Origin of the sequence: Aquicoccus sp. SU-CL01552 (genome assembly GCF_040365005.1) — a bacterium.
Classification (GTDB): Bacteria; Pseudomonadota; Alphaproteobacteria; order Rhodobacterales; family Rhodobacteraceae; genus Antarcticimicrobium.
In genome coordinates, this window is the sequence record NZ_BAABWV010000004.1 from 109,813 (window position 1) to 296,070 (window position 186,258).

177 protein-coding genes (1 of these 177 only partly in view) are annotated in these 186,258 nt (G+C 65.4%); 74 read left to right on the forward strand and 103 right to left on the reverse strand.

The features are described 5' to 3' along the window. From ileS to ABWV23_RS06240, 5 genes are all read right to left on the reverse strand, one after another. Positions 1 to 500, reverse strand: the start of a protein-coding gene (gene ileS, locus ABWV23_RS06220) for an isoleucine--tRNA ligase (RefSeq protein ID WP_353346052.1). Its footprint begins 2,437 nt before the window's first position; the window shows 500 of its 2,937 coding nt (coding positions 1–500); it begins with the start codon at positions 498 to 500; its stop codon lies off the left edge, out of view. 324 nt (positions 501 to 824) lie between these two features. Further along, complete coding sequence (locus ABWV23_RS06225; RefSeq protein ID WP_353346054.1) at positions 825 to 1,535, reverse strand: VIT1/CCC1 transporter family protein; 711 nt, start codon at positions 1,533 to 1,535, stop codon at positions 825 to 827. Positions 1,536 to 1,601: 66 nt separating this feature from the next. Continuing rightward, positions 1,602 to 2,609 carry a YcjF family protein gene (locus ABWV23_RS06230; protein ID WP_353346056.1) on the reverse strand — a complete coding sequence of 336 codons (1,008 nt, stop codon included), beginning with the start codon at positions 2,607 to 2,609 and terminating at the stop codon, positions 1,602 to 1,604. Next, complete coding sequence (locus ABWV23_RS06235) at positions 2,606 to 3,058, reverse strand: GNAT family N-acetyltransferase (RefSeq protein WP_353346058.1); 453 nt, start codon at positions 3,056 to 3,058, stop codon at positions 2,606 to 2,608. Before ABWV23_RS06235 ends, ABWV23_RS06230 begins: the two co-directional genes overlap by 4 nt. Beyond that, positions 3,055 to 4,473, reverse strand: a complete 1,419-nt coding sequence (locus ABWV23_RS06240; protein WP_353346060.1) for a YcjX family GTP-binding protein — start codon at positions 4,471 to 4,473, stop codon at positions 3,055 to 3,057. Before ABWV23_RS06240 ends, ABWV23_RS06235 begins: the two co-directional genes overlap by 4 nt. 99 nt (positions 4,474 to 4,572) lie before the next feature. Between ABWV23_RS06240 and truA the strand changes: the two genes are divergently transcribed. Beyond that, on the forward strand, positions 4,573 to 5,346 hold the full coding sequence (gene truA, locus ABWV23_RS06245) for a tRNA pseudouridine(38-40) synthase TruA (protein WP_353346062.1): 774 nt from the start codon (positions 4,573 to 4,575) through the stop codon (positions 5,344 to 5,346). 79 nt (positions 5,347 to 5,425) lie between these two features. Here truA and ABWV23_RS06250 read toward each other — a convergent pair whose 3' ends face one another. The 9 genes from ABWV23_RS06250 to ABWV23_RS06290 form a co-directional block, all read right to left on the reverse strand. Then, complete coding sequence (locus ABWV23_RS06250) at positions 5,426 to 6,298, reverse strand: amidohydrolase family protein (RefSeq protein WP_353346064.1); 873 nt, start codon at positions 6,296 to 6,298, stop codon at positions 5,426 to 5,428. Positions 6,299 to 6,360: 62 nt separating this feature from the next. Further along, the gene (locus tag ABWV23_RS06255) at positions 6,361 to 8,175 is read right to left on the reverse strand and encodes a feruloyl-CoA synthase (protein ID WP_353346066.1); all 1,815 of its coding nucleotides are present in this window, start codon (positions 8,173 to 8,175) and stop codon (positions 6,361 to 6,363) included. 3 nt (positions 8,176 to 8,178) lie between these two features. Beyond that, positions 8,179 to 8,661: a MarR family winged helix-turn-helix transcriptional regulator gene (locus ABWV23_RS06260; RefSeq protein ID WP_353346068.1), complete on the reverse strand. Its 483-nt coding sequence runs from the start codon at positions 8,659 to 8,661 to the stop codon at positions 8,179 to 8,181. Further along, positions 8,658 to 9,434 carry a crotonase/enoyl-CoA hydratase family protein gene (locus tag ABWV23_RS06265; RefSeq protein WP_353346070.1) on the reverse strand — a complete coding sequence of 259 codons (777 nt, stop codon included), beginning with the start codon at positions 9,432 to 9,434 and terminating at the stop codon, positions 8,658 to 8,660. The genes ABWV23_RS06260 and ABWV23_RS06265 overlap by 4 nt, the downstream gene beginning before the upstream one ends. Before the next feature lie 182 nt (positions 9,435 to 9,616). Beyond that, the gene (locus ABWV23_RS06270) at positions 9,617 to 10,315 is read right to left on the reverse strand and encodes a fumarylacetoacetate hydrolase family protein (protein WP_353346072.1); all 699 of its coding nucleotides are present in this window, start codon (positions 10,313 to 10,315) and stop codon (positions 9,617 to 9,619) included. Positions 10,316 to 10,362: 47 nt separating this feature from the next. Beyond that, positions 10,363 to 10,800: a type II 3-dehydroquinate dehydratase gene (gene aroQ / locus ABWV23_RS06275; protein WP_353346074.1), complete on the reverse strand. Its 438-nt coding sequence runs from the start codon at positions 10,798 to 10,800 to the stop codon at positions 10,363 to 10,365. A 62-nt stretch (positions 10,801 to 10,862) separates the two neighbouring features. Then, on the reverse strand, positions 10,863 to 11,693 hold the full coding sequence (locus tag ABWV23_RS06280; protein ID WP_353346076.1) for a hormone-sensitive lipase: 831 nt from the start codon (positions 11,691 to 11,693) through the stop codon (positions 10,863 to 10,865). A 253-nt stretch (positions 11,694 to 11,946) separates the two neighbouring features. Beyond that, positions 11,947 to 13,104 (reverse strand): acyl-CoA dehydrogenase family protein, encoded by a 1,158-nt coding sequence (locus ABWV23_RS06285; RefSeq protein ID WP_353346077.1) that lies wholly within the window; start codon positions 13,102 to 13,104, stop codon positions 11,947 to 11,949. Positions 13,105 to 13,182: 78 nt separating this feature from the next. After that, entirely contained in the window at positions 13,183 to 13,860 is a 678-nt protein-coding gene (locus tag ABWV23_RS06290; protein ID WP_353346079.1) for a TetR/AcrR family transcriptional regulator, read from the reverse strand. A 78-nt stretch (positions 13,861 to 13,938) separates the two neighbouring features. Here ABWV23_RS06290 and ABWV23_RS06295 point away from each other — a divergent pair, with 78 nt between their 5' ends. From ABWV23_RS06295 to ABWV23_RS06315, 5 genes are read left to right on the forward strand one after another with little or no spacing between them, the layout of a single operon-like run. Beyond that, positions 13,939 to 15,258 (forward strand): flavin-containing monooxygenase, encoded by a 1,320-nt coding sequence (locus tag ABWV23_RS06295; RefSeq protein ID WP_353346082.1) that lies wholly within the window; start codon positions 13,939 to 13,941, stop codon positions 15,256 to 15,258. Continuing rightward, on the forward strand, positions 15,255 to 16,157 hold the full coding sequence (locus tag ABWV23_RS06300; protein ID WP_353346084.1) for a bile acid:sodium symporter family protein: 903 nt from the start codon (positions 15,255 to 15,257) through the stop codon (positions 16,155 to 16,157). The genes ABWV23_RS06295 and ABWV23_RS06300 overlap by 4 nt, the downstream gene beginning before the upstream one ends. Beyond that, a complete protein-coding gene (locus ABWV23_RS06305; RefSeq protein ID WP_353346086.1) occupies positions 16,154 to 17,092 on the forward strand; it encodes an SDR family oxidoreductase in 939 nt (312 codons plus the stop codon). Before ABWV23_RS06300 ends, ABWV23_RS06305 begins: the two co-directional genes overlap by 4 nt. After that, entirely contained in the window at positions 17,089 to 17,850 is a 762-nt protein-coding gene (locus tag ABWV23_RS06310; protein WP_353346088.1) for an SDR family NAD(P)-dependent oxidoreductase, read from the forward strand. Before ABWV23_RS06305 ends, ABWV23_RS06310 begins: the two co-directional genes overlap by 4 nt. 17 nt (positions 17,851 to 17,867) lie before the next feature. Then, positions 17,868 to 18,833: an NAD(P)-dependent oxidoreductase gene (locus tag ABWV23_RS06315; protein ID WP_353346401.1), complete on the forward strand. Its 966-nt coding sequence runs from the start codon at positions 17,868 to 17,870 to the stop codon at positions 18,831 to 18,833. A gap of 76 nt (positions 18,834 to 18,909) precedes the next feature. On the opposite strand, the gene ABWV23_RS06320 is transcribed toward ABWV23_RS06315, so the two are convergent. From ABWV23_RS06320 to cbbR, 4 genes are all read right to left on the reverse strand, one after another. After that, entirely contained in the window at positions 18,910 to 22,119 is a 3,210-nt protein-coding gene (locus tag ABWV23_RS06320; RefSeq protein WP_353346090.1) for an efflux RND transporter permease subunit, read from the reverse strand. Beyond that, positions 22,112 to 23,092 carry an efflux RND transporter periplasmic adaptor subunit gene (locus ABWV23_RS06325; protein WP_353346092.1) on the reverse strand — a complete coding sequence of 327 codons (981 nt, stop codon included), beginning with the start codon at positions 23,090 to 23,092 and terminating at the stop codon, positions 22,112 to 22,114. Before ABWV23_RS06325 ends, ABWV23_RS06320 begins: the two co-directional genes overlap by 8 nt. A gap of 120 nt (positions 23,093 to 23,212) precedes the next feature. Continuing rightward, a complete protein-coding gene (gene hemP, locus ABWV23_RS06330; protein ID WP_353346094.1) occupies positions 23,213 to 23,380 on the reverse strand; it encodes a hemin uptake protein HemP in 168 nt (55 codons plus the stop codon). 278 nt (positions 23,381 to 23,658) lie between these two features. After that, a complete protein-coding gene (cbbR, locus tag ABWV23_RS06335; protein WP_353346096.1) occupies positions 23,659 to 24,591 on the reverse strand; it encodes a LysR family regulator CbbR in 933 nt (310 codons plus the stop codon). 91 nt (positions 24,592 to 24,682) lie between these two features. Here cbbR and ABWV23_RS06340 point away from each other — a divergent pair, with 91 nt between their 5' ends. From ABWV23_RS06340 to gph, 11 genes are all read left to right on the forward strand, one after another. Next, positions 24,683 to 25,693, forward strand: a complete 1,011-nt coding sequence (locus ABWV23_RS06340; RefSeq protein WP_502901604.1) for a class 1 fructose-bisphosphatase — start codon at positions 24,683 to 24,685, stop codon at positions 25,691 to 25,693. Positions 25,694 to 25,703: 10 nt separating this feature from the next. Next, a complete protein-coding gene (locus tag ABWV23_RS06345) occupies positions 25,704 to 26,576 on the forward strand; it encodes a phosphoribulokinase (RefSeq protein WP_353346098.1) in 873 nt (290 codons plus the stop codon). A gap of 10 nt (positions 26,577 to 26,586) precedes the next feature. Then, on the forward strand, positions 26,587 to 28,578 hold the full coding sequence (tkt, locus tag ABWV23_RS06350; protein WP_353346100.1) for a transketolase: 1,992 nt from the start codon (positions 26,587 to 26,589) through the stop codon (positions 28,576 to 28,578). A 9-nt stretch (positions 28,579 to 28,587) separates the two neighbouring features. Beyond that, positions 28,588 to 29,589: a type I glyceraldehyde-3-phosphate dehydrogenase gene (gene gap, locus ABWV23_RS06355; protein WP_353346102.1), complete on the forward strand. Its 1,002-nt coding sequence runs from the start codon at positions 28,588 to 28,590 to the stop codon at positions 29,587 to 29,589. Then, positions 29,586 to 30,794: a phosphoglycerate kinase gene (locus ABWV23_RS06360; protein WP_353346104.1), complete on the forward strand. Its 1,209-nt coding sequence runs from the start codon at positions 29,586 to 29,588 to the stop codon at positions 30,792 to 30,794. The genes gap and ABWV23_RS06360 overlap by 4 nt, the downstream gene beginning before the upstream one ends. A 16-nt stretch (positions 30,795 to 30,810) precedes the next feature. Further along, positions 30,811 to 31,893, forward strand: a complete 1,083-nt coding sequence (gene fba / locus ABWV23_RS06365) for a class II fructose-bisphosphate aldolase (RefSeq protein ID WP_353346106.1) — start codon at positions 30,811 to 30,813, stop codon at positions 31,891 to 31,893. 31 nt (positions 31,894 to 31,924) lie between these two features. Then, on the forward strand, positions 31,925 to 33,313 hold the full coding sequence (locus tag ABWV23_RS06370; RefSeq protein WP_353346108.1) for a ribulose-bisphosphate carboxylase: 1,389 nt from the start codon (positions 31,925 to 31,927) through the stop codon (positions 33,311 to 33,313). A 62-nt stretch (positions 33,314 to 33,375) separates the two neighbouring features. Next, the gene (rpe, locus tag ABWV23_RS06375) at positions 33,376 to 34,062 is read left to right on the forward strand and encodes a ribulose-phosphate 3-epimerase (protein WP_353346110.1); all 687 of its coding nucleotides are present in this window, start codon (positions 33,376 to 33,378) and stop codon (positions 34,060 to 34,062) included. Positions 34,063 to 34,146: 84 nt separating this feature from the next. Continuing rightward, positions 34,147 to 35,073 (forward strand): MBL fold metallo-hydrolase, encoded by a 927-nt coding sequence (locus ABWV23_RS06380; protein ID WP_353346112.1) that lies wholly within the window; start codon positions 34,147 to 34,149, stop codon positions 35,071 to 35,073. A gap of 18 nt (positions 35,074 to 35,091) precedes the next feature. Beyond that, positions 35,092 to 35,649, forward strand: a complete 558-nt coding sequence (locus tag ABWV23_RS06385) for a thioredoxin family protein (RefSeq protein ID WP_353346114.1) — start codon at positions 35,092 to 35,094, stop codon at positions 35,647 to 35,649. Next, positions 35,646 to 36,305 carry a phosphoglycolate phosphatase gene (gph, locus tag ABWV23_RS06390; protein WP_353346116.1) on the forward strand — a complete coding sequence of 220 codons (660 nt, stop codon included), beginning with the start codon at positions 35,646 to 35,648 and terminating at the stop codon, positions 36,303 to 36,305. The genes ABWV23_RS06385 and gph overlap by 4 nt, the downstream gene beginning before the upstream one ends. A 6-nt stretch (positions 36,306 to 36,311) precedes the next feature. Here gph and ABWV23_RS06395 read toward each other — a convergent pair whose 3' ends face one another. The 8 genes from ABWV23_RS06395 to ABWV23_RS06430 form a co-directional block, all read right to left on the reverse strand. After that, positions 36,312 to 37,943, reverse strand: a complete 1,632-nt coding sequence (locus ABWV23_RS06395; protein WP_353346118.1) for a GMC family oxidoreductase — start codon at positions 37,941 to 37,943, stop codon at positions 36,312 to 36,314. A gap of 67 nt (positions 37,944 to 38,010) precedes the next feature. Continuing rightward, complete coding sequence (locus tag ABWV23_RS06400; protein ID WP_353346120.1) at positions 38,011 to 38,544, reverse strand: OsmC-related (seleno)protein; 534 nt, start codon at positions 38,542 to 38,544, stop codon at positions 38,011 to 38,013. Then, positions 38,541 to 39,458, reverse strand: a complete 918-nt coding sequence (locus ABWV23_RS06405) for a fumarylacetoacetate hydrolase family protein (protein ID WP_353346122.1) — start codon at positions 39,456 to 39,458, stop codon at positions 38,541 to 38,543. The genes ABWV23_RS06400 and ABWV23_RS06405 overlap by 4 nt, the downstream gene beginning before the upstream one ends. A gap of 1 nt (position 39,459) precedes the next feature. Further along, a complete protein-coding gene (locus ABWV23_RS06410; protein ID WP_353346124.1) occupies positions 39,460 to 40,239 on the reverse strand; it encodes a cyclase family protein in 780 nt (259 codons plus the stop codon). A gap of 15 nt (positions 40,240 to 40,254) precedes the next feature. Beyond that, positions 40,255 to 41,565, reverse strand: coding sequence for a TRAP transporter large permease (locus ABWV23_RS06415; protein ID WP_353346126.1), 1,311 nt, complete (start codon positions 41,563 to 41,565; stop codon positions 40,255 to 40,257). Further along, a complete protein-coding gene (locus ABWV23_RS06420) occupies positions 41,562 to 42,131 on the reverse strand; it encodes a TRAP transporter small permease subunit (protein WP_353346128.1) in 570 nt (189 codons plus the stop codon). Before ABWV23_RS06420 ends, ABWV23_RS06415 begins: the two co-directional genes overlap by 4 nt. Before the next feature lie 46 nt (positions 42,132 to 42,177). Beyond that, the gene (locus ABWV23_RS06425; RefSeq protein WP_353346130.1) at positions 42,178 to 43,248 is read right to left on the reverse strand and encodes a C4-dicarboxylate TRAP transporter substrate-binding protein; all 1,071 of its coding nucleotides are present in this window, start codon (positions 43,246 to 43,248) and stop codon (positions 42,178 to 42,180) included. Between the two features lie 38 nt (positions 43,249 to 43,286). Beyond that, positions 43,287 to 43,955, reverse strand: coding sequence for a TetR/AcrR family transcriptional regulator (locus ABWV23_RS06430; RefSeq protein WP_353346132.1), 669 nt, complete (start codon positions 43,953 to 43,955; stop codon positions 43,287 to 43,289). 247 nt (positions 43,956 to 44,202) lie between these two features. Between ABWV23_RS06430 and ABWV23_RS06435 the strand changes: the two genes are divergently transcribed. From ABWV23_RS06435 to ABWV23_RS06450, 4 genes are read left to right on the forward strand one after another with little or no spacing between them, the layout of a single operon-like run. After that, a complete protein-coding gene (locus ABWV23_RS06435) occupies positions 44,203 to 45,411 on the forward strand; it encodes an acetyl-CoA C-acetyltransferase (RefSeq protein ID WP_353346134.1) in 1,209 nt (402 codons plus the stop codon). Positions 45,412 to 45,425: 14 nt separating this feature from the next. Further along, the gene (locus ABWV23_RS06440; RefSeq protein ID WP_353346136.1) at positions 45,426 to 47,573 is read left to right on the forward strand and encodes a 3-hydroxyacyl-CoA dehydrogenase NAD-binding domain-containing protein; all 2,148 of its coding nucleotides are present in this window, start codon (positions 45,426 to 45,428) and stop codon (positions 47,571 to 47,573) included. Next, the gene (locus ABWV23_RS06445; RefSeq protein WP_353346138.1) at positions 47,570 to 48,697 is read left to right on the forward strand and encodes a CaiB/BaiF CoA transferase family protein; all 1,128 of its coding nucleotides are present in this window, start codon (positions 47,570 to 47,572) and stop codon (positions 48,695 to 48,697) included. The genes ABWV23_RS06440 and ABWV23_RS06445 overlap by 4 nt, the downstream gene beginning before the upstream one ends. A gap of 17 nt (positions 48,698 to 48,714) precedes the next feature. Further along, on the forward strand, positions 48,715 to 49,488 hold the full coding sequence (locus ABWV23_RS06450; RefSeq protein ID WP_353346140.1) for an enoyl-CoA hydratase/isomerase family protein: 774 nt from the start codon (positions 48,715 to 48,717) through the stop codon (positions 49,486 to 49,488). 70 nt (positions 49,489 to 49,558) lie between these two features. Here the strand turns inward: ABWV23_RS06450 and ABWV23_RS06455 are convergent, their stop codons facing one another. The 5 genes from ABWV23_RS06455 to ABWV23_RS06475 form a co-directional block, all read right to left on the reverse strand. Next, positions 49,559 to 50,260: an ABC transporter ATP-binding protein gene (locus ABWV23_RS06455; protein ID WP_353346142.1), complete on the reverse strand. Its 702-nt coding sequence runs from the start codon at positions 50,258 to 50,260 to the stop codon at positions 49,559 to 49,561. Positions 50,261 to 50,263: 3 nt separating this feature from the next. Further along, positions 50,264 to 51,007: an ABC transporter ATP-binding protein gene (locus tag ABWV23_RS06460; protein ID WP_353346144.1), complete on the reverse strand. Its 744-nt coding sequence runs from the start codon at positions 51,005 to 51,007 to the stop codon at positions 50,264 to 50,266. Next, on the reverse strand, positions 51,004 to 51,978 hold the full coding sequence (locus ABWV23_RS06465) for a branched-chain amino acid ABC transporter permease (protein WP_353346146.1): 975 nt from the start codon (positions 51,976 to 51,978) through the stop codon (positions 51,004 to 51,006). The genes ABWV23_RS06460 and ABWV23_RS06465 overlap by 4 nt, the downstream gene beginning before the upstream one ends. Next, positions 51,978 to 52,901, reverse strand: coding sequence for a branched-chain amino acid ABC transporter permease (locus ABWV23_RS06470; RefSeq protein ID WP_353346148.1), 924 nt, complete (start codon positions 52,899 to 52,901; stop codon positions 51,978 to 51,980). Before ABWV23_RS06470 ends, ABWV23_RS06465 begins: the two co-directional genes overlap by 1 nt. A gap of 67 nt (positions 52,902 to 52,968) precedes the next feature. Then, positions 52,969 to 54,144 (reverse strand): ABC transporter substrate-binding protein, encoded by a 1,176-nt coding sequence (locus tag ABWV23_RS06475; protein ID WP_353346150.1) that lies wholly within the window; start codon positions 54,142 to 54,144, stop codon positions 52,969 to 52,971. 256 nt (positions 54,145 to 54,400) lie between these two features. Between ABWV23_RS06475 and ABWV23_RS06480 the strand changes: the two genes are divergently transcribed. Next, positions 54,401 to 54,829: an acyl-CoA thioesterase gene (locus tag ABWV23_RS06480; protein WP_353346152.1), complete on the forward strand. Its 429-nt coding sequence runs from the start codon at positions 54,401 to 54,403 to the stop codon at positions 54,827 to 54,829. 81 nt (positions 54,830 to 54,910) lie between these two features. On the opposite strand, the gene mobA is transcribed toward ABWV23_RS06480, so the two are convergent. Continuing rightward, positions 54,911 to 55,531 (reverse strand): molybdenum cofactor guanylyltransferase MobA, encoded by a 621-nt coding sequence (mobA, locus tag ABWV23_RS06485; protein ID WP_353346154.1) that lies wholly within the window; start codon positions 55,529 to 55,531, stop codon positions 54,911 to 54,913. An 88-nt stretch (positions 55,532 to 55,619) separates the two neighbouring features. Here mobA and ABWV23_RS06490 point away from each other — a divergent pair, with 88 nt between their 5' ends. Continuing rightward, positions 55,620 to 56,336 carry an AzlC family ABC transporter permease gene (locus ABWV23_RS06490; RefSeq protein ID WP_353346156.1) on the forward strand — a complete coding sequence of 239 codons (717 nt, stop codon included), beginning with the start codon at positions 55,620 to 55,622 and terminating at the stop codon, positions 56,334 to 56,336. Further along, the gene (locus ABWV23_RS06495; RefSeq protein WP_353346158.1) at positions 56,333 to 56,674 is read left to right on the forward strand and encodes an AzlD domain-containing protein; all 342 of its coding nucleotides are present in this window, start codon (positions 56,333 to 56,335) and stop codon (positions 56,672 to 56,674) included. Before ABWV23_RS06490 ends, ABWV23_RS06495 begins: the two co-directional genes overlap by 4 nt. Here ABWV23_RS06495 and ABWV23_RS06500 read toward each other — a convergent pair. The 5 genes from ABWV23_RS06500 to ABWV23_RS06520 form a co-directional block, all read right to left on the reverse strand. Further along, a complete protein-coding gene (locus tag ABWV23_RS06500) occupies positions 56,666 to 57,301 on the reverse strand; it encodes a hypothetical protein (RefSeq protein WP_353346160.1) in 636 nt (211 codons plus the stop codon). The genes ABWV23_RS06495 and ABWV23_RS06500 overlap by 9 nt on opposite strands. Positions 57,302 to 57,338: 37 nt before the next feature. Then, on the reverse strand, positions 57,339 to 57,473 hold the full coding sequence (locus ABWV23_RS06505; RefSeq protein WP_353346162.1) for an aa3-type cytochrome c oxidase subunit IV: 135 nt from the start codon (positions 57,471 to 57,473) through the stop codon (positions 57,339 to 57,341). 130 nt (positions 57,474 to 57,603) lie between these two features. Beyond that, complete coding sequence (locus ABWV23_RS06510) at positions 57,604 to 58,056, reverse strand: DUF6173 family protein (protein WP_353346164.1); 453 nt, start codon at positions 58,054 to 58,056, stop codon at positions 57,604 to 57,606. A 5-nt stretch (positions 58,057 to 58,061) separates the two neighbouring features. Then, positions 58,062 to 59,108: an MBL fold metallo-hydrolase gene (locus tag ABWV23_RS06515; protein WP_353346166.1), complete on the reverse strand. Its 1,047-nt coding sequence runs from the start codon at positions 59,106 to 59,108 to the stop codon at positions 58,062 to 58,064. Between the two features lie 3 nt (positions 59,109 to 59,111). Continuing rightward, a complete protein-coding gene (locus ABWV23_RS06520; protein ID WP_353346168.1) occupies positions 59,112 to 60,818 on the reverse strand; it encodes an acyl-CoA dehydrogenase family protein in 1,707 nt (568 codons plus the stop codon). Positions 60,819 to 60,948: 130 nt separating this feature from the next. Between ABWV23_RS06520 and ABWV23_RS06525 the strand changes: the two genes are divergently transcribed. Beyond that, positions 60,949 to 61,896 carry an L-threonylcarbamoyladenylate synthase gene (locus tag ABWV23_RS06525; RefSeq protein WP_353346405.1) on the forward strand — a complete coding sequence of 316 codons (948 nt, stop codon included), beginning with the start codon at positions 60,949 to 60,951 and terminating at the stop codon, positions 61,894 to 61,896. A gap of 7 nt (positions 61,897 to 61,903) precedes the next feature. Here ABWV23_RS06525 and ABWV23_RS06530 read toward each other — a convergent pair whose 3' ends face one another. Further along, positions 61,904 to 62,461 (reverse strand): YqgE/AlgH family protein, encoded by a 558-nt coding sequence (locus ABWV23_RS06530; protein WP_353346170.1) that lies wholly within the window; start codon positions 62,459 to 62,461, stop codon positions 61,904 to 61,906. Between the two features lie 148 nt (positions 62,462 to 62,609). Here ABWV23_RS06530 and ABWV23_RS06535 point away from each other — a divergent pair, with 148 nt between their 5' ends. Both ABWV23_RS06535 and ABWV23_RS06540 read left to right on the forward strand, forming a co-directional pair. Beyond that, the gene (locus ABWV23_RS06535) at positions 62,610 to 63,413 is read left to right on the forward strand and encodes a protein-disulfide reductase DsbD domain-containing protein (protein ID WP_353346172.1); all 804 of its coding nucleotides are present in this window, start codon (positions 62,610 to 62,612) and stop codon (positions 63,411 to 63,413) included. 5 nt (positions 63,414 to 63,418) lie between these two features. Beyond that, complete coding sequence (locus ABWV23_RS06540; protein ID WP_353346174.1) at positions 63,419 to 63,856, forward strand: NUDIX hydrolase; 438 nt, start codon at positions 63,419 to 63,421, stop codon at positions 63,854 to 63,856. Here the strand turns inward: ABWV23_RS06540 and ABWV23_RS06545 are convergent. The 6 genes from ABWV23_RS06545 to ABWV23_RS06570 form a co-directional block, all read right to left on the reverse strand. Next, a complete protein-coding gene (locus tag ABWV23_RS06545; protein ID WP_353346176.1) occupies positions 63,853 to 67,260 on the reverse strand; it encodes an efflux RND transporter permease subunit in 3,408 nt (1,135 codons plus the stop codon). The two genes, ABWV23_RS06540 and ABWV23_RS06545, sit on opposite strands and share 4 nt — an antisense overlap. A 3-nt stretch (positions 67,261 to 67,263) precedes the next feature. Then, a complete protein-coding gene (locus tag ABWV23_RS06550) occupies positions 67,264 to 68,721 on the reverse strand; it encodes an efflux RND transporter periplasmic adaptor subunit (RefSeq protein WP_353346178.1) in 1,458 nt (485 codons plus the stop codon). Between the two features lie 106 nt (positions 68,722 to 68,827). After that, complete coding sequence (gene moaB / locus ABWV23_RS06555; protein ID WP_353346180.1) at positions 68,828 to 69,370, reverse strand: molybdenum cofactor biosynthesis protein B; 543 nt, start codon at positions 69,368 to 69,370, stop codon at positions 68,828 to 68,830. A 149-nt stretch (positions 69,371 to 69,519) separates the two neighbouring features. Continuing rightward, positions 69,520 to 70,137: a LysE family translocator gene (locus ABWV23_RS06560; RefSeq protein WP_353346182.1), complete on the reverse strand. Its 618-nt coding sequence runs from the start codon at positions 70,135 to 70,137 to the stop codon at positions 69,520 to 69,522. Then, on the reverse strand, positions 70,134 to 70,733 hold the full coding sequence (locus ABWV23_RS06565) for a metallophosphoesterase family protein (protein ID WP_353346184.1): 600 nt from the start codon (positions 70,731 to 70,733) through the stop codon (positions 70,134 to 70,136). The genes ABWV23_RS06560 and ABWV23_RS06565 overlap by 4 nt, the downstream gene beginning before the upstream one ends. Before the next feature lie 10 nt (positions 70,734 to 70,743). After that, a complete protein-coding gene (locus tag ABWV23_RS06570; protein WP_353346407.1) occupies positions 70,744 to 71,517 on the reverse strand; it encodes a uracil-DNA glycosylase in 774 nt (257 codons plus the stop codon). A gap of 204 nt (positions 71,518 to 71,721) precedes the next feature. Between ABWV23_RS06570 and ABWV23_RS06575 the strand changes: the two genes are divergently transcribed. The 7 genes from ABWV23_RS06575 to ABWV23_RS06605 all read left to right on the forward strand — a co-directional run bounded on the left by ABWV23_RS06575 (position 71,722) and on the right by ABWV23_RS06605 (position 78,335). Further along, complete coding sequence (locus ABWV23_RS06575; protein ID WP_353346186.1) at positions 71,722 to 73,737, forward strand: hypothetical protein; 2,016 nt, start codon at positions 71,722 to 71,724, stop codon at positions 73,735 to 73,737. Positions 73,738 to 73,812: 75 nt separating this feature from the next. Continuing rightward, positions 73,813 to 74,754, forward strand: coding sequence for an aspartate carbamoyltransferase catalytic subunit (locus tag ABWV23_RS06580; RefSeq protein ID WP_353346188.1), 942 nt, complete (start codon positions 73,813 to 73,815; stop codon positions 74,752 to 74,754). Continuing rightward, positions 74,751 to 75,287 (forward strand): hypothetical protein, encoded by a 537-nt coding sequence (locus tag ABWV23_RS06585; protein WP_353346190.1) that lies wholly within the window; start codon positions 74,751 to 74,753, stop codon positions 75,285 to 75,287. Before ABWV23_RS06580 ends, ABWV23_RS06585 begins: the two co-directional genes overlap by 4 nt. After that, positions 75,287 to 75,670 (forward strand): hypothetical protein, encoded by a 384-nt coding sequence (locus ABWV23_RS06590; RefSeq protein ID WP_353346192.1) that lies wholly within the window; start codon positions 75,287 to 75,289, stop codon positions 75,668 to 75,670. The genes ABWV23_RS06585 and ABWV23_RS06590 overlap by 1 nt, the downstream gene beginning before the upstream one ends. Further along, entirely contained in the window at positions 75,667 to 76,950 is a 1,284-nt protein-coding gene (gene pyrC / locus ABWV23_RS06595; RefSeq protein ID WP_353346194.1) for a dihydroorotase, read from the forward strand. Before ABWV23_RS06590 ends, pyrC begins: the two co-directional genes overlap by 4 nt. Further along, on the forward strand, positions 76,950 to 77,555 hold the full coding sequence (gene plsY, locus ABWV23_RS06600) for a glycerol-3-phosphate 1-O-acyltransferase PlsY (protein WP_353346196.1): 606 nt from the start codon (positions 76,950 to 76,952) through the stop codon (positions 77,553 to 77,555). The genes pyrC and plsY overlap by 1 nt, the downstream gene beginning before the upstream one ends. A 303-nt stretch (positions 77,556 to 77,858) precedes the next feature. After that, the gene (locus tag ABWV23_RS06605; protein ID WP_353346198.1) at positions 77,859 to 78,335 is read left to right on the forward strand and encodes a YHS domain-containing (seleno)protein; all 477 of its coding nucleotides are present in this window, start codon (positions 77,859 to 77,861) and stop codon (positions 78,333 to 78,335) included. 92 nt (positions 78,336 to 78,427) lie between these two features. Here the strand turns inward: ABWV23_RS06605 and lfb1 are convergent, their stop codons facing one another. The 4 genes from lfb1 to ABWV23_RS06625 form a co-directional block, all read right to left on the reverse strand. After that, entirely contained in the window at positions 78,428 to 78,781 is a 354-nt protein-coding gene (gene lfb1, locus ABWV23_RS06610; protein WP_353346200.1) for an LIC10280 family protein, read from the reverse strand. Between the two features lie 81 nt (positions 78,782 to 78,862). After that, entirely contained in the window at positions 78,863 to 80,233 is a 1,371-nt protein-coding gene (locus ABWV23_RS06615) for a glutamate--cysteine ligase (protein WP_353346202.1), read from the reverse strand. Between the two features lie 66 nt (positions 80,234 to 80,299). Further along, the gene (locus ABWV23_RS06620; protein ID WP_353346204.1) at positions 80,300 to 80,827 is read right to left on the reverse strand and encodes a hypothetical protein; all 528 of its coding nucleotides are present in this window, start codon (positions 80,825 to 80,827) and stop codon (positions 80,300 to 80,302) included. Beyond that, complete coding sequence (locus ABWV23_RS06625; protein ID WP_353346206.1) at positions 80,824 to 81,546, reverse strand: 16S rRNA (uracil(1498)-N(3))-methyltransferase; 723 nt, start codon at positions 81,544 to 81,546, stop codon at positions 80,824 to 80,826. The genes ABWV23_RS06620 and ABWV23_RS06625 overlap by 4 nt, the downstream gene beginning before the upstream one ends. A 12-nt stretch (positions 81,547 to 81,558) precedes the next feature. Here ABWV23_RS06625 and ubiA point away from each other — a divergent pair, with 12 nt between their 5' ends. The 3 genes from ubiA to ABWV23_RS06640 all read left to right on the forward strand — a co-directional run bounded on the left by ubiA (position 81,559) and on the right by ABWV23_RS06640 (position 84,882). Next, positions 81,559 to 82,533: a 4-hydroxybenzoate octaprenyltransferase gene (gene ubiA / locus ABWV23_RS06630; protein WP_353346208.1), complete on the forward strand. Its 975-nt coding sequence runs from the start codon at positions 81,559 to 81,561 to the stop codon at positions 82,531 to 82,533. Between the two features lie 64 nt (positions 82,534 to 82,597). Then, the gene (locus ABWV23_RS06635; protein WP_353346210.1) at positions 82,598 to 84,559 is read left to right on the forward strand and encodes an OmpA family protein; all 1,962 of its coding nucleotides are present in this window, start codon (positions 82,598 to 82,600) and stop codon (positions 84,557 to 84,559) included. Beyond that, positions 84,556 to 84,882, forward strand: coding sequence for a hypothetical protein (locus tag ABWV23_RS06640; RefSeq protein WP_353346212.1), 327 nt, complete (start codon positions 84,556 to 84,558; stop codon positions 84,880 to 84,882). Before ABWV23_RS06635 ends, ABWV23_RS06640 begins: the two co-directional genes overlap by 4 nt. A 13-nt stretch (positions 84,883 to 84,895) precedes the next feature. Here the strand turns inward: ABWV23_RS06640 and ABWV23_RS06645 are convergent, their stop codons facing one another. The 17 genes from ABWV23_RS06645 to ABWV23_RS06725 form a co-directional block, all read right to left on the reverse strand. After that, on the reverse strand, positions 84,896 to 85,453 hold the full coding sequence (locus tag ABWV23_RS06645) for a GNAT family N-acetyltransferase (RefSeq protein WP_353346214.1): 558 nt from the start codon (positions 85,451 to 85,453) through the stop codon (positions 84,896 to 84,898). 9 nt (positions 85,454 to 85,462) lie between these two features. After that, positions 85,463 to 85,906, reverse strand: coding sequence for a molybdenum cofactor biosynthesis protein MoaE (locus ABWV23_RS06650; RefSeq protein ID WP_353346216.1), 444 nt, complete (start codon positions 85,904 to 85,906; stop codon positions 85,463 to 85,465). A gap of 3 nt (positions 85,907 to 85,909) precedes the next feature. Next, positions 85,910 to 86,155 (reverse strand): molybdopterin converting factor subunit 1, encoded by a 246-nt coding sequence (moaD, locus tag ABWV23_RS06655; protein WP_353346218.1) that lies wholly within the window; start codon positions 86,153 to 86,155, stop codon positions 85,910 to 85,912. After that, a complete protein-coding gene (gene pgsA / locus ABWV23_RS06660; protein WP_353346220.1) occupies positions 86,155 to 86,826 on the reverse strand; it encodes a CDP-diacylglycerol--glycerol-3-phosphate 3-phosphatidyltransferase in 672 nt (223 codons plus the stop codon). The genes moaD and pgsA overlap by 1 nt, the downstream gene beginning before the upstream one ends. A gap of 116 nt (positions 86,827 to 86,942) precedes the next feature. Further along, positions 86,943 to 88,820 carry an excinuclease ABC subunit UvrC gene (uvrC, locus tag ABWV23_RS06665; RefSeq protein WP_353346222.1) on the reverse strand — a complete coding sequence of 626 codons (1,878 nt, stop codon included), beginning with the start codon at positions 88,818 to 88,820 and terminating at the stop codon, positions 86,943 to 86,945. Between the two features lie 290 nt (positions 88,821 to 89,110). Continuing rightward, positions 89,111 to 89,890 carry an SDR family oxidoreductase gene (locus ABWV23_RS06670; protein ID WP_353346224.1) on the reverse strand — a complete coding sequence of 260 codons (780 nt, stop codon included), beginning with the start codon at positions 89,888 to 89,890 and terminating at the stop codon, positions 89,111 to 89,113. A gap of 30 nt (positions 89,891 to 89,920) precedes the next feature. Next, complete coding sequence (locus tag ABWV23_RS06675; protein WP_353346226.1) at positions 89,921 to 90,883, reverse strand: calcium/sodium antiporter; 963 nt, start codon at positions 90,881 to 90,883, stop codon at positions 89,921 to 89,923. A gap of 171 nt (positions 90,884 to 91,054) precedes the next feature. Next, on the reverse strand, positions 91,055 to 91,852 hold the full coding sequence (locus tag ABWV23_RS06680) for a S49 family peptidase (protein ID WP_353346228.1): 798 nt from the start codon (positions 91,850 to 91,852) through the stop codon (positions 91,055 to 91,057). Positions 91,853 to 91,957: 105 nt separating this feature from the next. Next, positions 91,958 to 92,719 carry an ABC transporter permease gene (locus tag ABWV23_RS06685; protein ID WP_353346230.1) on the reverse strand — a complete coding sequence of 254 codons (762 nt, stop codon included), beginning with the start codon at positions 92,717 to 92,719 and terminating at the stop codon, positions 91,958 to 91,960. Then, complete coding sequence (locus tag ABWV23_RS06690) at positions 92,716 to 93,645, reverse strand: ABC transporter ATP-binding protein (protein ID WP_353346232.1); 930 nt, start codon at positions 93,643 to 93,645, stop codon at positions 92,716 to 92,718. The genes ABWV23_RS06685 and ABWV23_RS06690 overlap by 4 nt, the downstream gene beginning before the upstream one ends. Before the next feature lie 89 nt (positions 93,646 to 93,734). Then, complete coding sequence (locus ABWV23_RS06695) at positions 93,735 to 94,265, reverse strand: SRPBCC family protein (RefSeq protein WP_353346234.1); 531 nt, start codon at positions 94,263 to 94,265, stop codon at positions 93,735 to 93,737. Positions 94,266 to 94,382: 117 nt separating this feature from the next. Then, positions 94,383 to 95,189 (reverse strand): ABC transporter ATP-binding protein, encoded by an 807-nt coding sequence (locus ABWV23_RS06700; protein WP_353346236.1) that lies wholly within the window; start codon positions 95,187 to 95,189, stop codon positions 94,383 to 94,385. Continuing rightward, positions 95,182 to 96,048, reverse strand: coding sequence for an ABC transporter ATP-binding protein (locus ABWV23_RS06705; protein WP_353346238.1), 867 nt, complete (start codon positions 96,046 to 96,048; stop codon positions 95,182 to 95,184). Before ABWV23_RS06705 ends, ABWV23_RS06700 begins: the two co-directional genes overlap by 8 nt. Beyond that, complete coding sequence (locus ABWV23_RS06710) at positions 96,045 to 96,896, reverse strand: ABC transporter permease (protein WP_353346240.1); 852 nt, start codon at positions 96,894 to 96,896, stop codon at positions 96,045 to 96,047. The genes ABWV23_RS06705 and ABWV23_RS06710 overlap by 4 nt, the downstream gene beginning before the upstream one ends. Continuing rightward, positions 96,889 to 97,899, reverse strand: coding sequence for an ABC transporter permease (locus ABWV23_RS06715; RefSeq protein WP_353346242.1), 1,011 nt, complete (start codon positions 97,897 to 97,899; stop codon positions 96,889 to 96,891). Before ABWV23_RS06715 ends, ABWV23_RS06710 begins: the two co-directional genes overlap by 8 nt. Positions 97,900 to 97,969: 70 nt before the next feature. Beyond that, a complete protein-coding gene (locus ABWV23_RS06720) occupies positions 97,970 to 99,499 on the reverse strand; it encodes an ABC transporter substrate-binding protein (RefSeq protein WP_353346244.1) in 1,530 nt (509 codons plus the stop codon). Between the two features lie 63 nt (positions 99,500 to 99,562). Further along, positions 99,563 to 101,134 (reverse strand): phytoene desaturase family protein, encoded by a 1,572-nt coding sequence (locus ABWV23_RS06725; protein ID WP_353346246.1) that lies wholly within the window; start codon positions 101,132 to 101,134, stop codon positions 99,563 to 99,565. Positions 101,135 to 101,246: 112 nt separating this feature from the next. Here ABWV23_RS06725 and ABWV23_RS06730 point away from each other — a divergent pair, with 112 nt between their 5' ends. The 5 genes from ABWV23_RS06730 to ABWV23_RS06750 are packed head-to-tail and all read left to right on the forward strand — an operon-like array spanning position 101,247 to position 107,784. Continuing rightward, positions 101,247 to 102,038 (forward strand): cyclase family protein, encoded by a 792-nt coding sequence (locus tag ABWV23_RS06730; protein ID WP_353346248.1) that lies wholly within the window; start codon positions 101,247 to 101,249, stop codon positions 102,036 to 102,038. Positions 102,039 to 102,041: 3 nt separating this feature from the next. Then, positions 102,042 to 103,610: a phytoene desaturase family protein gene (locus ABWV23_RS06735; protein WP_353346250.1), complete on the forward strand. Its 1,569-nt coding sequence runs from the start codon at positions 102,042 to 102,044 to the stop codon at positions 103,608 to 103,610. Next, positions 103,607 to 104,077, forward strand: a complete 471-nt coding sequence (locus tag ABWV23_RS06740) for a MarR family winged helix-turn-helix transcriptional regulator (RefSeq protein WP_353346252.1) — start codon at positions 103,607 to 103,609, stop codon at positions 104,075 to 104,077. The genes ABWV23_RS06735 and ABWV23_RS06740 overlap by 4 nt, the downstream gene beginning before the upstream one ends. Before the next feature lie 9 nt (positions 104,078 to 104,086). Continuing rightward, the gene (locus ABWV23_RS06745) at positions 104,087 to 106,234 is read left to right on the forward strand and encodes a thiamine pyrophosphate-dependent enzyme (protein ID WP_353346254.1); all 2,148 of its coding nucleotides are present in this window, start codon (positions 104,087 to 104,089) and stop codon (positions 106,232 to 106,234) included. Further along, positions 106,234 to 107,784, forward strand: coding sequence for an indolepyruvate oxidoreductase subunit beta family protein (locus ABWV23_RS06750; RefSeq protein WP_353346256.1), 1,551 nt, complete (start codon positions 106,234 to 106,236; stop codon positions 107,782 to 107,784). Before ABWV23_RS06745 ends, ABWV23_RS06750 begins: the two co-directional genes overlap by 1 nt. Before the next feature lie 279 nt (positions 107,785 to 108,063). Here the strand turns inward: ABWV23_RS06750 and ABWV23_RS06755 are convergent, their stop codons facing one another. From ABWV23_RS06755 to ABWV23_RS06765, 3 genes are read right to left on the reverse strand one after another with little or no spacing between them, the layout of a single operon-like run. Further along, positions 108,064 to 108,558 (reverse strand): flavin reductase family protein, encoded by a 495-nt coding sequence (locus ABWV23_RS06755; RefSeq protein WP_353346258.1) that lies wholly within the window; start codon positions 108,556 to 108,558, stop codon positions 108,064 to 108,066. A gap of 7 nt (positions 108,559 to 108,565) precedes the next feature. Further along, positions 108,566 to 109,798, reverse strand: coding sequence for a styrene monooxygenase/indole monooxygenase family protein (locus tag ABWV23_RS06760; RefSeq protein WP_353346260.1), 1,233 nt, complete (start codon positions 109,796 to 109,798; stop codon positions 108,566 to 108,568). A gap of 48 nt (positions 109,799 to 109,846) precedes the next feature. After that, positions 109,847 to 110,623, reverse strand: coding sequence for an SDR family oxidoreductase (locus ABWV23_RS06765; RefSeq protein WP_353346263.1), 777 nt, complete (start codon positions 110,621 to 110,623; stop codon positions 109,847 to 109,849). Positions 110,624 to 110,793: 170 nt separating this feature from the next. On the opposite strand from ABWV23_RS06765, the gene ABWV23_RS06770 reads away from it, so the two are divergent. Further along, a complete protein-coding gene (locus tag ABWV23_RS06770) occupies positions 110,794 to 111,801 on the forward strand; it encodes an AraC family transcriptional regulator (RefSeq protein ID WP_353346265.1) in 1,008 nt (335 codons plus the stop codon). A gap of 7 nt (positions 111,802 to 111,808) precedes the next feature. On the opposite strand, the gene ABWV23_RS06775 is transcribed toward ABWV23_RS06770, so the two are convergent. Beyond that, on the reverse strand, positions 111,809 to 112,507 hold the full coding sequence (locus ABWV23_RS06775) for an FkbM family methyltransferase (RefSeq protein ID WP_353346267.1): 699 nt from the start codon (positions 112,505 to 112,507) through the stop codon (positions 111,809 to 111,811). A gap of 113 nt (positions 112,508 to 112,620) precedes the next feature. After that, entirely contained in the window at positions 112,621 to 113,292 is a 672-nt protein-coding gene (locus ABWV23_RS06780) for a GntR family transcriptional regulator (RefSeq protein WP_353346269.1), read from the reverse strand. 299 nt (positions 113,293 to 113,591) lie between these two features. Here ABWV23_RS06780 and ABWV23_RS06785 point away from each other — a divergent pair, with 299 nt between their 5' ends. The 3 genes from ABWV23_RS06785 (at position 113,592) to ABWV23_RS06795 (ending at position 114,779) form a co-directional block, all read left to right on the forward strand. Then, entirely contained in the window at positions 113,592 to 113,987 is a 396-nt protein-coding gene (locus ABWV23_RS06785) for a carboxymuconolactone decarboxylase family protein (RefSeq protein ID WP_353346271.1), read from the forward strand. Between the two features lie 147 nt (positions 113,988 to 114,134). Next, positions 114,135 to 114,347, forward strand: coding sequence for a YjiS-like domain-containing protein (locus ABWV23_RS06790; RefSeq protein WP_353346273.1), 213 nt, complete (start codon positions 114,135 to 114,137; stop codon positions 114,345 to 114,347). A gap of 207 nt (positions 114,348 to 114,554) precedes the next feature. Beyond that, positions 114,555 to 114,779: a hypothetical protein gene (locus ABWV23_RS06795; RefSeq protein WP_353346275.1), complete on the forward strand. Its 225-nt coding sequence runs from the start codon at positions 114,555 to 114,557 to the stop codon at positions 114,777 to 114,779. A gap of 66 nt (positions 114,780 to 114,845) precedes the next feature. On the opposite strand, the gene ABWV23_RS06800 is transcribed toward ABWV23_RS06795, so the two are convergent. Beyond that, positions 114,846 to 116,447 carry an alpha/beta hydrolase gene (locus tag ABWV23_RS06800; RefSeq protein WP_353346277.1) on the reverse strand — a complete coding sequence of 534 codons (1,602 nt, stop codon included), beginning with the start codon at positions 116,445 to 116,447 and terminating at the stop codon, positions 114,846 to 114,848. 305 nt (positions 116,448 to 116,752) lie between these two features. Between ABWV23_RS06800 and pcaF the strand changes: the two genes are divergently transcribed. From pcaF to ABWV23_RS06835, 7 genes are all read left to right on the forward strand, one after another. Continuing rightward, a complete protein-coding gene (pcaF, locus tag ABWV23_RS06805; protein ID WP_353346279.1) occupies positions 116,753 to 117,955 on the forward strand; it encodes a 3-oxoadipyl-CoA thiolase in 1,203 nt (400 codons plus the stop codon). An 18-nt stretch (positions 117,956 to 117,973) separates the two neighbouring features. Further along, positions 117,974 to 118,966, forward strand: coding sequence for a 1,2-phenylacetyl-CoA epoxidase subunit PaaA (gene paaA / locus ABWV23_RS06810; protein WP_353346281.1), 993 nt, complete (start codon positions 117,974 to 117,976; stop codon positions 118,964 to 118,966). Positions 118,967 to 119,060: 94 nt separating this feature from the next. Then, positions 119,061 to 119,345 carry a 1,2-phenylacetyl-CoA epoxidase subunit PaaB gene (paaB, locus tag ABWV23_RS06815; RefSeq protein WP_300246021.1) on the forward strand — a complete coding sequence of 95 codons (285 nt, stop codon included), beginning with the start codon at positions 119,061 to 119,063 and terminating at the stop codon, positions 119,343 to 119,345. Continuing rightward, positions 119,345 to 120,121 (forward strand): 1,2-phenylacetyl-CoA epoxidase subunit PaaC, encoded by a 777-nt coding sequence (gene paaC, locus ABWV23_RS06820; protein ID WP_353346284.1) that lies wholly within the window; start codon positions 119,345 to 119,347, stop codon positions 120,119 to 120,121. Before paaB ends, paaC begins: the two co-directional genes overlap by 1 nt. Before the next feature lie 5 nt (positions 120,122 to 120,126). Next, positions 120,127 to 120,588, forward strand: a complete 462-nt coding sequence (paaD, locus tag ABWV23_RS06825; protein WP_353346286.1) for a 1,2-phenylacetyl-CoA epoxidase subunit PaaD — start codon at positions 120,127 to 120,129, stop codon at positions 120,586 to 120,588. A gap of 10 nt (positions 120,589 to 120,598) precedes the next feature. After that, complete coding sequence (locus ABWV23_RS06830; RefSeq protein ID WP_353346288.1) at positions 120,599 to 121,672, forward strand: 2Fe-2S iron-sulfur cluster-binding protein; 1,074 nt, start codon at positions 120,599 to 120,601, stop codon at positions 121,670 to 121,672. Positions 121,673 to 121,685: 13 nt separating this feature from the next. Then, the gene (locus ABWV23_RS06835) at positions 121,686 to 122,444 is read left to right on the forward strand and encodes a Phenylacetic acid catabolic protein (RefSeq protein WP_353346290.1); all 759 of its coding nucleotides are present in this window, start codon (positions 121,686 to 121,688) and stop codon (positions 122,442 to 122,444) included. A 151-nt stretch (positions 122,445 to 122,595) separates the two neighbouring features. Here the strand turns inward: ABWV23_RS06835 and ABWV23_RS06840 are convergent, their stop codons facing one another. After that, positions 122,596 to 123,132 (reverse strand): peroxiredoxin-like family protein, encoded by a 537-nt coding sequence (locus ABWV23_RS06840; protein ID WP_353346292.1) that lies wholly within the window; start codon positions 123,130 to 123,132, stop codon positions 122,596 to 122,598. 87 nt (positions 123,133 to 123,219) lie between these two features. Here ABWV23_RS06840 and ABWV23_RS06845 point away from each other — a divergent pair, with 87 nt between their 5' ends. The 3 genes from ABWV23_RS06845 to ABWV23_RS06855 all read left to right on the forward strand — a co-directional run bounded on the left by ABWV23_RS06845 (position 123,220) and on the right by ABWV23_RS06855 (position 126,183). Beyond that, positions 123,220 to 123,963 (forward strand): helix-turn-helix domain-containing protein, encoded by a 744-nt coding sequence (locus ABWV23_RS06845; RefSeq protein WP_353346294.1) that lies wholly within the window; start codon positions 123,220 to 123,222, stop codon positions 123,961 to 123,963. Positions 123,964 to 124,081: 118 nt separating this feature from the next. Then, the gene (locus ABWV23_RS06850; RefSeq protein ID WP_353346296.1) at positions 124,082 to 125,191 is read left to right on the forward strand and encodes an LLM class flavin-dependent oxidoreductase; all 1,110 of its coding nucleotides are present in this window, start codon (positions 124,082 to 124,084) and stop codon (positions 125,189 to 125,191) included. 53 nt (positions 125,192 to 125,244) lie between these two features. Next, positions 125,245 to 126,183 (forward strand): p-hydroxyphenylacetate 3-hydroxylase reductase component, encoded by a 939-nt coding sequence (locus ABWV23_RS06855; protein WP_353346298.1) that lies wholly within the window; start codon positions 125,245 to 125,247, stop codon positions 126,181 to 126,183. 133 nt (positions 126,184 to 126,316) lie between these two features. On the opposite strand, the gene ABWV23_RS06860 is transcribed toward ABWV23_RS06855, so the two are convergent. Continuing rightward, complete coding sequence (locus ABWV23_RS06860) at positions 126,317 to 127,114, reverse strand: beta-keto acid cleavage family enzyme (protein ID WP_353346300.1); 798 nt, start codon at positions 127,112 to 127,114, stop codon at positions 126,317 to 126,319. A 184-nt stretch (positions 127,115 to 127,298) separates the two neighbouring features. On the opposite strand from ABWV23_RS06860, the gene ABWV23_RS06865 reads away from it, so the two are divergent. Then, positions 127,299 to 128,222, forward strand: a complete 924-nt coding sequence (locus ABWV23_RS06865; RefSeq protein ID WP_353346302.1) for a LysR family transcriptional regulator — start codon at positions 127,299 to 127,301, stop codon at positions 128,220 to 128,222. A gap of 42 nt (positions 128,223 to 128,264) precedes the next feature. On the opposite strand, the gene ABWV23_RS06870 is transcribed toward ABWV23_RS06865, so the two are convergent. Both ABWV23_RS06870 and ABWV23_RS06875 read right to left on the reverse strand, forming a co-directional pair. Continuing rightward, complete coding sequence (locus ABWV23_RS06870; protein WP_353346304.1) at positions 128,265 to 129,581, reverse strand: TRAP transporter large permease; 1,317 nt, start codon at positions 129,579 to 129,581, stop codon at positions 128,265 to 128,267. Then, the gene (locus ABWV23_RS06875) at positions 129,578 to 130,114 is read right to left on the reverse strand and encodes a TRAP transporter small permease (protein WP_353346306.1); all 537 of its coding nucleotides are present in this window, start codon (positions 130,112 to 130,114) and stop codon (positions 129,578 to 129,580) included. Before ABWV23_RS06875 ends, ABWV23_RS06870 begins: the two co-directional genes overlap by 4 nt. 183 nt (positions 130,115 to 130,297) lie before the next feature. Here ABWV23_RS06875 and ABWV23_RS06880 point away from each other — a divergent pair, with 183 nt between their 5' ends. The 3 genes from ABWV23_RS06880 (at position 130,298) to ABWV23_RS06890 (ending at position 133,093) form a co-directional block, all read left to right on the forward strand. Next, positions 130,298 to 131,377: a C4-dicarboxylate TRAP transporter substrate-binding protein gene (locus ABWV23_RS06880; RefSeq protein ID WP_353346308.1), complete on the forward strand. Its 1,080-nt coding sequence runs from the start codon at positions 130,298 to 130,300 to the stop codon at positions 131,375 to 131,377. Between the two features lie 133 nt (positions 131,378 to 131,510). Further along, positions 131,511 to 132,314, forward strand: a complete 804-nt coding sequence (locus ABWV23_RS06885; protein WP_353346310.1) for a hypothetical protein — start codon at positions 131,511 to 131,513, stop codon at positions 132,312 to 132,314. Then, the gene (locus tag ABWV23_RS06890; protein ID WP_353346312.1) at positions 132,311 to 133,093 is read left to right on the forward strand and encodes an alpha/beta fold hydrolase; all 783 of its coding nucleotides are present in this window, start codon (positions 132,311 to 132,313) and stop codon (positions 133,091 to 133,093) included. Before ABWV23_RS06885 ends, ABWV23_RS06890 begins: the two co-directional genes overlap by 4 nt. On the opposite strand, the gene ABWV23_RS06895 is transcribed toward ABWV23_RS06890, so the two are convergent. Next, a complete protein-coding gene (locus ABWV23_RS06895; protein WP_353346314.1) occupies positions 133,090 to 133,728 on the reverse strand; it encodes a glutathione S-transferase family protein in 639 nt (212 codons plus the stop codon). The genes ABWV23_RS06890 and ABWV23_RS06895 overlap by 4 nt on opposite strands. Before the next feature lie 112 nt (positions 133,729 to 133,840). On the opposite strand from ABWV23_RS06895, the gene ABWV23_RS06900 reads away from it, so the two are divergent. Together ABWV23_RS06900 and ABWV23_RS06905 are read left to right on the forward strand one after the other, a co-directional pair. Then, positions 133,841 to 134,503: a TetR/AcrR family transcriptional regulator gene (locus tag ABWV23_RS06900; RefSeq protein WP_353346316.1), complete on the forward strand. Its 663-nt coding sequence runs from the start codon at positions 133,841 to 133,843 to the stop codon at positions 134,501 to 134,503. 113 nt (positions 134,504 to 134,616) lie between these two features. Then, positions 134,617 to 135,255, forward strand: coding sequence for a glutathione S-transferase family protein (locus ABWV23_RS06905; protein WP_353346318.1), 639 nt, complete (start codon positions 134,617 to 134,619; stop codon positions 135,253 to 135,255). A 50-nt stretch (positions 135,256 to 135,305) separates the two neighbouring features. Here ABWV23_RS06905 and ABWV23_RS06910 read toward each other — a convergent pair whose 3' ends face one another. The 3 genes from ABWV23_RS06910 to ABWV23_RS06920 form a co-directional block, all read right to left on the reverse strand. Beyond that, entirely contained in the window at positions 135,306 to 136,445 is a 1,140-nt protein-coding gene (locus tag ABWV23_RS06910) for an aminotransferase class V-fold PLP-dependent enzyme (RefSeq protein ID WP_353346320.1), read from the reverse strand. 63 nt (positions 136,446 to 136,508) lie between these two features. After that, positions 136,509 to 137,180: an amino acid ABC transporter permease gene (locus tag ABWV23_RS06915; RefSeq protein ID WP_353346322.1), complete on the reverse strand. Its 672-nt coding sequence runs from the start codon at positions 137,178 to 137,180 to the stop codon at positions 136,509 to 136,511. 94 nt (positions 137,181 to 137,274) lie between these two features. Then, positions 137,275 to 138,084, reverse strand: coding sequence for an ABC transporter substrate-binding protein (locus ABWV23_RS06920; RefSeq protein WP_353346324.1), 810 nt, complete (start codon positions 138,082 to 138,084; stop codon positions 137,275 to 137,277). A 179-nt stretch (positions 138,085 to 138,263) separates the two neighbouring features. Here ABWV23_RS06920 and ABWV23_RS06925 point away from each other — a divergent pair, with 179 nt between their 5' ends. The 3 genes from ABWV23_RS06925 to ABWV23_RS06935 all read left to right on the forward strand — a co-directional run bounded on the left by ABWV23_RS06925 (position 138,264) and on the right by ABWV23_RS06935 (position 141,818). Continuing rightward, positions 138,264 to 138,947, forward strand: coding sequence for a GntR family transcriptional regulator (locus tag ABWV23_RS06925; RefSeq protein ID WP_353346326.1), 684 nt, complete (start codon positions 138,264 to 138,266; stop codon positions 138,945 to 138,947). Between the two features lie 2 nt (positions 138,948 to 138,949). Next, positions 138,950 to 139,717 (forward strand): amino acid ABC transporter ATP-binding protein, encoded by a 768-nt coding sequence (locus ABWV23_RS06930; RefSeq protein ID WP_353346328.1) that lies wholly within the window; start codon positions 138,950 to 138,952, stop codon positions 139,715 to 139,717. A 520-nt stretch (positions 139,718 to 140,237) separates the two neighbouring features. Beyond that, on the forward strand, positions 140,238 to 141,818 hold the full coding sequence (locus tag ABWV23_RS06935) for an inorganic phosphate transporter (RefSeq protein WP_353346330.1): 1,581 nt from the start codon (positions 140,238 to 140,240) through the stop codon (positions 141,816 to 141,818). Positions 141,819 to 141,938: 120 nt separating this feature from the next. Here ABWV23_RS06935 and ABWV23_RS06940 read toward each other — a convergent pair whose 3' ends face one another. The 11 genes from ABWV23_RS06940 to ABWV23_RS06990 all read right to left on the reverse strand — a co-directional run bounded on the left by ABWV23_RS06940 (position 141,939) and on the right by ABWV23_RS06990 (position 161,749). Further along, positions 141,939 to 142,640: a hypothetical protein gene (locus ABWV23_RS06940; RefSeq protein WP_353346332.1), complete on the reverse strand. Its 702-nt coding sequence runs from the start codon at positions 142,638 to 142,640 to the stop codon at positions 141,939 to 141,941. Positions 142,641 to 142,789: 149 nt separating this feature from the next. Beyond that, the gene (locus ABWV23_RS06945; protein WP_353346334.1) at positions 142,790 to 148,477 is read right to left on the reverse strand and encodes a hypothetical protein; all 5,688 of its coding nucleotides are present in this window, start codon (positions 148,475 to 148,477) and stop codon (positions 142,790 to 142,792) included. 187 nt (positions 148,478 to 148,664) lie between these two features. Beyond that, a complete protein-coding gene (locus tag ABWV23_RS06950) occupies positions 148,665 to 151,310 on the reverse strand; it encodes an NEW3 domain-containing protein (RefSeq protein ID WP_353346336.1) in 2,646 nt (881 codons plus the stop codon). A gap of 47 nt (positions 151,311 to 151,357) precedes the next feature. Beyond that, a complete protein-coding gene (locus ABWV23_RS06955; RefSeq protein WP_353346338.1) occupies positions 151,358 to 151,870 on the reverse strand; it encodes a hypothetical protein in 513 nt (170 codons plus the stop codon). Positions 151,871 to 152,140: 270 nt separating this feature from the next. After that, positions 152,141 to 152,761, reverse strand: a complete 621-nt coding sequence (locus ABWV23_RS06960) for a response regulator transcription factor (protein WP_353346340.1) — start codon at positions 152,759 to 152,761, stop codon at positions 152,141 to 152,143. 306 nt (positions 152,762 to 153,067) lie between these two features. Then, positions 153,068 to 155,623 carry a CLIPPER-2 domain-containing protein gene (locus ABWV23_RS06965; RefSeq protein ID WP_353346342.1) on the reverse strand — a complete coding sequence of 852 codons (2,556 nt, stop codon included), beginning with the start codon at positions 155,621 to 155,623 and terminating at the stop codon, positions 153,068 to 153,070. Positions 155,624 to 156,202: 579 nt separating this feature from the next. Continuing rightward, a complete protein-coding gene (locus tag ABWV23_RS06970) occupies positions 156,203 to 157,864 on the reverse strand; it encodes an amidohydrolase (protein ID WP_353346344.1) in 1,662 nt (553 codons plus the stop codon). Between the two features lie 57 nt (positions 157,865 to 157,921). Continuing rightward, positions 157,922 to 158,950 (reverse strand): ABC transporter substrate-binding protein, encoded by a 1,029-nt coding sequence (locus ABWV23_RS06975; RefSeq protein WP_353346346.1) that lies wholly within the window; start codon positions 158,948 to 158,950, stop codon positions 157,922 to 157,924. A 28-nt stretch (positions 158,951 to 158,978) separates the two neighbouring features. Continuing rightward, complete coding sequence (locus ABWV23_RS06980; protein WP_353346348.1) at positions 158,979 to 159,779, reverse strand: ABC transporter permease; 801 nt, start codon at positions 159,777 to 159,779, stop codon at positions 158,979 to 158,981. Next, entirely contained in the window at positions 159,772 to 160,671 is a 900-nt protein-coding gene (locus tag ABWV23_RS06985; protein WP_353346350.1) for an ABC transporter permease, read from the reverse strand. Before ABWV23_RS06985 ends, ABWV23_RS06980 begins: the two co-directional genes overlap by 8 nt. Before the next feature lie 4 nt (positions 160,672 to 160,675). Beyond that, positions 160,676 to 161,749 carry an ABC transporter ATP-binding protein gene (locus ABWV23_RS06990; protein WP_353346352.1) on the reverse strand — a complete coding sequence of 358 codons (1,074 nt, stop codon included), beginning with the start codon at positions 161,747 to 161,749 and terminating at the stop codon, positions 160,676 to 160,678. A 1,194-nt stretch (positions 161,750 to 162,943) separates the two neighbouring features. Between ABWV23_RS06990 and ABWV23_RS06995 the strand changes: the two genes are divergently transcribed. Genes ABWV23_RS06995 through ABWV23_RS07025 form a run of 7 tightly spaced genes read left to right on the forward strand, consistent with a single transcriptional unit; the run spans position 162,944 to position 170,757 of the window. Continuing rightward, positions 162,944 to 164,047, forward strand: a complete 1,104-nt coding sequence (locus ABWV23_RS06995) for a transporter substrate-binding protein (protein ID WP_353346354.1) — start codon at positions 162,944 to 162,946, stop codon at positions 164,045 to 164,047. Next, positions 164,044 to 164,616, forward strand: a complete 573-nt coding sequence (locus ABWV23_RS07000; protein ID WP_353346356.1) for an ANTAR domain-containing protein — start codon at positions 164,044 to 164,046, stop codon at positions 164,614 to 164,616. Before ABWV23_RS06995 ends, ABWV23_RS07000 begins: the two co-directional genes overlap by 4 nt. Continuing rightward, entirely contained in the window at positions 164,613 to 165,518 is a 906-nt protein-coding gene (locus tag ABWV23_RS07005) for an ABC transporter permease (protein ID WP_502901606.1), read from the forward strand. The genes ABWV23_RS07000 and ABWV23_RS07005 overlap by 4 nt, the downstream gene beginning before the upstream one ends. After that, positions 165,518 to 166,438, forward strand: coding sequence for an ABC transporter permease (locus ABWV23_RS07010; RefSeq protein ID WP_353346358.1), 921 nt, complete (start codon positions 165,518 to 165,520; stop codon positions 166,436 to 166,438). Before ABWV23_RS07005 ends, ABWV23_RS07010 begins: the two co-directional genes overlap by 1 nt. A gap of 22 nt (positions 166,439 to 166,460) precedes the next feature. Then, positions 166,461 to 168,086, forward strand: a complete 1,626-nt coding sequence (locus ABWV23_RS07015; protein ID WP_353346360.1) for an ABC transporter substrate-binding protein — start codon at positions 166,461 to 166,463, stop codon at positions 168,084 to 168,086. Between the two features lie 2 nt (positions 168,087 to 168,088). Next, positions 168,089 to 169,030: an acetamidase/formamidase family protein gene (locus ABWV23_RS07020; RefSeq protein WP_353346362.1), complete on the forward strand. Its 942-nt coding sequence runs from the start codon at positions 168,089 to 168,091 to the stop codon at positions 169,028 to 169,030. Further along, complete coding sequence (locus tag ABWV23_RS07025) at positions 169,027 to 170,757, forward strand: ABC transporter ATP-binding protein (protein ID WP_353346364.1); 1,731 nt, start codon at positions 169,027 to 169,029, stop codon at positions 170,755 to 170,757. The genes ABWV23_RS07020 and ABWV23_RS07025 overlap by 4 nt, the downstream gene beginning before the upstream one ends. A 371-nt stretch (positions 170,758 to 171,128) precedes the next feature. On the opposite strand, the gene ABWV23_RS07030 is transcribed toward ABWV23_RS07025, so the two are convergent. The 6 genes from ABWV23_RS07030 to ABWV23_RS07055 all read right to left on the reverse strand — a co-directional run bounded on the left by ABWV23_RS07030 (position 171,129) and on the right by ABWV23_RS07055 (position 178,228). Beyond that, positions 171,129 to 172,718: a gamma-glutamyltransferase family protein gene (locus ABWV23_RS07030; protein ID WP_353346366.1), complete on the reverse strand. Its 1,590-nt coding sequence runs from the start codon at positions 172,716 to 172,718 to the stop codon at positions 171,129 to 171,131. Positions 172,719 to 172,793: 75 nt separating this feature from the next. Continuing rightward, positions 172,794 to 173,798, reverse strand: coding sequence for an oligopeptide/dipeptide ABC transporter ATP-binding protein (locus tag ABWV23_RS07035; protein ID WP_353346368.1), 1,005 nt, complete (start codon positions 173,796 to 173,798; stop codon positions 172,794 to 172,796). After that, a complete protein-coding gene (locus ABWV23_RS07040) occupies positions 173,795 to 174,781 on the reverse strand; it encodes an ABC transporter ATP-binding protein (RefSeq protein ID WP_353346370.1) in 987 nt (328 codons plus the stop codon). Before ABWV23_RS07040 ends, ABWV23_RS07035 begins: the two co-directional genes overlap by 4 nt. After that, entirely contained in the window at positions 174,778 to 175,677 is a 900-nt protein-coding gene (locus ABWV23_RS07045; RefSeq protein ID WP_353346372.1) for an ABC transporter permease, read from the reverse strand. The genes ABWV23_RS07040 and ABWV23_RS07045 overlap by 4 nt, the downstream gene beginning before the upstream one ends. Next, entirely contained in the window at positions 175,674 to 176,624 is a 951-nt protein-coding gene (locus tag ABWV23_RS07050) for an ABC transporter permease (RefSeq protein WP_353346373.1), read from the reverse strand. The genes ABWV23_RS07045 and ABWV23_RS07050 overlap by 4 nt, the downstream gene beginning before the upstream one ends. Then, positions 176,624 to 178,228 carry an ABC transporter substrate-binding protein gene (locus tag ABWV23_RS07055; protein WP_353346375.1) on the reverse strand — a complete coding sequence of 535 codons (1,605 nt, stop codon included), beginning with the start codon at positions 178,226 to 178,228 and terminating at the stop codon, positions 176,624 to 176,626. Before ABWV23_RS07055 ends, ABWV23_RS07050 begins: the two co-directional genes overlap by 1 nt. Positions 178,229 to 178,444: 216 nt before the next feature. Here ABWV23_RS07055 and ABWV23_RS07060 point away from each other — a divergent pair, with 216 nt between their 5' ends. Continuing rightward, entirely contained in the window at positions 178,445 to 179,107 is a 663-nt protein-coding gene (locus tag ABWV23_RS07060; protein WP_353346377.1) for a GntR family transcriptional regulator, read from the forward strand. An 18-nt stretch (positions 179,108 to 179,125) separates the two neighbouring features. Next, positions 179,126 to 179,950 carry a sulfite exporter TauE/SafE family protein gene (locus ABWV23_RS07065; RefSeq protein ID WP_353346379.1) on the forward strand — a complete coding sequence of 275 codons (825 nt, stop codon included), beginning with the start codon at positions 179,126 to 179,128 and terminating at the stop codon, positions 179,948 to 179,950. Positions 179,951 to 180,183: 233 nt separating this feature from the next. Here the strand turns inward: ABWV23_RS07065 and ABWV23_RS07070 are convergent, their stop codons facing one another. The 7 genes from ABWV23_RS07070 to ABWV23_RS07100 are packed head-to-tail and all read right to left on the reverse strand — an operon-like array spanning position 180,184 to position 186,007. Further along, positions 180,184 to 180,915 carry a GNAT family N-acetyltransferase gene (locus tag ABWV23_RS07070; RefSeq protein WP_353346381.1) on the reverse strand — a complete coding sequence of 244 codons (732 nt, stop codon included), beginning with the start codon at positions 180,913 to 180,915 and terminating at the stop codon, positions 180,184 to 180,186. Then, a complete protein-coding gene (gene menC, locus ABWV23_RS07075) occupies positions 180,912 to 182,063 on the reverse strand; it encodes an o-succinylbenzoate synthase (protein ID WP_353346383.1) in 1,152 nt (383 codons plus the stop codon). The genes ABWV23_RS07070 and menC overlap by 4 nt, the downstream gene beginning before the upstream one ends. Before the next feature lie 26 nt (positions 182,064 to 182,089). Beyond that, entirely contained in the window at positions 182,090 to 182,848 is a 759-nt protein-coding gene (locus tag ABWV23_RS07080; RefSeq protein WP_353346385.1) for an ABC transporter ATP-binding protein, read from the reverse strand. Next, the gene (locus tag ABWV23_RS07085; protein ID WP_353346387.1) at positions 182,845 to 183,579 is read right to left on the reverse strand and encodes an ABC transporter permease; all 735 of its coding nucleotides are present in this window, start codon (positions 183,577 to 183,579) and stop codon (positions 182,845 to 182,847) included. The genes ABWV23_RS07080 and ABWV23_RS07085 overlap by 4 nt, the downstream gene beginning before the upstream one ends. A gap of 1 nt (position 183,580) precedes the next feature. Then, the gene (locus tag ABWV23_RS07090; protein WP_353346389.1) at positions 183,581 to 184,288 is read right to left on the reverse strand and encodes an ABC transporter permease; all 708 of its coding nucleotides are present in this window, start codon (positions 184,286 to 184,288) and stop codon (positions 183,581 to 183,583) included. 33 nt (positions 184,289 to 184,321) lie between these two features. Next, a complete protein-coding gene (locus ABWV23_RS07095) occupies positions 184,322 to 185,098 on the reverse strand; it encodes an ABC transporter substrate-binding protein (RefSeq protein ID WP_353346391.1) in 777 nt (258 codons plus the stop codon). A 30-nt stretch (positions 185,099 to 185,128) separates the two neighbouring features. Next, positions 185,129 to 186,007 (reverse strand): MurR/RpiR family transcriptional regulator, encoded by an 879-nt coding sequence (locus ABWV23_RS07100; protein ID WP_353346393.1) that lies wholly within the window; start codon positions 186,005 to 186,007, stop codon positions 185,129 to 185,131. Positions 186,008 to 186,258: the final 251 nt, after the last annotated feature.

Below are 186,258 nucleotides of genomic sequence, written 5' to 3' on the forward strand. Positions count from 1 at the left end.
GTCAGATAGGGATCGGCCCAGTTGCCGGTGATCCCCAGCCGCTTGAATTCCTCGCGCTGCACGTCGACCCATTCGGCGGCGAACTTGCGGCACTCCTGCCGGAAATCGTTGACCGGCACCTCGTCCTTGTCCAGCCCCTTGGCGCGGTACTGTTCCTCGATCTTCCACTCGATCGGCAGCCCGTGGCAATCCCAGCCGGGGATATAGCGGCTCTCATGCCCCATCATCTGGTGGCTGCGCACGATCATGTCCTTGATCGTCTTGTTCAGCGCGTGACCGATGTGCAGGTGGCCGTTGGCATAGGGCGGGCCGTCATGCAGGGTGAACGGCTTGCGGCCCTCCGCCTTCTCGCGCAACCGGTCGTAGATGCCGATCCGCTCCCAGCGCGCCAGCCACTCGGGCTCGCGCTTGGGAAGGCCTGCGCGCATCGGGAAATCGGTCTTGGGCAGGTTCAGGGTGTCTTTGTACTCGGGCGTATCGGTGGGGGTGTCGGCGCACATTTGCGGCGTCCTTCGGAAAATCGTGTGGGAACGGTCGGTTGGGTCGGTGCGAGGGCTCAACACCTTTGCCCGGCGTCTCCTTGGGTCAGAGCGCCGGGGCGGTAATTCGAATGAAGATGACGCGCGTATGGGTCATGGCCCGCCTTATAGGCCTGGCTGCGCGCGGGGTAAAGTGCACGCGCCCCACCATGCGCCCGCCCTGTCCCCCCGGGCACGCCCGGGGCCTCCCGATTTACCCCTTACCTGTCCTCCCGGACTTGATCAGGGGCCTCCCGACAACCCGAGCAGATCCCGGGTCAGGTCCGGGACGACAGGAAGACCCTCTCACAGGGTGAACAGCGACCCCACAGCATAGGCCAGACCGGCCGCCACCCCGCCGATCGCCAGCGTCTCCAGACCCGACCGCCACCAGGGCGCCAGCGACCAGCGGCTTTTCAGCGCGCCGATGGCAAAGAACACCCCGGCGGTCATCCAGCTCGACAGGGCAAAGGCCCCCTCCACCCCCAGTACGAAGGGCATCAAGGGCACCATCCCGGCAACGAGAAAGGCGGCAAAGGTGGCGATGGCGGCCTTCATCGGGTGCGGGTCCACCCCGGCCAGCCCGTATTCGCCCTCCAGCATCAGCTGGATCCAGTTCTCGCGGTCGCTGCAGATCTCCTCGGTCGCCTCCTCCAGCACATGGCCCGACAGCCCCTTGCGCGACAGGATCTCGCGCACCTCCTGCCGCTCGCCCTGCGGATAGCGGTCGATGTGGCGCTCCTCGACCTGGCGCAGGCGGTGCATGTCGTCCAGCTCGGCCTTGGTGCCCGAATAATTGCCCGCCGCCATCGAAAACCCGTCGGCCAGCACGTTGGCCAGCCCCAGCGCCACGATGACAAAGGGCGACAGCCCGGCGCCCGCCACCCCGGCCACGATAGCGAATGTGGTCACCGATCCGTCGATGGCGCCATAGACCACGTCGCGCAGATAACCGCGCCCCTGCGGCGCGCCGACCCGCGCGGCGATCTCTTCCTGGCTGTGGCCGTGCTCCGGCATGGCGGCTCCCTCGCTGTCCCCGGATGTCAGGCTAGCCGACCCGGTCGCCCCCTCCCTTGCGCCAGATCAAGACCGCCCGCTGCCCGGCAGCAGCCCGGTCAGGGCCCGCTTGATCATGCCGCGGATCGAGGGACGGTGGCGTTTCGAGAACGGCAGCGGCCGGCAGACCTCCATCGCCGCGACGCCGACCCGAGCGCTGAGCGCACCGTTGACCAGCCCCTCGCCGAACCGCCGCGACAGCTTGGTCAGGATCGACCCGCCCAGAACCGGCTCCAGCAGGTCGTCGCCCACAGCCACCGCGCCGGTGGCCACCAGGTGGGCAAAGACCGCCCGCGTCAGCCGCCAGCTTCCCAGCACGCCCGAGCGCCCGCCATAGATCTCGGCCACCCGCCGGATCATCCGCAGGTTGGCGACCAGCGCGGCGGCCACGTCGGCCAGCGCCAGCGGCACCAGCGCGGTCACCGCCGCCACCTGCCGCGCCGCCGCCTCGACCTCGCGGCTGGCCGCCTGGTCGAGCGGGGCCAGAACCTCGTCCTCGACCAGCGCCAGAACGGCACCGGCGTCGAACTGCTCCTCCACCTGCCCCTCCAGCCGCGCCCGGCCCCAGCGGGTCTCTTCGCGCCCGGCGTAAAATGCGATCATCCGCCCGGCGACGGCGCGCGCGGCACTCAGATCCTCCTCTGCCAGCGCCGAACCCGCGGCCCGGCGCAGTCCGTCGATCCGCTTCAACCGCCCGATCGCCGCCAGTTCGCGAAAGCTCAGCAGCGCCATCACCAGGAGGAAAGCCGCGATCAGCGCCGTCATCGCCCAGCCCAGCAGCGGCGCGCGCGCCAAAAGCCCCATGACGAAATCCCAGGCCGCCAGCGAGATCACCGCCCCCAGCAGCGCCCCGGCCAGCCCCCAGGCCCAGCGCGCCAGCCGCGACGGGCCACGGGATGCCAGCCGCGCCGCCCTCGCCATCGCCCGCCCTTCGACGGGCGGTTCCATCGCATCGGGCACCGGCGCGGCGCGGGCCACGTCCGGGGCCGGCTCGCCGCTCTCTTCCAGGTCGATCAGCACCGGGCCCTTGGTCATCGTGCGCCCTCCCTTCGCCATTCCATCGTGATATCCGGCAGCCCCTCGTCATTGTCGGCGCCATCGCTGCGCCCGACCTCAATGAACCCGTTGCGCCGATAGAACCGCCGCGCCCCGGCGTTCTGCTCCAGCACCTTGAGCCGCAGCCGGTCGCACCCCTGCTTGGCGACCTCGAGCAGGCTTTGGCCCACCCCGGCGTTGCGGGCCTCAGCCGTGACGTAAAGCGCGCAGACCTCCATCCCGTCGCAGGCCAGAAACCCGGCGACCCGACCGCCGGCCATCTCGGCCACCGTGACCCAGCCGCGTTCGATCATCGCGCCGCAATCGGCAATGGTCTCGGCCCCCGACCACAGTGTCGGGCCACCGTACAATTCGGCCTGGAAACCGTACAGAATATCGCCCATCGCCCCGGCATCCAGCACCCGGGCGGGGCGCAGATGCAGGCTCACAACCGGTCTCCGAACAGGAACTGCGCGGCCCGGTCCAGCCGGATGTGCGGCGGCCCGTCGCCCGGCGCCAGCGTCAGCCGCGCCGGCGCGAACCGCATCGCGCCGAACTCCGCATCCAGCCAGGCATCGGCCCCTTCACGCGCCGGCCCCAGCAGGCGCGCGGGATCCTCGGGCAGTTCCCCGGGATAGAACGCCGCCTGCCGCCCGTCCTCCAGCAGCCGCCCCCGCACGCAGGCCAACTCGCGCCCCTCGTGGCGGCGCGTCTCCTCCGTCGTGGCGCGCAGCGAGGCGATGGCCATCGCCTCGGTCTCGGCCCCGGCGAACTGCGCCCGGTCCCGTGCCCCGCGCGTCAGCGCCGCCATGATCGCGGTCAGCCGCGCGTGCTGGCTGTGATGCAGATGGTCCGCCTTGGTCGCCGCGAACAGGATGCGGTCAACCCGCCGCCCATGCCAGAGCTGGCTGAGAAAGGCATTTCGCCCGGGCCGGAACGACGACAGGATATCGCCCATCGACCGCGCCAGGTCATCGACCGCGCGCGGCCCGCGATGGATCGCCCCCAGCGCATCGACCAGCACCACCTGCCGGTCGATCCGGGCAAAGTGATCGTTGAAGAACGGCTTGACCACCTTGGCCTTGTAGGCCTCGAAGCGCCGCTCCATCTGGCGGTGCAGCGACCCGCGTCGCGATGCCCCCGCCACCGGAACCGGCGCAAAGGTCAGCACCGGCGAGCCGGCCAGGTCGCCGGGCAGCAGGAACCGCCCCGGCGGGATGCAGTCATAGGACCCCTTGCCGCGCGCCCCCGCGAGATAGCTGGTAAAGCGCCGCGCCAGGTCCTGCGCCAGCGCCTCGTCATGCGGCGCCTCGGGATCGGCAGAGCGGGCCAGCGCCATGAACTCCTGCGCGTCATCGCGGCGGTCCAGACGTTCCAGCGTGTCCTGCGCCCACTCGCGATAGCTCTTGTCCAGCAGCCCGAGGTCCAACAGCCACTCGCCGGGGTAATCGACGATATCCAGATGCACCGTGCGCGGCCCCTGCAACCCGGCCAGCAACCCCGACGGGCGCACCCGCAGCGACAACCGCAGTTCCGAGATCATCCGGGTGCTGTCGGGCCAATGCGGCTCCGGCGCGGAGAGCGCGGCCAGGTGGACCTCGTAGTCAAAGCGCGGCAGGGTCAGGTCCGGCTGCGGTTGCAGAAAGGCCGCCTCGATCCGCCCCTCCTGCTGCGCCAGCAGGCCGGGCATCCGCCCCCGGTCCAGCAGGTTGGCCACCAGCGAGGTGATGAACACCGTCTTGCCCGACCGCGCCAGCCCGGTCACGCCCAGCCGGATCACCGGCTCGAACAGGGTCTCGGAAATCCGGTCGCCCACGGTTTCGACCCCGCGCGCGATCCCGTCTGCCAGTGTTGCGATGACCAATCCGGTCTCCTGCCTTTGCCTCGCCCCAAGATAGGCATGCCGCCCGCCGGCGCCAAGCGGGACTTGCCCCGGCCCCGCGCCCGCGTTACCAGCCCGACCATGCCGCGATACGCATTGAAAGTCGAATACCAGGGCGCCCCCTTTGCCGGCTGGCAAAGGCAGAAGGACCAGCCGTCGGTGCAGGGCGCGATCGAGGCGGCGCTGGCGCGGCTGGAGCCGGGACCGCATACCATCGCCGCCGCCGGGCGCACCGATGCCGGCGTGCACGCGCTGGGACAGGTCGCCCATTGCGATCTGCAAAAGGACTGGGATCCGTTCCGCCTGTCGGGGGCGCTGAACCATCACCTGAAACCCGCGCCGGTGGCCATCGTTGCCGCCGCTCGGGTGGCGGACGACTGGCACGCGCGGTTCTCGGCGCGGGAGCGGCAGTACCTGTTTCGCCTGCTGATGCGCCGGGCACCGGCCACCCATGACAAGGGCCAGGTCTGGCAGATCGCGCACCGTCTGGACGCGGGCGCGATGCAGGCCGGCGCCGACATGCTTCTGGGCAATCATGATTTCACCACCTTCCGCAGCTCGATCTGCCAGGCCGCCAGCCCGGTCAAGACGCTGGACGAGTTGCGGGTGGAACAGGTCGAGGGATTTTCCGGCCCGGAGATCCGCTTTCACGTGCGCGCGCGGTCCTTCCTGCACAACCAGGTGCGCAGCTTCGTCGGTACGTTGGAGCGGGTCGGCGCCGGCGCCTGGAGCCCCGAGGACGTGCGCCGCGCGCTCGAGGCCCGAAACCGCGCCGCCTGCGGCCCGGTCTGCCCGCCGCAGGGCCTTTACCTCGCGCGGGTCGGCTACCCGGACGACCCGTTCGCGGGCCTCTGAGCCTCAGGTCATTCCGTTCCTTTTCGGGTCCGAAACACTCCGGACAGCGCGAGGGGCCGCCCCCGCGCCCCCGCCCGGATCACATCAGCCCCAGCAACCGCGCCGCGTTGGTCTTGGTGATGGCCTCGCGCAGCTCGTCCTTGATGGCGATCTTCTCGAAATCCGCCAGCCATCGCTCCGGCGTGATCATCGGCCAGTCCGAGCCGAACAGCACCTTTTTCCTGAGGATCGAGTTGCAGTATTTCACAAGGATCGGCGGGAAGTACTTCGGCGACCAGCCCGAGAGGTCAATGTAGACGTTGGGCTTGTGCTGCGCCACCGACAGCGCCTCTTCCTGCCAGGGAAACGAGGGGTGGGCGAGGATGATCTTCAGGTCCGGGAAATCCACCGCCACGTCGTCGATCACCATCGGGTTGGAGTATTTCAGCCGCATCCCGTTGCCGCCCGGCATGCCCGAGCCGACCCCGGTCTGCCCAGTGTGGAACAGCGCGATGCAGCCCTCCTCCGCCAGCGCCTCGTAGAGCGGATAGGCCATGCGGTCGTTGGGCCAGAACCCCTGCATGGTCGGGTGGAACTTGAACCCCTTGATCTTGTACTCGCGGATCAGCCGGCGCGCCTCGCGCACGCCCATCTTGCCCTTCCACGGGTCTATGCTCGCGAACTGGATCAACACGTCGCTGTGCTCGGCCACCTGTTCGGCGACCTCATCGTTGGAATAGCGGCGATAGCCGGTCTCGCGCTCGGCATCGACCGGAAAGATCACCGCCGCGATGTTCTGTTCGCGGTAATGCGCGGCGGTCTGGGCAATCGTCGGCGGGTGGCTCCAGGGCGCACCGAAATACCCGGCCATGGTCGCCTGCAGGTCGTCGTAACCGTCGTCGGCGTGGCAACCACAGGGTTCCTCGGCATGGGTATGGATGTCGATGGCGCGGATTTTCGTAAGATCAACCATGGGTCTGGTCCTTGTTCGTTGACGTGCAGGGGAGCGGCGCTCCGATCGGTATGGGGCCGGAGTCAGATCCGCGTCACGCAGGGGTCCGTTCCGGCATAAAGCCGCGCCAGCAGGTCGGCGCGACGGGTCAGCACCTTGCGAAAGTTCAGGTTGCCCTTGGCGGTCATCTCGCCCTCGCCCATCGAGGGCGGCTCGGAGAGCACAATGGCGCGGGCGACGCGGGCCGAACTGCCCGAGACCTCGCGGGCGCGCTCGGCCAGCCGTCGGTGGATATCCGACAAGAGCTGCGGGTCCGACAGCGCGCCATCCCGGGCCTGCGTGCCGTAGCCTTCGGCCGCAAGCTCGGCCAGGTTGGGAAAAATCATCACCCCGATCTCGTCGCGATCGGCCCCGGTGATCACCAGGTCGGCGGCCAGCGGCGCGAGGCAGGACAACATGTCGAGCCGGAGCTGCCCGGCGCGCACCCATGTCCCGGTGGTCAGCTTGAAATCCTCGGAGATCCGCCCGTCGAACCGCATCCCCTTGTTGACGTCCTCGGGGTCGACGAAACACATCGCGTCGCCGGTGATGAAGAACCCCTCCTCGTCAAAGGCCTGCGCCGTCCGTTCCGGATCGCGGAAATAGCCCGGCATGATGTTCGGTCCCTTGGCGCGCACCTCGCAGCGGCCGTCCTGATCGGGGATCAGCTTGATCGTCACCCCGGTCATCGGCACCCCCACCACGCCCGAGCGCGTGGTCGGCTCCTGCTGGATCATGGTGGCCGGCGCGGTTTCGGTCAGCCCCCAAGACGAGGTCATCAGCGGCACCGCGCCCCGGACCTGCATCGCCATCTCCTCGAAGCCGGTCCAGACGTCCTGCGGCAGCGAGGCGCCGGCGTAAAAAAGCATGTCGAGGTCGGAAAACAGGGTCTGGCGCAGCTTTTCGTCCCTGCGCGCCGCCTCGAGCATCATCGCGTAACCGACCGGCACGTTGAAGATCGCCGTGCCGGGCACCAGCGACAGGTTCTCGACGGTGCGGTCGAACATCCCCGGCACCGGCTTGCCGTCGTCGATGTAAAGACTGCCACCGTTGGCCAGCATCATGTTGAAATTATGCGAGCCGCCGAACACGTGGTTCCACGGCAGCCAGTCGACGATCACCGGCGGCCGGTCGCGCAGGAAGGGCAGCGAATCCGCGATCATCGCCTGGTTGGCGCACATCATCCGATGGGTGGTCATCACCCCCTTGGGGTTCGAGGTAGAGCCGGATGTCATCAGGATCTTGACCACCGAGTCCGGCGTGACGGCGGCAAAACCGGCTTCCACATCCGTGCCGGCGTCGCCCTTCAGCAGATCGGAAAATGGCACCGCCCCGCAGTTGCTTGGACGGGACGAGACCACCTCGACCCCCTCGAAGACATCCAGCGCCAGCGCCTCGGCATAGTGATCGGCTTCGACGGTATAGACCAGGCGCGGCTCGATCAGCTCCATCGCGTGGCGCAACCGCCCATGGGCGCCGGGGATCAGCGAATACTGCTCGGCCACCGGCACCACCGGGATGCCGACGTATTGCCCGGCCAGCGCCAGGATGCCGTGATCCACCCCGTTGCCCGACAGCACCATGATCGGCGTTTCCGGCCCCAGCCCGCGTGCCATCAGGGCGGCGGCCACCGCGCGCACCTGCTCCAGCATCTCGGCATAGCTCAGCGCGCGCCAGCCGGCGCCGCTGCGCTCCGCCAGGAACACCCGTTCGGGCGCTTCAGCCGCCCATCGGTGCAGCCAGTCGCCGGTGCGTTCGGCCACCGGGCTCAGCCCATAGGCCGAGCGCAGCAGGATCGTGCCGTCGTCGCGGACCTCGCGCAGGACCTTGTGCGGCCGGAACCGTGTTGTGCGTTGCATGTCTCATCCTCCCTCGAACCCCCGCCGGATCACGGACATCGCCGCGATCACGGCCTGTTTGGCCTCCTCGTCCATCCCGTTCAGAATGCGCGCCTCGTGACCGCGCACCGCCTCCAAGGCCCGGTCATACAGGCGCCGCCCCGCCAGCGTCGGGTTCAGCGCATAGGCCCGACGGTCCGTCGGCACCCGGTCGCGGGTGATCAGCTCGCGCCCCTCCAGCTCGTCGATGATCACCACCAGGTTCGCCCGCTCGACATCCAGCGCCTCGGCCAGTTGCGACTGGCGCAGGCCGGGATTGTCCACGATCAGCACCAGCGCCGAATAGGTCACCATGCGCAGGCCCAGCGGCTTCAGCGTCTGGTTCAGGTCGGCCTGCACCCCGTTGAAGGCGCGCTTCATGTGATAGCCGATGAACTCGCGCAGGGTCGCGTCCGAGACCCGCGCGCCCCCGGCTTCCCCCCGGGGGGTCGCGGCGGGGCGGCTCACCGCCCCTGCCCGAAGCTGGGCACGCGTTTCTCGAGAAAGGCCGCCAGCCCCTCGACCGCGTCCGGGCTGGTCTGGGTCAGCGCGGCGCACAGGCTTTCGGTAAAAAGGCCGCCGGGCTTGTCCATGTCCTCGATCCGGCTCAGCGCCTGGATCATGATGTAGTTGGACAGCGGCGCGTTGTCGGCGATCTTGCGCGCCAGCTCCATCGCCCTGGGCAGCGCCTCACCCGTCCCCACGGCATAATGCGCAAGGCCCAGCGCAACGCCCTCCTCGGCGTTGTACTTGCGCCCGGTCAGCATCATCTCGATCATCCGGTCGGCACCCAGGATGCGGCCCACCCGCACGCTCGCACCGCCACCGACATAGATGCCGCGCCGCCCCTCGGGCAGTTGGAAGATCGCCGACGGCTCGGCAATCCGCACATGGGTCGCGGTCGCCAGTTCCAGCCCGCCACCGATCACCGCGCCCTCCAACGCGGAGACCACCGGCAAGCCGCCGTACTGGATGCGGTCCATGACCGCATGCCAGCCCCGCGAATGGCGCATGGTGCCCTCGGCATCGCGCGCCACGTGCTCGCTCAGGTCCAGCCCCGAGCAATAATGCCCCTCTGTCCCGGTCAGAACCGCCACCTTGGCCCCCTCCGGCGGCTTGGAGAAAAACCCGTCGATCTCCTCCAGAAGCTGATCGCACATGGCGTTGCGCTTGCCCGGGCGGTTCATGGTGAGCACGGCGATATCGCCCTGAAGTTCGACCTTGAGCATCGGCTGGGTCATGGTTGGCTCCCCGGTTTCGGCACGCCCGGCAGGCGGCGATGTTGAATAACTGTTATGATCTATAACTAAAAACGCACGGATTCGCAATCGCTGATTTTTTGGGCACGAAACGACAAACAGCCGGGGTTTCCCCCGGCCGCTGCATCACGTCAAAACCACATGCCCCGACGGGGCGCCGTGCCCTATTCCGCCGGCCCGATCGTCAGGGCGATCGGATCAAGCCCGTCGATCCCGCCGGTGATCCGGTCGCCCGCGACCACCGCCCCAACGCCAGCCGGCGTGCCGGTCATGATGACGTCGCCCGGCTGCAGGTGATAATACTTCGACAGGTCGGCGATGACCTCGGGCACACTGTGGATCAGCTCGCCCAGATGCGCGTCTTGCCGGGTCTCGCCGTTGACCTCGAGGTGAATGCGCTGCGGCCCGATCTCGCCCAGTTCCGCCGCGCGGGTCAGTGGCGCGAACACCGCCGCCCCCTCGAAATCCTTGCCCAGGTCCCAGGGCCGCCGCTTGTCCTTGCCGATCTGCTGCAGGTCGCGCCGGGTCATGTCCAGCGCGCAGCCATAGGCATAGATGGCCCCGGCCGCCGCCTCGGCATCGACCCGGAACACCGGCTTGCCGATCACCAGCGCCAGTTCCATCTCGTGATGCAGGTCCGCGGTCCCCGGCGGATAGGGCAGGGTCGCGCCACTGGCCAGCGCGGCCTGCGGCGACTTGGTGAAATAGAACGGCGCCTCGCGGTCCACCTCCGCGCCCATCTCGGCGGCATGGGCGGCATAGTTTCGCCCGACGCAAAAGATGCGCCCCACCGGGTATTCCGCCGCTTCACCCTTGACGGGGATCGAGCGCACCTCGGGCGGCTCGAAAAGGTAATCGGTCATCTCACGCGTTCCTTGCTTTTTTCGAAATCTGTTCTGTGGCGGGCGGCTCAGCCCAGCAGCACCGCCATGCGGCGCAGCGCCAAGCTGTATCCCTGCACCCCGAAACCGGCGATCACCCCTTCGGCGCGTTGCGACACATAGGAGTGATGGCGAAAGCTCTCGCGCTTGTGCACGTTCGAGATATGCACCTCCAGCACCGGCCCCTCATAGGCGTTGAGCGCATCGAGGATCGCCACCGAGGTATGGGTGTAGGCCGCCGGGTTGATGATGATCCCCGCCGCCTCCTCGCGGGCGCGGTGGATCATCTCGACGATCTCGCCCTCGTGGTTCGACTGGAACAGCTCCGTCTCCAGCCCCAGTTCCTTGCCCAGCGCGGCACAGCCTTGCGCCACGTCCTCCAGCGTCTCGGCGCCATAGATCTCGGGCTCGCGCTTGCCCAGCAGGTTGAGGTTGGGACCGTTGAGGATATGGATCATCCGGGCCATGTCAGCGTCCTGTGATAGGGGTCAAGGCGCAACCTAGGCAGCTGGCGGCAAAGGCGCAACCGCTAGCCTTGGCCGACCAGCGCCCGCACGAGGTCGCTTTCGGGCCGGGCCAGCTCGCCCACCACGGTGAAATGAGTGTGCCCGGGGTCATAGTGATCGCGCACCCGCGCCCCGCCCTCGCCCCAGACCTCGGCGATCAGCCGGGTCTGGCGCAGGAATTCCGGCCGCTCCGCCGTGCCGACCCAGAACCGCAGGTCCAGGTCCCGACGTGGCGCGCACAACACCGCGCTCTCCGCCGCCGCCTCCTCGGGGGTCAGCCCAAGGATGTCGTTCATCCGCGTCCCCAGCAGCGGCCGAAGATCATGCAGTCCGCTCAGCGAGATCACCCGGTCAAGCCGCGCCGCCACCGCACCCGCCAGCGGCCCACCGGCACAGCCCATCCGCGACACCAGCTGCCCGCCGGCAGAATGGCCGATCAGCCGCAGCGGCCCCTCCACCCGCGCCGCCGCCGCACCCACCGCCTGCGCGATCTCGCCGGTCATCTGCGAAATCCGCCCCTCGGGCGCCAGCGTATAGCTTGGCATCGCCACCGCCCAACCCGCCGCCAGCGGCCCGGCGGCCAGGTGCGACCAGACCGACTTGTCGAACTTGTGCCAATAGCCACCATGAACGAACACGACCAATCCCGCCGCCGTGCCCTCGGGCCGGAACAGATCGAAGCGATTGCGCGCGCCGGGGCCATAGGGCAGGTCCAGCTCGCCCCGCGCGGTGGCGCGAAACGCGGCCGCCTGCCGCGCCCAGCCCCCGGCCAGTTCGGCCGCGCCGGCCACGTGTCCGGCATTGTCAAAGGCTTCGTCCCAGTCGATCGGCCAGGCCGTCCGTGCGTCGCTCATCCTGCGGTCTCCTCCACAACCCCGCGCCAGCCTAGGCGCGCGACGGCCCCCGAACAAGCTCCCCGCCGAGCTCCGCGTCCGGCCCCATGGCCTTCGCCGTCCCGCGCCGGCCCCACCCACACAGGATCACGGGCGCACAAAGCAGGAAAGCGCCACCATGACATGGCGACGCCTTCTTCTCTTGCCCAAATACTCCCGCCGGAGGCTCCGACGCCGGCCGAACGCGGCCCCGTCGGAAACCGGCGCGCGCCGCTCACACGTCGAGCGAGCGCGCGATCAGCTCCTTCATGATCTCGTTGGTGCCGCCATAGATCATCTGCACCCGGCTGTCGGCGTAAAGCCGCGCGATCGGGTATTCCATCATGTAGCCATAACCGCCGAACAGTTGCAGGCATTCATGCACCACCTCGTTCTGGGTCTGCGAGCCCCAGTATTTCGCCATCGAGGCGGTGGCCGCATCCAGCTCGCCCACCTCCAGCCGGGAGATGCAGTCGTTGACGAAACTGCGCAGCAGCTCCGCCTTGGTCTTCATCTCGGCCAGCTTGAAGCGGGTGTTCTGGAAATCCATCACCCGGCTGCCGAAGGCCTTGCGCTCCTGCACGTATTTCACCGTTTCCGCGATGGCGAAATCGATCACGCCCAGCGCCGTCAGCGCGATCAGCAACCGCTCCCACGGCAGTTGTTTCATCAGCTGGTAGAACCCCTGCCCCTCCTCGGCGCCCAGCAGGTTGGTCATCGGCACCTTGACGTCCTCGAAGAACAGCTCGGCGGTATCGTTGGCCTTCATCCCCAGTTTCTTGAGGTTGCGGCCCCGGCGGAACCCCTCGGCGCCCTCGGTCTCCAGCGCGATCAGCGACACGCCCTTGGCGCCCGCGCCCTTGTCGGTCTTGGCCACCACGATGATCAGGTCAGCGGTATGCCCGTTGGTGATAAAGGTCTTTGCCCCGTTCAGCCGGTAGGAATTGCCATCCTTCTCCGCCGTCGTCCGCACCGCCTGCAGGTCCGATCCGGTGCCCGGCTCGGTCATGGCGATGGCAGCCACCATCTCGCCCGAGACCAGTTTCGGCAGCCAGCGCGCCTTTTGCTCCTCGGTGGCGAAGCTCACCAGGTAATGCATCACGATCGACTGGATCGAATAGCCCCAGCCGCTGTCACCGCGCGCGCCCTGCTCGTAAACGGCGATGGAATCGAACCCGATACCGCCGCCCGAGCCACCGAACTCTTCGGCGATCGCACCGCCCATCAAGCCGGCCTGCCCCGCCTTGGTCCAGAAGGCCCGGTCGACCATGCCGGCCTCGTTCCAAGCCTCGATATTGGGCACCAGTTCGTCATCGTAAAAGCGGCCGACGCTGTCGGCGAACATCTGGTGCTCGTCCTGCGCCCAGCCGGACGTCTTGGTGATCAGGCTCATGTTCGTTCCTCCCAGAAATGCGGTGTCGCCCGCGATCCTAGGCGGCGGTCGGGCAAAGGCAATCCGCGCCGGGACGCGCTACGCAACGTCCCCGGCATCGTGCCGCCGCGTCAACGCGGCCTCGATCCCCGCCGCGCAGAAGGCCACCAGGTCCGCCACCGGCACCGCGCCGGCGTCCTCGCCCGCCAGCGCCCCGACCCGCCAGCCCGAGGTCACATGCGCCAGCATCGCCGCGACGGAATAGACGAACCCGGCCGCGACGGTGCGGCGCGGTGCCTCGGGGTACAGCGCGGCGACCTCGTCGATGAACCGGCCCGCCGTCGGGTCGAACCACTCGGCCGCCAGGTCGCGCCAGCGCGGATCGGCCGAGACATGGGCCACCAGCCGCGCATAAGCCAGCCATTGCGGCCCGCCGTCCCGCGCCCGCGCGACATAAGGGGCCAGGAAACAGGTGACCACGTCGCGCAGCCCCATCGGCCCCGCCGCCCGGCGCGCCTCCAGCGCCTCCAGCCGCAGCCGCGACAATTCTGCGGCGCGGCGCGCCACGGTCTGGTGAAACAGGGCCACCTTGCCGCCGCCGTGATGGTGCACCAGCCCGGCCTGAACCCCCGCCGCCGCGGCGATGTCGCGAATCGTCGCGGCATCGAAACCGCGCTCGGCAAAGATCCTTTCCGCCGCATCGAGAATGCGCGCGCGGGTCTGCAACGACCGCTTTGACGGGGCCCTTTTGCGTTGATCTTCCACGGTTTTTCCCATCCCGGCGCTCCTTCATGCAAATGCATATTGCGTTATTTTGTACGCATGTTCAATATAAGCTCAACTCAGGGAGGAGACATGACGGAAACGCGCGACAGGTTCGCCCTTATCGGGGCCGGACCAATGGGGCTGGCTGCCGCAAAGGTACTGGCCGAACAGAAGATCCCGTTCCAGGGGTTCGAATTGCACAGCGACGTGGGCGGGCTGTGGGACATCGACGGGCCGAAATCGACGATGTACGACAGCGCCCACCTGATCTCGTCCAAGAGGATGACGGAGTTCACCGATTTCCCGATGCGCGAGGAGGTCGCCGATTACCCCTCGCACCGCGAGTTGAAAACGTATTTCCAGGACTTCGCCAAGGAATTCGACCTCTACCGCCACTACCGGTTCGGCGCCGAGGTCACCAAGGTCGCGCCGCTCGGCGGGTCCGGCGAGGGGTGGCACGTCTGCTGGCAGGATGACGACGGCACGCACGACGCGGTGTTCGCCGGCGTGCTGATCGCCAACGGCACCCTGTCGGAGCCCAACATGCCACGTTTCGAGGGCACCTTCGACGGCGAGCTGATCCATTCCTCGGCCTACCGCAGCGCCAGCCAGTTCGACGACAAGCGGGTGCTGATCATCGGCGCCGGCAACTCGGGCTGCGACATCGCGGTGGACGCGATCCACCACGGGCAAAGCTGCGATCTGTCGATGCGGCGCGGCTACTACTTCGTGCCGAAATACGTCTTTGGCAAACCGGCCGACACCATGGGCGGGCTGATCAAGCTGCCGATGTGGCTCAAGCGACGGATCGACGGGTTGATCCTGAAATGGTTCGTCGGCGATCCGCAGCGGTATGGCTTTCCGAAACCTGACTATCAACTTTACGAGAGTCACCCGGTGGTCAACTCGCTGGTGATGCACCATGCCGGGCACGGCGATCTTGCGATCCGCCCCGACATCGTACGTTTCGAGGGAAAAACCGTACAATTCACCGACGGTTCGGCGCACGACTATGACATGATCGTCGCCGCCACCGGCTACAAGCTGCACTATCCCTTCATCGACAAGACGCTGCTGAACTGGCAGGGCGACGCACCGCATCTTTACCTCAACGCCATGCATCCCACCCGCGACGATCTTTTCGTGCTGGGCATGGTCGAGGCGAGCGGTTTGGGGTGGCAGGGGCGCCACGAACAGGCCGAGATGGTGGCGCGCTACCTTGCCGGGCTGCGTGACGGCACCACCGAGGCAAAGACGTTGCAACGGGAAAAGGCCAAGGGGTTCGACCGCGCCACCGGCGGCATGAAATACCTCGATCTGCCACGCATGGCCTATTACGTCGACAAGGCCACCTATCGCAGCGCCGTCACCGGCTGGATCACCCGGCTCAAGCGGGGACAGGCAGCATGAGCGGCATCGACGAGATCACTCTGAATTTCAGCCCCGCCTCGCTGACTCTGCTCAACGCGATCCTCGCCGTGGTGATGTTCTCGATCGCCATCGACCTCAAGCCCGAGGATTTCCACCGGTTGCGCCGGGCACCCAAGCCACTGATAATCGGACTTTTTTCTCAGTTCATCGTGCTGCCCACGCTGACCTACCTGATGATCCTGGCGACCCAGCCGCGCCCCTCGATCGCGCTGGGGCTGATCCTGGTGGCGGCCTGCCCGGGCGGTAATATCTCCAACTTCATCACCCATCGCGCGGGGGGCAATGCCGCGCTCTCGGTGTCGATGACCGCCTTTGCCACGGTGGGCGCGATCCTGCTGACCCCGGTCAACATCGCGCTCTGGGGCGGGCTTTACGGCCCGACCCGAAACATCCTGCGCGACACCGCCATCGACCCGGTGCAGGTGGCGATCACCGTGGGGCTGATGCTGGTGCTGCCGCTGATCCTCGGCGTGCAACTCAACCAGCGCCGCCCGGAATTGACCGCGAAACTCCACCGCCCGCTGCAGGCGCTGTCGATGACGATCTTCTTCGCCTTCATCGTGCTGGCGCTGGCGGCCAACTGGAATTTCTTCATGGGCTATGCCGGGGCGGTTGCGGGGCTGGTGATCCTGCACAATGCGCTGGCCTTCGGCGGCGGCTGGACCGTGGCCACCCTGACCCGGCTGTCGCCCTTCAACCGTCGCGCGGTGACGATCGAGACCGGCATCCAGAATTCCGGCCTTGGCCTGGTCCTGATCTTTGCCTTTTTCGGCGGCCTGGGCGGAATGGCGGTGGTCGCCGCATTCTGGGGCATCTGGCACGCCATTTCCGGCATCACGCTGGCCGCGCTGATGGCCCGGACCGAGGCGACGCGATGAGCAGGATCCTGATCACCGGCGCTGGCGGCATGGTCGGCCGCGCGCTGATGGCCGAACTGGCCGAAGCCGATCACGAGGTGATCGCGACCGACCTCGCACCGCCGCCCGATCTGCCCACGAACGCGCGCTTCACCCGCATGGACGTGACCAGCGGCGATCCCGCGCAGGTGATCGGTGCGGAACGGCCCGAGGTGATCGTGCACCTGGCCTCGATCGTCACGCCGCCGCCCGGCGCCGGGCGTGCCTTTGCCCATCGAGTGGATGTGGAGGGCACGCGCAAGGTGCTCGCCGCCGCGCTGGCCACCGGAACCCGACGGCTGGTGGTCACCTCCTCGGGTGCGGCCTATGGCTATCACGCCGACAACCCTGACTGGCTGCGGGAAAGCGACCCGGTGCGCGGCAACCCGGAGTTTCCCTATTCCGACCACAAGCGACAGGTCGAGGACATGCTGGCCCAGGTGCGCCGCACCGATCCGGGCCTGGAACAAGTGGTGCTGCGCGTCGGCACCGTGCTGGGCGCGGGCACCGACAACCAGATCACCGCGCTGTTTCGCAAGAAACGGCTGCTGACGATCTCGGGCAGCGACAGCCCCTTCGTCTTCATCTGGACCCGCGATCTGGCCCGCATCCTGTTGCGCGCGGCAACCGACGGGCCGGCGGGGATCTACAACGTGGCCGGCGACGGCGCGCTGACCATGTCCGAGATCGCCCAGCGGCTGGGCAAGCCGGTGCTGCGGCTGCCGGCCTGGAGCCTGAAGGCGGCCCTTGCCATCGCCCATCCGCTGCGGCTGTCGCGCTATGGCCCGGAGCAGGTGCGTTTCCTGCAATACCGCCCGGTTCTGGCCAACGACGCGCTGAAACGCGACTTCGGCTATGTGCCTGAAAAGACCAGCGCCGAGACCTTCGAGTTCTGGAAAACATGGGCAGGGCTATGAAACACGCGGTAATCTCCGGCGGCGCCGGCGGGCTGGGCCGGGCGCTGGCCGCGCAATTGCAGGCGGAGAACTGGGCCGTGGCGCTGCTCGACCTGTCTGTCGAGGGGTTGGAGGAAAACACCTCGCAACTCCCCCTCGCCTGCGACCTGACCGATGCGGCCAGCCTTGCCCGGGCCATGACCCGCATCGCGGAGTGGAGCGACGGCGCGGTCGATCTTGCGATCTACAACGCCGGCGTGACCCAGATCGGGGCGTTCGACGCCACCGATGCCGCCAGCCATCGGCGGGTGTTCGAAGTCAACTATTTCGCCGCCGTGGACATGGCCCGCGCCCTGTTGGCCCCGGTGCGCGCGGCAAAGGGCGCCCACTTGGCGATTTCCTCGGTCGCCGGGTTCTCGCCGCTCTATCACCGCACCGCCTATGCCGCCTCGAAACACGCGCTTGAGGGGTTCTTTTCCTCGCTGCGATCCGAGGAGCGCGCGCATGGTGTGCATGTCGCCATCGCCGCCCCCTCTTTCGTCGCCACCAATATCGGCAAGCCGGAGCGGGGGGCCGACGGCATCGCGCGCCCCGGGTCCGCCAGCGACGGGATGGACTACATGACCCCGGACCGGGCCGCCGTGGAAATCCTGCACGGGCTGGACCGGCACCGCGACTTCATCCCCGTGGGCCGCGTCGCGCGGCTGGCCTGGCGGATCAACCGGCTGTCGCCGCGCCTGTTCCAGCGGCTGATGGAGCGGAATATCGGCGGCAGCTGACTGCCGGCGTCTGCCCGATCCCCGACGCGCCAAGGCGGGCTTTCCGATCCCCGACCGGGTCGCTAAGGTCGCGCGCAGACGGGTGCGCCCGGCTAGAGCAAAAGCGAGAGGACGAGAGAATGGCGAAAGTTGCGTTTCTGGGGCTGGGCGTGATGGGATATCCGATGGCCGGGCATCTGGCCAAGGCGGGCCACGAGGTGACGGTCTACAACCGCACCCCGGCCAAGGCCGAGAAATGGATCACCGAGTACAGCGGCGCCATGGCCGCCACCCCGCACGAGGCGGCGGCGGGCGCCGATTTCGTGATGTCCTGCGTCGGCAATGACGACGATCTGCGCGCGATCTGCACCGGCGAGGACGGCGCCTTTGCCGGGATGGAGAACGGTGCGACCTTTGTCGATCACACCACCGTTTCGTCCAAAGTGACCCGCGAATTGTACGGTCTGGCCAAATCCGCCGGGCTGGGATTCGTCGACGCGCCGGTCTCGGGCGGCCAGGCCGGGGCCGAGAACGGGGTGCTGTCGATCATGTGCGGCGGCGATCAGGCGCAATACGATGCCGCCGAGCCGGTGATGCAGGCCTATGGCCGCAGCATCAAGCGGCTGGGCGAGAGCGGCGCCGGGCAGTTGACCAAGATGGTCAACCAGATCTGCATCGCCGGCCTGGTGCAGGCGCTGAGCGAGGGGGTCAACTTTGCCGAGAAGGCCGGGCTTGACGGCCGCGCGGTGGTCGAGGTGATCGCCGGCGGCGCGGCAGGATCGTGGCAGATGGTGAACCGGCACGAGACCATGCTGGACGATGAGTTCGAGCATGGCTTTGCCGTCGACTGGATGCGCAAGGACCTGGGCATCTGCCTGGATACCGCGGACGAGATCGGCGCCAGCCTGCCGGTCACCGCGCTGGTCGACCAGTTCTACAAGGACGTGCAGGCGATGGGCGGCGGGCGCTGGGATACCTCCAGCCTGATCAAGCGGCTGAAATAGGCGTAGGCCAAGTCCCACCCCGAAAACGAAAATGCCCGGGCGATGGCCCGGGCATTCTTTCATTCAGCGGGCCGGATCAGCCCTTGAACACGCGGTAGATTGCCGGGATCACCAGCACCGTCAGCAAGGTCGAGCTGAGCAACCCGAACAGCAGCGAGATCGCCAGCCCCTGAAAGATCGGGTCGGCCAGGATCACCACCGCACCGATCATCGCCGCAACAGCGGTCAGCAGGATCGGTTTGAACCGGATCGCACCCGCCGCGATCAGCGTGTCGATCAGCGGGGTGTCGGGGCCGCCCTCGTGGCGAATGAAGTCCACCAGCAGGATCGAGTTGCGCACGATGATGCCGGCCAGCGCGATGAAACCGATCATCGAGGGGGCCGAGAACGGCGCCGAGAACAGCCAGTGGCCGCCGATGATGCCGAGGAAGGTCAGCGGGATCGGCGTGAGGATCACCAGCGGCAGCCGGAACGAACCGAACTGCGCCACCACCAGGATGTAGATCCCCAGCAGCGCCACCGCAAAGGCCGCACCCATGTCGCGGAAGGTGACCCAGGTGACCTCCCACTCGCCATCCCAGAGCAGGGTGACGTGGCTTTCGTCCTCGGGCTGGCCATGCAGTGAAACCGTAGGCCTGGTGCCCTCGGCCCAGTCCACCTGATCCAGCGCCTTGTCCACGGCCAGCATGCCATAGAGCGGCGCCTCGAAATCGCCGGCAAGCTCGCCCAGCACCATCTCGGCGGGGCGCCCGTTATGCCGGAAGATCGGGTAAGACGCCAGTTCCTCGCGGATCGAGACCACGTCGCCCAGTTCGACCACCCCGCGGGCTCCGGGAAGCACGTTGGCCGGGATCGGCGTGGTGAGGAAGCGTTCATCGACGACGCGGTGCGCCTTGTCCCGCTCGACCCGGATCGGGATCGGGCGACGCCCCTCGCCGCGATGGGAATACCCCACCGTGGTGCCCCCGTTCAGGATCGCGATGGTCGAGAACACATCCGATTCCTGCACCCCGAAGAATTCGAGCTGGTCAGAGTTGATGGTGACGCGCAGCCGTCGGCTCTGTTCGCCAAAGCTGTCATCCACATCGACAATGAACGGCACCTCTTCAAAGGCGGTGCGGATCTGTCGCGCGGCCTCGCGCCGGGTGTCGGCATCGGGGCCATAGACCTCGGCCAGCAGCGTCGCGATCACCGGCGGGCCGGGGGGCGGCTCGACCGTTTTCAGGCTGGTGCCCGGCGGCACGTCCTGCGTCGCGATCCGCTTGCGGATCTCCAGCGCGATGTCATGGCTGGTGCGGTCCCGCTCGCCCTTGGGCAACAGGTTGATCTGAACGTCGCCCAGCTCGGGCTTTTCGCGCAGGTAGTAGTGGCGCACCAGCCCGTTGAAGTTGAACGGCGCCGTGGCCCCGGCATGGGTCTGGATCGAGATGACCTCGGGCAGGTCCAGCACCGCGCGCGCCACATCCTGCGCCACCGCGTCGGTGGCCTCGACCGAGGCCCCCTCGGGCAGGTCGATCACCACAGAAAGCTCGGACTTGTTGTCGAACGGCAAAAGCTTGACCGTCACGTCCTTGGTATAGAAGGCCGCCATCGAGCCGAAGCTGAGCCCGGCGGCGATCAGCAGGAACAGCCCCGAGCGCCAGCGTGTCTTTAGAATCGGTCGCGCCACCGCGGTATAGAGTCGGCCCAGCCGGCCGCCATGGCCGCCCGCCTCGTCATGATGAAGCGGTGCGCGACCGGCGATCTTGAGCATCAGCCAGGGCGTGATGATCACCGCGACGAAGAAGGAAAAGATCATCGCCGCCGAGGCATTGGCCGGGATCGGGCTCATGTAGGGGCCCATCAGGCCGGAAACGAAGAGCATCGGCAACAGCGCCGCCACCACGGTCAGCGTCGCGACGATGGTGGGGTTGCCCACCTCGGCCACGGCGCGGATCGCCTTGGTGGCGCGGTCGGCCTTGTCCGGCATGCCCCAGTGACGCGCGATATTCTCGATGATCACGATGGCATCGTCCACGAGGATCCCGATCGAGAAGATCAGCGCGAACAGCGACACACGGTTCAGCGTGTAGCCCATGATCCAGGCGGCGAAGAGCGTCAGCAGGATGGTCACCGGGATCACCACCGCGACCACGATGCTTTCGCGCCAGCCGATGGCGAACAGCACCAAGGCCACGATCGAGATCGTCGCCAGCCCGAGGTGGAACAGCAGTTCGTTGGCCTTTTCGTTGGCGGTCTCGCCATAGTCGCGGGTGACCTCGATGGCCACGTTCTCGGGGATCAGGCTGTCTTCGAGAAGGTGCACGCGGTGCAGAACCTGCTCGGCGACGACCACCGCGTTGGCACCGGCGCGCTTGGCCACGGCGAGTGTCACCGCCGGGGTACGGCGAATGCTGCCGTCCTCTGCGCGCGTGAGGTTCGAGACGATCTTGTCCGAGGTATCCGGAACAAAGCTGATGTCGGCCACGTCGCGCACATAGACCGGACGACCGTCGCGCGCGGTGAGCAGCAGGTTGCCGATCTCGGCCGGGGCCCTCAGGGTCTCGCCCGCCACCAGCGGGATTTGTGCGCCGTCGTCGCGCACGGTGCCGATGGAAAAGGCGCGGTTGGCCGCCTCCACCTTGCCGGCGAGCTGCTGCAAGGTCACCCCGAACAGCGCCAGCCGGTCTGGGTCAGGCGCGATGCGGATCGCCTCCGGGCTCTCTCCGACCAGGTAAGTCAGGCCGACATCCTGGATCTTGGCCATCTCGACCTGCAACTCGCGCGCGACGCGGGTCAGGTCGTTGTTCGTCATCGCCTCGGCGCCATCCCGTGGGGTGAGCGTCAGCGCCACGATGGCCACGTCGTCGATTCCGCGACCGACGATCAGCGGTTCGTCGATGCCCACCGGGATCCGGTCGAGGTTGGCGCGCACCTTGTCATGCACCCGCAGGATCGCCGCGTCGGCCGAGGTGCCCACCAGGAACCGGGCGGTGACCATGGAATAGTCGTCCATCGACTGGGAATAGACATGTTCGACGCCGTTGATTGCCTTGACGATGGTTTCCATCGGCTCGGTCACCAGTTTCACCGCGTCCGCGGCGCGCAGCCCGGGCGCCTGGATATGGATGTCGACCAGCGGGACCGAGATCTGCGGTTCTTCCTCGCGCGGCAGGCTGACCAGCGCGACCAGCCCCACCGCCAGCGCGGCGAGGATCATCAGCGGCGTCAGCGGCGAACGGATGAAATTACGGGTCAGCCTTCCGGCGATGCCGAGCGCACCGGTCTTTTCCTTGTCTTCACTCATGACGGTCCACCAGAACATCGCCCTCGGTCAGACCACTGAGGATCTCGACCATCGGGGTGTCGTCAACGGACAGCGGGCCGCCCACCACGACGGCCCGGTCAACCGGCCCGCCGTCGGGGCCGCGCACGGTCACGAAATCCAGCCCCATCCGGGTGTCGACCCGGTCGGCCGGCACCACCAGCGCCGTTCTGCGGCCCACCGGCAGGCTGACCAGAACCCGGGCGTTGACGAATTCGCTGCTCATCCCCTCGACCTCGACATCGGCGATGACGCGGCCGTTCTCGATCTGCGGATAGACCTTGGCCAGCCGCCCGGGCTTGCTTTCGCCGTCCGGGCCGATGCGGATCTCGATGCCTTCCTTGAGATAGCCGGCATGCCGTTCGGGCACCGCCAGGCGCAGGAAGAACCCGCCGCCGCCAATCTGCGCGATCACCTCGCCCGGCATCACGACCGAGCCATGCGTGACCGGCACGTCGATCACCTTACCGGCGATCGGGGCCAGCACGGCGCCCTCGACGGCCTGTTGTTCGATCACGCGTTTCTGGGCGCGGGTCGCCTCGATCTGGTTTTTCAGCACCTCGACCTGGGTGCGCAGCGCGTCCAGCCTTTGCGCGGTAGTGACTCCGCGCTGCAACAGGTCCTCGCCGCGCTGCAATTCGGTCTCGGCGTTCTCGAGCTGCGACTGCAGCGCGTCGATCTGGCCCTGGACCGAGTCGAGTTGCAGGCCCAGCTTGGGATCGTAGATGTCGGCGATCTGCTGGCCCTCGGTAACGGGACTGCCCTCGGTCACCTTGATCGAAATCAGCGTACCACCGATGCGCGAGCGAGCCGGGATCATGTCGCGTGCCTCGACGCGACCGAACACCGCCTTCCATTCAGTCACCTCGCGCAGTTCGGCAGCCATTTCCGGCGCGGCAAGCCCCAGACCCGGGCCCAGAACCGCCAATGCCGTCGCCAAAATGAATGTCCGCATCACCAATCCTCGCTACCGCTGCATCGCTGGACACAGATGCACAACCGCGAATGTTTTGCAATCCCATGGCCCTGCGGCAGAGCGCCCGCCCCGAGGTGCGGCGTTGGCGGGGGCCGTTGCCTACTTGGTGAGAATCAGCTTGCCGGCGCGGGTGATGCGCAGCGTGTAGACCTGGTCACCAAGGGCGATGTGGGCCAGGCGTCCGCCGCTGGTCAGATCCTCGGCGCGGTGGGCGGGCAACACGGGCTGGGCCTGATCGGTTTGGGTGTCGGGGCTGTAAAAGGTCATCTGTTTGTCCTTGTCTCGGTCTCGATTCTGTCGATCACCGCATCCACGGACAGACCGGGCCAGAGGCCGATCTCGAAAAGAAGGGTCCAGACGTCATCCCGCCGGCGCGGGGCGCAGCCCGCCGGGCGCGCCGGCGAACAGGCAGGGTATGCAAATTGGCGCATCGGTTTCGTCCCGTGGTGTGCGGCTGGCTCACCCGGCACGGTGCGGGTTGGCTGAATATCCCTATTCCTGAGTAAAATGATAATGTTTGTCAAGCCGGGACATTTAACGTTTTTCTAGTCCACCCGCGCGCCTCCGGGCAGGAAGCGGTCGGGGTTGGCGACGATCCAGTCCATTACCCGTGTCGCGGGCTGCGACAGTTCCTGGTCGGCCCCGTGCAGCACGAACCAATGCCGCAGGATCGGCAGGCGTTCGGCAGGGATTGCCACCAGCCGGCCCGACTTCAGCTCTTCGTGGACGGTATGGCCCGACAGGATCGCCACCCCCAGCCCGGCCGCAACCGCCTGCTTGATGGTCTCGTTCGATTCCATCTCGGTATAGGCGTACTCGCGCCCCTCTCCGATCTCGTCGAGAAACCGCATGGTCAGAATCCGCGTGCCCGACCCTTCTTCGCGCATCACGAAATGCTGCGACAGGATATCGTCGGGCGTGACCCGGTCGAGCCGGGTCAGCGGATGGTTCGGTGGCGCCACCAAGAGGTGGGGGTGATCCCCGATCGACCGTGCCTCGACCGCCGGCTGTCGCGGCGGCCGCCCCATGATGACAAGGTCGATGTCGCCGGTCTCGATCATCTGGATGATCCGGGCGCGATTGCCGATCCGCAGCACCACGTCGATATCGGGAAAGGCGGAGCGCAACAGGACCACGAGACGCGGTGCGTAGTACTTGGCGGTGCTGACCACCCCCAGGACCACCGTGCCGGACAGCCCCTTGCCCAGCGTATCGATCTGGCGCACCGCGCGTTCCAGCGCGGCGCGGGTGGTGCGATAGGCGGTCAAAAGCGCGGTTCCCGCCTCGGTCGGGGCGAATCCCCCGGTGGTGCGACTCACCAGGGCACAGCCGAAATTCTCTTCCAGCGCGCGGAGCTGGCTGTGCACCGCGGGAGGTGTGAGCGATAACATCTCGGCCGCCGAACTGATGGCACCGATTTCACAGACCGCGTCGAGTGCGCGCAACTGCTTGAATGTTATGGAGTTGAGCCGCCTCATTCAGGGAAATCTAATCTTATTTCACAAGTTTTAAATTCATTATAATACCGGACTGCAGATATCAAACTTTCCGAGGACGGAGGATTACACCTTGAAAAACGAACCCTGCCTGCTTGCCCCCGCCGGGCTGATCCCGGCGCAGCTGGACGCCCCGATGCAGGCACTCAGCCGTGTCGCGGCCGACCTCGCCCAGATGATCGCCCGCGGTCCGCTGGGCGGCGCATTGGGCGCCGAGGTCGGCAGCAACACCGACGGCGACCATCAGAAGGCGCTGGACGTGATCGCGGACGAGGCCTTTGCCGCCGCCCTGCCCGGCACCGGCGTGCGCTGGTACGCCTCCGAAGAGCGCGAAACCGTCGAGGCGATCGACGACACCGGCACGCTTGCGCTGGCCATCGACCCGCTGGACGGCTCCTCCAACATTGATGTGAACGTCTCGATCGGCACGATCTTTTCGATCCGCCCCGCCCGCGACGAGGCTGAGGAAAGCTTTCTGCGCCCGGGCCGGGAACAGATCGCGGCGGGCTATTTCATCTATGGCCCGATGACCGCGCTGGTGGTCACCTTCGGCGACGGGGTCCTGACCTTCGTGCATGATCCGCGCGACGGGCTGTTCCACCAGACCGGCGACCGGATGACGATCCCCGATCACTCCTCGGAATTCGCCATCAACGCCTCGAACTATCGCCATTGGTCGAAACCCGTGCGGGCCTATATCGACGACTGCCTGCAGGGCGACGCCGGGCCGCGCGCCAAGAATTTCAACATGCGCTGGGTCGCCTCGCTGGTCGCGGAAACCCATCGCATCCTGTCGCGCGGCGGGATCTTCCTGTACCCGTCCGATGCGCGCCCGGGTTACGAACACGGCCGGCTGCGCATGGTCTATGAATGCGCACCCATCGCCATGCTGGTCGAACAGGCCGGCGGCCGTGCCACGACGGGCCGCGACCCGCTCCTGGATCAGCGCCCCGACCGGCTGCACGCACGCACGCCGCTTGTCTTCGGCACCCCTGACAAGGTCGACCGCGTCACCGCCTACCACGATCTGCCCGAACAGGAGGTTTCAGCCCTGTTCGGCAAACGCGGATTGTTCCGCGCCTGAAGGAGACTCAATGTCCAAGAAACATCCCATCATATCGGTGACCGGCTCCTCTGGGGCCGGCACCACCACGGTCAAGACCACCTTCGACCAGATCTTTCGCCGCGAGGGGATCGAGGCAGTCTCGATCGAGGGGGATGCGTTTCACCGCTTTGACCGCGCCTCGATGAAGGCCGAACTGGAACGGCACAAGGCCGCCGGCGAGGATACCTTCAGCCACTTCAGCTATGACGCCAACGAGCTGGGCAAGCTGGAAGAGGTGTTTCGCACCTACGGCGAAACCGGCAAGGGCGAGACCCGCCATTATGTCCATGACGAGAGCGAGGCCGAGCGCTGGGGCGCCGCACCCGGCAATTTCACCCGGTGGGAGCCCTTTGCCGACAACTCCGACCTGCTGTTCTACGAGGGGCTTCATGGAGCGGTGGTGAACGACGAGGTCAATATCGCCAAGTTCGCCGACCTCAAGATCGGGGTGGTGCCGGTGATCAACCTCGAATGGACCCAGAAGATCCACCGCGACAAGGCCAGCCGCGGCTATTCGACCGAAGCGGTGACCGAAACCATCCTGCGCCGGATGCACGCCTATGTGCACTGCATCTGCCCGCAGTTCGTCGAAACGGACGTGAATTTCCAGCGCGTGCCGGTGGTCGACACCTCGAACCCGTTCTGCGCCCGCTGGATTCCCACCGCCGACGAGAGCCTGGTGGTGATCCGCTTCAAGAACCCGCGCGGCATCGATTTCCCCTATCTCACCTCGATGATCGAGGGCAGCTGGATGACCCGCGCCAACTCGATCGTCATCCCCGGCGGCAAGATGGATCTTGCGATGCAACTGATCTTCACCCCGATGGTTCACCGGTTGGTGAGCGAATCCAAGCGCGCCTGAGGAGGCTGTCATGAACCAGCAAGCCCGAATCACTGCCGCAACCGAGGACCTGATGGCCAACGCGATCCGCGCGCTGGCGATGGACGCCGTGCAGGCCGCGAACTCGGGCCACCCCGGCGCGCCGATGGGCATGGCCGACGTGGCAACCGTTCTGTTCAACCGCTTCGTTCGGATCGACCCGGCGGCGGACAGGTGGCCCGACCGCGACCGGTTCGTGATGAGCGCGGGGCATGGTTCGATGCTGGTTTACGCGATCCATCACCTGCTGGGCTACGACGACATGGACATGGGGCAGATCCGCAACTTCCGGCAGATGGGCTCTCGCACCGCAGGGCATCCCGAATACGGCCATGCCAAGGGGATCGAAACCACCACCGGTCCGCTGGGCCAGGGTATCGCCACCGCCGTCGGCATGGCGCTGGCCGAACGGATGCACAACGCGCGGTTCGGCGACGGTCTGGTCGACCATTTCACCTATGTGATCGCCGGGGATGGCTGCCTGATGGAGGGGATCAGCCACGAGGCGATCGACATGGCCGGCCACATGGCTCTGGGCCGGCTGATCCTGTTCTGGGATGACAACGGCATCACCATCGACGGCTCCACCGATCTGTCCACCTCGACCGATCAGCAGGCGCGGTTTGCCGCCGCTGGCTGGCAAGTGCAGGCGGTGGACGGCCACGACAAGGAGGCGATTGCCGCCGCCATCGAGGCCGCCCGCGCCGATGGCCGCCCCTCGATGATCGCCTGCAAGACGGTGATCGGGTTCGGTGCCCCGACCAAGCAGGGAACCGCCGCCACCCATGGCGCGCCGCTGGGCGAAGAGGAGATCGCGGCCACCCGGGCCGCGCTGGGCTGGTCCCACCCGCCGTTCGAGATCCCGCAAGAGGTTTATGATGCCTGGCACGCCGTCGCCGCCCGTGGCACCGCAGCCCGCGCGGAATGGGAGGCCCGGTTTCAGACCGACCCGAAGGCCGAGGCCTTCGCCGCCTCGCTCGCCGCCCCCGATGCCACCGCGCTCAACACCGCGATCACCGCCTACAAGGCAAAGCTGTCGCAGGAGGCCCCCAAGGTTGCCACCCGCAAGGCCAGCGAAATGGCGCTGGAGGTGGTCAACGCGACCCTGCCCAATGCCATCGGTGGTTCGGCCGACCTGACCGGATCGAACAACACCCGCACCAGCGCCATGACCCCGGTCAGCCGCGATGACTATGCCGGGGATTACATCCACTACGGCATCCGCGAACACGGCATGGCGGCGGCGATGAACGGGATCTCGCTGCATGGCGGGTTCCTGCCCTACGGCGGCACCTTCCTGGCCTTCGCCGACTACTGTCGCCCGGCGATCCGGCTTTCGGCGCTGATGCAGCGCCCGGTGATCTACGTGATGACCCATGACAGCATCGGGCTGGGCGAGGATGGCCCGACACACCAGCCGGTTGAGACCATGGCATCCTTGCGCGCGATGCCCAACCTGACCCTGTTCCGCCCCGCCGACGCGGTCGAGACCGCCGAGGCCTGGGAACTGGCCGCGACCAGCGACAAGACCCCCAGCGTGCTGTGCCTGTCGCGCCAGGGTCTGCCGACCCTGCGCTATGAGCACACCGAGGAGAACCGGACCGCGCGTGGCGCCTACCTGCTGCGCGGGGCGGACGGGAAGCGCGACCTCACCCTGATCGCCACCGGATCGGAGGTGGAAATCGCCTGCGCCGCTGCCGACCTGCTGGCGCGGGACGGGATCAGGGCGGCGGTCGTCTCGGCACCCTGTTTCGAACTGTTCGCCGCCCAGGACGCCGCCTATCGGACCTCTGTCCTAGGCACCGCCCCCCGCATCGGGATCGAGGCCGCCGTCCGGCAGGGGTGGGAGGGGTTGTTGCGCCCCGAGGACGGCTTTGTCGGCATGACCGGTTTCGGCGCCTCGGCCCCCGCCCCCGAGCTGTACGAGCATTTCGGCATCACCGCCGACCAAACCGCCGCGAAAGCGCGCGAACTCTTAGCCTAAGAGGTTGAAATGACAATCAAAGTTGCAATCAACGGCTTTGGCCGAATAGGGAGGTGCACCCTGAGCGCCATTTCCGAGAGCGGCCGCAACGACATCGAGGTGGTCAAGCTCAACGCCACCGGCCCGATCGAGACCGCCGCGCATCTGCTGAAATACGACAGCGTGCATGGCCGCTTTTCCGGCGAGATCCGCATCGACGGGACCACGATGGACGTGGGCCACGGCCCGATGGAGGTGTTCTCGACCTACGACCCCAAGGACCTCGACTGGTCGGGCGTCGACGTGGTGCTGGAATGCTCGGGTCAGTTCAATTCCCGCGATGCCGCCGCCGTGCACCTGGGACAGGGCGCGAAAAAGGTCCTCGTCTCGGCACCGGCCAGGGGCGCCGACCGCACCATGGTATTCGGCGTAAATCACCGAGACCTGAAACCCTCGGAGATCGTCGTCTCCAACGGCTCCTGCACCACCAATTGCCTGGCGCCGATGGCCAAGGCCCTGCACGACGCGGTGGGTATCGAGCAGGGGCTGATGACCACGGTGCATTCCTATACCGGCGATCAACCGACGCTGGACCGCCGGCATTCCGACCTCTACCGCGCCCGCGCCGCCGCCATGTCGCTGATCCCCACCAGCACCGGCGCCGCCAAGGCCATCGGAGAGGTGCTGCCAGACCTCAAGGGCAAGCTCGACGGTTCCGCCATCCGGGTGCCCACGCCCAATGTCTCGGCGGTGGACCTGACCTTTCGCCCCGGCAAATCGGTCACCCTTGAGGAGATCAACGCGATCATCGCCGAGGCGGCCGAGGGCCCGATGCGCGGCATCATGAGCTATGAGACCGAACCCAAGGTCTCGGTCGATTACAACCATGAAACCCATTCGTGCAACTTCGCCGCCGACCAGACCCGGGTGATCGACGGATCGCTGGTCCGCGTCATGGCCTGGTACGACAACGAATGGGGGTTTTCCTGCCGCATGGCCGACAACGCGGTTCACATGGGGCTGGTCGGATGAGCATCGCGCGCATCAGTGACATGGATGTCGCCGGAAAGCGGTTGCTGGTCCGGGCCGACCTGAACGTGCCGACCGAGGGCGGGCGGATCACCGACACCACCCGGATCGACCGGTTCGCCGAGGGCATGCGCCCGCTACTGGCGCGCGGCGCGCGGCTGGTCATCCTGACCCATTTCGGCCGCCCCGAGTCAAACGAGCTTGATTCCAGCTATTCGGTGGACAAGTTCCGCCCGGCGCTGGCCGAGGCGCTGGGGGTTCCGGTGCGGTTTTCCGATGTCTGCGCCGACGAGTCCGCTGTGATCCTGTCGCACCAGCTTGCCAATGGCGAGGCGCTGCTGTGCGAGAACCTGCGCCTCAACCCGGGCGAGACCGCCAACGATCCCGGTTTTGCCGCGCAGCTTGCCCGGCTGGGCGACATCTTTGTCAACGACGCGTTTTCCTGCGCCCACCGGGCGCATGCCTCGACCGAGGCGCTGGCCCGTCTTCTCCCCGCCGCCGCGGGGCCGCTGCTGGTCGAAGAGCTGGACGCGCTCGGCACCGCGCTCGACGCGCCCCGGCGGCCCTCGGTGGCCATCGTCGGCGGCGCCAAGGTCTCCAGCAAGATCGCCGTGCTCAAGAACCTGGTGCAAAGGCTCGACGCGGTGATCATCGGCGGCGGCATGGCCAACACCTTCCTGTTTGCCGACGGCGCGCCGATGGGAAAGTCGCTGCACGAACCCGACCAGATCGCGACCGTCCGCGAGATCCGGCGCCTGGCCGAGACATCCGGCTGTGCCCTGCACCTGCCGCAGGAGGTGGTGGTGGCGCGGGAGTTTCGCGCCGGTGCCGATGGGCTGATCACCGATGCCTTTGCCTGCCCGCCCGACGCGATGATCCTCGATGCAGGCCCCGAGGCCCTGACCGCATTCCAATCGGTGCTGGACGGCGCTCGAACGATCCTGTGGAACGGCCCGCTGGGCGCCTTCGAGGTCCCGCCCTTCGACGTGGCCACCGTGGAACTGGCCCGAAGTGCCGCCGCGCGCACCCGGCAGGGGCACGCGGTCAGTGTCGCCGGTGGCGGCGACACCGTCGCGGCGCTGAACACGGCGGGCGTCACCCAAGACTTCACCTATGTCTCCACCGCCGGTGGGGCATTCCTGGAATGGCTGGAGGGCAGAACGCTCCCCGGTATCGCGGCGCTGAACGGCGCCGCCGCAGCCGCTTGAGGCAAGGAGGCCCGAAATGGCACTGATCACGCTCCGGCAATTGCTGGACCACGCGGCGGAACACGGATACGGCGTTCCCGCCTTCAACATCAACAACATGGAACAGGGGCTGGCGATCCTGCGCGCGGCGGAAAAATGCGACGCGCCGGTGATCCTGCAGGCCAGCCGCGGTGCGCGCTCCTACGCGGGCGACATCATGCTGCGCCACATGGTGCAGGCGTTGGCCGAGATGTTTCCCGACATTCCGATCGTGATGCACCAGGACCACGGCAACAACGACGCCACCTGCCTCACCGCGATCCGCCACGGCTTTACCAGCGTGATGATGGACGGCTCGCTGGAAGAGGACATGAAGACCCCGGCGAGCTATGACTACAACGTCGGGATCACCGCCCGTGTCACCGCCGCCGCCCATGCGGTCGGGGCCAGCGTCGAGGGCGAACTGGGCGTGCTGGGCTCGCTGGAAACCGGCGAAGCGGGCGAAGAGGATGGCTCGGGCGCGGTCGGCAAGCTGACGCAGGACCAGTTGCTGACCGATCCCGACCAGGCGGTGGATTTCGTGATGCGCACGAAATGCGACGCGCTCGCCATTGCCTGCGGCACCAGCCACGGCGCCTACAAGTTCAGCCGCAAGCCGGATGGCGATATCCTGTCGATGCAGACCATCGCCGCGATCCACGAGAAGCTGCCCGACACCCACCTTGTCATGCACGGCAGCAGTTCGGTTCCGCAGGAATTGCAGGACATCATCAACGCCTATGACGGCGAGATGCCGCAAACCTACGGCGTGCCGGTCGAAGAGATCGAGCGCGGCATCAGGATGGGCGTGCGCAAGGTCAACATCGACACCGATTGCCGGATGGCGATGACCGGGCAGTTCCGCAGGGTCGCCGCCGAGGCCCCGGCCGAGTTCGATCCGCGCAAGTTCCTGATCCCGGCGATGGACGCGCTCAAGGCGCTGTGCACCGACCGGTTCGAGCGCTTTGGCACCTCGGGCCACGCGGCCCGCATCAAGCCCGTCCCGATGGACGATATGGCCGCCCGCTATGCCGCGGGCGCGCTTGCCCCCCAGATCGCCGCACCCCGGGCGGCCGAGTAATCACAGCCGGGACCCCAAGGAGGAAACCCAAATGGATCAATCCAACCGCTACGCCCGCCTCGACCTGAAGGAGGCCGACCTGATCGCCGGCGGCCAGCACGTGCTGGTGGCCTACATCATGAAACCGAAACCCGGCTTTGGCTCCTATCTCGCCACCGCCGCCCATTTCGCCGCCGAAAGCTCGACCGGCACCAATGTGGATGTCTCCACAACCGATGATTTTACCCGCGGCGTCGATGCGCTGGTCTACGAGATCGACCCGGACAGGGAACTGACGAAGATCGCCTATCCGATCGAGTTGTTCGACCGCAACATCATCGACGGGCGGGCGATGATCTGTTCGTTCCTGACGTTGGCGATCGGCAACAACCAGGGCATGGGCGATGTCGAATACGCCAAGTTGCACGATTTCTACGTGCCGCCCGCGTACCTGCGGCTGTTCGACGGCCCCTCGACCACGATCAGCGATCTGTGGCGGGTGCTGGGGCGGCCGCACGTGGACGGCGGTTTCATCGTCGGCACCATCATCAAGCCCAAGCTGGGCCTGCGACCGAAACCCTTTGCCGATGCCTGTTACGATTTCTGGCTGGGCGGCGATTTCATCAAGAATGACGAGCCGCAGGGCAACCAGCTGTTCGCGCCGCTGAGAGAGACCATTCCGCTGGTCGCCGACGCGATGAAGCGGGCGCAGGACAAGACCGGCGAGGCCAAGCTTTTCTCGGCCAACATCACCGCCGACGATCACCACGAGATGATGGCGCGCGGCGAATTCATCCTGGAGGCCTTCGGCGAGAACGCCGATCACGTCGCCTTCCTGGTGGATGGCTATGTCACCGGCCCGGCGGCGATCACCACCGCGCGGCGCGGCTTTCCCAACCAGTACCTGCATTACCACCGCGCCGGCCACGGCGCCGTCACCTCACCGCAGGCCAAGCGCGGCTATACCGCCTTCGTGCTGTCGAAAATGGCGCGGATGCAGGGGGCCTCAGGCATCCACGTGGGCACCATGGGTTTTGGCAAGATGGAGGGCGAGGCCAGCGACCGCGCCATCGCCTACATGATCACCGAGGACAGCGCCGATGGTCCCTATTTCCACCAGGACTGGCACGGCATGGCGCCGACCACGCCGATTATCTCGGGCGGCATGAACGCGCTGCGGATGCCGGGGTTTTTCGGCAACCTCGGCCATTCCAACCTGGTGTTGACCGCCGGTGGCGGCTCGTTCGGGCATATCGACGGCGCGGCGGCGGGGGCCACCTCGCTGCGGCAGGCGGAACAATGCTGGAAAGAGGGCGCCGACCCGCTGGAGTTCGCCAAGGACCACAAGGAATTCGCCCGCGCCTTCGAAAGCTTCCCGAACGACGCCGACGAATTGTTCCCCGACTGGCGCAAGGCGCTGCGGCTGAACTCCGCCGCCTGATCTCGCCGGGGGCGGGCGCGCCGCCCCCGGTCCCCGTCTGACCCGAACAGGAGAGCCCGACCATGAGTTTCGACCGTTCCATCAAGATCGCGCCGTCGATCCTGTCCGCTGATTTCGCCAACTTCGGGCAGGAAATCCGCGCCATCGAGGACCAGGGCGCCGACTGGGTCCATGTCGACGTGATGGATGGCCATTTCGTGCCCAACCTCACCTTCGGCCCGCCCGCCGTCAAAGCCTTCCGGCCCCATGTGAAGACGGTGATGGACGTGCACCTGATGATCGCGCCGGTCGATCCCTATATCGCCGCCTATGCCGAGGCCGGGGCCGATGTGATCACCGCCCATGTCGAGGCCGGACCGCATCCCCACCGCACCCTGCAGGCGATCCGCGCGGCGGGCTGCAAGGCCGGGCTGGCACTAAACCCCGGCACGCCGGCGTCCTCGGTCGAGTACCTGCTCGACATGGTGGACCTGGTCTGCCTGATGACGGTGAACCCCGGCTTCGGCGGGCAGAAGTTCATTCATTCCCAGGTCGAGAAGGTCAAGCAACTGCGCCGGATGATCGGCACCCGCCCGGTGCATATCCAGATCGACGGCGGTGTCGATCCGACCACAGCGCCGCTGGTGGCCGATGCCGGCGCCGACGTGCTGGTGGCCGGCTCGGCGGTGTTCAAGGGCGGCTCGGTCGAGCGCCCAGAGGTCTATGGCCAGAACATCCGCGCCATCCGCGAGGCGGCACAGGGGAGATAAGCCTGAGGGTGCTCTCCCGTTGTCATTCACATGTGCGAATGCAACTATATGTGTGATCAGGGACATGAACGGGAGGAGCACGAGATGGAGATCAAACGGAGGACATTCCTGCAGGGCGCGGGTGCCGGGCTGGCACTGACCGGGCTTGGCACGGCACGCGCCTGGGCCGAGACCAGCCTGAGGTTCGGCACCATGCAGGTGCAGACGCTGTTGGACGGACACCTGGTGCTACCGCCCGATTTCATATTCGAACCGATGCCGCAGGGCGAGCTTGCCCCGTTGCTGGCCGAGCGCGGCATCGACCCCGGCGCCCCGCTCACCCCCGCCTGCAACGTGACGCTCCTGCGCGACGGCGACCGCGTGGTGCTGTTCGACACCGGCTCGGGCAGCGGGTTCCAGCCCACGGCGGGCGAGTTGCTGGCGGCGCTGGAGGCCGCCGGGGTCTCGCCCGGGGATGTCACCCACGTGGTCTTCACCCACGGCCATCCCGACCACCTCTGGGGCGTACTCGACGACTTCGACGATCCGCTGTTCGCGGAGGCCGAGCACATGATGGGCCGCGCCGAGTGGGATTACTGGTACAACCCCGAGACCGTGGATACCATCGACAGCGGGCGCACCGCCTTTGCGGTCGGGGCCAAGCGGCGGCTGGACATGCTGGAGGATGCGATCACCTTCTTCGACGACGGCGACGAGATCCTGCCCGGCGTCGCGGCGCGGGCCACCTTTGGTCATTCGCCGGGCCACATGGCGTTCGAGTTGCGCTCGGGCTCCGAGGCGGCGATGGTGGTGGGCGATTGCATCGGCAATCCTCACATGGCCTTTGCCCGACCGGAATGGCACTCCGGCTCGGACCAGGATCAGGAACGGGCGGCGGCGATCCGCGTCAAGCTGCTCGACCAGCTTGCCCATGAGCAGATGCGCCTGATCGGCTTTCACCTGCCCGATGGCGGCATCGGCCGGGCCGAGCGTGACGGCGATGGCTATCGTTTCGTGCCCGAGACCACCTGACAGAACAGGAGACAGATCATGGCCACCACCCCGCCCGTCTGCGATTTCGGCTGGAACGCCCCGGATTTCACCCTGCCCGCCACCGATGGGCGGATCTGCACGCTGGCCGATGTGGCGGGGCCACGGGGCACGCTGATCATGTTCATCTGCAACCACTGTCCCTATGTCATCGCGGTGCGTGACCGCATCCTGCGCGATGCGCGCGAGTTGATGGAAATGGGCGTGGGCGTGGCGGCGATCAGTTCCAACGATGCCGCGACCTATCCCGCCGACAGTTTCGACAACATGCGCAAGCTGGCCGAAGATCTGGCGTTTCCCTTTCCCTATCTCCATGACGCGGATCAAAGCATCGCGCGCGCCTATGGCGCCGCCTGCACGCCGGATTTTTTCGGTTTCAATTCCGATCTCGGGCTGCAATATCGTGGCCGCCTCGATGCCTCGCGCAAGCAGGCCGGTCCGCCGGAACTGCGCCGTGACCTCTTCGAGGCAATGAAACAGGTTGCCGAGACCGGGCAGGGACCGGCCGAGCAGGTCCCCTCGATGGGCTGCTCGATCAAATGGAAGGGGGCGGCGTGACCGCGATCATCTTCGACCTCGACGGCACGCTGGTGGACAGCGCGCCCGATATCCGCGCCGCCGCCAACAAGATGCTGGAGAGCGAGGGGCAGGCACCGCTCGATCTGCCGACGGTGATCTCCTTCATCGGCAACGGGCTGCCCAAGCTGGTGGAACGCGCCATGCGTGCCCGCGATCTGCCGATGGAGCGGCACGCGGAACTGGCCACACGCACGCTGGCGTTCTACGACGCCGAAAGCACCGCGCGCACCCGGCCCTATCCCGGGTTGACCGAGGCGCTGGACAGCCTGCGCGCGGGCGGCTTCATCCTTGGCATTTGCACCAACAAGCCCGCCGCGCCGGCGCGCGACATCCTCGCCCAGCTCGACCTCGCGCAGTATTTCGACACGGTGATCGGCGGCGACAGCCTGCCGGTCAAGAAACCCGATCCCGCGCCGCTGCGGGCCGCCTTCGCCGCGCTGGGTGGGGAGGGGCTTTACGTGGGCGACAGCGAAGTGGACGCCGAGACCGCCGAGCGGGCGCAGGTTCCCTTCCTTCTGTTCACCGAGGGCTATCGCAAGCAACCGGTCGAGGCGCTGCCGCACCTGGCGCGGTTCAATCATTTCGAGGCGCTGCCCGGGCTGGTCGCCCGGGCGCTGGAGCGCGCGACGGGCTGACCCGTCTCAGGCCACCCGGCCCATGTTCTCGGCCTCGGCGCGGATCATGTCGGCGGCCTTTTCCGCGATCATGATGGTGGGCGCATTGGTATTGCCACCGATCAGCGTCGGCATCACCGAGGCATCGACCACCCGCAGCCCCTGCAGCCCGCGCACCCGCAGGGTGGGATCGACCACCGCCATCTCGTCCACGCCCATCCGGCAGGTGCCGACCGGGTGATAGATGGTGTCGGCCCGGGCGCGGATATGGCTTGCCCAAGTGGCATCGCTCAGCCCGTCGCGCACCCCGAAAAGCTCCTTGTCGCGATAGGGTGCCAAGGCCGGGGCCTGCAGGATCGCGCGCGCCATCCGGGCGCCCTTGATCGTGGTCTCCAGGTCACGCGGATCGGAAAGGAACTGCGGGTCGATCGCGGGGGCGGCCAGCGGATCGGCGCTTTCCAAGGTCACCGTGCCCCGACTGTATGGGCGCAACGCGCAGACATGGCAGCTGAACCCGTGGCCCAGGTGCAACTTGCGGGCGTGATCGTCAACGATGGAGATCACGAAGTGCAGCTGGATATCCGGGCGGTCCAGCGCCGGGTCGGTCTTGAGGAACCCCGCCCCCTCGGCAAAGGGCGTGGTCACCATGCCTCCGCCGTCGCGCCGCCAGCGCAGGATGTGCCTGACCAGGTTCGCGGTGGCCTTTGCACCGATGCCGAAATTGTCGGTGTCCTTGCTCTTGTGCGCGAGGATGAAATCAAGGTGGTCCTGCAGGTTCCGGCCCACGCCGGGCAGCTCATGCACCGTCTCAATCCCGTGCGGGCGCAGGTCGTCGGGGTTGCCCACGCCGGACAATTGCAGCAACTGCGGCGAGTTGAAGGTTCCCCCGCACAGCAGCACCTCGCGCCGCGCGCGCACCGCTTTCTCCGCGCGTCCGCGCCGATAGGTGACACCTGTCGCGCGCTTGCCGTCGAACAGCAGGCGGGTCGCATGAGCGCGGGTGATCACCGTCAGGTTCGGTCGGTCCATCACCGGATGCAGATAGGCCGCCGCCGCCGAGCACCGTTCACCACGCCGCGCCGGATCGTGGAACTGGGTCACCTGGTACAGGCCCACCCCCTCGTTGTCGCCGGTGTTGAAATCGGCGCTGCGCCGATGCTGCATCTCGGTCGCCGCCTCGACGAAGGCCCGGCTGAGCGGACGCGGATCGTTCTGGTCCGACACCTGCAAGGGGCCGGCGTCGCCGTGGAAATCATCCGCCCCGCGCTGGTTGGTTTCGGCGCGTCGGAAATAGGGCAGCACCTCGTCCCAGGACCAGCCATCGCACCCCAGATCGGCCCAGCCGTCATAATCCGAGCGATGCCCGCGCACGTAGAGCATGGCGTTGATCGCACTGGAGCCGCCCAGCGCCTTGCCGCGTGGCTGGTACCCCTTGCGGCCATTGAGCCCGGCCTGCGGCACGGTCTCATAGGCCCAGTTGCTGATCTTGCCATGCCCCGGAAGGATCGCCACCACGCCGGCGGGCGCGCGGATCAGGATGTGCTTGCCGGCGCCACCGGCCTCGAGCAGGCAAACCTTGACTTTCGGGTCCTCGCTCAGCCGCGCGGCCAGCACCGAACCCGCCGATCCCCCGCCGACGATCACGTAGTCGAATTCCATCACGCCCTCCCCTGCGCTTTTCTACAGCAGGAAGGATCGCGGCGCCCCTGTCCAGAAAAACATGGCGTCAGTCCGGGTCGAACGCGCGCCTGTCATCCGCCGCAACCCATCCTTCGGCCGTCTTCAGGCGGTGGGTGATCCGGTTTTCCCGCCCCAGGGTCTGCTCGATGAAGCAGCCTTTCCTCGCCGCCTGCACGAGGTCGAGCTGCAGGTCCAGCGGCGCGTCGCTGTCGATCAGCACGTCGATTTCGAAGAATTTGGGCGCCGTTTCGTACAATCGCCCGGCCTTCTCCCAATCCCATGCGACGCGAGCCTCGACCTGAAGGTCGTTCAGGGCGACGCCCATGCGTTTCGCAAAGGCACGGATCTGGGTCATGATGCATCCGGTCAGACCGCCGACGAAAAGTGCCAGCGGCGGCGGCGCAGAAGCATCACCGCCGTGAAAGGGCCCCTCGTCGGTGGCCAGTTCAAAGTGCTCTTCCATCGGCTCGACCATGCGCACGTCGAGTTCGTTGCGCATCTTGCCGACTGCGCGACCGGTGCAGTCGAACCGCACCACCGCGCGGGGCGGTGCGGTTTCCGGCGTGATCGCACCGCTCACGGTTTCACGATCCGGTTGGCCAGAACGCCGATCCCCTCGATCTCCAGTTCGAACCGGTCACCGGGTGCCAGCCGCTTGCCCATCTCCAGCCCGCAGCCGGTGCCGACGGTGCCCGAGCCGATCACCTCGCCCGGGTAAAGCGTTTCGGAAGAGGAGATGTGCTCCAGAATGCGGCCGAAATCATGATGCATCTGGCCGCTGTTGCCGCCCCCCCAGCGTTCCCCGTTGACCCGCGCCTCCATGTCCAGCGCGACCGGGTGCGCCACCTCGTCAGCGGTCAGGATGAAGGGGCCGAGGATGTTGCCGGTGTCGAAATCCTTGCCCTTCGCGGGACCGAGCTGGCCCGGCATCTCCTTCGTCTGGGCATCGCGGGCCGAGACATCGTTGAGGATGGTATAGCCGAAAATGTAGTCCTCGGCCTCGCCCGCCTTGATATCCTTGCCGGTCTTGCCGACGACGATCGCCAGTTCCAACTCGATATCCAGATGCTCGGCGTAGCCGGGCCAGATCACGTCCTGCCCGTGGCCGATGAAGGACATCCGGTTGCCCTTGTAATAAATCGGCTGGTCGTACCAGACCGGGGGCAATTGCGGCTCGGGCTGGCCAAAGGCGCGCAGGCAGTTGAACAGGTGCTCCTCGAATACCAGGCAATCGCGGTACTGCACCGGCATCAGCGGCGGGCGAAACGCGACCTCGCCTTGCAGCAGGATCGCGCGGTCATCGGCGGTCTCGATCAGAGCACGGGCCAGCGCCAGCGCCGCCTCGCCACCATGGATCACCGCCATCATGTCGACGAAATGCGCCGCGTCCCCGCCCGCCAGTTGGGCGGCGCGGTGCAGGTCGATCAGCCGATCGTCGGACAGCGCGGCGACAACGCGGTCGCCGGCCCGGTAACTGACGGTTGCAAGCCTCATCTCAATCCTCCTCGAAAATCGCCACGGCGCGGGTGAAACCGGCACTGGCGGCCTTGATCTTGTAGGGAAAGCAGGAAATCTCGAACCCGTCGCCGGGCAGCTGGTCGAGATTGGTCAGCTTTTCCATGTGGCAATAGCCGATATCCATGCTGGCGCGGTGGCCTTCCCAGATGATCGAGGGATCGTGGCTTTGGGCGTATTGCTGCGCCGTCAGGGCAAAGGGGGCGTCCCAGCTCCAGGCGTCGGTACCAGTGACGCGCACCCCGCGCTCCAGCAGGTAGAGCGTGGCCTCGCGCCCCATGCCGCAGCCTTTCACAAGGTAGTCGTCCTTTCCGTAGTGATCCCCGGCCGAGGTGTTGACGACGACGATGTCCAGCGGCTTCAATTCGTGGCCGATGCGTTTCAACTCGGCCTCCACGTCCTTGGCGGAGACCACGTAGCCGTCGTCGAAGTGACGGAAGTCCAGCTTGACCCCGGGGTTGAAGCACCATTCCAGCGGCACCTCGTCGATGGTGATCGCGCGCTCGCCGTTACTCATGGTCGAATGGTGGTGATAGGGCGCGTCCAGATGGGTGCCGTTGTGGGTGGCGATGCTCAGGCGTTCCACAGCCCAGCCCTCGCCGCCCGGCAGATCCTCTTTTTTCAGACCGGGGAAAAAGGCCATCACCTGCTCGGCGGTCTGGTCGTGGGTCATGTATTCGATCTCCGGCAGCATGATCGGCGGGTCCGATACGATGCCCATTTCGAGGGGAACGGAGAGATCGACGAAACGGCGTGCCATGGGCAGCCTCCTTTTCTAGTGCACAAGTACGGTTGCGAGAGAGGGAAAGATCATCACCAGCACCAGCAGCGCCAGCATCATCAGCGCAAAGGGGGCGGCGCCGCGAAAGATCTCGCCCAGCGGGATGTCGGGATCATCCAGCGCGGATTTGATCACGAAGACGGAAATGCCGAAGGGCGGCGTCAGCAGCCCGATTTCCACCGCGACGATGGTGACGATGCCGAACCAGATAAGGTCGACGCCCATCTGCGTCAGCACCGGCAGCATCAGCGGCACAAGGATCAGCATGATCGAGGAACTGTCGAGGATCGTGCCCATCACGATGACCAGCACCACATAGGCCAGGATCACCCCCCAGAAGCCGATATCGGCATGGGCCACGAAATCTCCGAACCCCATCGGCACACCGGACAGCGCCAGCATCCGCGAATACATCTGTGCGGCGATGATCAGGAACGAGATCGCGGCGGTCACCAGCCCGGTATCGGTCAGCACCTGCCAGAAATCCCGGGCCGAAAGGCTGCGCCGGACCAGCCCGATGACGATGGCGCCAAGGCAGCCGACCGCGCCGGCCTCGATCGGGGTGAAGAAGCCGCCATAGATCCCGCCCAGCACCAGCCCGATCAGCGTGGCGATCGGCAGGCCCTTCTTTGCCACCTCGCCCCGGCTGAGCACCGGCATGTCGTCGACCCCGTGCGTCGCGCCCAGCGCCTGTGGCCGGAACCGCGCCGTCAGCCAGATGCTGCCGGCAAAGATCACGGCCAGCAGCAGCCCGGGGATCACCCCGGCGATGAACAGGTCGCCCACCGATTGCTCGGTCAGCAGGCCGTACAGGATGAGCAGCAGGCTGGGGGGGATCAGCATCCCCAGCACCGAGGATCCCGCCACCACCCCCACCGAGAAGCGCGGGGAATAGCCGTGGCGGATCATCTCGGGCACCGCGATACGGGTAAAGACGGCGGCCGAGGCGATGGAGATGCCGGTGATCGCGGCAAAGATCGCGTTGGCGCCGACCGTGCCGATGCCGAGGCCGCCGGAAAAGCGGCGGAACAGGTGGTTGGCCACGTCGAAGGCATCGCGCCCCATGCCGGTGACCGACACGAGGTAGCCCATCAGCACGAACAGCGGCACTACCCCGAAGAAATAGCTGGAGATGGTTTCCGAGGCCGCCAGCGCCAGCAGCTTGCCGGCCAGCAACGGCGAGCCCTTGATCATCCAGACGCCGACGTAAGAGGACAGCATCAGTGCAAACGGTACCCAGAACCCGAGGTAGACCATCGCCACCATCGCCCCGAAAGAGGTCAGCCCGATCTCGAAGGGGGTCATGCGCGGTCCTCTCTGGTCAACAGTCGCAACAGGCTCTCGCAGGCCGACAGCACCAGCTGCACCCAGAGCGCGGCACAGCCCACAAGGATGATCAGCTTGACCGGCCAGATCGGCGCGGTGAAATCGCCCACCGTCCCCTCGTAGGTGCCGCGCGCCCATGCCTTTTCGAACAGCGGCAGCGAGGCCGAGAACAGGATCCAGACCAGCACGGCGGCGGCGATGGCAAAGAGCAGTTCCACCCCCAGCGACAGGCGCGGCGCATGTGCCCTGAGCGTGGTGATCAGCGCCTCGGCACGGGTCAGCCGCCCCTTGCGAAAGGTCTGGGCGATCTGAAGAAAGACGATGGCGACGATCGACATCGAAACCATTTCCGGCACCCCGGAAATCGGCGCGGAAAAGGCGCCGCGCCCGATCACGTCGGCGTTGACCAGCAGCATCAGCGCCAGGATCAGCAAGGTGCCGGCCACGTTGAGCCCGCCGGTCACCAGGTCGACGGCGCGGCGCAGGGCAAGGAACCAGCGCGGCAGCGCGGGGCCGCCGGCGTGTTGAGGGGAATGGGTGTTCATGCGTGGTTCGGTGGTGCGGCGCCCGGACACGGGCGCCGCACCGCCCCTACTCCTGATCCCAGTTGCGCACCGGGGTGGCCCCGGCGGCGCGCATGGTGTCCATGTAGGCCTTGAGCACGGCGCTGCCGTTCTTGCCCTCGGCATCGAGTTTCTCGGCCCAGAGCCGCGCCACGTTGTCCATCCCGGCGGCCCATTGTTCGCGGAAGCCCTGGTCGACCTGGGTGAGGGTCGCGCCCTGCTCCTGCATCAGGCCGAGGAACTTGGTCACGCTGGCATCGAGATCCTGCTGGTAGGCCTCGGCGTCGGCCTTGGCCGCCGTCTTGAGCGCCGTCTGCACCTCGGGCGGCAGGCTGTCGTACCAATCCTTGTTGGCCGCGATGCCGCCGGCATATTGCGCGCCGAACCCGACCTTGGTGATATAGGGCGCCACCTCGTAGAGCTTGCCGGGCAGCGCGGCCGAGGCAAAGACGATCACCCCGTCGTAAACGCCGGTCTTGATCTCGTTGTAATAGGTGGTCAGGTTGCCCGAGACCCCGACCGCGCCGGTGCCCTTGAGCCAGTTGACTGCCGGGCCGGGCGCGGCGATCTTGTGGCCGTCGAGATCGTCGATCGAATTGACCGGGAAATTGGTCATCAGCAGGTAATCGTCGATCCCGATACCGCCGCCGAGGTATTCCAGCCCGTTCTCCTCCCAGGCCGCGCGCATGTCGGCGTTGGAGTGCTGCAACTCGTCCATCCACGAGCTGACGAGGGTGGAATCGCTGGACACGAAAGGCGTGAAATAGGTCACGTTCTGCGGGCTCAACTTGGCCGGGTCGAACAGCGACGAGACCAGCCCGATCTCGGCCAGCCCCTCTTCCACCGCCTCGAGTTCGTCGCCCACCTTGGCCAGCGAGCCGCCGTACTGCTCGGACCATGTGATCGAATGGCCGGTGCCCTCAAGCGCGGCGTTGACCGCCGGAATGAAGGTCTGGCTGGCGTGCTTGACCCAGCGGAACACCGGCGGGTGGCCGGCCACGATGGTGACACTCATGTCCGCCGCCTGCGCCATCGGCGCGGCGCCCCATCCGCCCAGCGCCACAACGGCGGCCAGCAGCCCTGTCCTTATCGTTTTCATCATCCTCTCCTCCCGTAATTGGATGAACGTGTCGTTTGTTATTCCTCGACCAAGGCCCGCACCCCGCCACAGATGAAGGGCACGATGCGGCTGAGCATCGCCTCGGCATCGCCATCGTCGCAGACCCCGCCCGACAGCCGTTTCGGTCGCCCCGTCTTGGCCATCATCGTCATGCCGACGCCGATTGCGAACATGTAGGCCCAGACCGCATCGGCCCGGCTCAGCCCCGGTTCGATCCGCATCAGCGCCTCGATGAAGGTCTGCGCGATCGGGTCGTAATGGATCTCGATCAGCCTCTGGTCGCGCGGGTCCGCCGAATTGGCGAAAGAGACCAGGATCCGCGCAAAGGCGCCGCCGTCGCGGGCCAGGTCCAGCCCGGTCTCGATGGTGGGGCGAAACAGCGCCTCGACGATCTGTTCCAGACGCGGCGGATCCCCGTGGGCGAACAGATCCGCCACCAGCGCCGCGCGGCGTTCGTTGATCTGGCCCGAGCGGCGGACGACCATCGCCTCGAACAGCTTTTCCTTGGTCTTGAAGTGGTAATGGATCAGCCCCTGCGCCACACCGGCCGCCTCGGCGATCGCCCGCATCGCCGCCCCCTGGTAGCCATCGGCGGCGAACACGCGCTCGGCGGCATCCAGGATCGCATCCTGCCGGCTTTCGCCCTGACCCGGCCCGGAGCCGGTGCGGGCAGCATGTGACGACATCAGACCCCCTCCCCGAATCCTGACTGATCGCCCAGTCAGGATTTCCCAGCCCCCCCTGCCATGTCAAGCGTCGCGTTGCCCTTCCCCCGACCGACAGCGGCCTGCCCGTGCCGGGAACTTCGTTACGTCACAGGCCCGGAACGGGGCCGGGGTGCCGTTGACTTGATTTCGGCCGGCCTGTTCAAATCCGCCGCAACGCACGCCCGGCGGCATCCGGGCGCGTCATTGAATCCGGGAGGAGGCCCAGATGACCGAAACAGCCTATATCTACGACGCGATCCGCACGCCCCGATCCAAGGGGAAACAGGACGGCAGCCTGCACGAGGTCAAGCCGGTGAACATGGTCACGACCCTGCTGACCGAAATGCAGGCGCGGCACGATCTGGACACCGCCCGCGTCGATGACGTCATGCTGGGCTGCGTCACCCCGGTGATGGAACAGGGCGCGGTGCTGCCCAAGATCGCGCTGCAAAAGGCCGGCTGGGATGAATCCGTGCCCGGCGCGCAGCTCAACCGGTTCTGCGCCAGCGGATTGGACACCTTCAACACCGCCGCCGCCAAGATTGCCAGCGGCTGGGAGGACATGGTCTGTGCCGGTGGCTTCGAATGCATGAGCCGGGTGCCGATGGGCGCCGACGGCGGCCCCTTTGCCGAGGATCCCGAAACCGCGATGCAGACCGGTTTCGTGCCGCAGGGCATCGGCGCCGACCTGATCGCCACCATCGAGGGCTGGAGCCGCGACGACGTCGACGCCTTTGCGCTGGAAAGCCAGAGGCGCGCGGCACATGCCCGCGACGCGGGGTGGTTCGACCGCTCGGTCGTGCCGGTGCGCGACGAGAACGGCATCGCGATCCTGGAGCGGGACGATTTCATCAAGCCCGACACCGACATGCAGAAGCTGGGCGCGCTGAAACCCTCCTTTGCCATGCCTGGCGCGCTCGGGTTCGACGACGTGGCGCTGGCCAAGTACCCGAACGTGGCGCGGATCGATCACGTGCACACCCCCGGCAACTCCTCGGGGATCGTCGACGGCGCCTCGCTGATCCTGCTGGGCAATGAACAGTCGGGCAAGGACCTGGGGCTGACCCCGCGCGGGCGGGTGGTGTCCATCGCACTGACCGCCACCGACCCCACCATCATGCTGACCGGCCCCGGGCCGGCCTCGCAAAAGGCGCTGGCCAAGGCCGGCATGACCATCGACGACATCGACCTGGTCGAGATCAACGAGGCCTTTGCCTCGGTCGCGCTGCGGCTGCAACGGGACCTGGACGTGCCGGACGAGAAACTGAACGTGGCGGGCGGCGCCATCGCCATGGGCCACCCGCTGGGCGCGACCGGCGGTTGCCTGGTCTCGACCATGCTGGACGAGCTGGAGCGGCGCGACCTCAAGCGCGCGCTGATCTGCATGTGCGTCGGCGGCGGCATGGGCATCGCCAGCATCATCGAACGCGTGTGAGGGGGGAAACGGACATGAGCGATTACACCTACGACAAGGATGCCGACGGCATCGTCACCGTCACCCTCGACATGGAAGGCCAGTCGGCCAACACCATGAACAACCGCTACGTGCCGATGATGGAGGAGATCCTGGCGCGGATCCAGGCCGACGACGGGGTCAGCGGCGTGGTCATCACCTCGGCCAAGAAGACCTTTTTCGCCGGTGGCGACCTGAACATGCTGCGCGGAATCGACAGCGCCGGCCCCGAGTCGCTGGCGATGTTCGAGGCCAACAAGGCGCCGTTCCGGGTGATGGAGAAACTGCCGGTCCCCTTTGTCGCCGCGATCAACGGCGCGGCCCTGGGCGGTGGATACGAGATCTGCCTGGCCTGCAATCACCGCATCGTCGTCGATGATCCCGCCGCCGTGGTCGGCCTGCCCGAGGTCACGCTGGGCATCCTGCCCGGTGCCGGCGGCGTGGTCCGGCTGACCGCGCTCTTGGGGTTGGAAAAGGCCCTCCCCTATCTGCTCGAGGGGAAACCGGCCAAGCCGCAGGTCGCGTTGAAAGAGGGCATGGTCGACGAGATCGTCGAGACCCGCGATGCGCTGATCCCCGCCGCCAAGGCCTGGATCAAGGCCAATCCGGGCGCACACACCCAGCCCTGGGATCAGAAAGGCTTTCGCTATCCCGGCGGCGACGCGCTGCACCCGCGCGTGCGCCAGACCGTCGTCGCGGCGCCTGCCATGCTCTACAAAAAGACGCGCGGGCTGATGCCGGCGCCGGAAAAGATCCTCGACATCGCGGTCAACTCGATGCGGATGGGGTTCGACGCGGCGCTGCGGGCGGAAAGCCGGGGCATCTGCGCACTGGCGGTCACACCGCAGGCCAAGGCGGCGATCGGGACCTTCTTTTTCGGCACGCAGGCGATCAAGTCGGGCAAGGTGCGCCCTGAGGGCGAGACATGGCGCGTGACCTCCTCCGCCATCCTCGGCGCCGGCATGATGGGCAGCGGCATCGCCTGGGCCCATGCCTCGGCCGGGCTGCCGGTGGTGCTGAAGGACATGGAGATCGACAAGGCGGAAAAGGGCAAATCCTATTCCGCCACCCTCGCCGACAAGCGGATGAAGCGTGGCCGGATGACCGAGGCGCAGAAACAGGCGCTGCTGGCGCGGATCACGCCGACCAGTGATGACGCCGCCTATACCGGAACCGACATCATCATCGAGGCGGTGTTCGAGGATATCGACCTCAAGGAAAAGGTGATCGGCGCCACCTTCGGGCAGTTGTCCGAGACCGGCATCTATGGCTCCAACACCTCGACCCTGCCGATCTCCGTGCTGGCAGAGTTCTGTCCCGATCCCAGCCGTTTCATCGGGCTGCATTTCTTCAGCCCGGTCGACAAGATGAAGGTGGTCGAGATCATCATGGGCGAGAAGACCAGCCAGGACACCCTGCGCAAGGCCTATGATTACGTCCAGCAGATCGGCTACATGCCCATCGTGGTCAATGACAGCCGCGGTTTTTTCACCTCGCGCGTGTTCGGCACCTATCTGGACGAGGGGCTGGCGCTGTTGCGCGACGGCATGTCCCCCGTTGCGCTTGAGCGGGCGGGATGGATGGCCGGAATGCCGGTGGGGCCGCTGGCGGTGCATGACGAAACCTCGCTGGTGCTGTCGCAAAAGGTGCGCAAGACGCATGAGGCGCTCGACAAGCGGCTGGGCGTCGAGAGCGGTTTCGGCGCGGACAACACCGCCTCGCGCGAGATTGTCGATGCGATGCTCGAACAGGATCGCGGCGGGCGTCATTATGGTGGCGGGTTCTACGACTATGCCGCCGACGGCTCCAAGTCGTTGTGGCCCGGGCTGTCGCAATTCGCCACCGGCAACGCGGAGATCCCGGTGCAGGAGGCCATCGACAGGCTGCTCTACCGGCAGGCGATCGAGACCCTGCGCTGCCTCGACGAAGGCGTGCTGAACACCGAGGTGGAGGCCAACCTCGGCGGCATCTTCGCCATCGGTTTCCCTGCCCATACCGGCGGCGCGATCCAGTTCATCCGTGGCATCGGCATCGACCAATTCGCCGCCCGCGCCGCCGAACTGGCCGCCAAGTACGGCCCCCGTTTCGCGGTGTCGCAAAGCGCGCTGGACAAGCTGCGCGGCGATCGGACGCAAGCGGCATGAGCGGCCCGCTCAAAGGGCTGCGCGTGGTGGAAATGGCCGGGATCGGCCCCGCACCGCTGGCCGGGCAGATGCTGGCCGACCTGGGGGCCGAGGTGGTGCTGATCGCCCGCAAATCCGGCCCCGCTGATCCCACCGACATCAACAACCGGGGCAAACGCTCCGCCGCGCTGAACCTCAAGACCCCCGAGGGAATCGAGGCGGCGCGGATCCTGATCGACCGCGCCGACGTGTTGATCGAGGGGTTCCGCCCCGGCGTGATGGAGCGGATGGGGCTGGGGCCGGACGATTGCCACGCCCGCAATCCCGGCCTGGTCTTTGCCCGCATGACCGGCTGGGGCCAGACCGGCCCGATGGCGCAGATGGCCGGGCACGACATCAATTACCTCGGCCTTACCGGCTTTCTCCACGCCACCGGCAAGGCCGATGAGGTGCCCACCCCACCGCTGAACATCGGCGCCGACTACGGCGGCGGCACCATGTTCCTGCTGTTCGGGATCATGGCCGCCCTGTTTGAGCGCCAGACCTCTGGCAAGGGGCAGGTCATCGACGCCGCCATGGTCGATGGCGCCTCTGCGCTGATGGGGCTGGTCCACAGCTGGATCGCCCGGGGCGAGTGGTCCGAGGCGCGCGAATCCAACCTGCTGGATGGCGGCGCGCCGTTCTACCGCGCCTATGAATGCGCCGATGGCAAGTTCATCTCGGTCGGTCCGCTGGAGCCGCAGTTCTTTGCCGAACTGGTTCGCCTTGCGGGCCTGCCCGAGGATCACAAGGCGAGCCAGATGGAGGTGAAGAGCTGGCCCGAGCGTCGCGCCGAATACGCCCGCGTCTTTGCCCGCAAAACCCGCGACGAATGGACCGCGATCTTTGACGGCAGCGATGCCTGCGTCGCCCCGATCCTGACCTGGTCCGAGGCACCAGAACATCCGCACCTGGCCGCGCGCGGTACCTTCACATCCGTAGACGGGGTGACCCAGGCCGCACCCGCCCCGCGGTTCAACCGCACTCCCGCACCCGGACCCGGCCGCCCCGCCGCGCCGGGCGGTGAGACCGAAACCCTGCTGACCGAGGCCGGCTGCGATGCCGACACGCTGGCGCGCCTGCGCGCCGCCGGCGCCCTGACCTGAGCCAGAAAGGCCCTGACATGACCGAGACCGCCCTGACCATCGCCCGCGATGGCCCAATCGCCACCATCACCATGACCCGGCCCGCCGCCTTCAACGCGCTCAACACCGCCTTGCGCGATGCGCTGCGCCGCGCCGTCTCGGCACTGGAACTGGACGCCGCCATCCGCGTCGTGATCCTGCGCGGCGAGGGGCGCGGGTTCTGCGCCGGGGCCGACCTGACCGAGGGGCCCAATCCCCCGGTGCACCAGCAGATCGAGACCGAGTATCGCCCGATCCTGACCGGCATCGCCGCCTCGTCCAAGATCTGGATCGCGCAGGTGCACGGCTCTGCCGCCGGGATCGGCGCGGCGCTGGCGATGAACTGCGACATGGTGAGCATGGCCGAGGACGCCAACCTTTACATGGCCTTCGCCGCGATCGGGCTGATCCCTGACGGCGGCAACGTCTGGCTGCTGGAGCGCGCGATGGGGCCGCGCCGCGCCCTTCAGGCGATCCTTGAGGGGCGCAAGATCGCCGCGCAGGAGGCGCTGGACCTGGGGCTGGTGAATGAACTCCACCCGGCCGACGGCCTCGACGCCGCGACCCGGGCCATGGCCACGCGCATCGCCGCCGGCGCCCCGCTGGCCGCCGCCGCCGCCAAGCGGCTGATGCGGCGGATGGACGGGCTCTCCTACGGCGATGCGATCAGCGCCGAGGCGATGGAACAAACCGCCCTGAGCAACAGCGCCGATTTCATCGAGGGCGTCATGGCATTCCGCGAAAAGCGCAAACCGGCGTTCAAGGGACGCTGAACGAAACGGAGGGGCGCCGCGAGGGGGCGGACAGGCCCTTTCGCACCGCCCTTTTTCGCGCCGTGCCGCGTCAGAACCCCAGGTACTTCTGCCGCACCTCGTCGTTCCCCTCCAACTCGGCGCTGCTGCCTTGCCATTCCACCCGTCCGCGCTGGATGATGAAATGCCGGTCGGCGATGCGCAGCAGGTCCTTGAGGTTCTTGTCGACCACCAGGATCGACATCCCCTGCCCGGCGATCTCGCTCAGCGCGTGCCAGATCTTTTGCCGCACCAGCGGCGCCAGCCCCTCGGTCGCCTCGTCGAGGATCAGCAGCCTCGGGTTGGTCATCAGCGCGCGGCCGATGGCCAGCATCTGTTGTTCCCCGCCCGAAAGCAGGTTGCCCATCGAGCCGACCCGCGTCTCCAGTTCCGGGAACAGCGCAAAGACCTTCTCCACCGTCCAGGGGTCGGGGGTGTTCAGGTGGTTGCTGGCGGTCGCCACCAGGTTTTCCATCATCGTCAGGTTGGGAAAGATCTGCCGCCCCTCGGGCACCAGGCCAAGGCCGAGGTTGGCGGTCTTGAAGCTGGGCCGCCCGACCAGCTCCTGCCCGTCGAATGTGATCGAACCGCCGCTGGGCTTGACGATCCCCATGATCGAGTTGACCGTTGTGGTCTTGCCCATGCCGTTGCGGCCCAGCAGCGTTGCCACCTGCCCCGCCTCCAGCCTCAGGCTGACCCCGAACAGGGCCTGACTGGAGCCGTAGTGCGTCGTGAGGTTGTCCAGCACCAGCATCGGCTACTCCTCGCCCAGATAGGCATGCTGCACCGCCTCGTTGCCGCGGATCTCGTCCGGGCGGCCGGTGGCGATGATATGGCCGTAGACCAGCACCGAGATCCGGTCGGCCAGCGCGAAAACCGCATCCATGTCATGCTCGATCAGCAGGATCGTGTGCCGGCCCTTGATGCCGCGCAGAAGCTCGACCATCTGCGCGCTTTCCTCGATGCCCAGCCCCGCCATCGGCTCGTCGAGCAACATCAGCTCGGCTTTTGATGCCAGCGCGATGGCGATCTCCATGTGCCGGTGCTCGCCGTGGCTCAGCGCGACGGTGGGCTGGTCGGCCTTGTCGGCCAACCCGACCCGGTCGAGCAGCGCCAGCGCCTCGGCGCGCAGATGCGTCAGCGCATGCGCCGGGCGGATGAAGCGGAACGAATGCCCCTCGCGCGCCTGCAGCGCCAGCGCGATATTGTCCAGCACGCTCATCCCCAGGATCAGCGAGGTGATCTGGAACGACCGGGTGATGCCCAGATGCGCGCGCTTGTAGGGCGCCATCGCGGTGATGTCGCGCCCCTTGAAGCGGACGCTGCCGCTGTCCGGTTTCTGCATTCCGGTCAGCTGGCTTATCAACGTCGTCTTGCCGGCGCCGTTGGGGCCGATCACCGCGTGCAGCTCGCCGGCCTCGACACCCAGGGTCAGATCGTCGGTCGCCTTGATGCCGCCAAAGCTCTTGTTCAGGCCGGAAATCTCGAGAACCGCCGTCATTCGTCGCCCTCCCCGCGCCCGCGCAACAGCCCCATCAGCCCGCCGCGCGCGAACAGGACCACGCCCATCAGCATCAGGCCAAAGGGCAGGTGCCAGTAAATGGTGAAGGAGGACAGGATCTCTTCGATCACGATGAAGGCGATGGCGCCCAGCACCGGCCCCAGCGTGGTCGCGGCGCCGCCGAGGATGACCATGAACATCAACTCGCCCGAGCGCGACCAATCCATCATCTCGGGGCTGATGAAGGTGGTGAAATTGCCCAGCAGCGCGCCGGCGTAGCCGCACATCGCCCCCGAGATCACATAGGCGGTCAACCGGTAGGCATAGATGTTGAAGCCCAGCGTCACCATCCGCTCTTCGTTGCCCTTGGCGCCCTGAAGCACCATGCCGAAGCGCGAGCGAGTGATCATCCGCACCAGGAGCATCGCCACCAGCAGCGACACATAGGCCAGGCCGAACAGTTGCAGCGGATTGTCGAGGTTGATCAGCGGCAGCTCCGAGCGGGTGTCGATCACCAGCCCGTCATCGCCGCCGTATTCCTCGATCGACACGATCAGGTAGTAGATCATCTGCGCGAAGGCCATGGTGATCATGATGAAATAGACCCCCTTGGTGCGCAGGCAGACCGCCCCGGTGATCAGCGCGAACAGCGCCGTCACCGCCACCGCCAGCGGGATCTGCACGAACCCGCTGGTGGTGGCGAGAAAATCCATGCCACCGTAAAGCCAGTGATGCGCCGGAATCCCGACCGCATAGGCACCCAGCCCGACAAAGGCGGCATGGCCAAAGGACACCAGCCCGCCATAGCCCAGGATCAGGTTCAGGCTGACCGCGGCGATGCCGAGGATCGACAGCCGCGTCGCGAGGTCGAGGCAAAAGGCGTTTCCGGTCAGGTAGAACACCGGCGGCAGCACGGCCAGGAGGGCCATGACGGCGACCGATATCCAGCCACGGCGGGTCATTCGGGTCATCAGCGGGTCCTTGGCGGAAACAGGCCCTGCGGGCGCAGGGCGAGAACGAGCGCCATGATGATGTAGATCAGCATGGCCGAGACGGCGGGGGCCGAGGTCTCGGCGGCCTCGGGCGACATCGCCAGCTTGAACAGGTCGTCCAGGAACGACCGGCCCATGGTGTCGATCAGCCCGATCAGGATGGCAGCGATGAACGCCCCTTTCATCGAGCCGATGCCGCCGACGATGATGACCACGAAGGCGGTGATGATGATGTTGTTGCCCATGCCGATCGAGGCCTCGGTGATCGGCGCGATCAGCATCCCGGCCAGTCCGGCCAGCATCGCGCCCAGCGCAAAGACCAGCGCGAACAGCGTCTGGATGTCGATGCCCAGCGCCGAGACCATCGTCCGGTTCGAGGCCCCGGCGCGGATCAACATGCCGAGCCGTGTGTAGTTGACCAGCCAGAACAACCCGACGGCGGCGCTCAGCCCGGCCCCGATGATCAACAGCCGGTAAGTCGGGATCACCAGCGTTTCGCTCAGCGTCAACTGCCCCTCGAGCCAGTCGGGCAGCGGCACGGCGATCCCCGCCGGCCCCCAGACCAGATGCGTCAGCGTGTCCAGCACAAGGATCAGGCCGAAGGTGCCCAGCACGTGGTCAAGGTGGTCGCGGGCATAAAGCGGGCGAGCCACGAAACGTTCGACCAGATAACCGATCGCCCCGGTCAGCGGCAGCGCCACCAGCACCGCCCAGAGGAAGTTGCCGAACAGAAAGGTCAGCGAGGCGCAGATGAACGCCCCCAGCATGTAGAGCGAGCCATGGGCGAGATTAACGAAATCGAGAATCCCGAACACCAGCGTCAGCCCCGAGGCCACCAGGAACAGGAGCAGCCCGAGCTGCACCCCGTTCAGGGCCTGGATAATCAACAGAGAAAGGTCCAAGTCACGCCCCGTGTCTTGCGGGGCCGGACAGCGTGCCACCCGGCCCGATGAGCCTCAGGAACCCGGCCTACATCTTGCAGTCGGCGGCGTAGCTGTCGACGTGGTCCTCGAACACGGTCTCGACCACTTGCGTCGTCCAGGTGCCATCGGAATCCGCCACCACCTCGCGCAGGTAGAAGTTCTGAACCGGCATGTTGTTGGTCCCGAACTTGAAATCGCCGCGCACGGACTGGAAATCCGCCGCCTTCAGCGCGGCGCGCAGGGCGTCCTTGTCCTCGGTGTTGCCGACCTTGGCGACCGCGTTGGCGATCAGCATGATCGCGTCATAGGATTGCGCGGCATAGAACGACGGGTAGGTTCCGTGCTTGGCCTTGAAGTCGGCGACGAACTTCTTGTTGGCGGCATTGTCCAGCGACGGGTCCCATTCCTGCGTGGTGCGCGAACCGAGAACGGCCTCGAAATTCGCCGCCTGCAGCTTGGGCAGCGACAGCCCGTCGACGGTGAACACCGAGTAGAGCGGCAGCGTATCCTTCAGCCCGGCCTGGTCGTACTGCTTGATGAAGGCGCCGCCGGCCGCACCGGGGTAAAAGACAAAGATGCCATCGGCATTGCTTGCCTTGGCCTTGGCCAGTTCCGCCGAGAAGTCGAGTTGCGCGTCGGCCCCCCACTTGGTCAGGTCGCGGCCCACGATCTCGCCCTTGAAGGTCCGCTCGACCCCGGCGACCATGTCCTTGCCCGCGGCATAGTTCGGCGCCATCACGTAGAGCGATTTGACCCCTTGCCGATTCAGCACCTCGCCCATCGCCATCGGGGTCTGGTCGTTCTGCCAAGAGGTCGAGAAGAAGTTCTCGTCGCACAGTTTGCCGGCGATCTGGCTGGGGCCGGCATTGGCCGAGATCAGGAACTTGCCCGCGTCCAGCGCCGATTTGCGCGAGGCCAGCAGAACGTGGCTCCAGATATAGCCGGTGACGAAATCCACATCGTCCTGCTTGACCAGCTTGTCGGTGGCCTGTTTGCCGGTTTCCGGCGCAAAGCCGTCGTCGGCAAAGATCACTTCGAGATCCAGGTTTCCGGCCTTGCCGCCCAAGTGCTCCACCGCCAGGTTGGCGGCGTTCTGCATGTCCTTTCCGATGACCGCCGCACCGGTGGTCAGCGTGGTGACAAAGCCGATCTTCACGCTTTCGGCCCAAGCCGCCGTGGACATCAGGCTGGCGGCAAGCGCCAGTGTCATAAATTTCCTCATCTTTTCCTCCCTGTTGGTCGCGCGGCTTTGCCGCGCTTTATTGTTAACCTTTTGTGCCCACTCCGGGGCGTTCGATCAACGTTTATCCTCCCACGGTCAGCATATCGGCGACGGTGGAGCGGTCAATCTTGCCGGGGCTGGGCCGGGAATCCGCAGGAGGCACCTTGCCATTACCCGGGACACCGGGGCTTTCCTCCGGCCCGCACTTCGTGCTTTTGCACATCACCAAATGATTCCTCACGACATGGAGCCCGACATGCCCTCCCCCGACTTCTCGATGGATATCCAGATCAGTTTCGGCCATTGCGATCCCGCCGGAATTGTCTTTTATCCCAACTACTTCCGGTGGTTTGACCGGTGTTTCCACACCTACCTTCAAAACACGGCGGGCGGACATCGGCGGCTGTGCCGCGAACTGGATGCCAAGGGAATCGGGCTGATGGACGTGCGAGCGAACTTCGTCTCGCCGGCACTGGACGGAGATATGATGACCCTGGAAATGACCATTCGCGACTGGGGCCACAAATCCCTCACCCTGGGGTATCTCGGTCGCATCGGTGAGCGCGCGGTGGTCGAGGGAACCGAGCTGCGTGGCATGTTCGTGACACGCGACGGCCGGATGCGGGCCGGAGAGATGGCACCGCTGCGCGCCTTGCTGGACGCCGGGCTGCCCGACCCCGTCTGATCCAACCCGGTTCTAACCGCCCGCACCCGGCCCGCAGTCATGGCCGCTGGACCAGCCGCACATGCAGGGTGCCGAATCCGCTTACCCGGCGCGGTTCAGGATCGCCCGCGCCCGCGCCAGGTCCCCGGGTGTGTTGACGTTGAAAAAGGGATCGCCCCCCACCGTCCCGAACACCGCCTGCCGTGCACCCTGCTGATCGGCCCAGGCGCGGACCTTGCGCACACCCCGTGCCAGCGCGGCGCGCAGCCCCTCGCGCAGCGCCACCGGCCAAAGGCCGAAGGTCGGGTGCAGATCGGTGCCGCCGTCGTCGCGCCGGGTTGCCGCCAGGACCAGAGGTTCCGCCATCCCCTCGCCCGCCAGCAGCAGCCGGGGCACCAGGTCGCAGGGCAGGAACGGGGTATCGGCCGCGGCGGTGACGATGCTCTGCGCGCCCTGCCCGGCGGCCCAGTCCAGACCGGCCAGAACCCCCGCCAGCGGTCCCGGATGCCCCGCCACCGAATCCGCCAGAACCGGCAGGCGGTAACCGGCGAACCGGGCCGGATCACCATTGGCGTTGAGCGCCAGCGCCGCGACCTGCGGCTCCAGCCGGTCGACCACATGCGCCAGTAGCGGCCGCCCCGCCAGATCCAGAAGCGGTTTGTCGGCGCCGCCCATACGGCTGGCCAGCCCCCCGGCCAGGATCACGCCAAGCGGTTGTTTCATCGGGACCTCACAAGGATGTAGGACGTGACCAATTGCACCCCTTTGCGTTCGTGTATAGGGCAGTCCCTGCACAGGTTAAGGACAAGCAATGGCTTTCTCCACCACCAATTCCTACTACTGGAAAGGCTTCCGCGACGGGGCACCCTTCGTGCTCGTCGCCGGGCCGTTCGGCATGCTGTTCGGCGTTCTGGCGACCGAGGCGGGCCTCAAGCTGACCGAGACGCTGGTGCTGACGGCAACCGTCTTTGCCGGCGCCGCACAGCTGACCGCGCTGCAACTGATGCAGGAAAACGCGCCGACCTTCATCGTTCTGGCCTCGGCGCTGGCGGTGAATCTGCGGATGGCGATGTACTCGGCCTCGCTCACCCCGTTCCTGGGCCAAGCGCCGTTGTGGCAGCGGGCCTTCGCCGCCTACCTGACGGTGGACCAATCCTATGCCTGTTCGATCGTAAGGTTCGAGACCGAGCCGGATCTGACGACCTCCCAGCGCATGCAGTATTTCATGGGGTCGGTCACGCTGGTGACGGCCGCCTGGTACACCTTTACCCTGGTCGGCGCGCTGCTGGGCGCTCGCATCCCCGAGAGCTGGGCGCTGGATTTCGCGCTGCCGATCACCTTTCTCGCCATGGTCACGCCGATGCTGCGCACCTCTGCGCATGTGGTCGCGGCGCTGGTGTCGATCGCGGTGGCGCTGCTGGCGGCCGGGCTGCCCTATAACCTCGGGCTGATGGTCGCGGGGCTTGCCGGCATGATTGCCGGCGCCCGCATGGAACTGATTCTGCGCAAGAAGGGATTGTGGACATGACCCCGGAGCAAACCGGGTTCGACCCGGTCACCCTGTGGACCGTGATCGCCGGCCTGGCGGCGGGCAGTTTCGCGCTGCGCTTTGTCTTCATCGGGCTGGTGGGCGACCGGCCCATGCCCGACTGGCTGCTGCGCCACCTGCGCTATACCGCCGTGGCGATCCTGCCTGCACTGGTCACCCCGCTCGTGGTCTGGCCCAAGGCCACCGGCGGCGCGCTGGACCTGCCGCGCCTGTTGGCGGCGCTGGTCACGGTCGGGGTCGGGCTGGTCACCAAGAACGTGCTGGCCGCGATCTTTGCCGGGGCGGCCACGCTTTACGGTCTGCTGTATCTACTCTGACGCGTTGGGGGCCTGCCGCGCCGCCACCAGGCGGGCGTTGTTCTGGGCGATCCCCTGGTCGAGGTCCGGGCTGTCGTTCTCGAAATATCGCCGGGTCTCGACCCCGGGAAGGCTGCCGAACTGCTGCTCCAGCCGGGTGGGATAAAAGGTGACGTCGATACTTTCGAACCCGGGCACCTGTTTCAACAGTCTCGAGGTCGCGTTGGCACAATAGACCCCCGGCACCGGGCCGTTCTTGAGCGCCAGTCGATAGGCGACCTCGGCCTGCTCGGGGGTAACCTCGGCGGTCTGGACCACCACGTGGTACGTGCTGCGCGCGTGCGAGCCGCGATAGGCCAGTTCCACCCCCGGCGTGATGCCGAACAGCACGTCGTCGCGCTCTGGCACCACCGGCGATTTGAACGAACCCGCCGGATCGAAGATCACCCGCTCCGAGGCGTTGATCATCAGAGAGGTATGCCCGCCCTTGCCGGTGCGGTTGTTGACCATCGTGTATAGCGTCAGGGTCGATGGCCCCGGGTCACGATAGGACACCGCCGCGATGGTTTCATTGTCGGCGTAGTCGTCCTGTCCGGCACATCCCGCAACAAGCAGAAGGGCCGCACAAAGGCACAGCAAGCGCATCATGGACAGCGTCCCCGTTTGAGTCGTGGGATCGGTCAGATCAGGAGGCGAAGACCAAAAGGAACAGCGCCACGAAGATCAGCGCCACCACCGACCAGGTGACGAATTTGACGAAGCCGTTGAAAGTGTCGGTCTGCACCGAGATGTCCATCTCGCCCTGCTTGTGTTCAGCCATTGGTTCCCGTCCTGCTGTGGAATGCGGTCATGTCGCGAACTGGATACTGAATTCGCGGCGGGCTGTCACCCGGTCAATTCGGCGATTTCGGCGCGACCGCTGCATTTCTGCACGGCTGACCTGCGCGCGGTCATGCCTCGTCCAGATCGGCGGCCAGGCGAAACCCGATGCGCGTCGGCGGGCTGTCCGGCTTCGGTTTCGGCAGCGCCCGCAACATCACGTTGAGCTGGCTCACGTGCTGGATCAGCTGGGTGCGCGCCCCAGTCGCCTCGCTGCCGTAAAAGGTGATGATGTCGGGATCATAATACCCGATCCCCTCGATTCGCAGCACCCCGGCATCGCCGCCGGTGAACCCCATCGCCACCTCATGCGCGTTGTCGAGCTGTTCTTCGAAGTTGCGGATGTAAAGGATGATCCGCTCATAGGCCCAGCGCGCCGCACTCTTGTCAGAGGCCGGTTTCCTTGCCCCCGCGCGCAGCCCGTCCAGGCAGGGATCGACTTTCGGGTCGGCATGCACCTCGTGGACGCTGGGAAGAATCGCGTTCTCTCCGGCCTCGGCTGCGGTGCTGATCTTGTCGTCCATCCGGCTCACTCCCTGCGTTGATAAAGCCAGGCGCCGTCCTCTCCCCTGGTCCGCGTCACCTGCCCGGTGTGATAGAGGTGATTGACATGGGCCACCGCCTCGACCAGCGCGAGCCCGTATTCGCCCTTGCCGATCGTGCGCTTGAACAGCGGCGCGAAACAGGCCGAGGCGGATTTCGGCGTATCCAGGTAATCCAGCAACCGCCGCAGCCCGCTGTGATGGTTCTCGATCAACTGGCGCATCCGCAAGGGCAGCCCGACAAAGGGCAGCTTGTGACCGCCCAGCGCGATCTGCTCCGGTCGGGCCAGGTGGCTCAGGCGTTCGCAGGCTTCCAGCCAGTCCGCCAGCGGATCGGCCTGTGGTTCGGTGGCATAGACCCCGATATTGGGGCTGATCGAGGACAGGATCTGATCCCCGGAGATCACCAGGTTGTCATCGCGGCTCCAGAACGTCGCGTGTTCCGGCGCATGGCCGTTACCCATGTGCACGTCCCAGTCGCGCCCGCCCATGCGGATCACGTCGCCCTGCTGGACACGGGTAAAGCCCAGCGGCATCGGCGCCACCATGTCTGAATAATTGAACGGACGCTCCGCGATCCGCTCGGCCAGGAGCTCCGGGTCCATGCCCGCCCCCTGGTAATAGGCTCGGGTCTCCTCCGGCATCGCGGTCTGCACGTCCAGCGTCAGCATCCGCGCGAACAGCCAGGCGGTGCGGGTGGTAACCAGTTCGGCGCCGTGCTCGGTCTGGAACCAGCCGGCCAGACCGATGTGATCAGGATGGTGATGGGTGACCACGACCCGACGCACCGGCTTGCCCGCCAGCGGACCGGAAAGCAGCGCGCCCCAGATATCGCGGGATTTGCCGGTGTCAAAGCCGGTGTCGATCACCGTCCAGCCGTCGCCATCGTCCAGCGCATAAACGTTGACGTGATCCAGCTTCATCGGCAGCGGCAGGCGCATCCACAGCACGCCCTCGGCGATCTCGATGGCCTTGCCCGGCTCCGGCGGGGTATCCCAGGGGTAGCGCAGGGTCAGGGTCGGGCCACCGTCCATTGCTCAGCCTCCCGCCAGATCGTCGATGCCCAGCGCATACAGCCCTTCGGCCCCGGCCCGGGCATGGGCCAGCAGCGCGGCGTGTTCCGGCAGCAACCGGTCGACGTAGAACCGTGCCAGCGCCATGCGCGGCCCGTCCTTGTCGGCCATCGCCGCGGACAGGTGGTAATGCCCGCCCAGCACCCGGGCGAAGGCCCGCAGGTAGGGCACCGCGCCGGCAAAGCGGTCGTTCATGTTGTCCTGCGAGACCAGCCACTCGGTGGCCTCGCGCAGGGTCTCGGCCGCCTGCCAGACCGGCTCGGCCAGTTCGGGCAGGGTGCCGCGGGCGTGCTCGGCCTGTTTCTGGATCTCTTCCAGCAGCCGGCAGGCCGCCTCGCCGCCATCCATCATCTTGCGCGCGACAAGGTCCATCGCCTGGATGCCGTTGGTGCCCTCGTAGATCGCGGTGACGCGCACGTCGCGGTAATACTGCGCCGCGCCGGTTTCTTCGATGAAGCCCATGCCGCCATGCACCTGCACGCCGGTTTCGGCCACGCGAATGCCGGTGTCGGTTCCGAACGCCTTGGCGATGGGGGTCAGCAGCGCGGCGCGCGCCGCCCAGTCGGCCTCGCCTGTGGCGGTCTGCATGTCGATCGCCACGGCGCAGGCCAGCAGGATCGCGCGAGAGGCAAAGAGATCCGCCTTCATCTCGAGCAGCATGCGGCGCACGTCGGCGTGATCCACGATGGTGCCCGAGGGCGTCTTGCCCTGCTTGCGCTCCAGCGCATAGGCCAGCGCGTGCTGATAGGCGCCCTCGGCAACCCCGACGCCCTGGCCGCCGACCCCGAGCCGGGCATTGTTCATCATGGTGAACATCGCCGCCATGCCGCCATGCTCCTTGCCGACCAGCCAGCCGGTGGCGCCGTCATACTGCATCACGCAGGTCGGCGAGCCGTGCAGCCCCATCTTGTGTTCGAGGCTGACCACCTTCAGCGAGTTGGCCACGCCCGGCTTGCCCGCCTCATCGGGCAGGAACTTCGGCACCAGGAACAGGCTGATCCCCTTGGTGCCCGGCACCCCGTCGGGCAGTCGTGCCAGCACCAGGTGGCAGATGTTCTCGGAAAAGTCATTGTCGCCCCAGGAGATGAAGATCTTCTGCCCGGTGATCGCATAGGTGCCGTCGCCGTTCGGCTCGGCCTTGGAACTCAGCGCACCCACGTCCGACCCCGCCTGCGGTTCGGTCAGGTTCATCGTGCCCGACCATTCGCCGCTGATCAGCTTGGGCAGGTAGAGCTCCTTGAGCGCGTCCGAGGCGTGGTGGTCCAGCGCCTCGATCTGGCCCTGGCTCATCAGCGGGGCCAGTTGCAGCGACAGGCAGGCCGCGCTCATCATCTCGTTGACCGAGGTGGTCAGCGCCATCGGCAGCCCCATGCCGCCATGCGCCTCGGGGGCGCTCATCCCGATCCAGCCGCCTTCGGAGATCGCCTTCCAGCCGTCGGCGAACCCGGGCGAGGTCCGCATCTTGCCGTTTTCCAGCCGTGCCGGGTGCAAATCGCCGTTGCGCTGCACCGGGGCCATCACCTCTTCGCACATCTTGCCGGCCTCGGTGAGGATCGCGCTCACCGTGTCGCCATCGGCCTCGGAGAACCGGTCGGTGGCCGACACCTGATCGTATCCCACCACGTGGCGGAACAGGAATTCATACTCGGAAACGGGGGCACGGTAGGGCATGGATGTCCTCTTGTCTGCGGGGCGCCGCCCGGTGGGCTTGGCTTTTTCAGGTGGCGCGTCTATGGGTCAACAGTCGACTGATACCTATCCGCACCCGCTTCACAAGCAACCAGAACGCCGCGTCATCGCCATGTCCCCCCATGAAACCCTGCACCTTGGCGCCAGCGCGCCGGACCTGCTCCGGGCGGCAAAAATGCTGGCGGACGGGCAGCTCGTCGCCTTCCCGACCGAGACAGTATACGGCCTCGGGGCCGATGCGCGCAACGGTCGGGCGGTGGCGGCGATCTATGCCGCCAAGGGACGACCCAGCTTCAACCCGCTGATCGTACACCTGGCCGATGCCGAGACCGCCCGCGCCCATGTGACGTGGAGCGACGCGGCACAGAAACTGGCCGATGCCTTCTGGCCCGGCCCGCTGACGCTGGTGCTGCCGCTGCGGCCCGGGCACGGGATATCCGATCTGGTCACCGCCGGGCTCGATACCTTGGCGGTGCGGGTGCCCGCGCATCCCACGGCGCGGGCGCTGCTGCGGGCATTCGACGGGCCGATCGCGGCCCCCTCGGCCAACCCCTCGGGCCGGATCAGCCCGACCACGGCAGCACATGTGCTGGCCGGCCTCGCGGGGCGTATCGCGGCGGTGGTCGATGACGGCCCCTGCGCGGTGGGGCTGGAATCCACCATCGTCGGACTGTCCGGTGCGCCCGCGCTGCTGCGCCCGGGCGGGGTGGCAGCCGAGGAGATCGAGGCGGTGCTGGGCACCGATCTGGTGCGAAACGCCCCCGGCGACGGGATCAGCGCGCCGGGGCAGCTTTTGTCGCATTACGCCCCCGCCGAGCGGGTGCGCCTGAACGCCGAGGCGCCGCACCCGGGAGAGCTGTTCCTCGGGTTCGGCCCGATGGACTGCGACCTGAACCTGTCCCCCTCGGGCGATCTGGAGGAGGCGGCGGCCGCCCTCTTCGGGCACCTGCACGCGCTCGATTCGCGGGCCAGACCGATCGCCGTGGCGCCGATTCCCGATCACGGGCTGGGCGCGGCGATCAACGACCGGCTGCGACGCGCGGCGGCCCCGCGCGACTAGCCGCGCCTCACGCCCGCCCGGCGCTGGCCGAAAGCGTCAGCGGATCGACCCCCAATGTCCTGAGCGCTGCCTCCCACTTCGCGTCATCCGGCTGGCCAAAGACCAGATCGGGATCCGCATCGGTGGTCAGCCAGCCGTTCATCGTGATCTCCGATTCGAGTTGCCCCGGCCCCCAGCCGGCATAGCCCAGCATCAACAACGCGCGCTCCGGCCCCTGCCCGGCGGCGAGATCCTCGAGGATGTCCAGTGTCGCGGTCATGCTGAAGCCGGGCGACACCTTCATCGAATGCAGGTTGGCGTCGTAACCGTCTGAATGCAGGACAAAGCCGCGCGCGGTCTCGACCGGGCCGCCAAAATGTACCGGCATCCGGCCCCGCTCGGGCCGGTCGGGCTTGATATCCAACTGCTTCAGGAGGTCGGACAGGTGCACGTCCCCGGCCGGCTTGTTCACGATCAGGCCCATCGCCCCGTCGTCGCTGTAGCTGCACAGGAACACCACCGACCGCTCAAAGCGCGGATCGCCCATTTCAGGCATCGCGATCAGGAGTTTCCCGGTCAGGTCCATGGCGTTGTGCTCCGGTTCGGTGGTCTTGCAATTTCAACATGACCCCCGTGCGCTCCGGGCGCAAGACCGGGGCGGCAAAGCGGCGCATTCGGGCGCATTGACGCGCTCGTGACTTGGCAAGTGCGGCCCGAGCCGCCATTTAGGATGCATGTTGAAAATTGCCTCGCTCCTGATTGCCGGCCTTGCCCTCGCCACCCCCGCGCAGGCGGGAAACGCCCTTGAGAACCTTGTACGGATCGAGGTTCTGGATGGCGGGCCGACTGCGCGGGGCACCCATCTGGCCGCGCTGCGCCTGACCCTTGCCGACGGCTGGAAGACCTATTGGCGCGCCCCGGGCGAGGCCGGGATTCCCCCCAGCTTCGACTGGCGCGGCTCGCGCAACCTGCGCGACGTGGCGATCACATGGCCTGCGCCCGAGGTCTTCGACACCAACGGCCTGCGCACCATCGGCTACAAGCACCAACTCGTGCTGCCGATCGAGGTGACCCCCTCCGGTGACGACTCGGCGATGCGGCTGCGCGGGCGGATCGAGTTCGGCTTGTGCAGCGATGTCTGCATTCCCGGCGCGCTCGACTTCGACGGCGCCCTCGACCCGCAGGCCGGGCGCAACCCCGCCATTGCCGCCGCGCTGGCGCAGCGACCCTATTCCGCCGCCGAGGCCGGGGTGACATCCGCCACCTGCCGCCTCACGCCCAGCGCCGACGGGCTGCGCGTCGAGGCCCGGATCACGATGCCATCGGCTGGCGGCACGGAAATCGCCGTGATCGAGCCGGGCGCGCCCGGCATCTGGGCCGCCGAGACCGAGACCCGGCGCAGCGGCGACACGCTGATCGCCGTCACCGATTTGGAGAACGAGACCGGCGGCGCCTTTGCGCTGACCCGCTCGGCCCTCCGCATCACTGTTCTCGGCACCGCACACGCGGTGGACATCCGCGGCTGCGACGCCGGCTGATCGGAATGACCGCAACGCCCCGCCTTGGTGCCATCGCGGTTCTGGTTGACGGTGACCGGGTCCTTTTGGCGCAGCGCGGCAAATCCCCCGACAGGGGGCTCTGGGGGTTTCCCGGCGGCCACGTGGAGCCCGGCGAAACCGCGCTGGAGGCCGCCCGACGCGAGTTGTTCGAGGAAACCGGGGTGCAAGCGCGGCCGGTCGAGTACCTGACAAACGTCGACGTGATCCGCCACGATACCGACGGCCGGGTCGTGGTGCATTACCTGCTGGCCGCCGTCCTCTGCGCCGATCCGCTTGGCACGCCGCGGGCCGATGACGATGCCCAGGACGCGGCCTGGGTCCCGGTGGACCAAGTGCGGTCCGGCGCGCTGCCGATGAGCGCGCGGGTGGCGGACGTGATGGAGCTTGCCTTGCTGCGCCGCCGCGCCCTGCTGTCTCGTTAAGCCGCGCGGGAGGCCCGTCGCGCCGCGCGCGCAAAGACCATCGCCGAGACCAGGTAGACCGCCAGCACGATAACCGCGGCCCCGGCAACGAAGATGACCAGCGCCGCCGGCATCGCGTCAAGCCCGGCCAGTATCGGCAACGTACCGACAAGCACGGAGGGCAAGGCGCCCAGCGCCAGCGCCCAGCCCAGCGTCACTCCGCCCCACGCCAGCAGCAGCGCGGCGGTCGCCACCACCGCGCCACGCAGCGCCCGGTTGGGATTGCGCAGCGCCCGGCGCAACGCCGTCAGCGGCCGCGACACGTCCTGTTGCATCGCCACCAGCGCCGGCACCACCAGCAACACGATCACCACCCCGAAGCCCAGCCCGTAGACCAGCGTGATCACCGTGGGCTTGAGGAATTGTGCCTGCTGCGATTTCTCGTAAAGCAGCGGCGCCAGCCCCAGAACCGTGGTCAATGTCGTCAGCAGAACCGGCCGCAGCCGGTCGGCGGCGGCGTCGATGATCGAGGGGATCAGCCCGCGGTCCTCCGCGTATTGGTCGATGGTGCTGACCAGCACAATGGAGTCGTTGATGATGATCCCGGTCATGCCCAACAGGCCCACCACCGTGAACATGCTCAGCGGCACCTCCCAGATGTAATGCCCCCATATGGTGCCGATCAGGCCGAAGGGGATCACCGCCATCACCACCATTGGCCGGGTCCAGCTGGCAAACACCCAGGCCAGCACCAGGTAGATGCCGGTCAGGCACAGGATCAGGCCAGTGCGCGCGTCGGAGAGGAACTCGCTCTCCTGCTCGCTCAGGCCGGACAGGGTCCACTCCACCTGCCGCTCGCTGGCGATCCTGGGCAGGATCTCTTCCTTGAGTTGCTCCTGGATCTCGCTGGCACGGGTCGGGTCGTCCTCGGAGATGTCGCCAGTCACGCTGATCACCCGCAGCCCGTTCTCGCGCCGCACGGTCGAGAACCCGGTGCGCTGTTCGACGCTGACGATATCGGCCAGAGGCACGTAGAAACCGCCGGGCGTGCGCAACTGGGTGCGTTCGAGGAAATCGGCGGTCAGTTCGTTCTCGGGCAGTTCGACGCGGATCGCCGCGCTGCGCGGCCCGTCGGGATAGGTCGCCGCCTCGATCCCGTTCAGCCGGTTGCGCAGGACCCGCCCCAGCGCGTCGATGGTGATGCCCAGTGCCTGTCCCTGCGCTGTGAGATCGAGGATCACCTCCTCCTTGTCATAGGCAAGGTTGTCCTCGACCGCCGAAACCTCCGGGTAGCGCAACAGAGCCGCCTGCAGATCCTGGCTCGCAGCCTTGAGGGTTTGTACATCCGCACCGTAGAATTGTACGTCCAGCGCATCGCCGCCGGGGCCGGAGCGCCAGCCGCGAAAGCTGACCGTTTCAGCCAGCGGATGACGGCGCACCGCATCCTGAAGCTCGGCGATGAAGGCAAAGCTGGAATAGGGCCGCAGATCGGCGTCGATCAACTCGATCGAGATCCCGCCCAGCAAGTCGGTGTCCTTGGTATCCACCCCGGCCAGACCGCGCCCGGCGTTGCCGCCGATCTCGGCCATGACGTAATCGAGCGGGTTGCGGCCGTGGCGTTCCTCGTATTGCTTGCCCAGGTCCTCGGTGGCGCGCTGCATCTCGCGCATCATCGCCAGGGTATCGGCGCGGGTCGCGCCCTCGACCATGGCGAAGTTGCCGGTGACCGAGCCACGCTCCGGCGCGTTGAAGAACCGCCACTGCACATCGCCCCGGATGAACAGCGCCAGTTGGCTCGCCAGCACCGCGATCACCCCGGCCACCACGACGTAGCGGCCCCGCACCACCGCGGCCATCACAGGGCGGAACAGGTGGTCGCGCACCCAGCGAAAGCCCCGGTTCACCACCCGGTTCGGCAAGTCGTACCAATGCTCTTTCGCGGAATGGGCGATGGCATGGGACATGTGGTTGGGCAGGATCAGGAAACATTCCACCAGTGAAGCCAGCAGAACGACAATCACGGTAAAGGGGACATCCTTGATCAAGTCGCCGAACCGTCCGCCGATGGCGGTGAGGCCGAAAAAGGCAATCACCGTGGTCATCGTCGCGGCCAGCACCGGCATTGCCATCCGCCGCGCCGCGTTCTCGGCCGCCGCGACCGGATGCTCGCCCAGCCGCCGGGCGCGGAAATCGGCATGCTCGCCCACCACGATGGCGTCGTCCACCACGATGCCAAGGGTGATGATCAGGCCGAACAAGCTGATCATGTTGATGGTCAGGCCAAAGGCATACATCAGCGCGATGGCAGCGAACATCGAGGCCGGGATGCCGGCCGCCACCCAGAAGGCGATGCGCGCGTTCAGGAACAGGAACAGCAGCGCCACCACCAGCACCAGCCCCATCAGCCCGTTGTCCAGAAGGATGTTCAGCCGCCCCGAGATCGCCTCGGCGCGGGTGCGGATCAGCTCGACCGTCACCCCCTGCGGCAGGCTCAGCTGCATTTCGGCGGCGACGTCCTCGACCTGGTGCTGGATCTTGATCGCGTCGCCTCGGTCGGACCGGTCGACCCGCACCGACATGGCCGGGTTCTCGCCGACGAAATAGGCGCGCTCGCGGTCCGCCCCCTCGACCCGGATCGCGGCGACATCGCCGATGGTCAGTTTCGAGCCGTCAGGGTTGGAACGCAACACGATCCCGGCGATATCCTCGGCGGTCCGCTTTTCGCTGCCGGTTCGCACGCGAGCATTGGCGCCGGTGACGTCGCCCGCCGGGTCCGTCGCGACCTCGGCGGCGACGGCGGCGGCGACCTCGGCCATCGTAATGTCATGTTCGATCAGCGCCCGCGAGGGCACCTCGAGCACGGTTTCGGGGGCGGCAACGCCGCGAATGGTGGTCCGGGTCACACCGACGGCGAACAGCCGCGTGACAAGCTCGTCGGCGAACAGGCCCAGCTGCTCGGGCGCGACCGGTCCGGTGATCACCACATCGGTGACGCGGTCGCGCCAAGCGCCACGGCGCACGGTCGGCTCCTCGGCCTCTTCGGGCAGGGTGGTGATCGCATCGACCGCCGATTGCACGTCATCGGCGGCGCGGGCCATGTCCCAGCCCGGTTCGAACTCGATCGAAATGCTCGCCAGCCCCTCGCGCGAGACCGAGGCGGTGCTTTCGACCCCGTCCACGGCTAGCAGGGAGGGTTCCAGCACCTGGACGATGGCGCCGTCGACATCCTCGGGGCCGGCCCCCTCCCATTCGACGCCGACGCTGACGGTATCAACGATCACGTCGGGAAAGAACTGCGCCCGCATGTTGGGAATCGCCGCCGCGCCCAGCACCAGCAGGATCACCAGCAGCAGGTTGGCAACGGTCTTGTGGCGGGTGAAATAGCTGAGCAGCCCCCCCGCCGGGCGCGGAAGATCGCGCAACACGGCTTAGCCCCCCATCCGGGATTCGATGCGCTCGACCAGTTGCGCGGGCACCCGGTCGCCGCCCAGCTGGGCCAGCACCCGGGCCTTGACCTCATCCGGCATCCGGTTGTTGGCCTCGACGAAGGCGACCAGCCGCGCACGGCGTTCCGCGCTGAGTTCCAGCAAGCTCGCCTCGGGCGGTTCGTCCTGCGCCTCTTCGCGCAGCGGGCGCACCCGGATTCCCGCCCCGAGCAGCGGCGTGCGCCCGATCACCACCTCGCGCCCGGCCAGGCCGGCGCCGCGCAACAGCACCTCGTCACCCTGGCGCCGCACCAACTGAACCGGCAGCGCCTCGAGCCGATCCTCGGCCCCCAGCACCAGCACCGTGCCCGAGGCGTCCAGCGCCGAGGCCGGCAGGCGCGCGACCCGCTCCACCGGCGGCTCCTCGACCGCCACGGTGACGAAATCGCCCGGCTTGAACCCCGGCGCATCACCCAGCCGGGCATAGATCATGCGCCCGGTCTGCCCGTCGCCGGCGGCGGCGCTATCGCGGCTGATCTGCCCGGACGCGCGCAAGGCCGCGCCACTGACATCCAGCGTCGCGGTGACCGGGGCCGTTGTCAGGTCGCCCATCTCATCCAGCAGCCGGGCGTATTGCGCGGTCGAGACGCGAAAGGCGACCTCGAGCGCATCGGGGTCAATCAGTTCGGCCAGTTTCTCGTTGGCCGAGACCAGCCGCCCCTCGACCAGGGTCACGTTGGACAGCGTGCCGTCGAAAGAGGCGGTGATCGTGGTGTCGGCCAGCGCCCGTTCGGAATCGGCCAGCGCGATGCGCATCCGCGCCAGCCGCGTCGCGGCCTGATCGACCCGCGCCTCGGCCTGGGCGACGGCCTGTCGCCGGGCCAGCACCACCTGCCGCGCGGCGGCCAGTGCCAGTTCGGCGGCCTCTACCGTCGCGGCGGTGCCGACGCCGCGCTCCTGCAGGTTCGTCTGCCGCTGAAAGGCGCGGTTGCGCAGATCCTCCTGGTCGCGGGCGGCGGACAACTCATCGCGCGCCAGGGTCAGGGCGCGGGCGGCGTCACGCTGTTCGGCCTCGGCATCAAGCAGGTCGCTCCGCGCCCGGTCCAGAGCCGATTGCGCATCGGCCGGGTCGATCCGCACAAGGTCTTGCCCGGCGGTGACATTGCCGCCGTCCTCGAACCCCTCGGCCAGCCAGATCACCCGCCCGCCAACGGCGGCGCGCAACTCCAGCGTGCGGCGGCTGAGCACCTGTCCGAAGGCAGGCAGCACCGGGGTGACGGTTTCCATCCGGGCGGTACGCACGTTGACCGCGAACACCCGTTCGCGGGCCTGTTGCGGCCGGGGATCCTCGGCCATGCGGCTCTGCACCGCGCCGAACACCAGCTGGCCGGCATAGACCAGCAGCGCCAGCATCAGCGAGGCCAGAAACAGCCCGGTCAGGCTTTGCCGCAAAAACCGCATCGTCAAATCTCCCAGGCCCGCAACAGGACGCCGTGATACAAACTAGCCGCAGCGCAAAAAATGCCAAGATGCGCAGGGTACCCGGGAGGTTATACGCCGCAGAAAGTTACTTCCGGCGCTGGTTTTCGGTCAGACGCGGAAAAATCTCGACAAAGTTGCAGGGTTGATGGCGGTAATCGAGCTGCAGCGACAGGATTTCGTCCCAGCCATCCTTGCAGGCCCCCGGGCTGCCGGGCAGCGCGAACAGATAGGTGCCGCCCGCGACCCCGCCGGTGGCGCGCGACTGCACCGCGCTGGTGCCGATCTTTTTCATCGAGACGATGGTGAAGACGGTGCCAAAGGCCTCGATCTCCTTTTCATAGACATCGCGGTGCGCTTCGACCGTCACGTCCCGCCCGGTCAGCCCGGTGCCGCCGGTCGAGATCACCACGTCGATCTCCGGGTCTGCGACCCAGGCCCGAAGCTGCGCGGCGATCTCGTCGCGCTCGTCGGGCAGGAGTTTCCGGTCGGCAAGGGTATGGCCCGCCCCGGTGATGCGGTCGGCCAGCACCTGGCCGGAGCGGTCCTCGTCCAGCGCGCGGCTGTCCGAGACGGTCAGCACGGCGATGCGGACCGGGATGAAATCCTTGGTGTCGTCGATGCGCGACATGGCGTTCACGTCCTCTCAAAAATGGTGTGGCGCAGGGCCAGCGCCGCGACTATGCCGCCGGAAACGCACCCGGGCCAGAGCCGCCCCTGCGGAGAGACGAAAAGCCGCTGTCCCGCCAGCACGGACAGCCCGACACGCAGCGGGGTCAGTCACGCCCGCCCCCCGATCAGCATCCGTGCGGCCAGCGCGCCGAACACCCCCGCCGTGAGCCAGCGCAACAGCCGCCCCAGCCCCGGGCTCTGCATCAGAAGCGGGGCAAACCGCCCGGCAAAGGCACCGACGGTGGCATTTACCGCGAAACCGGAGGCCGCGAGGATCGCCCCGAGGATCAGGAACTGCGCCAGAACCGGCCCGGCCGGATCGATGAATTGCGGCAGTAGGGCAAAGACGAATCCCGCGCCCTTGGGGCTGGTGATCCCGACCAGGAGACTGCCGCCGAAGGTTCGCCCGGCGCCGGACCGGGCGGCCTCGGGCGCCGCCACGTCGCCGCGCAGCGCGCGCCATGCCAACCACAGCAGGTAACCCGCCCCGATCCAGCGAACCAGGGGAAAGGCACCCGGGGCCGCCTCGGTGACCGAGGCCAGCCCCAGCGCCATCAGGGTCACGCCGATCAGCGGCCCCGGCACCAAGCCGGCGGCGGCCAGCACCCCGGCGCAGCGTCCGCCGCGCAATCCCTGGCCGAGACAGAACATCATCTCGGGGCCGGGGCTGAGCGCCAGGACCAGCGCGGCGGGGACGAAGGCCAGCAGCGTGAGCGGGTCAATCATGGCGCGATATCGAACCAGGTGCCCTCTGGGCCGAGGTTGACCACTTCGGAGGCGCCGATATGGCCGCGCTCGCCCCAGCAGTCGTGGATATGACCGCACAGCACCAGCGGCGGCGCGATGCGCGTGATGGCGGCCCGGACCGCCTCCGAGCCCACTGACAGTCCCTGAGAGGTGCGGTCGGCCACGCCCTTGGGCGGGGAATGGGTAATCAGGATGTCGACGGCCTCGCAGGGGGCCAGCAGGGTGGCGGCCTCTTCCTCCGTCAGGTTCCAGGACCATTCGCCGAAGGGGGGCGCCGGCACCCCGCCGCCCAGGCCGAAGAAGGTCACCCCTTCGACCTCTGCCGCCTCTGCGTGCAGAACGGTGGTCCCGGGCAGGGCCGCGGCCCGCAACTCATCGGCGCTTTCGGCGTTGCCCGGCACCAGCACCATCGGCGCGGTGATCCCCGACAACATCTCCATTGCCTGATCAAGCCCCTGCCGCATGTTGCAGAAATCCCCGGCCCCGACCACCAGGTCGGCGTCAACGCTCGCCTCGACCAGCCCGCGTGCCGCCCGCCGGGCCAGGTGCAGGTCGGAAAATGCCAGTATCTTCATCCGTCTTCTCTCATCTCAACTTGGCCTGAAGCGCCAGCAGATCGGCCCAGGCCTCGCGCTTGGCCGCCGGATGGCGCAACAGATAGGCGGGATGGAACATCGGCAGCACCGGCTTGTCCAGCGCCTGAACCCAATGGCCGCGCAGCCGGGTGATGCCGCGTTTGCCCAGCACCGCCTGGCAACTGATGTTGCCCATCAGCACGATCACCTTGGGGTCGGCCAGCGCCACGTGCCGGTCGAGGAACGGCTTGAGCATGGCGATCTCGTCCGGGCGCGGCTCGCGGTTCTGCGGCGGACGCCAGGGCAGCACGTTGGTGATATGGACGTTCTCTTGCCGCGACATCCCGATCGCCGCCAGCATCCGGTCGAGCAATTGCCCGGCGCGACCGACAAAGGGGCGCCCCTCGCGGTCCTCTTCCCGGCCCGGTGCCTCGCCGATGATCATCACCGGCGCGCCCGGCGTGCCATCTGAAAAGACCAGGTTGCGCGCGCCCTTCTTCAGCTCGCAATGCTCGAACGCCGCCATCGCCTCGCGCAACTCTTCCAGCGTCCGGGCCGCCGAGGCCGCGGCGCTGGCAACGGCGACCGGATCGACCTGACGGGCGACGACCGGGCCCGGCGGAGCCTCCGCAACGGGGATGGCGGCCTGACGGGCCTTCGCGCGCAGCCGATCGGGAAGATCATAGCGGTTGATCGGCGCGTCACCGATGGCATCTGTCACGCCCAGTTCCACCTGCCACTCCAGCAGGGCACGGGCCGTATGATAGTCGATCTGCGATTCCATGGCGCCGACCCTAGCGCCGAAACCGATGCCGAAAAAGCGCATAGCGCAGGGCCATTTCCGCCATTCCGGCTAAAAAATCCTTGTGCGGGGGCCGATTGGCGCCAAGCATGACTGGTAACAATATCGGGAGGACGGACCATGCAGACCTCGCGGCGCAGCCGGCGATCCATTTTTTGCACCTTCCTGTTCTCCCTCGCTTCGCTGATGCTTCTGACATTCGGGCTGGCCGCACCCCTGCGTGCGGACCCGACCGGCCCGATCCTGCAACGGCTCTTTGACCTTGCCGGCAGCGTCGCGTTTGATCAGGCCGAGACCGCCCGCGCCGCGCCGGACATCCCCGCCGTAACGCCGGAAACCGGCCCGATTCGGCAACGGCTGTCTCGCCTTGCCGCCGCACAGGCCGTCGAGCCCCGGGTCATTCCACGCATCGACCCGGACCGCAGCGCCGCGCCGACGGAACTGGTGGCGACCGACCCGGTCGCCCTGTTGCCGCCGATGCCGGGCGACACCGGCACCGCGCGACTGTTGCAGGTCTCGGACGGCGGCTATCACTTCGACTGCCCGCCCGGCACCGGCTATTGCGGTGGCGGAACCTATTGCTGTCCGCACGGATGGGGCTGCGCGCGGGACCGGGAATTCTGCATTGCGCCCGGCGATACCTATTGCGGCGGTGGCCGCAGCTGCAGGAGCGGTTTCAGATGCTCGCGCGGGGGCGGCTGCGTGCCCAACGGCAAGGTCGATTGCGGCCGTGGCCGCTGGTGCAACCCCGGCTCTTATTGCCTGAGGGGCAACCGCTGTTCCGCGGTCGGCGCCACCAAGTGCCGCGACGGATCGATCTGCAACCCGGGAAACAAATGCGCCTCGGGCGGCGGCTGCGTCCCGAACAACGTGCGGGACTGCGGCAGCGGCTCCTACTGCAAGCCGGGGGCCTATTGCCTGAGCGGCGGCGGATGTTCGCAGATCGGCGCGGTGAAATGCTCCAGCGGCAGCATCTGCAACCCCGGCTATACCTGTTCGCGCGGGCGCGGCTGCGTACCGGTCGGCGCAGATGACTGCGGCAACGGTGTCTTTTGCAAGGCCGGCACCTATTGCCTGGGCAACCGCAAATGCTCGGCCCCCGGATCGACCAAGTGTTCCAGCGGCGATATCTGCCCCCCATCACAGAAATGCTCCAAGGGCGGCGGCTGCATTCAAAGGGACCGTGTGGATTGCGGCTATGGCAAGAGCTGCCCGCCGCGCAGCTATTGCCTGGCCGGCGGGAAATGCTCCAAACCCGGTGCGGTGAAATGCAACAGCGGTGCGATCTGCCCGCCCGACACCATCTGCCTGCCGGGCAAGAAATGCTCGCCCCCCGGGCACAAGCTCTGCGAGGGCGGCACCTCCTGCCCCAAGGGAACATTCTGCCTCAAGGGCGGGCGGTGTTCCGAGCCTGGGGCGGAACAATGCGACGACGGCAAGATCTGCCCGCCCAGCCGACAGTGCATCCCCGGCGGCGGCTGCGCGCCCGAGGGCCACAAGGTCTGTGCCAGCGGAACCACCTGCCCGAAGGACACCATCTGCCTGAAAGGCGGCAAGTGTTCGTCGCCCGGGGCCACGCTCTGCGACGACAACAAGGTCTGCGCGCCGGGCCGGCTGTGCCTGCCGGGCGGCGGTTGTTCCGAACCGGGGGCCCGGAAATGCACGGGCGGCCAGATCTGCGGCAAGGACGAGATCTGCCTCAAGGGCGGCAAATGCTCAGTCCCCGGCGCCACGCTCTGCGAGAGTAACAGCGTCTGCGCGCCGGGCCGCGAATGCCTGCCCGATGGCGGCTGTGCGCCCGAGGGGCACAAGGTCTGCGCCAGCGGTCACACCTGCCCCGGGGACACCGTCTGCCTGAGCGGCGGGCGCTGCTCGGACCCCGGTGCAGTGCTATGCGAGGATGGCGGCGTCTGCCCGCCGCGCACGCTGTGCCTGCCGGACAACAAGTGCTCGAAACCCGACATGAAGCTCTGCAAGGGCGGACAGGTCTGCCCCAGGGACTCGATCTGCCTGCAGGACGGCGAATGCTCGGAGATCGGCGCCAAGCTTTGCGACGGCGGACTGGTCTGCGACCCGGACGAGGAGTGTGGCGGCGACGACCACTGTTACCCGACCGGCAAGACCTATTGCGGCGGGGGCTACTGGTGCGACGCGGATCAGGAATGCCGGCCCGATCACAAATGCGGACCGAAACAGGAGTAGGGCCACGCGCGATGTTGCCCCGCGCGCCACGGCTTTCTATAAGCGGGCGACCAGCCTAGACGGAGCGTCGCCCGCATGTCATTCGCCCATCGCCACCTTCTCGGGATCGAACCGATCAGCCCGCAGGATATCACCGCGATCCTGGACCTGGCCGAAACCTACGTCACCCTGAACCGGCAGGCGGACAAACGTGCCGACGTGCTGGCCGGGCTGACCCAGATCAACATGTTCTTCGAGAATTCCACCCGCACCCAGGCCAGTTTCGAACTGGCCGGCAAGCGGCTTGGCGCGGACGTGATGAACATGGCGATGCAAGCCAGCTCGATCAAGAAGGGCGAGACCCTGATCGACACCGCGATGACGCTGAACGCGATGCATCCCGACCTGCTGGTGGTGCGTCACCCGCATTCCGGCGCCGTCGACCTGCTGGCGCAAAAGGTCAACTGCGCGGTGCTGAACGCGGGCGACGGGCGCCACGAGCACCCGACCCAGGCGCTGCTCGATGCGCTGACGATCCGGCGCGCCAAGGGGCGGCTGCACCGGCTGAACATCGCCATTTGCGGCGACATCGCGCACAGCCGCGTGGCCCGCTCGAACATCCTGTTGCTGGGCAAGATGGAAAACCGCATTCGCCTGATCGGGCCGCCGACGCTGATGCCCTCGGGCATTGCCGAGTTCGGGGTCGAGGTCTTTGACGACATGCGCGAGGGGCTGCGCGACGTCGACGTGGTGATGATGCTGCGGCTGCAAAAGGAACGGATGGACGGCGGCTTCATCCCGTCGGAACGCGAGTATTACCACCGTTACGGGCTGGACGCCGAAAAGCTGGCGCTGGCCAAGCCGGACGCCATCGTGATGCACCCCGGCCCGATGAACCGGGGCGTCGAGATCGACGGCACGCTGGCCGACGATATCAACCGCTCGGTGATCCAGGACCAGGTCGAGATGGGCGTGGCGGTCCGCATGGCGGCGATGGAGCTATTGGCGCGCACCGCCTTGGCGGGGGCAGCGGCATGAGCGACGACGCCCTGATCGTGCCCGAGGGAGAGCATGGGCGCATCCGCGTCTTTGCCCTCGACATGCGGCCCGAACAGGCCGCCTTCCTGCGCGAACCGGGCGCCGTCGACCAGGTGCTGGGGCTGGCCGGACTGGACCCGGCGCAGATCGACGTGATCCGCATCGCCGACCTCGAGGATCTTGGGCTGGCCGGCTACCTGACCGAGGGCTGCGGTCTGCCCGAGGCGCAGATCGCGCCCGACCGCGAGATGCTGGCGGCGTTGGAAGGGCATGTCATCGTGCTGCGCAGCCGGGCCTTTGGCGGACAGGCGGCGGTGATCGCGCCGGAGCCGGAGGTGCGGCTGGTCGCCACCTATGACGAGCCGGACAGCGACTGGTCGGCACAGCCGCTGCGCAGTGACAGCGCCCTGCCCTATTCCGCCCCGCGGCAATCGCCCCGGGCGACACGGGACCGGGCACGGCGCATCGGCGGCAGCCTGTTCGCGGTGGTGATGGTGCTGATCGCGCTACTGGTCTGGGCGGTGGTGTTCTGATGGCGGCGCTGCGTTTCCCCCCCGACCGGGGTGCCTACATCCGCACAAACGCCTGGCTGGCGGCCGCGGCCATGGCCGGGGCGATGGCGCTGCTCTGGGTGATGGGGAACGCCCATGTCTGGACCGGCGCGGTGGCCGGGCTGGCGGCGATCGGGTTGCGGGCGTGGTATCTGGCGTCGGAGGAGCTGGCGGTCGTCTGGGAAGTGGACGGCGCGGCGCTGATCGGTCCCGGCGGGCGGCGGGTGCCGCTGAGCGAAATCGAAACCGTACGAAAGATGGGCAGTTTCGTACAAGTCATCACCAGGGGCGGCGACAAGCACCTGATCAAGTACCAGGCCGACCCCGCAGCGACGGCGGCGGCAATCGAGAGGGCGGCGGCATGAGCGATCTTCTTTTCACCAATGCCCGGCTGATCGACCCCGAGGCGGGCACCGACGAACCGGGCGCCCTGCTGGTGCGCGACGGTCGGATCGTGGACCACGGGCAGGAGGTCGGCCTGCCCGGCGAAGATGTCACCGTCGTCGATTGCAATGGCAAATGCCTGGCCCCCGGCATCGTCGACCTGGGCGTCAAGGTCTGCGAACCGGGCGAGCGGCACAAGGAAAGCTATCGCAGCGCCGGACGGGCGGCGGCGGCGGGCGGGGTGACCACCATCGTCACCCGCCCCGACACCGCCCCGGCAATCGACAGCCCCGAGACGCTGGAATTCGTCACCCGCCGGGCGCAGGAGGATTCGCCGGTGCGGGTGGTGCCGATGGCGGCGCTGACCAAGGGGCGCGCCGGGCAGGAGATGACCGAGATCGGGTTCCTGATGGATGCCGGCGCGGTGGCCTTTTCCGATTGCGATCACGTGGTCGCCAACACCAAGGTGCTGTCGCGCGCACTGAGCTATGCCGGGGCGCTGGGTGCACTGGTGATCGGCCACCCGCAGGACCCGGGGCTGAGCAAGGGGGCGGCGGCCACCAGCGGCAAGTTCGCCAGCCTGCGCGGATTGCCCGCCGTGTCGCAGATGGCCGAGCGGATGGGGCTCGACCGCGATATCGCCCTGCTGGAGATGACCGGGGCGCGCTATCACGCCGACCAGATCACCACCGCCCGCGCCCTGCCGGCGCTGGCGCGGGCCAAGGCCAACGGGCTGGACATCACCGCCGGGGTCGGCATCCACCACCTGACGCTGAACGAGTTCGACGTCGCTGATTACCGCACCTTCTTCAAGCTCAAGCCGCCGCTGCGGTCCGAGGACGACCGGACCGCGGTGATCGAGGCGGTGCGCAGCGGGCTGATCGACGTGATCTGCTCGATGCACACGCCACAGGACGAGGAGAGCAAGCGGCTGCCGTTCGAGGAGGCGGCGAGCGGCGCGGTGGGGCTGGAAACCCTGCTGCCGGCGGCGATGCGGCTGTATCATGCCGGCGCGCTGGACCTGCCGACCCTGTTCCGCGCCATGAGCCTGAACCCGGCGAAACGGCTGGGGCTGGAGGCCGGGCGGCTGGACACAGGGGCACCCGCCGACCTGGTGCTGTTCGATCCCGACGCGCCCTTCGTGCTGGATCGCTTCACGCTGCGGTCGAAATCCAAGAACACGCCGTTCGACGGCGGTCGCATGCAGGGCCGCGTTCTGGCCACCTATGTGGGTGGCGCACCCGTCTATCGGAGGGACTGATGCCCGAGATCACATCCACCGCCGCGACGCTGATCCTCTGGGCCGTGATCGGATACGGGCTGGGATCGATCCCCTTCGGCATGGTGCTGGCCCGGATCATGGGGCTGGGCAACCTGCGCGAGATCGGCTCGGGCAATATCGGCGCCACCAACGTGCTGCGCACCGGCAACAAGCTGGCCGCCGCGCTGACCCTGCTGCTGGATGGAGCCAAGGGGGCGGCGGCGGTGCTGTTGGCGCGGGCCTTTGTCCCCGAGGACGCGGTGATGCTGGCCGGCTTCGCGGCCTTTGTCGGCCATTGCTACCCGGTCTGGCTGGGGTTCCGGGGCGGCAAGGGCGTGGCGACCTTCCTCGGGCTGTGGCTGGCGCTGGCCTGGCCGGTGGGGCTGGCCTGCTGCGGCACATGGGCCATCGCGGCGGCGATCAGCCGGGTCTCCTCGGTGGGGGCGCTGGCGGCGGCGGCGGCGTCGAGCATCTGGGCGGTGCTGCTGGGATACGGCAACACCTTCGTTATGGCGGCGGTGCTGACGCTGCTGGTCTACTGGCGCCACCGCGAGAACATCGCGCGCATCCGCGCCGGGACCGAAAGCAAGATCGGACAGAAGTAGCGACGACGGCGGTCGAACTGCCACCCGTTCAGCCCCCCCTCTGCATCCTGATTACCCGTTCCAGATCTTTTTGGCGCGCGTTCAGCGCCCGTCCCTCCCATGCGCCGCTTTTGGTGAAAGCGGCCGCCGGCGTCCTGCGGCAACCCGTTCACGAGCCGGTCAAAACAGGTTGATTTGAACGTGACGGACAAAGCCCCCAATTGCGTTTGCGTGACGGTCAATTCCGGCCGCACAGCCCAACACCATCCCTCCGGGCGCGGGGTTCGTTGCCGGGCACCGGAACACCTGAGAAAAGGAACACACATGACCAAGATGGGATCTCTGCTTGGCGGTCTGGCGCTTTCGGTCGCCGTCGCAACCTCTGCCTTTGCCGCTGGCGTCGACATCAACGCCTCCTCCACCGGGCTGGCGCTGCAGGGCTATGACCCGGTTTCCTATTTCATCGATGGCGAGGCCACCAAGGGCGATTACACGATCACCACCATCTACGACGAAGCCCTCTATCGCTTTGCCTCCGAAGAGCACAAGGCGCTGTTCGAAGAGAACCCCGAGGCCTACGTGCCGGCCTACGGCGGCTACTGCGCGTTCGGCACCGCCATGGGCTTCAAGTTCGACGGCGATCCGAACAACTGGAAAATCGTCGATGACGTTCTCTACTTGAACCTGTCGGACGACATCCAGGAACGCTGGGAAGGCGACATCCCGGGCTTCATCGAGAAGGCCGATGCCAACTGGACCGACATCGCCGACAAGGATCCGGCGGAACTGCAGAGCAACTAAGCTTTCTTCCCGCCTGAAGATCGGAAACGGCGGCTCCGGGAGCCGCCGTTTTCACGCGTTGCGATGCCCTCACCTCAGGGGGGGGCTGGGGATCAGCGGATCAGCCGTTCGAGCGCGGTGCCGTTGGCCCAGGTGCCGTGCAACTGGCCGCTTGGCATGCGCAGGTAGACGATCGGGTAATCGCTGCCCCAATCGACCCGGATCACGTCGCCGTTGCGGGTGCCGGTGCCATCATAGCTCTGGTTGCCGACGCGCCAGGACATGAATACCGTGGCGCCCTCTTCGCGGATGGTGACCACCCCGCGATAGGCCGAGCCATCGGGGTTGCGCCCCTCGGCCCGGTAATTACCAGCGATGGATTGCGCCGCGACCGGCGCAGCGAGCGTGACCATCCCCGCCGCCAGCCCGGCCAGAGCCGCGCGGCGGCCCCATTTGGTGATGTTCATGCGCTTCCCCCCCTGTTGCAACGGTGGGGACAGTCTGGCCCGGATCGGACCGTCTGTCACGCATTCAGGGGGCGTGATGGTTCAGTAGGCAAAGGCCTCGTAGATCCGGTCGAGATCGCCGTTCCAGTCGCCGTTGTAGTGCTGCAACAGTTCGTCGGCCGGGGTCATGCCGGTTTCGACGCTATCCTCGAGCGCGTGCAGGAAATGGCGTTCGTCCTGCACCATGCCGCCGAGGCCCGGGCGTGCGCGGGCCTTGAGGCCGGAGCGGGCGATGTCGATCACCTGCACCGCCAGATCGTTCATCCGGCGCCCACCGACCTCGGCCTGAAGCCCATCCTTGGCCGCGGCCAGACGCCATGCCTCGCGGGTCTCGGCATCCCAGCCCTTGACCAGGTCCCAGGCCGCGTCCAGCGCCCCCTGGTCATAGGTCAGCCCGACCCAGAAGGCCGGCAGTGCGCAGAGCCTGCGCCACGGGCCGCCATCGGCGCCGCGCATCTCGATGAATTTCTTCAGCCGCGCCTCGGGGAAGGCCGTTGTCAGGTGATCGGCCCAGTCGCTGAGCGTGGGTTTCTCGCCCGGCAGCGCCGGCAGCTCGCCCTTGAGGAAATCGCGGAACGACTGACCCAGCGCGTCGATGTACTGGCCGTCGCGGTAGACGAAATACATCGGCACATCGAGCATGTACTCGACCCAACGTTCGAACCCGAAGCCCTCGTCAAAGACGAAGGGCACCATGCCGGTGCGGGCCGGGTCGAGATGCTGCCAGACCCAGGAGCGATAGGATTTCATGCCGTTGGGCTTGCCCTCGAAGAACGGAGAATTGGCGAACAGCGCTGTGGCGACCGGTTGCAGCGCGATGGCGACGCGCATTTTCTGCACCATGTCGGCCTCGGAGCCGAAGTCGAGGTTCACCTGCACCGTGCAGGTGCGCCGCATCATGGTGGTGCCGGTGGTGCCGACCTTGTCCATGTAGGCGTTCATCAGCTTGTAGCGGCCCTTGGGCATCAGCGGCATCTGGTCGTGGGTCCAGATCGGCGCGGCACCCAGCCCGATGAAGCCGACGCCGATCTCGTCGGCGATGTCCTTGACCTCGCGCAGGTGCTCGTTCACCTCGTCGCAGGTCTGGTGGATGGTCTCCAGCGGGGCACCCGACAGTTCCAGCGCGCCGCCGGGTTCCAGCGAGACGTTGGCGCCGTCCTTTTCCAGCCCGATCAGGTGATCGCCCTCGCGGACCTCGGCCCAGCCATAGCGGTCGCGCAGCCCCTCGAGCACGGCACGGATCGACCGTTCGCCGTCATAGGGCAGCGGTTTGTGCGTGTCCTTGCAATAACCGAACTTCTCGTGTTCGGTGCCGATGCGCCAATCTTCCTTGGGCTTGCAGCCGTCGGCCAGGTATTCGGCCAGTTGTTCATGCCGCTCGATCGGGCCACCGCCGGTCTGGGGGATGGACATACGCGCACTCCGATGCTGCTTGCTCTCGTTTCCGGGGGGCAGTCGTGCGGTGAAATGGCGGCACTGTCAATGCAGCCTTTGGTGCGCGGGGCGCATCGGGCGGCGTTCCCAGATCACGACTGCATGAGCGTTGTCACGTTTCAGCTCGGCCAGCATGCGTTCGGTGCGCAATCCCGGCAGCGCGGCGAAGACGTCGAACAGGTCCTGTGCGCCCTCGGCGTTGACCGGGATCTGCAGCATAGGATGGCCCGGTTGTTCCAGCCCCCAATGGGCCGGGCGCGTGGTGGGGTCGAGCACCAGCCGTTCGAGATCCATGACCGAGACCGAGCCGCCGGACAGCGGCCCCATGTAGGTGATCTCGCCCTCGTCCACCAGAACGACGCCGGGCCCCCGGCCGGTGCTGCGGAACCGGCCGCGCTGTATCCCGATCACGGCGAGACCGGCCCCGGCGGGCACCATCAGCCAGCCGATCCAGCCCATCAGCCCGCCCACCGAAAGCGCCCAGTAGAGGCCCAGCGCGACCGCCGCCAATCCGATCAGCGCCTCGTGCCAGCGGGCGAGTGCCGTGCGGACCTCGGGGCGGATGAAACTCATGCCCAGTCCCCCAGCGCCCGCTGCCAGAGCGTCATCGCGGCCACGGCGGCGGTGTCGGCGCGCAGGATGCGCGGGCCAAGCGCGACGACATGTGCCTGCGGCAGGGCGTGCAGCCGTTTGCGCTCGGCGTCGGAAAACCCGCCCTCGGGGCCGATCAGGATCGCCCAGGGGCCGGGCGCGGCATCGGCAAGGCTTTTTTTCGCGCCGACCTCGGCCTCGTCGCAGAACATCAGCTGCCGCTCGTCGGGCCAATCGGCGAGCAGCCGGTCGAGTTTGTGCAGATCGGTCACCTCGGGCACATAGGTGCCGCCGCATTGTTCGGCCGCTTCGATGGCGTGGGCCTGCAGCCGGTCCTGCCGAATGCGGTCGGAATTGGTGAAATCGGTCTGCACGGGAATGATCCGCGCCGCCCCCATCTCGGCCGCCTTCTCGACGATGAAATCGGTACGCGCCTTCTTGATCGGCGCGAAGATCAGCCAGAGATCGGGCGGCATCTGAAGCGGACGGGTCTGCGCCGCGCAGGTCAACACGCCGCCGCGCTTGCCGGCCTCGGCCACCTCGGCGCGCCATTCGCCGTCGCGCCCGTTGAACAGGGCCACCGGGGCACCCGGCCCCAAACGCATCACCCCGAAGAGGTAATGCGCCTGCTCCCGCGTCAGAGGAACCGATTGCCCCGCCCCCAGCGGGTGCTCTACATACAGCCTGACCTTTGCCTTCATGCGAGACTACATATGCAACCTCACAGCCCGACGCCAGATGCGACCGCCAGCGGACAGGTGGCCGATGCGGTCAGGGGCAACTGGGTCGACCGACTGGCACCGGAAGCGACGCGCCCCTATCTGCGGCTGAGCCGCGCCGACCGGCCGATCGGCACCTGGCTGCTGTTGCTGCCGTGCTGGTGGGGGCTGGCGCTGGGGATGCTGTGGGACCAGTCGCCGCGCTGGGAGGATCTGTGGATCTTTGTCGGCTGCGGCCTCGGGGCCTGGCTGATGCGCGGGGCCGGTTGTACCTGGAACGACATCACCGACCGCGACATCGACGGCAGCGTCGAGCGCACCCGATCGCGGCCGATCCCCTCGGGGCAGGTCAGCGTCAAGCAGGCCGTCGCCTACATGGGCGCACAGGCGCTGGTGGCCTTCGCGATCCTGCTCACCCTCAACTGGGCAGCGATCGGGCTGGGGTTCCTGTCGTTGCTGCCGGTGGCGGTCTATCCCTTTGCCAAGCGGTTCACCTGGTGGCCGCAGGTATTCCTGGGGCTGGCTTTCAACTGGGGCGCGCTGCTGGCCTGGACGGCGCATACCGGATCGCTGCACTGGGCGCCGGTAATCCTTTATCTCGCGGGGATCTGCTGGACGGTTTTCTATGACACGATCTACGCCCACCAGGACGCCGAGGACGACGCGCTGATCGGGGTGAAATCCACCGCCCGGCTGTTCGGCAGCCAAAGCCCGCGCCGGTTGCGCCAGTTCCTGGTGGCCACGGTGGCGCTGATGGCGGTGGCGGTGATCGTGGCGGTGGAACCGCGCGGATCGCTGGCGGCGCTGGTGATCGCGCTGGCCGGGCCCTGGGCGATGGGCTGGCACATGCTGTGGCAGCTGCGCCGGTTCGACCCCGATGACAACCCCGGCTTGCTGCGGCTGTTCCGGGCCAACCGCGACACCGGCTTGATTCCGCTCATCTTCTTCCTGGCGGCCGTGCTGGCATGATTGCGCGCCGCGTGGCCGGCCTGTATGACTCCCGCGACCTGAAAAGCTGAAGAACGAACCCTTGATGCGCCTCTCTTCCCTGTTCGCCGTCGGCCTGACCTTTGTTGCCGCGGCCATCCTCTGCCTTGTCGCGGCGGGTTTCGCGGTTTCGGCGGTCGAGGATTCGACCGAGATCGGCGTGCGCCAGTCGCTGGACAAGGCCGGTCATCACTGGGCCGAGGTCGAGGCCGACGGGCTGCGCGTGATCCTGGCCGGGACCGCCCCGGACGAGGCCACGCGGTTCAACGCCATCACCGTCGCCGGCGAGGTGGTGGATGCCGCCCGCGTCATCGACGAAATGCACATCACCCCGACCGAGGACCTGACGCCGCCGCGCTTCTCCGCCGAGGTGCTGCGCAACGACAGCGGCATCTCGATCATCGGGCTGGTGCCCGCCAGCACCGACCGCGCCGACCTGCTGGACGACCTGGAGGACATCGCCGGGACGGGCAAGGTGGCCGATTTCCTGGAAACCGCCGATTACCCGGTGCCCGAGGGATGGGCCGACGCGATGCGCTTCGCGATGGTTGCCCTGGCTGAACTGCCGCGCTCGAAAATCTCGGTCGAGGCCGGACAGGTGGAGATCACCGCCATCGCCGACAGCCGCGAGGACAAGAGCGCGCTGGAACGCAAGCTGACCCGCGCCGCGCCGGCCGGGCTGCGGCTGGGGCTGGAGATTGCCGCGCCGCGCCCGGTGATCACGCCGTTCTCGCTGCGCTACATCATCGACGAGGACGGAGGGCGATTCGATGCCTGTTCCGCCGAGACCGAGGCGGCCCGCGACCGTATCCTGGCCGCCGCCCGCGCCGCCGGGATGAGCGGTACGGCCACCTGCACCATCGGGCTGGGCGTGCCCTCGCCCAACTGGGCGCGCGCGGCGGAACTGAGCCTGTCGGCGCTGTCACGGCTGGGGGCGGGGTCGGTCACCTTTGCCGATGCCGACATCACGCTTGTCGCGGCCCAGGGCACCAACGAGGGGCTGTTCGACGAGGTCGTGGGCGAGCTTGAGAACGACCTGCCGGAGGTCTTCGCGCTGCACGCCGTCCTGCCCGCCCCGGCGGATGACGGCACCGGCGGCCCGCCGGAGTTCACCGCGACCCGCAGCCCCGAGGGGCTGGTGCAGCTGCGCGGCCGGTTGAGCGACGAGAGCCTGCGCCGCATGGCCGAGAGCTATGCCCAGGCGCGGTTCGGCTCGGAAAGCGTGTACACCGCCGCGCGCATCGTCGAGGATCTGCCGGCGGACTGGCCGGTGCGGGTTCTCTCCGGCCTCGAGGCGCTGTCGAAACTGGCCAACGGGGCGGTCACGGTACTGCCCGACACGGTGCACCTGCGCGGCATCACCCATGACGAAGAGGCCAAGGCCGAGATCGCCGGTCTGCTGTCGGACAAGCTGGGCGAGGCCGAGGACTTTACCTTGGATATCACCTATGTCGCGCCACCGGAGCCGGAGGACAAAGCGCCGGACCCCGAGGAATGCGAACGCCGGCTGAGCGCCGCGCAGCAGGACGGCAAGATCACCTTTGAGCCGGGATCGGCCACCATCGCCGCCGCCTCGCAGGACATCATGAACCGGATCGCGGACATCCTGACCGATTGCCAGGAACTCCGGCTGGAGATCCAGGGGCACACCGACAGCCAGGGCCGCGAGGAGATGAACCTCAACCTCAGCCAGGCCCGGGCGCAATCGGTGCTGAACGAGTTGCGGGCGCGCCGCGTTCTGACCTCTACCTATGTTGCGGTCGGTTATGGCGAGACCCGCCCGATCGCCCCCAACGACACCGAGGAAGGCCGCGAGGCGAACCGCCGGATCGAGTTCCGCCTGATCCGGATCGAACCGACGGCGGAGGAGCAGAGCACGCTGGACGCCGTGGCCGCAGACACCGCCCCCGGGGACACCGAGACAGAAGAGCACGGCAACACGGAGCCGGTTATGGAAACCGGGTCGCAGGCGGAAGACATGCCCGCCGCCCGAGAGGAGACGGAATGAACAGAACCGAGTTCATCATAACCACGGCGATCATCCTGTTCGTCGCCTTTGCCGTCGGCTGGTTCGCCCATTGGCTGGTGCACCGGTTCACCCGCGTGAACCCAAGCGACGTGGCCGACCTCGACCGGATGAGCCAGCAACTGCACGAGGCCGAGGAGACCCGCGACCAGGCGATCACCTACCTGCAGCAGCGCGAGGCGGAACTGACCAACCAGCTGACCCAGACCGAGGCGGAACTGAAGGCCGCGATGGACGGGCTGCGGGATGCCCGTCAGGAGGCAGAAGAACTGCGCGTGCAGCTGGAGCCTGCCGCCCGGGGCTGATCGCCCCGCCGCGTCATTCCGCCCAGAGGTCCGGCCTGTCAAGCGCCGGCGCGCAGCCCAGCCTCGCGCCGGCGATCCTGTCCAACGCATCCGGCGACAGAGCCCGCACCATCCAGGCGTCGGCCTGCGCGGTCGGGATGGGATAGGGCGCGGAAACGGTCCGGCAGGGCCGGAACCCGTACCGGGGATAATAGCCCGGATGCCCCAGCACGAAGACCAGGTCGCAGCCCTGATCGCGCAACCGGGTCAGCCCCTCGCGGATCAGCCGGCCACCGATGCCCTGCCCCTGCGCCTTCGGGTGGACGGCGAGTGGCGACAGCAGGGCGGCCATGATCCCGCCTGGATCGGGGGCGAGCGTGGCCCTGGTGAACAGGATATGTCCCAAGGGGTGACCGTCGCGCCGAGCCAGCAGCGACAGGCGCGGCTGCGCGGAGGCGTCGTCCAGCAGGACAGCAACCAGATCCGCGATCAGCTGCCCCTCCCCCGGCCCGAAGGCAGCGCTGTGAAGATCCAGCACCGCCGCATGGTCCGCCGGTCGGGTCGGGCGAATGGACAGGGGGCGCCCCGTCATTGCCCCCCCTCACCAGCGGTCGAGGGCGTCTTCGTCCTCGGCCTTGGCCGCGACCCATTCGGCCCCGCCGGCGGCGATTTCCTTTTTCCAGAACGGCGCGCGGGATTTCAGGTAATCCATCAGGTATTCGGCGGCCTCGAAGGCATGGGTGCGATGCGGCGCAGCGGTGGCGACCATCATGATCATCTCACCCGGCCGCAACCGCCCGTGGCGGTGGATCACCAGCACATCGCAAAGCGCCCAGCGGTGCGCCGCCTCTTCGGCGATGGCGGTGATCGCCTTTTCGGTCATGCCCGGGTAATGCTCGATCTCCATCGCCTCGAGCCCGCCTTGCGGCAGGTCCCGCACCACGCCGGTAAAGGTGACGACGGCACCGGCCCCGGTGACGCCCGCGGCGAAACCGTTGGCCTCGGCCCCCAGGTCGAACGGCGCGCTCTGGACCGAAACACGCATGGCTCAGCCGCCCGTCATCGGGGGAAAGAACGCCACCTCGCGCACGCCGGCCAACGGCGCGTCGAAATCCGACAGTTCCTGGTCCAGCGCCACGCGCAGCGCCGCAAGATCGGCAAAGGCGGCGGCGTAGCGGTCTTCCCGCGCGCTCAGCTCATTGACCAGATCCGAGACTGTGGCCGCCCCGGTTTCGACCGTCTCGCGCGGCAGCCCGATGCGTTCACGCACCCAGGCGAAATAGAGAACATCCATCAGCGCGTCTCCCTCAGATGCGGCAATGCCTTACGTAGGTAGTCGGCGCCGGTGATCAACGTCAGCGCCGCCGCGATCCACAACAGCCAAAGCCCCAGCCGCCCGGACCAGACCATGCCATCATACATCAGGCGCAGCCCGTACAGGTCCTCGGTCTCGCCGTTCAGGACCTGCTGCAACAGCGCCTCGTCCATGCCCCAGGACTTCATCACCAGATGATGCTCGAAAATCCCCTGCGAGAACAGGGTGGCGATGGCGATCATCTGGGCGGTGGTCTTCCATTTGGCCAGCTTCGTCACCTTGAGCGTGCCGGCGGTGTCGCCCAAGTACTCGCGCAGGCCGGAAACGAAGACCTCGCGGAACAGGATCACGGTGGCCGGAAGCACCAGCCACGGGGTCCAGTGTTCGGCAGCATAGCCCACCAGGATCATCAGCGCGATCACAACCATCGCCTTGTCGGCAATCGGATCGAGCATCGCCCCCATCTTGGTTTCCTGTTTCCAGGCCCGCGCCAGGTAACCGTCGAACCAATCGGTCGCCGCCGCGCCGACGAAGAGCACGAGGGCGTACCAGTCGGCATAGGGGCGCGAAAAATAAAGGAACATGACGGCCAGTCCGGGGGCCGCCAGAAGCCGAAGCAGGGTCAGGATATTGGGCAGGTTCCAACGCATGTCCGGACCCTATACCGGAGGTCTGGGATGTAAAAGCGGGGCGCAGCAGAAATCTGCCCGTTCCGGACCGATGCCTCCGGCGGGAGTATTTGCAAAGAGAAGAAGCCGGCCGGCGGTCAGCCGTTCTCGTGGAAAAAGCCGTAGATCTTCTCGGCCAGCGAGTCCGAGATCCCCTCGACCGCCTTGAGATCGGCGAGGTTGGCGCGGCTGACCGCTTTGGCGGACCCGAAATGGGCCAGCAGAGCGCGTTTGCGGGTGGCCCCGACCCCGGCGATATCGTCAAGCGGGGTGGCCCCGACCGCCTTGGCCCGCTTGGCCCGGTGGGTGCCGATGGCAAAGCGGTGCGCCTCGTCGCGCAGGCGCTGGACGAAGTAGAGCACCGGATCGTTCATCCGCAGGGCAAAGGGGCGCTGGCCGGGGCGATGGAATTCTTCTTTCCCGTGGTCCCGGTCGACCCCCTTGGCGACCCCGACCATCGGGATGTCCTCGACCCCGTGCTCCTCCATGATCTCGCGCACGGCGCTGACCTGCCCGGCGCCGCCGTCGATCAGCAGCAGGTCGGGCCAGAGCCCCTTGTTGCGGTCGGGATCCTCTTTCAACAGGCGGGAAAAGCGACGTGTCAGCACCTCTTTCATCATGCCGAAATCATCGCCCGGGGTCAGGTTGTCGCCGCGGATGTTGAACTTGCGGTAGCTGTTCTTCATGAACCCGTCGGGGCCGGCCACGATCATGCCGCCGACCGCGTTGGTGCCCTGGATGTGCGAGTTGTCGTAGACCTCGATCCGCTGCGGCGGGCCGTCCAGCCCGAAGGCCTCGGCCAACCCCTGCAACAGCTTGGTCTGGGTGGCTCTCTCGGCCATGCGGCGGGCCAGACTTTCACGCGCGTTGCGCAGGGCACCCGAGACCAGCTCGGCCTTTTCGCCGCGCTGGGGGACCAGGATCTCGACCTTGCGGCCGGCCTTTTCCGACAGCGCCTCGGTCATCAGGTCGGCGTTCTCGATCGCGTCGGAGAGGATCAGTTGACGCGGCGGTTCCTTGTTGTCGTAGAACTGGCCGAGAAAGGCCTCCATCGCCTCGGCCGGGGACACATCGGCACCGACGCGCGGATAGAAATCGCGGTTGCCCCAGTTCTGGTTGGCGCGGATGAAGAACACCTGCACGCAGGCCTGTCCGCCCTCCATGTGCAGCGCGATCACGTCGGCCTCGGAAACGCCGCGCGGGTTGATGCCCTGCGCCGTCTGCACGCTGGTCAGCGCACGGATGCGATCACGCAGCGCGGCGGCGCGTTCGAATTCCATCGCGTCCGAGGCCGCCTGCATCTGTTCGGCAAGCTCCTCCTGCACGCGGGTCGAGCGACCGGAGAGGAACCGTTCGGCATCGCGGACGCTTTCGGCGTAATCCGCCTGCGCAATCAGCCCGACGCAGGGGCCGGAACAGCGCTTGATCTGGTACAACAGGCAGGGCCGCGTGCGGCTTTCGAACATCGCGTCGGTGCAGTTGCGCAGCAGGAATGCCTTTTGCAGCTGGTTCAGCGTGCGGTTCACCGCCCCCGCGCTGGCAAAGGGGCCGAAATAGCTGCCCTTCTCCTTTTTCGCGCCGCGATGCTTCTTGATCTGGGGAAAGGCGTGGTCCTTGGCGACGAGGATATTGGGAAAGCTTTTGTCGTCGCGCAGCAGTACGTTGTATTTCGGCTTGAGCTGCTTGATCAGGTTCTGTTCCAGCAGCAGCGCCTCGGTCTCGGTGCGCGTGGTCAGGAACATCATCGAGGCGGTCTCGCGGATCATCCGGGCAATGCGCGGGGTGTGACCGGTGGGCCGGGCATAGCTGGAGACGCGGGCGCGCAGGTTGCGCGCCTTGCCGACGTAGAGAATCCGCGCCTGGGCATCGAGCATCCGATACACCCCCGGCGACCCGTCGAGGGTTTTCAGATAGCCCTGGATGCAGGCATGACCGGTCTGGCGCGGCTGGTCGGCGGTGTCGGTCGACTCGCTCATGTTACAGAATTATGATTCTCCGTCCGGGGCTGCAATGCTGCCGGCTCGCTTTCAAGGGCAAACAAATCCACCGAACCTGTGGACAAGTCTGAAGATAACTTCAAGGCAACGCGAAAATTTCGTTGTTCCATGGGCGGTTCGTTGATTTGCCTAAAATTTAGGCAGTTTATCAAGGTGCTGAAATAACTTGATATTTTTCTCACATTCCGCCAAGTGAATGAAATATAAAGCGTTTTCCTGACGCCACAGTCACGCGGCCGTGACCAGTGCAAAACTCTCGAGGCACGCGTTCATTCCACCCCCAGGACATCCGGGGTCTGCCACCCCAGGTGTTGCCCCCCATCAATGCAGAGCAACTGGCCGGTCACCGCGGGTGCGTCCAGAAAGTACCCCAGCGCGGCGGTGATATCGTCGCAATTGGCCCCACGCCCGGCGATCGTGTTGGCCCGCTGGGCGGCAAAATGGGCGTCGGATTGGCGATGGCCCTGAAGGGTGGGACCCGGCCCGATCGCGTTGACGCGGATCGCCGGGGCCAGCGCCTGGGCGGTGGTACGGGTCATCGCCCAGAGCCCCATCTTGGCGATGGTATAGGTCATGAACTCCGGCGTCAGCTTGCGCACGCGCTGGTCGATCATGTTCACGATCAGACCGGTCGCCAGCGGCTCGCCCGCGGCGTCCCGCGTCGGTTCCAACCCCTGCGCCGCCATCGCCTGGGTCAGCACGAAAGGGGCGCGCAGGTTGCTTTCCATGTGCCTGTCCCAGCTTTCGCGGGTGGCGGTGGACACGGTGTCATACTCGAAGATCGAGGCGTTGTTGACCAAACAGGTGATCGGACCGCCCAGCGCCTCGGCCGCCGTCGGCAGCAGCTCGGTGGTCTGTTCCTCGTGCAGGAGATCCGCCGACAGCGTTACCGCGTTTCGGCCCAGCACGCGGATCTCGGCGGCGGTCTGCTCGGCCCCCTCGCGCGATCGGGCATAATGCACCGCGACATCGTGGCCACGCCGCGCCAGATAAAGCGCCATGGCCCGACCCAGCCGCATCCCGGCCCCCGTGACAAGACAGCGTGACATCGCGTTGCCCCCGTTCCCCAGCGCGGCAGGCTACATCAGCACTGCGGCGATATAGACGATATATAAAGCACTCAGCCCGAAGCCCCACAACCGGGTTATGTCGCGGCGGAAGAACACGAAAGGCACCAGCAAGAGCGACGCGCCCAGCATCACCCAGAGATCGAAGCGCAGGAACTCCGGATCGACCGGGATCGGCCCGAACAGCGTGGCAAGCCCGATGATCGCAAGCAGGTTGAACATGTTCGACCCGATCACGTTGCCCAGCGCCACGTCGGCCTGGCGACGCAGCGCCGCCATCACCGTTGTCGCCAGTTCCGGCAGAGAGGTGCCCAGCGCCACCAGCGTGAGTCCGATCACCGTGTCACTGACGCCATAGGTGCGGGCGATGATCGTGGCATTCTCGACCAGCAGGTTGGCGCCCAGCGGCAGCCCGATCAGCCCCAGCCCGATATAGATGCCGATGCGCCAGAACGGCATGTTCGGATCGGCATCCTCCAGCGCCTCGAGAAGCTCTTCGGCCTCCTGTTCCTTTTGCCCATTGCGCCGATGGCTCAGGGCATCGCGGAGCTGGTCCCACAGAACCAGCGCCAGAACCAGCAGCAGCAGCAGCCCGGTCCACAGCGTGAAGTCGCCCAGCATCGCCAGGGCGATGAACAGGATCGAGGCCGCAAGCATGAAGAGATAGGTTTTCCGGCTGTCGCATTCGCTGGTGTGCATGCGGGCAAGGATTGCCGGGATACCCAGCACCAGCAGGATGTTCGCCGTGTTCGATCCCACCACGTTGCCCAGCGCGATGCCCGGCGCGTGATCCAGCACGGCCCGGATCGAGATCAGAAGTTCGGGCGCCGAGGTGCCGAAGGCCACGATCGTCAGGCTGACGATCAGCGCCGGCACCCCCAGCCGCAGGCTGAGGTTGACCGCGCCACGTACCAGAGAGTCGCCCGCCAACAGAAGAATGACCAGACCCAGCCCGACCAGAATCCAAGGCATCATGAGTGTCGTCCCTTGTGGCCACAGTCGCACGGTCCCTTGCCGATGCGGAACCGACCGCACCGCGGGCAGCGCGCCGAGGCGATCTTGTCCTGCCCCGGAAATCGCAATTTTCCGAACATCGCCAGAACCACCATCGCGACGAGGAAGAGAGAAACGATCTTCACAATCACGTCAGAGGCCAAAACGCGCAAAGGCCGCGCGCTCCTCGATCCCGAACAGGGCGTCCTGCGCCATCTGCGCGCCGAAGCGCGACCAGACCGGGCGGCGCATGGCATAGCGGCGGAACTGCACCTTTTTCCCGAATTGCTCCTGCATCCTGGGCTTCAGGTGGCCGATCCCGTCGATCAGCCCCAGCGCCGTGGCCCGTTGGGCGGCCCAGATCTCGCCGGTGAAAAGGTCGGCCTCGCCGTTCAGCTTGGCGCCCCGGCGTGACTTGACGTGGGCGATGAAATTCTCGTGCAGGTCATCCAGGATGACCCGGAGCCGCGCCACGTCCTCGGGGTTTTCCGGGCGGAACGGGTCGAGCATGGATTTGGACTCGCCGGCGGTATAGACGCGTCGTTCGACGCCTTGCCGCGCCAGCAGCACATGCGCCCCGAACCCCGATGAAATCACCCCGATCGACCCGACGATCGAACTCGCATCGGCCCAGATCTCGTCCGCGGCCACGGCCAGCCAATAGCCACCGGAGGCGGCGAGATCCTCGACAAAGGCATAGACCGGCACCTTGGTCTCGTCCGACAGGCGGCGGATGCGGGCCGCGATCAGCGAGGATTGCACCGGCGATCCGCCGGGCGAGTTGATCTCGAGCGCGACGGCGGCCGGCTTGCCGCGGCGAAACGCCCTTTCCAGCAGCGGCGCCAGCGCGGCATCGTTCAGCGTGCTGCGCCCTCCGGTGCCGATCATGCCGGTCAGGCGAACCACCGACACCAGTGGCGGGTTCTTGATGAAGGGAAAGCGCAGGTTCATGCAATCCGATGTAGAATGCCCCCCCCGAACAAACAAGACGCCGGTGCCGCAGAAACATCCTCTACGGGGATTTCACGCCACGTCCGCCCGCAAGACGCGCATCGGTCAGTTGCGCAACCGCCAACCGGTCCGGAAAATCCACCAGATGACGCAAAGGCACAGGCAGGTAAATCCGCCGATCGCCAACAGACTGAGCCCCACCGGCACGTCGGAGGTATCGAAGAACGCCCAGCGGAACCCCGAGATCAGGTAGACCACCGGGTTGAACAGGGTGATGGTCTGCCAGACCGGCGGCAGCATGGAGATCGAGTAGAAGGAGCCGCCAAGGAACACCAGCGGCGTCACCACCAGCAGCGGCACCAGTTGAAGTTGCTCGAAGTTCCGCGCCCAGATCCCGATGATGAAGCCCATCAGCGCGAAGCTGAGACAGGTAAGAAGCAGGAACATCACCATCGCCAGGGGGTGCGCGATGCGCAGCTCGACGAAGAACGCGGCGGTGCACAGGATCACCGTGCCGATGAACAGCGCCTTGCTGGCCGCCGCGCCGACATAGCCCATGACGATTTCCAGGAAACTCACCGGTGCCGACAGCAATTCGTAGACGGTGCCGATGAACTTGGGGAAATAGATCCCGAAAGAGGCGTTCGAGATCGCCTGCGTCATCACCGACAGCATGATCAGCCCCGGCACGATGAAGGCGCCGTAACTGATGCCCTCGACCTGGTCGATGCGGCTGCCGATGGCGGTGCCGAACACCACGAAGTACAGCGATGTCGACAGCACCGGCGACAGAAAGCTTTGCAGCAGCGTACGAAAGAACCGCGACATCTCGAAACGATAGATGGCGGAGACGGCGCCCCAGTTCATGGCCGGCCCTCCGATACCAGGTCGACAAAGATCTCTTCCAGGCTGCTTTCGCGCGTCTTCACGTCGCGCAGCACCAGCCCGGCGGCGGCGACGTCGTTGAGCAGCTGGGTGACGCCGGTGCGTTCGGCCTGGGTGTCGTATTCGTAGACCAGCGTATCGCCGTCCCCGGCAAGCGTCAGATCGTGCGCGGCGAGTTCCGCCGGCACCCTGTCCACCGGCGCGCTCAACAGCACCTCGATCCGCTTCTTGCCCAGGCGGGCCATCAGCGTGGCCTTGTCCTCGACCAGCAGCAGCTCGCCACCGCTGATCACGCCGACGCGGTCGGCGATCGCCTCGGCCTCTTCGATGTAATGGGTGGTCAGGATGATGGTCACGCCGCTGGCCTTCAACTCGGCCACGGTGTCCCACATGTCCTTGCGCAGTTCCACGTCGACCCCGGCGGTCGGTTCGTCGAGAAACAACACCCGGGGCTCATGCGCCAGCGCCTTGGCGATCAGCACCCGGCGCTTCATGCCGCCCGAGAGTTCCTTGACCTGGGCGTCGCGCTTGTCCCACAGCGACAGCCGGCGCAGGATGCGTTCGATCAGCGCCTCGTCGCGCGGGCGCCCGAACAGACCGCGCGAGAAGCGGACCGTCCGGATCACCTTTTCGAAAGGTTCCAGCGCCACCTCCTGCGGGACCAGCCCGATCATCGCGCGGGCGGCACGAAACGCGCTGACGATGTCGTGCCCACCCACGGTGATCTGGCCCGAGGTCGGCGTGGTAATGCCACAGACGGTCGAAATCAGCGTCGTCTTGCCGGCGCCGTTGGGTCCCAGCAGCGCGAGGATCTCGCCCTGTTCGATTTCCAGCGAGACCCCCTTGAGGGCCTCGAACCCGCCGTCATAGCGTTTGCGCAGATCGCGGATGGACAGGATTGCGGACATGACATCTCCCCCTTCGCGCGGACCCTAATGCGGGCCGGCACGACAGAACAGCGCCCCCGCGCACAGGCGGCTGCGCGCATGTGCAGGGATCACTCGCGGCCGGTGACGCGCTTGAACCAGCCCTTTTTCTCGCCGGTTTTCTCGCCCTCAGCCGCCTCGTCCGCCGGTTCTTCACCGCCGCCCTCGATGCGGGTCTGCAGGTTCTGAAAGAACTGGTCGGCCATCTTCTTGGCGAACCCGTCGATCAGCCGGCTGCCCAACTGGGCCAGCTTGCCGCCGACCTTGGCCTCGACCTCGTAGGACAGCAGCGTCGCCCCCTCGCCCGCCGGGGCGAGCGTCACGGTGGCGCCGCCCTTGGCGAACCCGGCCGCGCCGCCCTTGCCCTCGCCCGTGATGGTCAGTTTCTCGTTCTCGACCAGGTCCGACATGGTCACCTGTCCCTTGAAGGTGGCCTTCACCGGGCCGACCTTCTGCGTCACCGTGGCGGTATAGCCGTCCTGCGGATTGCCCTCGACTTCCGAGGCGCCGGGCACACAGGCCTTGAGCATCTCCGGATCGAGGATGGCGGCATAGACGGTGGCCGGATCGGCCTTGATCTCGCGGTCGTCGCTCATGTGCATGGCGCGCTGTCTCCCTGTTCCTCTGACTCCGGTGTAACCGACAGCGCGGGGCGGGCCAAGCAAACTTGCCCGGCCCGCCCGCAGGAATTTTCGGCAGACCGGCCGCGATGGGGCCGATCAGGCCCAGACCTGGTCGAGGTCGGGCAGCGGGATCGCGTCCAGCAACTCGCGTGTGTAATCGGCCTGCGGCGCCTCGAACAGCGCGGCGGTCTCGCGATATTCCACCACTTCGCCGCGATAGAGCACCAGCGTGTGCCGGCAGAGCCGCCGGATCACCGACAGGTCGTGGCTGATGAAGGCCAGCGTCAGCCCCAGCTCCTTCACCAGCTGATCCAGCAGGTTCAGCACCTGCGCCTGGCTCGACACGTCGAGGCCCGAGACGATCTCGTCGGCAAGGATAAAGTCGGGTTCGGTGGCGATGGCACGGGCGATGCCGACCCTTTGCCGCTGCCCGCCCGACAGCTCATGCGGATACCGCTTGCGAAAGGCGCGCGGCAGGCCGACGTGGTCCAGCGCCTGGTCGACCCGCTGCGACACCCGGTCGAACCCCTGCAACCGCAGTGGCCCGGCGATGATCGCCCCCACCGTGCGGCGCGGGTTGAGCGACGACATCGGATCCTGAAAGATCATCTGGAACCGGCGGCGCAGGGGACGCAGCGCATCCTCGCCCAGGTGGGTGATGTCCTGCCCCTCGAAGCGGATGGCACCGCTGTCGGGTTCCAGCAGGCGGATCATCGCCCGGCCCAGCGTCGACTTGCCCGAGCCGGAGCCGCCGACGATGCCCACCACGTCGCCGCGCGGGATCGTCAGCGAGATACCCTTGAGGATCTCGATCCGTGGCGCGGGGCCGAACAGCGGCTTGTGCGCCATGTCGGGGAACGACAGGTGCAGGTTCTCGACTTCGTAGATCGGTGCGTCAGACATGGCCCTGCCTCCGGTCGTGAGCTTCGATTTCCGCCTGCACCGCCTCGATCACCGTTTCCGGCACCGGCGTCAGGCTGGCCTCGGGGTCGGTGTATTTCGGCGTCGCCGCCAGCAGCGCGGCGGAATAGGGATGCGCGGGCCGGGCAAAGAAATCGCCGACGCTGGTATCCTCCAGAACCTTGCCGCCGAACAGCACCGAGAGCGACTGGCAGATCTTGGACACCACGCCGAGGTCATGGGTCACGAACAACAGGGCCGTGCCGTGGCGCGCCTGCATCTGCCTGATCAGCTTCAGGATCTGTTTCTGCACCGTCACGTCCAGCGCCGTGGTCGGCTCATCCGCGATGATCAACCGGGGCTCGGCGGCAAAGGCCGAGGCGATCAGGATGCGCTGGCGCATCCCGCCCGACAGCTCGTGCGGATAGGCCCGCATCACGCGCTCGGGCTCGGGGATCGACACCTCGTCCAGCAGCTCCTCGGCGCGGTGGCCCGCGTCCGATTTCATCCAGCCGAGGATATCGACCAGCCGGTCGGTGATCTGCGGCCCGACCCGGCGCGAGGGGTTCAGCGCGGTCAGCGGGTCCTGCGGGATCAGCGCCGCCTTGGCGCCGATCACCCGGCGCCGGTCGCGCGGGCACATCGCCTGCAGATCCTCGCCGTCCAGCAGGATCCGCCCCGAGGTGATCCGGATCGCGCCGGGCAGCGTGCCCAGGATCGCCTTGCCGATCATGCTCTTGCCGGCACCGCTTTCACCGACCAGCCCGCGCACCTCGCCCGCCTCGACCGACAGCGACACGTCGCGCAGGATCGGCGCCGGGCCGACCATGGCATTCAGGTTCTCGATTGTCAGGAAACTCATCGCAGCACCGGATCGAAATGGTCCTTCAGCCCTTCGCCCAATTGGCTGAAGCTGAGGACGGTCAGGAACAGGGTGACCAGCGGGAACACCAGCACCCACCACGCCTGGTGGATCGACAGACGACCTTCCGAGATCATGCTGCCCCAGGTCGGTTGATCGGTCGAGATCGACAGGTTGACGAAACTCAGGATCGCCTCGACGATCACCGCGATGCCCATCTCCAGCGTCAGCAGGACGACGATGGTGGGCAGCACGTTGGGCAGGATCTCGGCCAGCATGATCGAGAACCGCTTGCGTCCCGCGACCTGCGCCGAGGCGACGTAATCCATCGCGCCCTGGCTCATCGCCTCGGCGCGGATGACGCGGGCAAAGCGGGTCCAGTCGATCACCACGATGGCGATGACGATGGAACTGAGGCCGGTGCCCAGCACCGCGATCAACAGGATCGCGAAGAGCACCGGCGGAAACGCCATCCAGATATCGACCAGGCGCGAGATCACCATGTCGGGCCAGCCGCGGAAATAGCCCGCGATCAGCCCCAGGGCGGAGCCGATCACGCAGGTCAGCGTGCCCGCGATCAGCGCCACCCCCAGCGCGATGCGCGCGCCATAGATGATCCGGCTGAGCACGTCGCGGCCAAGACTGTCGGAGCCCAGCGGAAAGGCCGCGTCGGCCCCGGCCTCCCAGAACGGTGGCAGGCGCGCGCCGAACAGATCCTGCATCAGCGGATCCTGCGGTGCGATCAGCGGCGCAAACACCGCCGCCAGCACCAGCAGCGTCAGCCAGGCGGCCGAGAGCCAGAGACGCGCGCCAAGGCGGCGTTTTACCTGTGCGCGTCCATCAGCCATGTCGCAACCTCGGGTTCAGGGCGGCATAGGTCAGATCGACCACCAGGTTCACCACGGAAAAGATCAGCGCGAACAGGATCACGATGCCCTGGATCAGCGGCAGGTCGCGGTTGATCACCGCGTCGATGGCCATGTTGCCCAGCCCCTCGTAGGAGAACAGACGCTCGATGATCACGGTGCCGCCGATCAGGAAGGTGAACTGCACCCCGATCAGGGTCAGCGTGGGCAGCACCGCATTGGGCAGCGCCTCGCGGGTGATGACGTGGTTCTCGCCATACCCTTTCGTGCGCGACAGGGTGACGTAATCCAGATGCATGGTTTCCTTCAGCGATTGCTTGAGAAGCTGGGCGATGATCGCCGCCAGCGGGATCGCCAGCGCCAGCGCCGGCATGAACATGTGCGCGACAAGATCAGCCCAGATGTCAAAGCGCAGCCGCAGCACGCTTTCGAACAGGTAGAAATTGGTGACGAACGGCAGGTCCAGCGCCGGCGAGACCCGGCCCGAGATGTGGAAAACCGGCCAGAGCACCCCGAACAGCAGGATCAGCACCAGCCCCCAGAGGAAATCGGGCACGCTCAGCGCCATGCCGTTGGTCACGTCGATGGCGCCCTCGGTCCGTGTGCCGCGCCACCGGGTTCCGGTCAGCGCCAGCGTACCGCCGATCGCGACCGCGATCACCAGCGCCACCACCGACAGCTCCAGCGTCGCCGGCAGCCGTGACAGCACCAGCCCCAGCACCGGTTGGCGGGTGGTGATCGAGGTGCCGAAATCGCCGTGCAGCACGCCCGACAGCCAGATCACGAATTGTTCGGGGATGGTCTTGTCCAGCCCGTAAAGCGCCTTGAGCCGCGCGATGTCCTCTTCGCCGGCACCCGGCGGCAGCATCATCGCGATCGGGTTGCCGGGCACGACGCGAATGACGAAGAACACGATGACAGCCACGCCGAAAAGCGTGATCGCCATGGTCAGCAATCGCAGCAGGATCCGTCTGATCAATGTCATGGGAATGATTCCGAAAGCCGGAGGGCGGGATGTACCCGCCCTCCGGTCACAGGGGTTTGAAGGGCGCCGATCAGGCGCGGGTCATCAGGTGCGGCAGCAGCGCGCCCGAGGCATGCGGCGTGACCTTGACGCCCGGCGCATGCAGGATCGGTTGCACGTATTGCAGAAGCGGCAGCACCAGCGCGTTGTCGGCGATATAGCGGCTGACACCCTTCCAGCCCTCGATGCGCTTGGCCTCGTCCGCCTCGCCCCAGAGCGGGTTGATCATGTCGATCAATTCCTGCCCGTCCCAGACCGAGTGGGGCGAGGGGCCGTACATGGCAAAGCCGGTCGAGGTGGTCGGATCGCCCACCGAGTTGCCCCAGTTGTAGAAGGCCGCCGGCGCAAGCTGGTCGGCCGCGCGCAGCTCATAGTGCTTGGCAACCTCGTAGACCTCGATCTCGGCCTCGATGCCGACCCGGCGCCACAGCCCGACGATGGCCTGGATGATCTCGTAATCCTTGGGCTTGAAGCCACGGGTGGTCTGGATCGTGAACTTGACCGGGTTGTCGGTGGAATAGCCCGATTCCGCCAGCAGCGCCTTGGCCCCTTCGGGATCATAGGGCGTCTTGATGGTGGGATCGTAGGCATCGTATTCCGGCGTCTCCAACGTGTCGATCGGCACGCCGTAGCCCGACAGCAGGCGGTCGACGATGGCCTGCTTGTCCACCGCCATCACCGCGGCCTTGCGCACGTTCGGGTCGGTCATCACCTCGATGTCGTTGAAGAAGATCATGCCGATGTCGGAAATCGGTGCGGCGACGCCGTCCAGCTTGCCGGCCTTGAGGCGGTCGAACTCCTCATAGGGCATTTCCAGCGTGACATGGGCGTTGCCCGATTCCACCTCGGCCACGCGCGCGGCGGCGTCGGTGACGAACTTGATGGTCACGGATTTGAACTCGGGCGCGCCGCCCCAGTAATTCTCGTTCGCCTTCAGGCGGACATAGGCGTTGCGCTCGTATTTCTCGACCATGTAGGGGCCGGTGCCGATCGGGGCAGCCTCGAAGCCGTCGGCGCCGACCTTTTCGTAATAGGCCTTGGGCAGCACGTAGCCGGTGAGGAAGTACATCCACTTGAAGATCGTCGGGTCGAACTGTTTCACGTCGGCGATGACGCGGTTGCCCTCGACCCGGTGGTTTTCCAGCGTGCCCCAGACGAACTGGATCGGGCTGCCGGTCTCGGGGTTGGCAACGCGGGCCAGGCTCCAGGCGACGTCCTCGGCAGTGAAGTCCGAGCCGTCATGCCATTTCACGCCTTCGCGCACGTCCATCCAGACCTGGCTGTGGTCGTCGTTCCAGCCCCAGTCGGTCAGCAGGCCGGGCGCCGGCGACAGATCGGGTTGCTGCAGGATGAACTGGTCGAACACCGATTGGTAGATACCCTGGATCGTCGGATTCACCGCCGAGGCGCCGACGGTGGGGTCCCAGCTGGGCAGGTTGACGTTATAGGCGATCACCAATTCTTCGATCTGCTGCGCCCAGGCGAAGGTCGGAGCCGCGGCGGCCAGCGTGGCGGCGGCGGCGGTGCCCTTGAGCAGGCTGCGTCGTGTCAGTTTGGTCATTTTGTTTCCCTGTTGGTTTCGTATGGTTTGATCTAGTTTTTGTACGTTTCATGTCCCGGCCGGTTATTTCCCCGCCAGTTTCCGGCCGAGTTGATGGCCCGGCCCGGCGCCCGTTCCCGCCCCGGGCCAGACGGCCGCTCCGGTGTGGTAAAGGCCCCGGATCGGGGTGGTTCCGTCGGTGTATCCACGCGCCGGGCGGAACAGGAAATGCTGGCTGATGTGGTGGCTGCCACAGACCTGGTCACCACCGACGAGATTGGGATTGTCCGCCTCCAGCTCGGCCGGGGTGACGACCCGCTGACCGAGGATCTTGGCGCGGGTGCCGGGGGCGTAGCGTTCGAGTAGGTCGAGCGCCCGGTCGGCAAGGGGGGCCGCCGCCTCGGACCAGTCGGTCGCGGTGATCTCGCTAGCGGCGTCGCCACGGATCTCGCCCGGAACCATGCGCACCTGCATCCACAGCGTATGCTGCCCCTCGGGCGCCCGGGTGGGATCGACCACGGTGGGCTGGCCGACCACGATCACCGGCTCGTCCGGCAGCAACCCGGCGACCGCCTGCGCATAGGTGCGCGCCATCTGGTCGAGCGAGGGCGCGATATGCACATAGGCATAGTCGCTGAGTTCGGGGCCGGCGGTCCATTGCGGCAGGTCGGAGAGCGCAAGGTGGATCATCATCGTGCCCGGCGCATGGCGGAATTTCCGCATCGCGGTGTCATAGCCCGCGTCGCCGCTGCCGCCGGTCAACCTCGCCATCGCCCCGGGCGCCACGTTGGCGATCACCGCGCGGTTGGCGGTGATGGTCTCGCCGCCCGCGATCACGCCGGTCGCCTTGCCGTTCTCATGCAGGATGGTCTCGACCGGGGTGCTGCACAGGACGCGACCGCCGCGGGCCTCGATCGCGCGTTGCAGGGCGGTGATGACGGTGCCCGCCCCGCCCTTGCCCAGCGCCATGCCGAACGCCTGATTCGTCATCGCCTCGAGATAGGGGAACAGCGCCCCGCCGGCGATATCGGGGGCAAAATCCAGATGCATGCCCCAGGCCGCCAGCGTTGCCCGCAATTTGGGCGATTCGAAGGTTTCCTCGAGCCAGGCCCGGGGAGAGGCGGCGAGGAGGCGCGCCAGGTCCAGGGTTCCACCCGCCCCTTTCCTGCGCAGCGCCTTCCACGTAATAGATGCCAATGCATGCATTTTCATGGGAGAGCCGAGAAGCCCGAACAAATGCTCGGCCTCTCCCGGGAAGGCTTCGGACAGCGCCGCCCAGGTTTGCGCGTCCTGCTCGGACAGCGCGGCGATGCGGGCGCGGTTGGCGGCGGCATCCGTGCCGATGCCCATCCAGGTTCCGTCCGGAAACACGCTGGAAAAACAGTTGCTTGCCGGAGCAAACTCCAACCCGTACCGGGCCAGCTCCGCACTGTTCTCTTGAAAATGGGGAGATCCGGCAAAAAGCGACAGGTTCATCGCCGCCCAGTCATGGGCAAATCCCTTGACCGTATACTCCCCGGTGCGCACGGCACCGCCGGGTTCGTCCGCCTGCTCCAGCACGATCACCGACCAGCCACGCTTGGCAAGATGATGCGCGCAGACCAGCGAATTGACGCCACTGCCTATGATGACCGCATCTGCGGATAACTGTGTCACTCTACGCCCCCTGTTCTTGCCAAGATATTTGCAAAAGCATTTAATCCTGTCTAGCATTGAATCACACCGACGCGCCTCGGGGAGGCGCCAAAACATCTAGGGAGCTAAAAAGATGAGCGCATCGAACACGCTGCAGAGCCTGGGGGCGATGATCGCCTCGGGCGGAATCGAAGTGGTGGATTGCACCGGGGTGCTGGGACCGGACACGCCGATCCTGCAACTGCCCGAGGATTTCGCCAAGAACACCCCCAAGGTCGAGATCCACAAGATCAGCGAATACGATGAGGACGGCCCGTTCTTTGCGTGGAACTGGATGGTCCTGGGCGAACACACCGGCACCCATTTCGACGCGCCGCATCACTGGATCACCGGCCGCGACAACCCCGAGGGCTATACCGACACGCTGGACGTGCAGCGCCTGATCGCGCCGGTCAACGTGCTGGACTTTTCCAAGGAATCCGCCGCCGACGCCGACTTCCTCCTGACCATCGACCACGTCAAGGCCTGGGAGGCCGAGCATGGCGAGATCAACGCCGGCGAATGGGTGGTCATGCGCAGCGACTGGGACCAGTACGGCGATGACGAGGCCAAGTTCCTGAACGCCGACGAAAACGGCCCGCACACCCCGGGGCCGACCGCCGAGGTGATCCAGTACCTGATCGACAAGGGCATCGTCGGCTGGGGCAGCCAGTGCATCGGCACCGACGCGGGCCTGGCCGGCGGGATGGAACCGCCGTTTCCGGCACACAACCTGCTGCATGCCAACAACCGCTTTGGCCTGGCCTCGCTGGCCAACCTCGACAAGCTGCCGGCCAAGGGTGCGATCCTGATTGTCGCCCCGCTGAAGATCCAGAAGGGCACCGGCAGCCCGATCCGCGCGCTGGCGCTGGCACCGAAAGGCTGAACCATGGCTACGGTGGATCACGTCATCATCGGCACCGGGATCAATGCCCTGGTTGCCGGCGCGCTTCTGGCGCGAAAGGGAAAAAAGGTGGTGTTGCTGGAGCGGGAGGAGCGCGCCGGTGGCTGCATGACGACCGAAGAGGCGACGCTGCCGGGTTTCCACCATGACGTGATGGCCACCACCTTCGTGCTGTTCCTGACCTCGCCCGCCTATGCGGAACTGGCCGAGGATCTGGGGCGGCACGGATTGGAGTTCTGCCACACCGCCCATCCGACCGCCGTGCTGCGGCCGGGCGGGCGGGCCACCGTCCTGGGCATGGACCGGGCCGCCAACGTGGCCGCCTTCAACGGCCTTGCGGCGGGCGATGGCGACCGCCACGCCGCCGACGTGGGCGGGATCGAGGCCGATGCGCCGTTTCTCTTCGCGCTGCTGGGCGGTGACCTGTGGTCGCGCGGCACCGTGAAACTGCTGGCCGGCCAGGCCTGGAAACGCGGGCTGAACGGGCTGAAAAGCTGGATCGGCGCGGCACTGATCCCGGCGCGCGGCTGGCTTGAGACGAGTTATGAAAGCGAAGACATCCGGGCGCTCTGGGCGCCTTGGGTGCTGCATTGCGGGCTGACGCCCGAATCCACCTATTCCGGCCAAATGGCCAAGGTCGTCGCCTTCGCACTGGAGGCCGCCGGCGCGCCGGTGGTCAAGGGCGGATCTGCTCGCGCCGTCGACGCCTTTCGCGGGCTGATCGAGGAACATGGCGGTGAGATCCGCACCGGCGTCGACGTGGACCGCATCCTTGTCGAGGGCGGGCGCGCCGTGGGAGTCGAGACCGCTGCGGGCGAAAAGATCATGGCCGGCAACGTGCTGGCATCGGTGGCGCCGGGGCAACTGGTGACCCGGCTGTTGCGCGATCACGCCCGCCCCGAGGAGCAGGCCGGCGCGCGCGCCTATCGGCACGGGCGCGGCAACTTCCAACTGCACTTCGCGCTGGATCGCCCGCCCGAATGGACGACCGAGGGGCTGGACGACGTGGCGCTGATCCACCTGTCCGACGGCATCGACGCGGTGTCGAAATCCGCCAACGAGGCCGAGCGCGGGATGATCCCCGAGACGCCGACGATCTGTGTCGGCCAGCCCCACCGGCTGGACCCGACCCGCTGCCCCGAGGGCAAGGCAATCCTGTGGTTGCAGATCCCGGACGCACCGCGCGTGATCAAGGGCGACGCGGCCGGCGAGATCGAGACAGGCGGTGCCTGGGACGAGGCCACGCGCGAAGCCTTTGCCGACCGGATCGAGGCGCTCCTTTCGGCGCACATCAAGGATTTCGACCAGATCAAGCTGGCACGCCGTGCCTATTCGCCCGCCGACCTCGAGGCGATGAACGTGAACCTCGTCGGCGGCGACCCCTACGGCGGGCAATGCGGCATCGACCAGTTCTTTGTCTTCCGCCCGTTCCCGTGGTCGCGCAACGGCAGCACGCCGGTCAAGAACCTGCATCACATCGGCGCCTCGACCCACCCCGGCCCGGGGCTGGGCGGTGGCTCGGGCTTCAACGCCGCCAAGAGGCTGGGCGGATGAAGGATCAGGCCTCTGCACCGCGCCGCCTGGGCGAGATCGGGCTGAACAACTTCCCGCCCTACCTGATGAACCGCATCATGGGGCGCTACAACGCCAGCCTGCGCGAGGACATGGCCCACCAGGGCATGAGCACGCCCAAGATGCGCTCGCTCGCGGTGCTGTCGGTGATCGACGGCATCCTGATCCGCGAGTTGGCGATCTATGCGGTGGTCGAGCAATCCACGCTGAGCCGGGCGCTGGACGGTCTGGCCGCCGACGGGCTGATCCGGCGCGAGACCGACCGCGAGGACAGCCGCGCAACCCGCGTTTTCATCACCGAAAAGGGCCGCGCCACGTTCGAGCGGCACTGGCCCGCGATGGCGCGTGCCCATGACCAGATGTTCCAGGACATCCCGCAGGCCGAACAACAGGCCTTTCTGGCAACGCTACACAAGATCCTGCGCAATGTGCGCCGGAACGAATTCTGAGGACGACACATGGCCGAAAGATCCTTCAAGAAGGAAGTCGAACACCTGCGCAAGGGCGCGGGCGAGACCTTTACCGGCGAGGGTATCCTCGCGATCACCAAGGCGCTGCTGGAAAACGGGGTCGGCTATGTTGGCGGTTACCAAGGGGCGCCGATCAGCCACCTGATGGACGTGTTGGCCGATGCCGAGGAACTGCTGGGCGAACTTGGCGTGCGGTTCGAGGCCAACGCCTCGGAGGCCGCTGCCGCCGCCATGCTGGCGGCCTCGGTGCATTACCCGATCCGCGGCGCGGTCACCTTCAAGGGGCCGGTCGGGGTCAACGTCGCCTCTGACGCGCTGGCCAACCTGGCCTCGTCCGGGGTCAACGGCGGTGCGCTGATCATCGTCGGTGAAGATTACGGCGAAGGCTCCTCGATCATGCAGGAGCGCAGCCATCCCTTCGCGATGAAATCACAGATCTGGCTGCTGGACCCGCGCCCCAGCCTGCCGTCGATCGTCAAGGCGGTGGGCGACGGCTTCGAATTGAGCGAGGCTTCGAACACCCCCGTGATGATGACCGTGCGGATCCGGTCCTGCCACGTCACCGGCAGTTTCGAGTGCAGCGACAACGTCGCCCCGACCCTGACGGTAAAGGACGCGCTGTCGAGCCCCAAGAAGGATTTCAACCGGGTGGTGCTGCCGCCGGCCTCCTTCGTGCATGAGCATGACAAGATCGACAACCGCTGGCCGGCGGCCGAGAAATACATCACCGAGCACAAGCTGAACGAGATGTTCGGACCGGAACAGGCCAAGATCGGCCTTGTCTGCCAGGGCGGCATGTACAACGGCGTGATCCGCGCGTTGCAGCGGCTGGGGCTGGCGGACATCTATGGCAATTCCGACATCCCGGTCTATTGCCTGAACGTGACCTATCCGCTGGTCAGCGACGAGTTCGCCGATTTTGCCGAGGGCAAGGACGCCGTTCTGGTCATCGAAGAAGGCCAGCCCGAGTTCATCGAACAGACGCTCTCCACCTTCATCCTGCGCAAGGGGCTGAAGGTGCGGCTGCATGGCAAGGACATGCTGCCGATGGCGGGCGAATATACCGGCAAGGTGATGCTGGACGGGATCACCGCGTTCCTCAAGGAGCATTCCCCCGACCTGCTGCCGGGCCAGGCCCGCGCGCCGAACCAACCGGCGCCGGCGATCCCCGACCTGTCGAAAACCGTGCCCACCCGGCCGCCGGGTTTCTGCACCGGCTGCCCGGAGCGGCCGATCTTTGCCGCGATGAAACTGGTGCAGGAAGAGTTGGGCGAACACCAGATCACCGGCGACATCGGCTGTCACCTGTTCGCCTGCCTGCCCCCCTTCGAGGTGGGCGGATCGACCATGGGCTATGGCCTCGGCCCGGCCTCGAACGCCGCCTTTGACGGCGGTGGCGAAAAACGGGCGATCTCGATCCTGGGCGACGGCGGGTTCTGGCACAACGGGCTGTCCTCTTCGATCGGCAACATGGTGTTCAACAAGTCCGACAGCGTGGCGGTGATCGTCGACAACTATTACTCGGCCGCCACCGGCGGTCAGGACGTGCTGTCATCGCGCGCCGACAACCCGACCAAGGCGACGCAGAACTCGATCTCGGACGCGGTCAAGGGGATCGGCGTCAAATGGGTGCGCCAGATCGACCGCACCTATGACGTGACCAAGATGCGCGACACCCTGCACGAGGCGCTGACCACCGATGTGCCGGGACCGAAGGTCATCGTCGCCTCGTCCGAATGCATGCTGAACCGCCAGCGCCGCGAAAAGCCGCTGCGCAACAAGGCGATCAAGGACGGCCAGCGGATGGAGGTGCCACGCTTTGGCGTCGACGAGGATATCTGCACCGGCGATCACGCCTGTATCCGGCTGTCGGGCTGCCCGTCGCTGTCGCTGAAGAAACTGGATGATCCGCTGCGCGACGATCCGATCGCGCATATCGACCAGTCCTGCGTCGGCTGCGGCAACTGCGGAGAGGTGGCCGATGCCGCCGTGCTCTGCCCCAGCTTTTACCGCGCCGACGTGGTGCACAACGCCACCGGGTTCGAAAAATGGTGGCAGGGCGTTTCGACCGGCGTGATCCGCTGGCTGCAAACCCGCCGCGCCGCCAAACGCCTTGAATTCCCGGAGACCGTCTGATGACCATCCAGCAAGCCCTGGCCCCGCGCCAGCCCGACGAGAAACTGAACACCATCATCAAGGTCGCGATCCTTGCCGTCGGTGGCCAGGGGGGCGGTGTTCTGACCAACTGGATTGAAAGCGTCGCCCGCGCCCAGGGCTATGCCTGCCAGGCGACCTCGGTCGCGGGGGTAGCGCAGCGGACCGGCGCCACGATCTATTACATCGAGATGGCGCCGATGGGCGCGGTCGCGCCGGTGTTCTCGCTGGCGCCCTCGGCGGGGGACGTCGACGTGATGATCGCCGCCGAGATGATGGAGGCCGGGCGCGCCATCCTGCGCGGCTTCGTCACCCCGGACCGCACCACGCTGATCGCCTCGACCCACCGGGCGCTGGCGGTGTCGGAAAAGATGGTGCCGGGCGACGGCATTGCCTCGTCGGAAGAGGTGCGCGCAGCGGCCGAGGTGGCCGCCGACAAGCTGATCATGTTCGACCTGGACCGGCTGGCGATCGAGAATGGATCGGTGATCTCCTCCTCGCTGTTCGGGGCGCTGGCGGGGTCGGGCGCGCTGCCCTTCCCGCGCGAGGCCTTCGAGGAAGCGATCCGCGCCTCGGGCAAGGGGGTCGAGGCCTCGCTTCGCGCCTTCTCCGCCGCCTTTGACCGGGCGCAGAACGCCGCCGTCGACCCGGCAGAAGTGGCACAGCCCAAAGTCGCCGCCGCAGTTCCCGCACCGCAGGGGCCCGGACGGCTGATGAAAAAATGGGAAGCGCTGAATGCCCGCGTCGCCGCCCTGCCCGCCCCGGCACAGGAGATGGCGCAGCACGGGTTGCGCAAGGTGGTGAAATTCCAGGATGTCGCCTATGGCGCGGAATACCTTGACCGGCTGGAAGAGATCGCCGCGCTGGACGAGGAAGGCCACGGCTACGCGTTGACGGTCGAGGCGGCGAAATACATCGCCAATGCCATGGCCTATGACGACGTGATCCGGGTGGCCGACCTCAAGACGCGCGGCGCCCGCTTTGCCCGCATCCAGGACCAGATGGGCGCGGGCGACCGCCCGGTCGCCCTGACCGAGTTCATGCATCCCCGTGCCGAGGAGATCGCCGGCATGCTGCCCGCCGCGATGGGCGCAAAGGTCGAGGCCAACCCGAAGACCATGGCGCGGCTGGACCGCTGGTTCAACAAGGGTCGGCGCGTGCGCACCCACCGGCTGGGCAATTTCCTGGTGCTTTACGTGCTGGGCGGCTTGCGCGGCTATCGTCGTCGCACCTTGCGCCACAAGTACGAACAGGAGCACCTGGCGCGCTGGCTCGACAAGGTGAAGGGCGCGGTGGCGCAGAATTACGCCTTTGCGGTGGAACTGGTGCGCTGCCGGCGGCTGGTGAAGGGGTATTCCGACACCCATGCGCGCAGCCTGTCCAAGTTCGACAGGGTGATGGAGGCGGCCGAGATGGTGCGCCAGCGCGAGGACGGCGCCGATTGGGTCGCGCGGCTGCGCGAGGCCGCGCTCAAGGACGAGAAGGGCGCGGCGCTGGACGGCGCGATCCTGACGGTGAAGAGTTTCGCCTGAGGGCGGGTTGGCCCACTGGGTTCCGGTCGCTCCCGCGAAAGCGTGGCGTGGCTCACGGATGGCTCGGTCGTTCCCGTGTTCTGTCATCCCCGCGTAGGCGGGGATCTCTTTGAGCGCTTGCCCATCCAGGAGATCCCCGCTTTCGCGGGGATGACAGGCCAGTCGCGAGGGGGGGGACCGGCGCGCGCTTTCCCGGGGGCCGGGCAACGACCCACGCACGAAAAAGCCCGGCATCGAAACGCCGGGCCGGTTCGGGGGCAGAGGTCTGGGCACTCTGCCCTACTCCTCCCCCCGCGCCAGCGCGCGGAAGGCGGACCGTTCGTAGAGCAGCGGATCGCCCTGGCCGAAGCGCACGGAACGGATCTGGCCGATAAAGACGACGTGGCTACCCGCCTCGGTCCGTTCGCTCACATCGCAGGACATGCTCAGCAGAGCATCGGCCAGATAGGGCAGCCCCTTGTCGTCGGCGCGCCAGTCGCCGATCGCGAACTTCTCCTCGCCGGTGACACCGCCCACGCCGGCAAAGCGCAGCGCCAGATCCTCGGCCTCCTGTCCCAGCAAGTTGACGTTGAATTGCCCGGTTTCCCCGACCGTTGCGCAGGTCCCGGTCGCCTTGTTCAGGCAGACCAGCAGGCTGGGCGGATCGGCGGTGACGGAACAGACCGCGGTGGCGGTGATCCCGCGCCGCTCCTGCCCATTGCAGGTGGTGACTAGCGTCACCACCCCGGGAAACCGGCTCATCGCGTCGCGAAAGACGTCAGGTGAGATTCCCATGCCCATCTCAGGCCGCCTTCAGGTCCTGCAGGTAGGTCGCCGCCGCATCCGGGTCGGCGAACCACGGGAAGAAGTCGCGCGGATCGTCGAAGGCATTGGCCATCCGGTGCGCCAGACGCGGCTCGACACAGGCGGTGCCCATGATCTCGAGCACGAAATCGGGTGGCGGCATCAGCATCATGTTGGTCCATTGCACCACCCACTTGGCATAGTCCCAATAGGCGTCGAAGGTGCCCTGCATCCAATCGGCGTCAAAGGCCCGGTCCTCGCGGTCGAGAATCCGCTTCAGATAGACCGCCGCCGCCTTGGCCGCGTTGTTGGACCCCTGCCCGGTGATCGGATCGTTGAGGCAGACGGTATCGCCCAGCCCCAGCACCTGCCGCCCCGAGGGCAGCGTCGCGATCGGCTTGCGCACCGTCGGGGGAAAGCGCCCCGCCAAGATGCCGTTGTCGTCGGTCAATTCGAGGTTGCGGCAGCGCTCGGCCTCCCACGGCAGGAAGGTGTCGAGGATCCATTTCGATTTTGCCAGATGCTGCTCGGGCGAGGTGACATCGCCCCAGCAATCCATCGGGCCGCCGGGCACGCCCTCCATCACCATGATCTCGCAGGGGCCGGTGGTGGTCAGTGCAGGAAACACGAAATATTCCCCGACGCCCGGGATCAGGTTGAAGCAGACCGCCGAATGCTCGGGGCGCGGCGTCATGCCGGTGACATAGGTCAGCGCCAGCGCGCGCTGTGGCTTGTCATAGGGGGATTTCGCGGCGTCCCGCTCGAACAGCCGGCCGATCTCGCCCTTGCCCGAGGCGACGATAACCAGGTCATCTTCGGCGGCGTAGTCCTCCATCTCCTCGATGCCGGCATCGGCGATCACCAGCTCACCGCCGAGCTTTTCGAATTCGGCCAGCCAGCGCGGTATCTTCACCCGCTGGTCGACCGAATAGGCATTGCGGTCCAGCCGCCCAGTCCAGTCGATCGCCTTGGCGCCCGGCTGTTCGGGGTGTGGCACCGAGAAGTTGATGCCCTCGACCGGCGGACAGGTCTCGGTCCAGAAGTCCAGCCCCAGGTCCCGCTCATGCTGGATCGAGGCGCCGAACATGCATTGGCTGGACAGCACCTTGCCCTTTTCGATGTCCTCAGCGGTGCGGTTCTGCACCACCCGGACGGCGTTGCCCGCCTTCAGAAGGCCGATGCCCAGTTGCAAGCCGGACTGGCCGCCGCCGATGATTGTGAATTTGCGCATTTCCTTGGATCTCCCGTGTCGGTTTTGTTTTGGGGGTCTTGTCCCGGCCTATTCCATCAGCAGCGGAATGGCGGGTTTGGCCTGTTCCGGGCCCATGGCGGTATAGCCGCCATCGACGCGGATATCGGTGCCGGTGATGAACCCGGCCTCGTCGGAACAGAGGAAGAGAACGGCGTTCGCCACCTCCTCCGGGTCGCCGACGCGGCCCATCAGGTGGAACGGGGCCGCGACACCGTCGGTCTTTTCGCGGTTGCCGCCGGTCAGTTCGTCCATGATGTTCGACCATGTCCAGCCAGGCGAGACCGCGTTGACGCGGATCCCCTCGGGCGCCAGGTCCATCGCCTGGTTCCGGGTCAGTTGCAGGATCGCCGCCTTGGACACCGGGTAGAGCCAGCGCCCGGTCTGGGCCACCCGCGCCGAGATCGAGCCGAAGTTGACGATGGCGCCCTTGTTCTTGGCCAGCTCTTCGCGGGCGGCCTGCATCAGCATGACCGAGCCGACGATGTTCACGTCCAGCGCCTCGAGCCATTCGGCGCGGGTGGAATCGACGCCATTGTCGAGATAGGTGCAGGCGACATTGACCAAGAAATCGATCCGGCCGAACCGCTGTTTCGTTTCATTGACCAGTGCGGCGACCTGCGCGTCATCGCGGATGTCGGTTTCGCAAAAGGCCACGCCGTCGCCCTCGAGCGCGCGGCCCGCCTCGGCGTTGATGTCGGCCACCATCACCTGTGTGCCGGCCGCGCGGAGCGCCTTGACCACCGCCGCGCCGATCTTGGTCGCGCCGCCGGGAATGATGGCAACCTTGCCGTCCAATCCTCGCATTTCAGTCTCCCTGTTTTGTTTTAGGATTGAAATAAATCTGCCCATGGTCCCGACGCCCCGCTATCCACCGGGCGCGGCGCCTATCCGAAAAACGAAACTTTTTGACCGCGCAACGATCTGACTGCTAGCATCCTCCAATTCTCCTGCCGGGGATGCATGGGGAGACGACGATGGCCACAACGGCACGCCACGCACCACTGTCGGCGCACCGGCTGTTTCGCAGCCGTGACCTGGACGAGACCCGCGACCGGGTGGCGCGGGTGTATTGTCCGCATCGCTTGGAGACCGAGGGGCAGACCCCATTCGATGCCTGCCACAACCATGTTCGCGGTGAGCGCCTGTCGCTAAATTACATGGAATACGGCGCACGGACCCGGATCGAACCGGGCGAGTTGGGCGGCTTTTACCTGATGCAGATCCCGTTGAGCGGCGGCGCGCGGATCGTCAACGGCTCGGATCGTTATGACTCCGACCCGCAGGCGGCGGCGGTGCTGAACCCGCACAAGCCCACCGCCATGACCTGGGCCGGCGGCACCCGACAACTGCTGGTGCAGATCGACCGGGCCGCGATGCAGCAGCTGCTGTGCGATCTGCTGGGGGCACAGATGGATCGCCCGCTGAACTTCAATGGCCCGCTGAACCTGCGGCAAGGGCCGGGCACCGCGCTGCGGCAGTTCGTGCTGCACCTCGTGGGTGAGATCGACGCCGGGCGGTCGAGTTTTGGCCAGCGTGGATTGATGAACCGTCAGATCGAAAGCACCCTGATGACCGGGCTGATCGAGGCGCTGGACAACAATTACTCGGGCTTTCTGGGTCGCCCGGTGGGTTCGGCCGCGCCGCACAAGCTGCGCATCGCCGAGGACTACATCGAGGCCCGGCTCGACCAGCCGCTGACGGTCGAGGAGATCGCCCGCGCCGCCGGAACCACCGCCCGCAGCCTGCAGATGGCGTTCCGGCAATTTCGCGGCACCACGCCGCTGAGCTTTCTACGCGACCGGCGACTGGACCGCGTGCACGAGGCGCTGTTGAAGGCGCGAACCGGCGATACCGTGACCAACATCGCGATGGCCTGGGGGTTCACCCACCTGGGCCGGTTCTCACAGGTCTACCGGAAACGGTTCGGACAATCGCCAAGCGAGACGCTCAATGCCGCCCTGGGCGGCGGACGACTTCACTGAGGCGCAGCTAGTCCGGGCGCGCGCAGGTCCAGACGGTGCGCACCGATTTCTCGGCGACCCGTTCGATCCCCGAGGCCCGCAGGATGTTCTTGCATGCCCGCATGCCGCCGATGCCATAGGCGTTGGGGTGAAATTCCAGCACCATCGCGCGAAACCCGGACAGGTCCGCATGGCGCAGGAGGTCCAGCTCTCCGCCCTCGATATCCATCACAAGTACGGTGGGCTTCAACGCCGCGCAGACCTCGGAAAAGCTCTCGGTCGGCACCTCGACCGCCCTTGTCTTGCGCCCTTCCGGCTCGATCAGGGACGAGCCGAGGTAGCTGCTGTGCAGGTGAAAGGTCATCGTCTCGGGCCGGTCCGGCGCGCTGACCAGAACCGCGTTCCTGACCGAGATCCGGTCGTTCAGATCATTGGCGGCATAAAGCGCCTCGATCGAGGGGATCAACTCGGGGTTGGCCTCATAGGAATGCACCGCGCGTGGCTTGGCATTGGCGGCGATCACCGCGCCGACCAAGCCGATGCCGGCGCCGATTTCCAGCACCACGTCATCGGGGCGCACCACGTGCAGCGCGCCGGCCATCTCCAGCCCCTCGTATTGCGCCGCGTTGATCCGTTCGATCCGCTTCTCATGCAGAAAAGGCGAGGCCGGCACCCGCACCCCAAGGCATTCGGCCGCGATTTCGGGGAGGTCTGTCTGCTCGTTCACGGTGGAAACCCCGCATTGTTTGCTTTGCCCGGCATCCTGTTGCCCCCACGCCGCAAAGGCAAGCAGGCCGGTCCGGTCGGCAGCGCATTAATCGCGGGCGAGTCCGCCGTGCATCACCCTGCCCCGGTCTCCTCTCCGCCCAGGGCGGCCAGAAGGTCCATTGCGGTCACCTGGTCGAAGGAAACGTGGGCGGCCATTGCCGCCTCGGCCTCGTCGCACTTGCCATCAAGGATCAGAGTGGCGATCTCGCGGTGCTCCTGCGCCGATGAGGCAATCGTCTCGGGATAGCGGTAGCGCGCCCGGTAATACGCCATCAGTTTGCGCGCGTTGTTCTTGACCAGTTCGAGGAGGATCGGGTTCCCGGCCCCCACCGCCACCGCACCGTGGAACTGGAGGTTCAGCCGGTAATAACCGATCGGATCGCTGTCCCCCTTGTCGCGGGCGTGCGCCTCGCAGGACTGAACCGCCCGTTCCAATTCCTGGGCCTGAAGCGGCGACATCCGCCGGGCGGCCAGGCCGGCCGCCTGCCCCTCCAGCTTGGCGTGCACCTCTATGATTGCCAGCAGTTCCTCGAGCGTCGGCTTGAACAACATGGCTCCCTTGCGCGGCATCCGTTTGATCAAGCCCGCGGTCTCAAGCTGGATCAGCGCCTCGCGCACCGGCGTGCGCGACACCCCATGCGCCGCCATCAATTGCGTCTTCTCCAGCACGTCACCGGGATTCAACCGCCCGGCGTCCATGTCCTCCAGCACCGCATTGAGAATGTGTTCCGTCTGTCCGGCCATGCCGCCCCCCTTCGTGTCCGGCGCAGGGTAAAACTCCGGGCGCTTACGCGCAATTCGCGACCTCCCGTCACATCGTCGCAACCCAAGGACGAAGAAGGCGCATGGAAACCCGCGTTCTATGCTCGCCCCGGTCGGGCCAGATCGGCGCCGGCAGATCCAAGACACGAAAGACCAACAGACAAAGGAACAGGAGATGTGCGATCTAAGCCGGATCAACGCGGTCAAGGACAGGATGTTTTCACGCCGCGGTTTCCTGATCGGCAGCGGCCGCCCCGCCCGCATCCTTGCGATGGTGTGACATGGGGACTGTTCATCTTTTGACCGATGAAAAGGCCAGCACCGAAGCGCTTGCCGTCTTCGACGAGATTCGCGCGTTGCGTGGCACCGACTACGTCAACAATTTCTGGCGTGCACTGGCCCATGATCCGGCCCTGCTGCGCGCCACTTGGGAGCGGCTGAAACCGGTGATGGCACCCGGCGCGCTGGATCCGCTGGTCAAGGAAATGCTCTATGTCGCGGTCTCGATCATCAACAACTGCGACTATTGCATCCACTCTCACACCGCCGCCGCGCGCGCCAAGGGGATGACTCCCGAGATGTACGGCGAGCTTTGGGCGGTGGTCGGCATGGCGAGCCAGACCAACGCGCTGGCCAACGGCATGAAGGTGCCGGTGGACGACATGTTCAAGGCATGACGCCGCCGCCGGGCGAACGCGGAGCCGAACGGCCCGGCGTTGCGCCCGGCGCATAGCGGATGTGCGCCCGGGCCTCTGGCTGATGCTGCAGGTGCAGCATAGTTTGAAGCCAACCGGGGAAACCCACGCATTCGCAGGATCAGACAGATGGCCTTTATCACCTCCGCCGCCGCAGCAACCCCGTTGCCGCGCCTTGCCTTTCCCTTCAAGTCCCTGTTCGGCGCCATTTTCGACGACAGCCTGTCACGCGGCCGCCAGATCATCGCGCTTTCCAAGCTCAGCAACGAAGAACTGGCCGATCGCGGGCTGCGCCGGGGCGATATCGCGCGCCATGTGGCGCATGACGATTACTGGCGCTAAGGCGCTTGCCGACCCACGATGCACGGCCCTGCCAATCGGCGGGGCCGTTTCCGTTTGTGCTGATGCATTTTCGGGCAGTCTGCTTACGCTGCATTGCAGCAAACGCAAGACGGGTATGTAGAGTCCCCCCCTACTCATGTCAGCATAGTTGACCAATTATAAGGGCACGGGGGGCCGAAACGAGCAACATTCTAAGAGGGTCCAGAAATGGCACATATCTCGACACAACCGACCGCCGGTTTCTCCATTCTTCGTCCGCTTTCCGCGATTGGCCACGGCCTGATGGCATGGATGGAACGGATCGCGGTCGCCAACTCGCGCCTGGATGAAATCCATCATCTGCAGTCGCTGAGCGATGCCGAACTGGCCGAGCGCGGTATCGAACGCGAGCGCATCGTCTATCACGTCTTTGCCGACCGCATCGGCATCTGATCGCGCCTGCGCGACCTCCCAAACCTGACAGAACCGGGGCGGGCACCGCCCCGGTCTGACCGTGGCTCACTCGGGCCACAGACGTGAGACCACCGGCCGAAACCGCCTGCGCAGGGCCGGATCGGAAACAGTCGACTCAAGCAAGGCCAGCGCCGCCTCACGGCTGTGCACATCGGCCCGCCGCATGGCGGCAAGCAGCCCGATCAAGGCAGGGTTGCCACAGATCCCTTCCACGTATCTCCAAACCGGCACATCGCCCGCCCCCGCCGGTTCCGGCGTCAGGCCACAGCGTTGGTCGGGCGGCAGATCACGCCACAGCAGCATCGCCAGGTCTGACAACATGCCGGGATCGCTCAGCAAATCGCCCGCGCGAGCGGAGAGATCGACGCTGTCCACAGCAGGGGCGGTCAGCGTGGCCTCGCCGCCCCAGCCCGCGCGCAAGGCTGACCCGTATAATCTCTGCGCCAGTTGCATGCTCCAATCCCGGTCCGACGCATAAAGCGTGATCCGTTTTGCTAGTGGATGCAGGTCAGGCAGGAGGTCGGTGAACCGTTCCGCGTCCATGTCGGGCACAGCAAAGATCACCTGGTCGAACCGGGGCGGATCGTCTACCCCCTGGCGCAGGGCGATCCGCTCCAGCGCGCCCGCCAAAGCCTGCGCGCCCATCCCGCGCGCCAGAAGATGCAGCCGGGGCCGGTCGGGAAGATCCGACAACAGCGCAAGCAGGCGGTCGAGATCGCGCGCAGCGGCGCCGGCGGCGGCGCTGTCGGCCATGTAGTCGAGCGAGGAGGCACTTGCCGGCCAGGAGAACAGGACCGGCAGATCGACCCCGCCAAGCGCCCGCGTCAGCAGCGCCGTCCGGCGCGCTGCCTGCTCGAACCCGGTGGCGGCGTCGGGGATGTAGACCAGGACGCTTTGGGGCGCGGCCTCGGTCATGTCGCGCGCCCACGCCCTCCCGTCCATTGGGTGGACCTGCCGCAGTTTCGAGATATCCACCGGGCCGGGAGAGGCCGGAAGGGTGACAGAGGCCCGGCCAAAACTCAGGTCGCCGCGCCCGTCGTCAAAGTATCGCGCCGCGTCAGGCTCGCCGCTGGGTGCACGGGTGGTGGCGTAGTAGATTGTATTTTCAGTAAAAACCCCCTCCGAAAGCGGTCCGGTCAGGTCCGGTGCATCCTCGCCCAGCGCCTCGGAGAGCTGCGCGATTTGCCGGTCCGTTTCCGCGAGGACGCCCTGCCCGGCACCGCCGGCGCGCTGCTCGTCGTACATCGCCAACAAGGTATCGCGCGCCATTTCATCCTGCGCAGTGTCCCGCAACAGGGCCACGGCCCGGGCAAATTCAGGTAAAGGGTCGATGCCGAGGAAATCGCGGTATTGCACCGCGAAACCGGCAAGCCGGGCGCGGATCTGGGCGGCCTGTGCGGCCTGCCCGCCCTCGACCAGGAGGTCGGCGGCCAGATCGTAAAGGTCGTGGATCACGCGCGGATCGGCATCCTCGCCCTGCTCCATAGCATCCAGCGTCGCGCCGATCCGGTCGAGCGCAGCGTCCGGGTCGGCCGAGGCGAGATAGGGCAGCGTCGCGAAGCCGTCGAGAGTCTGGCCGTGACCCATCGGGGCAAACACGGCCCAGAGCACGACAACACAAAGCGGGAGCGGAACAAGGCGGAACATGGTGCCGATCCTTTCACTGTGACGGTGGTGCGGCCAGCCCGAAATCAGGGAATTTCGGCCCCGGATCGTACGATCCGCATCCGAGGGACTTCGATGGGCGGGTTTCCGTCATTTGAGCTTGTCCCGTTGCGCCGAACTCCCCAGAACTGGGTATGCAACGCGAGGGGGAGGACTGCGGCTTATGTTACGGAAAATCTGATGATAACGATTTCTCGTTACATTTCACTTGCCTCGAATCATCTCGGATCGTATTACCCGACCAATCGGTCACCTATTTGAACTCGAAAGACTGGAGAACCGAACGCATGGACGCTTTCATCTGTGACGCGCAACGCACCCCGATCGGGCGCTATGGCGGAGCGCTGTCCCAAGTCCGCACCGACGACCTGGCCGCGATCCCGATTACCGCCCTGATGGAGCGGAACCCGCAGGTCGATTGGGCCAGCCTCGATGACGTCATCTACGGCGATGCCAACCAGGCCGGCGAAGACAACCGCAACGTCGCGCGCATGGCGGCCCTGCTGGCCGGTCTGCCGGTCGAGGTGCCGGGCACCACGGTAAACCGGCTCTGTGCCAGTGGCATGGACGCGGTCGGCATGGCCGCCCGGGCGATCCGCGCCGGTGATTTCGACATGGCGATTGCCGGCGGCGTCGAGAGCATGAGCCGTGCGCCCTTCGTCATGCCCAAGGCGACCAGTGCATTCAGCCGCGCCAACGCGGTCTATGACACCACCATCGGCTGGCGGTTCCCGAACCCCAAGATGAAGGCGCAGTACGGCATCGATTCGATGCCCGAGACCGCCGACAACGTCGCCGCTGATTACAGTATCAGCCGCGAGGACCAGGACGCCTTTGCCGCCCGCAGCCAGGCCCGCTGGGCCGCCGCGCATGAGGCTGGCGTCTTTGCCGAGGAGATCACCCCGGTCACCATCCCGCAGCGCAAGGGTGAGCCACTCGTGGTCGACACCGACGAACATCCGCGTCCGGGCACCGATGCGGCAAAACTGGCCAAGCTGCGCGGCGTCAACGGTCCCGATCTGAGCGTGACCGCCGGCAATGCCAGCGGCGTCAACGACGGCGCGGCGGCGCTGCTGCTGGCCAACGAGGCGACGGCGGCCAAGAACGGCCTGACGCCGATTGCCCGCGTGGTGGCGATGGCCGCCGCCGGGGTTGAGCCGCGCGTGATGGGCATCGGGCCGGTTCCCGCCAGCCGCAAGGTGCTGGCACGGGCGGGACTCACCATCGAGCAGATGGATGTGATAGAGTTGAACGAGGCCTTTGCCAGCCAGGGCCTTGCCACCCTGCGCGAGCTGGGCGTGGCCGACGACGCGGCGCATGTGAACCCGAACGGCGGTGCCATCGCCATCGGTCACCCGCTGGGGATGTCGGGGGCACGGCTGGTGCTGACGGCGGCCTATCAGTTGAAACGCACGGGCGGGCGCTATGCGCTGTGCACCATGTGCGTCGGAGTTGGACAGGGCGCCGCCCTGATCCTTGAACGCGTGTAACCCGGGAGGAGAGCCCAGATGTATGCACAGATGATCAAGAGCGCCGGAACCGGTGTCAAATCCCCCGAGGAGATGACGCCGGAGGAACGCAAGTTCCAGGCGCATGTGGACGCGAACGAAAAGGTCGAGCCCAAGGACTGGATGCCCGACGATTATCGCGCCACGCTGATCCGGCAGATTGGTCAGCATGCGCATTCGGAAATCGTCGGCCAGTTGCCCGAGGGCAACTGGATCACCCGCGCCCCCACGCTGGAGCGCAAGGCGATCCTGCTGGCCAAGGTGCAGGATGAGGCGGGCCACGGCCTGTACCTCTACTGCGCCGCCGAAACGCTGGGCATTTCCCGCGATGAGCTGACCGAGGATCTGCTGTCGGGCAAGATGAAGTATTCCTCGATCTTCAACTACCCGACCCTGAACTGGGCCGATATCGGCGCGGTGGGCTGGCTGGTCGACGGCGCCGCGATCATGAACCAGGTGCCGCTGCAGCGGACATCCTACGGGCCGTATTCCCGCGCGATGATCCGCATCTGCAAGGAGGAATCGTTCCACCAGCGGCAGGGCTATGACATCATGATGAAGATGGCCCAGGGCACCGAGGCCCAGAAACGGATGGCGCAGGACGCGCTGAACCGGCTGTGGTTCCCGTCGCTGATGATGTTCGGCCCCTCGGACAAGGAATCGGTGCACAGCGCGCAGTCGATGGCGTGGAAGATCAAGATCAACACCAACGACGAGCTGCGCCAGAAATTCGTCGACCAGACCGTGCCGCAGGCCGAGTACCTTGGGCTGACCATTCCCGACGAGACCCTCAAGTGGAACGAGGAGCGCGGGCACTACGATTTCGCCGAGCCCGATTGGGGCGAGTTCTTTGACGTGCTCAAGGGCAACGGCCCGTGCAACACGGACCGGCTGACCGCGCGTCAGAAGGCCTGGAACGACGGCAAATGGGTGCGCGACGCGATGATGGCCCATGCCCGCAAGAAGGCCGCCGCCAAGGTCGCGGCCGAATAACAGATCACGGACCGGACCGGCGGTCACCCGCCGCCGGAGCAAGGCCCAGTTTCCGGCGCGGCGCAAGGCCGGCCGGTGCCAGGAGGAGACCCCCATGAAGAACGAATGGCCCCTTTGGGAAGTATTTATCCGCGGACAGCACGGCATGTCGCACCGCCATGTCGGCAGCCTGCACGCGCCCGATGCCGAGATGGCAATCAAGAACGCGCGCGACGTCTATACCCGCCGCAACGAGGGCGTGAGCATCTGGGTGGTCGAGGCCAAGCATATCGCCGCCTCGTCGCCCAGCGACAAGGGCCCGCTCTACGAGCCGAGCGAATCCAAGGTCTATCGCCACCCGACGTTTTTCGACATCCCCGAGGAAGTGGGGGCGATGTGATGAGCGGCAAGGTGACATCGGGCGACGCGGCCCTGTTCGAATTCCTGTGCCGGCTGGGGGACAACACCCTGGTTCTGGGCCACCGGGTCAGCGAATGGTGCGGCCATTCGCCGGTGCTGGAAGAGGATATCGCGCTGGCCAACACCGCGCTAGACCTGATCGGCCAGACCCAGCTCTGGCTCGGGCTGGCGGGCGAGGTCGAGGGTGAAGGCCGCGATGCGGATGCGCTCGCCTTTCTGCGCGACGCCTGGGATTTCCGCAACGTCCTGATGACCGAGGTGCCCAACGGGGATTTCGGCCGCACCCTGATGCGGCAGTTCCTGTTCGACGCCTGGCATTCGATCTATCTGGGGCGGCTGCTGAAAAGCAGCGACAAGCGGGTGGCGGATATCGCCGAGAAGGCCAGCAAGGAAGTGGCCTATCACCTGGAACGCTCGGCTGACACGGTGGTGGCGCTGGGCGACGGCACCGAGGAAAGCCACCGGCGGATGGAAGAGGCGCTGGCCTATCTCTGGCCCTATGTCGGCGAGATGTTCGCCAGCGACGCGGTCGACGCGGCGATGGTCAAGGCCGGGATCGCCCCCGATCCGGCCAGCCTGCGCGACGAGTATGACGCGCTGGTGGGCCGCATCCTGGCCGATGCGACGCTGCAGATGCCCGAGGGCCGGTTCGCCCACAAGGGCGGACGTGACGGGCGCATGCATACCGAGCACCTGGGCCATATCCTGACCCAGATGCAGTGGTTGCAGCGGGCCTATCCCGGCGCCAGCTGGTAAGACCGATGACACATCCAAGCGTTGAACAGGTCTGGGATTGGCTCTCTGCCGTCCCGGATCCCGAGATCCCTGTGATCTCGCTCACCGATCTGGGCATCATCCGCGACGTCGCCTGGGAGGACGACAGGCTGGTCGTGACCGTCACGCCGACCTATTCGGGCTGCCCCGCCACCTCGATCATCAACCTCGATATCGAGACCGCCCTGCGCGGCCACGGCATCGAGAAGATCGAGTTGAAGCGGCAGTTGTCGCCGGCCTGGACCACCGATTGGCTGAGCGACGCGGGCCGCGCCAAGCTGGAGGCGTTCGGCATCGCGCCGCCCCAGCCCGCCGGCGGCCCCGACCGCTGCCCGCATTGCGGGTCCGAGAACGTCGAGAAGGTCAGCCAGTTCGGCTCGACCCCGTGCAAGGCCACATGGCGCTGCAAGGACTGTCTCGAACCCTTTGATTATTTCAAGTGCATCTGAGGAGAAGCAGATGGCGCGTTTCCACGATCTGACCGTGACCGATATCCACAAGACCATCCGCGACGCGGTGGTGGTCACGCTGAAACCGCAAGAGGGCGACGAGGACGCCTTTGATTTCATCCAGGGTCAATACCTGACCTTTCGCCACGACTTCGACGGAGAGGAGCTGCGCCGCAGTTACTCGATCTGCGCCGGCAAGGATGACGGCATCCTGCAGGTGGGGATCAAGCGGGTCGATGGCGGCGCGTTTTCCACCTGGGCCAACGAAGAGTTGAAGGTGGGTGACAAGGTGCAGGCGATGGCGCCGATGGGCACCTTTCACACCGCGATCGACGCGGGCGCCGAGCGCAATTACCTGGGCTTTGCCGGTGGCTCGGGCATCACCCCGGTGCTGTCGATCCTCAAGACCACCCTCTCGCGCGAGCCGAAATCGAGTTTCACGCTGGTCTATGCCAACAAGGGCGTGAACACGATCATGTTCCGCGAGGAACTGGAGGATCTCAAGAACCTCTACATGGGGCGGCTGAACATCATCCACGTCCTTGAGACCGACACCCAGGAGATCGACCTGTTCACCGGGCTGGTGACGGAAGAGAAATGCGGCGAGCTGTTCAAGCGCTGGATCGATATCGAAAACGTCGACACCGCCTTTATCTGCGGGCCGGAGCCGATGATGCTGGGCATCGCGGCAGCGCTGCGGGCGCATGGGCTGGACGACGGGCAGATCAAGTTCGAGCTGTTCGCCAGCGCCCAGCCCGGGCGGCTCAAGCGCAAGGCGGTGAGCAAGGACGCGGCCAGCGGTGCCAACCAGACCACGGCGGCGATCACGCTGGACGGGGCGACCCAGACCATCACCATGGGCAAGGACACCTCGATTCTCGACGCGGCGCTGGAGAACGCGATGGACGCACCCTATGCCTGCAAGGCAGGGGTCTGTTCGACCTGCCGCTGCCGGGTGATCGAGGGCGAGGTCGAGATGGTCGCCAACCATGCGCTGGAGGATTACGAGGTGGAAAAGGGCTATATACTGTCGTGCCAGTCCTTCCCGCTCACCGATACCGTCACGGTCGATTACGACCAGTAAGGGGGGGCTGACCATGGCCGAAGACATGAGCATCGAGAGCTACCTGGCCCAGGGTGGGGTTCTGACCAACCCGGCCAACGTGCCTGCACGCTATCGCGCCGAACTGATGAAGCTGATGGCGACCTTTGTCGACAGCGAGTTGGCGGGCGCCGCCGGGTTCGCCGACATCATCAACGCAGGGCCAAGCATCAAGGAGCGGATCGCCGCCGCCAAGATCGTGCTGGAAAAGACCGACAACGCCGACCGGGTGCTGCGTATCATGGGCGATTTCGGTGCCGATACCGAACGCTATGCCAACCACCACCCCTGGACCGCGCGGCTGGAGCGGGGTGCCGATATCGGCACCGCGCGCACCGAGCGGGACATGCGGCTGGCTGTCTTCAACTATCCGCTGGAGGGCTGGGCCGACGCGGTGGTGATGAACCTGCTGATGGGCCGCGCGGTGGCGGTACAGATGGCGGAATTCTCGATGGTCTCGTACCAGCCGCTGGCCGAGGCGTTCCGCGCCATCGCGCCAGTCGAGGCACGGCACGCCGAACTCGCCGAGGAAGGCGTGATCAAGCTGCTGGAGCGCGGCGAGGACGGGTTGCAGGGCAGCGTCGATTACTGGTGGCCTCGGGTCGCGGCGAGCTTTGGCTCGACCACCTCGACCAAATCCGAGAGCCTCAAGGCGATGGGGCTGCGCCGCGCGACCAACGCCGAATGGAAGGCCCGCTGGGAGGCCGAGGCCGGTGCCGTGCTGAAACGGCTGGGGCTGACGGTTCCGGCATAACGGATACCAGACTTCGAATAATGGAACAGCCCGGCCCCGCGCCGGGCTGTTTTCTTGTGTCGGCACCGGCAACGGGCCTGCGACGGATCCCGATGCGACGTCTTCGCACCCGTGGGGCCGCACCCCCGTTGTCCGACCCGCGAAGGTCGTCTCAGACGGCGCCGGTATATTCGCCGCGCGCCGGATAGTCCTTTTCGATCGCGAAATCGACGGCTTTGACCAGTTCCGAGAAGTGCGGGCGGACGAAGGGCATGGTCTGGATCGAACCGTAATAAAGCGTCTGCTCCGGCGTCACCAGAAACAGGCCGGGCTCGGAGAACAGGGCCGGTTCCTCGATCCCGATGGAGGTCTTGCCGCGCGCGGTGGAGATATAGAGCCCCCATTCCTTTGCCTTGGCCAGCGACAGGTCATAGCCGAATCGCAGCGTTTTTGCGCCGATCTTGTCCGCCATGGCGCGGGTCCGCTCTTCGCCGTCGGAACTGACCGCGATGGTGTTGACGCCACGGGCGGCGAAATCGTCGACGCGCATCTGGAATTCGCTCAGGTAATTGGCGCAGATCGGGCAATGAAGACCGCGGTAGAAGCAAATCACCGTTCCGCGCTCGGATACCTCGGAGGACAGATCAAAGGCGCCGTGATCCAGTGTCGGCAGGGACAGGTCGGGGGTCTTCTTGCGGGGGATGAGCATGGATTACCTCTTGTTGGATTGCGTAATCGGGGTGTATTGCAGATATTGTTATCACGAAAATCCAATTAATCTGACCGAAACACCGAAATGCCCCGTGCCGACCGACTGACCACCCTGATCTCGCGCTTTACGCTGAAGGTGCATCCGGCGCCCTTGGGCGAGGCGACGCTGGTGGTGTTGGCCGGTGCCGATGAAAGCCCCAGCAAGGCGGTGTTCCAGCCGCGCCGCTGCGGGTTCGACATTGCGTCGGACCGGGTTCTGGTCGCGGCCCGGGTCGATTGGGGCGGGATCTCCAACCCGCTGGTCTCGGCCCTGCCGCCGGTGATCGAGGTGGACATGACCCGGGACGCCGAGACCCTGGCACTGGCCCGGTTGATGAAGTCCGAGATCGAGGCGCAACGTTGCGGCGCGGCCTCGGTGGTGAACCGGCTGGGCGAGGTCCTGGTGGTGCGCATTCTGCGCGGGCAGATCGAGGCGGGCTCGACCCGGCCCGGCGTGCTGGCCGGGCTGTCGGACCCCCGGCTGAGCCGGGCCATCGTGGCGATCCATGACCGGCCCGGGCACAGTTGGCGCAACGAGGACCTGGCGGATATCGCGGGCCTGTCGCGCAGCCGCTTTGCCGATATGTTCCTGACCGCCGTCGGCGAGCCGCCCGCCGCCTATCTGCGCAAGTGGCGCCTGACGCTGGCCCGGCAGGACGTGGAAAAGGGCCACCGGGTCGACGCGATTGCCCGCCGCTACGGCTATGGTTCGCCCGAGGGGTTCACCCGGGCCTTCCGCAAGCAGTTCGGCACGCAGCCGATTGCGCTTCGGCCCAAGCCTGCCGCGTGATCGGGGCGCTTGCGCGCCCAACACCATCGCAAAACCAGATAGCAAACATCAGAAAGTTTCAGTTTTTCAGCTGGCCCCACTGCGTCACACTCATTTGTGAAGCCAAGGGAGGGCCACCATGAAACTGTCGTTCTTTACGATGCCGATACACCCGCTGGGCAAGCCGTTTGCACAAAGCCTGGCCGAAGACCGCGAAGCGTTCATCCTGGCCGACAAGCTGGGCTACGCCGAAGCCTATTGCGGCGAGCACACCACCGACCAGGCGGAGATCATCACATCCTGCGTGGCGTTCCTGGCCAGCCTCGCCTATGAGACCAAGAACATCCGCCTAGGCACCGGCACCGTGAACATGCCCAACTCGCACCCGGCGCGGATCGCGGCCGAGGTCGCGATGCTGGATCACATGCTGGAAGGGCGGCTGAATTTCGGCATCTCGCCCGGCGGGCTGATGTCGGACGCCGAGATCTTCGGCTCGATGGACAAGGATCGCAACGCGATGTTCGTCGAATGCATCGACATGGTTCTTGATATCTGGGCCGGACAGGCGCCCTACAACCTCAAGGGCGAATACTGGGAAATCTCGACCGAGCGCACCATGATGCGCGACATCGGCCAGGGCGACATCATGAAGCCCTATCAGGACCCGCATCCGCCCATCGTCGGCACCGCCGTGGCGCCGTTCTCGAAGGGCGTCAGCGCGATGGCCGAGCGCGGCTGGCAGCCGATCTCGGGCAACTTCCTTCTGCCGAAATGGGCCGCGACCCATTGGCCGAAATATGTCGAGGGCTGCGAAAAGGCGGGCATCGTCCCCGACTATGCCGACTGGCGCGTCGCCAAGAACATCTGCGTCGCCGACGACATGGAGACCGCGCGGGCCTATGCGCGCGATCCGGGCAGCCCCTATGTGCTGTATTACTCGCAATTGCTGACCAAGATGCGCAAGGGCGGGCGGCTGAACCTCTTCAAGGAGGATCAGAACATGCCCGACGACGATGTGACGCTGGATTACGTGCTCGATCGCCTTGTGATCCATGGCGATGCGCAATCGGTGGCCGACCAGATCCTTGCCCTGCGCGAAGAGACCGGACCGTTCAAGCACCTGGTCTATGCCGGTCATGACTGGACCGACTATGACCTGGGCCGCAAGAGCATGATCCTGATGGCCGAAGAGGTGATGCCGATCCTGACGGACGCCACCAAGGCGGAACCCACCGCCGCCGCCGCCTGACGGCCCCACGGGCGCGGCGTGGCCCGCGCCCGTTCCAACCGGGAGGACAAGACATGACGCAAACGATCACCAGACCCGCCATCGACCCCAAGGCCTTTCGCCGCGCGCTCGGCAACTTTGCCACCGGGGTGACGATCATCACCACCCGCGCGCCGGACGGCACCAAGGTGGGGGTGACCGCCAGCAGCTTCAACTCGCTGTCGATGGACCCGCCCCTGATCCTGTGGAGCAGCATGAAAGAGGCGCGCAGTTGTGCGGTGTTCGAATCCGCCACCCATTTCGCGGTCAATATCCTCGCGGCGGACCAGATGGAGATGTCGAACCATTTCGCCCGCCAGCAGCCCGACAAGTTCGCGGGCGTCGTGCATGAAGACGGGATCGGCGGCGCCCCGATCTTTCCCGGGTGCGCCGGGCGGTTCCAGTGCGAAAGCTATGCCAAGCTGGACGGCGGCGATCACTGGATCTTTGTCGGACGCGTCGTGGCCTTTGATGATTTCGGGCGCTCGCCGCTGTGTTTCCACCAGGGGTCCTACGCGATGGTCTACGACCATCCCGACAGCCTTCCCAAGACAGACCAGGCCAACCTTCCAGACGCGGACCAGGGCCGGATGGGCAACCACGCGTTCTTCCTGATGCTGCGCGCGGTGCGTGCCTATCAGGAGCGGTATCAGCCCAAGATGGAAACCCTGGGGCTGAGCGTGATCGAGGCAAGGGTTCTGTTGGTGCTGAACGATCTCTCGGCGCTGACCTCCGAGGAGTTGGTCGTGCATCTGCACACGCCCGAGACCGAAGCGCATGCGGCGCTGGTCAACCTCGAGGACCGCGGACTCGTGGCGCAGGCCGGCGACAGCTATGACCTGACCGAGGCCGGGCAGGCCAAGGCCGACCAGTGCTGGCGCGTGGCCGAGGCCAATGCGGAGGAAACCTTTGCCGGTTTCAGCCCGGCGCAGGTCGACACGTTCAACGCGGTTCTGCGGCATCTCATCGGTTAATCGTTTCCGGTTTTCAGAGGCGAGCTTCTCTCCCCGCTCGGCTCTTCCCCCCCTAAACCGGAAGCGTCCCGGCCCGAGTTTTTCTCGGGTCGGGTTTTTTTATGGGGTTTTCCGCTTGAGGCGCGCCAGCCGCTCAGGCTGGCGCCGGGTCTGCCGGGGCAAGCGCGCGCAGCGCGGCGTCCAGGGCGCGGACCCTTTCGGCATTGTCGCGCGCGAGGCTGCCATCCGCGTGCCAGAGCGAGTTCTCGAACCCGACCCGGGCCTTGCCCCCCAGTTGCACCGCGCGCACAAGGCTGTCGGTTTCCTCGGGGCCAAAGGCACAGGCCATCCAGTCGAACTCCATCCCCTCGGCCCGGGTCAGGGGCTCCAGGTACTCTTCCAGCGGAACGCTGTCCTGCGCGCCGTTGGCATAGCTGCCCTGGACGAACAGGAGCAGGTGGTGGCGGCCCGGGATCAGGCGGTTGAGGCAGGCGCTGACAAAGGCGTGCACCTCGTGCGGGGAGTAGAGGATATGCTGGATCTCGATCCCCTCCTCGGCCGCCCAATGGTAGAACTCGAGCGCCTGCGGCCAGTCGCGGGGCAGGCGCACCATCTCGCGCAGGCCGACCGAGATCTTTTGCGGCCTCAGGCTGCGCATCATGGCGCGTTGTTCCTCGGCCTCATAGCGGCCGGCGGTCTCTGACGTGACCTGAAGGTACATGCCGGGCACCTGATCGGCCAACCGGTCGATCAGCGCGCGATACCGGCCCGCATCCAGCAGGTGTTTTTCCGCGGCGTCGCGGATATGGACGTGAATCCCGTCGGCGCCGGCCTGCTGGCAGGCGCGGGCGGTCGCCACGACCTCGTCATCGGTGATCGGCAGTTGCGGGTGGTCGGCCTTGCCACGACGCGCGCCGTTGGGCGCGACCATCAGCCGGGGCAGCGGGGTCATCGGGTCACCCCGTGGCACTGGTGCCGGGTGGATGTGGTCTGCGTCTTGCGGGGATGATCCCAGGGTTGGGTCATGAACACGGCAGGCTCCTCTTCTCCATGTGATCGGCCGAAAATACCGGATGCCAAGCCGTCACAAATAAGTATAATATTGAATACGGACTACAAGAAAAACGGATAGTCTGATGAAGCTTCAACAACTGCGTTACTTTGCTGCGGTCTATGAACAGGGGTCGTTCTCGGCGGCCGCTGAAAAGGTGAATGCCACGCAGTCGGGCCTGTCGATGCATGTCAGCCAGATCGAGAAACGCTATGACGTGACGCTGTTCCGGCGCAGCTCCTCGGGGGTGACACCGACCGAGACGGGGCGGGCCTTCTATCTGGAGGCGGTCAAGGTGCTCTCGGCGGCGCGTCATGCGGAGGACCGTTTGCGGAACCTGTCCAAGGCCGTTGTCGGCAATGTGCATGTCGGGCTGATGCCCTCGTTCACACGGTCGGTCCTGACCTCGGTGCTGCTGCGGATGTCGCAGGAGTACCCCGAGGTGCGCGTGTCGATCTCGGAGGCCTATTCCGGCGCCCTGGCCAACGAAGTGGCCGAGGGACGGCTGGAATTCGCGGTGGTGCCGGCCACCTTTGACCTGAGCGAGGTGCTGGAGTCCAAGGTGATGGGCGAGGACCGCGAATGCCTTGTCTATGCACGGGATCGCGAGCTGCCGGTGCGGGACGGCGGCATCCGCCTGGCCGAGGTGACGCCGCTGCGGCTGGTGCTGCCGGGGCCGACCAATGCGCGGCGGCACCGGATCGAGACCTATCTGGCGGTCAACAACATCGAACTGGCCGACAGGTTGGAACTGGACACGATGCACGGCACATTGGACCTGGTGGCGAATTCCGACTGGGTGTCGATCCTTCCAGGTGTCTTGTGCCTGCCCGATCTGGATGGCAAGCGGCGCAAGATCGTGCCGCTGGTCGATCCCCCGCTCACCGTGAACTACATGTTGATCCATGCCCGCAAGCAACCGCTGAGCATTGCCGCGCAGGCCTTTGCCAACGTCCTTCAGGAAGAGCTGAACTCGGTCCTTGAAATTCCGCCCGTCAGCCAGGGCTGACGGGCGTTCAGGTACTGTTCTGATCCGGTTCTGATCCGGGGCTCAGATGATGGCGTTGGGCAGCCAGGTGCTGAGCTCCGGCCAGACCAGCACCATGATCGCCACGGCGAGGATCAGGATCCAGAACGGGATCGCCCCCTTGAAGATGTCCGCAAGGCTGACGGTTCGATCCGGAACCGACGCCTTGACCGTGAACACCAGCAGGCCGAAGGGCGGCGTCAGAAGCCCCGCCTCGATCACCAGGATGCCGAAGATCGCGAAGGCCAGCGGATCGATTCCCAGCGTGGTGGCAACCGGCGCGAAGATCGGCACGCTCAGCAGGATGATCGAGGTCGAGTCAATGAACATGCCCAGCAGGATCCAGACCGAGAAGATGATTCCCACCACCACCACCGGGCTTTCACTGACCGAGAAGAGCAGATCGGTGATCACCTGCGTGGCGCCGCCCATGGCCAGAAAGCGCGAATACATCGAGGCCGCGATTAGCAGGATCATGATCGGCGCGGTGATTCGCCCGGCGCTGTAGATCGCATCCATGACATCCTTGCGCGTCATTCCCTTGGCCAGCCCCAGCAGGAAGGCGCCCATGGTGCCAAACCCGGCCGCCTCTGTCGGGGTGAGAAAGCCGCCCCAGATGCCGCCGATCACGATGCCGATCAGCCCGAGGATCGCCAGGCCGCCCAGCAATTGCCGCCGAATCACGACCGGGTCGTCCCCGGCCACGTCCTGTGCGGACAGGAGCGGGGCGCAGTCGGGATTGCGGATCGCGTAAACGACGCAATATCCGCAGAACGCCAGCGCCAGGATCAGCCCGGGAATCAGCCCCGCGATGAACAGCGCACCGATGGATTGCTCGGTCAGCACGGCCCAGACGATCATCAGGATCGAGGGCGGGATCAGCATCCCGAGGCAGGCGCTGCCCGCAACCGTGCCCAGCGAAAACCGCTTGCTGTAACCGAGGGCCACCATCTCCGGGTAGGCGATTCGGGAAAAGGTGGCGGCGGCGGCGATCGACACGCCGGTGATCGCCGCAAAGATCGCGTTGCCCACCACGGTCGCCACGCCAAGACAGCCGGGCAGGCGCCGGAAGGCCCGGTTGCACAGCCCGTACAGATCGTTGGCCGAGCCTGACCGGCTGACGAAATCCCCCATCAGGACGAACAGGGGAATGATGATGAAGACATCCTTGCGCAGCGCCTCGTAGGCGGTGGTGCTGAGGATCGACAGGCCGATATCCACGCTGCCCATCATCCAGGCGACGCCGACGAAGCTGACCGTGCCCAGCGCCACCGCAAGATGGACGCCGAGGAAGATGAACAGCATGAGCAGGCCGAGAATGCCGAAAATGGTAATGGTCATGTCTGGTCAGCTCCTGCCAGGGATTTCGGGGCGGGTTTGGGGGCGTCGGGGACCTTGCCCTGCGGGCCGCGCAGGTCCGTGATAAAGGCGGATACATAGGCCACGGCGGCAAAGACGCTCGAGACCACGAGCAGGCAGCGCACCGGCCAGGTATAGATTCGCATCGCCCCTTCGCCTTCGTATTCGCCAAGCCGGATCGCCGCCAACGCCGGGGGGATCGAGGCATAGGCCACAGCGGCGAACAGCAACGCCCCCAGCAGCCAGGCAAAGACCCGCAGCATGCGTGCGCCGCGCGGGCTCAGCGAGTCGAGCAGGATCGTCGTGCGCAGCATCGAACCCGAATAGACCGCCAGCGGCAGTTGCAGGAACGTGACCGCGATGACCGAGTTCTGCAGGATCTCCTTGGTGCCCGCGATTGGATGCAGGAACAGGGTACGCCCCAGAACGTCGGCGATGATCAGCAGGGCAAGCAAGAAGACCCATACAGCCGATAGAACATGCGCCCATCGCGCGATTGCCAGTTGAAGTCTCATCACTCCTCCTCAGTGCTGATGTCCCGGAACAGCGTAGGTGGCGCGACCGCATTGCACAAGATTTTTGTTTATCGTTCGATAAATTAATGTATCACTGGTCCTCAGCCGCGATTCAACCCGGACGCAAAACGCGTGACCCCGTGGGAAAAAGCGGCACAATGTCTTGAAGGGAGGACATCTATCATGACAACGAAAGCCAGAGTTCTGGGAAAGCTTGCCGGTACGGCACTTGCTTGTGCGCTTGTCGCCACCGCGGCGCAGGCGGACAGGTTCACGTTTCGCATCGGGTCAGGGCATCCCAAAGGGCCGGCCCCCTATGTCACCACCATGTCGGATTTCTTTGTGGCTGAGGTAAAGCGTCGCGCGGCGGAAGAGACCGACCACAAGGTCAACTTCATCGAATCATATGGCGGCGGGATTGCCGGCGTGTCCGAGACGCTGGAAGCGGTGCAGAACGGGCTGCTGGATTTCGGCGGCTATTGCGTGTGCTTCGAGCCGTCGAACCTCTACCTGCACAATTTCCCCTATTTCGAGCCGTTCGGACCGCAGGCCTCGTCGGATGCGATTTCAGCGGTCCGCGTGGTCTATGACAAGAACCCGTGGCTTTCCGAGGTCTTTCAGAAAGAGTTCGGCCAACAGATGCTGGGGCTGGGTGCATGGGACAATTACCACCTGGGCACCAAGGAGGAATGGACGCAGGTTTCCGACCTGAAGGGCGTGAAGATCGGCGGCGCCGGGCCGAACCTGCCGTGGCTGGAATATGCCGGCGCCGTGCCGGTGCAATCGAGCCTGCCCGAAGGCTACATGGCGCTGAAAACCGGTGTCTACGATGGCTGGTTGATGACCCCTGCCGGGTACAACGGCTTCAAGTACTATGAGCCCGCGCCATATTATACCCTGATCGGCTACGGCGCGATGCCGGTGGTGGTGCTGACCGTCAATCAGGCCAAGATGGAAAGCCTGCCCGAGGACCTGCGCCAGATCATCACCGAGGTCGGGATGGAATGGGAACGGCGCAACGGCAAGGCGATGGATGACAGCCAGGCGGCAGGTCTGGCCGCGCTGAAGGAAAACGGCGCCATCATCACCACGCTGCCGGACGCGGTGCGCGCCGAATGGGCACAGAGCGTCTCTGAACTTCCCCGCAAGAGCGCCAAGGAAGCGGATTCGCGCGGAATGCCCGGCACCAAGGTGATGCAGGACTTCATCGACGCCGCGCGGGACGGGGGCCATGTCTGGCCTGTCGACTACGACCTGCAATGAGATGCGGCGCGGCGATTATCAAGTTTTCTGATAGCCGCCGCCCGCATATATAGTTTCATATGTTCGACCCCCTGCCCTTACCCTTTCTGGGCAGGAGGTCAGAAAAAGCCTCCGCCTTGTGGAGGAGGCCGTCTTGAAACTCGGATATTTATCCATTCCCCCCGTATACCCAGATGGGCGCGGCCCCGACGGCCTCGACGGCCCGCGTGCAGGGCGCCGCGACCACCTGGCCGAAGCGCTCGGATTTTCCGAGTTCTACGCCGCCTCGACAGATCCCTGCGCCCTGCCCCACCGGGGGGGCCCGGAACAGCAGGACTCGCTGCGGATCGTACCGGATCGCCCGGTCAGGCGGCTGCCGGAACTGGTCTCGGTCGATGGCGCCTCCTGGCGCGAGGACGCGTCCGCGACCGGCCTGATGGCCGCCCCTGTCGAACATGTCGAGGATGTCCGGGCGCAGTCCTTTCGGGGATGCGCGCCACTATCGGTCAGCTGGCTGGATGCCGACATGCTGGCGCGCCACTGGGCGGCACATGTCACCGGCTGCACCCATGCCGCCCGATGCGCCCGCAGGCAGGATTGGCGCGTCGCCCGCACGGTCGTGGTGGATGATGATCCGGCCCGGGCGGAAGCAACCGCAAAGGCGCCTGACAGCCCCTGCCGCGCCTATTACCGGGGTATCCTTGCGCCGGGCGCCGATGACGCCACAGTGGATGCCCTGATCGACGACTGCGTTCTCTACGGCACCCAGACCATGGTCGGGGCGCGACTGCGCGAGATGACCGAGACCGCTGGCGCCTTTGGCACGCTGACCTTCGTGGATCACGCCTGGACGAACGCGGCCCTGGCGCGGCGGTCGTTGATCCTGTTCTCGGATGCCGTTTCGCAGATTCACCAAACTCACACCCAACGCAAACTCAGAAAGCTGGAACTCGCATGACCCGACAGACACTCCACTCCACCGCAAGCGGACCGAAGGACGCCCCGGCCCTGCTCTTGCTTAACAGCCTCGGCGCGACCAGTGCCATGTGGGACGCGCAAGTGCCGCTGCTGGAACGTTATTACCGGGTCATCCGCTGCGACACCCGTGGCCATGGCGACAGCCCGACGCCGCCGTCGCCCTACAGCTTTGACGAGATCGTCTCGGACGCGCTGGCGGTGCTGGATGCACATGGGGCACAGCGCGCCACCGTCATGGGTCTGTCGCTGGGCGGCATGACCGCGCTGGGAATGGGGCTGGCCGCGCCCGAGCGCATCGAGCGGCTGATCTGCTGCGCCGCCCGTGCCGACGCGCCGCCGCCCTTTGTTCAAAGCTGGCATGACCGGATGGCCAAGCTGGACGATGGCGGCATCGAATCGGTCTGGGAAGGCACCGTCGGGTTCTGGCTGTCCGAGGACACCCGCCGCGATCACCCCGAGCGCGAAGCCGCCCTGCGCGAGGGGTTCCTCAAGACCACGGCCGAGGGCTATCGCGGCTGCGCCCATGCACTGATGGGGCTGGATTACCTGCAACACCTGGGCGAAATGCGCGTGCCGACCCTGTTCGTCGCCGGCGAGAATGACGGCGGCGCCACCCCCGACACGATGCGCGCCATGGCCGACGCCTGCCCGGCGTCCAGCTATACGGTCGTTCCGGGTGCGAAACACGTGATCAACGTGGACCGCCCCGATGATTTCTCGGTCGGGATCCACAACTTCCTGGATCTGGTCGTGGGCTAGGCGGTCGCCGCCCGCAGGCTCTCGTAAGAGGTCATGACCGTTTCCCGATAGGCCCGTCGCTGTTCCAGCCGATCATAATAGGCGGCCAGCGCGGGCAGATCGGGGCGGTCGAACTCCATCGTATAATAACGATAGAGCGCCGCCCCCACCGGGATATCCCCCATCGTGAACCGGTCTCCCGCGACATAGGCCTGATCGGACAGACGCGCATCCAGCACCGCAAAATTCTCGGTCACCGCCGCGATGGCGCGGTCGCGCGCGGCCGGATCCCGATCCGCCGGCGGCAGGCGGACGAGTTGATAGAACAGCGCGATGAAATGCGGGTACGGGTTGTTCTGAAACCATTCCATCCACATGTCGGCGCGGCCGGTTTCCGCCGAGCTGCCGCCGGCCAGAACGCCGTCGCCATAGGCCCGCGCCAGGTACCGCACGACCGCGTTGGATTCCCAGATCACCAGGTCACCGTCCTGCAGGGTAGGCACCTTGCGGGTCGGGTTCATCGCCTGATAATCCTGCGTGTCGAGCCCGCCAAAGGCGCCGCCCGCGTCCAGCCGGTCATATGTCAGGCCAAGTTCTTCGAGCGCCCAAAGAACCTTTTGAACATTCACGGATGTTGTCCGTCCCCATAGGCGCATCGTCGAAGCCTCCTCAGCCCTTTTCTAAATTATCACACGATAAATATCTGGACTGCAAGGGCGGAATGCTTTCTTTTAGAGACACAGGGTATTCGTAAGCGGCGGAGTTCAGGTGTCCACACAAAAGCAACCCAATTCAACCGGCGCGACGGTGCACACGCGGCGCCGCCTGTCGCCGGAGGCCCGCAAGGAAGAGATCGTCCTCGCGGCGGTCGAACTGTTTGCCGAGTCCGGGTTCGACGGAAGCACGCGCGACGTGGCCCGGGGCGCAGGGATCACCCAGCCGCTGCTGTATCGGTATTTCCCCGACAAGGAGAGCCTGATCGAAGCGGTCTATACCCGCGTCTTCCTGGAAAGCTGGGATCCCGCATGGGACGACATCCTGCAAGACCGGAGCCTGCCGGTGGTAGATCGGTTCCAGCGATTCTACGAAGCCTATACCGAAACGATCTTTCGGCCGGTCTGGCTGCGGCTTTGGCATTTCGCGTCGCTGCGCGATGCCGAGGTCTATGACTGGTACAAGGAGGTCGTGCAGGAACAGATCCTGAAACCCCTTGTCCGCGAGCGGCGGATCGAACTGGGCCGCAATCAGGGCTTCCTCGTTACGCCGGCAGAGCTCCAGGCCCCGTGGCTGTTGCATGGCGGGCTGCTGAACTACGGCCTGCGCCAGCTGGTTGCGGGCGAGGACGACGCGCCCGGACGCGCGGATGCGATCCGGCAGGCGTTGGAGATGTACATGCTGTTCACCGAGGCCCAGTCCGCGACACCCGCCTGACGTGTGCCGGGCCTCACGTCGCATCAATTGTTTATCATTCGATAATTATTACTTCCGTCGCGGGCGCAAGGCGCCTAACATGGGGCAACACTGGCCAACGAACAGGACCGAACATGATCGATCTCTATTCCTGGACCACGCCGAACGGGCGCAAGGTCTCTATCCTGCTGGAAGAGTTGGGGGTGCCCTACACCGTCCACCCCATCGACATTTCCAAGGACGAACAATTCGCCCCGGATTTCCTGAAGATCGCCCCGAACAACCGGATTCCGGCCATCGTCGACCACGAAACCGGCGTCCAGTTGATGGAGAGTGGCGCGATCATGCTCTATCTCGCCAACAAGTACGACCGGTTCCAGGTCACCGGAGACGAATACTGGCGCATGATGGAATGGCTGATGTGGCAGATGGGCGGGCTTGGCCCGATGCTGGGGCAGGCCCATCACTTCGTCAAATACAACCGCGGCAAGGCACCCTATGCCGAAGAGCGTTACGCCAAGGAGGCCCAGCGCCTGTACAGGGTGCTCGACACCCGCCTGGCCGGGCGCGACTATGTCGTGGGGGAAGGTGCGGGGGTCTATACCGTTGCCGACATGGCCATGTGGCCGTGGGTCTCGCGCCACGACTACCACGAGGTGGACCTGGCCGATTTCCCCAACGTGCGCCAGTGGTATCACCGGATCAAGGACCGCCCCGCAGTGCAGCGCGGCTATCATGTGCCGCATTTCGTGCAGGACATTCCCGAAGGCTGAGACGGACACCGCAACGCCCCGGGGCTTGCGGTATCCAACTTGCCTGAAGCTTACCTGAGCAGGGCCTCGAGCGCGGTCAGGGTGCGGGCAACGCCCGCCTCTGTCGTGATCGGCCCCGGCGACATTCGCAGGATCTGGCTGCGAAAATCCATGTGGATGTCCTGCGCACGCAACGCATCGACCACGTCGGAGGCCGGCCGCGTCTCGGGGAGGGCCACCATGAGGCTGCCGCCGCGCCGGTCCGGATCCCGCGGGCTTGCCAGCGTCAGCCCCATCGCCTCGAGTCCCTCGCACAATGTCATGGACAGCGCGCGGTTGTGGGCGACAAAGGCCGCGTCGTCCTGCGCCATCCGCCACTCGATGGCCGGGAGGCTTGCAAGCGCGGGCAACGTCGAGGGGGTGCCATTGTCGAACCGGCGCGCATCCGGCGCAAAGGAAAACGCGTCGAGCGCCCAGGAGAACGGGTTGTCCTGGGAAAACCATCCGCGCAGGTCCGGCTCGCAGCGTGGAATCAACGCCTCGTCCACATAGAGAATGCCCGCGCCCGGCGTGCCGCACAGCCATTTCAGGCTGGTCGAGATCACGAAGTCCACCTGCGGGGCGCACACATCATAGGGCAACAGCCCCGCGCCCTGCGTGATGTCGACGCCGATCAGGCTGCCCATTTCTCGGCCGTGCGCGACAAGACGCGTGAGGTCGTTGCGGTGAGAGCTGGTCGAGCTGATCCAGGTCAGCAGCGCCAGGGCCACGTCCTCTCCCCATTCCGAAATGATATCCTCTTCCTCGACCCAATGCGCGCCCTGCCGGAGCGGCACGGTCTGTAAGGTGAAACCAAGGCGGGGCGCGAGACCCGAGAGCAGGAAGTGCAGCGAGGGGAAACCGTCCTCGGCGACCAGAACCTTTTTTCCCGCCAGCATCTCTTCGGGCAGGGCGCCGATCAGCGACATCATCGCGCCGGTCACGTTCTCGGCGGTGGTCAGCGTCCCTTTCGGAGCCCGGATCAAGTCGGTCCAGAGATCGATGAACCTCTGGCGTCTGGACAGGACCTCACTCCATTGACCGTCATCGTAAGCGGCCCAAGTATGGGCAAAGGATGCCAGCTCCTGCTTCAGGTCAGCCTCCTTGTTCGGATAGTGGCCGATGGAATGGTACAGCAGATAGGCGTCGCCGCCGCCGGGAAGTGCAGACATTTCTTTCTCCGTGGGGTGTGGGAATGCGATGAGCGCGTCGGTCTTGCCGCGGGCGGGCTGCGCTCAGCGGTATCCCTTCTTGTAATGCTGTTCGAGCCAGCCTGTGAAACGGACCATGGGCAGCAGGATCGCGATATAAATGAGCGCCGCCAGCAAGAGCGGCGTGGGGTTCGCGAACAGCGCCTGCGCGTCCGTCGCCTGTTTCAGCAGATCGCCCATGGCAACGACCGAGGCGAGCGAGGTGTCCTTGATGATCGCCACGCAATAAGAAGCCAGCGGCGGGATCATCATCCGAAACGCCTGGGGCAGGATCACCTTTCCCATCATGGTGACAAACGACAGGCCGAGCGCCTCCGAGGCCTCGAACTGCCCCTTTGGCACCGCCTCGATCCCGGCCCGCACGACCTCGGCCGTGTAGGCGGCAAGGACCAGCGACAGGGCAATGGTGGCCGCGACGAAGGAGGAAAAGACGATCCCGGCAAACGGTAGCGCGTAGTAGGTGAGGATCAGCACCACGAGCACGGGCATGGCGCGCAGGACGTCGATGTAGAGGATCGCCAGGATGCGAAAGGGTTTGGGCGCATAGAGCCGCACGAGACACACCAGCACCCCGAACATGCCGCCGAACACAATGGCCGCCCCGCCGAGAAGCAGGGTATTGGTGAGGCCGCGCATCAGGATGGGAAAGGCGCGCCGCATCACGTCGAGATTGAAGAAGATATCGAAGATTTCCATGTCGTGCCCTGCTGTCTGTCAGGCGATCCGCGCGGGACGCGGCCGAAAAGGCCAGGCAGGGACATCAAAAGCGATACCCTGCCCGGCTGGCGCATCAATCGCCGGAGGTCGGGATCGGAAGCGGCGTCAGGGTAAGGCTGTCCGCCGCCGGCGCCACCCCGAACCATTTCTCGTACAGACGGGCCATGGTGCCGTCCGTCTTGATCTCCGAGAGCGCGTCGTTGAAGGCTTCGAGCTTGTCGGAACCCTTCGGCATCATGATCGCGAACTTGTCACCCGTCGGGATTTCCGCCGCGACCGTGAGCCCGCTCATCTGCGGCTGCGTGAAGGCGTAACGCAGGCTGACAATGTCGTTCACCGCCGCATCGATCCGCCCGCTGCGCAGGTCGGTCAGCATGTTGGCGGTGCTGTCGTAGCTCGCATAGGACGCATAGCCCAGTTCGCCCTCACGTTCCTTGAGCCAGTTCTCGGGAAAGGAGGTGGCGATCGAGCCGACCCGTTTTCCCTTCAGGTCCTCGACACGCGCGATGCCGGCACCGTCCTTGGTACCGATGCCAAGGGCGCCCGAGAAATAGGGCTGCGTGAAAGACTGGGCCTCCAGCCGTTCGTTGGTGATCGTCAGCGAGGAAATCACCGCATCCACGCGCCGCGACGCGGTGGCGACGAACAGCGCGCGGAAATCGAGGCCGCTGAACTCGGCGGTGGCGTCGATCCGCGAGGCGATCTCGTTGATGATATCCACCTCGAACCCTTCGAATTCGCCGGCCTCGTTCTTGTATTCCCAGGGCGGGTTCGCCGGATAGGAGCCGATCTTGAGCGTCTCGGTCGCGAATGCGGCCACACTCGAGAGGGCGGTTACTGCGGCCGTGGCAAGGCCGAGCATGAGTCGTGTTCCGGTTTTCATGGGGTCTCTCTCCTTGTTGGATCTGGTCGCGTCGTTTTCCAGCCCGCGCCCTGACTGTATCGCTTGCACATTCGGTATACTGTTTCAAACGTTTTTAGGCTTAAAGCATATTGTGATGCGTCTATCATGGACCTGCCGCTGGATGCAGCGTAGAAACCGTATACAGTTAAGGGGGCAAAATGTCGGGCAAGAACAAACGCCGCATGAAGGATGTGATCTATGACGAGTATCTCGGGCGGATCCGGCGCGGCGAGATCACCGATGAGGATCGCCTTGTGGACACCGCCGTGGCAGAGGAATTCAACGTGTCACGCATGCCGGTGCGCGATGCGCTCATGCGGCTTGTTCACGAAGGATACCTGGCAAGCTCGACCCGTGGCTTTACCCTTCCCAAACTCGAACCCCGCCAGATCCTCGAGATATTCGAACTGCGGCGTCTGCTCGAACCCCGCGCGGCGGCCCTTGCGACCTATGAGCTGACCGAGGAAAACCTCGCCGAGATGGCGCGGGCCGTCGATCGGTCCGAAAGCACGATCACCTCCGGGGATGTCGAGATGCTCTACCGGGCGTCCGAAGATATTCGTCGCATCTGGGTGATGGCGGTTCCGAACATATCGCTCAGGGATACGATCTTGCGCTACATCGTGCAGATCCAGGCCGTCCGGATGGCCACCCTTCCCGATGCACAGGCCCATCGTGTCCTCGTCGGCTTTCACCGAAAAATGCACACGGCGTTCAGCAGCCGCAGAGGCGCCGACGTCGAGCTTCTCATCCTGCGCTTCGTGCTGGCCGGAGAGGAAAGCTATCACCGGGTCACCAACACCTCTCCTCTCACCGCCGCCCCTCTCCTGACAGGACCTTGATCATGACCGTTTCGCCACCGGAGACCGCGCAAGACGATGCCATCATCCGCATCACCGATCTGAACAAATGGTATGGGGATTTTCACGCCCTGCGCGGCATCAACCTGACCGTGCAACAAGGCGAACGCATTGTCATCGCCGGCCCGTCGGGGTCCGGGAAATCCACCCTGATCCGTTGCATCAACCGGCTTGAGGCACATGAGTCAGGCCAGATCGTCGTCGACGGGATCGAACTGACCTCGGACGTCAAAAACATCGGGAAAGTCCGGTCCGAGATCGGCATGTGTTTCCAGCACTTCAACCTGTTCCCGCATATGACCATTCTCGAGAACTGCATTCTCGCCCCGATGTCGGTGCGCAGCATCACGCGCAACGAGGCGGAAGAGACTGCGATGCACTTTCTGACAAAGGTGAGGATCGCCGATCAGGCTGGCAAATTCCCCGGCCAGCTCTCGGGCGGGCAGCAACAGCGCGTGGCCATTGCCCGGTCGCTGTGCATGAAGCCGCGGGTGATGCTGTTTGACGAACCGACCTCCGCGCTTGACCCCGAAATGATCAAGGAGGTCCTCGACACCATGACCGCCCTCGCCGAGGGCGGCATGACCATGTTGTGCGTGACCCACGAAATGGGCTTTGCCCGGCAGGTTGCAGATCGCGTCATCTTCATGGACCAGGGAGAGGTCATCGAGGAAAATACACCCGAGGCCTTTTTCGATACGCCACGACAAGACCGCACAAAGCTCTTTCTCAGCCAGATTTTCGGCCATTGAGAACAGGTCGGAAAGAGCGGTCCGTGATCCGCGCGGGACAAACTGGCGCGATTGCGTGGTCCTGCTGCGCCTGACCGAGCATCTGCGTGCATCCGGGACATGAGAGCGGCGGCCCTGACGCCGCGCATGTCACGGTGCGTTGCGCGGGCGTTGTCACGACCGACGGTTTGATGAAGAGGAAATTCGGCATCTGCGGTCGCGTTGAAGGGTCAGTTCGGGCCGATCTCATCAAGACGCCCCGTCGAGAGCGGCCAGCCCCGAAAATGGCGCCTCCCGCGCCGTGTCGACCGTCGCGCCAGGCGCGGGCGTACATCCGGCCACCCGGCGACGCATGACACGCGCTTTGGTTTTCGAGGGGGCGGGGCATCAATGTCTCGGCGTGCCAAGGCGGATCCGACTGGCTTTGCGTCAGGTCAACACGTTCGACCGCGCGTTGTGCTTTAATCCTCCCAGAACTGATATGAACTTGTCATGATGCCGCCAGTCATCGGTGATCGTGGCCATCAGGAGGGGGAGAGGCATGAGCGGAAACGCCTGGAACGTAAGAAAGGTCGAGGAGGGCCTTCTGGTCAACCGTGGCGAGCTGTTCCGGCTTGGCACCGCGATCCTGTTCATTGTCTTGATCATGCTCTTCGCGATGGTGCGCGGGCCTGACGGGCCAAGCGGGACGCTGCTGGTGATGGCCGCGATGATCGGCGGCTACATGGCGCTCAATATCGGCGCGAACGACGTGGCCAACAATGTCGGTCCCGCCGTCGGGTCGCGGGCGATCACCCTCACTGGCGCGATCCTCATCGCGGCCGTGTTCGAGGCGTCGGGCGCCTTGGTGGCGGGCGGCGACGTCGTCGGAACGATCAAGAGCGGCATTATTGATCCGGCGATGATCGGCGATACCGAAACGTTCATCTGGCTGATGATGGCCGGGCTACTTGCCGCCGCCCTGTGGCTGAATTTCGCCACTGCCATCGGCGCGCCCGTCTCGACGACGCATTCGATCGTCGGCGGCGTCCTGGGGGCAGGCGTTGCCGCCGGCGGATGGGGCATCGCGGACTGGGGCGTGGTTGGAAAGATCGCGGCCTCCTGGGTCATTTCGCCGGTTCTGGGCGGTGTCATCGCCGCATCGTTCCTCTATCTCATCAAGCGGACCATCACCTATCAGTCGGATCTCCTCGCGGCGGCGCAACGGATGGCGCCGATCCTGATCGGGGTGATGGCATGGGCTTTCTCGACCTATCTGATGCTCAAGGGACTCAAGAAGGTTTTCCCGGTCGGCTTCTTGACGGCCAGCGTCGTCGGCCTGATCGCCGCGGCAATCGTCTGGGCGTTGATGCGCAAATACGTCGCCCGAGTCGCGCCCGACCTGCCGAACGACAAGGAAGGGGTCAACACGCTCTTCACCGCGCCGTTGATCTGCGCCGCGGCGCTGCTGAGCTTTGCGCATGGGGCGAATGACGTGGCCAATGCCGTCGGTCCGCTGGCGGGCATCAGCGATGCGGTTTTGCAAGGCGACATCGCGGGCAAGGCCCCGATTCCCCTGTGGGTCATGCTGGTGGGGGCGGCCGGTATCGCGCTCGGCCTCTCGCTTTACGGGCCCAAGCTGATCCGGACGGTCGGATCGGAGATCACCGAACTCGACAAGGCGCGGGCGTTCTGCGTCGCGCTGGCGGCGGCGATCACCGTGATCCTCGCGTCGCAGCTCGGCTTGCCGGTGAGTTCGACCCATATCGCGGTGGGGGGCGTTTTCGGCGTCGGCTTCCTGCGCGAATATCTCAAGGTCAGCTATTCCCGCATGATCGCGGAGATCCGGGACCATCATCGCGATGCCGACAGCGACGGCGAAACGGTCGACGCGTTTCTCGAGCGGTTCGAGGCGGCAAGCGTTCAGGACAAGGGCGACATGTTGCGAAAGCTCAAGTCGGGCGGGACGGCGGGTGCGCTCGACCGGAGTGAACGCAAGGGTCTGCAAAAAATCCAGAGGATCGAACTGGTCAAGCGTACGCTGCTGCTTCGGATCGCGGCGGCATGGCTGATCACGGTCCCGGCGGCCGCGATGCTGTCCGCGATGATCTTCTTCATGATCCGGGGCGCGCTTCTGCCGTGACCTCGCCGAGCGTGCGGCGCAGGTCCGATGCCGCGGTCCGGGGCCTGTACCCCGACGTTACGCGCCGCTCCCACAAGGGTCTCAACGGTCGGGGAAAGGCATCATGTCAGAGACGGCCTTTTACCGGCGCGCGTAGATGAGGGCGATTTCGGTCTGATAGGTGGTCCAGCTGATCGTCGCCCGATTGCCCGCGTAGCCGTGGTATCGCGACCGGCCGGACGGCAATGGCAACCCGGCCCAGATTCCGGCAAGGTTGTACATGAACGCCTCTTGCGACATCTGCCCGGATTGAAAGGCATCGAACCCGGCATCCGCGAGCAGCATGTCGGCCAGGTGATCCTGAAGCGCGCGGGAGAAACGCTCATCCATGCCGATCTTACCGCGCCCAACAAGACTGCGCAGGGTCTTGGGAATGAACTGGTAGCGTCCGATCGCGTGGGGCTGTCCCGGCGTAGCCGCGATCCAGGCAAAGATTTCTCCGACGGTCATCTCGGTCGGGCGTTTCGATGGCGGCGTCCTGGCACCGTGCTGCACGGAGTCATATCCTGCGCGGCTGGCCTCGGCATGTCCTATCAGATCCCTCAGCTGGGCGGCCTGCCCTTTCGAAGGTGACGAGGTGAACGGGCCCCTTGTGACCGGCGCGCGATGGGGTGCAACACTGGTATTCAAGACGATGGCGCCGCGCTCCGGGAACAGCCCGAATGCGGTCGGCCCGAGGCTGACGATATCGTGCATGCTGACCAGGGCGTGCTCGCCCCGGGCGGCGCCTGTGATCGCGGTGACCACGAAACCCAATGCAAGGGTCAAAGGCGATGTCTTCATTTCCTGTACTCCTGAACCACGTGAATGGGGCGCATTCTAGAAATCGGAGCATCGAAACCGGACGGCGCAAACAGGCAGGCGCCCCTGCAAAAGTATAGTCGGCTGGCCCTACCGGGCAGGCCCACCATCCCGGCACCCTCCCGGATCATTCAGTTGCCAAGAAATCCGTCCAGCCGATCCCACAGGCCATCGTCGAGCAGCAGGTTGAAGCGGAAATAGACGCCGTTCTGGTAGAGCCCGGACATGCCCGCCACCTGCCCGTCGACGGCGTTGTAGCCGATCGCCAACAGGGTGCTCTCCGCCGGGGAAAACCCGATCTCGGCGCCGACCCCGGAGAGGCGTCCACCACGGCTGTCCCACATATGCGCGGCGTTCACGCCGAGCTGGAACCGATCACCGGCCAGATCGACATAGGCGCCGGCCTGCACGATCTGCGTGGTCGTCGAGGCCCGGACGGTGTCGTTGGAGATCTCCTGATGCTGGCCGGCATATTTGCCGTTCAGACGCAGATCCTCGTTCGCTTCGAAGCTGGCATCGACGGACCACAGGTGGGTCTCGGAACGACCATGCCTGGTCTCGAGCTGGTGTTCGTACCAGGCCAGAATGTCGAGGCGCGGATCCTCGAGCGAGCGATAGGCCGCGCCGATCCGGGTTCGGGTTCGCAGGTGGCTTTCCCCGTTGCGGTTGTCGAGCGCGACGCGGCTGCGGCCCAGCAGCGTCCATTCGTCGGTCACATCCACCGCCATGCCCAGCGAGGCGTAGTAGGTGTTTCCTTCGTCCTCGAAGGAGGCATCCGCATCGGCATCCCCCACGACGGTTTCGTCCCCGCTGCGCCATCTGGCGCCCAGCGCGACGCTGGTCAGCCAGTTTTCGCCGGTCTTGACGCCGCGCGAATGCTCGAGATCGGCGCGCAGGGTCGTCAGGTCGTTGACCTCCCACACGGTCGAGACGCCCTGGTGCCAGGTTTCTTCGATTTCCTCGGGCGCCTGGCTGAATTCCGTCGAGCTGGAGAACCATTCGTTGAGCTGCACCTCCATACCAAAGCGGGCGCGGGTCAGCATCACGCCGCCGTCAAAGCTAAGCTCGACCTCGTTGAAAGTGCGTCGGCCGGGCTGGGTCTCGCGGTACATGCCAAGGGTCAGCTCGGCCGCGTCTGGATTATCACCCGTCACCGGCAGGCGCAGCTGGCTGCGCACCGACACGCCGGGACGGTCCTGCGGCGTCCAGTGACCGCCGAGCAGCAGGGCCAGCTGATTCCGAGACGTTCCATCACGACTGTCGCGGGACAGCTCCAGCCCGATCTCACCGTGGAGGCCGTCATTGAAGCGGTGGCCATAGAGGACGTCCAGCGTGGTCTGCGTGCTGTCGCCCCCGCGATCCCGGAGGTATTCCGTCGAGAGAGACAGATCGCCCTTGCGGCCGATGTCCGTCCCGTAGGTCAGGCGCACCTGGGTGGTGCCCGGTCGGGCCAGCCCGCCCGCCATGACATCTGCGCCGGTGTGGATCGCCTCGAAGCTCAGGCGTTCGGTCGGGGTCTGAATCTCATAGGACAGGCGCGCCGCGAGGTCGCTGATCTGGTCGGCATTCTCGGAACGGGCCACTTCCGCTTCCCAGACGCCGCCCGCGAGGGTTTCATGGCGCACATAGGCCGACAGCAACCGCTCGCGGGCCGGGTTGCCCACCGGCGCATCCGCGTGCACGGCACGGATGCCGAGGCTGGTGCGGTCGCCCGCCGCATAGTTGACCTCGCCGCCATAGAGCCAGTAGCGCTCGGCGCCATCGCGCTCGATCTCATAGGTCACGCGGACCGAGACCGGGTTACCATCGGCATCGAACTGCCGCAACGGATCGTCAAAGGTGATGGTATCGCGAAAAAAGTCGAGGGTGTACTCGGTGCCCCGGCGCAACGGGGTGCTCGCCAGGATGTCACCGCCGTCCTCGTCGCGGATCAGGATCTCGACGCGCTCGGAGCCATCGACATAGCTGCCAAGAGCCAGATCGTAGGGACCTGAAACGCCGCGCCCGGCGAATTCCACGATCTCCTGCTCCTGCGCGGTGCGGGCGGCAAAGACGGTGACCGACACGCGGTCGTCTTCCCAATGCGCCTTGGCGCCGGTGACCACACGCTGCATGCTGCCCAGCTTGAAGGCAGAGGCCTCCGGCTGGATCGCGATGTCGCCGTAAAGCACGTGGGAACGGCCCTTTTCCACCTTGATGTAGAGGTTGGTCGAGGATTGCGCGTCCCATCCACGTTCCGAGTCGTCGCCGTAGACCGGGTAGTACTCGTCGCCGCGGATATCACGGAACAGGCGGTCCTCGGTGTCCCGATCCGAGCTGTAGCGCAGGGTCAGAAGGGCATCGCCCCGGATCGCACCCTTGAGATAGAGCTCGCCGCGCAGGCCGGTGGTGGTGTCCTCGAAATGGCTGAACCGGTCCTTGGGCAGCAACGTGTCCCGGGTCTTGCCGCCAAGCGATACCGCCCCTTCGACCACGCCGATCATCACCCGCTCCTCGAGGTTTGGGGTGAAGAGGACGCGCGCCTCGGATTTCGAGAAACCGCTGGTCACGGTGACGAGATCGGGTCCGGAGACCTGCGGCGGGATCAGGTCGAAGGTCGCCTCGCCATTGTCGATGAAGGCCTGCACGCCTGGGGTGCCGGGGCGGATATCCTCCACGTCCCACAGCGCCCGCCCCGCGTCCAGCGTCACCGTGGCCGAGGCCGGCACCGGCAGGCCCCGCGCGTCGAGGATGCGCACCACGACCGGCAGCACGCTGACCGGGTCGGCACTGGCCTCGGCGGGGACGGTGATCTCGATCCGGGCGGGATCGCCGGGGGCGGCCACGGTGATCTCGTGGCGCAGCCGTTCGATGCCAAAGCCGTCGCGCCCCACCAGGGTCAGCGTGTTGGAGCCGGGACGCAGCTTGACCGCGACGAACTCGGCGGCCTGCACGTTCCGCGGGGCCCAGCTGGTCTTCTCGCCGACGCGGTCGGCGCCAAGGGCGCGACCGTTGAGCAGCAGGCCCAACGTCAGGTCGGCCTTGCCCTTGATCCGGATGCTCTGGGTGCGCTGACCCAGTGTCGCGCCGTCCTCGAGATCGAGGAAGCCCGGCTCGGGGTCGAGCGACCTGATCAGGCCCTCCAGCGGCAGGCGCTTGGCCCGGGCCTTGGCGGCCAGCGTCGGGCGCGGCGCGGAGGCCTCGCCTTCGCCGGCCTGAACCAGACGGCCGGGGGTCAGCTGCGTGGTCGTCGCCACGCCGGCCTCGGTCCGGACCGAGCGCTGCGGGCTGCGCTGCCCTTCGATCGGCAAGTCCGCGGCGCGCAGGCTGTCGGGCTGGCCGTTCGCGTCGAAATAGGCGCCCCGGGCTTCGACCTCGGCCAGCGTTTCGGGGGTGCAGGCGCGGACGGCAAAGTTCTCGGTGCGCAACTCGCCCCGGCGCAGCGGTACTATCCGCGATCCACCCCGGCGCAGGTCGTTGGTGCGGGTCGCTGCCACATCGGTGCCAGCAGGCAGGGTGGCACCCTGAACCTGGAAGGCATGGGTGATCGGGCGCAGGCCGGGCAGGGAATACTTGCCATTGCGGTCGGTGACCACGAACAGACCTTCCTGGGTCACGATGCGCACGCCGGGAATGCCCGGCTCATGCGGTTCCCCATCTGCACGATCCTGGATGCCGTTGGCGTTGCAATCCATGAAAACGGTGCCGAGGACCGTGCCCTGGCGGGACAGGACGCCGCCGGAATTGTCCAGCCGCACCACGGCGCGCGCCGGGGCCGACTGCATCAGGACGCCGGTTCCGGCCTGCCGCCCCGAAAGCAGCGCGGTGTTCTCCAGATCGCCCTCGCGCGCGGCAACGCCGACGGACATGACATAACTCAGCTCGCGGCTGCCCAGCGGCGCGACAGTGCCGAGATCGTACAGCAGGTCGCCATGGCGGTCGCGCGCCGGGTCGTCGACCCGCATACCGTCCAGCGTCACCGAACCCGCGACGATGGTCAGCCCGAAGGGCGGGCGGTCGAGGATCTGCGCAGCGACCAGCGCCTGGCGCATGTTGTTGGTCAGGGTCAGCGTGTAGGTCACGAACTCGCCCTGCTTCGCGCGGTCGCGGTCAGCGGTCTTTGTCAGCGAAACGGGCACGCCGTAATACGGATCGAGCGGAATATCGGATTCCATCATCAGCCCCCCCGAATGCGCAAAGGTACCGCCCGAGGCCGCGTCGGTGAGGATCCGGCCAAAGCCGCGAAACGCCTCTCGCACGGAGGGAAAGCTCCACTCTGGGGCATCGAGAATGTCATGTCTGTAACGGCCTTCTGGAACCTCACCGAAGGCGAAGTAGCCACGTGCATCGGTCTCGGTGCGCGCCACTTCGAAACCGGTGTCGGCGTCGATCAACCCGATGCTCACCCCCGCGATCGGTTCGTTGGAGATCGCGTCGAAGACAAAGTTTCCGGGCGAGATGACAAGCGTGTCGAACAAGTTTTGGGTCCCGCATCGGGCGGTGGCACGGACCGTATCGCCCCGGCCCGATGCCATGACGCCATCCTTTGGCCGGGGGATGGCCATCTCGGCGATCGGCAGCGGCGCAATCATGAAAACCCCTGTGTTAGACCCTGTTTCCCGCGCGGTCGCAGTCTCGAGATCGCCGGTCTGCGTGCTTTGCAGCGTGATCTCGACCGTGTCGATGTCCGAAGACAGGTTGCAGGCACCCGATACCAGCCGGGTCACGAGATTGCTGTCCAGCACGGCCGAGCTCACCGGCGTGCCTATGTCGGGGTCCACGAATGACAGGGTGCCGTCGGTGCCGGCGAACAGGGCGGTGGCCACGGTGTTCGACCCGATTTCGTCGGTGCCCGTACCGCTTTCCAGGAAGGTGGCCGCAGTATTCTCGATGTCGACGGTGCCCAGGGCCGGATCGGCAGTGACGGCAAAGCCGAAATCCTCGGACCGTCCCATCGGGAAGTCCCCCGCGCGGAAAAAGGCGACGGCGTCCACGTCCGCCGCATCGGCAGGCGCGGTGGTGGTGTAATCATGCCTCGCGTCGCCTTGCCGGTGATACAGCCCGGTCATGCCGCCGGTCCGTTCGATGTCTGCGAAGCGGGCGTTCAGCGGAATCCCGTCGCGCAGAAGCACCCCGGTCACGACGCTGCCGTCGATGCGCAGCGGCATGCCGTCGATTTCCGAGTAGCCGGCGACGGGGGAGTCCGAGTTGTTGCGCAGCCGCAGCCCGTAACGCACCCGGGTCGCGTCATCGCCGGGCCGCACGGCCTGGGATTTCTCCAGTTCCAGCGTTGCCGGCACGATCTCGACCAGGCCCGTGCTTTCTCCGGTGACGGGTGCGGTGTCATCCTCGGTCCCGGTATCGGCCGAAAGCTGCGGCATTCCCGAGGCGGTGAGGGTCACACCGAAACTGTCGCCCGGTTCCGCGCCGGAGGCGACCTGGAAGGTATAGATGAGGGTGATGCCCTGCCCTGCCAGAAGCTCGAAACTGTCGATCCCCGACAACTCGGGTTCGCCGGCGTCGATGATGCCGTTTCCGTTCCGGTCGATGAAGAGCCGCGGACCCAGAGGCAGCGCGACATCCCCCGAGACCAGGATTTTCGGCGTCACGTCCAGTGAGACGTTACCGGTGTTGGAAAGCCGGAAATGAAACTGGTCCATCGCGCCGCGCGACAGAAGCAGTCTTTCCTTTCCGGAAACCTCGAGGGCCGGAACCGCGCTGACACGGGCTTCGACGGCGTTGGAGTCGAGGGTGACGAGAATGCCGAGGCCGGTGTCGAAATAGGTAACCTGGCCGATGTTGCGGATGATCGTGCCGGCAGAGGGCTGTTGTGCCGTCACGTCCCCGGCAGACAGGGAAAAACAAAAAAGGGCCGCCGCGAGGACAAGGAACCGTGTCGCTCCCGAGCCATTCAAGCAAAGAAAACCGCGCATCAGTTCCGCTCCTTGGGGTGGGGATCGCGGGCGGTGACGCGCCGCTTGAAAAGGAAGGCCCCCGCCAAGGGCGGCGAGGGCCGGATCGGTGGGCTTACTTGTCGACCTGTACGGTGAACTCGAGCCGTGCGACGCCACCCGGCAGGACCGTTCCATGGTCGCTGGAGACCGAGCTGGAGGTGATCGTCGCGGTGATACCCTTCGGGAACAGCGTTTCGGGGCACGCGCCGCCGCAATTGGTGATGCTCGTATAGGCGGGTGCAGCGTCCGAGATGGTCACGCTATCCGCGGCGAACGTGCCGGTGTTCTCGGCCTCGATCATGTAGCGGATGCACTGACCCGGCTCGACCGGCTGGCGCGTCTTGGTGAAGGTTCCGACGGCCCCGGAGCAGAGCGGATCGATGTACTGGTACTTGGTCAGCGTCACGTCACCCGCAACGATGACGATCTGGTCCGCGTTGGCGTTGTTCGCTGTGTTCACATCCGCCTGGCTGCTGTTCAAGGTGGTATCCAGCGACACGGTGCCGGTTTCCGACAGGCCCGCGGTTGCCGTCGAAGGCGTCTGGACCCGGTAGATGATCGAGATCGTCTCTCCCGGCAGCAGGCCATTGACACCGGCAGACACGCCATCGGTCAGGTCGTCGAAGTTGTCGATCACAGGGTCGGTCGGATCGACGCTGCCGTTGTTGTTCCGGTCCCAGAAGATGGCGCCGGAAAAGTTGCTCAGACCGGTCTCGGTGATGGCACCTTCAATGATCGCGACGTTACCCTGGTTGGTGATGGTGTGGAGCATGTCCACCACACCGCCGGGGGCGGCCTGGACGTTCTGATCCTCGAGGATCCGCACGTCGTAGATCTCGTTCACGGTGACCTGGTTGACGATGCGGTCGGCCTGGCCGGAGACGGCGCTTTCGACCTGCACGTCGATCAACGTGTCGGCAGGCGGTGCATCCGCAGGCGGGAGGACCGTGACGGTGAACGTGTCGGAGGTCCCGGCCCGGATGGTGCCGGTATTGCTCACCAACGTGCCGTCCGCGTCGCGGAATTCCACCGTCCAGCCTTCGGGCAGCGGCTGTGCCAGCGACAGGTTGTAGCTGTCGGAGACCGGGCCGTTGTTCTCGACGACCATGTCGAAGGTCACCGGCTCTGCCGGATCGGTGGTTTCGCTCAGCCAGGGCTTGCGGCCGTCGGTCGGCGCCGCGCCGTCACCCTCGGATCCCGAAACCGCGTTCTCGAGGTCGACAGAGGCCGCCAGCACCGCGCCGGTGAATTCGGCGGTAGAGGTGTCGGTGACACCCGATCCATCCGAGGTCACGGTCACGACGGCAGTGTAGTCGGTCGACCCGGTCGGGGCCGGCGCGACATCGGTGGGCAGGGTCGCGATCAGCGTGACCCGGCTACTTTCGCCGGAGGCCAGAAGACCGACCGAGCCGATCACCGGGGTGATGCCGTCGGCGCCCACGATGCGAAAGATGGTGCCATCCGGAAAGTCGTCATTGGCGACGTCCAGCGACAGGGTATCGGCGGCGTTGGAATTGTTGGTCAGCACGAATTCGTGGCGGACCGTGGCCCCCTGGTAGACGTCGGTGATCTCGGTCACGACATCGTTCTGCGCGGCGTCATCGTCGGTGGCCGAGGTGACGGTGCCATCGGCGGTGCCATCGGCCTTGATCGCGGTATCCGCGACGGAAACCGAGTACTGGCTGGCCACGATCACCGAGGCGACGTTCGACGGAGGGAAGTCCACGCCATCGACATTCTGGGTAGCGACGTTGGGAAGGATGCCGGCCGGGGCGGTCGCCGCGATCCGCGCCTGGAAGGTCACGCTGCCCGACCGGCCCGAACCGACCGAGGTGATGTTGAAGTTGACGGTCTGGTCGTCGTCGTAGTCCCAGGCGATGCTGTTGCGGGTGCCGTTGGTGGCATCGGGCGCGGTCGGATCGTTTTCGTCGTCCAACCGGCCTGCGGCGTCGGACCAGACAGCCGAGCCCGGAACGTATTCGAAGCCGGCATCGAGGACGTCGGTCACGGTGTAGTTGTTGGTCGCGACCAGACCGGTGGAGGAGTAGGTCAGGGTCACGGTGACGGTGTCGCCCGCGTCGATGATGGCGGGGTTGCCGCCCGAGGAGGCATCGGCAACCATTGATTTGACCAGTTCGATGATGGCGTCGCTCGACACGGTCAGCGTGTCGGTGTTGGTCGCCTGGATCTTGCCGTCCAGCTGCGAGGTGGTGGTCACGGTGATGGTGTCGGTGGCGCCGGCGGCGTTGGTGGCGGGCACGGTGGCCTCGATCACGACACCGAACTGTTCGCCCGGGGCCAGAACCGGGGTCTCGGTCAGCGGCGTCGGGCTGTCGGCGACACCGTCCATGTTGGCATCCGGATAGAAGACCAGCTGCGAGGTCTCCAGCGCACCGGCATCATTCTCGGTGGCCGAGAGGTCGAAGGCGTCCGACCCGTTCCCGTCGTTGATGATGATGTGGGGCAGGAAGGCCTTGCCGCCCGGGGCGACACTCTCGGTGTTGTCCGAGGTCAACGTGACGCCTGCGACCTGCTGAACCACGGTTTCGACCGTGTTCGAGGTCACGGTGATGGTGTCACCGGCAGAGTTGACATAGGTGGCCACGGCCTGGTTGCCGATGACCGACCCGGCTTCGGGGGCGGCAGAAGCGGCGCCTGCAAACGCGACGCAAAGAGCTGCTGCGCTGGATGTGCGCAGGATCTTGGAGTGATAAGACACGGGGATTTTCCTGATTTTCGATTGTTGGACTTGAAGCGGGAGCCGGCTCAGTTCACGCGGACGCGATAGCTGTTGAGAGCGGTTTCACCGGCTTCGAGAGCTTCGGAGAGGCGCCAGCGAACGCCCACGATCTCGGCTTCGGGCAGCGGTTCCTCGACAAGCTCGCCGTTGGCATCGACGACCTTGCGAACCGCCGGAAGCGTCGACCATTCCAGGCCTTCGTTCTCGGGGTCCATCTCGGCCTGAACTTCGAAGATCGCCGGCACCGAGCTTTCTTCGCCGCCTGGGGTAAGGGTCACGCCGGCGGGCACCGGGGCCGCGATGACCAGACCGGCCATGTCGCCCTCGGTCTTGTTCTCGTGGCGCAGTTCGTAATGCATGATTTCGCCGGGTTTGACCGACGACCGCTCGACCAGAATGTCCTGCCCGGCGGCGTCGGCTTCGACGATGCGGTAGGAGAAGTCGCTTGCGAGCGCGTCTGCCGAGACGGATGTCGCCGACAGGCTGAACGTCAGCCCTGCGACAAAGGCCTTGCTGATACGGGTGAAGGAATAAAACATGTGCGTTTCCCTTTTGGCCGGGGCTGGTCCGGCTGTTGAAACGACACAGGGACATCCCTGCGCCGCCTCACCGGGATGCCCGAAAAGGGAAAGCGTTACGGGGAAGCGAACGGGTACACGCAGCTTCGCAAAGTCAGGTGACTAACCTCTCGTATAGGCGCCGTACCTGCCTGGAAATGCGCACAATCCCTCCGGAGAGGGCCCGCCGGGTGTTTCGCTGTCGGGAGGGTCTCTTGTCGTGGGATTCCGGGGCGCAAGGCCTGCCGGGCGTCAGACGAATCCCGCGTCGCGGGCGATGATCGCGGCATCGGTGCGGTTCTTTGCACCGATCTTGCGGCACAGAGTCTTGACGTGCAGCTTGATCGTGACTTCCTGCAATTCCAAGTCAAGCCCGATTTCCTTGTTGGACTGCGCCTTCATCAAGCCGCGCAGGACCTGTTTCTCGCGCTCCGACAGGTCCTTTTCGAAATCCGTCTCTTCGGGATCGTCCCTGCCCGACATGAAATCGATCGGCGCATAGACCTCGCCCATGGCCATAAAGCGGACCGCATTCATCAGCGTCTTGGCAGGCATCGACTTGGGCAGGAACCCGGCTGCGCCCAGATCGAGCGCCTGCTGGGCGATCAGGCGTGTCCCGGTTCCCGAGATCATGCCCACCGGGTTACCGCCGCTGATCGCCAGGGCGGCCTTGAGACCTTCGAGCCCCTTCATGCCGGGCATGGTGTAGTCGAGCAGGACAAGGTCGAACGGCCCCTTCTGCTGCATCAGCTTCAAGGCCTCGTCCAGAGAGCCGGCGGTGATCGTCTGGGCGGTTCCGCTTGTTTCAAGATACATGCTGAAGGTGTCACGAACCATGTCGTGATCATCTGCGATCAGAACTCTGAGAGTCATGTACTGCCTGCTTCCCTCATTTCGACACCCGGCCCCGGCCATCCTGACGGCACTATCAGCGTATCATGGCCGCGATGAGGCGACTATTCTCATTTCCCGCAATCGGGACGTGACCACGGAAATTAGCCACGCGCAAGAGGTCCTCCCGACGCGCGATGCGGCGCTGCTCTCCAGCGGCCTCCTCAGGACGCGTATCGGTTCTTGCCTGGGCGGGCGATCTTTTTCCTTGCTCCAACGGAGAACAGACAATGAAAAAGCCGCCCTGATCGGGGCGGCTCTTCAAAGGTCTATCAGGAACACCCGCACTCAGGGCGAGATCACCACGCGGAACGCGACCAACCCTGTCTCGCCGGGCGCGTGGCTGCCCGTGCAGTCCCAGCGCAGGCCGCCGGCATAGCCCACGGTATTCGAGGTCGGTTCCGCCACGCTGCAGACCACGCCGGCCCCCACGCTCACCGGGCTGGGAATGGCCTCGGCCAGCCGGGTATAGGGCGGGGTCCGGTCATGGATCGCGATCCGGGTGGCCGGCAGTGTGCCCGGATTCTCGACATATATACGATATTCCAGCACGTCGCCCAGCGCCGCGCCGTTGCTGACCCCTTCCGGGGTGCCCTGGGTGAGGTTGCGCACGGTCTTGCGCAGTTGCAAGCGTCCCTCAAGACCGTCGATCCGGATCACGTCGGTATTGCGGTCCTGCTCGACCACACCGGTCGCGCCGTAGGTGGTGTCGGCAACCAGGTCAAAGGCGATGACGGCGCCCGGCGGTGCCGCGCTCGAAGCCGTCACCCGTGCCGCGAGGCAGAGGTCCATTCCCGCCGAGACCGCCACCGGCCCGGCCACTGGCGCCCCCGGGGTGCCGTCGCAGGCGGTGTCGTGGAACAACGAGACCGCGAACATCCCGGCCTCCGTCACCTGCTTCAGCTGGGTACCGAACTGCACCGTTCCCTCGGCTTGGGCATGGTAATCATGGCGCAGCACAACCACCTGTCCGGCCCGGAGCGCGGCCTGCTGGCTGTCGCTCAGCCGCGCCCCCCGGATCAGGCCAAAGCGCAGGTCGGCATGGGTGCCCTCCTCGGACAGTTGAAAGCTGAAGCTGCCGTCGCGGGGGGCGGTGTTGCTCACCCCCGGAAGGTTGCCCGGCGTCTCGGACACCAGAGCGTGGTCCGGGCCCGGAGTCAAAGTCACGGTCACCCTGTCGGCAAAGCCCCGCGGCAGGGTCAGCGACCAGCGACCGTCCGCTGCGACCATCGGGGCGCCGATCTGCCCCGCGGAGGAATCGAAGACCGCGATCAGCGCGGTGCCGATGCCCGCTTCATTGGCGCCCTGCACACCGTCATAAGCGGTCTCGCTCCCGGCCCCGTTGTCGAGGAAAACCACCCCCGACAGCGTGGCCACCGTGCCCTCCAGCGCGACACTGGCGGTGGCTTCGTCGTCATCGGCCACGCCATCGGCGAGGTCATCGGTCAAGGCACCGGTGGCGGGGTCGCTGTCGGAATCCGGCAGATCCGAGGCGATGATTTCCGCCGCATTGGTATAACTGCCCGCCGCGTTCATGGTCACACGCAGGGTCAGCTGCTCGGTCGCGCCGTCGGCCACATCGCCCAGCTCCCAGATGCCGGTTGCAGGATCGTAACTGTCGCCCTGCGCCGCCGCAGTGTCCGAAACATAGGTGAACCCGTCGGGGATCAGGTCGCGGACCTGCACGCCCGGTGCAGTGAACGGGCCGTCGTTGGTCACGCTGAGGATAAAGTTGACCGTCGTCCCGGCGGCCGACCGGGCAACCGGGCTGCCGGCGGTGTCGAACGCCTGTTTCGAAAGTGACAGATCCGCGAATTGCGGGCCGTGCAGCGTGTAACTGTCCTGAACCGCGCCCAGGGTGCCTTCGGCCGGAACCGCCTCGGGCGTGGCGATATTGGTGACAAAGCCGTTGTTCACATCGGCCTGCGTGGTGACATAAACGGCAGTGCAGGTGGCGAAATCCGGCGCCTCCGCGCCCAGCGGGGAATCCGTCAGCGTGGTCTTGTCGCAGGTCACGGTGTCAATCTTGTCGTCGATCACCCGCAGGTCGCGGACCGGAACAGAGCCGACATTGGTGACGATGTAAGTAAAGTTCACCGTTTCGCCCGGTTGGGTGTAATCGGTCGCATCGGCGCTCTTCTCGATGGCAAGGCCCGGCGCGACAGTCACCACGTCGGGGTTCGTCAGCGAATTGCCCCGGCGAAAATCCCAGTAGTTGTCGTTCGGGTCATCGTCCAGCACCTGTGTCGTGGTCTGGCCCGAGGTCAGGATATCTTCCAGCAGCGCCGGGTTGATCGAGCTGAACCAGCCAGTGTTGAAGGTGTTGTTGCCGAACCCCGTGGCGGTTCGGTAGGCCTGTGTCCCCGCGGTATTGGTGACCTGCGTCGTCAACCCGGACCAGCTTCCCACCGTGTAGCCGTTCATCAGAAGCGAGATGTCGTTCTGATCAAAGCCCCCGGGCTGGGTATCGCCGTCATAGGCGCTGAAGCGCACGTAAATCCGCTCCAGCGCGCCGCCGAAGTAGTCCCGGCAGGTCGAATAACCGCAATCCAGCGCGATCGGGTCATTGATGGTAAAGGGATTGCCCCGGAACCGCGACGGCGAACCAGTGTGCTGGAAACCGACAAAGGCCCCGGAGGGATCCGAGAACTGGTAGTAGAGGTTGCCGTTGAGACCTTCCATCACGATGGCGACGCCCCCGGCCTGGGGATAGTCCTCGGGCAGCTCTATGCTGGTGCCCGGCACCGTCATGGTGAAGGTCGTCGCCTGCGCCAGGCCGGTCCCCAGACCGACAAGCGCGGCGCCGCCCAGTCCAAACGCCCTGCCCGGACCTGCGGCGAACACCCGCCGGGACCGGAGCCTCGCGCGCCTTGCCGACAAGCCGGATACGAGGGACCGAAAAATGAACTGGAGGTTCATCCGTGCGGTTGCGCGGATGTCCTCTGTACCGGTGCCGGGCAATCGCCGGCGACAGGACAAGTATTTTCTCAATGAACCACCCTCGATCCGTGAACTCTGAACTGAAGCTGCGTGACCTGCTGTGGACACGCGAACGACCAGCCCCGACCCTGACAGGAATCGCAGGCGCCGGACCGGGCGTAGACAGGCAGTTCGATTCTGCGGCCGGCTACATGGCTATACGTTGGGATATCCCCGAGGGCGCCGGCGTTCGGCCATCGTTGCGGTCATGTGTCCCTCCCGGGCACGGGAGGTTGTTCTTCACATGACAGACAACCGAATTGGGCGTTTTCGATAAGGTTTTGTCCGAAAGAGTGGGACCACCCCGGAAAAAAGAGAGACTTGACCTGTCCAACTCCAAGGCGAACGCAAATGGCGGAATGAAACCTCGCCATTTGCGACGCCGCTTCTTTGACGCAAATGGGTTGCCTGGCGCCCGAGTACCTGCGGGCGACGGGCGCTCGCTCAGGCCTCGTGGGTAACACGGCCGCCCGCGATGGTCACCAGTGCGCGGGCCTTGTCGAGATCGGTGGGGGCCATCGCCTCCAGGTCGTGGGACATCACGACGATGTCGGCCATCATACCGGGCATCAGGCGCCCTTTGCGCGCTTCGTTGAATTCCACCCAGGCATTGTCGGCGGTGTAGGATTTCAGCGTGTCATGCAGGCTTTGGCTCTGGTCCCGCCAGGGCGGCGGCAGCGTGATCGGGGCGACGGCGGCCTTGACGTTGGGCATCACGTCGACCGGGATCACCGGCCAGTCGGTTGAAAAGATCACCGGCGCCCCGCTGGCGCGGATATCCTGCCAGGCATAGGCGGTCGGGATCTGATGCGGATGCAACATCTGGCCCGCGCCATCGGGTGGAAAGATGCCGCCGAAGGGGGCATGCCCCGGCTGGATCGACGCGACCACGCCCAACTCGTTGAACCGGGGCAGATCGTCGGGGTGCAACACCTCGATATGTTCGATGCGATGGCGGCTGTCGCGACGGCCATTCGCCTTTTGCGCGGCCTCATAGGCATCCAGCGTCTGGCGGACGCCCAGATCACCAATGGCATGAACCGAGATTTGCAGACCCATCTTGTCCGCCTCAACGCAGGCGGCCTCGAAGTGGTCATACTCGAACACCGCGTCGCCGACCGTATCGAGACCGGGATAGGGCTCCAACATCAGCGCGGTAGAGCTTTCGACCACGCCGTCGATGAACATCTTGACGCGATTGCACCAGACCCAGTCGCTCTTGTAGGTCGCGCGCATCTGCTCGGCCTCGGCAAAACGGTCGAGGCTGTCGAAGCTCTTGAAATGGAATGGCACCTCGACCCGGCAGAGCAGGTCGCCCTCGGCCTCCAGTTCGGTGAGCAGTTCAAGCGTGTAGAAATTGCCGTCCATGTTGTGCAGGCTGGTGATCCCGTGGCTGGCGCAGTGTTTCAACCCCCGGACAAGCGCGGCCTTGTCGAGTGCCCGTTCGGCGGCGGTCGCGGGCGGCACCGGGTCGGCGCCGGTCACCATGCCGAGCAGATCACGACCGCCGTGGCGGGTCAGTTCCAGCACCGGGGCAAAGGCACCGGCCTCGCGCAGCTCTCCGGTGGCGGTGCCATCCGCGGCCATGACGATCTCGGCCCCCTTGTCGACGGTACCGCCATGCAGCAGCCCGGCCAGTTCAAGCGCCGCTGTATTGGCCCAGATCGTGTGGTGATCGGCGGCGAACATGGCAAAGGGGCGGTCCGGCAGAACCTTGTCGAGATCCTGCCGCGTGGTGTGGTGACCGGGGGCGATGATCGCGTAATCTGCCTGGACCGCGAAGACGACCTTGTCATCCGGGTTTTGGGCTGCCCAGTCACGTACCGTCGTGGTAAGCGCCTCCAGCCCGTGCACCCCGTAAAGATCAAGGCAGGCCAGTTCGACCGAGCCGCCGAACAGATGCACGTGGCTGTCGATGAAGCCGGGCAGTACGGTCGCACCAGCGGCGTCGATCACCCGCGTGCCGGGTCCCGCCAGACTGCGGATCTCGTCAGTATCGCCCACAGCGGCAATCTTGCCGCCCGAGACGGCCAGCGCCTGGGCCGTGGGGCGTTCCGGATCAAAGGTCATCAGACGACCGTTCAGGATCACGATTTCGGGGGACATGGGCAAGGCTCCGTCACAGGGAAACAGGCGGCCCGAAAACAGGCCGCCCGAATGGGTTTACTTCTGAAGTTCGGTCCAGATCGCGGTGTAGATCTTTTGCGCTTCGGGCGGGCAAGTCTTGGACAGGACGCCCGCCGCCTTCAACTCGTCCGAGGGGTTCACTTCGGGCGCGTTCTTGAGCTCTTCATCCATGAAGGCTTCGGAGCCTTTGATGCCGTTGGCGTATTTGGCAAAGTTGGACAGCATCGCCGCGTTCTCCGGCTCCATGATGAAGTTCAGGAACAGCTTGGCGTTGTCCACGTTCTGCGCGTCGGCAAGGATGGCGGCGTTGTCCATCCACACCGGATACCCGTCCATCGGATAGCCATAGGCGATATCGGGGTTCTGCAGACGCGCCCGCATCGAGGCACCGTTCCAGTTCACCCCGGCGGCCAGGTCGCCCTTGGCGTATTTCTCGATATTGCCGTAATCCATCGACAGCCAGTGCTTCTTGGCCTCGACCAGCTTGTCGCGCACCTTTTTCAGAACCGTCTTGTCCATGGTGCACTGTTCGCCGCCCATGTAGTAGATGGCGGTGGACATCACATCCATCATCTCGGGCACGACGTTGATCTTGCCCTTCAGCTCGTCCGGGGGATCAAGGTAGAGGGCGGCGGTATTGATGTCGCCCTTGTAAACGCTGGTGTTGACGGTGATGCCGACGGTGCCCCACTGCCACGGCACGGTGTAATTTCGGCCCGGGTCGAACTCCACATCCACCCACGCCGGGTCCATGTTCTTGAAGTTCTCCATCTCATTGGGCTTTGACTCCATCAACAGCCCTTCGGAAATGAAAATCGGGATGTAGGTCCCCGAGGGAACCACGATATCAAAGCCGTGACCGCCGGCCTTGATCTTGGCCAGCGCGGTATCGTTGCTGTCGAAATCGGTGACCGTCACATCGACATCGTACTGCTTTTCGAACTTCTCGATCATCTCGGGGCTGGTGTAGTTGCCCCAGTTGTAAAGGTTGAGCTTGCCCTCGGCGGAGGCCGTGCCGGCGATCGCCAGGGCGGCAAGGGTGGCAAGGGATATTGTCCGTTTCATTGTTTTTCTCTCCTGTTGGTACTTTGGTTTATTTTCTTGTTCGACTTAGAAAGAAGAACCCGATCACCAGGGCGACCGAAATGGCCAGTAGTGCGGTCGAGATGGCGTTGACCTCGGGGGTCACGACACGGCGCAACTGCCCCAGCATGTAGGTCGGCAGTGTATCCTGCCCGGCGGATTTCACGAACTCGGTAATCACCACGTCATCAAGTGAAATGACGAAGGCGAGCATCGCTCCCGCCAGGATGCCCGGCCAGAGCTGGGGAAGGGTGACCCTGCGGAACACCTGCCAGGGTGTGGCGTAGAGATCCATCGCCGCCTGTTCGAGGCTGAGATCCATCCCCTGGAGTCGGGCCCGGATCGGCATGTAGGCAAAGGGTATGCAAAAGGCGGAATGCGCGATGATGAGATAGAACAGACCGGTATAGCCGGTGCCCACCTTGATCATCGAGAAGAAGATCAGCAACGCCACGGCGGTGACGATTTCCGGCACCATGAGCGGCTGGTTGATCAGCGCGAAGGCAAGGGTATAGCCGCGAAAGCGACGCTGCCGTGTCGTTGCCAACGCGGCCAGCACCGCGCAGGTCGTTGCGATGCCGGCGGCCCAGGTGGCGATGACGAGCGACCGGATGGTCGCCGCCTGAACCTGTTCGTTCTGCCAGGCCGCCTGGTACCAGCGCCAGCTGAACCCTTCCCAAATGGCGATCGAGGTGCCGGCGTTGAACGAATAGACCACCAAAAGGATGATTGGCAGGTACAGCACCACGAAACACGTCATGGCAATGGGTGTGAAACCGGTTTGCCGGCGGATATCGAAACCTTCAGCCATGTTTCACCTCGTCGTCGCCGGCGGTCCGGACATACAGGATGAGCGCCACCATCACGATGGCCAGAAGCGCCAGCGACAAAGCCGCCCCGAGCGGCCAGTTGCGCCCGGCACCGAATTGCAGCTCGATCAGGTTACCCAGCATCAGCTGTTTGCCGCCGCCCAGAACACGCGGCGTGACATAGGCCCCCAGCGACGGGACGAAGACAAGGATCGAGCCCGCGATCACGCCCGGTTTGACCAGGGGGAAGATCACCCGGCGCAACACCTTCCAGCGGGTCGCGTAGAGGTCATAACCGGCCTCGACCAGGCTGAAGTCGAACCGCTCCATCGACGCATAGATCGGCAGCACCATCAGCGGCAGATAGACATAGGCCATCCCCAGCAGCAGCGAGAACTCGGTGAACAGCATCTGGATCGGTTCGTCGATGAGCCCCAGCGCCAACAGAAGGCTGTTCACGGTGCCTTCTGCCCGGATCAGCTCCATGATGGCGAACGTCCGGATCAGCAGGTTGGTCCAGAACGGGATCATGACCAACAGCATCCAGAAGTCGCGCTTTTCCTTTGGCCGGGTGGCGATGAAATAGGCGGTGGGCAGGCCGAAGACAAAGGTCAGGACCGCCGTCATGAAAGACAGTTTGATCGACCGCCAGAAGATCGAGAGATGCGCATCGGCGAAACCCAGCTGTTCGGTGAAGAAATCGCGTTCCAGCACCACGCTGAACCATGCATCTGTCGAGAATTTCCAGACGACCCCGCCGTAATCCCCCGGTGCCAGAAAGGAATAGACCACGACGATCAGCAACGGGCCGGAGGCGGCAAAGAGCAGCACCGTCAGGGCAGGCGACAAAAGCAGCCAGCGTGAGCGGGGGGTGAGATCGGTTCCGTCGCTCATCGCCTCAATCCCTCAGAACCTGGCCGACACCGGGGGACAGGAGCACCCCGACACGGTCGCCGATCTGGCGGGATTGGGCTTGATCGGGCTGATTTTGCTGACGCAGGACAAAGCGCGCGCCGCCATCCAGCAGGACATGGTAGTGGGTGTCGGTCCCGAAATAGACGATGTTTTCCAACTTTCCCGCCATGGATGCCCCCTCGACCGGCCCGAGGCTGGCATGTTCTGGGCGCACCGCCAGCGTGACCGGCCCCGGCGTGAGGCCGTCGTGAGGCGCGCGGGCTGTCGCCTCGGCCCCCGATGCCAGACGCACCCGGGCTTGATCCCCCTCGACGGACAGAAGCTCGACGGACAGAAAATTGGTTTCGCCGATGAAATCGGCGACGAAGCGTTCTGCAGGATGATCATAGATGTCGCGTGGCCCGCCGATCTGGAGGATCTTGCCCGCGTTCATCACCGCGATCCGGTCCGACATGGTCAAGGCCTCTTCCTGGTCGTGGGTGACAAAGACAAAGGTGATCCCGGTTTCGGATTGCAGCCGCTTCAGTTCCAGTTGCATGTCCTTGCGCAGTTTGAAATCCAGCGCCGAGAGCGGCTCGTCCAACAGCAGAACCTTGGGCCGGGGCGCCAGCGCCCTGGCCAGCGCCACGCGTTGTTGCTGGCCACCGGAAATCTCGGACGTCTTCCGGTCGGCCATCTCGGTCATCTGCACCAACGCCAGCATCTCGTCGACGGTGGCTTTCACCTCGGCCCGCGGCTTGTTCAGCATTTCCAGCCCGAAAGCGATGTTCTGCGCCACGGTCATGTGGGGAAACAATGCGTAGGACTGGAACACCGTGTTCACGGGGCGTTTGAAGGGCGGAAGACTGACAAGATCCTGCCCCTCCAGCGTGAGCGAGCCGCTGGTCGGGGATATGAACCCTGCGATCACCCGCAACAGCGTGGTCTTGCCACAGCCCGACGGCCCCAGAAGGGTAAAGAATTCGTTCTCACGTATGGTGACCGAAACCTCGTCCAACGCGGTGAAGGGCGCCCCTCTGCCGGTGAAAATCTTGCTAACGGTGTTGATCTCTATCATGCAGCCCCCTGACGTCATAATTTGATCAAAACTCAGCTTTCGCTCAAAATCAAGTTCTGCGACAGGCAGGGGGCCCAACGTAACTGCTGACGTCTTGGTGTGAGAAAATTTTAATCATATCGTTTTCTCTCAATATTCAGGGCTGCCCCAAAGGCCCGTCACAGCCGATCACGCGGAATCGCGCAGCGGCAATCGGGCTGTACGCTGTTGCCGAAAACTCTTGATCATCTTTTCCGAAAGCACCCCGGCGATCCGAACCTTCTCCGAAGATCGACCGTGACCGCCCGCGTCACGGCTTACCACCCACGACACGACACGGGGTGACTGCAAGCGGCGCGACATCGAGTGACTTCAGGCACGCGCTGCCGCAGATGCACAGCGGCGAAACCCGATGGAGCGACCGCCCACGGCAGAGAAACGTCTATTCAATGTTTGCTTCATGCACGTGATCGCGCGCATGCGCACACTGAAGACAAACTTGCCGCGCACAATCCAAGCGGCCACACCGGCGCTCATCATAAGCGCGCCTCCTTCAGCGGATACTCGGGGACAAGACCAGCCGTCGGTGATTGCCTCAGACCCGGGATGCAGACGAAAAAGGGCGGCGTGGTCGTCCTGAACCGAAAACCCGCGATGCGGCAAGGGCATTGGTATCCGAGATCATCGTGTGCCCGGCGAGGGCCGATGGTATCCCGGTCTAGGTTCGGCGGCGATTGAGCACTCTCGTCAAGGCGTCGGATTCACAAGCGAGGGGTGCAGTGGTAGCGGAGGTCTGTTTCGAGCGAATACCCCACATGCTGACCCTCTGTAAAATAACGGCCCAAAGACCTTGCAGGCGGGAGTGAAACGCCCGGAAGAGGCTGCGGTTGATGGCGAAGCGGCCCTGCGAGCAGCCGCATATCTACCTGCAATGGGCTGGATCGCGTGATCTGTGCCGGAAAAGAGAAACCACTCGTTGATCGCACCCGATGCCTGCATTTCAGGTATCTGTAGACACAGAACAGCGTGACACAGGGCTGGCGATGGAATTATAGGCAAATCTCGACCCACAGGCCTCGCGAATGTAGAATAATTTTGACATCCCCTACGTCTTTTGGTCTCTAGGTGCCAAATGGTGGACTGATCCGCCGATGGCATTTGCGCCCCGCTCACCCGTTACAGGGTGTCGGGGCTTTTTGTTTTGGAGAGGTCGACATGGAACGCTTTGACCTTGGCCTCGTGTTTTCGACCACCGGCCCATACGCCGCCCTGGGGCGGGCTGCCCGAGCCGGAGCTGAGCTTGCAATTGCAGATCTCGCGCGTGACAGAGTGGCCCAGATCTCGCCGATCATATGCGATCCGGCCGGCCGCCCCGATGCCTATGAGGCCATGACGCGCGATATTCTTGAGCGCGGGGTGTCGCATGTGGTTGGTGCGATTACCTCATGGAGCCGCAAGGACATGATCCCTGTGCTGGAACGATACGGGGCGCTTTTGTGGTATCCTTGTCCCTACGAAGGATTCGAAAGCAACGATCACGTGGTCTACATGGGGGCGGCGCCCAACCATCACATGATCCCGCTTCTTGATCGGATGTTGGCCGCCGGCGTCCGTCGGGCCTACCTTCTGGGATCGAACTATGTCTGGGGATGGGAGACATTGCGCCTTGCCCGTGAGCGTCTGAATGCAGCCGGTGTAGAGATCATCGGAGAGCGGTATGTGCCGCTGGGCGACACCGATTGCGCTTTGGCCCTGTCCGAGATCGCGGAACTGGGCGCGGAAACAGTTATCAACTCTCTGATCGGCCCGTCCAACGTCGCATTCATGCGCGGATTGCCCGCGCGGGGCCACCCAGAAGTGGTGTCCTGCAACCAATCGGAGGCGGATTTGGAGACGCTGGGCGAGGCTGGCGACGGGTTGGTTTCGGCCGGCACCTATTTCGAAGAACTGGGGCCGGAGGAGTTCGTTCGTCGCGCGGCAGTCGTCGCACCGAATGGTCGATGCTCGTCATTTTTCGCCACGACCTACGCCAGTGTCTGCATCCTCGCCCACTCGATCCAGAGAGCAGGGAGCACGGCACCGAAAGCGGTCTTTCGCGCAGCCTGCGAGAGATCGCACGACACCGTATTGGGGGCGGTTCGGATAGATCCGATAACACGTCACGCGGATTTGACCCCGCATATCGCGCAAGCCCGGCAGGGGCGGTTCCACCTGCTCGCTTCTTCCGAGGGGCCAATCATCGCCGACCCTTACCTGACCAGCCTGCAACCCGTGCAAGGTGGTCTGAGAAAGACACCCAGCCTGAGGATCGTGAAATGACCTACAGCTTTGTCGGAAAGACCGGCATCGTCCTGCATCCCAGCGCCGAAATGCGCGAGCAGCTGGTGCGACGGCTGGCGACCTACGGGATCCGCGCCCAGGGACGTTGGCCCGAACTCGAGCCCGGCGACACGACCGCCGATCTGCTGGTGGTTGACCTGGACCGGGCCGAGGATGGCCAATTCCCATGGCCGCCGCAGGCAGCGCCGATGCCCGTGTTGGGGCTGATCGGGTCCGAGACCCCCGGTCGTCTGGAGTGGGCGGTCCGGCAGGGGCTGGACGCCTTCTTGCCCATTGGCGCGACAGCGAACCTGTATTCGGCCTTGGTGCTGGGCTTTGCCCGCCATGACGAACGCTGCGAGACACGACGCCGAGAAGCCGAGAGCGCCCGGCGCGTTTCGCTGCGGCTGGACGTGCTGCGCGCGGTTCTCTCCATCATGCAGGCCGAGGGCATCGACGAGGCCCGGGCGCTAAAAAAACTGCGCGCCTTTGCCATGGTAGAACGCGTGGCGTTGGAGGATGCCGCGACGCTCTATCTCGCCAGCCCGGCCAAGCGCGGGAAGGCATGAACATGACCTCTGCGACTGACACGAGCACCCCAGCCAAGTCCACGCGAAAGGGCGGTCAAATTCTGCATGATCTGCTGATACGCCCGCGCGCCGCCTTCGGGCTGTTCATTATCGTGCTGATGGTGGGCGCGGCTGTGTTCGCGCCATGGATCATGCCGCATGACCCCTTCGAGCAGAGCTTCGACGGTCTCAGCCTGGTTGGCGCGCCGCTCCCGCCGGGGGGCGATTTTCCTTTGGGCACCGATCTTCTGGGCCGCGATCTGGCGTCCCGGCTGATCCTTGGCACAAGGACCTCTTTGATCATCGGGGTGCTCGCGAATGGTATCGCGATCATGCTGGGCGCCGGTGTGGGCATTACCGCAGGGTATTTCGGGGGCTGGGTGGGCGCGATCCTGATGCGTTTCACCGATCTGATGATGGCCTTTCCGGCATTGCTGCTGGCGATTGTCCTGGCGGCGATCTTCCAGCCGTCCCTGCTGATCGTGGCACTGGTGATCGCGATGGTGAACTGGGTGCAGATGGCCCGTGTGATCTATACCGAGACGCGCAGCCTGGCCGAACGCGACTTCATCACGGTGCAACGGGCGCTGGGGGCGGGACATCTGCGAATCCTGTTCAAGCATCTGCTGCCTCACCTGCTCTCCTCCATCGTGGTATTCGGCACGCTGGGGATTTCCACCACCGTGCTGCTGGAGGCGACGCTGAGCTTCCTTGGCGTCGGGGTCCAGCCGCCCATGCCGAGTTGGGGGAACATCATCTTCGAGAACCAGACCTATTTCACGACGGCGCCTTGGCTGGTGTTCATCCCCGGTATCGCCATCATTCTGCTGGCGCTGGCCTTCAACCTGGTGGGGGATGCGCTGCGCGATATCCTCGACCCGACGCTGAAAGGACGCCACTGATGCCGGCCTATCTTGTCCGCCGCCTTGTCGAAAGCGCCCTGATCCTTGTCGGGATCACGCTGGTGACCTTCGTGTTGCTCTACCTCGTCCCCGCCGACCCGGCGCGGCAAATCGCCGGTCGGTCCGCCACAGCCGAAACGGTGCAGAACATTCGCGATCAGTTGGGCCTGAACGATCCGTTCGCCCTGCAGTACTGGCGGTATCTGACCGCTCTTTTCCAGGGGGACATGGGGCGCAGCTACCTGCAACGTGCCGAGGTGTCCGAACTGATCGCCGCCCGACTTCCAGCATCTTTGCTGTTGATGGTCGCTGCGATCCTGACGGAACTGGTGTTCGGCCTGACGATCGGCATCGTCGCAGCCTTGCGCCGCAACAAGCCGGTCGATCACGGGCTGATGATCTTCAGCTTCGTCTCGATTTCGGCCCCGCAGTTCGTGATCGGCATCCTTCTGCTCTACGTTTTCGCGGTGAAGCTCGGCTGGTTCCCGATCGGCGGCTACGGCACCTTTGCACATGTGGTGCTGCCGGCCGTGACGCTCGGGTTCCTTGGGGCGGGATGGTACAGCAGGATGATGCGGTCCAGCGTCATTGATGTACTGGGGCAAGACTTCGTGCGCACCGCGCAAGCGAAGGGGCTGGGAAAGGTCCGCATCATCCTGCGGCACGTTCTTCCCAACGCCATCCTGCCGATCATCGCCATGATCGGCATCGATATCGGCCTGTTCATGTCCGGCATCGTCGTGGTGGAAAGCGTGTTCGGTTGGCCGGGGATCGGCCAACTGGCCTGGCAGGCGATTCAGCGCGTGGACATCCCCGTCATCATGGGCGTGACCATGGTTTCGGCGACCGCGATCGTTCTGGGCAACCTTCTGGCGGACCTTGTCGCGCCCATCATCGATCCCCGAATCAAGATGAAGTAGAAACCAACAGAGGACTGACAACATGAGAAAGATTCTTTTGTCCGGCGTTGCCGGATTGGCCCTGACGGCACAAATGGCAGCGGCCGAGGTAGATGAAAACGCGCCCATGGGCGGATCCATGACCGTCACCTACAAGGATGACGTGGCCACGCTGGACCCGGCCATTGGCTATGACTGGCAGAACTGGTCCATGATCAAATCGCTCTTTGACGGGCTGATGGGATATGAACCGGGCACCACCACGCTGCGCAATGAACTGGCCAGTGAATATACCATCTCTGAAGATGGCCTGACCCACACCTTCACGTTGAAGGACGGGATCAAGTTCCACAACGGGCGCGAGATCGTCGCCGCGGACGTGAAATACTCGCTCGACCGTGTCACCAACCCCGAGACGCGTTCGCCCGGCGCCGGGTTCTTTGGCATGATTGCCGGATTCGACGAGTGGAGCGCGGGGAACGGCGAAGGCCTGTCCGGCGTCAAGGTGATCGACGACAAGACCGTCGAGATCACCCTGTCGCGGCCGGACGCCACCTTTGGGCACGTCATGGCGCTGAATTTCGCGTCCATCGTACCGAAAGAAGCGGTAGAAGCCTCGGGCGAAGATTTCGGACGGGAGCCCGTCGGTTCGGGCGCTTTCAAACTGGCAGAATGGTCGCCGGGTCAGCGCGTGGTGTTCGAGCGTTTTGAAGACTACCACCGGGCAAACCTTCCCAAGCTGGATCAGGTGACCTTCGAAATCGGCCTTGAGCCGACCGTGGCGCTGTTGCGTCTTCAGCAAGGACAAGCCGATGTTCCCGGGGACGGTATTCCGCCGGCGCAGTTCCTTCAGGTCATGAATGATCCGGCACAGAAGGCGCATGTTATCGAGGGTGGCCAGTTGCATACCGGCTATATCACCCTGAATACACAGATGGCTCCGTTCGACAATGTGACGGTCCGCAAGGCCGTGAACATGGCCATCAACAAGGACCGGATCGTCAAGATCATCAACGGTCGCGCCGTGCCCGCGAACCAGCCGCTGCCGCCCACCATGCCGGGCTATGCCGACGACTATGAAGGTTATGCATTCGACCCGGCCAAGGCCAAGGAGATGCTGGCCGAAGCGGGGTTTGCCGACGGGTTCACCACCGAACTCTACGTGATGAACGTGGACCCGAATCCGCGTATCGCGCAGGCCATCCAGCAGGATCTGAAGGAAATCGGCATCACCGCCGAAATCCGCAGCCTTGCGCAGGCCAATGTCATCGCCGCGGGCGGCGAGGCTGATCAAGCCCCGATGATCTGGTCCGGCGGCATGGCGTGGATTGCCGATTTTCCCGATCCGTCCAACTTCTACGGCCCGATCCTGGGTTGCGCCGGCGCGGTGCAGGGCGGCTGGAACTGGTCGTGGTACTGTAACGAAGAACTGGATGCCCGTGCAGCCGAAGCCGATGCCATGACCGGAGAGGCCAATGCGGCCGCGCGTATCGAGGCTTGGAAATCCATCTATCTTGACGTGATGGAGGACGCGCCCTGGGTGCCCGTGTTCAACGAACAACGCTTCACCCTGACCTCGGACAGAATCGCGGGCGATGACAGCCTGTTCGTCGATCCGGTCCATATCCCGGTCAACTATGACTACATCTATTCGAAGGACGCAGAATAACCATGTGTCAGCACTGTGATTACACGATCCACGGTGCACACCATCACGGGTGGGACAATTCGCTCCCACCCGTCGAGACGGTGGCCCCCGGATCACGCCTGCACTTTCAATGTCTCGACAGTTCGGGCGGGCAGTTCAACAAGGACAGCACCAGCGCGGATGTTCCGGATCTTGATTTCTCCAAGATCAATCCGGTGACGGGGCCGGTCTATGTCGATGGGGCCAAGCCCGGCGACGTGCTGAAGGTCAAGATCGAAGCCTTCCACCCCTCGGGTTTTGGCTGGACCGCGAACATCCCCGGCTTTGGCCTTTTGGCGGATCAGTTCACCGATCCTTACCTGAAGATCTGGGACTACAATCCTGAAACGCTGGCCCCCTCGCTGTTTTCCGATATCGCCAAGGTGCCGCTGAAGCCTTTTGCCGGCACCATCGGCCTCGCCCCGGCCGAGCCAGGGCTCCATTCGGTCGTGCCGCCACGACGCGTGGGGGGCAATCTGGACATCCGGGACCTGGCGGCAGGGACCACGCTTTACCTGCCGGTCGAGGTTGAAGGCGCCCTGTTCTCGGTCGGGGACACCCATGCCGCGCAAGGCGACGGCGAGGTCTGCGGCACAGCCATCGAAAGCCCGATGGACGTGGAGGTGACGCTGGACGTGATAAAGGGCGAAAAGCTGCTCTTCCCGCGCTTTTCGACGCCGGGGCCGGTGACGCGGCACCTGGATGCAAAGGGGTACGAGGTCACCACCGGGATCGGCAATGACATGATGCAGGCAGCCAAGGATGCGCTTGCAGCCATGGTTGATCTCCTCGGTCGGACCAAGGGGCTATCGGCAGAGGATGCTTACCTGCTGTGTTCCGTCTGTGGCGACCTGCGGATTTCCGAGATCGTGGACATGCCGAACTGGGTGGTCAGCTTCTACTTCCCCAACGTGGTGTTCGAATGAACGACGCCGTTCTGTCGGTGCGCGACCTGAGTGTTCAGGTCGCCACCCCCTCGGGCGCGAAGATGGTGCTTGAGGGGCTGTCCTTTGACCTGCGCGCGGGAGAGACGCTTTGCCTCGCCGGGGAAAGCGGGTCCGGCAAGTCGATGACCGCACTGGCGATCATGGGGTTGCTGCCCAAACCGATGTGCCGGATCGCCGGCGGCTCGGTCAAGCTGGGCGAAACCGAACTGGTGGGTCTGTCCGATGCCGGCTATCGCCAAATCCGCACCGCGCGGGTGGCGATGATCTTTCAGGAACCGATGACCTCGCTCAATCCGCTGATGACGGTGCAACAGCAGTTGAGCGAAACGCTTCTGGAACATGGAGCCTGCACACGGGCCGAGGCGCCGGCGCGTGCATTGCAGTTGTTGCGCGATGTGCAACTGACTGAGCCGGAGCGCCGCCTGAAACAGTACCCGCACGAACTGTCCGGCGGGATGCGACAGCGTGTGATGATCGCCATCGCGCTGGCCTGCGACCCCGAGGTACTGATCGCGGATGAACCGACGACCGCGCTGGACGTGACGGTGCAGGCCGAGATCCTTGACCTGATCCGGGACTTGCAGCGCGATCATGGGACGGCAGTTCTGATGATCACCCACGACATGGGGGTCGTGGCCGAGATGGCCGACCGCGTCGTGATCCTGCGGCACGGGCGCGAAGTGGAAAGCGCGCCGGTCCGGGACCTTTTTGCGGCGCCGCAAAGCGCCTATGCACAAGAGCTTCTGGCCGCCGTGCCGCGCCTCGGCAGTGCTCCGCCACGCCCGGAAAAACCGGCGGGAGCCACTGTCCTCGAGGTGAAGGATCTGACGGTACGGTTCAATGTGACCGGCGGCCTTCTCAACCGGGTGACGGCGCGAGTTCATGCGGTCGAGGGCGTGACGTTCAACATCCGGGCCGGCGAGACACTGGCACTTGTTGGAGAATCCGGCTGCGGCAAATCCACCATCGGCAAGGCTCTGCTGGGACTGGTCCCCTGGGAGGGTTCGGTTCTGGTCAATGGCCGCCAGACGCGCGGCATGGGGCCGGCCCGTCTCAAACCGGTGCGCCGTGACATCCAGATGGTGTTTCAGGATCCCGGGGCATCGCTGGACTCTCGCATGACCGTGGGGGATCAGGTTGCCGAACCGCTGTTGATCCACGGTCTGGCATCAGGTTCCGAACTGAAAGACCGGACCGAACATCTGTTCCGACGGGTCGGCCTGTCGCCCGAAATGATGGCACGCTATCCGCATGAATTTTCGGGCGGGCAACGCCAACGCATCAACATCGCGCGGGCCTTGTCACTCTCGCCAAAGTTGATCGTCGCCGATGAAAGCGTCTCGGCTCTGGATGTTTCGGTGCAGGCACAGGTGCTTGAATTGCTGCAGGAAATCCAGGATCAGGATGGGCTGGCATTTCTTTTTGTCAGCCACGACATGGCCGTGATCGAGCAGGTGGCAGACCGGGTCATGGTGATGCGACTGGGCCAGGTGGTCGAAGAAGGTGCGCGCGACGCGGTGCTCCGCGACCCGCGCCACGATTACACAAAGCGCCTGCTGTCGGCTGTTCCGGTTCCAGATCCCACGCAGCTGCGCCAGGCGCGGATCAAGACCGAAAATCTCGGCAGCCCGATCTGGCCGGCAGGGCAAGGCCCTGAGCGGTTGAACCTGAACTCCGTCGCCCCCGACCACAGGGTGGCAGTCTGATCAAGGGGCGATGCAGATCTGGCATTTGATCTGCGTCGTCATGAATGCGTCCTCTGAACAGCCCCCCGAAACTCGGACACTGATAAAAGCTGCGATTTGCAATCTGCTGATCTTCGACGAGAAGGAGATCAGCAGATGTCTAAACGCAAGCAGCACGCGCCCGAGTTCAATGCGAAGGTGAGAGGCCGGCTCGAAGACGAAGGAGGGCATCCGGAAATGCCCTCTCGTGGTTTGCATGCGCGCTATGCCCGACAGGGCGCCTTCAAACACATGTACGGTGCGGCAAGGCATCAAGACGCCTTCGAAAGACGACTGCGGCACATCGGCCAGCGTTCGCAATGCACGCGAAAAGATCTTTCAACATTGTGCGCTCAGAACCCGAGGGCCATACCGTCCTTGCGGGTGTCACTGGCACCGGTCAGCAACCCTGTCTCAGGGCAAATCTGGATCGCTTGGCTGCCCCCGATGGGGCTGGTCTGAATCTCCAGAACATGTCCGCGTGCTTCCAAATCGGCCCGTGCCTCATCCGATACACCGGGTTCGATCTGCAATTTCCCGTCATGGGCAAAGCTGCGCGGTGCATCCATCGCTTCCTGAAGGTCCATGCCAAGGTCCAGCACGGCAGACAGGAACGCCGCATGACCAGCCGCCTGATATTGCCCGCCCATCACGCCAAACGGCATCGTCGCAATGCCCTCCTTGCAGAGCATGCCCGGAATGATCGTGTGCATAGGCCGTTTGCGCGGAGCGATGGCGTTGGGATGCCCCTCGATCAGCCGGAAAGAAGCACCACGCGAATGAAACAGCACGCCTGTCATAGGATCGAGGCGGGTTGATCCGAAGCCGTGAAAAATCGAGTTGATGAAGGACAGTGCATTGCCGTCTTCGTCGACGACGCAAAGATAGATCGTATCTTTGTGCTCGGGCTCGTCCCACAGCGTTGGTGGCAGAGCACGGCGCATGTCGATCCGCGCGGCAAGCGTGTCCACGACCTTGTCCGACAGCAACGTCTCGACGACATCGGGACAGGATGCAGGATCGCTGATCAATGCATCCCTATGATGATAGGCAAGCTTGGTGGCCTCGGCGTGAAGGTGAATGCGATCGGCTTCTGACAGCCCTTTTCCCATGTCGAAGCGCGACAGTATCTGCAAGATCAGCAGCGCCGCCAATCCCTGGCCGTTTGGAGGGCATTCGTAGACATCGTAACCGCCATAGCTGGTCGAAATCGGCTCGACCCAATGGGCCTCGTCGCGGGCCTCGTGGAAATCTTCTTCGGTGTGCAGCCCCCCAAGTGAGCGCAGATGCGCAGCCATCTTGGCGGCGACCTCACCTTCGTAGAATGCCGCCGCGCCCTTGGCCGCAATTTCGCGCAGGCGCGTGCCGAGAAGTGGTTGGGCATGCATCTGGCCTACGCTGGGCGCCTTGCCCCCCGGCAAGAAAAGCTTGGCCGCATGTTCGTCTCCGCCCACGATCGCCGCATTGGCGGCCCAGTCCATGGCGACGCGTGGGGTCACCGGATAGCCATTCTCGGCATAGCCGATCGCGCGGGAAAACAGCAGGTCGAGCGGCAGGGAGCCGTGATCGTCGTGCAGGCGGCACCATGCCGAAATTGCGCCGGGGATCGTGACGGCATGTGGGCTGGTCTGCGGGATGCTATCGGTAAGGCCGGCGGCCTTTAGCGCATCGACCGTTGCGGCGGCGGGGGCACGGCCCGACCCGTTGAGCGCTTTTACCTTTCCTTCTTTCGGAGCATAGAGCGCGAAACAGTCGCCGCCGATGCCTGTCATCAGCGGATCGACCACGCATTGCACCGCGACAGCGGCAAGGGCCGCATCGACGGCATTGCCCCCTTGGGCCAATATCTCATGGCCAACAGCCGTCGAAAGCGGGTGAGAGGTGGCAATCATTGCTTTCGAGGCGAGGGTGCTGGGGCGCCGAGCGGAAAAGAAGTTGAACATGTCAGTCGTCCTGTTGGGTGTGGATTGAAGGCTCCGAACGGGGGCGAGGCCATCTGGTGTTGTGCGGAATATGAATCAGGCGTGAGTGATCGGGTGGATGCAAGCCACGGCCCGCCGAGAGCCAAGTTTGCCGAGTTGCGGATCCTTTGTTTGGCAATCTGCCTGTGCCGCCGGGCAACGGGTCGAGAACCGGCACCCTTTTGGCAGATCAAGTGGGCTTGGTATCTCGCCGGGCAGCGGTCGGGATAGCGGTTCGAAAAACTGTGGTGCAGCGGCGCGCAGGGCCGCCGAATAGGGATGTGCAGGTGCCTTGAGCACGGCATCAGTCGGCCCGTTTTCGACGATGCGACCCAGATACATGATGGCGATTTCTTCACAGAGATAGCTCGCAACGCCAAGGTCATGCGTAATGAAGGCCAGCGTCAATCCCATGTCACGCTGCAACGATTGCAACAGCGTCAAGAGCTGTGCCTGCGTTGAGACGTCAAGGCCCGAGACCGCCTCATCCGCGACCAGAACCGAGGGTTCCGAGGCCAGCGCGCGGGCAATTGCCACGCGGCGCACCTGGCCACCAGACAGGCCCGATGGAAAACGCCCGGCGGCGTCCGCGGGAAGGCCGACCCGATCCAGCAAATGGGCGATGCGCGCAGTTTCACCCTCGGGCGGGACAATGTTGAAATGGCGCAGTGGCTCTGCGATGATCGCCCCGATCGTCATGCGCGGGTCCAGCGATCCGCGTGCGTCTTGATAGACCATTGCCACGTCACGGGCAAAGTCGGTGCCTCGGGCACGGGCCTCACCGATTGGTTTGCCGCGATAGAGCGCGCGACCACCGCTCGGCTTGTCGAGGCCGAGCAGCACACGCAGCAGAGTGGATTTTCCTGAACCACTTTCCCCTACGATCGCCAGAGACGTGCCCTTGCGAATACTGAGCCGAACACCATCCAGGGCCCGAAGGCCCACCGTCTCGCGACTGAACAGAGGGCGTCCGGGTTTGGGAACCTCGAAAACCTGTTCGACCTCGATCAACTCGAAGATCGGTTGGACCGGCGCGTTCGGCGCTTGGGGGGGCTTGGTCATTCGGGATTCCAACAAGCAATGTGGTGATCAAGCGGACCGGCCGCATTCGCGCGCAATGGCACGAGGGGCGGAGCCTCACCCGCACACCGGGTCAGCGCGCGTGGGCAGCGCGTGGCAAATCGGCATCCGCGCGGCATCTGGGCATGTGACGGCACTGTGCCCTCGGGGGCGGTCAGGGTCTTTGTACCAATCTCGAGCACGCAGGATTTGAGCTGCTGGGTGTATGGGTGGCGATGATGCTCCAGCACATCATGTGCCGGACCGCTTTCGACAACCTGTCCCGCATAAAGCACTGCGATCCGATCACAGGACTGACTGGCAAGCGCGAGATCATGCAGGACGAAAATGCAGCTCGCACCGCGCGCGCGGGTCAAGGTCAGGATCAGGCGGACGATCTGGGCCTGGATCGTGACATCAAGCGCCGAGGTCGGCTCGTCCGCGAGCAGGAGATCAGGGCTGCCCGCCAAGGAAATGGCGACCATCACGCGCTGCTGCATTCCACCCGAAAGCTGGTGGGGAAAGGCTGACATACGCCCTTCTGGGTCATTTATTCCAACAGAGGTGAATAGCTCGACCGCCCTTTCGCGGGCTTCTTCCCTGGACAATCCCTGTGTACGCCGCAGGGTCGTGCTGAGTTGACGGCCAACGGTATAAGACGGGTTCAGGGCGGCGCCTGCGTCTTGAAAGATCATGGAGAGACGCTGACCCCGAAGCTTGACCATCTGACGTTCCGTCAGTGCAAGAAGATCACCTTCGCCGGCAAGCTCTATTGCGCCGGCGACCTTGGCATTGCCGAGCAACCGCATGATTGCCACGGCGATCGTCGACTTTCCCGCGCCGCTTTCGCCCACCAGAGCCAGTGTTTCGCCTTGCCCGAGCGACAAGTTCACCCGATCGAGGATCTTGGCCGCGCCGCGATGAACCGTCAGATCCCGAAGGGTAAGGACGGGGCGCTGCGCCGTGTCTGCCGTGCGATCTGTCATGAGTCTTTCCGAAGTTTGGGGTCGAACTCCTCACGGATGCCATCACCGACGATGGTGAGCGCGATCAGAAGAAGCGCCAGCGCAAAGCCGGGCATGGCGGACATCCAGGGGGCGAAGCTGACAAAGTCGCGCCCTTCGGCAATCATCAGCCCCCAGTCAGGCGTCGGGGGGGTCACCCCGATGCCGAGAAACGAGAGCGAAGACGAGACAAGGATCGCCTCGGAAATGCGGATTGTCACCTGTACGGCCAGCGGGAAAATGACGTTCGGCAACACGTGGCGCCAAACCACGCGCAGGTAGGGGATGGACATGAGTTGCGCCGCCTCGATGAAAAGCTGGACGCGAACCTGCAGGACGTCGCTGCGCACGGTCCGTGCAAAGGGGCCGATCATCGACAGCCCGACGGCGATCACCACCTTGTCGACGCCTTGCCCGAGAATTGCGATGAATGCCACGGCGAGGATAAGCGAAGGAAGCGCGAGGATCGCATCGATAAGGCGCATCAAGGCCCATTCCGATGCCCCACCGGACAACCCCGCGGCAAGCCCTATCACAAGACCGCCCGCCGCCCCGATCAAGACGGCGAAGATGCCAATGATCAATGCGAACCGCGCGCCATAGATGACCCGCGAAAGAATGTCCTGCCCGTAGCTGTCTGTCCCGAACAGATGCGCGGCCGTTGGCGGTTGCATCATGACGTTGAAATCCTGCGTCACGGGATCAAACGGGGCGACCTGCGGCGCAAAGAGCGCTGCCACCAGGTAGGCCACGGTGACGATCACGGCGATCGTGAAGAACGGACGACGCACAAAGACCGACCGGCGGGATCTCTTTGCCGTGTCGAGCGGTACAGGCGGGGACAGCGTTGCAGGGGCCTCGGGGGTGTGCATGCTCATTTGCGGGCCCTCAGCCGTGGATCGAGGAAGGGATAAGACAGATCGACAAGCAGGTTCACCCCGATAAACAGCGCGGCTGTCATCATGACACCGGCCTGTACCACAAGGTATTCGCGCCCCAGGACTGCCGAGGTCAGCATCTGACCGATGCCGGGCAGGTTGAAGACGGTTTCGGTGAACACTGTGCCCTGAAGGAGAACGCCCAGTTGCAGGCCAAGGATGGTGACCAGCGGCATCGCGATATTGCGCACGCCATGGACCCAGACGACGCGCCAGCTCGGCTCACCACGGGCGCGAGCGGCCGTGATGTAGGGTTGCTCCATGACCTCGATCAGTGTCGCACGGGTCAGACGCGTGATCATGGCGATGAAATAGGTGGAGAGAGTCAATCCGGGCAAGATCATGTGATAGATGCCCAACCAGAAATTCTCCCAGGGAGAGACATAGCCCATGACAGGGAAAAGCTGGAGTTTCACCGCGAAGAACCAGATCAGCAGGATCCCCAGCAGGAAGGAAGGAAAGGCGGTGCCCGTCAGGGCAAGCACCGCAGAACCGGCGTCAAAAATTGTGTCCTTCTTGATTGCGGACAGCACGCCAAGTGGCACGCCGATCAAGATCGCGAAGGCAAGGGAAAAGGAGGCGAGCGTCAAGGTGACGGGCAGCGCCTCCTTAAAGGCATAGGTAAAGATTTCCGCGCGTGCGACATAGGATGTCCCCCAATCGCCTTGTATGAACCGCCCGGCCCAATCCGCGTATTGCACGAGAAAGGGCTGGTCGAGTCCGAGTTCGGTTTTGAGCGAGTCGTAGCTCTCCTGCGAATATTCCGACCCGAGCATGATTTGAATCGGATCGCCGGGCGCCAGCTTCAGAAGTCCGAAGCTGGCCACCGAGACGAAAAACAAGACAACGAGCGTCTGCGCGATCTTTCCCAGTGCCTGCAAGAGCATTAGCCGAGGCTCACGCTGTGCAGGTTTACCAGGTCCGCGGGGATGTATTTGAAGCCCTTAACCTTGTTCGAAAACACCTTGTAGATCGGCATATGCGCCATGACCGCAATGCCGGCCTCATCCATCAGCAGGTCTTCAGCCTTGTAGTAAAGCGCGCGCCGGGCCGCCGGATCGAGTTCGACCTGCGCCTGAGCACAAAGATCGTCGAAATCGGTGTTGACCCAGCCACCGAAATTCCATGCGCCGTCTGACTTGAACTCGGGGTACAAGGTCTCGTCCGGGTCGAGGTCGGCCACCCACTCGAAATCATAGAGATCAAAGTCGGACCCGTTGCGGCGCTTGACCCATGTTGCGGGCTCGACCAGCTCCAGCTTTGCCTTGATGCCGATTTCGGCCAACATGGGCGCGACCGTCTGGGCGATACGGGTGCCGACGGGGCCGCGCTCGGCCATCATGTAGACGGCTTCGATTTCACCTTGGTTTGCGGCTTTCGCGCGGAACGCCTTGGCCTTGTCGAGATCATACCATTGGCCGCGCCCGCTGGTCGCGATGTCGGGATCGAAGAAATCGGTCATGGGGGGCGAAATGGGGGTGTACGCCTGTTGTGCACGTCCGAAATAGGCCTGTTTCACGATCGTATCGCGATCAAGCGCCCAAGCCACGGCACGCCGCAGATTGATGTCGTCAAAGGGGCTGCGTTTGCAGTTCATGCCGACAAAGGTGTAGTTGCCTTCGATTTCGCCATAGAGCGTTGCGTTCGGGAAAGCTTCGATCTGATTGACCAGCTGCATCGGGCAGTCCGTCATGCCGTCGATCTGCCCCGACATCAGCGCCGCAAGCGCGGTCGAGGCTTCGTTCATGAGAACGAAAGTTGCGCGTTCGAGTTTCGGCAGACCCGGTTCGAAATAGTCGGGGTTGGCCTCAAGCTCGATGGAGTCGTTCTCCTTCCAGGAAACGAACTTGAAAGGCCCGGTTCCCACGGGGTTGCGGCCATAGTCGGTGCCGTATTTCTGCACGGCGGCGGGGCTGACGATCGTGCCTGCGCGCCCTGTTGAGCCGTTCAACGCGACCGGCAGGAAGGCATAGGGCTGTGAGAAAACCAGTTTGACCGTAAGCGGATCGACGACTTCGATGCGCTCCAGAAGCGCCAGTTTCCAGGCGTGAGGTGACTTGGGCTGACCTTCCTTGACGCGCAGCAACGAAAACTTGACTGCTTCTGCGTCGCAGGGCGTGCCGTCGTGGAATTTCACGCCATCGCGCAGCTTGAAGACATGGGTCTTGTCATCCTCAAGATCCCAGCTTTCGGCCAGATCGGGTTCGAAGGTGACGTTCTCACCATCATAGGCAATCTTCAGAAGGCCATTGTGGATGTTGTTGATGATCTGGATCGAGGAGAGGAATCCGGTGAAGTGAGGATCCAGCGTGTCGATCACCTTGATCGAAGCGATCTTGATGTGTCCGCTTTGCTGGGCGCGGGCAAGAGAGGGCATGCTTCCGGTTGCGGCTGTTACGATCCCGGCACCGAGGCCCTTCAGGACAGCTCTACGCCCGAAGCGCGCTGACAGGCGTTCGGCGAGGACTTTCTTGTGGTCGAGTTTGGTCATTTCTGGTCTTCCCTGTTGGCATCATCTCCTCCCAATTTTCAGTTCGATCCGAGTTTCTACGCGGTGGGTTCCCTCCCAACTCGCGCGCCCCGACCGGTTTCGAGGCATTTTTCATCGAATCCTCCACTTCATTCGATGAGTTTGTAAATTCAGGTTGCAGTGAGATGTATACAATTGAAAGCTAAAAGTGCACCAAGCGGGAAGACTGGATGAACAATGGCTATTCGTGCGGCAGATAGTATTTTTGAAACCTTGATCGATGCGATCATGGCCGGCCAGATGGTGCCGGGTGAGCCATTGGTAGAGCAGACGCTCGCTGAGCAGTTCGGGGTGTCGCGCACCCCGGTAAGAGAAGCGTTGCACCGGCTGGAGCAGGCACGCCTTGCCGAGCGAGGGGCGCGTCGCGCCTTTGTGGTACGGCGCATGGCACCTGAAGATCTGGCAGAACTGTTTGAAGCGACAGGCGAGATCGAGAGCACGCTTGCAGCGCTTGCCGCGAAAAGGATGAGTGAGATCGAGCGGCGCAAACTGGAGACGGTTTTGGATGAGGGCGATGCCTGCGACGATCCTGCCACTTACAGTGAAATCAATAGCCGCTTTCACGAAATCATCAAATCAGGCGCTCGAAATTCGATCCTGGCCGCCACGTTGGACGAGTTGAACCTGCGCACACTTGCTTGGCGCGCCGCGAATTTTCGTGAAGACAGTCGACGCCTGGAATCCTCGCGCGTTGAGCATCGTGGCATCACTCAGGCGATCCTGTCGCAGGACGCCGATACAACCCGGCGGAAAATGTGCAGCCACGTCGCCTCATCCTTCATTGTTTTGTCCGACATCCTCGCCCGGCGTGCGCCGGAACAACGCGCCCCCAAATTCTAAAAGTTACAGGAGTATCCCATGCCCGACCTGACCCTGACGTTTGAGCTATTGTTGTTCCTTGTCGTCATTGGCGGTGGGGCAGGAGTGCTCGCGGGTTTGTTGGGTGTGGGGGGCGGTATCGTTCTGGTGCCGGCCTTCTTCTTTACCTTCCATATTCTGGGATACGACGGCCCGCAGGTGATGCAGGTCTGTCTGGCGACCTCGCTTGCCACGATCATCGTGACGTCCTTGCGGTCGGTGATCAGCCACAACCGCAAAGGTGCGGTCGACTGGGAGATTCTCAAAGGCTGGGGTCCAGGTATTGTTCTGGGCTCGATCGCAGGCGTGCTGATGGTTTCGTCGCTGCGTTCTGTCACTCTGCAAATGATCTTTGGCGTACTGGCATTAATCGTTGGGGCCTACATGGCATTGGGCAGGAGCAGCTGGCGCATTGCTGAAGCGATGCCGAGCGGAAGCAGGAAGTATTTCTACTCGCCCATGGTGGGCTTTTTGTCGGCCCTTATGGGCATTGGTGGAGGCAGTTTCGGCGTGCCGTTGATGAACCTTCACAATGTACCCATCCACCGAGCGGTCGCGACTGCGGCCGGGTTTGGCATTTTGATTGCCGGGCCTTCGGCTGTCGGCTTTTTGTTCCTGAACATCGAGCCAGGTTCGCGCCCGCCCCTGACCGTGGGTGCAGTGAACATTCCGTCATTTCTGGTGGTGATCGCCATGACGCTGCTGACGACGCCCCTGGGCGTGAAATTGGCCCATGCGATGAACCCCGCGCCGCTTAAGCGGGCGTTTGGAGCATTCTTGATCCTCGTGGCCCTGAACATGCTCCGCAAGGCGATTGTCGGCTGAACTTTGGGGCCAGATCGCCTTCGCGAGCATTCCGCACCATGTCCGTGAGCCGGTCGGTTACGCGGCCGCACTGCGGCCACGGTCCCCTCCACGTTCCAAGACGTGCCAGCGATCGGAAACCTCCGAGACAAACGGCGTTGGCCATGCCAGAACTGCAACAAATCTGCGTCAGAGCCAAGATTGCGTGCGGATTGACGGCCCAAAGAACGGGAAGCAGTCCACTCCGCGATTTTTCAACGCGGCCCAAACAGGTAGCAACACGTTCTTGCATCAAATCCGGTGATTTTATGCCCTTTGGCGAAGGCCGAAGTCACTGCCTTTCGCACGCGGAGCCGCTCGGAAACTGCCCTGGCGGGGTCCGATGCCAGCAGGTTGTCCAGATCCCTGGGGATCTCCACCCGCAAGCCATCTTCTGTCGGGTTCGGCTGGCGGGTCTGACTGCCTTGCGCCAGAGAGACGACGCGGGGTGCCGTGAGGTCCCAGTCGACCAGCAGGCGGTCCGAGGGCACACCGGCGTTGATTCCCGGCATTTCACCATAATAGTCCTCGTAGTAGGTCTCGGCAGATCCGCCCAGGCGCGCAATGTTCAGCCCTGCGTTTATTCGGCGCAGCGGGTCAAACGTCCAGCGGACAAGGGTGATGCCGCGCTTCAGGCACCAGTCGCGCTGAAACCATTTCAACCTCTCCCCCAATCCCAAGCCACGGCTGTCAGGATGCACGGCAAGCCGGTGAGAGTGCTGGACGTGCGGCTGACTGGTGGGAAATCCGAACAGGAATCCAAGCATCCGCCCATCCTCGAAAGCCCCGGCGACGAGGCCGCCTTCATGCTGGATCGCAAGCATCAGGTCGGAATTATCGGACGGGTCGTCCTCGCCCCATACCAGCTTCTGGAATTGCTCCGCGTGCTTCAGTTCGGCCACGCCATCCAGTTCGCGTAGGACCACGCCCGTGTCCAACCTGGTCATGCGGTAACCTCCTCGGCGTGAACCGTGACCGAGGCGAGGTAGTCCCGGTCAAGGGTCACTCCGATGCCCGGACCATTGGCGGGAACCGGCATTTCGCCGTTCAACGCTTCGAGCGGTTCGTTGGTGATATCCCGCGCGAAATATCGGCTGGCACTCGAGGTGTCACCGGGCTTGGTGAAATTGGCGAGCGTCGCAAGGTGGATGTTGTGCGCCCGGCCGATGCCGCTCTCCAGCATCCCGCCACACCAGACCGGAACATCAAACGCGGCGCAGGTATCATGGATGGCGCGCGCTTCGGAAAAACCACCAACCCGGCCGACCTTGATGTTGATGACCCGCGCGGCATCGCTTTCCAGTGCCTTGCGCGCGTCGCGGGCGCTGCGAATGCTTTCGTCGAGACAGATCGCGGTCTTCAGAGACCTCTGTATCTTGGCATGATCGTGGATGTCGTCATAGCCCAGCGGCTGTTCGATATAATCCAGCGCAAAGGCGTCCAGCGACTGGAGCACCGGCAGGTCCGCCATCCCGTAATCGGTGTTGGCGTCGACGGTCAGCTTGATGTCGGGAAATTCCGCCCGCACCGCTTCGACAATCCGGACGTCATGCCCCTGCGCGATCTTCAGCTTGGTGCGCTTGTATCCCTGCTCGACTGCGGCGCCGACCCGCTCCAACGTGGTTTCCACCGGAGCGATCCCCAGGCTCACACCCACATCGACATGATCGCCCGTGCCGCCCAGCGCCGCTTTCAGCGGGATATTCAGACTTTTGGCCCAGAGATCCCAGAACGCCATCTCCACCACCGCCTTGGCCATGCGGTTGCCCCGCCAAGGTGACAGGATCGGCTGCAGATCATAGGGCGAGTCGAACCGCTTTCCGACAATCTGCGGCAACAGGACGTCGCGCAGGAAGGCCATCGCGCCGGGAATGGTCTCCTCGAGGTAATCCGGCGCCGGGTCCATCACCGCTTCGGCCACGCCTTCGATGCCCTCGCCCTTCAGCACAAGCAGCGGAAAGACCCTGGCGGTCATGGTGCCGGTCGAAATCACGAAAGGCGTCAGCAGTGGCAGGCTGACAATGCGCAACTCGGCGCTTTCGATGCGGACCCCAGGCCGAAGGCGGGTGGGGATCGTGGAGTCTTTGATGGTCATATCTGAAACCTGGTTGGGGGCTGGGGTCACATTGCCTTGGCAATGAAACGGCGGAATTCGTCGGTCTTGGGGTCTGTGAACATCTCTCCGGGTGATCCCTGTTCGGCGATGCGACCTTCGTTCAGAAAGACCACCTCCGAGGACACCTCGCGCGCAAACCCCATCTCGTGGGTGACGACGATCATCGTGCGCCCCTCGGCGGCAAGGTCCTTCATCACCTTCAGCACCTCGCCCACCAGTTCAGGGTCGAGGGCCGAGGTGGGCTCGTCGAAGAGGATCGCTTCGGGTTCCATCGCCAGGGCGCGGGCGATCGCCACACGCTGCTGCTGTCCGCCGGAAAGCTGCGAGGGATACATGTGCATCCGGTCCTCCAGCCCGACACGTTGCAGGTAAGCTTCCGCCTTGTCACGGGCTTCGGCCCTTGTTTCGCGTTTGACCTGAATCGGGCCTTCCATCACGTTTTCCAGGCTTGTCCGATGGGTCCACAGGTTGAACTGCTGAAACACCATGCCCAGCCGTGCCCGGATGGTTTCCATGTGCCGGGCATTCTGCGGCTTGCCGTTCTTCACCATGATTTCCTCGCCATGCACCGTGACGGTGCCCGACGTCGGCGTTTCCAGGAAATTGAGGCAGCGCAGGAAGGTTGATTTGCCCGAGCCCGACGACCCCAGGATCGAGATCACGTCATGGGTCTTCGCCTGGAGTGATATCCCCTTGAGAACCTCGACGGTGCCAAAGGATTTGTGGATGTCATCGGCTTGCACGATGATGTCCCGCTGGGTCATGGCCGGGTCTCCTTCAAGGGGGGGACGGTGCCGTGGGACTTGTCCCGGGCGGTGATATGGCGGCTGAGACGGCGTTCCGCCTGCCGCCAGAGCAGGACGAAGATCGCCGTGATGCACAGATAGATCAGCGCGGCCCAGAGATAGACCGAGAAGTCGAAAGTCCTGGAAAAGATCTGGCGGCTGCGCCCCATCAGATCGAAGACGGTGACCACGCTGGCCAGCGCGCTGGCCTTCATCAGCAGGATCACCTCGTTGCCCAGTGCCGGCCAGGACATGCGGTAGGCATGCGGAAACACCACCCGGCGCAGCACCTTCTGCCGGCTCATCCCGATCGCTCTGGCGGCTTCGATCTCGCCACGCGGAACGCCGATGATGCCGCCGCGCAGGATCTCGGTCTGATAGGCCGTCGAGTTGAGCGCAAAAGCCAGAAGCGCACAGTTGAACGGGTCACGGAAAAAGCTCCACAGCCCCCATTCCTGCAAAACCGGCCGAAACTGGCCCGAGCCATAGAAGATCAGGAAGAGCTGTGCCAGGATCGGCGAGCCGCGCACGAACGAGATATAGAGCCGGAGCGGGGCCTGTGCGATCGGCAACGCATGGACGCGGATCAACGCCAGCCCCGGTGACACCAGCGCCGCGATAAACGCCCCTAGCAGCGTCAGCTTGATGGTCATCAGCGTGCCATCCATCAGCCGGGGCCAGTACTGAGCGAGGATTTCGAACGGGTTCATCTCATGCCCTCCGGATGCCGCGATTGGCGCGATGTTCCAACCGGGCCAGCACCAGTTCGGACAGGACGCACATCACCCAGTAAATCAGGCAGGCCAGCAAGTAGAAGGTGAAGGGTTGCTTGGTCACGCCGACGGCGACCTTTGTCATGCGCATCAGGTCATCCAGCGCGATGACCGAGACCAGCGCCGTGTCCTTCAGCATGTTGATCCAGAGGTTGCCCAACCCGGGCAACGCGAAGCGCCATAGTTGCGGCAACTGGATGCGCAGGAAGATTTGACGATCGTTCATTCCGACCGCCCGCCCGGCTTCGACCTGGCCCAGGTCGAGCGATTGGAACGCGCCGCGCAACACCTCGCCGGCAAAGGCGCCGAACACCATGGCAAGCGCCACGACTCCCGCCGCAAAGGGGCTGAAATCGGTAGGAGAGGCATCTGGCGCCCACCACCGCAACACCGCATTCATCAGGAGGCCGACGCCGTTGTACACCACAAAGAGCGTCAGGATCTCGGGGAGGCCGCGCATTATGGTGGTGTAGCCAAACCCCAGGTATCGCAGCGGCAGAAGCCTGGACATCGACGCAAAGGCGGCGAGGAACCCCAGGCACAACCCCACGGGCAGCGTCACGATCGCCAGTTGTACCGTGATCGCCAGCCCCTGCAGGATTTCGTCCCCCCAACCGGCATCGCCATATGACAGCAGTTCAAACATGGATGATACTTTCAGGCCGGAGGGAGATTTCGATTACTTCATCGTGTAGACGTCGATGTCGAAATACTTGTCGTTGATCGCCTTGTAGGTGCCATCGGCGCGGATCTCGGCCAGGGCGGCGTTCAGCTTTTCTCGCAGGTCGTCATCCTCCTGGCGCACGGCAATGCCGACGCCATCGCCAACGAAGGCCGGATCGGTGATCGGCTCTCCCGCCAGTTCACAGCAGCTGCCATCATCGCTCTTGGTGGTCCAGTCCAGCATCGGCAGCATGTCACCGACCTGCAGGTCGAGGCGGCCCGAGGCCATGTCGAGGTTCACCTCGTCCTGGGTCGGATAGAGGCGGATATCGGCATCGGGATAGACGGCTTCGATGTAGTCGGCCTGGGTGGTGCCGGATTGCGCGCCGATGACCTTGTCGGCAAGCGTCTCGTTCGTGAATTCCGTGTAACCCGCGCCTTTCGGGGCAACATGGGTCATGGCGGCCAGATAGTAGGGGTCGGTGAAATCGACCTGCTTCTTGCGCTCGTCGGTGATGAACATCGAAGCGATGATGAAGTCATACTTGTTGGCCAGAAGCCCGGGAATGATCCCATCCCAATCCTGCGCCACCACTTCGCATTCCTCGCCGATGCGCTTGCACAGTTCCAGCCCGATCTCCACATCGAAGCCTGCGATCTCGCCGTTGGACTCGATGTAGTTGAACGGGGGGTAGGCACCTTCGGTGCCCAGCCGCAACCCCTCTGCCAAGGCTGCATTGGCTGCCATCGTAGCGGCGGCCAGGACTAAGGCAACTTTCGTTTTCAGTTTCATGGGGGTACTCCTGTTGTTCCCAATACTCGGCTATTTTTCGATGGTGGCGACGGGATCGCCGACGTGGCCCGTGAAGCGACCGTAAAGCTCTGCAACCCGGTTCAAGCGCTGTTCGACCAGTGGGCCCAGTTCCATGAACACGCCATTGATGAGCAGATTGGTCAGGCTCGCCATCTGTGCCGTGGAATCCCAGAACTGGTTGAACTGGGTCGGCACGGCAAAGACCTCGTCGGCGAGGTCGCGGCCCCAGTCGCAGAACAGGTCGGTGACCAAGGTCACCGGAATTCCGGCCTCCTTCGCCTCGCGTGCCAACAGCCTGGCAAGCCGCGAATAGCGGCGGGCTTCGAAGATCAACAGGCAGGCGTCGCGGTCCGAGGCCAGCACCTCGGCGAAATTGCCCGCAGCCAGATCAATCAGGATCACCTGATCGCGCAGATATTGCATCTGGTTGGCGAAATACTGCGCCAAACCACGTTCGGTCTGGAACCCGGCCACGTAGACGCTTTGCTTTCGGGCCAGCCGCGTGACGACATCCTGCCATTCAGGGGTCCGCGCATATTCATAGATCCGCACGACCGCCGCGATTTCCAGATCCATCCCCCGCGACAGGTGGCTTTCGTCCTCGCGCGCGGTTTCGCGCAGATCTTTCAGCCGGTCACTGACCAACCAGGGAAGGTCGCCCAGATCCCCTTTCAGATGCTCTTTGAGATCCTTGAAACTCGCGTAGCCGTTGTTGCGACAGAAACGGCCGACGGTGGCCTCGCTGACCCCGACCTTGTCGGCGATGCTGGCGGCGGTCTCGAAAGGGACCTCCGCCAATGTGCTCAACATGTAGTTCGCAATGGCCTTGTCAGCCTTGGAGCCGTTTTCGAGGGCATGGGAAAGTCTGTTACGGACAGGAGCTGGCACGTTGGAGAAACCTGCATCAGGGATTGAACTCCGGGATAATTTGCAAGTTTAATTTCATATAGTCAATTTATTTTATAAAGCTGTCATTTTGAGCTGCACCGCTCAAATAAGGTGCAACCCCGCGCGAGCAACCGGACCCGTCCGCCTTCACAGTGCGAAAGGTTGGGGTGGCACATGCCTGCCATCCAAAGAGTGTTGGTCGTTGGCCGTTCAATTCGCCTGGATACAGCCGCAACCGTCGCGCAAGCCCA

What these genes read in the sequence shown, in the direction of transcription:
- ABWV23_RS06225 (WP_353346054.1), bottom strand. Translation starts at nt 1,535, where the DNA reads ATGCCGGAGCACGGCCACAGCCAGGAAGAGATCGCCGCGCGGGTCGGC.
- ABWV23_RS06230 (WP_353346056.1), bottom strand. Translation starts at nt 2,609, where the DNA reads ATGACCAAGGGCCCGGTGCTGATCGACCTGGAAGAGAGCGGCGAGCCG.
- truA (WP_353346062.1), top strand. Translation starts at nt 4,573, where the DNA reads ATGCCGCGATACGCATTGAAAGTCGAATACCAGGGCGCCCCCTTTGCC.
- ABWV23_RS06250 (WP_353346064.1), bottom strand. Translation starts at nt 6,298, where the DNA reads ATGGTTGATCTTACGAAAATCCGCGCCATCGACATCCATACCCATGCC.
- ABWV23_RS06255 (WP_353346066.1), bottom strand. Translation starts at nt 8,175, where the DNA reads ATGCAACGCACAACACGGTTCCGGCCGCACAAGGTCCTGCGCGAGGTC.
- ABWV23_RS06265 (WP_353346070.1), bottom strand. Translation starts at nt 9,434, where the DNA reads ATGACCCAGCCGATGCTCAAGGTCGAACTTCAGGGCGATATCGCCGTG.
- ABWV23_RS06270 (WP_353346072.1), bottom strand. Translation starts at nt 10,315, where the DNA reads ATGACCGATTACCTTTTCGAGCCGCCCGAGGTGCGCTCGATCCCCGTC.
- aroQ (WP_353346074.1), bottom strand. Translation starts at nt 10,800, where the DNA reads ATGGCCCGGATGATCCATATCCTCAACGGTCCCAACCTCAACCTGCTG.
- ABWV23_RS06280 (WP_353346076.1), bottom strand. Translation starts at nt 11,693, where the DNA reads ATGAGCGACGCACGGACGGCCTGGCCGATCGACTGGGACGAAGCCTTT.
- ABWV23_RS06285 (WP_353346077.1), bottom strand. Translation starts at nt 13,104, where the DNA reads ATGAGCCTGATCACCAAGACGTCCGGCTGGGCGCAGGACGAGCACCAG.
- ABWV23_RS06290 (WP_353346079.1), bottom strand. Translation starts at nt 13,860, where the DNA reads ATGGGAAAAACCGTGGAAGATCAACGCAAAAGGGCCCCGTCAAAGCGG.
- ABWV23_RS06295 (WP_353346082.1), top strand. Translation starts at nt 13,939, where the DNA reads ATGACGGAAACGCGCGACAGGTTCGCCCTTATCGGGGCCGGACCAATG.
- ABWV23_RS06300 (WP_353346084.1), top strand. Translation starts at nt 15,255, where the DNA reads ATGAGCGGCATCGACGAGATCACTCTGAATTTCAGCCCCGCCTCGCTG.
- ABWV23_RS06305 (WP_353346086.1), top strand. Translation starts at nt 16,154, where the DNA reads ATGAGCAGGATCCTGATCACCGGCGCTGGCGGCATGGTCGGCCGCGCG.
- ABWV23_RS06310 (WP_353346088.1), top strand. Translation starts at nt 17,089, where the DNA reads ATGAAACACGCGGTAATCTCCGGCGGCGCCGGCGGGCTGGGCCGGGCG.
- ABWV23_RS06320 (WP_353346090.1), bottom strand. Translation starts at nt 22,119, where the DNA reads ATGAGTGAAGACAAGGAAAAGACCGGTGCGCTCGGCATCGCCGGAAGG.
- ABWV23_RS06325 (WP_353346092.1), bottom strand. Translation starts at nt 23,092, where the DNA reads ATGCGGACATTCATTTTGGCGACGGCATTGGCGGTTCTGGGCCCGGGT.
- hemP (WP_353346094.1), bottom strand. Translation starts at nt 23,380, where the DNA reads ATGACCTTTTACAGCCCCGACACCCAAACCGATCAGGCCCAGCCCGTG.
- cbbR (WP_353346096.1), bottom strand. Translation starts at nt 24,591, where the DNA reads ATGAGGCGGCTCAACTCCATAACATTCAAGCAGTTGCGCGCACTCGAC.
- ABWV23_RS06345 (WP_353346098.1), top strand. Translation starts at nt 25,704, where the DNA reads ATGTCCAAGAAACATCCCATCATATCGGTGACCGGCTCCTCTGGGGCC.
- tkt (WP_353346100.1), top strand. Translation starts at nt 26,587, where the DNA reads ATGAACCAGCAAGCCCGAATCACTGCCGCAACCGAGGACCTGATGGCC.
- gap (WP_353346102.1), top strand. Translation starts at nt 28,588, where the DNA reads ATGACAATCAAAGTTGCAATCAACGGCTTTGGCCGAATAGGGAGGTGC.
- ABWV23_RS06360 (WP_353346104.1), top strand. Translation starts at nt 29,586, where the DNA reads ATGAGCATCGCGCGCATCAGTGACATGGATGTCGCCGGAAAGCGGTTG.
- fba (WP_353346106.1), top strand. Translation starts at nt 30,811, where the DNA reads ATGGCACTGATCACGCTCCGGCAATTGCTGGACCACGCGGCGGAACAC.
- ABWV23_RS06370 (WP_353346108.1), top strand. Translation starts at nt 31,925, where the DNA reads ATGGATCAATCCAACCGCTACGCCCGCCTCGACCTGAAGGAGGCCGAC.
- rpe (WP_353346110.1), top strand. Translation starts at nt 33,376, where the DNA reads ATGAGTTTCGACCGTTCCATCAAGATCGCGCCGTCGATCCTGTCCGCT.
- ABWV23_RS06380 (WP_353346112.1), top strand. Translation starts at nt 34,147, where the DNA reads ATGGAGATCAAACGGAGGACATTCCTGCAGGGCGCGGGTGCCGGGCTG.
- ABWV23_RS06385 (WP_353346114.1), top strand. Translation starts at nt 35,092, where the DNA reads ATGGCCACCACCCCGCCCGTCTGCGATTTCGGCTGGAACGCCCCGGAT.
- ABWV23_RS06395 (WP_353346118.1), bottom strand. Translation starts at nt 37,943, where the DNA reads ATGGAATTCGACTACGTGATCGTCGGCGGGGGATCGGCGGGTTCGGTG.
- ABWV23_RS06405 (WP_353346122.1), bottom strand. Translation starts at nt 39,458, where the DNA reads ATGAGGCTTGCAACCGTCAGTTACCGGGCCGGCGACCGCGTTGTCGCC.
- ABWV23_RS06410 (WP_353346124.1), bottom strand. Translation starts at nt 40,239, where the DNA reads ATGGCACGCCGTTTCGTCGATCTCTCCGTTCCCCTCGAAATGGGCATC.
- ABWV23_RS06415 (WP_353346126.1), bottom strand. Translation starts at nt 41,565, where the DNA reads ATGACCCCCTTCGAGATCGGGCTGACCTCTTTCGGGGCGATGGTGGCG.
- ABWV23_RS06420 (WP_353346128.1), bottom strand. Translation starts at nt 42,131, where the DNA reads ATGAACACCCATTCCCCTCAACACGCCGGCGGCCCCGCGCTGCCGCGC.
- ABWV23_RS06425 (WP_353346130.1), bottom strand. Translation starts at nt 43,248, where the DNA reads ATGAAAACGATAAGGACAGGGCTGCTGGCCGCCGTTGTGGCGCTGGGC.
- ABWV23_RS06430 (WP_353346132.1), bottom strand. Translation starts at nt 43,955, where the DNA reads ATGTCGTCACATGCTGCCCGCACCGGCTCCGGGCCGGGTCAGGGCGAA.
- ABWV23_RS06435 (WP_353346134.1), top strand. Translation starts at nt 44,203, where the DNA reads ATGACCGAAACAGCCTATATCTACGACGCGATCCGCACGCCCCGATCC.
- ABWV23_RS06440 (WP_353346136.1), top strand. Translation starts at nt 45,426, where the DNA reads ATGAGCGATTACACCTACGACAAGGATGCCGACGGCATCGTCACCGTC.
- ABWV23_RS06445 (WP_353346138.1), top strand. Translation starts at nt 47,570, where the DNA reads ATGAGCGGCCCGCTCAAAGGGCTGCGCGTGGTGGAAATGGCCGGGATC.
- ABWV23_RS06450 (WP_353346140.1), top strand. Translation starts at nt 48,715, where the DNA reads ATGACCGAGACCGCCCTGACCATCGCCCGCGATGGCCCAATCGCCACC.
- ABWV23_RS06455 (WP_353346142.1), bottom strand. Translation starts at nt 50,260, where the DNA reads ATGCTGGTGCTGGACAACCTCACGACGCACTACGGCTCCAGTCAGGCC.
- ABWV23_RS06460 (WP_353346144.1), bottom strand. Translation starts at nt 51,007, where the DNA reads ATGACGGCGGTTCTCGAGATTTCCGGCCTGAACAAGAGCTTTGGCGGC.
- ABWV23_RS06465 (WP_353346146.1), bottom strand. Translation starts at nt 51,978, where the DNA reads ATGACCCGAATGACCCGCCGTGGCTGGATATCGGTCGCCGTCATGGCC.
- ABWV23_RS06475 (WP_353346150.1), bottom strand. Translation starts at nt 54,144, where the DNA reads ATGAGGAAATTTATGACACTGGCGCTTGCCGCCAGCCTGATGTCCACG.
- ABWV23_RS06480 (WP_353346152.1), top strand. Translation starts at nt 54,401, where the DNA reads ATGCCCTCCCCCGACTTCTCGATGGATATCCAGATCAGTTTCGGCCAT.
- mobA (WP_353346154.1), bottom strand. Translation starts at nt 55,531, where the DNA reads ATGAAACAACCGCTTGGCGTGATCCTGGCCGGGGGGCTGGCCAGCCGT.
- ABWV23_RS06490 (WP_353346156.1), top strand. Translation starts at nt 55,620, where the DNA reads ATGGCTTTCTCCACCACCAATTCCTACTACTGGAAAGGCTTCCGCGAC.
- ABWV23_RS06495 (WP_353346158.1), top strand. Translation starts at nt 56,333, where the DNA reads ATGACCCCGGAGCAAACCGGGTTCGACCCGGTCACCCTGTGGACCGTG.
- ABWV23_RS06500 (WP_353346160.1), bottom strand. Translation starts at nt 57,301, where the DNA reads ATGATGCGCTTGCTGTGCCTTTGTGCGGCCCTTCTGCTTGTTGCGGGA.
- ABWV23_RS06505 (WP_353346162.1), bottom strand. Translation starts at nt 57,473, where the DNA reads ATGGCTGAACACAAGCAGGGCGAGATGGACATCTCGGTGCAGACCGAC.
- ABWV23_RS06510 (WP_353346164.1), bottom strand. Translation starts at nt 58,056, where the DNA reads ATGGACGACAAGATCAGCACCGCAGCCGAGGCCGGAGAGAACGCGATT.
- ABWV23_RS06515 (WP_353346166.1), bottom strand. Translation starts at nt 59,108, where the DNA reads ATGGACGGTGGCCCGACCCTGACCCTGCGCTACCCCTGGGATACCCCG.
- ABWV23_RS06520 (WP_353346168.1), bottom strand. Translation starts at nt 60,818, where the DNA reads ATGCCCTACCGTGCCCCCGTTTCCGAGTATGAATTCCTGTTCCGCCAC.
- ABWV23_RS06525 (WP_353346405.1), top strand. Translation starts at nt 60,949, where the DNA reads ATGTCCCCCCATGAAACCCTGCACCTTGGCGCCAGCGCGCCGGACCTG.
- ABWV23_RS06530 (WP_353346170.1), bottom strand. Translation starts at nt 62,461, where the DNA reads ATGGACCTGACCGGGAAACTCCTGATCGCGATGCCTGAAATGGGCGAT.
- ABWV23_RS06535 (WP_353346172.1), top strand. Translation starts at nt 62,610, where the DNA reads ATGTTGAAAATTGCCTCGCTCCTGATTGCCGGCCTTGCCCTCGCCACC.
- ABWV23_RS06540 (WP_353346174.1), top strand. Translation starts at nt 63,419, where the DNA reads ATGACCGCAACGCCCCGCCTTGGTGCCATCGCGGTTCTGGTTGACGGT.
- ABWV23_RS06550 (WP_353346178.1), bottom strand. Translation starts at nt 68,721, where the DNA reads ATGCGGTTTTTGCGGCAAAGCCTGACCGGGCTGTTTCTGGCCTCGCTG.
- moaB (WP_353346180.1), bottom strand. Translation starts at nt 69,370, where the DNA reads ATGTCGCGCATCGACGACACCAAGGATTTCATCCCGGTCCGCATCGCC.
- ABWV23_RS06560 (WP_353346182.1), bottom strand. Translation starts at nt 70,137, where the DNA reads ATGATTGACCCGCTCACGCTGCTGGCCTTCGTCCCCGCCGCGCTGGTC.
- ABWV23_RS06565 (WP_353346184.1), bottom strand. Translation starts at nt 70,733, where the DNA reads ATGAAGATACTGGCATTTTCCGACCTGCACCTGGCCCGGCGGGCGGCA.
- ABWV23_RS06570 (WP_353346407.1), bottom strand. Translation starts at nt 71,517, where the DNA reads ATGGAATCGCAGATCGACTATCATACGGCCCGTGCCCTGCTGGAGTGG.
- ABWV23_RS06575 (WP_353346186.1), top strand. Translation starts at nt 71,722, where the DNA reads ATGCTTCTGACATTCGGGCTGGCCGCACCCCTGCGTGCGGACCCGACC.
- ABWV23_RS06580 (WP_353346188.1), top strand. Translation starts at nt 73,813, where the DNA reads ATGTCATTCGCCCATCGCCACCTTCTCGGGATCGAACCGATCAGCCCG.
- ABWV23_RS06585 (WP_353346190.1), top strand. Translation starts at nt 74,751, where the DNA reads ATGAGCGACGACGCCCTGATCGTGCCCGAGGGAGAGCATGGGCGCATC.
- ABWV23_RS06590 (WP_353346192.1), top strand. Translation starts at nt 75,287, where the DNA reads ATGGCGGCGCTGCGTTTCCCCCCCGACCGGGGTGCCTACATCCGCACA.
- pyrC (WP_353346194.1), top strand. Translation starts at nt 75,667, where the DNA reads ATGAGCGATCTTCTTTTCACCAATGCCCGGCTGATCGACCCCGAGGCG.
- plsY (WP_353346196.1), top strand. Translation starts at nt 76,950, where the DNA reads ATGCCCGAGATCACATCCACCGCCGCGACGCTGATCCTCTGGGCCGTG.
- ABWV23_RS06605 (WP_353346198.1), top strand. Translation starts at nt 77,859, where the DNA reads ATGACCAAGATGGGATCTCTGCTTGGCGGTCTGGCGCTTTCGGTCGCC.
- lfb1 (WP_353346200.1), bottom strand. Translation starts at nt 78,781, where the DNA reads ATGAACATCACCAAATGGGGCCGCCGCGCGGCTCTGGCCGGGCTGGCG.
- ABWV23_RS06615 (WP_353346202.1), bottom strand. Translation starts at nt 80,233, where the DNA reads ATGTCCATCCCCCAGACCGGCGGTGGCCCGATCGAGCGGCATGAACAA.
- ABWV23_RS06620 (WP_353346204.1), bottom strand. Translation starts at nt 80,827, where the DNA reads ATGAGTTTCATCCGCCCCGAGGTCCGCACGGCACTCGCCCGCTGGCAC.
- ABWV23_RS06625 (WP_353346206.1), bottom strand. Translation starts at nt 81,546, where the DNA reads ATGAAGGCAAAGGTCAGGCTGTATGTAGAGCACCCGCTGGGGGCGGGG.
- ubiA (WP_353346208.1), top strand. Translation starts at nt 81,559, where the DNA reads ATGCAACCTCACAGCCCGACGCCAGATGCGACCGCCAGCGGACAGGTG.
- ABWV23_RS06635 (WP_353346210.1), top strand. Translation starts at nt 82,598, where the DNA reads ATGCGCCTCTCTTCCCTGTTCGCCGTCGGCCTGACCTTTGTTGCCGCG.
- ABWV23_RS06640 (WP_353346212.1), top strand. Translation starts at nt 84,556, where the DNA reads ATGAACAGAACCGAGTTCATCATAACCACGGCGATCATCCTGTTCGTC.
- ABWV23_RS06645 (WP_353346214.1), bottom strand. Translation starts at nt 85,453, where the DNA reads ATGACGGGGCGCCCCCTGTCCATTCGCCCGACCCGACCGGCGGACCAT.
- ABWV23_RS06650 (WP_353346216.1), bottom strand. Translation starts at nt 85,906, where the DNA reads ATGCGTGTTTCGGTCCAGAGCGCGCCGTTCGACCTGGGGGCCGAGGCC.
- moaD (WP_353346218.1), bottom strand. Translation starts at nt 86,155, where the DNA reads ATGGATGTTCTCTATTTCGCCTGGGTGCGTGAACGCATCGGGCTGCCG.
- pgsA (WP_353346220.1), bottom strand. Translation starts at nt 86,826, where the DNA reads ATGCGTTGGAACCTGCCCAATATCCTGACCCTGCTTCGGCTTCTGGCG.
- uvrC (WP_353346222.1), bottom strand. Translation starts at nt 88,820, where the DNA reads ATGAGCGAGTCGACCGACACCGCCGACCAGCCGCGCCAGACCGGTCAT.
- ABWV23_RS06670 (WP_353346224.1), bottom strand. Translation starts at nt 89,890, where the DNA reads ATGTCACGCTGTCTTGTCACGGGGGCCGGGATGCGGCTGGGTCGGGCC.
- ABWV23_RS06675 (WP_353346226.1), bottom strand. Translation starts at nt 90,883, where the DNA reads ATGATGCCTTGGATTCTGGTCGGGCTGGGTCTGGTCATTCTTCTGTTG.
- ABWV23_RS06680 (WP_353346228.1), bottom strand. Translation starts at nt 91,852, where the DNA reads ATGAACCTGCGCTTTCCCTTCATCAAGAACCCGCCACTGGTGTCGGTG.
- ABWV23_RS06685 (WP_353346230.1), bottom strand. Translation starts at nt 92,719, where the DNA reads ATGAACTGGGGCGCCGTCTCCGCCATCTATCGTTTCGAGATGTCGCGG.
- ABWV23_RS06690 (WP_353346232.1), bottom strand. Translation starts at nt 93,645, where the DNA reads ATGTCCGCAATCCTGTCCATCCGCGATCTGCGCAAACGCTATGACGGC.
- ABWV23_RS06695 (WP_353346234.1), bottom strand. Translation starts at nt 94,265, where the DNA reads ATGCACATGAGCGACGACCGCGAGATCAAGGCCGATCCGGCCACCGTC.
- ABWV23_RS06700 (WP_353346236.1), bottom strand. Translation starts at nt 95,189, where the DNA reads ATGTCTGACGCACCGATCTACGAAGTCGAGAACCTGCACCTGTCGTTC.
- ABWV23_RS06705 (WP_353346238.1), bottom strand. Translation starts at nt 96,048, where the DNA reads ATGAGTTTCCTGACAATCGAGAACCTGAATGCCATGGTCGGCCCGGCG.
- ABWV23_RS06710 (WP_353346240.1), bottom strand. Translation starts at nt 96,896, where the DNA reads ATGGCTGATGGACGCGCACAGGTAAAACGCCGCCTTGGCGCGCGTCTC.
- ABWV23_RS06715 (WP_353346242.1), bottom strand. Translation starts at nt 97,899, where the DNA reads ATGACATTGATCAGACGGATCCTGCTGCGATTGCTGACCATGGCGATC.
- ABWV23_RS06720 (WP_353346244.1), bottom strand. Translation starts at nt 99,499, where the DNA reads ATGACCAAACTGACACGACGCAGCCTGCTCAAGGGCACCGCCGCCGCC.
- ABWV23_RS06730 (WP_353346248.1), top strand. Translation starts at nt 101,247, where the DNA reads ATGAGCGCATCGAACACGCTGCAGAGCCTGGGGGCGATGATCGCCTCG.
- ABWV23_RS06735 (WP_353346250.1), top strand. Translation starts at nt 102,042, where the DNA reads ATGGCTACGGTGGATCACGTCATCATCGGCACCGGGATCAATGCCCTG.
- ABWV23_RS06740 (WP_353346252.1), top strand. Translation starts at nt 103,607, where the DNA reads ATGAAGGATCAGGCCTCTGCACCGCGCCGCCTGGGCGAGATCGGGCTG.
- ABWV23_RS06745 (WP_353346254.1), top strand. Translation starts at nt 104,087, where the DNA reads ATGGCCGAAAGATCCTTCAAGAAGGAAGTCGAACACCTGCGCAAGGGC.
- ABWV23_RS06750 (WP_353346256.1), top strand. Translation starts at nt 106,234, where the DNA reads ATGACCATCCAGCAAGCCCTGGCCCCGCGCCAGCCCGACGAGAAACTG.
- ABWV23_RS06755 (WP_353346258.1), bottom strand. Translation starts at nt 108,558, where the DNA reads ATGGGAATCTCACCTGACGTCTTTCGCGACGCGATGAGCCGGTTTCCC.
- ABWV23_RS06760 (WP_353346260.1), bottom strand. Translation starts at nt 109,798, where the DNA reads ATGCGCAAATTCACAATCATCGGCGGCGGCCAGTCCGGCTTGCAACTG.
- ABWV23_RS06765 (WP_353346263.1), bottom strand. Translation starts at nt 110,623, where the DNA reads ATGCGAGGATTGGACGGCAAGGTTGCCATCATTCCCGGCGGCGCGACC.
- ABWV23_RS06770 (WP_353346265.1), top strand. Translation starts at nt 110,794, where the DNA reads ATGGCCACAACGGCACGCCACGCACCACTGTCGGCGCACCGGCTGTTT.
- ABWV23_RS06780 (WP_353346269.1), bottom strand. Translation starts at nt 113,292, where the DNA reads ATGGCCGGACAGACGGAACACATTCTCAATGCGGTGCTGGAGGACATG.
- ABWV23_RS06785 (WP_353346271.1), top strand. Translation starts at nt 113,592, where the DNA reads ATGGGGACTGTTCATCTTTTGACCGATGAAAAGGCCAGCACCGAAGCG.
- ABWV23_RS06790 (WP_353346273.1), top strand. Translation starts at nt 114,135, where the DNA reads ATGGCCTTTATCACCTCCGCCGCCGCAGCAACCCCGTTGCCGCGCCTT.
- ABWV23_RS06795 (WP_353346275.1), top strand. Translation starts at nt 114,555, where the DNA reads ATGGCACATATCTCGACACAACCGACCGCCGGTTTCTCCATTCTTCGT.
- ABWV23_RS06800 (WP_353346277.1), bottom strand. Translation starts at nt 116,447, where the DNA reads ATGTTCCGCCTTGTTCCGCTCCCGCTTTGTGTTGTCGTGCTCTGGGCC.
- pcaF (WP_353346279.1), top strand. Translation starts at nt 116,753, where the DNA reads ATGGACGCTTTCATCTGTGACGCGCAACGCACCCCGATCGGGCGCTAT.
- paaA (WP_353346281.1), top strand. Translation starts at nt 117,974, where the DNA reads ATGTATGCACAGATGATCAAGAGCGCCGGAACCGGTGTCAAATCCCCC.
- paaB (WP_300246021.1), top strand. Translation starts at nt 119,061, where the DNA reads ATGAAGAACGAATGGCCCCTTTGGGAAGTATTTATCCGCGGACAGCAC.
- paaC (WP_353346284.1), top strand. Translation starts at nt 119,345, where the DNA reads ATGAGCGGCAAGGTGACATCGGGCGACGCGGCCCTGTTCGAATTCCTG.
- paaD (WP_353346286.1), top strand. Translation starts at nt 120,127, where the DNA reads ATGACACATCCAAGCGTTGAACAGGTCTGGGATTGGCTCTCTGCCGTC.
- ABWV23_RS06830 (WP_353346288.1), top strand. Translation starts at nt 120,599, where the DNA reads ATGGCGCGTTTCCACGATCTGACCGTGACCGATATCCACAAGACCATC.
- ABWV23_RS06835 (WP_353346290.1), top strand. Translation starts at nt 121,686, where the DNA reads ATGGCCGAAGACATGAGCATCGAGAGCTACCTGGCCCAGGGTGGGGTT.
- ABWV23_RS06840 (WP_353346292.1), bottom strand. Translation starts at nt 123,132, where the DNA reads ATGCTCATCCCCCGCAAGAAGACCCCCGACCTGTCCCTGCCGACACTG.
- ABWV23_RS06845 (WP_353346294.1), top strand. Translation starts at nt 123,220, where the DNA reads ATGCCCCGTGCCGACCGACTGACCACCCTGATCTCGCGCTTTACGCTG.
- ABWV23_RS06850 (WP_353346296.1), top strand. Translation starts at nt 124,082, where the DNA reads ATGAAACTGTCGTTCTTTACGATGCCGATACACCCGCTGGGCAAGCCG.
- ABWV23_RS06855 (WP_353346298.1), top strand. Translation starts at nt 125,245, where the DNA reads ATGACGCAAACGATCACCAGACCCGCCATCGACCCCAAGGCCTTTCGC.
- ABWV23_RS06860 (WP_353346300.1), bottom strand. Translation starts at nt 127,114, where the DNA reads ATGACCCCGCTGCCCCGGCTGATGGTCGCGCCCAACGGCGCGCGTCGT.
- ABWV23_RS06865 (WP_353346302.1), top strand. Translation starts at nt 127,299, where the DNA reads ATGAAGCTTCAACAACTGCGTTACTTTGCTGCGGTCTATGAACAGGGG.
- ABWV23_RS06870 (WP_353346304.1), bottom strand. Translation starts at nt 129,581, where the DNA reads ATGACCATTACCATTTTCGGCATTCTCGGCCTGCTCATGCTGTTCATC.
- ABWV23_RS06875 (WP_353346306.1), bottom strand. Translation starts at nt 130,114, where the DNA reads ATGAGACTTCAACTGGCAATCGCGCGATGGGCGCATGTTCTATCGGCT.
- ABWV23_RS06880 (WP_353346308.1), top strand. Translation starts at nt 130,298, where the DNA reads ATGACAACGAAAGCCAGAGTTCTGGGAAAGCTTGCCGGTACGGCACTT.
- ABWV23_RS06890 (WP_353346312.1), top strand. Translation starts at nt 132,311, where the DNA reads ATGACCCGACAGACACTCCACTCCACCGCAAGCGGACCGAAGGACGCC.
- ABWV23_RS06895 (WP_353346314.1), bottom strand. Translation starts at nt 133,728, where the DNA reads ATGCGCCTATGGGGACGGACAACATCCGTGAATGTTCAAAAGGTTCTT.
- ABWV23_RS06905 (WP_353346318.1), top strand. Translation starts at nt 134,617, where the DNA reads ATGATCGATCTCTATTCCTGGACCACGCCGAACGGGCGCAAGGTCTCT.
- ABWV23_RS06910 (WP_353346320.1), bottom strand. Translation starts at nt 136,445, where the DNA reads ATGTCTGCACTTCCCGGCGGCGGCGACGCCTATCTGCTGTACCATTCC.
- ABWV23_RS06915 (WP_353346322.1), bottom strand. Translation starts at nt 137,180, where the DNA reads ATGGAAATCTTCGATATCTTCTTCAATCTCGACGTGATGCGGCGCGCC.
- ABWV23_RS06920 (WP_353346324.1), bottom strand. Translation starts at nt 138,084, where the DNA reads ATGAAAACCGGAACACGACTCATGCTCGGCCTTGCCACGGCCGCAGTA.
- ABWV23_RS06925 (WP_353346326.1), top strand. Translation starts at nt 138,264, where the DNA reads ATGTCGGGCAAGAACAAACGCCGCATGAAGGATGTGATCTATGACGAG.
- ABWV23_RS06930 (WP_353346328.1), top strand. Translation starts at nt 138,950, where the DNA reads ATGACCGTTTCGCCACCGGAGACCGCGCAAGACGATGCCATCATCCGC.
- ABWV23_RS06935 (WP_353346330.1), top strand. Translation starts at nt 140,238, where the DNA reads ATGAGCGGAAACGCCTGGAACGTAAGAAAGGTCGAGGAGGGCCTTCTG.
- ABWV23_RS06940 (WP_353346332.1), bottom strand. Translation starts at nt 142,640, where the DNA reads ATGAAGACATCGCCTTTGACCCTTGCATTGGGTTTCGTGGTCACCGCG.
- ABWV23_RS06955 (WP_353346338.1), bottom strand. Translation starts at nt 151,870, where the DNA reads ATGTTTTATTCCTTCACCCGTATCAGCAAGGCCTTTGTCGCAGGGCTG.
- ABWV23_RS06960 (WP_353346340.1), bottom strand. Translation starts at nt 152,761, where the DNA reads ATGACTCTCAGAGTTCTGATCGCAGATGATCACGACATGGTTCGTGAC.
- ABWV23_RS06970 (WP_353346344.1), bottom strand. Translation starts at nt 157,864, where the DNA reads ATGTCCCCCGAAATCGTGATCCTGAACGGTCGTCTGATGACCTTTGAT.
- ABWV23_RS06975 (WP_353346346.1), bottom strand. Translation starts at nt 158,950, where the DNA reads ATGAAACGGACAATATCCCTTGCCACCCTTGCCGCCCTGGCGATCGCC.
- ABWV23_RS06980 (WP_353346348.1), bottom strand. Translation starts at nt 159,779, where the DNA reads ATGGCTGAAGGTTTCGATATCCGCCGGCAAACCGGTTTCACACCCATT.
- ABWV23_RS06985 (WP_353346350.1), bottom strand. Translation starts at nt 160,671, where the DNA reads ATGAGCGACGGAACCGATCTCACCCCCCGCTCACGCTGGCTGCTTTTG.
- ABWV23_RS06990 (WP_353346352.1), bottom strand. Translation starts at nt 161,749, where the DNA reads ATGATAGAGATCAACACCGTTAGCAAGATTTTCACCGGCAGAGGGGCG.
- ABWV23_RS06995 (WP_353346354.1), top strand. Translation starts at nt 162,944, where the DNA reads ATGGAACGCTTTGACCTTGGCCTCGTGTTTTCGACCACCGGCCCATAC.
- ABWV23_RS07000 (WP_353346356.1), top strand. Translation starts at nt 164,044, where the DNA reads ATGACCTACAGCTTTGTCGGAAAGACCGGCATCGTCCTGCATCCCAGC.
- ABWV23_RS07005 (WP_502901606.1), top strand. Translation starts at nt 164,613, where the DNA reads ATGAACATGACCTCTGCGACTGACACGAGCACCCCAGCCAAGTCCACG.
- ABWV23_RS07010 (WP_353346358.1), top strand. Translation starts at nt 165,518, where the DNA reads ATGCCGGCCTATCTTGTCCGCCGCCTTGTCGAAAGCGCCCTGATCCTT.
- ABWV23_RS07015 (WP_353346360.1), top strand. Translation starts at nt 166,461, where the DNA reads ATGAGAAAGATTCTTTTGTCCGGCGTTGCCGGATTGGCCCTGACGGCA.
- ABWV23_RS07020 (WP_353346362.1), top strand. Translation starts at nt 168,089, where the DNA reads ATGTGTCAGCACTGTGATTACACGATCCACGGTGCACACCATCACGGG.
- ABWV23_RS07025 (WP_353346364.1), top strand. Translation starts at nt 169,027, where the DNA reads ATGAACGACGCCGTTCTGTCGGTGCGCGACCTGAGTGTTCAGGTCGCC.
- ABWV23_RS07030 (WP_353346366.1), bottom strand. Translation starts at nt 172,718, where the DNA reads ATGTTCAACTTCTTTTCCGCTCGGCGCCCCAGCACCCTCGCCTCGAAA.
- ABWV23_RS07035 (WP_353346368.1), bottom strand. Translation starts at nt 173,798, where the DNA reads ATGACCAAGCCCCCCCAAGCGCCGAACGCGCCGGTCCAACCGATCTTC.
- ABWV23_RS07040 (WP_353346370.1), bottom strand. Translation starts at nt 174,781, where the DNA reads ATGACAGATCGCACGGCAGACACGGCGCAGCGCCCCGTCCTTACCCTT.
- ABWV23_RS07045 (WP_353346372.1), bottom strand. Translation starts at nt 175,677, where the DNA reads ATGAGCATGCACACCCCCGAGGCCCCTGCAACGCTGTCCCCGCCTGTA.
- ABWV23_RS07050 (WP_353346373.1), bottom strand. Translation starts at nt 176,624, where the DNA reads ATGCTCTTGCAGGCACTGGGAAAGATCGCGCAGACGCTCGTTGTCTTG.
- ABWV23_RS07055 (WP_353346375.1), bottom strand. Translation starts at nt 178,228, where the DNA reads ATGACCAAACTCGACCACAAGAAAGTCCTCGCCGAACGCCTGTCAGCG.
- ABWV23_RS07060 (WP_353346377.1), top strand. Translation starts at nt 178,445, where the DNA reads ATGGCTATTCGTGCGGCAGATAGTATTTTTGAAACCTTGATCGATGCG.
- ABWV23_RS07065 (WP_353346379.1), top strand. Translation starts at nt 179,126, where the DNA reads ATGCCCGACCTGACCCTGACGTTTGAGCTATTGTTGTTCCTTGTCGTC.
- ABWV23_RS07070 (WP_353346381.1), bottom strand. Translation starts at nt 180,915, where the DNA reads ATGACCAGGTTGGACACGGGCGTGGTCCTACGCGAACTGGATGGCGTG.
- menC (WP_353346383.1), bottom strand. Translation starts at nt 182,063, where the DNA reads ATGACCATCAAAGACTCCACGATCCCCACCCGCCTTCGGCCTGGGGTC.
- ABWV23_RS07080 (WP_353346385.1), bottom strand. Translation starts at nt 182,848, where the DNA reads ATGACCCAGCGGGACATCATCGTGCAAGCCGATGACATCCACAAATCC.
- ABWV23_RS07085 (WP_353346387.1), bottom strand. Translation starts at nt 183,579, where the DNA reads ATGAACCCGTTCGAAATCCTCGCTCAGTACTGGCCCCGGCTGATGGAT.
- ABWV23_RS07090 (WP_353346389.1), bottom strand. Translation starts at nt 184,288, where the DNA reads ATGTTTGAACTGCTGTCATATGGCGATGCCGGTTGGGGGGACGAAATC.
- ABWV23_RS07095 (WP_353346391.1), bottom strand. Translation starts at nt 185,098, where the DNA reads ATGAAACTGAAAACGAAAGTTGCCTTAGTCCTGGCCGCCGCTACGATG.